Below are 228581 nucleotides of genomic sequence, written 5' to 3'. Positions count from 1 at the left end.
TGCTCGACTGGCTGCGCGCGATGGACGGCCACGTACCGCTGCTCAGCTCGGTCTGCACCGGTGCGGCGCTGCTGGCAAAGGCCGGCCTGCTGGACGGCCAGCCGGCCGCCACCAACCACCAGGCTTTCGGGTGGGTCTCCGGCTTCGGGCCCAGGGTGCTCTGGGACAACACCTCGCGCTGGGTGGACGCGGGCCGCCACGTTACCTCGGCGGGCGTGTCCGCAGGCACCGACATGGCCTGGCACCTGGTGGCCCGGCTCGCGGGCCGCGCGGTGGCCGAGGCCGCGGCCCTCGCCGCCGAATATGACTGGCACCGCGATCCCGCCCAGCCCATCTTCTATCCGCAGCAGGCGGCCGTTCCCTCGGCAGGCTGACCCGGCGCGACGACGGCACAGCGGGCCGGCGGTTCAGTCCGCCGCGCCGGTGGAACCTCGCTCGATCAACTGGAAGCCCAGGTCCAGGATATTGCGCTCGGGCGGCAGGCCCTGGCGCCGGTCCATGATCATGCGGGCCGCCAGCCGGCCGATCTCGGGGCCGTCGACGTGCACGGTGGTGATCGATGGCTCCACGTGGGCGCTGAACTCCGCATTGCCGAAGCCGAACACCGCCAGGTCGCCGGGCACGCGCAGGCCGCGCGCCCTGGCCTCCACCAGCACGCCGTGCGCCAGCGTGTCGGAGCTGCAGGCCACGGCCTGCAGCCCGGGCTGCTTGTCCAGCAGTTCCGCCAGCGCGCTGCGGCCCAGCGCCAGGCTGCTCGGCGCGGGCACCACCGCCGTGGGAATCTCGCGCCCCATGGCGGCCACGAAGCCTTCGCGCCGCAGCAGGGCCCGGTGGTCGCTGCCGGTGGCGATGCCGATGCGCTGCCACCCCTTCGCCAAAAAATAGCCCGCCACGGCGCTGCCCACCTTGAGATGGGAAAAGCCGATCACCGTATCGACGGGGCGGTCACTCAGGTCCCATGTCTCGATCACGGGAATGCCCGAGCGGCGCAGCCGCTCGCGCGCCCTCTCGGATTGCACGAGGCCCATCATCACGATGCCGTCGGGCTGGCGGCTGATCATGGTGTTCAGCACCGCCTCTTCGCGCGCGGCGTCGTAGGCCGTCTGGCCGAGGATCAACTGGTAGCCGCCGGCCGCCAGTTCGGTGGTGAGCGTCTGCACCGTGGGCAGGAACTGGGATACCGACAGCGCCGGCACGATGCCCGCCACCATGAGGCTGCGCTTGGACTTCAGGCCGCCCGCCAGCAGGTTGGGGATGTAGCCCGTCGCCTCGACCGCGGCCTGTACGCGGGCCTTGGTCCGTTCCGACACGATACCGGGGTTGCTCAGCGCGCGCGACGCGGTGATCGGCGACACGCCCGCGGCGCGCGCGACATCGTGCAGCGTGGCCGCCTTGAAGGAGGGGGAAGAGGGAACGGTCATGGAATGCAGTGTTCGCGGTCAGGGGGCACCGTGCCGGGGAAGCCGCGCCGCCCTGCCGCCCCATGCACCGCCACCGGGCGACGGTAGCAGAACCCACAGGCAGCGCTCTCCGGCCCGATCCCGGCCTGGGGTAATCCCTGATGCAACAGGCATTGCCACAGAGAATGACAACGATATCATTTCACGCACACGGAGCAGCGGGCTCTTTGGTGCTTGCTTTCTGCGGTGCTACCGCGTTACGACTCCCCTTCTTCGGGGTGCTTCGCCCAAAAATGACAACGTTATCAATCGAGACAACGACACGGAGACAACCATGAAGAAGATCCTGACTGCGCTTTCGTTCGGCCTCGCCACCTTGGCGGCCTGCGCACAGAACTGGCCCGAGAAAACCGTCACCCTCGTGGTGCCCTTCCCCCCCGGAGGCTCGACCGACCAGGTGGCCCGCGCCGTCGGGCCGCGCCTGACGGAGAAGTTCAAGCAGTCGTTCCTGGTAGACAACCGGCCCGGCGCCACCGGCACGATCGGCGCCACCTTCGCCCAGCGCGCCGCGCCCGATGGCGCGACGTTTCTCGTCACCTCGCTCGGCCCGCTGGTGATCGTGCCGCACCTGCTCAAGAACCTGCCCTACGACCCGCTCAAGGATTTCGACCTCATCACCGTGGCCGTGCAGTCGCCCAACGTGCTGGTGGTGCCGGCGAATTCCCCCCACAAGAGCGTGGCCGACATCATTGCCCACCAGAAGGCCCATCCCGGCACGATGAGCTTCGCCTCGGCCGGCAACGGCTCCAGCGACCACCTGACGGCCGAGCTGTTCTGGCAGCAGACGGGCACGCGCGGCGTGCACATTCCGTACAAGGGCGGCGCGCCCGCGCACACGGACCTGATCGGCGGGCAGGTCGATGCGTCGTTCCAGAACATCAACGCGGTGATGCAGTACATCAAGGGCGGAAAGATGCGGGCGCTGGCCGTCACCAGCCCGCGCCGCTCGCCCGTGCTGCCCGACGTGCCCACGCTGGCCGAGGTGGGCGTGAAGAACGTCGAGGTCGCCTCCTGGCAGGCCATCGTCGCGCCCAAGGGCCTGCCGGCCGCCGTGCGCGAGAAAGCCCATGCCGCATTCACCGAAGCGCTGAACGACCCCAAGGTGCGCGAGCCCTTCGTGTCGATCGGTTTCGAGATCGTCGCCAACACGCCCGAGCAATTCGCCGCCTTCCAGCGCGAGGAGTACGCCCGCTGGAAGAAGGTGATCGAGACCGGAAAGATCACGATCGACTGACCGCCTCCCGTGGAGGGCGCCCCGCGCCCTCCGTCCTTTTCCTCCCCCGATCCAGTCCCCTTCCATGACGCCCTCGTCCTCCGCCACCACCACCTCCACCTCCACCTCCACCTCCACCTCCAGCGACAGCATCGCCTGGATCCGCCTCTCGTCCTGCTACCTGCCGCTGGCCAACCCCATCAGCGACGCCAAGGTGCTCACCGGCCGCCAGAAGCCCATGACCGAGATCGCCATGCTGTTCGCGGAGATCGAGTCGATGGACGGGCACCGCGGTCTGGGCTTCAGCTATTCCAAGCGCGCGGGCGGCCCCGGCCAGTACGCCCATGCGAGCGAGGTCGCGCCCGCGCTGCTCGGCGAAGACCCCAGCGACATCTCGCGCCTGTGGACCAAGCTCTGCTGGGCCGGCGCCTCGGTGGGGCGCAGCGGCATGGCCGTGCAGGCCCTCGGCGCGTTCGATGTCGCGCTCTACGACCTCAAGGCGCGCCGCGCGGGCCTGTCGCTGTCCAAGCTGCTGGGTTCGCAGCGCGACTCGGTGCGCTGCTACAACACCTCGGGCGGCTTCCTGCACACGCCGCTGGACCAGCTGCTGCGCAACGCCGGCGCCTCGATCGAGCGCGGCATCGGCGGCATCAAGCTCAAGGTGGGCCAGCCCGACGGCACGATCGACGTGCAGCGCGTGGAAGCGGTGCGCAAACACCTGGGCGATGCCGCGCCGATCATGGTCGATGCCAACCAGCAGTGGGACCGCCCCACCGCCCAGCGCATGTGCCGGATCTTCGAGCAGTACAACCTCGTATGGATCGAGGAGCCGCTCGATGCCTACGACTTCGAGGGCCACGCCGCGCTCGCCACGCAGTTCGACACCCCCATCGCCACGGGCGAGATGCTGACCAGCGCGGCCGAGCACGGCGAGCTGATCCGCCACCGCGCCGCCGACTACCTCATGCCGGACGCGCCGCGCGTGGGCGGCATCACGCCGTTCCTGAAGATCGCCGCGCAGGCCGAGCAGGCCGGCATCAGCCTGGGCCCGCACTTCGCCATGGAACTGCACGTGCATTTGGGCGCCGTGTATGCCACCGAACCCTGGGTGGAGCACTTCGACTGGCTGGAGCCCCTCTTCAACGAACGCCTGGAGATCCAGGGCGGCCGCATGCTCGTGCCCACCCGGCCCGGCCTGAGCCTGAGCCTGAGCGATCAGGCGCGCGCCTGGACGCGCGAATCGGTCGAGTTCGGGCAGCGTGCCTGACGCGCCCGCCCACCCGCACGCCAGAGCCCCCGCCTCCTGATTTCCGCCCTGCACGCCATGTCTTCAGCCCTCACCGCCACCGCCTCCGGACCCGACACGGCGGCCGTCCCCGGCACCTCCCGCACCCACGTGCGCTACTGGGTGCTGGCGATGGTCTTCATCGTCACCACCTTCAACTACGCGGACCGCGCCACGCTGTCGATCACCGGCCCCACCATGGGCCGCGAGTTCGGGTTCGACACCATTCAGATGGGCTACATCTTCTCGGCGTTCAGCTGGGCCTACGTGCTCGCGCAGGTGCCCGGCGGCTGGCTGCTGGACCGCTTCGGCGCGCGCAAGGTGTATGCGGCCAGCATCTTCTTCTGGTCGGCGTTCACGCTGCTGCAGGCCACGGTCGGCATCCTGACCACCGCCGCCACGGCCATGGTGGCGTTGTTCGCCATGCGCTTTTGCGTGGGCATCGCCGAGGCACCCGCCTTCCCGGCCAACGCCAAGGTGGTGGCGAGCTGGTTCCCCACGCAGGAGCGGGGCACCGCATCGGCCATCTTCAACGCGGCCCAGTACTTCGCGGCGGTCGTCTTCACGCCGCTGATGGCCGCCATGACGCACTGGTTCGGATGGCACTGGGTGTACGTGTCGATGGGCGCCGTGGGCGTGCTGCTGGCGGGCGCCTGGTGGGGCACGGTGCGCAGCCCCGCGCGGCACCCGGCGGTCAACCGCGCCGAGCTGGACCACATCGCGGCCGGCGGCGGCCTGATCCACGAGGGCGAGGAGCCCGCGCGCGCGGCGGGCGCAGCGCCTCGCGGCCGCACGGCCTCGCACATCCGCCAACTGCTCACCCACCGCATGCTCGTGGGCATCTACCTGGGGCAGTTCTCGATCAACGTGCTCACGTATTTCTTCCTCACCTGGTTCCCGGTGTACCTGGTGCAGGAGAGGCACATGTCCATCCTCAAGGCGGGCTTCATGGTCTCGCTGCCGGCGATCTGCGGTTTTGCCGGCGGCGTGCTGGGCGGCCTGTTCTCCGACTGGCTGCTGCGGCGCGGCGTCTCGCTCACCGCGGCCCGCAAGACCCCCATCGTGATCGGCATGCTGATGTCGGTCAGCATGATCCTGTGCAACTACGTGAACGCCGACTGGATGGTCGTCGCCATCATGGCGCTGGCCTTCTTCGGCAAGGGCTTCGGCGCCTTCGGCTGGGCCGTGATGGCCGACGTGGCGCCCAAGGAAGTCATGGGCCTGGCCGGCAGCATCTTCAACACTTTCGGCGCCATTGCCGGTATCGTCACCCCCATCGTCATCGGCTACATCCTGGCGGCGACGCATTCCTTCGGCGGCGCGCTGGTCTTCGTGGGCCTGAACGCCCTCGTGACCGTGTTCGCCTACCTCGTCATCGTCCAGGACATCCGGCGCATCGAACTGAAGCCGGACTGACGCGATAACCCGCCCACAAAAAAAGCGCCCCACCATGAACCCGCCCCTCTCCCGCCCCCCGCTCTACATCCGGATCCACGCGGCCGACAACGTGGCCATCGTCGCCAACGACGGCGGCCTGCCGGCCGGCACCACCTTCGCGGACGGCCTGCGCCTGGTCGATACCGTGCCCCAGGGCCACAAGGTCGCGCTGGCCGACCTGGCCGAGGGCGACGCCATCCGCCGCTACGACGTGGTGATCGGCTATGCGCTCAAGGCCCTGCCGCGCGGCAGCTGGGTGCACGAGAAGGTGATGCGCATGCCCACCGCGCCCGAACTGGACGGCCTGCCGATCGCCACCGTGCGCCCGCCCCCGGCGGCGCCGCTCACGGGCTACACCTTCGAGGGCTACCGCAATGCCGACGGCTCCGTGGGCACCCGCAACATCCTGGCGATCACCGAGACCGTGCAGTGCGTGGCCGGCGTAACCGAGTTCGCGGTGCAGCGCATCAAGGCCGAGCTGCTGCCCAAATACCCCCACGTGGACGACGTGGTGGCCCTGGCCCACACCTACGGCTGCGGCGTCGCCATCGATGCGCCGGCCGCCGTCATCCCCATCCGCACGCTGCGCAACATCAGCCTGAACCCCAATTTCGGCGGCGAGGTGATGGTCGTCAGCCTGGGCTGCGAGAAGCTGCAGCCCGAGCGCCTGCTGCCGCCGGGCAGCATCCCGCTGGTGGACGAGCGCACGCTGCAGGAGGCGCCGCTCGACGTGGTCTGTCTGCAGGACGAGGCGCACGTGGGCTTCATGTCGATGGTCGAGTCGGTCATGCGGCAGGCCGAGCAGCACCTGAAGCGCCTGAACCAGCGCCGCCGCGAGACCGTGCCCGCCAGCGAACTCGTGGTGGGCGTGCAGTGCGGCGGCAGCGATGCCTTCAGCGGCGTCACCGCCAACCCGGCCGTGGGCTTTTGCACCGACCTGCTGGTGCGCGCGGGCGCCACCGTCATGTTCTCGGAAGTGACCGAAGTGCGCGACGGCATCGACCAGCTCACCTCCCGCGCGGCCACGCCCGAGGTGGCCGAGGCGATGATCCGCGAGATGGCCTGGTACGACGCCTACCTGAACCAGGGCCGCGTGGACCGCAGCGCCAACACCACGCCGGGCAACAAGAAAGGCGGGCTCTCCAACATCGTGGAGAAAGCCATGGGCTCGATCGTCAAGAGCGGCAGCGCGCCGATCACCGGCGTGCTCTCGCCCGGCGACAAGCTCACGGGCAAGGGCCTGATCTATGCGGCCACGCCCGCGAGCGACTTCATCTGCGGCACGCTGCAACTGGCCGCGGGCATGAACCTGCACGTGTTCACCACCGGCCGGGGCACGCCCTACGGCCTGGCGGAAGTGCCCGTGATCAAGGTGGCCACGCGCAGCGACCTGGCACGGCGCTGGCACGACCTCATGGACGTGAACGCGGGCCGCATCGCCGACGGCGAGGCCACCATCGAGGACACCGGCTGGGAGCTGTTCCGCCTCATGCTGGACGTGGCCAGCGGCCGCAAGAAGACCTGGGCCGAGCAGTGGAAGCTCGCCAACGCCCTGGTGCTGTTCAACCCCGCGCCGGTGACCTGACACCGGCTCTTCGGCGATTGCGGCTCAATCGCCGGAGCGCAGCACGCCCCAGAGCATGCGCACCAGCTCGTCCTCGAAGGCCGGCTGCCCCAGCAGCGGCGAATTCTCCAGCGAGGCGCTGCGGATCGCGCCCATCACGGCGCGCGTGGCGACGAACATCATCGCGGGCGTGGGCGGGCGGATCGAGCCGTCGCCCGCCTCCACCAGCCGCGCGAGCGCCATCGCATTGCGCTCCGCGCCCTCGCGCAGCGCCGCCGTGAAGCGGTCGTGCTGGTCCACGCGCCAGCCCATCCGCACCAGGTTGCGGCGCACGCGCGACTGCCCGCCCGTGCCGAAGGCCGACACCAGCAGTTGCACCACCTCGGCCAGCACCTCGCGCACGGGCCGCTGCCGTGCCACGCCGTCGTCGAGCAGCACCTGCAGCTCCTGCTGCACGCGGTTGCGCTCGCGCTCTACCATCGCCAGCAGCACGGCCTCCTTGGACGGGAAGTACTGGTAGAGCGTGCCGATGGACACCCCCGCCACCTGGGCCACGCGGTTGGTGGTGAGGGCCGTCTCGCCTTCGTTGTCCACAATCTGAGCAGTGGCGCCGAAAATCGCCTCGATGGTCTGGCGGGCACGCTCCTGCATGGGCTGGCGCCGCATGCCGGCGGGGGTGGCAGAGGGTCTGGAGGGCTTCATGGCGGAGGGTTCGAAACCTGAGCCCGAGGCGAGTAGCGCCCCGCGGCCAAAACTGAATAATGCTCAGAAACCCGGCACCCCGCAACCGCGGCGCACCGCCGCCCGGCGCCACCGGCCTACTGGAGACCCCCATGCCCCTGCACGACGCCAACGGCCCTTTTCAGGCCAATGCACAGGCCAACGCACAGGCCCATGCGCAGGCCCACGCCACCCTCCCCGTGCGCAAGCTCGCCGTCGATCTGGCGGGCGGCTTCCCGCGCCGCTGGCACGGCGGCGACGCCTTCCGCACGCAGTTCTTCAATGCCCTCTCGATGAGCTTTCCCGTGGGCGAGCAGTTCTTCATCGATTCCGTGCGCGCCGCGCAGGAGCGGCTCGATCCCGAGCGGCCCGACCATGCGGCGCTGCGAACCCTCGTGCGCGGATTCATCGGCCAGGAGGCCACGCACCGGCACATCCACGGGCTCTACAACGCCGAACTGGAGCGGCAGGGGCTCGACAACCGCTGGCAGCACCGGGCACGCGCCCGCATCGCGCGGCTGCACCAGCGCACCGCCAACCCCCTGCACGCGCTGGCCATCACCTGCGCCTACGAGCACTTCACGGCGCTGCTGGCCGACGGCACCCTGCGCCATGCCCGCTGGCTGGAGGGCGCCCATGCCCAGATGCAGACCGTGTGGCGCTGGCACGCCGCCGAGGAAACCGAGCACCGCGCCGTGGCCTTCGACCTCTACCGCGCGCTGGACGGAAGCAACGCCTGGCGCGTGCGGTGGTACCTGTACGTGGGCGCCGTGTTCATGGTGGATGCCCTGCGGCAGACCGCGACCAACCTGCGCAGCGACGGCAGCCTGTGGCGCCCCGGCACCTGGCTGAGCGCACTGCGCTTCTTCTGGGGCCGCGATGGCGTGGCCCGGCTCAGCCTGCCCGCGGTGCTGCGCTACCTGCGCCGGGATTTCCACCCGGACCAGGAGCATGCCGCGCCGGCCGCCGCCGCACTGGCCGGCGCCTGGCTGGCCGCGAACGCCGACCGCCTGCGCGTGGTGGGCGGCAACGCACCGTGAATCGCCGGGCCGCCATCAAGACACTATTATTTTGATAGCAAACTATTCAATAAAACCGGCGGCATGCTGCCAAAAAGCATCCCAGCGGACATCCCCACACATGCGGACGGCCTGCCGGGTGCCGTGAGCGCTGCAGCCCGATGGCACGGGCCGGCGGCAAGCCATAGTGCTTCCGCAGTGCCCCAGTTGCTATCAAATCAATAGCGAACTATTCAATGGAATCGGCGGCATCCTGCCCATAACGCTTCTACCGGGTGCCCGATGCCTCAGCGGACGGGCGTGGGAGCGAACTCCCCGCGCTGCAGCTGCGTGACGCCATTGCCGCGCGCGTCCCGCGCGTTCAGGTCGGCACCCCGTGCGGCCAGGGCCTGCAGCAGTTCGGTGCGCTGGAACAGCGCGGCGTACATGGCCGCGGTCTGCCCGGCGTTGTTGCGCTGGTCGGGTGCGCAGTCGGCCTGCACCAGGCGCCGGGCGATCGCCAGCTCGCCCTTGAAGATGGCGCCCATCAGTGCGGTGTTGCCGCGCCGGTCCTGCGCGCAGGGGTCGGCCCCGGCAGCGAGCAACTGGTCCACCACCGCGCGCTGGCCGTGGTAGGCGGCCAGGATCAACGCGGTGTAGCCCTGTGCGTCGCGCACGTTCAGGTCGTAGCGCGCCGCGATGAATTCCGCCACCATTTCGCTGCGCCCCTGCCGCGCGGCATCGAAGAGGTACTGGCGCAGCTGCGCCTGCAGGCGGGACCCGTCCGCGGGCCCCGGCGCGGATGCGGACGCCTGCGGAGCAGCATAGGAAGAGGCGGTATCTGCGGGAGCGGATGCACCACGCACCGGGGCCGCAGGGGGCGCCGCGCCCACGCTGCCCGCCGCCAGCGCGGCGGCCAGGCCCAGGGAAGTCAGGGAACTGAGGAAAGTGCTGCGCATGGGATGGGTTCTCCAGGAACCGCGCCGACAGATGGCCCGTCGCGCGCGCCGGCATCGGGAGCCCGCAGGCCCACAGGGACAGGAAAGCGCGGTGCCCCGGCCCTGCCGCGGCACCGCGCCGTGGCGCGAACTCAGTCCTTGAGCGCGGCCGCGAGCTGCTTCACGCGCTCGATGTCGCCCTTGGCCACGCGGGCCACGCCCGTGCCGTAGGCCGGGTCCGCCTTGTAGAGGAACGACAGGATGATGTGCTTGCTCTCGGCGTCGGCGCCCGCGAGCGACTCGCCGAAGCTCTGGATCAGGTCCTGCTGCTCCTTCTTGCCGTAGCTGCGGTACAGGTCACCGGCCTGCTTGAAGTTCTGCTCGCGCGCGATCTTCGCCTGCTGGGTCGTGCCCGTGAGCGGCAGCTGGCTGTAGCGCGCCGTGGCGTCCTGCGGGCGCGGCTCCAGGCGGCTGGGCTCATAGTTCACGCCGCTGGTCGTCTGGCCGAAGTTCAGCGAGCCGTCCTGGTTACCGTTGTTCACGGCCACGCGAGGGCGGTTCACGGGCAGGCTCAGCACGTTGGTGCCCACGCGGTAGAGCTGCGTGTCGGCGTACGAGAAGACACGGCCCTGCAGCAGGCGGTCTTCGGAGGGCTCGATGCCGGGCACGAGATTGGCCGGGGCCATCGCCACCTGCTCGGTCTCCTGGAAGAAGTTGTCCACGTTCTTGTTGAGCACCATCTGGCCGATCTTGCGCTCCGGCACGTCGGGCCAGATCTTGGTGGCGTCCAGCGGATCGAACTCGAACTTGGCCAGGTCCTCGGGCTTGAGCACCTGGATGTACAGGTCCCACTTCGGGAAGTCGCCCCTCTTGATGGCGCCGACGAGGTCGTTGGTCATGTGGCTGTAGTCCTTGCCCTGGACCTGCTCGACCTGCTTGGGATCGAGGTTCTTCAGGCCCTGCAGGCTCTTCCAGCGGAACTTGACGTAGTGGACCTGGTTCTGCGCGTTCACGAACTTGTACGCATGCACGCCATTGCCGTCCATGAAACGGTAGCCGGTGGGCGTGCCCTCGTTCGAGTACAGCAGCGTGAGCGTGCGCGTGGCCTCGGGCACGTGCGAGAAGAAGTCGAAGCGGCGGGAGTCGTCGTCGAGGTTGCTGCGCGGGTCGGGCTTGAACGCATGGACCATGTCGGGGAACTTGATCGCGTCGCGGATGAAGAAGGTGGGGAAGTTGTTGCCCACCAGGTCCCAGTTGCCCTCGCTCGTGTAGAACTTCGTGGCGAAGCCGCGCGGGTCGCGCAGCGTCTCGGGCGAATGGTTGCCGTGGACCACGGACGAGAAGCGCACGAACACCGGGGTGCGCTCGCCGGGCCGGAACAGCTTGGCCTTGGTCAGGGCCGAGATGTCTTCCGAGGCCGTGAACTCGCCTTTCACGCCCGTGCCGCGCGCATGCACGACGCGCTCGGGGATGCGCTCGCGGTCGAAGCGCTGCAGCTTCTGGATCAGTTGCACATCCTGCAGCAGGGCCGGGCCGCCGGGCCCTGCCGTCTGGGAGTTCTGGTTGTCGCCAACGGGCGCACCGTTGTCGCGGGTCAGCGCCGACTGGGCGAACGCCGCGGGCGCCATCGCGCCTTGCAGCACGATGGCTGCGGTGAAAAGGTTCTGGAATTTCATGGGACGGCTCCACTCCGGGGTTGAAAACGGAGCGAATCATCCGGGCGGCGGCAACTCGACAGCAAGAGGGCTGCGGCTATAGCGTCAATCAAATTTTCCGATGGGTGGAATTTGCAACCTTTCTTCCAATCGATCGCATGCCGCCGTATCCACTGAATACTCAGCTATCTTTTCAGGAGCAAAGAAATGGAACGGGCAGAAATTGGTTGCACGGCTGCGCAACTTATTACGCCTCGGTTCCGTCACCGGTGGGCGTTGATCGACGCCAGGATGCCGAGGGTGAACAGCACACACGCGCCCCACTGCAGCGGCGCCGGCCACACCCCTTCCAGCGCGAACGAATACACGATGGCGAACAGCGTTTCGCTCACGATGAGCTGGCCGCAGAGGCTGGCGGGCAACCGCTGGCTGGCGACGTTCCACAGAATGGTGGCCAGCCAGCTCGACCCGAAGCCGATGGCCACGCACACGCCGATGAAGGCCCCGATGCCCGGCCGCGCCGCGATCTCCGCGAGCGGGCTGCCCGCCACGAGCCACAGCAGCACGCCGCCCAGGCCCGTCGCCACGCCCAGCCAGTTGGCCCACTCGGTGGCCCGCACCTCCGGATGGCGCTGCAGCCAGCGCGCGTTGAAGATGGCGAATGCCGTCCAGAACACCAGCGCCACCCCCGCGATGCCGATGCCCCGCCAGAAGTGCGGCGAGCCCGCCGCGCCCTGCCCCGCACCATCGCCATGCGGTGCCCAGGCCATGAGCACGATGCCCGCCACGGTGAGCACCAGCCCCGGCGCCAGCGCCCCCCACCGCAGCCCGTGCGGCTTGCCGAGCACCATCACCCACACGGGGATGGTGCCGATGATGAGCGCCGGCAGCGGCGCGCCCGCATCGCGGATCGCGAGCACCAGCAGCAGGTAGTAGCCCGTGAAGCCCAGCACGCTCAGCCACAGCGCGGCGCCCGCCTGCCGCGCCGTGGGCAGGCGCTGCGGCACCCCCGCCCGGCTGCGCAGCGCGCCCCAGAGCAGCATCCCCACGGCCACCGCGCCATAGGCCACGAAGCGCCCGGCGGTGAGGTCCACCGAGGCGAATCCCGCCGCGATGCGCGGCGCCACGAACACCAGCCCCCAGAGCGCGCCCGCGGCGAGCCCTGCCAGGATGCCGGCGAGCATCAGATGGCGAAGCCGTCGTCGGCCGCGATCACCGCACCGTTCACGAAATGGCTCTGGTCGCTGGCGAGCATCACGATCAGCGCGTCCAGGTCGCGCGGCTGGCCCACGCGTTTGCGCGGCAGCATGTCCAGCAGCTTGCGGCCCTGCTCGGTCTGCCAGTGGTCGTGGTTGATCTCGGTGTCGATGTAGCCCGGGCAGAGCGCGTTCACGTTGATGCCGAAGCGGCCCCACTCGAGCGCCATGGCGCGGGTCATGTGCACCACGGCCGCCTTGGTCATGCTGTAGGCCCCGATCTGCGGCAGCACCTTGAGACCCGCGACCGAGGCGATGTTGATGATGCGCCCGCCCGTGAAGGTGCCCGGCGCCGCGCCGCGCGAACGCGCCAGCATGCGCTTGCCGACCTCCTGCGCCACGAAGAAGGCGCCGCGCACGTTGGTATCGAACATGTCGTCGAAATCCTCGGGCGTCACGTCCTGGAGGCGCTGCGTGGTGGAGATGCCCGAGTTGTTCACCAGGATGTCGATGGAGCCCATCTTGGTTTCCGCATGCGCCACCGCCGCGCGGATGGAATCGATGTCGGTCACGTCCAGCTCGACCACCAGCGCGTCGCCACCCTCGCCCTCGATGCGCGCCCGCAGCGCCTTGAGTTTCTCCAGGCGCCGGCTGGCGAGCACCACGCCCGCACCCGCCTGCGCGAGCGTGCGGGCGAACTGCTCGCCCAGGCCGCTGGAGGCGCCGGTCACCAGGGCCACCCGGCCCGACAAATCGATGCTGTATGCCATTGGAAGCTGTCTCCAGAGGGGAAAGAAAAAAGAACGATCGTTCGATTGTCGCGCGGCCGATGCATACAATGGGCCGCGCACACCGCCCGCACGGGCCCCCCACGGCCCGGCTGCGCTCTTTTCGATTATCAAACGCCGAGACGAGACAACCCATGACGAAAGAAGAAATCCTTGCCCAGTACGGCCCCCGAGAGGCCATGGAATACGACGTGGTCGTGGTCGGCGGCGGCCCGGGCGGCCTCTCCACCGCCATCCGGCTCAAGCAGATGGCGGCCGAGAACGGGCAGGACGTGTCGGTCGTGGTGCTGGAAAAAGGCTCCGAGCCCGGCGCGCACATCCTGTCGGGCGCCATCATGGACCCGCGCGCGCTGACCGAACTCTTCCCCGACTGGAAGGAACGCGGCGCTCCGCTGCACCAGCCCGTCACCGAAGACGCGATGATCTTCCTCGGCGAGAAATCCTCCTGGCGCACGCCCAACTTCGTGCTGCCCGGGTGCTTCCAGAACCATGGCAACTACATCGTCAGCCTCGGCAACGTGGTGCGCTGGCTGAGCGCGCAGGCCGAAGCGCTGGGCGTGGAGATCTTCCCGGGCTTTCCCGCGGCCGAAGTGCTCTACAACGAGGATGGCTCCGTCAAGGGCGTGGCCACCGGCAACATGGGCGTGGGCAAGGACGGCGAGCCCACGGGCGACTTCCAGCTCGGCATGGAGCTGCATGCCAAGTACACCGTCTTCGCGGAAGGCTCGCGCGGCCACCTGGGCAAGCAGCTCATCGCGCGCTTCAAGTTGGACGAAGGGCGCGACCCGCAGAGCTATGGCATCGGCATCAAGGAGCTGTGGGAGATCGACCCGAAGCGCCACCAGCCCGGCTTCGTGATGCACACGGCCGGCTGGCCCATGGACAGCGACACCTACGGCGGCTCGTTCCTCTACCACGCCGACGACAACAAGGTCACGCTCGGCTTCATCACGGGCCTGGACTACTCCAACCCCTACCTGAGCCCGTTCGAGGAATTCCAGCGCTGGAAAACCCACCCCAACATCCGCTACTACCTCGAAGGCGACGAAGCCAAGGGCATCAAGCCCGCCAAGCGCATCGGCTACGGCGCGCGCGCGATCACGGCCGGCGGCCTGCTCTCGCTGCCCAAGTTCGTGTTCCCGGGCGGCGCGCTGGTGGGCTGCGAGGCGGGCTTCCTGAACGTGAGCCGCATCAAGGGCAGCCATGCCGCCATCAAGACCGGCATGCTCGCCGCCGAGGCCGCCTACGACGCCATCCGCGCCGGCCGCCAGCACGACGAACTCACGGCCTACCCGCAGGCCTTCGAGAACAGCTGGCTGCATGCCGAGCTGAACAAGGCGCGCAACTTCAAGGCCTGGTTCAAGAAGGGCCTGGCCACGGCCACGCTCATGAACGGCATCGAACAGTTCGTGCTCAAGGGCAACATCCCCTGGACGCTGCACCGCGACAAGCCCGACCATGCCTACCTGAAGCCCGCCGCGGAGTGCGAGCCCATCGTCTACCCGAAGCCCGACGGCAAGCTCACCTTCGACCGGCTCTCCAGCGTGTTCATCAGCAACACCAACCACGCAGAGAACCAGCCCGCGCACCTGACGCTCAAGGACGCGAGCGTGCCGGTGAACATCAACCTCGCGAAGTACGCGGGCCCCGAGGCGCGCTACTGCCCCGCGGCGGTGTACGAGTTCGTGCCGGACGAGACCCAGGGCGGCAATGCGCAGCGGCTGCAGATCAACGCGCAGAACTGCGTGCACTGCAAGACCTGCGACATCAAGGACCCCACCCAGAACATCGTCTGGGTGACGCCCGAAGGCGGCGGCGGACCGAACTACTCGGGCATGTGACAGGCCCCACCGCATGCATGCATGCGGTGGGCGCACTGCACCGCCCCGCGCGGTTCAGACCGCAATCACCAGGGCATCATCGAACGCGCCGTTCTCCCGTCCTTCGGCTCCGCGCCGATACCCTCTCGGGTTGGAGACCACCCTGCATGGCCCCACCCGGTAGTCGAAGGACCGGTGGGTGTGTCCGTGGACCCACAGCGTGGCGCGATCGAAGCACGCGTCCGGAAGTTCGCTGACGAATGCCGGCGACACCGGGTCAGCCGCGAAGTCCTCGCTGAGCGAGCGGCGGTGCGGCGCGTGGTGGGTCACGACCACCGTGGCCCCCTGGAACGGCTCCTCCAGGCGCGACAGCAACCACTGCCGGTCCCGGCGGTGGCACTCCGCGGTATCCGCCGGCTCCAGCCCCCGGACCCCCGCGGCCTTCTCGCCCGTCGCCTCCCAGCGGATGCGCCGGTATTCGTTCAGGGAGGTGGCGGCCACGCGCATGGCGCGCACCGGGTCCGGATCCTGGATGGCGACCCGGCCACCCGTTCCGACCGCCTGCAGGCGAAGGCAGAAATCCGTCCACAGCGTGCAGCCCAGAAAGCGCACGCCCGGCATGCGCAACTCGCCGCCGTCGAGCAGGTGCACCGGCCCCGATGCCGCCGCTTCGCGCATGGCCTCGCGCTCGTGCTGGAGCACGGTGCCGTAATACTCGTGGTTTCCCGGCACGAAAACCACGGGGCGGCGGCTCTCGGCCGCCCAGCGGCATAGCCAGTCGACCGCCGCGCGCCCCGGCGAAACCACGTCACCGGCCACGATGGCGACGTCGTAATCGGCATGTGCAGGCCCATCGAACCCATCCCGGTCGATGTGCAGGTCGGAAAGCACCAGCAGCTTCATCGGGCCTGCGCCGCGTGACACCGTCCTCGGCCTGCCCCGCCGGGCCGATCAAAGCCGCTGCAGGCAGCGCCCCGCCACGGCCTGCGCTGACCGGGGCCGGTGCGGGTGCCTCCGCCAACGGCGCCGGCACCCGCGGCGCAACCATGCAGACACCGGAGACACCCAAGACAAGGAGCCATGTCCCCGCGGCTATGCCGCCAGGGGCCCGCCGGAGGCCCGGTGCCCCACGCCGTACTGGAACAGCGAGGGCGTTTCATGGACCTCCACCCGCAGGCCGGCTTTGGCGCATGCGGCGGCGATCTCCTCGCGCGTGTAGTAGTTCTTCACGATGGTGCTGGTCTTGCCATTCACCAGCTTGCGCTTCATGAGTTCGCCATCGATCCCGAGCACATGGGGGGCCGTGGCCTCCGGGCGCCGGCAGTTGTCCACGAAGAAGAAACTCCCCCCGGGACGGAGATGGCTCGCGACCGATGCCAGGAACGGTTCGAACAGGTCCCGCGGCACATGCGATATCCAGAAGCCGAAGGCGATGGCGTCGAATCGGCGGTCCACCTGCCACTGGAAGATGTCCGCCTGCACCAGCGTGACCCGGGGATCGCCCGCAGCGGCATTCAGCGACAGCATCTGCGCAGACCCATCCACGATGGTCAGGGTCCTGGCCGTGCGCAGCAGCTTCTGGCTCCAGATGCCGGTGCCCCCCGCAAACTCGAGCACATCGCCACCCAGGCCGGCCGCCTGCAGTGCCGCATCCACGATGGCGACCTCGGAATGCCAGCGCGCATTGGCCTCGGGGCCTTCGTCGAAGGCATTGCGGCGGTACCACCAGTCGTCGTACTCCGGTGCGCGGTCGTCGTAGTACTTCTGCTGCTCTTGCAGAACGGCGTTCAGTTGCGTCATGAGATTCTCCAAAGGGACTGACAAATCAATGGCCGCACCCGGGGCGCTGCACCGCCTGCCGCAGCGCGCGGAACCGCTGCTGCCCGCGGCGCACGGCGTCCACTACTTCGGCCACCGAGCACATGTCGAAGACTTTCGGGTACTCCAGCACCGCGGGCTCCATACCGAGATCCCACAGCAACTTGTTCATGCACAGGTACCCGATCGTGCGGATGTTGGCGTCTGCGAACAGATGGTGCCTGTCCAGGCTCTGGCAGCAGCGCACCAAAGCTGCGATCCGCATCGCCTCGGCATCCGGGGCGCTGCCTTCGATCGCGCCGAGTTGCCGGTAATAGGCGGCCAGGATTTCGTCAGCCTTGCGCTCGCAATCGAGCGAAGGCATGGCGTTCGCCTTCAACTGCAGGCCGCCTCCGCCCTCGCCTTCACCGACAGTGATCCAGCCCGTGCCGGCCTCCGGCGAGGCGAAGAACTCCGCCAGGCCTGCGGCGGAGCAATTGCGTCCATCCATCAAGGCAAAGGAAACCTCCTTCGAGCGGTACCCCGTCTGGAACCGGTCCTGCATGGGTTCCGGGGCCCTCCGGAAGGACTTGCCGATCGCGACGTCGTGGATTTCCATCAGGGTGGCGGCGGTCAGGGGTGCATCGCCCAGCGATGCGAGACGCCGCAGCGCCTGCAGGCAGCCGGCCATGTAGCCCAGTTCATTCTCGAAATGGTGGCGCCCGAGTTCGGAAGACCAGTCGCTCGCGTCCATGAACAGGTAGCAGGCCCACGCGTCGTGGTGCGCCAGCCGGTACGGCTCGGGCAAGGTGTCGCGCGTGCGGACCGTCTCCAGCGCGATGGCGATGGCGTTGCGGATCACCAGGCCCGCAGCCGTGCCGGGCAGCACGGCATCCACGTCGTCCCGAAGGCGCGCCAGCACGGCTTCTTGCGGCTGCGCCGGTGCCCGCAGCGCCAGAACCTCGAACAGCAGGCAACTCACTGCGTTGAGCAGGTCCGTGGCCTGCGGCCCGCTCCCCGGGCCGCGCACACTCAGTTCCCGGGGTGTGCAGTGCGCGAAGAGGCCATGCAGCGCGGCCAGCGCGTGCACGGGGTCGGGCGCAGGGATCCGCGGCATCGCCGGCAGGCCGCAATGCTGCCGTGCCCAGGCCAACTGCCCGCGGAAGCGGTCGATGGCCTCCCCGGCACCGCCCGCCGGCAGGCGGTGCAGGGGCTCGCGGTATGCAAGGACATCGGTCAGCGGGTCCACCGCCACCGTCCCCTCGAGGCCACTGCGCGCCACCGCATCGCAGAGGCGGTCGATGGAAGCACGGCGGCCGACCATCCCGGCGATGGCTGCGACCAGTTCAGGCCGGCCGTCCGGCCCTTCGACCAGCAGAAGGCCTTCGCCCGGCTCGCCGACGCACCGTGCACGGCCCGCTTCCATGCGCACGGGGGCCGGCAGCGTCGCCGCGGGCATCAGCCGAAGACCTTCCACACGGTGACCACCGAGGCCAAGAGCATCACGAAGCCGAACGCGCGCTTGAGCCGCTGGGTCGGCAGCCGGTGCGACACGGATACGCCCCAGGGCGCGAGGAATGCGGCAGGCGCGGCCACGGCGATGGCGGCACTCCAGCAGACGAGCCCCAGCAGCCCCGGCGTCGGGGCGATGGCCGGGGTCGGCCCCAATGCGAACGCACACGCGCCCACCAGCGCGATCGAGAGGCCGACCGCACTTCCCGCGGCGACGGCATGGCGCATGTCCACGGGATCGCGCTGCGCCAGCAGATAGGGAATCGTGAGGCTGGCGCCGCCGACGCCCGCCGTCGCGCTGAACATGCCGATCATCGCGCCGATGGCGCGCGGCGGGACACGCTGTGCCAGCCCCGGCGGGGCTTCCGCATCCCCGGCCACCCGGGGCGTTCCCGCGCCACGCAGCATGCGCACCCCGAAATACGCCGCATACACGCTGAAGACCGAAGCCACCCAGACGCCATGCACCAGCCCCGCCAGCACGGCCCCCAAGGCCGCGCCGGCCGCGGCAAAGGGAGCCAGGCGCCTCACCCACGAGATGGGCAGCGCCCCGCGCTGGTACTGGGCGTACACCGCGCTGGCCGTCGCCGGGACGGTGGCCGCCAGCGCGGTAGCCACGGCCACCTGCGGAAGGGTCGCCGTCTCCAGGGGGAACTGCATCGGCAGCAGGATGATGAATACGGGCACCATGAGGAAGCCGCCCCCCACGCCGAGCAGCCCGGACAGGAAGCCCGTCACCACTCCCGTGAACACCAACAAGGCATAGACCACGCCAGCTCTCCTCTCATGCGCCCGCCTTCACCCTTCCCAGGGGAGCGAGTAGGTTTTGATGTTGGAGAAGGAGTGCATCGCCTCGATCACCCCTTCCTTGAACCCCAGGCCGGAATCCTTGATGCCGCCGAACGGCGTGGACTCCAGGCGGTAGCCGGGGACCTCCCGGATATTGACAGACCCGACCTCCAGCTCGGCAATGAATTTCTGGATGTAGTCCCAGCGGTTCGTGCAAATCGACGACGACAGGCCGAACTCGGTGGCATTGGAGAGGCGGATGGCTTCGTCGATGCTGCCGAACCGGATCACCGGCGCCACGGGCCCGAAGGTCTCCATCCGGACCACGTCCATCTCCGGCCGCACATGGTCGAGCACCGTGGGCGTGTACAGCGCCCCCTCGCGGCGGTGGCCGCAGAGCAGCCGTGCGCCAGCGGCGATGGCTGCCTCGACACGCCGCTCGATCCCCTGCGCAGCCGCCGTGTCGATCACGGTTCCCAGATCGGAGGCCTCGTCGAAAGGGTCGCCCGCGCGGAGCGCGGACGTGGCTTCCACCAGGGCTTCCACGAAGGCGCCGGAGATTTTCTCGTGCACCAATATCCGTTTGACGGCCGTGCACCGTTGCCCGCTGTTGCGATAGGCCCCGGCCACGGCCAATTCGACGGCTTCGGCGAGGTCGGCGTCTTCCATCACGATGATGGGATCGTTGCCGCCCAGCTCCAGGATCTGACGCTTGTACACCGCGGCCCGGGCAACCGCCTTGCCCGCAGCCACGCCCCCGGTGAAACTGACCACGTCCACCTCGGGGGCACCGACCAGCACCTCGCCGATGGTTTCCGGCTTGCCGGTAATCACGGTCAGCATGGGGCCGGGCAGGCCGGCCTCGTACAACAGATCGGCGAACATCAGCGCGGTGAGCGGCGTCTTCTCGCTGGGCTTGAGCACCATCCGGTTGTTGCTCGCCACGGAAGGCGCCACCTTGTGCACGACCTGGTTGAGCGGGTGGTTGAACGGGGTGATCGCGACGATCACGCCCAGCAGCGGGTCGCGCTGCGTGTAGACCTTGCGCTTGCGCCCGTGGGGACCGATGTCGCAGGAGAAGACTTTGCCGTCGTCCACCAGCACCTGCGCCGCAGCACTGGCGAGCACGTCGGCGGCCCGCAGCACCTCGTGCCGCGCATCGCGGATGCACAGGCCGCTCTCGGCGACGATCGAGGATGCGAAGGCGGTCGACCGCGCCAGGAGCAGCTCGCGGGCCCGGCCGAGGATCAGGTGCCGTTCGTAGCGGGACAGTCCCGGGCGGAACGCGTGGGCGCGCTGGAGCGCCTGCCTGGCGTCGTCCGGCTGGGCGAGGGGCACCGATCCCACGGTCTCGCCGGTGTAGGGGAAGAGCACCTCCAGGCGCTCCGGCGCGCCCAGGCGCTCCCCGCAGATTCTCCAGTCCTCGTGGCGCACCCGGGACGGCAGCGCCGCCTTGGCGGGCGCTTCGCCGGAAGGAAGGTATTCGCTCAGCATGGCCTACGCCGCCAGCGCCGGGGCTTCGGATTCGGCAGCGACGGCCACGGGCTCCTGCACCCTCGCGTCCACGACCCGCCGGAACCACAGCTCCAGGTTCATCAGCATCCAGACTTTCTTGCCGTAGAAGTCATAGTCCAGCGACTGGGGATGGGTCAGGAAATGTTCGAGCCGCTTCGCATCGAAGATGCCGCGCTCCCGGGACCGCTGGTCCAGCAGCAGTTCCCGCGCGTCATCCAGCATGCCCGCCTTCAACCAGTCGTCCAGCGGCGTGGGGAAACCCATTTTCTTGCGGTGGGCCAGATGCGGCGGAAGCAGCGAGCGCCCGTGCTGGCGCAGCAGATACTTGTTCTGGTCCAGCACCTCAGACGCCTTGAACGCCGAAGTGCCCAAGGCCCGGAACATGGCGGCGGGAGAGTTCCACTTCATCTTCAGCGAGTGCGGCATGTGGACGAAGGTCTCCACCAGCTCATGGTCCACGAACGGCACGCGCCCTTCGAGCGATGCGAGCATCCCGATGGTGTCGACCTTGTCGAGCACGCACCCGAGGTGGATCTTCTGGAAGGCATGCAGCACCCTGTCGTGGGGATCGCAGCCCTCCGTGTCGGAGAAGGCTTCTTCGAAGGAAGCCAGCGTCGCGCGATCGCCCCTCAACTGCGCCCGTGCGTCGCCGGTGAGCAGGCCCATCTTCTCCGGGATCGGCATCCAGTGGTAGACGTTGAGGAAATGCTGCAGATGGCTGTCGCACGACAGGTTGGCCAGCGGGCCGTACGGATCGCGCCCCAGGCGCTGCAGCGAACCGGCGGCGGGGCCCAGCACCTGGCGCATGAAGCGGATCTTCTTCCAGTCGAACGGCGACCGCATCACCCGCCCGTAGCCACCGAACAGCTCATCTGCGCCGTCGCCGCACAGGGCGACCTTCACGTGGCGCCGTATTTCCTTCGACAGCTTGAGCACCGCCACCATCTGCGGGATCATCAGCGGCGCATCGCACTGCTCGATCAAGGGGCCCATTCCCTCGACGTATTCCTTCTGATCGATCGTCAGATGGGTGTGTTCGGCACCGACCGCCTTGGCGACCTCCAGCGCGTATTCGCCCTCGTCATAGCCGTGGACGCCATAGCCGATCGAGAACGTCTGCGGCCTGGTGTTCATGTTTTTGGCCATCAACGCCACCAGGATGCTCGAATCGAGCCCGCCGCTGAGGTAGGCCCCCAGGGGCACGTCGGCCACCAGGCACCGGCGCACGGCGGTGTCCAGTTTCTCCTTGAGTTCCTCCTGCCACATGGCCTCGGTCTTGCGGTGGTCGGGACGGGGCACGGGCAGCGACCAGTAGCGGCGGCGGTGCAGTTGCTGCGGCGCCACCACCATCATTTCTCCTGGCAGCAGCTTGTGCACCCCTTCGAAGTACGTCTGCTCCCAGACCGGCTGGCGGAACGACAGGTAGCTCGAGATACCGTCCAGGCTGGCACGCTTGTGGAACTTCGGGTGCTGGAAGAACGCCTTGACCTCGGAGGCGAACAGGAAGTCGTTTCCGATCTCCGTCCAATAGAAGGGTTTGACGCCCAGACGGTCCCGCGCCACCGTCAGGGTGCCGGCCCGGGGATCCCATGCCGCGAACGCGAACATGCCCGAGAGATGGTCCACGCACTGTGCGCCCCAGCGGATGAAGCTGCGCAGCAGCACTTCCGTGTCCGACCGGGTCCGGAACACGGCACCCGCCCCTTCCAGTTCCCGCCGCAGTTCCTTGTAGTTGTAGATCTCTCCGTTGAAGACCAGGGCCACGCCCGTCTCCGTGTCGATCATGGGCTGGTGCCCGCCCGGCACGTCGATGACGCTCAGGCGGCGGAACCCCAGGCCCACCGGCCCGGAGACGTGCATCCCTGCATCGTCGGGCCCGCGGTGGAAGATCGTCTGGTTCATCCGGTGGAGCACACCACGTTCTTCAAATGGCTGTCCATTCCGGTGAAAGATGCCTACGAAGCCACACATCTCTAATCTCCTGTCTGAATATCTGTCGTGCGCATGCGATCACGCATCGAACGCAATGGACCGGGCGCGGGCCAGGTCGGAAGGGTCGTCGACCTCGGCCCACGACTTGCCGCCGAGCCACACCACATGCGCTGGGTACTGGGAGCACAGCTCGGGCAGCACCGCGGTGTAGTAGTCCTGGCGCCGCTGCCCTTGCTCGACGCATCGGGCGATCAGCGCTCCCAGCCGCGGTGAAGCCGCCGCGCCGAAGCGCGCGATGCCGATGAAGTTGCCGTGGCCTTCGGCCACGGGAATGTGGCTGCCGACTTCGAGCAGGAGCTCGCCCCGCGCGCGGATGCGCATCGTGCCTTCGAGGCACTGGCGGCCATCGGCGAGCAGCGCCACCTCCGACGGGCTGGCCATAAGGTCGAGCAGGGCGCCACGGGCGACCCGGACGTCCGCGAACTGCACCAGGCACGGGCCCTGCAACAGGCTGCTGGAAGCGGCGAGCGTCCAGAGGTTGTTGGTCTCGGCATACCGGGAGTACAGGTGGTGCTGCACGTGGCCGGGCAGCGCCGCGATGATTTCCTCGCTCCGGTATCCGACGATGACGTGGATGTCGGACACCCCCAGCGCCGCGTACGCGTCCAGCTGGTGCTGCAGCAGGGTCTTGCCGTCGATCTGCAGCAGGCACTTCGGACTGTCCGTGTGCCCGCGGATGCGGCTGCCGAGGCCCGCGGCCAGAATGATGGCCCTCATGCCGCCACCCCTTCCGGCACGTCCATGGACAAGCCATAGCGGTGCATTTCGTCGCGCAGGTGCGCACTGCCCGCCACGCCTGCCTTGCGCAAGGCACTGAGCGACGCCCGCGCCCCGTTGCGGCGCGATTCCGCCAGGCTGCTTTCGGAATAGCAGTCGAAGATGACCTGCTGGGCATCGTCCTCGCCGAGCCCGATCTGCCGGAGCTGGCTGCGCACGGCGACGATGTCCGGGTCGATGAAGATCGCCATGAATTTCGGCAACAGGGGGCCGATCTGGGCCTTGAACGTTTCGGGCAGCTGCGGCCAGGCCTGCGAGATGAAGCTCGCGAAGAAACGGTGGTGTTTGCTTTCGTCTTCCGCGTGGTCCTTCATCACCTGCCGGACGGGGGCGATGACCCGCGGATCCCGGGGCACCTCCACCAGGTTCTTGGTGATGAGCGTCTCGGAAATCGAGCAGAAGAAGATCGGCAGCAGCGGCCGGAGCGCGGGGTCGGCCCGTGCCACTTCGCGCTGCAGCCGCAGGAAGAATGCCGGCACCTTGGGCGCCTGGTTCAGGATGCCGGTGCGCGCCTCCGCCAGGCGGGAGAGATCGGCGGTGATCTTCCCGTGGTAGGACTCGTCCACCAGGATGTTCCACGCATCGGCGACCATCGCGGGCGGGAGGTCGAAGCCCGACCGCCCCCGCGCAATGCTGTAGACCGCGTGGTTCACCACTTCATGCTCCAGCACCTGCGTGAATTCCAGGTTGGTGAACAACGCCTGGGCGAGCAGCCACCGGGATGCCTCGGGGCCGCGCCTCGCCACCAGCGGGTGGGAGACGCTGGGCACCAGCTCCGGCGTGAACAGCAGCCCTTCGGCCCAGTCCAGCTCCGCAGCCTGATGCGTCGGAAGTTCCCCGCGCACTTTTGCATTGAAAGCCCACCGCTCGAACGGCAGGTCGTACGCAATGGTCATGGCTCGTGTCCTGAACGCTCAGGCACCGATCGGCTGGGCCGGCTGGGGATGCGCCTGCGCCGAGGGCTGGCCTTCCGACAGGAGGTGCCGGGCGAAACGGCGGCCGACTTCCTGCGGCGCCACCGTGGGCCGGGGCAGGTTCTTCATCGACCCCGGACGGACCCGCACGTGGATGAAATGGGGCCCGACCGAATTCAAGGCGGTGCGCAAGGCCACGGCCACCGCCTCCATGCCGCTGCATGCGTAGATGGCCTGATAGCCGCAGGCGGACGCGATCTGCGCGAAATCGATGTTGCCGGAATTGGTCGGCTGCCCGCCCGTGCTGTCGTGCACACCGTTGTCGATCACGAGGTGCACCATCGATGCGGGGCGGTAGCGGCCGATGGTAGAGAGGTTGCCGAGCTTCATCAGCGCGGCGCCATCGCCGTCCAGCACGATGATGGGCCGGTCCGTGGTCAACGCCGCTCCGAGCCCCACGGCGCTGGCGCACCCCATGGAGCCGACGAGGTAGAGATGGCGGTGGCTGTCCTCGATGCAGAAAAGCTCCCGTCCGGTCTTGCCGGTGGTCGCGATGATCCCGGCGTCCGGCGGCGCGGCGGCCACCACCGTTCGCAGCACCTCTTCGCGGCTGGGCAGGGGCACCGCCGGGTCACCCAGACGGTGCAGCGTGGCCGACGGCGGTCGCACCAGCCCCACGGCCTTGAGCTCCTCGGCTTCCAGAACGTCCGGGTCCACCACCAGGGCGTAGGGCAGTTGCGTGCGGCCGATGACCTCGCGCGCGGTCTGCAGTGCGGGGCCGATGAGTTCCGGCTTCCAGGGGAACGGACCGTGCGGTATCTGCAGCGTGTCCAGCAGGCGGTGCGTGATCTCTCCCATGAGCCGGTGCTGCGGCTCGTCCGGCACGCCTGGGGAACCGCGCCAGCTGCAGATCAGCAGCGACGGAATCTTGAAGATGTGGTTCAGCGACGTGAGCGGGTTCACCGCATTGCCGAGGCCCGAGTTCTGCATCATCACCACCGGCAGGCGCCCGCCCAGGTAGGCCCCGGCGGCGATCCCGATGGCTTCGCCTTCGCTGGCCGCCATGATGTGGTCGACCTTCGCATCGCTCAGGACACCATTCAGCAGCGGCGTGAGGTACGAGCACGGAACGCTCACGTAGAAATCGAAACCCTGGCGCGTCGCGGCGCCGACGAAGTCCATGCCGCTGATCATTGGAGCGCTCCTGCAGAGTTCACGGCGTTGCCCTGGGGCAGGTAGCGGTGCTCGGCCTGCGTCAGTTCGTCCTGTTCGACCAGGTCGAAGATCTCCTTGACCCGCGGCAGATCGTTCTCGATGTCCTTGAGCGACTGGTCGCGGTGGATCGCCTCGCAGATGCGCCGCATGCTGGCCACGGACGCGCGCAGGTTGTGGTTGGCCCAGATGATCGCGGCGATCTTCGCCTCGATGAAGCGCTCGGTCGGCACGGTGTAGTACATGGTCGGGACGATGACCAGCGGCGCGCGGTCCTGCCAATACTCAGCGAACTGCAGGATCTCAGCCGCGTCGCTCTTCTTGGAGTGGATGAGGATCGCGTCGGCGCCGGCCGCATGGTACTTTTCCGCCCGCTTCAGCGCTTCGGTCAGGCCGCGCCCGGCGATCAGCGCCTCGACGCGCGCGACGACGCAGAAGGCGTCGTTCAGCTGGCTGTCCTTGGCGGCCTTGATCTTTCCCGCGAATTCTTCAGGATCGGCCAGTTCCTGCCCGTCGCCAATGAAGGAGTTCGTCTTGGGAAAGATCTTGTCTTCGAGGCAGACGCCGGCCACGTTGCGCTGGCACAGCTTGCGCACCAGGCGGCGCACGCTGTTGAAATTGCCATACCCGGTGTCGCCGTCGAGCAGCACGGGCAGGTCGGTGCTGTCGGTCATGAATTCCACCACTTCCAGGGTCTGGGTCCACGAGGCCTCGTTGGCGTCGCGCACGCCCAGCGAAGCGGAGATGGACAGCCCCGACGCCCAGATCCCCCGGAATCCCGTTTCCGCCACGATACGGGCGGAAAGCCCGCTGTGCGCCTCCATGAGGAACCCCGTCCCGGGTCCGCACAGAAGGTCTCGCAATCGCGAGGCCAATACCTCATCACGGCGCCGTGTCGCAATGCTCTCGGTAGCTACAGTCATTTCGCCTCCTTGGGCTGGTTGAAACTGCATACGGATGGCTGGCCTGCCCCCGAGCCCCGACGCGGGACCTTCGGTGCCGGTAGCCGAGGTCTCTCGACTCATCCGTAGGAATTGCGACATTGTTATGAAAATTTCGTGACATCCCGCATAACGGAACGCGCTGCCATCCATAACGATGTAAGAAGGAACGAATGCATGCGCGGGGCATCCGGCCGAGGTCAACGGACACGCAAGCAGGTAGGTGACCGCGGCAGCGGGCCTCGGTTGCGCCGGCCTCACGGCCCCTCTTGCGGCGAGGCGCATCAGCCCACCCCAGCACGCGAATGGAGGGGATCGGGCCCCCAAGGTTTGGCTGGGGGGCGGAGGGGCTGGTCAGTTTTTGGAAGTCACCGGCCACCGCTTTTGCCGGGTTCGCCACAGCCATGGCTGCCATGGCGCTCCGCGGCGCAATGCAGAGCCTGACCGACGGCGCCCCTGCGATGTCGCTGCTCGGCGACGGCCGCCGGGCGGCATGCAGGGGCAGCGATCGTGCTCTGCAGCCGTGCGTGCAGGCGCCGTCTCAGCCGAGCGCCGTGTCCAGCAGCATCATCACCACGAAGCCCAACATGACCCCTGCCGTGGCCGAAGTCTCGTGGCCTTTGCGGTGCGACTCGGGAATGATTTCGTGGCTGATGACATACAGCATCGCGCCTGCCGCCGCGGCCAGGCCCCAGGGCAGCAAGCCTGCGGACAGGCCGATCAGCGCGACTCCCAGCACGGCCGCGACGGGCTCGATCAAGCCTGACACCAGCCCCAGCCCGGCAGACATCCACCGGCCATAGCCAACGCCCCGCAGCGCCAGCGCGACCACCATGCCTTCGGGGACGTCCTGGATCGAGATGCCTGCCGCCAACGCCTTGGCACCCACCCCGTCGGGCCCGGCGAAAGCGACACCGATGGCCAGCCCTTCGGGCAGGTTGTGCAGCGTGATCGCAAGCACGAACAACCAGGCCCGCTTGAGGGCGCGCGCCTGGGGACCTTCGAGCCCCTTCACGAAATGCTCGTGCGGCACGGCACGGTCGATCCACAGCAGCAGCAAGGCGCCCAGCAGGATCCCGGCCCCCACGGTTGCGCCTGCGCCCCACGCGCCGGCGCCCTGGGACCTGGCGGCGGCTATGGCGGGGATGACCAGCGAGAAGGCGCTTGCCGCGAGCATCACGCCAGCACCGAAGCCCAGCATGGTGTCGTGCGTACGCTGTGAGAACTTCTGCGACAAAAGCACCGGCAACGCCCCGAGTGCAGTGGCAGCCGCTGCCATGAGCCCCCCGATCAGTGCCCCGCGCATGCGGTCGTCACCGGCCCAGACGCCCTGCAGCGCTTGAACGGCCAGGACGACCATCCCGGCGGTTGCGATGGCAAACCCCAGCCACTGGCGCCAGGTGAGACGCCTCCGCGGCATGGGGGACACTGCCGCGACCGCGGCCACCGGATCTCGCTCGATCACGCGCATGGTGGACTCCTGCTTTCATGGGAGGGGAACGGAAGGCGGCCGCACCGGGGGAGCGAAGCCATCGCAGCTACCGCCAGGCCCTGCAGGCATCTGGCGGCAGCCGGTCCAGGGCTACATGTAGACGCTGCTCAGACGCAGGTTGCCGTTGACGCCGGCCGGGAAGAAGCCCCCCTGGCTGGCAGCGTCCCGCGTCAGGTAGACGATGTTCAATACGTCGTCCGGAGAGCGGCTGTAGGCAATGCCGTTGGCATCGAGAGGCACGATGTTGGAGGCGCCGCTGGCATCGGGTGCGATCCCCTGGTCCACGTCTCTGGAGTTGTCGAGGGAATCGCGGGCGTCGGAGATCTTTCCGGCCGCCGATTGCGCATCCACGCCCTTCGCATACAGCACCGTGCGCACGAGGCCGGCGTGGTAGGACTCGGCAGCAAGGATCCCGGCAGCGGCCTCCAGGTAGGTCTTGTTCTGGATCAGCGGCGCCGCGCCCTTGTAGGCCGTCACGCCCACGTCTTCGAAAATGAAGGCCCCGAGCAGGAAGCTCACATCGTCCTTGTATGGGTTGAACGCGGTTCCCGCCGGCACCAGGCCCGCTGCCTGCGCGGCCTTGGAGAAGGCGCCGTTCGGATCGGTGCCCCCGACATCGATGGAAGGCATGGCCACGGCGGCGGAGCCGAGCGCCGAGCGGAGGAACGCGACGTGGGCCAGTTCGTCCGCGGCGATCTCCTTCGCATAGGCGGCCACCACGGGATCGGCGAACGGCACCCTGGTCCCTGCCTTGACCGTACCGCGGGTACCCGTCCCGGTGGTGAGCGCATCGGACAGCCCGGCACCGGTGGTCGCGTAGAGGTAGAACTGGGCCTCCAGGTATTCGAGGTTGAGGGCGAAGTTGAGGATCTCCGCGTCGGTGGGCGCATCGGCGCCGACGGCATCTCCGGAGCCTCCGCCGCAGGCCGTGAGGATGGCCCCGCCGGCCATGCCGGCAGCGAAGCCGCCCGTCTTTCGGAAGAACATCCGGCGCTCTTTGAGCTTGTCGGAACGGCGCTGCAGGATGTCCTGGGGCGATGCGGGAATGTCGATCATGGTGGCTCCTGTGGGTTGCGCATGGCGCATGGGTTCACATGTCGGTCCAGCGGCGGACGCGCCGTTGCCGGGTTGCAGGATGGCGGCCGGTAGCGGCGCTTCGGTCCTCCAGCGGGAAAAGCGCCCACCCCTTCTTCACCCTGCAAGGCAATACGCGCACCGACAGCGCGGCGGATTCAACTTTTCGATGGCAGCGCGCGGCGGGCGGGACGAAGCGATCTCTCACGCGTTTGCACGCCCGCCGCCTACAGGCGCCATGCCGATCGCTCGCCAGACTCGCTTCTTCCGCGTTTCCCAGGAGCTTCCGTCCCATGCCCCGTCCCGAACTGCAGCGCTACACCACCCACCGCCGCATGTCCGCCACCGGCCCGCTGGCCGTGGGGGTGGCCGCCGCTGCTGCCGGAGCGGCCGTGGCGCTGTACCTGCGCAGCAACGTGCAGCCCCCGGCCGGCGTGCGGCCGGTGAAGGGTTTCAACGTCGACCGCTACGCGGGCCACTGGTACGAAGTGGCACGCATCGACCAGCGCTACGAGCGCGGTCTGATACGCACCAGCGCGCACTACAGCCGCCGTGGCGACGGATCGATCCGCGTGGTGAACCGGGGCTACGACCCCGAGCAGCGGCGCTGGCGCGAGGTGGAAGGCCGGGCCCGGTTCCTGGGCGACACGGACACCGGCGCGCTCAAGGTGTCCTTCTTCGGGCCCTTCTATGCGGGCTACTTCGTGGAGGCCCTCGACGAGGACTACCGCTGGGCGATGGTGGTGGGCCCCCGGCTGGATGCGTTCTGGATCCTGTCGCGCACACCCACGCTGCCCGGTGCGGTGCGTGAACGGCTGCTGGCGCGCGCCCGATCGCTGGGCGTGGATGTGCGCCGCATCCTGTGGGTGGCCCAGGCGGACGCCTCCGCGCCGGAACCCGCGCCGCGCTGAGCGGCGTCCCGCAGTTGGCCACCCCAAGCCATTTGCTACAAATTACATAGCAAACTATTGAATGGATCCGGCGGCATGGAGCATATTTCCCTTTTAGCCTGAGAAGACCGCCCATCCTCGGCAGGCCGCCGCCTTCAGTCCGCTCGCAGCGGGAGGTCGGCCTTCTTCAGCGTGCGCAGCACGAAGCTGGAGCGGCTGTGGCGGATGCCCTTGATGCGGTAGAGCTTTTCACGCAGCAGGCGCTCGTAGTCGCGCGTGTCCTTCACCACCACGCGCAGCAGGTAGTCGTAGTCGCCGGAAACCAGGTGCGCCTCGATCACCTCCGGAATGCTCGCCAGCGTTTCGCCGAACTTCTCCAGCGTGTTGTCGGAATGGCTGTCGAGCGTGACCTGCACCAGCACGGTGTCGGCCAGGTCCAGGGCCTGGGCATTGAGGCGCACGGTGTAGCCCTCGATCACGCCCGATTCCTCCATCTTGCGGATGCGGCCCCAGCACGGCGATGGGCTCAGCCCCACGGCATTGCCGATCTCCTGCAGGCTCGCGCGCGCGTCGGCCTGCAGCACGGCGAGGATTTTCCGGTCGATGCGGTCCATGGAAAGATTGTGCATCCATTGGCCGCATCAACAGAAGAATTTTCTGCAAAATCAGTGATTCTTCGGAAATTCGAAAAATCCATCGGCCCGACCACCGGCATACTTTCTGCCACAGGGCGTCCTTACCGGGGCGCATGCAACTGACAAGGCCCCGGCCGGTTACCGCCGGCCCGGGGCGCTTGGCACCCGGCAGAAAACCTCCCCCCGGCCGGCCGGAGCGCCGCGCGCTGCCGTTAGAATCCGCCCGGTCAGGAGAGAGCGCCGCACCCGCAACGGGCCGCCGGCGCCGCCGAAGGCGCAGGGACACCCCGAACGCTCAGGCAAAAGGACTGGCAAGGCGCCCGCAGGGATGCGGGCGTTTCCCCGGCTGGAGAGAGGCCCGCCCCGTGCGGGTCCACCGAAGGAGCAAGCCCGTGCTGCGCCGCCACGACGTGATGGCGCCAGGCGGTGTGAATCTCTCAGGTAAAGCGGACAGCGGGCAACCCCCAGCGCGGCGCAACCATGGCGCCGCGCGTGTCGTTTGCCCTCGCCTGAAAGGCCCCGCCCATGTCCGCCGAAGCTTCCTCCGCCCTGCACACCACGCCGCTCCACGCGCTGCACCTCGAACTCGGCGCCCGCATGGTCCCCTTCGCGGGCTACTCGATGCCGGTGCAGTACCCCGCGGGCCTGATGGCCGAGCACCTTCACACGCGCCAGGCCGCCGGGCTGTTCGATGTCTCCCACATGGGCCAGTTGCGCCTGGTGGGCCCGGAGGCCGCCGCCGCCTTCGAGACCATCGTGCCGGTGGATGCGATCGGCCTGGGCGTGGGCAAGCAGCGCTACGGCCTGCTGCTGAACGACGACGGCGGCATCATCGACGACCTGATGTTCGTGAACCGCGGCGACGACCTGTTCGTGATCGTCAACGGCGCCTGCAAGGTGGGCGACATCGCCCACATCGAAGCACGCATCGGGCACCGCTGCGAGGTGATCCCGCTGCCCGACCAGGCCCTGCTGGCGCTGCAGGGCCCGCAGGCCGCCGCAGCGCTCGCCCGCCTGGCCCCGGAGACCGCATCGCTCGTGTTCATGACGGGCGGCCGTTTCCAGATCGCCGGGTGCGACTGCTTCGTGACGCGCAGCGGCTACACCGGCGAGGACGGCTTCGAGATCTCCGTGCCCGCCGCGCAGGCCGAGGCGCTGGCCCGCGCTCTGCTGGCGCAGCCCGAGGTGAAGCCCATCGGCCTGGGCGCGCGCAACTCCCTGCGGCTCGAAGCGGGCCTGTGCCTCTACGGCAATGACATCGACACCACCACCACGCCGCCCGAAGCCGGGCTGAACTGGGCCATCCAGAAGGTGCGCCGCACGGGCGGCGCGCGCGCGGGCGGCTTTCCGGGCGCCGAGAAGGTGCTGGCGCAGATCGACACGCCGTCGCTCCTCGGCCGCCGCCGCGTGGGCTTGGTCGCCCGCGAGCGCGTGCCGGTGCGCGAGCACACGGCCCTGCAGAGTCCCGAGGGCGCGGCCATCGGCGAGGTGACCAGCGGCCTGCTGGGCCCGAGCGTGAACCAGCCCGTCGCCATGGCCTACGTGGCCCCGGCGTTCGCGGAGATCGGCACCGTGGTGCATGCCATCGTGCGCGGCAAGGCCGTGCCGATGGAAGTCTGCGCCCTGCCTTTCCTGCCGCCGCGCTACCACCGCGGCTGACCGCCCGCGGCTCCCGGCTAAAGTCGCCTGTCCCTCCGAGGGATCTCGTTTTTCGTTTCGCCCCATGTCCAGTCCGCCAAGGTGGACACCCCTTTTTCCAGGAGCCATCCCATGACCGTCCAGTATTCCCGTGACCACGAGTGGATCAACGCCGCCGATGCCGACGCCGCCATCGTCGGCATCACCGTCCATGCGCAGGATGCGCTCGGCGACGTGGTCTTCGTCGATCTGCCCGAAGTGGGCAAGACCTTCGCGCAGGGCGAAGTGGCCGGCGTGGTCGAGTCCGTGAAGGCCGCCGCCGACGTGTACATGCCCGTGTCCGGCGAAATCGTGGAAGTGAACGAAGCGCTGCGCGCCGATCCGTCGCTCGCCAACTCCGATCCGCTGGATGCGGGCTGGTTCTTCAAGGTGCGCCTGTCCGATGCCTCGCAACTGGACACGCTCATGGACGAGACCACCTACTCCGAGTTCGCCAAGAACGCCTGAGCGGCCGGGCGCGGCAGGCGGCCCCCAGGGCCTGCCCGCCGCCCTGCCCCAGGCTCCGTTTTCCCCCTTTCTCCTTTCTCGCCCGCTGACCGGGACCCTCCCATGCCGACGTCGTCCACCTTTGCGCCGCTTGCCGCCCTCGAGAACGCAGCCGAATTCCAGCCCCGCCACATCGGCATCGATGCGGCGGACGAAGAGCGCATGCTCTCGGTCATCGGCGAGGCGTCGCGCGCCGCGCTGGTGGGCGGCATCGTGCCGGCCTCCATCGCCCGCACCGACGCCATGCAACTGCCGCCCGCCACGACCGAGGCCGACGCGCTCGCCGAGCTGAAGGCCATTGCCGCCAAGAACCGCGTGCTGAAGAGCTTCATCGGCCAGGGCTACTACGGCACGCACACGCCCGGCGTGATCCTGCGCAACATCCTCGAGAACCCCGCCTGGTACACCGCCTACACGCCCTACCAGGCGGAGATCTCCCAAGGCCGCATGGAGGCGCTGGTCAACTTCCAGACGATGGTGTGCGACCTCACCGGCATGCCGATCGCCAACGCGTCGATGCTGGACGAAGCCACGGCGGCCGCCGAGGCCATGACGCTCGCCAAGCGCTCGGTCAAGTCGAAGAGCCAGACCCTGGTGGTGTCGGGCGACACGCATCCGCAGACCATCGAGGTGATCCGCACGCGCGCCGAGCCGCTGGGCATCGCGGTGGTGGTCGCCAACTCCGAGGCCGAGTGGAATGCGGCACTTGACGGCGAGCTGTTCGCAGCCGTCATCCAGTACCCCGCCAGCAGCGGCTGGCTGGCCGACTGGCGCGCCGACGTCGAGAAGATCCATGCCAAGCAGGCCGCCGCCATCGTCTGCGCCGACCTGCTCGCGCTCACGCTGCTCGTGCCGCCCGGCGAATGGGGTGCGGACATCGTCGTGGGCAATACGCAGCGCTTCGGGATGCCGATGGGCGCCGGTGGCCCGCACGCCGCCTTCATGGCCTGCCGCGACGAATTCAAGCGCTCGCTGCCGGGCCGACTCGTGGGCGTGAGCGTGGACGCGCACGGCCAGCCGGCCTACCGCCTCGCGCTGCAGACGCGGGAGCAGCACATCCGCCGCGAGAAGGCCACCTCCAACATCTGCACGGCGCAGGTGCTGCCCGCGGTGATCGCCAGCATGTATGCGGTCTACCACGGCCCCGAGGGCCTCACGCGCATCGCCCAGCGCGTGGCGAGCTTCACGGCCATCCTGGCCAAGGGCCTCGTCGCGCTCGGCCATACCGCGCACCACCACGAGTCCGCGTTCGACACCCTGTGCCTGCACACGAAGGAGCAGACCGGCGCGTTGCTGGCCCGCGCCGTGGAGCGCGGCGCCAACCTGCGCGTGGCCTGGGACGACTACCTCTGCATCTCGCTCGACGAAACCACGACGCGGGCCGACATCGAACTGCTCTGGTCGATCTTCGCCGCCGACGGGCAGGCCCTGCCCCGCATCGAGGATTTCGCGAACGGCGTGCACCCGCTGATCCCCGCCGACCTGCGCCGCACGAGCGCCTTCCTCACGCACCCGGTGTTCAACACCCACCATTCCGAGACCGGCATGCTGCGCTACATCCGCCAGCTCTCGGACAAGGACCTCGCGCTCGACCGCAGCATGATCCCGCTGGGCAGCTGCACGATGAAGCTCAACGCCACGAGCGAGATGATCCCGATCACCTGGCCCGAATTCGCGCACGTGCACCCCTTCGCGCCGGCCGACCAGCTGGAAGGCTACCGCCTGCTGGACGAGCAGCTGCGCGCGTGGCTCTGCGAAGCCACCGGCTACGCCGGCATCAGCCTGCAGCCCAACGCCGGCTCGCAGGGCGAGTACGCCGGCCTGCTCGCGATCCGCGCCTGGCACGCGGCACAGGGCCAGGGCCACCGCAACATCTGCCTGATCCCGAGCAGCGCGCACGGCACCAACCCGGCCAGCGCGCAGATGGTGGGCATGCAGGTGGTGGTGACCGCCTGCGACGCCAACGGCAACGTGGACCTGCAGGACCTGCGCGCCAAGTGCGAGCAGCACGGCGAAAAGCTCGCCTGCGTGATGATCACCTACCCCAGCACGCACGGCGTGTTCGAGACCCAGGTGAAGGAACTGTGCGCGCTCGTGCACCAGTACGGCGGCCGCGTGTACGTGGACGGCGCCAACATGAACGCCATGGTCGGCGTGGCCGCGCCCGGCGCCTTCGGCGGCGACGTGAGCCACCTGAACCTGCACAAGACCTTCTGCATCCCGCACGGCGGCGGCGGCCCCGGCGTGGGCCCGGTCTGCGTGGTGGAAGACCTCGTGCCCTACCTGCCGGGCCATGCGACGGCCGCGGCGCAGGGCGCGCTGGAGCCGGCGCCGGGCCGCCTCCCGCTGGCGAAGGGTCCTGCTGGCAGCGTGGGAGCGGTCAGCGCGGCGCCCCTCGGCAACGCGGCGGTGCTGCCGATCAGCTGGATGTACATCCGCATGATGGGCCCGGACGGCCTGCGCGCCGCCACCGAGACGGCCATCCTCTCGGCCAACTACATCAGCGCCCGTTTGAAGGACCACTATCCCACGCTGTACGCGAGCGCCAACGGCCACGTCGCGCACGAATGCATCCTGGACCTGCGCGGCTTCAAGGACACCAGCGGCGTGATGGCCGAAGACGTGGCCAAGCGCCTTATCGACTACGGATTCCACGCGCCCACGCTGTCCTTCCCGGTGGCCAACACGCTCATGGTGGAGCCCACCGAAAGCGAGACGCTGGCCGAGCTGGACCGATTCATCGACGCGATGATCGCCATCCGCGAAGAGATCCGGCAGATCGAGCAGGGCCACTGGCCGCAGGGCGACAACCCGCTCAAGAACGCGCCCCACACCGCGCACAGCCTGCTCTCGGCCGACTGGGCGCATCCCTATGCGCGCGAGACCGCGGCCTTCCCCGTGGCGGCGCTGCGCCAGTCCAAGTACTGGTCGCCCGTGGGCCGGGTGGACAACGTGTACGGCGACCGCAACCTGTTCTGCAGCTGCGTGCCCGTGGGCGACTTCGCCTGACGGAGGCGGCGGTGGCCGGCGGCCGCCGCCCGTCCCCGCATGGGGGCTACCATCGCGTCTTTTCTTTCCCGGAGCACCGCATCTTGAAAGCCCTGATCACCACCCTGCTCGCCAGCACCGTCCTGGCCGGCGCCGCCTACGCCCAGGCCCCGGCCGTCACCACGTCCAGCGGCCTCGTCTACGAATCGCTCAAGGAAGGCAGCGGCGAATCGCCCAAGGCCACCGACACCGTGAAGGTGCACTACCGCGGCACCCTGGCCGACGGCAAGGAATTCGACAGCTCGTACAAGCGCGGCGAGCCCACCGAGTTCCCCTTGAACCGGGTGATCCCCTGCTGGACCGAAGGCGTGCAGCGCATGAAGCCGGGCGGCAAGGCCAAGCTGACCTGCCCTCCGTCCATCGCCTACGGCGCAGCCGGCGCGGGCGGCGTGATTCCGCCCAACGCCACGCTCCAGTTCGAAGTCGAACTGGTTTCCGTGCGCCGCTGACCGCCCGGCACCCGGCGCCCATGCCCCTGTGGCCGAAGAAGGCGGAGGCACGGCTGCCGGGGCGGGCCGCGGCGTACACTGGCCCGATTCCCCGCGGCGCCGCCGCCCCGTGCGCCGCAGTGGCGTGAACCGTCCGAGCCGCCCGAGCCGCCCGAGCCGCCCATGAGCCGCCCCGATCTGTCGTTTCTCCTGCCGCCCGACCCGGACGGCCCGCCGCGCCCTGCCGGCCCCGCGGCCGAAGGCGCCGCGGCCGCGCCGGCACCGCCGGATGCACCCGCCGGGCCCGCCCGCCGGCCTCCCGAACGGCCCGCCGGCCCGCAGGGCCCCGTGGCGGCGCTGATTGCCGAGCTGCGCGCCTACCAGGCCGAACTGGAAGTGCAGAACAAGGTCCTGCGCTACAGCCAGACCGCCGCCGAAAGCGCGTCCGAGCGCTTCGAGACCCTCTTCGCCAGCGTGCCGCTGGCCCTCATGGTGCTCGACGAGCACGACATGGTGGTGCAGGCCAATTCGATGGCCCACCGCTGGTTCCAGCCCGGCGAGGCCGACCGGCCCCTCACCTCCCTCATGCCGTTCGTGAGTGCGGCCGACGCCGACCGCGTGCGCGCCACCTTCGCCGAGGCGCAGGAGCACGGCCACGGCGAGGCCAGCGAGGTGGTGTTCCCCATCGGCTCGGCGGGCTCGTCCATCACGGGCGACCTCTACATCGCGCGCATCGAGGCCCCCCAGGAAGGCGGCGGCCCGCCGCAACCGCAGTTCCTCTGCGCGGTGGTGGACCAGGGGCCGCTGGTGGCCGAGCGCCTTGCGCTGCAGCAGAGCGCCGAGGCGCTGCAGCAGCGCAATGCGCAGCTCTACGACAGCGAACGGCGACTGGAGGCCGTCATCAACTCCGCGCTGGACGCCATCATCTGCGTGGACCAGCACCAGCGCATCACCGTCTTCAACCCCACCGCGGCGGCGCTCTTCCAATGCTCGACGGCCGACGCGCTGGGCAGCCCGCTCGACCGCTTCCTGCCCGACGCGGCGCAGGCGCTGGCCTTCGCGCAATTGGCCACGCAGGCCGTGCTGGGCGAGATGCTCGCCCTCACCGCCAGCGGCAAGGAACTGGCCGTGGAGGTGAGCGTGTCGTTCGAGCGGCATGCCGAAGGCGAGACCACCACGGTGTTCGCGCGCGACCTCACCGGCCGCAAGAAGGCCGAGGCGCACCGCACCGAACTGGAAGCGCAGTTGCGCGAATCGCACAAGAGATGCAGGCCGTGGGCACCATGGCGGGCGGCATCGCCCACGACTTCAACAACATCCTGGGCGCCATCCTCGGCAACGTCGAGCTGGCCAAGGCCGACTGCCCGGCCGGCGCGCCTGCGCTGGAAAGCCTGCACGAGATCGAGAAGGCCGGCCGCCGCGCGCGCGACCTCGTGCGCCAGATCCTCACCTTCAGCCGCAACGAGCCCCCCAAGCGCACCGCCGTACCGGTCTCCGAGGCCGTGCACGACACCGAGCACCTGCTGCGCGTGACGCTGCCGCCCGCCATCGAGCTGCGGCTGCAGATCGACGCGCCCCTGCCCGCGATGCTGGCCGATGCCACACAGGTCGAGCAGGCGCTGCTCAACCTCTGCACCAACGCCATCCACGCCATCGGCGAGGCCCGCGGCACCGTGCACGTGCAGGCCTCGGCCCTGCATCCCGAGCAGCGGCTGTGCGAACGCCTGGCGCTGCCGGCAGGCGAGTACGTGGTGATCAGCGTGATCGACAACGGCCCCGGCATGGACGCGGCCACGCAGCAGCGCATCTTCGAGCCGTTCTTCACCACCAAACCCGTGGGCCAGGGCACCGGGCTGGGCCTGGCCGTGGTGCACGGCGTGATGCGCACGCACGGCGGCGCGGTGGACGTGCAGAGCGCCCCCGGCGAAGGCAGCCGTTTCACGCTCTATTTCCCGGTGGCCGAGGGAGCCCCCGCGCCACAGGCGCCCGCAGCGGCGCAGCCCCAGGCGTCCGCAGCGCCCGGGGCCGCCACGGCCCCGCTCCTCGCGGGGGCCCCGGCGGAGCGGCAGCGCCACGTGATGTACGTGGACGACGACCAGGCACTCGTCTTCCTGGTGCAGCGGCTGCTCAAGCGCCGCGGCTACCGGGTGAGCGGCTTCACCGATCCGCACGAGGCCACCGAGGCGCTGCGCGCCGACCCGCAGGCCTACGACCTCGTGGTGACCGACTACAACATGCCCGGCTACTGCGGCGTGGATCTGGTGCGCGAATCCAAGCGCATCCGCGCGGACCTGCCCGTGGCGCTGGCCTCGGGCCACGTGACCACCGAGATCGAACGCGAGGCGCTGGCCGAAGGCGCCAGCGCGCTGATCCACAAGCCCAACGACGTGGACGAGCTGTGCGCCACCGTGCACCGGCTGGTGCACGGCGAGCAGGCGTGAACCCGGCCGTGGCCGCGGGCCCGCCGGAGCCCGGCGACAGGCCAGCCCCCCTGTCGCCCGCGCCCGAATGCCTTTTTGCCGACGGCGACCTGGTCGTGCTGGCCAAGCCTTCCGGCCTGCTGTGCGTGCCCGGCCGCGGCCCCGACAAGCAGGACTGCCTGAGCGCACGCGCAGCGCGGCACTGGCCCGGCGCCTGCGTGGTGCACCGGCTCGACCAGGCCACCTCGGGCCTCGTGGTGATGGCGCTGCATGCCGAGGCCCAGCGCGCGCTCGGCAATGCGTTCGCCGCGCGGCAGGTGCACAAGCAGTATGTGGCCGTGGTGGACGCCGGCCACAGCCTGCCAGGAGCACCCCCGCAAACGCCCTGGCAGGAGATCGACCTGCCCATCGCGGCCGACTGGGAGCGCCGTCCGCTGCGCGTCGTGGACGCCGCCCTGGGCAAGCCCAGCCTCACGCGCTGGCGCGCCGCGCCACCGGCCGCCGGCGCACCGCTGCCGGCCGATCCGGGCGGCAGCCTGCGGGTACTGCTGGAGCCCGTCACCGGCCGCACGCACCAGTTGCGCGTGCACATGGCCGCCATCGGCCACCCCATCCTGGGCGACGCGCTCTATGCGCCAGCCGCCGTGCAGGCCCGCGCCCCGCGGCTGCTGCTGCACGCGGCGCACCTCGCCTTCGCCCACCCGCGCACGGGCGCGCCCCTGCAATTCGATGCGCCGCCCCCGTTCTGAGGGGCTAGGCACCCAACCTCAAGCAAAAAGCCCTCCATGCCGCCGGATTCATTCAATAGTTTGCTATTAATTTAATAGCAAACAAGTGCTTGACATGCCTGGGCACGGCGCGCCGCATTACCATCGCCGGCACCATGCAAGGCACTTCCCCCTCCCCCACCCCGGCCCGCCCCCTCACCCTGCTCACCGGCGCCTCGCGCGGCATGGGCTTCGCCATGGCGCAGCAGCTGCTGGAAAGCGGCCACGCGCTGGTGACGCTGTCGCGGCGCCCGAGCGATGCGCTGGCCGCCATCGCGCAGCGCGCCGGCTCCCCGCTGGAGCAGTGGGAGCAGGACCTGGCCGAGGGCGCGCAGGCCGCCGACCGGCTCCGCGCCTGGCTCGCGGCCCAGCCGGCCGGCCGCTATGCGAGCGCCACGCTCATCAACAACGCGGGCGTGGTGCCGCACATCGCACCGCTCGCCGACAGCGACCCGGAAGACCTCGCGCATGCACTGCGGGTCGGGCTGGAGGCCCCCATGCAGCTCACCGGCGCCTTCCTGTCCGCGACCCGCAACTGGGCCGTGCCGCGCAAGGTGCTCAACATCTCTTCGGGCCTGGGGCGCCGCGCGATGGCCTCGCAATCGGCCTATTGCGCCGCGAAGGCCGGCATGGACCACTTCACGCGCTGCGTGGCGCTGGACGAGGCGCAGCAGCCCGGCGGCGCCAGGGTATGCTCGCTCGCTCCCGGTGTGATCGACACCGACATGCAGGTCCATCTGCGCGCCGCCGACCCGGCCGCCTTCCCGGACCTGCAGAACTTCGCCAGCCTCAAAACGGATGGCGCATTGACCGCTCCCCACGATGCCGCCGCGCGCGTGCTCGCCTGGCTCGCACGATCCGACTTCGGCGAACAGCCCGTGGCCGACGTGCGCCAGCCCTGACGCGCTGAACCCGCGGCCCGGCCGGCCGGCCGGGCAGCAATCGTGCAGATTCCACCGCGCCTAGCGCTTGCCCGGTTGCGCGCAGCCCGCCGCCGCACCAAGAATGGCCGCCATCGCGCGCATTTCCCTTTCGGAGACACCCATCCCATGATCCGCTCACTGATCTCGTTCACCGCCCTCGCGCTCGCACTGGGCGCCGCCAATGCCCAGACCGCCCCGGCGGCCGCCCCCGCACCCGCGGGCGCCTACCCCACCAAGCCCGTGCGCCTCATCGTGCCCTTCCCGCCCGGAGGCGGCACCGACATCCTCTCGCGCCTCGTGGCGACCAAGCTCACCGAAACCCTGCACTGGACCGTCGTGCCCGACAACCGTGCGGGCGCCGGCGGCACCATCGGCATCACCGAAGCCGTCAAGGCCGCGCCCACGGGCTACGACCTCGTGATGGGCCAGAAAGACAACCTGGTCGTGGCTCCCTACCTCTACAAGAACCTGCCGTGGGACCCCACGAAGGATCTCGTGGCCATCGCCCACGTGGCCTACACGCCGGTGATCATCGCCACCGGCGCCAACTCGCGCTTCAAGACCCTGGCCGACGTGGTCGCCGCCGCGCGCGCAGAACCCGGCAAGATCACCTACGGCTCGCCCGGCAACGGCACCACCATCCACCTGGCGGGCGACCTGTTCGAGAAGGCGGCCGGCATCAAGCTGAGCCACATCCCCTACAAGGGCTCCAATCCCGCGCTCATGGACGCGCTGGCCGGCAACGTGGACCTGCTGGTGTCCTCCGTGCCCTCGGCCATGGGCCAGATCAAGTCCGGCAAGCTGCGCCCGCTGGCCGTCACGTCGATCAAGCGCTCCTCGTCGCTGCCGGACGTGCCCACGGTGGCCGAATCCGGCTACAAGGGCTTCGACGTGAGTTCCTGGTACGGCATCTTCGCCCCGGCGGGCACGCCTGCGAACGTGGTGGCGACGGTCAATACCGAGGTCAACAAGCTCATCGCCCAGCCCGAGATGCGCGCCGCCATCCAGGCCCAGGGTGCCGAGCCCGAAACGATGGGCAGCGCGCAGTTCTCTGCATTGCTGAAGACCGACTACGCCAAGTGGAAAGGCATCGTGGAAGCCTCGGGCGCGAAGATCGAATAATCAACCGGCGCGCCCAAAATACCAATGAAATAAATATCATTAAGCCAATTCATAAAATAATTACATGCCAGAGAAGTAACAAGAGAACTACACTTTATATGCCAATAATTTCTTTGGCATAAATAAGCAGGAATTTCATGAGCGAGAAAAAATTTTACTCCGGGCAAGAATGCCCTAAAACAGCCAAATATGGTCAATACAGCGACAGGACCGATCAGTATTCCGGAGCCGAATATGACCGGAATGTCGACAAGGGTGAAAAATTTCCACCAAGCCTGAATAATCATCACTTCAGAGAAAAATAAAAAAAGGGGCTAAGCCCCTTTTTTTATTCAATTCCTCACTATTAATACTGGAACATGCACCACGCCCAGCACACGCTGCGTGACGCTGCCCAGCACCAGCTTCTCCAGGCCGCGCCGGCCATGCGATCCCATCACGATCAGGTCGGCGCCGGTGGTCTCCAGCGCGCGCAGGATGCCGTCGTGCACGGCATGGCCTTCGCCGATCACGGTGGTCACGGCCACGCCGGCTTCCTCGAGGGCCTTGCGGGTCGCGTCCAGCGCGGTGTTGGCTTCCGACGTGGCGGCGTTCATGTACTGCGACTGGCCATAGGCGAAATCCGCGCCCACTCCGGTGAACGGATAAGGGTCCACCACGTAGACGGCGGTCACCTGGGCACCGAAGGCCTTCGCCAGCCCCGCGGCCTTGGTCACGGCGGTCATGGAAGTCGGCGAGCCGTCCACCGGAATCAGGATGTGCTTGAACATGGAACTTCTCCTTTCGTTGGTTATGGGAACGAGAGCGCACCCGGGCGACCCGGCAGGCCGTGCCCGGATGGAACCAGTGTGCCGCAACCCGGCGGGGCCAGGTTGATTCGCATCAAGCGGCTGGGGTTGCTTCGGCTTCCTGCTGGAAACCGCCGCGCCGGCAGGTGACCACCAGCGTGTCGCGGAAGCCGGGGCCGTCGCCGAGCGGCTGGATCGGCGTGGTCTCGTGGATCATGCGGGCGTCGTCCAGCAGCATGAGCGACCAGGGCTCGCTGAGCGTGAAGCGGTGTCCGCTCGGCCCTGCAGCTTCAAAGATGCGTGTCTCGCCGCCCTTGATGCCCTGCCGGCCCACCAGGAACACGGCCACGAGGTCCACGCCATCGCGGTGCGCGCCCTCGGGCGTCGGGCGGCCGATGCCGTCCGTGGTGTCGATGCGGAACTGGTGCGCCTCCAGGAACCAGCGCTCGGGCCGCTGCGCCAGCGCCTCCTGCGAGACGCGCGCCAGCGCCGCCAGCAAGGCGCGCCACGCAGGCTGCGCGGTGGTGGCCTCCTGCATGGGCGCGAACCACCGCTCCATGCCACCGTGCAGCGCGTTGTACTCCAGCGGCTGCCAGTGCGCGCGGTGCGGCACGGGGTGCAAATCGCGGCCCTGCCCATCGGCCACGAAGCAGGCATGCCGCCGCCGGCGGTAGCGGCCGCCGTCCTTGAGGAATTCGTCGGGCGGCAGCGCCTGCCAGTCGGCATGCAGGGCTTCGAGGTCGGCGGCCGGGCAGCCGATCCAGGCCGCCGTGTCCTCGGGACGCAACACGGCATAGCCCGTGCTGCGCAGGTGCGCGGCGACCTGATCGGGCGGCAGGTAGGGAGGAGGAAAGGTGATGTGCGCCATAGGCCCGGGAGCTTAACTCCGCCGGCCGCGCCCGCGTTTCACCCGCATCAAGGAAACAGGCGCGACGGCCGGTTTTCGCAGCGGGGAATCCGGAGGGCTTCGCACCGCCTACCGCGCCGCTTTTGCGGCCGCCCGCCGGCACCTGCAGTAGCATCCGGGCGCAGCCATCCAGGAGAATCCATGTCCCATGAACGCCGCCACTACGTCCGCGTGGCCTTCGACGCACCGGCCCGCCTGGCCGTGAGCGGCCACGGCACCTTCGAGGTGCGTGTGCTGGACGTCTCCCTGCAGGGAGCCCTGCTGGAGCTGCCGCCGGACCTGGCCCTGCCGCAGGGCACTCCCTGCGCGCTGTCCATCCCGCTCATGACGGGCCCGGAGCAGATCGCGATGTCCGGAGAACTCGCCCACCTGGACGGCGCCTGCGCGGGCCTGCAGGGCCACACGATCGATCTCGACAGCGTCACCCACCTGCGCCGCGTGATCGAGCTGCAACTGGGAGACCCGGCACTGCTCGAACGCGACCTGCAGACCCTCGTGTCGGCCCACCGCGGGCGCAGCGTCCCGGTGCAGCCGGCCATGGGCCACTGACACGGTGCGGCCCGGTGACAGCCCTCCTGCGCCAGCGCGCAGCGGCGTGGATCAGGCGGCGGGCTCGGCCTCCTGCAGCTGGCGCCACATCACCTTGCCGCTGCCGCTCTTGGGCAGCGCCTGCGCGAACTGCACCACCCGCGGTGCTTTGTACACGGCCATGTTCTCCCGGCACCACGCGATGATGTCCTCCTCCGACACGTGGCCGCGCTCCGCAGGCCGCAGCACCACGACGGCCTTCACGGTTTCCCCGCGGTAGCTGTCGCGCGCGGCGATCACGCAGGCCTCCTGGATGGCTGGGTGGCGGAACATGAGCGCCTCGACCTCGGCCGGCCAGACCTTGAAGCCGCTCGCGTTGATCATGCGCTTGAGGCGGTCGGTGAGGAAGAAATAGCCCTCCTCGTCCATGCGCCCCAGATCACCGGAGCGAAAGAAGCGCTTGCCGTCCAGCTCGATGAAGGCATGCGCCGACGGGTTGGGCAGCTTCCAGTAGCCACTGAACACGCCCGGGCCATGGATCACGATCTCGCCCTGCTCGCCCACCGGCACCTCCTGCAGCGTGTCCGGGTCGATCACACGGGATTCGGTGCTGATGAACGGCACGCCCAGGCACTGCTGCTTGGGCCGGTCCGGCGGGTTGGTATGCGAGGGCGCGGCCGTCTCGGTGAGGCCGTACCCCTCGGTGTAGCGCAGGCCGAACTGTTCCAGCAGCCGCTGGGCTACCGCCTGCGGCATGGCCGCCCCGCCCCCGCCGATATAGACCAGGCTGGAGAGGTCGTACTCGCCGAAGTGCGGGCTCGCGAGCAGGTCGATCACCATCGTGGGAATGTTGGTCCAGTTGGTGACGCGGTACTGGGAGATCAGGCGGCCAGCCAGATCGCGGTCCCAGCGCGGCATCATGACCAGCGTGGCGCCCGCATAGATCGACGAATGCATCATGCTCACCATGCCGGTGATGTGGAACATCGGCACCACCGCCAGGGTCACGCTTTCGGACGTGGCGGTACCCCAGAGGCTGCTGGCGACGGCGTTGTGCATGACGCTGCGGTGCGGGTGCATGCATCCCTTGGGCAAGCCGGTGGTGCCGCTCGTGTAGGGCAGCACGGCCAGGTCCTCGGGCCCCACGTCGAGCGCGGGCGGCGTCGGTTCGCCGCCGAGCGCGCTGCGCCAGGAATGCACCTCGCCGCCGTCCAGCACGGGCAGCGCACGCTCGGTGCAAAGCCAGTCCTGCCACGCGGCCGGCATGGCGCGGGCCTCCGGCGCCTGCGGATCGAAGGCGTCGGCGAACTGCGAGGCCACGAGGTGCGCCAGGCGCTGCGCAGGCGGCAGGGCATTGCTGGCCGAGGCCAGTTCGGGCGCGAGGTCGGCCGTCGTGATCGCCACCCGCGCATCGGGGTCGGTGATGTAGTGCTTGAGCTTTTCGGCCCGGTTCATCGGATTGACCGGCACCACCACCGCGTTGGCCCGCAGGATGGCGAAATGCGCGATCACGAGCTGCGGGCAGTTCTGCATGCACAGCAGCACGCGGTCGCCCTTGCGCACGCCCAGCGCATGCAGGCGGCCCGCCAGCCGCTCTGCGGCCTCGGCGAGCGCGCGGTAGGTCAGCACCTCGCCGAAGAACACGACCGCCGGCTTGTGCGGATAACGCTGGGCACTGACGGCCAGGTTGTTCCAGAGCGAGGTCGCCGGAGGTGTGAGGGAGTGCGGCAGGCGCCGGGGCCAATGGGCGTGGTGTGCAGGCATGGGAGATTGCGGCGGAGTTCCGCGGAACGGTGCGAAACGCACATCCTGCGGCGCGTGCGGCGCACCCGTATTGGGGATGGCCCCAATCGCCGGTCGCCCACGCGACGCCGCGCGGGCCCCGGCGCCGCCACCGCATCCACGCCGGCCCCAGGAGCGCCCTGGCTGCAGGCACCCGGTATCGAAGCACGGCGTTTTTGTAACGGCATGTCCCCGTCAGCCCGTTTCCACGCTGACCGTGGCGCCATGCGGCTCCACCATGAACGACAATGGCGGCTCCGCCTGCGTGCGCCCACCGCCATCCGCACGACCGGACGGCGCAGCGCACGCCCTTGCACACTCATCGCTTTTATCGCAGGCCCCACCCGATGCATGCGCACGCGGTGCGGACTGCGGCCCTGGATTCCATGAACATTGTCATCCTCGACGACTACCAGGACGCCGTGCGCAAGCTCCATTGCGCCGCGCGGCTCGATCCCTATTCCGCCAAGGTCTACACGAACACGGTCAAAGGCCTGGGCCAGCTGTCGGTCCGGCTCAAGGACGCCGACATCATCGTGCTCATCCGCGAGCGCACCCAGCTCACGCGCCAGCTCGTCGAAAAGCTCCCCCGGCTCAAAATGATCGCGCAGACCGGCAAGGTGGGCCCCCACGTGGACGTGGCGGCCTGCACCGAGCGCGGCATCGCGGTGGCCGAGGGCGTGGGCTCGCCCGTGGCCCCGGCAGAACTCACCTGGGCCCTCATCATGGCGGCCATGCGGCGCCTGCCGCAGTACATCGCCAACCTGAAGCACGGTGCCTGGCAGCAGTCGGGGCTGCGCTCCGCATCGATGCCGCCGAATTTCGGGGTCGGCACCGTGCTGCGCGGCAAGACGCTCGGCATCTGGGGCTATGGGCGGATCGGCCAGATCGTCGCGGGCTACGGCCGGGCCTTCGGCATGAATGTGCGCGTGTGGGGCCGGGAAGCCTCGCGCGCGCAGGCGCTTGGCGACGGCCTGCAGGTTGCCACCACGCGAGAAGAATTCTTCTCGCAGTGCGACGTGGTCTCGCTCCACCTGCGCTTGAATGACGAGACCCGCGGGATCGTGCGGCTGGAAGACCTCTCCACCATGAAGCCCAACGCGCTGCTGGTGAACACCTCGCGTGCCGAACTCATCGAACCCGACGCGCTGATTGCGGCGCTGAACCGCGGACGTCCCGGCATGGCGGCGGTGGATGTCTTCGAAAGCGAGCCCATCCTCCAGGGGCACGCGCTGCTGCGGCTGGAGAACTGCATCTGCACGCCGCACATCGGCTACGTGGAACAGGACAGCTACGAGCTGTACTTCGGGGCCGCCTTCGACAACGTGGTGAACTACATCCGCGGAACGCCGACGAACATCGTCAATCCCGGGGCGCTGCAGGTGCGCCGCTGAACGGCGCATCGCCGCCAGTTTTGCGGTGGAGCGACCGTCCTTCGTCGTTGTTCGCCATCCATGAAAAAAGGCCTCCGCATGCGGAGGCCTTTTGGTTCAGGAAGAGACGATCTCAGTTCAGAGGCGTCTTCTTGCCGTCCTTGTACACGTACAGGGTGATGGCGGGGTTCTTCAGTTCGCCATTGGATTCAAAGGCGATGTTGGCCGTCACGCCCTTGTAGTTGGACTTCTGCAGCTCGGGGATGTACACCTTGGGATCCCACGAATTGGCACGCTTCATGGCATCGACCAGCAGCATGGTGGCGTCGTAGGTGTAGGGGCTGTACACCTGGAACTGGCCGGGGTACTTGGCGTCGTACTTGGCTCTCCAGGCCGTGCCGCCGGGCATCTTGGCCAGCGAGGCGCGGCCTTCGGCGCAGACCACGTTGGCCAGCGTCTTGGCACCGGCAGCCAGCTTGGCCACTTCGGCGGTACAGATGCCGTCGCCACCGAAATACTTCACGTTGGACAGGCCGAGCTGTTCCATCTGGCGCAGCATCGGGCCGGCCTGAGGATCCATGCCGCCGAAGAAGATGGCGTCAGGGTTCTTGGACTTGATCGACGTCAGGATGGCCATGAAGTCGGTGGCCTTGTCGGTCGTGAACTGCTCGTCCACCACCTTGATGCCCTTCGTGGCAGCCGTCTTCTTGAAGACGTCGGCCACGCCCTGGCCATAAGCCGTACGGTCGTCGATGATGGCGACGGACTTGAGCTTCAGCGTGTCGGACGCATAGGCCGCCAGGCCCGCACCCAGCGCGTTGTCGTTCGCGATGATGCGGAACGTCGTCTTGTAGCCGGGCTTGGTCAGGTTGGGGTTGGTGGCGGCACCGGTGACGTGCGGGATGCCGCAGTCGTTGTACACCTTCGATGCGGGGATCGTGGTGCCGGAGTTCAGGTGGCCCACCACGCCGGCGACCTTGGCGTCGCACAGCTTCTGCGCAGCAGCCGTGCCCTGCTTGGGATCGGCGGCATCGTCTTCGGCCTGCAGTTCGAACTTGATCTTCTTGCCGGCGATCGTGACCCCTTGGGCATTCAACTCCTCGATGGCCATGCGCGCACCATTTTCGTTGTCCTTGCCGTAGTGAGCCTGGGGGCCAGAAACCGGTCCCACGTGGCCGATCTTCACCACCTGTTCTTGTGCAGAGGCGACACCGGCAACAGCCGCGATAGCGGCAACCACGGTCAGTTTCAACTTCAATTGCATATGAATCTCCAATAAGGGTGATCGCTGAGTACCTTCTTTTCCCTCAGCGCCGGAAACATATCGCAATTTGCGGGCCAGGACACCGGGAGTTGCGAGTACATGTGATCGAAAACCACAGGGGAATACCCTGTAGCCCCGCGAAACCTTCAGCGCGGAGCACTGCCGGGCAACGTCGCCAGCTCTTCGGCCACCGCTTCATACACCGCATGGCGCACGACGGATTCCACCTCTTCGCGCAGCCGCGGCACCATGGAACGTGTCTGCTCCTGCACCACGGTGGCGATGGCCTCTCGCAGGCGCTGGTCGAGCACCACATCCACGCGCTGGATGATGCGGTGGATAACGACTTCTTCGATGCCCGAGAAATCGGCGGGTGCCGGTACCGGTACTGGAGCAGGAGGCAAGGGCTGCGGGGCGCCCGATGCTCCGCCGGAAGCATGCAACAAGGGCGCTGCCTGCACAGGCGGTGGCACGGGCAGGGGCGCAGCCGCCGGCGTTACGACCCGATCGGGGGCGGCCGCCGCGGCTGCCGCCTCGGCTCCCACAGGAATCTGCACCACATCGGTGAGCGTCGGCACAAATCTGGGAGGCGCCTTGGGAGGTTGCATCGCCACGGTCACCCTCCCTTCAGCACGAGGTCGTGCCGAACGATGGCGTAGCCTCGCTGCGTGTAGTGCCGCCACCGATCGCGAGCACCCGCCCGATCGGCTTCGTCTTCGGAGCTCACCACTTCCACCAGCCGAGCGAAGCGCTCGAAACCTGCAGGCACTGCCGCACCCAGGTTCAGCAGCACGTCGGCGGAGCCTGCGGCCCTGGGGTCCTGCGCCAGGACCACGGGCGACGCGTCGCGCAGCTCCGCGTCGTCCTCCTGGCGGCAATGGGCCACGAAGTCCTGGGGCCCCATCGCCCAGAGCGCGCGATCGAGTGCGTCGAGGACCGCCGCGGGAGCGGTGATCACCAATGACGCTTCGTTGCGCAGTGCCTTGCGCGCGAACCGGCAAGCGTAGGCCAGCTTGTCCGGCGCGTTGAAATGGAAGGCGATCTCGGTCATGCCATGGAGCGGGCCATCGAGAAGAGCACTGCCCGAGCGTCAGGCCGCACGCTGCACGCGCCGGGGTTTGGCGTCCGCAGCCGCGCGACCCGGGCGGGCACGAACCGCTGGCGCCGCAGGGATGGAGTCGAGCAGGAACTGCACGAGCAGCCCCACCGGCCGACCCGTTGCGCCCTTGGCCGCTCCGCCCTTCCAGGCCGTGCCTGCAATGTCCAGGTGGGCCCAGGGCTGGTCGCCAACGAATTTCTGAAGGAACTTGGCCGCGGTGATCGCGCCCCCTGCCCGGCCTCCGACGTTGCCCATGTCGGCGAAGTGGCTCTTGAGCCCATCGGCGTATTCGTCGTCCAGCGGCATGCGCCAGCATGGATCCAGCGCCGATTCGCCAGCAGCCTGCAGGCGGCCGGCCAAGGCCTCATCGTTGGCGAAAAGGCCGCTGCGAACGCCGCCAAGCGCCACGACACAAGCGCCGGTCAGCGTGGCGATGTCCACCATCGCCACGGGCTTGAAGCGCGCAGCGTAGGCCAGCGCATCGCACAGCACCAGACGGCCTTCCGCATCGGTGTTGAGCACTTCGATGGTCTGGCCGCTCAGGCTCGTCACCACGTCGCCAGGCTTCACGGCACGGCCGTCGGGCATGTTCTCGCAGGCGGGGATGAGGCCCACGACATTGATCGCCGGCTTGAGTTCGGCCAGGGCACGGAACACGCCCAGCACGCTGGCGGCGCCTCCCATGTCGAACTTCATCTCGTCCATTTCGGCCGCCGGCTTGATGGAGATGCCACCGGTATCGAACGTGATCCCCTTGCCGATCAGCGCCACGGGAGCGTCGGCGCGGCCCGCGCCCTGGTACCGCAGTTCGATGAACCGCAAAGGCTCCTCGGACCCCTTCGCGACCGCGAGAAACGCGCCCATTCCCAGCTTGGCCACTTCGGCCGGCCCATGGACCTTGACCTGTATGGACGCATGCTTGGCCAGCGCCTTGGCCGCACCCGCCAGCAGCGTGGGCGTCGCGTGGTTGCCAGGGCGATTGGCCCATTCGCGGGCATATTCGATACCCAGGGCCAGTGCCACGCCTCGGGCGAAGCCCGCCTTCGCCGCAGCGGCATCTTGCACACCGATCACCACGCGCGACAGCGCGCGCGGCTCGGTCTTGGACTTGGTTGCCGTGTACAGATAACTGGCCTCCGACACGGCCTGCACGGCGGTACAAGCGGCCGCATCTGCATCCGCCAGCGCGCTCAGGCACACGGTGGCCCGTTTGACCTGCGGGGCTTTCCATATCGCCGCGGCGCCCAGCAGCGCCTGCCGGACCGCCCGCGGACTGCCATCGCCCGCGCCCAACAGCACCACGCGGCGCGCCGCCACGGCGGGGGCCTGGTAGAGCGACAGGCTCTTGCCTGGCTTGGACTCGAAGTCCCCCTGGCGAGTGGCATGGGTCACGATGGCAGAGAGGGCATCGCCCGAGGGTTTGAAGCCATCGGGTACCAGCACGGCGAGCAGATCGCATTTCTCGGTGGTGGCGGCCGCCAGGCCCAGGGTCTTCAGATCGAAGTTCATAATCGGCGTTTTCCTTCGAGCCAATGTTATTCGATTCATCCATTCGCAAGGAGCTGGCGCGCAGCTTCGGCGCGACCCTGGTGGTACTGGTCACCGTGGTCATGACCATGATGCTGATCCGCACGCTTGGCCAGGCATCGCGCGGCAGTGTCAATCCGTCGGACGTGATGCTCGTCATGGGCTTCACCGTGCTCGGCCAGCTGCCGACCATCCTCACCCTGAGCCTGTTCGTCGCCGTGGTCGGCACGCTGTCGCGCATGTACCGCGACAGCGAGATGGTCATCTGGTTCGCGAGCGGGCGCGGAATGCTTCATCTGCTGGCGCCGCTGCTGCGGTTCGCCTGGCCGGTGATGCTGGCCATCGCCACGCTCGCACTGCTGATCTGGCCCTGGGCCAATCAGCAGATCCAGCAACTCAAGGTGCAGTACGAGCAGCGCGGCGACGTTGACCGCATCGCGCCAGGCGAATTCCAGGAATCGGCCAACGGCAGCCGCGTGTTCTTCATCGACCGGGAAACACCCGACCAGCAGCAGGCCACCAACGTGTTCATCGCGTCCACGGAACGGGGCCGCGAGATCGTCACCTCCGCCCGCAGCGCAAGGCTGGAAACCCAGGGCGAGCAGCGCATGGCCCTGCTGAGCGACGGCCAGCGGCTGGAAACCACCGTGGACAAGCCCGGGCTCAAAGTCAGCGAATTCTCCGAGTACGGTACACGCGTCGGCTCCGCGGGGCTTGGGCCCTCCGATGACGTGGCAGTCAAGACCCGCTCCACGCGGGAACTGTTCGCCTCCAGCGATCCTGCCTTCCGTGCGGAGATCGGCTGGCGATTCGGCCTTGCATTCGCCGCATTGAATTTCGTCATCATGGGCCTGGCCGTAGCCAGCGCCAATCCGCGGGCCGCGCGCAGTACGAGCCTGGTATTCGCACTGTTTTCGTTCGTCGTCTACTACAACCTCATGACGCTCGGACAGAGCTGGGTGGGTTCGGGCCGCCTGGGCCTTGGGACCTTCATGCTGCTGCTGCATGGCGGCACGCTGGTGCTGGGCCTGCTGCTGCTGGCCGCCCGGCACAACCGGTGGTCGCCGCAGATGCTGTGGCAGCGCACGAGGGCACGGGCATGAAAACCATCCGCAGGCTCATCTATCGCGAGGCCATAGCGGCCGTGGCCTTCGTCACGCTCGGGTTCCTGGCACTGTTCTTCTTCTTCGACATGGTGGATGAATTGCGCTGGGTCGGACGCACCGGCGTGGACGGCTACCAGGTGTCGCACGCACTCCTGTTCGTCGCGCTCAGCATCCCGAGCCATCTGTACGAACTCCTGCCGATCACGGTGCTCATCGGCACCATTTTCGTGATGGCAAGGTTTGCGCAAAGCTCGGAGTTCACCATCATGCGCACCAGCGGCCTCGGCCCCTGGCGCGCGTTGCGCACGCTGCTGGTGCTCGGCTGTGCCTTCGTGCTGCTGACCTTTGCGGTGGGCGACTACATGGCCCCGGCAACCGACCGCCTTGCCCAGCTCGTCAAGGCACGGCACCTCGGCCAGTTGACGTCCGGCGCCACCGGCGCGTGGCTCAAGGAACGCCAGGGTGAGCACTCCGTGGCCGTGAACGTGCGGGCGTTGAGCCCGGATGGCGGCATGCGCAATGTGCGCATTTTCGAATTCGACGGCGACGGCCGCGTGGCATCCACCATCCAGGCAGCATCGGGTGAATTTGGCGCGAAAGGCTGGGAGTTGCGCGAGGTCAAACGCAGCGTCTTTCTTCGCCGTGGTGAAGCACAGGCGAGCGTCGAGCGCCTTCAGGAAGCCAGTTTCCACTGGCCGACCCACATCAGCAGCGACATGGTTTCAGCCTCGTTGCTGAAGCCGGACCGGATGGCCACCATCGACCTGTTCCAGTACATCCGGCATCTGGAGTCGAACGGGCAGTCTGCGCAGAAGTACGAAATCGAGTTCTGGCGCAAGGTCTTCTACCCGCTGAGTTGCCTGGTGATGGTGGTGCTCTCGCTGCCCTTCGCCTACCTGCACTTTCGCTCTGGTGGCATTGCGGGCTATGTCTTCGGCGGCGTGATGGCAGGTATCAGCTTCTTCCTGCTCAACAACGTGTTCGGGTACGCGGGCAATCTGCAGAACTGGTCGCCGTGGCTCACGGCTGCAGCGCCAGGCATCATCTATTCGCTACTGTCGCTGGCAGCCTTCGGCTGGCTGGTCCTGAGGCGTTGAGATGGTTGGCGCCGATACGACTCCAGCCAAGTCGATGACAGGCACAGCCGCTGCGCGACGCGGCGTGGTTCTGTTTGCCCACGGTTCGCGGGACCCACTCTGGCGTGCGCCGATCGAGGCCGTGGAAACGCGCATGCGGCTGCAGAACCCGAATGTCGAGGTCCGCTGCGCCTACCTGGAACTGATCGAACCGGATCTCCCGGCCGTGGTGCGCGAATTGGCGGCCTCCGGGATCGACCATCTCTCGGTGGTGCCCATGTTCCTCGGGACGGGCAAGCATGCGCGTGAGGACCTCCCGCTCCTGGTGCACGCATTGCGCGCCGAGCACCCTCACCTGACGGTTACCGTCCAGGGTGCCATTGGTGAAGATCCCCGGATGACGGCGCTCATGGCATCGATCGCGGGCGAGAGCTGAAGCGGCGCTTTCTGCGCACTGCAGATTGCACCGAAGCTTTAGACGATTGCAGCATAATGAGAATAATCTTTAGCAGCAATCAGATATGAACCTGCACCAGTTCCGCTTCGTCCAGGAAGCCGCGCGCCGCAATCTCAACCTTACGGAAGCGGCCAAGGCCCTCCACACCTCCCAGCCGGGCGTGTCCAAAGCCATCATCGAGTTGGAGGAGGAACTGGGGGTCGACATCTTTGCTCGGCACGGCAAGCGGCTCAAGCGCATCACCGAACCGGGCCAGCATGTGCTCAAGAGCATCGAGCTGATCATGCGTGAAGTGGGCAACCTCAAGCGCATCGGCGAGCAATTCAGTGCGCAAGACAGCGGCACCCTGAGCATTGCCACCACCCATACGCAGGCGCGCTACGTGCTTCCCGTTCCCGTTGCCAAGCTGCGCGATGCGTACCCCAAAGTGAACGTCAGCCTCCACCAGGCCACGCCGCACGAGGTGGCGCGCATGGTGATCGACGAGGTGGCTGAAATCGGCATGGCGACCGAATCTCTCGCGGACTACCCGGATCTCGTGACCCTGCCCTGCTATGAATGGCAGCACGTTCTGGTGATGCCCACCGGCCACCCTCTGGCCCAGAAGGAGCGGGTCAGCGTGGACGACATCGCGCATGAATCGCTCATCACGTACCACCCTTCGTTTACCGGTCGCGGCAAGATCGACCAGGCTTTCGCAGCGCGCAAGCTGCAACCGCGCATCGTGCTGGAAGCCATCGATTCCGACGTGATCAAGACCTATGTGCGCCTGGGCCTGGGCGTGGGCATCGTGGCCGAAATGGCCATGCGGGACGACCCTTTGGGCGACTTGGTCGTGCGACCCGTGGGCCATCTTTTCGGGCAGAGCGTGGCCCGCGTGGCCTTCAAGCGCGGCGCCTACCTGCGCAATTTCGTCTACCGGTTTGCAGAACTGCTGAGCGACAGGCTCAACCGGGAACTGATCGCACGCGCCATGTCAGGCCACGTGAACGATTACGAACTCTGATCCATCCGCCGGCCGTGCCGGCGCCTTTCTTCCCCATTATTCGACGCTTCCATGACGACTCCAGCCACTGCGCGCACGCCCGCCTTTCCCAGCAAGCTGCCCCATGTGGGCACCACGATTTTTTCAGTGATGTCCGCACTGGCTGCAGAGCATGGCGCCGTCAACCTGGGCCAGGGCTTTCCGGATTTCAGCTGCGATCCAGCGCTGGTCGATGCAGTGAACGATGCCATGCGTGCCGGCCACAACCAGTATCCACCGATGCCCGGGGTCGCCGCGCTGCGGCACGCCGTAGCGCGGAAGATCGAGGCACTGCACGGCCGCGCCTATTCTCCCGACCGAGAGATCACCGTCACGGCAGGGGCGACGCAGGCGATTCTCACAGCGATCCTGGCCATCGTGCACGCGGGTGACGAGGTCATCGTCCTCGATCCGTGCTACGACAGCTATGTGCCCAACGTGGAGCTGGCCGGAGGCAAAGCCGTGCGTGTGCCGCTCCTGCCTGGCACGTTCCGGCCGGATTTCGCACGGATCGCGGCCGCCATCACGCGCCGGACACGCGCCATCATCCTGAACACACCGCACAACCCGAGCGCCACGGTCTGGAGTGCTGACGATATGCGGGCCCTGGATGCCTTGCTGGCCCCGACAGATGTTCTGGTGATCAGCGACGAGGTCTACGAACACATGGTGTTCGATGGTGCAGAGCACCAGAGCGTGTCGCGATTCCCCGGCCTTGCAGCCCGTGCGTTCGTCATCTCCAGCTTCGGGAAGACTTTCCATGTGACGGGGTGGAAGGTGGGGACCGTGGCGGCGCCCACGCCGCTCATGGCCGAGTTCCGCAAGGTCCACCAGTTCAACGTGTTCACGGTGAACACCCCCATGCAGCATGGCCTTGCAAGCTACCTCGGTGAGCCGGCGCACTACCTGCAGCTGCCTGCGTTTTACCAGGCAAAGCGCGACCTTTTCCGCCAGGGCCTGGAGGGCTCCCGGCTCCGCCTTTTGCCCAGTACCGGCAGCTATTTCCAATGCGTGGATATCTCGCAGGTCAGCGATCTGGGCGACGCGGATTTCTGCCAGTGGCTCACCCGCGAGATCGGGGTGGCGGCCATCCCGCTATCGCCCTTCTATGGGGACGGCTTCGACCAGCGGGTGGTGCGGTTCTGCTTTGCCAAACAGGACAGCACACTGCACGAAGCGCTGCAGAGGCTGCGGCGGCTGTGAACCGGGCAACCGGCACGGCAGAGTAGTTTTACGGGATCGGTGGACCGGCCCACCGACGCAGCGCGTGGCACAGCGTGCTGCCAGCATCCTCGAATGCCTGCACGGCCACAAAGTGATCGGCCCCCGTCTGCGGCGCCAGCGCGACCGCGTTGCCGGCCTTTTCCCAGGCGGCACGAAATTCCAGCGACTGCCGGGCAAACGCTTCCTGCTCGGCCTCGCCCCACGACAGCACCAATGGCGTCGCACACGAGCGCACATGGTTGATGGGAGAGTTGCGTTGAACGGCCCCTTCATCGAGCTGGATCGCAGGTTGCAGATAGCTGTATCGAAGCGGGGCGATGTCATAGAGCCCGCTGACCAGGACCGCACCGGCGAACGGATCGGCAGGAAGGCCGTAGTCACCCGCCCAATCCGTTGCCAGCAGCATCGCTCCCAGGTGCCCGCCTGCGGAGTGCCCTCCGATCATCACCCGCCGAGGGTCTCCGCCGTGCTCGCCGATGTGCCTCAGCACCCAGGCCGCAGCAGCCCTGACCTGCCGCACGATCTCGTCGAGCGAGACCGCCGGACAGAGCGCATAGTCGATGACCACGGTGGTGAAGCCCAGGGAGTGCGGCCCGGTGGCCACGCAACTGAAATCACGCGCGCTGCGCGCACGCCAGTAGCCTCCGTGGATGAAGAAAAAAATAGGGGCTCCAGATTTCGCCGCAGGAAAGATGTCGAGGGTTTCCGCGACCGTCGGGCCATAGGAGACGGCCGGCAGGTACGGCAGCGCATGCCGTGCCGCTTCGCTCGGAGAACTGGCGATTGGACGCGGACGCGTCAATGGCCCGCTTGAGCGGGTCATAGGCGTCATCGATCTCCTGGAGGCTCGCAAAACCATGGGGAAGTCGCAATGCCATGGCAGGCGTGTCAATCCGGCACGACGGCTGTGACTTCGATCTCGACCTTGGCACGGTCCTCGATCAGGGCCGAGACTTCCACCGCCGTCATCGCGGCGTTGAAGCTCCCGATGATCTCCCGGAAATCCTTGCCGATCTGCTGGAGCGAGGCGATGTAGTCTCTCTTGTCCGTCACGTACCAGGTCATGCGCACGATATGCTCGGGCCGGGCGCCACCCTCCTTCAGGACTTCGACGACATTCCGAAGCGCCTGCCTCACTTGGCCGGCCAGTTCGTCGGTATGGAAGATGCCCTGGGCATCCCAGCCGATCATTCCTGCGACGAACACCATCCGCCCCTGCGCCGTGACTCCATTGGAATAGCCCTTGGGCCGAGGCCAGCCAGGGGGAAGAAGGACTTGCATTCGATTCTCCTAATCGGTCAAAAAGGGACCTCGTGCCATGGGGGCGCGAGGTGCTCCCAGCGCAGCCCGCACATCGGCGGGTATATCCATGGCACGGTGCGTTTGCAGGCTGGTGAAGACCAACACCTGCCGCGACGCGACACGCAATTCATCTTCCGTACGGGCGGTGAAGGCCAGCGTGAGTGAACGTCCTCCAACACGCTCCACGGAAAGCGCCAGCGACAGGAGATCGCCCATGCGGCTCACGGCACGGAAATCGCACTCCAGCCGGACGATCGGAAGGCCGATTCCGCGCGGACCCAGCATGTCGGCATAGGAAATGCCCAGTCCGTCGTTGAACCAGTCCTCCACCAGTTGGTGAAACAAGATCAGGTACTGCGGAAAGAACACGATCCCTGCGGGATCGCAATGGGAAAAGCGGACCCGGCGCAAACGCACGAAATCCGGTGCAGCCACTCCATCGGTTGGCGGGGGCAAGGGAAGACGGGTACCCATCGGTCAGACCCCGATGTAGCGCTGCCAGAGCGCGGGATCGGCGGCCAGCGATTCGGAATCGCCGTGCCAGACCACACGGCCGCGTTCGATGATGGTGTGGCGATTGGCCAGCCGGACCAGCCGGCGCACGTACTTGTCGATGACAAGGATCGTTTGCCCCTGGGCACGCAACATGTCCAGGCAGCGCCAGATCTCCTCGCGGATCAGCGGAGCCAGGCCCTCCGTGGCTTCGTCCAGAATCAGCAGGTGCGGGTTGGTCATGAGGGCCCGTCCGATCGCCAGCATCTGTTGCTCGCCCCCCGAAAGCTGATTGCCCATATGCGAAGCGCGTTCTGCGAGTCGGGGAAACAGCGCATGGACGCGTTCCAGCGTCCACGGCTCCGCACTGGCATTGCGGCGTGCGGCGAAGGCCAGCAGGTTCTCCCGCACTGTCAGGTTGGGAAAGATCTGCCGGCCTTCCGGTACGACCGCCAAGCCCATGCGAGCGATGCGGTCTGGCGCCCATCCTTCGATGCGTTCGCCGCGGAAACGCACGCTCCCGCCCCGCATTCCCGCAAGCCCGAGCAGCGCCCGCACCGTGGTCGTCTTGCCCATGCCGTTGCGCCCCAGCAAGGTGACCACCTCGCCCGGCACGATCTCCAGGGAGATTCCGAACAACACCTGGCTGCTTCCGTAGGCGGCCTCCAGCCCTTCGACTTCCAGCAAGGCACTCATGGTGCATCCTCCAGTTCGTCGCCCAGATAGGCACGCTGCACCGCTGGGTGCTGCCGGATTTCCTGCGGCGTTCCGGTGGCGATCACCTTGCCCGATACCAGGGCGGAGATGCGGTCTGCCAGCCGGAACACGGCACCCATGTCGTGCTCGACCAGCAGGAGGGTCACCTGGCCGCGCAATCCCTGCAGCAGGTCGACCATGCGCTCGGATTCCTCCGGCCCCATACCCGCCATGGGCTCATCGAGCAGCAGCAGGCGGGGTTGCAGCGCTAGTGCCAGCCCGACTTCGAGCTGGCGCTGTTGTCCGTGCGAGAGTGCGCCGGCCAACTGCTGGATCTGCTCCAGCAGGCCGACCCGGTCGGCCACCGCTTCCGCCGCGGCATAGCGACTGCGCTCGGCACGTGCTGGCTGCCAGAGCCCCCGGAAGCTGCTTCCGCCGCGAGCCTGCGCAGCGAGCGCGAGGTTGTCCAGCACCGAGAGCCGCGGAAAAACGCTGGTGATCTGGTAGGACCGCACCAGACCGCCATGCACGCGCGCGTGGATCGGCTGGCGGGTGATGTCGCCGCCATCGAAATGGATGCGCCCGCTCGTCGGGGCCAGCGTTCCCGAAAGCTGGTGGATCAGGGTGGTCTTGCCGGCGCCGTTGGGACCGATCAGCGCGTGGACCTCGCCCTCCAGGACCGTCAGGTCCGCACGGTCGGTCGCGAGAAGACCTCCAAAGCGCCGGACCAGCTTCTCGGTCCGCAAGATCACGCGCCCGCTCATGGCTGCCGGGCCCTCGCGCTCCAGAGGCTGAGCAGCCCATTGGGCGCCACGAGCACCACCAGCAACAGCACGGCACCGAGGCCAAACTGCCAGTGCATCGTGTGTGCGGCCAGCACCTCCTCGATCAAAAGAAACACCGCCGCTCCGACGAAACCTCCGTACAGGCGCCCCACTCCGCCCAGGATCACCATGACCATGAGCATGCCCGACTGGCTCCATTGCAATAGCGCAGGACTGACGAAATTCGCTTGATTTGCCAATAGCGCGCCGGCCAGTCCACCGATCGCGCCAGCCAGAGTGAAAGCCGCCAGCTTGTGCCGGCAAACGGGAAAGCCCAGGGCTGCCATGCGCGTCTCGTTCTCGCGAATGCCTTGGAGCACGTGGCCGAAACGCGCGTTGAGCAGACGGGCGAGCAGCAGGAAAACCAGCACGCACAGCGCCAGGACGACATAGTAGAAGCGCGCATCGTCGGAAAGATCGAGCCATGCGCCGATCTGCGAGCGCGAGGGCAAGGAAAGGCCGTCCTCGCCCCCGTAAGCCTTGAGCGAAACCATCAGATAGAACAGCATCTGCGCAAAGGCCAGCGTGATCATGATGAAGTACACCCCTTGGGTGCGAAGACTGATGAGCCCGATGATCAGGGCAAAGAGGCCCCCCGCGACGATGGCGGCCGGCCAGGCGACCCAGGCAGAGGCGACACCCTCCTGCATGAGGATGCCCACGGCATAGGCCCCCACGCCGACGAAGGCCGCATGGCCGAAGCTGACCATTCCGCCAAAGCCCAGGATCAGGTTCAGGCTGGTCGCCGCCAGGGCGAAGATCAGGATGCGGCTCGCCACGCCGATGTAGAAAGGCTCCCCGAATGCCTGGGCCAGAAGAGGAAACAACGCGAGCAATGCCAGCATCGGAACGCTCCAGCGCGCATGCAGAGGATGATCCAGCAGGCTGGGGAATGCAGGCGCGGAGGAAGTGGGCATCGTGACCTCAGCCATGGGAAGGGAACAAGCCGCGCGGCTTCCAGAAAAGCACCGCGGCCATCAGCACGTAAATCAGGATCGAGGCCACAGCGGGACCCGCGCCAGCCGCCGCCGCAGGTCCGAACAAACCCTCGATGACCATCGGGACCAGCGTGCGGCCGGCGGTGTCTACCAAGCCGACGAGCATTGCCCCCAACAAGGCGCCGCGGATCGACCCGATCCCGCCGATCACGATCACCACAAACGCGAGGATCAGGATGCTCTCGCCCATGCCCACCTGCACCGCCAGCAAGGGGCCAAGCATGCCTCCGGCAATGGCACACAGTGCTGCCCCCAGTGCGAACAGCGCGGTGAAAAGTCGGCGGACATTCGTCCCCATGACCAGAGCCATTTCGCGATTGGAAGCCCCCGCGCGCACCTGCATGCCAACCCGGGTGCGGGTGACAAGCACATACAGCAGCAGCGCCACGCCCAGACCCACGCCGATGATGAAGAGCCGATAGGCCGGATAGTAGAAGCCGGGCAGCAGCTCGACCGGCCCGGCAAGCGACTGCGGCGGGTTCAACGCCAGTGGCTGAGAACCCCACAGCATGCGAACGGCCTCATTCGCCATGAGCAGGATGGCGAATGTGCCCAGGACCTGCGAAAGATGGTCGCGGCGGTAAAGGCGGCGCAGCACAGTGATCTCCAGCAGCACTCCTATGGCCGCGGTGGCCAGGGTTCCCCCGGCAAGTCCGACCCAGAACGAGCCCGATGCCGCTGCAATGGTGGCGATCAGGTAGGCGCCGACCATGTAGAGCGAGCCGTGGGCGAGATTGATCATGTCCATGATGCCGAAGATCAGCGTCAGGCCCGCAGCCAGCAGGAACAGCATCAGTCCGAACTGCAAGCCGTTGAGCAACTGCTCGAGAAAGAGAGTCCCCGTCATGCGCTCGAGAGGGCGTTGTCAGGAGGGCATGCGGCACTCGCCGGCATAGGCGTCGGCATGCCCTTCGAAAACGCGACCGACCGTTTTGTTCGTGACCCTGCCCTGGCCATCCTTCACGACTTCACGCAGGTAGTAGTCCTGGACCGGGTAATGGTTGGTGTTGAAACGGAAAGACCCGCGGACGGATTCGAACGGCGCGGCCTCCAGAGCCTTGCGCAGCCCCGCCTTGTCTTCCAGCTTGCCGCCGACGCGTTGCACTGCGCCGCCGATGAGGCGTGCAGCGTCATATCCCTGGGCCGCGTACAGCGTGGGCAAGCGCCCATATTCCTTCTGGAAGTCCGCGACAAAGCGCTTGTTGGCCGCGTTGTCCATGTCGTGCGCCCATTGGGAGCTATTGAAAATACCGACCATGGCATCTCCCACCGCGCGGATCACATCCTCATCGGCAGAGAAGCCCGGTGCGAACAGCTTCATTTCCTTGCCCAGCCCCGCTCCCGTGAACTGCTTGACGAAGTTCACGCCCAGACCACCGGGCAGGAAGGCAAAGACCGCATCGGCGCCGGATGCCCGGATCTTGGACAGCTCGGCTCCGTAGTCGAGCTGGTTCAGAGGCGTGTAGGTCTCCAGAGCCACCTCGCCCTTGTAGAAACGCTTGAAGCCGGCCAGCGCATCCTTGCCTGCAGGATAGTTGGGTGCGATCAAGGCCACCTTCTTGAAACCCCTGTCCTGCACGGTCTTGCCGACGGCCTCGTGCATGCTGTCGTTCTGGTAGGACGCACTGAAGAAAAAAGGATTGCACTGCGCGCCCGCATATTGCGATGGACCTGCATTGGCGCTGATGTAGAAAGTTCTGGACTGGAATACCGGAGGGCCCACCGCCAGCATGACATTCGAGAACACGATGCCCGTCATGAAATCCACGCGCTCGCGCTTGAGCAGCCGATCGGCGGTTTGCTTGGCTGCATCCGGGCTCTGCTGGTCGTCCGCCACGGTCACCTCGGCAGGCAACCCGCCCAGTTGGCCTCCGGCCTGCTTCACGGCCAACTGGAAGCCGTCGCGAATATCGATGCCCAGCCCCGACCCTGGGCCCGAAAGCGTGGTCAACAGGCCGATCTTCACCTTGTCTGCGGCCTGCGCAGCACCGCCCAGCAGCACAGCGGCAGCCAGGGCGGCAACGGACACGTGAGGGTGCGGCGAGCGCAGAAAGGATCTCATGGGTGGCTCCTGGGTCGATGGCATTGACAGGGTTTCGGAACGGAGGCGGCAGCGTGCCGGACTCACTCGGGTGGGTGTAGCTTAAAGCGCTGCAGCTTGCCCGTCTGCGTGCGCGGAAGCCGTTCGATGAATTCGATGGCGCGCGGATACTTGTAGGGCGCGACAGTCTGCTTGACGAAATCCTGCAACTGGACCGCCATGGACTCATCTGCCGGGTTTCCGGGCCGCAACACCACGAAAGCCTTGACGATCTGACCACGCCGGGCATCGGCAATGCCGATCACGGCGCATTCCGCGACGGCGTGGTGGGCCATGAGCGCATCTTCCACCTCGGGAGCCGCGATGTTGTAGCCAGCGGAGACGATCATGTCGTCCGTGCGCGCCTGATAGAAGAAATAGCCGTCGGCATCCATCACGTAGGCATCTCCGGTGAGATTCCATCCGTTCTGCACATACGCTTTCTGGCGCTCGTCGGCAAGGTAGCGGCAACCGGTGGGGCCCTGCACGGCCAGCCGGCCGACGGTACCCGGAGGCACCTCACGCCCCGCTTCGTCCACCACCTTGGCACGGTAGCCGGGCACAGGTTTGCCGGTGGCGCCTGGCCGTGCATCGGCCTCGCTGTGCGATATGAAGATGTGCAGCATCTCGGTAGCCCCGATGCCATCGATCAGTTCGATGCCCGTGGCCTCTTTCCACAGCGCCCGCGTCGAAGCCGGCAACGCCTCTCCGGCAGACACGCATTTGCGCAGCGGCGTCCTCCGCAACAAGGCGCCCTCTTCGGCCAGCGCACGGTAGGAGGTGGGGGCCGTAAAAAGCACGGTCGCCTGAAAATCCTGGATGCCCTGCAGCAACTGCGATGGCCCCGCCTTCTCCAGCAGCACCGTCGAGGCGCCGATGTGGAGCGGGAACAACAGCATCCCCCCGAGACCGAAAGTGAAGGCCAGCGGTGGGCTGCCGATGAAGACATCCTCCGCACTGGCCTTGAGCACGTGGCGCGGCCAGCAGACGCAGATCGCCAGCAAATCGCGGTGGTAATGCATGGTTGCCTTGGGCACACCAGTTGTTCCCGAGGTGAAGCCCAGGAGGCAGCAGTCATCCGATGCCGTGTCGACGTTGTCGAAACGCGGCGAAGCCAGGGCCATGGCCGCTTCCAACCCGTCCGGCCCCTCGCTGTGGAAGTAGCGCACCTGGGCCAGATGCGAACCGGCCGCCTGCCCGGCGATTTGCAACTCTTCCCTCAACACGGCATCGCAGAGCGCATGCGTGACCTGCCCGATCTCGATGATGTCCTTCAGCTCCTTGGCCCGCAGCAGCGGCATGGTCGCTACGGCGATTCCCCCTGCCTTCATCACGGCGAACCAGCAGGCGGCGAGCATCGGATTGTTCGGCGCTCGCAGCAGTACGCGGTTGCCGGGCCGCAATCCCATTTCGTTCACCAGCACGTTGGCAATGCGCTGGGCCTTCTCCTGTAGATCGGCATAGGTCCACACCAGGCCCGGGGCGCGAATGCAGATGCGCGCGCCACGCCCCTCGCGCACGTGCACGTCCAGCAACGGATCGGCACAGTTGAGCCGCTCGGCGAACTGCAGCCCAGGCAGATCGAAAAGGTAGTCCGGCTGCTGCGCGGAGGGCGGCAGCCTGTCGCGTGCGAAGGTGTCCACATGGGCGCTGGCGTGCATGTCGTATCCCCTTGGCTTTTCGGCGCCCGGGCTTCAGGCCGCGGCCCTCAGCAGTTCGCGCCCAATGATGAGTTGCTGCACTTCGGTCGCACCCTCGTAGATGCGCAGCGCACGGATTTCACGGTAGAGCTTTTCAACCGCCTGTCCGCTCACCACGCCCAGGCCGCCAAACATCTGCAAGGCCGCATCGATGACCTGTTGCGCGTTCTCTGTCGCGGTCATCTTGGCCATCGCCGCCTCGCGGGTCACGTTCCTGCCCTGGTCGCGCAACCATGCGGCGCGGTAGGTGAGCAGCGCCGCACTGTCGACAGACGTGGCCATCTGCGCCAGCTTCGCTTGCGTGAGCTGGAAGTCGGCCAGCACACCGCCGAACATCTTGCGCGTGGTGGCCCGTGCAAGTGCTTCATCCAGCGCCCTTCGCGCGAAGCCCAGGGCTGCAGCGGCCACCGACGTCCTGAACACATCCAGCGTGCGCATGGCCACCTTGAAACCTTCCGCCGGCAGACCCACTCGCTGCGCGGCAGAAACGCGGCAGCGGGAGAATTTCAGCCGGGCAAGCGGATGCGGTGCAATGACGTCGATGCGCTCCGCGATCTCAAGGCCGGGCGTGTCCGCATCGACGATGAATGCACTGATGCCGCGCGAACCCGGAGTCTCGCCGGTGCGCGCAAACACCACATAGAAGTCGGCGATGCCGCCATTGGATATCCAGGTCTTCTCGCCATCGAGCACATAGCCGTCCCCGTCCGCACGGGCGGAACATGCCATGGCGGCCACGTCGGATCCCGCCTCGGGCTCGGACAGGGCGAAGGCAGCGATGGCTTCTCCGCGCGCCACGGGAGCGAGATAGCGGGCGCGCTGCTCGGGCGTGCCGTGCAGGCTGATCGCCCCGCTGCCCAGTCCCTGCATGGCAAAGGCAAAGTCCGCCAGGCCTGAATGGCGTGCCAATGTCTCGCGGATAAGGCACAGGGCACGGGTGTCGATCGCACGGGCCGATTCGCCCACGGCATGCTGCAGCCACCCGCCCTCGCCCAATGCCCGCACCAGTGCGCGGCATTCCGAGTCCACATCGGCACCATGGTCCGCCGACAGGTGCGCACCGGCCCAGGCGTCCAGGCGCCGCGCGAGTTCGGCATGCCTGGGCTCGAAGAACGGCCAGTCGAGGTAGGTCATGTCAGCCATTTCAGTTCCCCTCGAAACGCGGCTTTTGCTTGGCGACAAACGCGTGGTATGCACGCGAGAAGTCTTCCGTCAGCATGCAGATCGCCTGGGCCTGGGCCTCGGACTCGATGGCCTGATCGATCGTCATGGCCCATTCCTGGTGCAACATGGTCTTCGTGATGCCATTGGCGAAACTCGGTCCCTCGGCCAGTTGGCCCGCCAATGCCTGCGCTTCGGCCAACAGCGTCTCCGGAGAGGCAAGGCGGTTGAAGAATCCCCACCGTTCGCCCTCCTCTCCTCCCAGGCTGCGTCCGGTGTAGAGCAATTCGCTCGCCCGTCCCTGTCCGACAATCCGCGGCAGCATGGCGCACGCTCCCATGTCGCAGCCGGCCAGGCCCACGCGGTTGAACAGGAAGGCGGTCTTGCTGCGAGAGGTGCCGAGCCGCAGGTCGGACGCCATGGCAATGATGGCGCCGGCCCCCGCGCATATCCCGTCCACGGCAGCCACGATGGGCTGCGGGCAAGCGCGCATGGTCTTCACCAGATCACCCGTCATGCGAGTGAACATGAGCAGTTCGGGAACGCGCAGCTGGATGAGCGGGCCGATGATTTCGTGCACATCGCCACCGGAGCAGAAATTGCCCCCAGCGCCGGTCAACACCACGGCGCGGACATCGTCCGCCCAGCGGAGTTGGTGAAAGAGCTCCCGCAGTTCGGCATAGCTGTCGAACGTCAACGGGTTCTTGCGCTCTGGCCGATCGAGCGTGACGGTGGCAACGCCGCCTTCCACATGCCACAGGAAATGCCGGGGTTCGTAGCCAGAGAGCGGCCGCCGGTTGCCGGCAAGGAGCTGGGGGTCGATGCGGTGTGCTGTCATGGCGTGGGTTTCTTTCTCATCGGGGCTTCGGCTGGGGGGCTACCGGGCTCACGCTGGCTCTGCACCAGGTGCACGCGCAGATGGCCGAGGTGTTCATAAAGGGCTTCCTTGCTCGGCCCGGGCAATCCGGCAAAGAGTCCGGTGAGCCAGTGCTCATGTTCCTGCGCCATGACGGTGAACTCGGTCCGCCCTTTGTCCGTCAGCCGTACGCGCCAGGAACGCCGGTCTTCCTGGTCCTCGTTGCGCTCGACCAACCCTTCCTTGACCAGTTGGTCGGTCAGGCCGGTCACGTTGCCGCCCGTGACCATGAGGTAGCGCGACAGCACGTTCATTCGCAGTCCATCAGGGTGGCGGTCGAGCTGCGCCAAATAATCGAAGCGCGGCAAGGTCGTGTCGAATCGCGTGCGCAGCCATTGCCGGATCTGCTGTTCGATCTGCGTGCTGCAGGCCAGCAACCGAAGCCAGATCTTGGTATCCAGATGGTCGTCTGCCTGGGCGCGCGCCTCCAGGCCGATGTGCTCGTCGCCGAGCGACTGCACGAGCCGGAAGCTCTGGGAGCGGCTTGCCATGGGGATGTGCTCCTTTTTCCTTTTGCGGTTACATGACCTCGCCGCCACTGACGGAGAGGGATTGCCCGTTCACGGCGCGCGCGCCATCGGTGCACAGCCAGGCAACGGCGTCGGCCACCTCGTCAGGCGCCACGAGGCGGCGCTGCGGATTGCTGCGGACGAACCCCTCCTGCGCCTCTTGCGCGCTGCGGCCGGTCTTGGCGACGATGCGCGCCACGCTCTGGCGGACGATGTCGGTATCGGTGTAGCCTGGGCACACGGCATTGACTGTCACCCCCTTGGCGGCCATCTCCAGTGCCAAGGCCCGGGTGAGGCCGATCACCCCGTGCTTGGCAGCGCAATAGGCGGCCACATAGGCATAGCCCACCTGCCCCGCCGTGCTCGCAACATTGACGATGCGCCCCCACCCGGCGGACAGCATTCCCGGGAGGGCCGCCTGGGTGCAGAGCATCGTGCCCGTGAGATTCACATCCATCATGCGCTGCCAGAGGGCCGCATCGGTTTTGAGGAACGGCGCGCTTTCCGCTTGCCCTGCGTTGTTGACGAGCACCTGCACCGGCCCGAAGCGGGAACGCGCCTCGTCGAATGCCTGGGCAACCTGCTGCGCGTCGGCCACATCGGCGGAAACACCGTGCAGCCGACCTCCGTCGGCCGCACAAAACGCCAGCAAGGCCTGCAGATCCCGTCCCAGCACCGTCACATGCATGCCTTCCCGCACGAGGCGGAGCGCGATGGCGGCGCCGATGCCACGGCTACCGCCCGTGACCAATGCATGGCGTATGGAAGAGTCCATGCATCAACCCCTTTCCGCCTGCATCGCTTTCTCACGCTCGAAATGCGCCTCCAGCTGCTGCTTGCCCGACCGGTACTGCGGCGGCCAGTGCACGGCCTTGTAACCGATGCGAGCCGCTTCGGTCAGTGTCCACGCCGGATTGGCCAGGTGCGGGCGGGCGACCGCACACAGATCCGCTCGCCCTGCCGCCAGGATGCTGTTGGCATGGTCAGCCTCGCTGATCGCCCCGACGGCGATGGTGGGAATACCGGCCTCTTGCCGGATACGGTCCGAAAACGGCGTCTGGAACATGCGGCCATACACCGGCTTTTCGCGCTTGCTCACCTGACCAGATGAGCAGTCGATCATGTCCGCACCTGCCGCCTTGAAGGCCCGCGCAACCTCCACGGCATCCTGCGGGGTGATCCCACCTTCCACCCAGTCATGCGCGGAGATGCGCACGGACAGGGGTTTGTCCTGCGGCCACACCGAGCGCACCGCAGCAAACACTTCCAGGGGATAGCGCAAACGGTTCTCCAGCGAGCCGCCGTACGCGTCGGCACGCCGGTTGGTCAGCGGCGAGATGAAGCTCGACAGCAGATAGCCGTGCGCACAGTGGAGTTCGAGCCAGTCCGCGCCGGCGTCCGCCGCAGCCTTTGCCGCCTGCACGAACTGCGCTTGGATCGCCTCCATGTCGGCGTGCGTCATTTCCCGGGCGACCTGGCTCACACCCTCCAGATACTGCTGGGACGATGCGGAAACGATCGGCCAGTTACCGTTCGCCAGCGGTTGGTCGATACCCTCCCACGCGACGCGGGTGGATGCTTTCGCGCCTGCGTGGCCGATCTGGATGCCGAACTTCGCGTCCGTATGCGCATGGATCCACTGCGCAATGCGCCGGAAAGCGGCGGTATGTTCAGGCCGGTAAAGCCCCGGGCAGCCAGGCGTGATGCGCCCGTCGGCGCTCACACAGGCCATCTCGGCGAACACCAAAGCAGCGCCTCCCATGGCGCGTGCGCCCAGGTGCACGAGGTGGTAGTCGCCGACCAGTCCGTCGCTCGCGGAATACTGTGCCATGGGCGAGACCACGATGCGGTTCTTCAGGGTCACGCCCCGCACGGTGTAGGGCGTGAACATCGGTGGCGGAGGCTTGCCGCCCTGTGGAGCGTCGACACCTGCGCGTCCCGCGAACCAGTTCTCGTAGCCTTCGAGCCAGGCGCTGTCACGCAAACGCAGGTTTTCATGGCTGATGCGTTGGCTGCGCGTGAGCATCGAATACATGAACTGCTCGGGCTCCAGTTGGTCGCAGTAGCGCTCTCCGCACACTTCGAACCATTCCATCGCATTCCACGCGGCATTCTGGATGCGCAGTGTCTCGATACGCCGCAGTTCCTGGTAGGCAGCCAGCACGCCTGGGATATTCTCCCGGCGGGAGCCCGACCGCTTGAACTGCCGCGCCAGCTCGATGGCATCTTCGATGGCGAGCTTGGTTCCCGATCCGATGGCGAAATGCGCCGTGTGCACGGCATCTCCAATGAGCACCACATGCGCTCCCGGACGGTTCTTCAGCCACCATTGCGCGCAGACCACCCGCTGGAAATTGAGCCATGCGGATCCGCGCAGATGGCGCGCATTGGCCATGAGCGGCGCACCCTGCAAGCTCTCTGCGAAGACCCGCTCGCAGAACGCGACAGACTGGTCCTGGTCTGCCCGATCCAGGCCATGCGCCTTCCAGACAGCCTCCGGGCATTCGACGATGAAGGTCGTGGTCTGGTCGTCGAATTTGTAGATATGCGCCTGAAACCAGCCATGCTCCGTGCGCTGGAAATCGAAGGTGAAGGCATCGAACAGCTTGTGCGTTCCCAGCCAGATGTAGCGGTTGGGACGCGTGACGATGTCGGGCTGGAAGCTCTCGGCATACCGTGTCCTGATGCGGGAATTGACACCGTCGCTGGCAATGATCAGATCGGCATCCGGAAAATCCTCGTCCGATGCCACCTCGGTGTTGAACACCAGCTTCACCCCAAGGCGCTCGCAGCGCGCCTGCAGGATGTTCAGCAGCTTCTTTCGACCGATTCCCACGAAACCATGGCCGCCCGAGCGGATCGAGCGGCCCTTGAAGCGCAGTTCGATGTCATCCCAATGGTTGAAGGCTTCCTGGATTTCTTCGGCGGTTTCGCGGTCCCACGCGCGCATGTTGTCCATCGTGGCATCGGAAAAGACCACGCCCCAGCCAAAGGTGTCGTAGGGCTTGTTGCGCTCCACCACGGTGATGTCGTGGTCAGGATCCTGCTGCTTCATGAGCAGAGCGAAATACAGGCCCGCCGGGCCACCGCCGATACAAACGATCTTCATGCGAAAGGTCTCCGACACCCAGTGGGACTGGAAACAACTTTAGAAGTCAATCGTTTAGATGTCAACCATTTGGTGGGTGCATGTTCTTCGGGAAAGCACCTGGTGGTCGGCCCTTGGCGAAAGCTGACGCGTGCCGCCTATGGCGCCGCAGGAGGCCGCCCCGCCAAGTTGGCAGCAGGCACCTGCAGCACCTGGGCACAGTAGGCCCGCGCTGCCTCCAGCGCCTCGCGGATGGGCTGGCCAGCCGCCCACCGGCACGCGAACGTCGCGCCGAAAGCATCCCCCGCGCCCAGGGTGGAACGCACGGATACCTTCCGGGCATCGATGCGATGGACGCACCTGTTGTCGTACAGCACGGCGCCCTGCGCCCCCAGAGTCACCAGCAACGACTGCGCTTGCCGCGGCAGCATGCCCGCCATCCAGGCCGAGCCATCGGCAAGGGGGTCATCGGGCAGGCGGCCCCCCCGCTGTGCAGACCATCGCCGAGCTTCCTGCTCGTTCATGCTGACCAGATCGGCCCGCATAATCAGCCGCTCCAGGGCAGGGCTGCGCGATTCGATCTGGCGCATTCCGGGATTGATTGCCAAACGTGGGAGCCTGACAGCCAGGCGCTCCAAAGCACTATCGAACTCTGCCTCGGCCTGCGCCGACAGCGCTGTCACATAGAGCAGATCGGATTGCCCGATGGCTTCCAGTGCGCGGGCGGGCGCAACCCCTGTGCTGGCCCCGCGCTGGGCGAACACCTGGGCTTCGGCATCCGCACCGAGATGGATCACCGCCCTTCCCGTCGGCTGCCCCCCCACCGACTGGACCAGCGAAAGATCGATGCCTTCCTTGGCCAGCGCAGAGCGCAGCCACTCTCCTTCTGCATCGCCGCCCACCGCGCACACGATGCGAACGCGGGCCTCGCATGCCTGGCAGGCCAGGCTGGCATTTACCGCGCCGCCACCCACGCCCATGGTGATCGATTCGACATCCTGCTTGGCACGGGCTTCGCTGCCGAGCGACGCGCCTGCAACGATGACGTCGATCGTCGCACCTCCGATAGCGGTGACCTGCATGTCAGATTCCCACCATTGCAGCGCCGAATACGCCGGCCGCGTTTCCCAACCGGTTGCGCAGCACCGGCGTCGTGTAGGCATCGCAGAAGACCCTCTGGTGCAGCCGCCTCACACCCTCCGTATAGAGCTCATCGATACTCGCCAGCCCTCCGCCGATCACGATGGCCTGCGGATCCAGCACGGCGACGACATTGGCCACCGCCTCAGCGAACCGGTCGAGGAACCGATCCAACACGGCGGCCGCAGCGCCTTCGCCGGCACGGGCCCGGCCGACGATCCCGGCCGCGTCCATGTCCGCGCCTGTCGCCTGGGTGTAGGCCTGCGCCAATGCGGGACCACTCAGGTAGCGCTCCACGCACCCTCTGCGCCCGCAGTAGCAGGGTGGTCCCAGGGGGTCCAGCACCATGTGCCCCCACTCACCCGCGATGCCGTTGCGTCCTTCCATGAGCCGCCCCTGCACGACCACGCCCGCCCCCACGCCGGTACCGAGCACGATGCCCAGCACCTCCTGGCTTTGCGCAGCCGCACCCATTCGGCTCTCCGCCAGCGCAAAACAATTGGCATCGTTGACCATCGCGAATGGCCGGCCGATGCGAGCCTCCAGGTCCTGGCGCAACGGGCGACCGTTGAGTGCCGTGGCGTTGCAGTTCCGCAGAAGCTGCGTAGCGGGTGAAATCGATCCCGGCGTTCCGATTCCGAGGGTGTGCGTGCCTTGGCCCACACGCTCCGCCAGGGATTCATACAGGCTGGCGATGCATTCGACGACGGCCTCGTAGCCCTCCTGCACCGGCGTGGCACAGCGCAATCGCTCACATTCCTGTCCACCATCGTCAAGTACGATGCCTTCGATCTTCGTGCCGCCGACATCGATGCCGATCCGGTGCGGCGCCGTTGGATCCAGCTTGCCTTCATTCATGCGGAACATCCCTCCCATCCATCTGATCGTGGCCTTCGATGCGGTTGCCCGCCGGCAGAGCTTCAACCAGGCCGCGGACGACCTGAACATTTCCTACAGCGCCATCAGCCATCGCATCCGCGCGCTCGAAAAGCACCTGGGCGCGACGCTGTTCAACCGAACCACGCGCGTGGTGTCCCTCAGTCCGGAAGGCGCCTATCTGCACCAGCAGATGAAGACGTCGCTCGATCTGCTGGAAGCCGCGTTCAGCGGCTTCGCCCACGAGCGCGACGTCGTCCGCATCACCGCACTGCCGTCTTTCGCGCGTTTCCGGCTGGTGCCTGCACTGACGGAGTTCCATCGCACCCACCCGACGATCTCCATCGCCATCCTGCCCACGACCCGCACGGTGAACATCACCCAGGGCGAAGCGGACATCGCGATCCGCTTCTCCCGCGATACCCCGGAAGCATTCCATTGCGAGCGCTTGCTGGAGGACGAATGGTTTCCGGTCGCGGCCCCCCGTTACCTGCAGCAGCTGGGCCACCGAAGCGTGGCCGAAGTCTTCAAGCGCGCGGACATCCTGTCGCACAGCCGGCAACCGTGGGACCCGTGGCTGAAAGCTGCCGGCCTTCGCATTTCGGCCGCCCAGCGCAACCTCACGTACTCGGACACCGGCTTCATGCTGGACGCGGCGCTGAATCTCCAAGGCATCGCCCTGGGCCGCCGCTCGCTCGTCAAGGAACTGCTGCAGGACGGCAGCCTGGTGCGGGTTTCCGACACATCTCTGCCCTCCGAGCAGTCCTACTTCCTGCTGGCCTCCCAACGGGCGGTGATCTCTCGCCACGGCAGCACGGTGATGGAATGGATACGATCGCTGGTAGTCGAAGGTTGAGTCCATCGTTCAGTGCATGACGGTCAGGACGATGCCCAGCAGCACACCGGCGATGGCAAAGGTTTTCTGCCGGATGAACCGCTCCTGGAAGAACAGCGCAGACAGCGCGAACACCATGACCAGATTGGTTCTGCGAAGCACCGAGATGACGGAAATGAGCGCTCCCTCCATCTGCACGGCGGCCAGGTAGATGTACTCGGCCAACACGTAGGCAAAAGCGATGGCGGGAACCGCCCAGTTGCGGCGCACCAGGCTGGCCACCTCCAGATCCCGGAACAGCCAGGGCAGAAGGAGCAGCGCAATCCCCCCCCGCTGCAACGCGGAGTACGCCTGCACGGCCGCGAGGTCCATCTGCAGCGTCGCCAGGATGTGCTTGTCGTACAGCGCATTGGCGGACGAGAGCAGCGTGGCTGCCAGCATGCAAAGCACCCAGAGATTGCGCCGGAAACTGATCCCTTCCCGACGGCCGATGAGGGAAAACAGGTAGTACGACCCCATCGACACGGCAAGGCCGAGCCACTGCCACCAATTCAGCCGTTCGGCCAGCAGGAGCACCGCACCCAGCGCCGTCCAGAGCGGGCCGCTGGCCCGCACGCCGGCGGAAATCGACAAGGGCAGCGACTTGACGGAGTAGTACGAAAGGATCCATGTAGCGACCATCATCACGGACTTCGGCAGCAGGGCCATCTGTGCCTGTGGCGATAGTCGTTGCGGCGCGAGCCCTGCCGCTTGAAGCGTACCGCTCCAGGGCGCGGGCATGTAGAAGAACGGCAACCAGATCAACGCTCCCAGCACGGAGCACCAGAACACCACCTCCAGGACGGTCTTTTCCTTGAGGGCGAGCTTGGTCAGGAAATCGTAGGTTCCGAGAACGAGGCCGGCCAGCAGGCCCAACGCGATCCAGGTCATTGCATTGCACTGCAGGTCAGGCTGCGAGAAATCCGCCGTCCACCGCAATGGCCGCGCCGTTCACGAAGGATGCAGACGGGCTGCACAGCCAGAGCACGGCTTCGGCCACTTCGTCCGGCTGCCCTACGCGCTGCATCGGCAAGCGCTCGGCCCATCCCTGGATTCCGCCCGAAACCTCGGAGGAGCGCACCAGCATGTCGGTATGTATGGGACCGGGAGACACCGCGTTGACCCGCACGCCGTGGCGCGCCGATTCGATCGCCGCCACCTTGGTGACCGCCCAGGCCGCATGCTTGGAGGCCGTGTACGCCGCCGTACCCTCCAGGATCGAACGGTGCGCATGCACCGACAGATTGGCAACGATGGCGCCCGTACCCCGCCGGTGCATGGGCGCGAGCAGGTGCTTCAGGCAGAGCATGAGCCCCGTGCAGTTGACGGCCATCACGCGATCGAATTCGGCGACATCCTGTTCCACGATGGACCCTGCCGCGCCGGTGCCGGCATTGAGGAACGCGGCATCCACTTCACCAAAGGCGTCCACCACCCGTTCGCGCAAGGCGACCACCTGCGGCTCGCTGGTGACGTCGCAAGCCAAGGCCAGCGATGCGCCGCCGCCGTCCCGGATCTGCTGCGCCGTTTCCTCGCACGCGCTCAGCGACCGCCCTGCCACCACCACGCGGGCCCCGGCGCGCGCAAATGCCAGGGCCGTGGCACGACCGATGCCCGAGCCGCCGCCCGTCACGAGCGCGACGCGCCCGCCGTAGATACCGTTCATTCGGACTCCCCTGCCCACCCGGCAACGGCAGCCGTCTTCCGCGCCAGTTCCGCGTCTTCGCCCGAAGCCGCGCCACTGATGCCCACTGCACCGACCACAGCGCCCTGCATGGACAGCGGCACACCACCCGCCAGAGGCAAGGCACCCGGCAATGCGAGGTATGAAAGGCGGCCTTTCTCCAGGCTCTCCTGCATGGCCTGGGTGTCGCGGCGGAACAGGGCCGCCGTCCTGGCCTTGGCGATGGCCAGTTCCACCGAAGCAGGGAAAGCCCGCGCATCGCGCTGGAACGCCAGCAGGTGACCGGCGCCGTCCACCACGGCCACAGCAATGTCGAGCCTGCGTTGTGCTGCCATCTCCATCGCCCGAGCCACCACCTCTGCCGCCTGGTCTGCCGCAAGGCACGGCGCTGCCGACTCAGCGGGCCGCATCGCGCATCCCTTCGGCGGCTGCGCGGATTTCCCCGATGCCCAGGTCGTTGATGAAGACGCAATCGCCGATGCCCGAGGGCATCGGCAAGCGCTGCAGGCCGTCGCGGTGCCGCACCGTGTCGGCCAGGGCCTCCTGCAGCATGTCGGGATCTTCGAAGAACCGATGGCACAGCGGCAGTTCCATGGCCCGCATGACGTCGGCCACGCGGTCGAGTTCGCCCGCCGACATGAGGCCTCGGCCGACTGCAATGCGGCAGGAAAACAGCACATCCAGAGCGACGGCCTCCCCATGCAGCAGTTCGGGAAGCGCACGCATCTCCAGCAGGGGCGCGAACGAGTGCCCGAAATCCACGGAGCGTTCGAGCATCGTCTCCCACAGGTTGGGTGCCAGTTCCTCGAGCATCCCATCGACAGCGCGCGAGATCACCTCGGGCGCCACGGTGCCATCCTGGAACGCCGTGTCCAGCAGCATCCTGGAATGGCGTTCGAGCAGGGTGAACAAGCGTGCGTCCTTGATGACTGCCAGCTTCAGCAACTCGCCCATGCCATTCGACAGATGGCGCCGCTCGACGGTGCGCAGGAACCGGCGGTCCAGCAAGGCCTTGCTCGGCGCGTGGTACGAGCCCAGCCGGTTCCGGCGCCCCAGTGCGTTGACGGCGGTCTTGATGCCCACCGCGGCGTCCCAGATCGCCATCGCGTTGGTGGGCACCTTGATGTAGGGAATGCCCCTGCGGTACAGCCCCGCGGCAAAGCCGACGAGGTCGAGCAGCACGCCGCCGCCGATGCCGATCAGGGGATCGGAACGCCGCAGGACACCTTGCGCCTCCAGGTGCCTGACGATCGACATGGCCGACTCCAGGTCCTTTTCCTCTTCGGTCACCGGCAGAACCAGGGCCTGCAGTTCGACCCCGTGGCGGTCGTAGTAACGGCGGATCTGGTCGCCGTACAGGGCATGCACCCGTTCGTCGATGACCACGACATGCCTGCGCACAGAAGGGCCCGCACCGCAGGCGTCGAGAAAACCCCGGTTCGACTCGTCGAACAATCCATCCAACTGCCGCACTTCGTAGTGCACATCCTGCGTGGCACTCACCTGCCATGCCGACGGCGCGGGGCGCATCAGCACCCCGGCCGACGCGACCGCCTGCGTTCTATCGTTCATTCACTCCGCTCCCTCATGTTCTTTGCAGGGCGAGAGCGTAGAGAACTAGGGTGCTTTGATTCTTGAGCGTTGCTCGCTCATTCTTCGATTGCGCAAATCAATGGAATCCAGGACTTGGGCTTGCGGATGGATCGCCAGGCATCATCCGGAATGCTCCCCGGCAGGCTCGGGCTCCTCCAGCGGAATCCGCACGAAGAACTCGCTGCCCTTGCCGATGCCCTCGCTTTTCACCTCCACGGTACCGCGGTGCAACGAGACGATCTGCTTGACCAGTGCCAATCCGATACCAAGCCCCTGGCCGCGCGCCGTGCCGGAGGGCTCGGCCTGGGTGAACATGTCGAAGATCTTCGGCTGAAGCTCGGGCCCTATGCCCTGCCCGGTATCCTGGACCTTGACGATGAAATGGGTCTGGTCCACGTTGACGGACACCGATACCTCGCCGCCTTTCGGGGTGAATTTGACCGCGTTGTTCAACAGGTTCATGAGCACCTGCGTGAGCCGGCCGGCGTCCGCCTCGACACGCACCGGCACGGGCGGCAATACGCACCGCAGATTAATGTCCTTCACCATCGCTGCATGGCGCATGGAATCCACGGCTTCCTGTACCAGCGCCTGCAGTTCCACCCGCCCGTAGACGATGGCCATCCGGCCCTGGGTGATACGGGTCATGTCGATCAGGTCTTCGACCAGCCGCTCGATGAACCCGAGCTGCCGGTGGATGATCTTGAGCGCCTGTTCATGCCGTGCCTGCTGGGACGGGTGCGACAGCAATGCCGTCGCGATGCTCATCGGCTGCAGCGGGTTGCGCAGTTCGTGCGCGATGGTGGCCAGGAACACGTTGCGGTCGTGCCGGTCCTGCGTGAGTTGCCGGACCTCGCTTTCCAGCGCGTCCATTCTCAGCCGCAGGTGGGTGGCATCCCGGAACAGCTTGGCAAAGCCGCGCGGCTGCGGCCCGGGGACCAGCGGAAACGTCATGCCGCTTCCCCAGAAGCGAGAGCCGTCCTTGCGCACATGCCAGCGCTCGTCTTCGGCCGCACCGAGCAGCCGGGCCGTGTTGAGTTCATGCATGTGAAGCCCGCGCTCCACATCCTCGGGTGTGAACAACACCGTAATGGACTTGCCGATCACCTCCTGCGCAGTGAAGCCGGTGATGGCGTGGCAGCCTTCGGTCCACCCGGTGATGCAGCCCTCAGGGTCCATGAACACCACGGCGTACTGCCTGACCTTCTCCATGAACAGAAGGTTCAGTGCCGCAGCGTCTTCTTCGTGCCAGGTGCCATGCTCCGCTCGGTGCTGCGCCATGCCTTTGATCCTTGGTTGAAACCGGGCTTTGCACGTTACCAGCGGCCTGCGCCACGGCCTGTGGATGGCTTGCCTCTGCCCATGTAGGAGCCAGCGCCGCCGGAGCGTGTCTGGCGCGCGCGCCCGGACCTGCTGGCTTTGCGCTGGCGATCGAGGCCCTGCGCCGCGTCCGATTCCCAATGAAGGCTCGCCGCCCGCTTCCCGGCTTACAGCAGCACGATGTCGTACTGCTCCTGCCCCAGCGCCCCTTCCGCCTGCAGCGAAATCGGCTTTCCGATGAAATCCGAAAGACCGGCGAGGTGCTGGCTTTCTTCGTCGAGAAAGAGTTCCACCACCTTCGCCGCGGCCACCACGCGGAACTCGCGCGGGTTGAATTGCCGTGCCTCGCGCAGGATCTCGCGCAGGATGTCGTAGCAGACGCTGCGGGCGGTCTTCACGCTGCCCTTGCCCTGGCAATGGGCACAGGGCTCGCACAGCATGTGCGCCAGCGATTCGCGTGTGCGCTTGCGCGTCATCTCGACCAGTCCGAGCTGCGAGAAACCGCCGGTCATGGTCTTCACGCGGTCGCGGGCGAGCTGCTTGCGGAACTCGCCCAGCACGGATTGCTTGTGGTCCTCCCGCGCCATGTCGATGAAATCCGCGACGATGATCCCGCCCAGATTGCGCAGCCGCAGTTGCCGGGCAATCGCCTGGGCCGCCTCCAGATTGGTCTTGAAGATCGTGTCGTCGAAGTTGCGCGCGCCCACATAGCCGCCGGTGTTCACGTCGATCGTGGTCAATGCCTCGGTCTGGTCCACGATGAGGTAGCCGCCAGACTTCAGGTCCACGCGACGGCCGAGGGCCCGGCCGATTTCTTCGTCGATCGCGTAGAGATCGAAGATCGGCCGCTCGCCCTTGTAGAGCTGCAGCTTGGGCGCCGCCGCGGGCATGAATTCACGGCCGAATGCCTGCAGCAGCGCGAATTGCTCCTGAGAATCGATGCGGATGCTGGCGGTTTCCTCGCCCACCAGGTCGCGCAGCACGCGTTGCAGCAGGTTCAGGTCCTGGTGCAGCAGCGACGCCGGAGGCTGCCGCAGCGCCGCGTCGCGGATGCGCGCCCAAGTCTTGCGCAGGTAGGCGATGTCTTCGGCCAGTTCCGCATCGGAGGAGTCCTCGCCGTTGGTGCGCAGAATGAAGCCGCCGCCACCGCCACTGGACTTGTCGCCCACCAGTGACTGCAGCCGCGCGCGGAGGGCATCCCGCTCGGCTGCGGGAATTTTCTGGGACACGCCGATATGGTCGTCCTGCGGCAGGAACACCAGCAGGCGGCCTGCGATGCTGATCTGCGTGGACAGGCGGGCGCCCTTGGTGCCGATGGGGTCCTTGATGACCTGCACCAGCAGAGACTGGCCTTCGAACACCTGCTTCTCGATCGGCACGGGCGGCTCGCCCTTGCGCGCGAACATGGGCGCCTCGCCCCCTTCCTGCCGGTGCCACACATCGGCCACGTGCAGGAAGGCCGCCCGTTCCAGGCCGATGTCGATGAAAGCGGACTGCATCCCCGGCAGCACCCGCGAGACCTTGCCCAGGTACACGTTGCCCACGAGCCCGCGCTCCAGCGTGCGCTCCACGTGCAGCTCCTGCACCGCGCCGTGCTCCACGACAGCGACGCGCGTTTCCTGGGGGGACCAATTGATGAGGATGTCTTGTTGCATGGGCGGCGCGCGTCGGGTTCGGTCTTGGAAGCCGATGATGCCTGAACCGGGCGGCCGCCGTGGCCCCGGAGGCATGCGGCCCTCTGGAGAAAATTCGCGTCACAGGGATGGGAAATGGACGGCGGGCGCCCGCTCCCCCGGCGCTTCAGTCCGCCATACCGGCCTGGCGCAGCAGTTGTGCCGTCTCGAAGAGCGGCAGACCCATGATGCCGGTGTAGCTGCCGGCGATGCGCGACACGTACCGTGCCGCCGCCCCCTGGATGCCATAGGCACCCGCCTTGCCCTGCGGATCGCCGCTGGCGGCATACGCGGCGATCTGCGCGGGAGCCATCGCATCGAAAGTGACGTGCGACACCGACAGGGCCGTGTGTCGGGCTCCGCCGGGCACCTGCAGGGCCACGGCCGTGAGCACCCGGTGCGTGCGCCCGGACAGCGCGGACAGCATGCGGCATGCGTGCGCTTCGTCGTCCGGCTTGCCGAGGATCTTGCGGCCCAGCGCCACGGTGGTGTCGGAGCACAGGATCGGCGCGGCTTCCAGGCCGCGCCGGGCGTGCCGCGCCACTGCCGCATCGAGCTTGAGCCCCGTCACGCGCTGCACGTAGCGCGAGGGCGCCTCGCCGGGCTTCGGTACTTCGATGGCCTCGGCATCTTCCACGAACGCATCGCCGTCCGCATTGGGCAGCAGCAGCACGTGCCGCACGCCGAGCTGGTCGAGCAACTGCCGCCGGCGGGGACTCTGCGATGCGAGGTAGATGAATGGAAAGGCGGGGGAGAAAGAGGATGGGGAAGAGGTCGGTTTCACAGCGCAGCAGGATAGCGGAAGCCGGCGCGGCTTCGCTGCGCGGTGCATGGCTTCGAGGGCCTGGCAGGCCCGCCCGGCCGTGACCGGGATGATGCGCGCATGACCGATCTCCCGAGCTTCCACACCGCGCGGCTGCGGCTGCGCCCCGTCGTCCTGCAGGATGCGCCCGCGCTGCTAGAAATGAGCGATACCCGGTCCCCCGGCGTGTGGATCGGCTACGGCCCGCTGGCCGACCTGGAGGCGGCCGAGGTCTTCGCGGAATGGATGATGATGATCGGCCGCAAGGCCATCCCGGACATCTGCTGGGCCATCGAGCGGCACGACGCGCCGGGACTGATCGGCCTGTGCCAGTTCAAGCAGTGGGATCCGGTGGAGCGGGTGGCGCTCATCGGCTACGAAATGGCCCGGGCGCACCAGGGCCAGGGCTTCATGGCGGAGGCCCTGCAGGCCGCGCTGTGGGGCTGCTTCCACGGCTTCGGGCTGCGGCACCTCGACGCGCATGTGCATCCCGGCAATGCGCCCTCCGTGCGCCTGCTCCGGCGGCTGGGGTTCACCGAACAAGGCGCCCTGCCCGGCGGGGAAACCTGCCTGGGCGAGACCTATGAGATGCAGGTTTGGCGCCGCCTGCCCGACGCAGCGCCCGCGGCCGCCGCTATTCGCGGTGGTACGGGTGCCCCGCGTTCACGGACCAGGCGCGGTAGAGTTGCTCGATCAGCAGCACACGCACCATCGCGTGCGGAAGAGTGAGGTCGGATAGCCGGATGCGCTCGTGGGCCGACTGCCGGAAGGCGGGGTCCAGGCCGTCGGGGCCGCCGATGACGAGCGCGACGTCATCACCCTCCAGTTGCCAGCCCTGCAGCCGGCCGGCCAGCGCCTTGGTGGTGAGGGGCGTGCCGCGCTCGTCGAGCACGACCACCCGCATGCCACGGGCGATGGCGCCCTCGATGCGTTCGCGCTCGGCGGCGTAGATCGACTCCAGCGTCTTGGAGCCACGCGGTTCCGTCTTGACGGTCTTGAGCTCCACCTTGAGTTCGGGCGGGAACCGCTTGGCATAGTCGTCATAGGCCGTCTGCGCCCAGTCGGGCACGCGCTGGCCCACCGCCACGATGAGAAGCCTCATCGCTCAGCCCCGCCGCCGGCCCGCCCCGGGGGCAGGCATGCCGCAGCTCATGGGGCCTTCTTGCGTGCCGGGGCCTTCTTGGCCGCGGGCTTGCGCGCCGCGGCGGCCTGGGCGGGTGCCGCCTTGGCCGGTGCGCGGGTTGCCGCCGGCTTCTTGGCCGCTACCTTCTTGGCCGCGGGCTTGACGACGAGGGTCTTGATCTTGGGCGTGGTCTTCGCGGCAGGGGACTTGGCCGCGGTCTTGGCTGCAGCCGTCTTGCCGGCTGCCGTCTTCGCAGCCGCAGCCTTCACGGGAGCCGCAGCCTTGCGGGCCGGTGCGCCCTTGGCTGCTGCGCTCTTTGCAGCTGCGCCCTTCGCGGGTGCGGCGGCCTTCTTGGCAGGCGCCGCGGCGGCCTTGGCCCGGCCCGGCTTGCGGGCCGGCACTTCCGGCGCGGCTTCGGCAGCCTTCCTGCGCGGAGCGGCCTTCTTCTTAGCGGGTTCGGACCCTTCGGCCTCGGCGATCCGGGGCTTGGGCGCGCCCAGCTTGAGGCGCACGGGCGTCTCGCCCCAGATTTCCTCCAGGCGGTAGTACTGGCGGATGGCGGGCTGCATGATGTGGGCCACGGCGGCACCGCAGTCGACGATGATCCACTCGCCGTTGTCCTCGCCCTCGGTGCGCGGCTTCGGGAAGCCGGCTTCGCGCACCGCATCGCGCACGCTGGCGGCCAGGGCCTTGGTCTGCCGGTTGGACGTGCCCGACGCCACGATGACCCGCTCGAAGAGCGGCGACAGCTTCTCGGTGTCGAACACCTGGATGTCTTGCGCCTTCACGTCCTCCAGGCCATCGACGATGGCGCGCTGGAGTTTGGTGACGTCTTTCTTGGCAGCGGATTCCGAACGGGTGGAGGTGGTCATCAGGAGATGGATGGAATAGGGGTGAAAGGCAATATAGCGCGCAACCCGCGCGGGAGCCAATGGAGCGCCGCGGGGCCCGGGGAAGGCCGAGCGGCTTGTTTTGATGGTGTTTTAGGCCCCATGCCGGCGTGGAACGGACGTGGGCAGCTATTGAAATTATAGCTTTCGGGCCCGGGACCACCGTGGGGGCCGGGTCACAGCCAGTCCCGGCGCACCAGAAAACGCCGCGTGAGTTCGGCCTCGGGGGAGCCGGGCGGGTCCTGCCGCTGGTAGGCCCAGCCGGCCAGCGGCGGCATCGACAGCAGGATGGATTCCGTGCGCCCGCCGGACTGCAGCCCGAAGTGCGTACCGCGGTCCCAGACGAGGTTGAACTCGACATAGCGCCCGCGCCGGTAGCACTGGAAGGAGCGCTCGCGGTCGCCGAAGTAGATCCCCTGGCGGCGCTGCACGATGGGCAGGTAGGCGCCCAGGAACGAGTCGCCCACCGATTGCAGCAGCGCGAAGCTGCGGTCGAAGCCCAGCTCGGAGAAATCGTCGAAGAAGATCCCGCCGATGCCGCGCTGCTCGTCGCGGTGCTTGAGGTAGAAATACTCGTCGCACCAGCGCTTGAAGCGCAGGTAGAGCCCTTCCCCGAACGGATACAGCGCATCGCGGCAGTTGCGGTGGAAATGCACCGCGTCTTCCTCGAAGCCGTAGTAGGGCGTGAGGTCCATGCCACCGCCGAACCAACAGACCGGGGGCTGGCCCTCGTGCGCCGCGGAGATCATGCGCACGTTCATGTGCACCGTGGGCACATACGGGTTCAGCGGGTGGAACACGAGCGACACGCCCATGGCCTCGAACGGGGCGCCGGCGAGTTCGGGCCGGTGCTGCGTGGCCGAGGGCGGCAGCGATGCGCTGCGCACATGCGAGAAACCGCAGCCCGCGCGCTCGAAGACGCGCCCGCCTTCGAGGATGCGCGTGATGCCGTCGCCCTGCAGTGGCTCGCCCGGGGCCTTGCTCCACTGGTCCGTGAGGAACCGCGCCCCGCCCTGCCCCTCCACGTTTTCGATGGCGCCGGTGATGCGCGACTGCAGGTCGACGAGGTAGGCGCGCACGCGCTCGCTCACGTCGGCCGACTGCAGGGAGCCCGCAGGGCGGCCCGGTCCGGTGGCCGTCGCCATCAGCCCTTCACCGCCCGGTGGCCGATGTCGCGCCGGTACTGCGCCCCATCGAAGTGGACACCGCGCGCGACGTCGTACACCCGCTGCTGGGCCTGCTTCACGCTGTCGGCCAGCACGGTCACGCACAGCACGCGGCCGCCGTTGGTGGTGACCACGCCGTCCTGGAGTTCGGTGCCGGCATGGAACACCACGGCGTCGTCGGCATCCGCCGGCAGGCCGGTGATGGCGTCGCCCTTGCGCGGGCTCTCGGGGTAGCCGTGGGCCGCCATGACGACGCCCAGCGCCGTGCGGCGGTCCCACTGCAGCTCGACCTGGTCGAGCTTGCCGTCCACCGCCGCGCCCAGCACGTCCACCAGATCGCTCTTGAGGCGCATGAGGATGGGCTGGGTCTCGGGGTCGCCCATGCGGCAGTTGAATTCGAGCGTCTTGGGATGGCCCTTGGCGTCGATCATCAGGCCGGCGTACAGGAAGCCCGTGTACGGGATGCCGTCCTTTTCCATGCCGCGGATGGTGGGCAGGATGATCTCGCGCATGGCGCGCGCATGCACGTCGGCCGTAACCACGGGCGCGGGCGAATACGCGCCCATGCCGCCGGTGTTGGGCCCCTGGTCGCCGTCCTTCAGGCGCTTGTGGTCCTGGCTGGTGGCCAGCGCGGCGACGTTCTTGCCGTCGCACAGCACGATGAAGCTCGCCTCCTCGCCCTCGAGGAACTGCTCGATCACCACGCGCGCACCGCCCTCGTTGTGGCTCACGCCGTACTTGTTGTCCACGAGCATGAAGTCCACCGCGTCGTGGGCTTCCTGGGCGGTCATGGCCACCACCACGCCCTTGCCGGCGGCGAGGCCGTCGGCCTTGACCACGATGGGCGCGCCCAGGCGGTCGATGAAGGCATGGGCCGCCGCCGGGTCGGTGAAGGTGTCGTAGTCGGCCGTGGGAATGCCGTGGCGGCGCATGAAGGCCTTGGAGAAGGCCTTGGAGCTTTCGAGCTGGGCGGCCGCCTTGGTGGGGCCGAAGATGCGCAGGCCGTGCGCGCGGAATTCGTCCACCACGCCCGCGGCCAGGGGCGCCTCGGGGCCGACCACGGTGAGCTGGATCTTCTGCTCCTGGGCCCAGGTGCGCAGCGCGCGCACGTCGGTCACGGGAACGTTTTCGAGCTTGGTGTTGAGGGCCGTGCCGCCGTTGCCGGGTGCGACGTAGACCTTCGTGACCTTGGGAGACTGCGAGAGCTTCCAGGCCATTGCGTGTTCACGGCCGCCGCCTCCGATGACAAGAACTTTCATGGGGTATCCGGGTGCTGGCTCGTGCTTCAGAGCGCGGCGTTGTGATAGACCTCCTGCACGTCGTCGAGGTCTTCGATCACGTCCAGGAGTTTCTGCATGCGTTCGGCGTCCTCGCCGGCCAGGTCGATGGTCACGTCGGGGCGCATGGTGACATCGGCGGCGTCGGGCACCAGGCCCGCGGCTTCGAGGGCGTTCTTCACGGCCTCGAAGTCTCCGTAGGCGGTCAGCACCTCGATGGCGCCGTCGTCGCCCGTCACGACGTCCTCGGCGCCGGCTTCCAGCGCCACTTCCATCACCTTGTCCTCGTCCGTGCCCGGAGCGAAGATGAACTGGCCGCAATGCTTGAACTGGAAGGCCACCGAGCCTTCGGTGCCCATGTTGCCGCCGTACTTGCTGAAGGCGTGGCGCACCTCGGCCACGGTGCGCACGCGGTTGTCGGTCATGGTGTCCACGATGATCGCGGCGCCGCCGATGCCGTAGCCCTCGTAGCGGATTTCCTCGTAGTTCACGCCCTCGGCATTACCGGTGGCCTTGTCGATGTTGTATTTGATGCGGTCGGCGGGCATGTTGGCCGCCTTGGCCTTGTCGATCGCCAGCCGCAGGCGCGGGTTGGCGGAGATGTCGCCGCCGCCGGCGCGGGCGGCCACGGTGATCTCGCGAATGATCCGGGTCCAGATCTTGCCGCGCTTCTCATCCTGGCGCCCCTTGCGGTGCTGGATATTGGCCCATTTGCTGTGTCCTGCCACAGGGAATCCTTGCTGTTGTGTCTATGGATTAATCTACCGACTGAACGTGATTTTACTTTTGACTCCCCACCCGCCATGGCCGAACCGATCCTGATTGCGAAGCACGACACCTCCGAATGCCATCTGCTGCCCGCCCTGGCCAACCGGCACGGGCTCATCACGGGCGCCACGGGGACCGGCAAGACCGTCACCCTGCAGACCCTGGCGGAGGGTTTTTCGCGCATCGGCGTGCCGGTCTTCATGGCCGACGTGAAGGGCGATCTCACCGGCATCAGCCAGCCCGGGCGCATCGGCGAGAAGCTCGCGGCCACGCTCGCCGAGCGCGGCCTGGCCCTCCCCGAACCCCTGGCCTGCCCCACCACGCTCTGGGACGTGTTCGGCGAGCAGGGCCATCCGGTGCGGGCCACCATCTCCGACATGGGCCCGCTGCTGCTGGGCCGCATGCTGGGCCTGAACGAGACGCAACTGGGCGTGCTCAACATCGTCTTCAAAATCGCCGACGACAACGGCCTGCTGCTGCTCGACCTGAAGGACCTGCGCGCCATGCTCGCGCACGTGGGCGAGAACGCGAAGGAGTTCACCACCGAGTACGGCAACATCAGCGCGGCCAGCGTGGGCGCCATCCAGCGCGGGCTGCTGCAGATCGAGGGCCAAGGCGGCGACCGCTTCTTCGGCGAGCCGATGCTGAACATCCAGGACTTCATGCAGACCGAGTCCGGCCGGGGCGTGGTCAACATCCTCGCGGCCGACAAGCTCATGAATTCGCCGCGGCTCTACGCCACCTTCCTGCTCTGGATGCTGTCGGAACTCTTCGAGCAGCTGCCCGAGATCGGCGATCCGGAGCAACCCAAGCTGGTGTTCTTCTTCGACGAGGCCCACCTGCTCTTCAACGAGGCGCCCAAGGTGCTGGTGGAGCGCATCGAACTCGTTGTGCGGCTGGTGCGCTCCAAGGGCGTGGGCGTGTACTTCGTCACCCAGAACCCGCTGGACATCCCCGACAGCGTGCTGGCGCAACTCGGCAACCGCGTGCAGCACGCGCTGCGCGCCTTCACCCCGCGCGACCAGAAGGCCGTCAAGGCCACGGCCACCACCATGCGCCCGCAGCCGGGCCTGGACATCGAGGCCGCCATCACCGAGCTGGCCGTGGGCGAGGCGCTCGTGAGCCTGCTCGACGCCAAGGGCCGCCCCGGCATCACCGAGCGGGTGTTCGTGCTGCCCCCGGGCAGCCAGATCGGGCCCATCACCGCAGCGCAGCGCCAGGCGCTGATGGCGCAGTCGCTCGTGGCCGGCGTCTACGAGAAGGCGGTGGACCGCGAATCGGCCTACGAGAAGCTGCGCGGCCGCGCGGCCGCCGCACCGGGCGCGCCGGCCGCACCGGGCGCCAGCACACCTTCCGCGGGCACGGCCCAGGGCACGGGTGCCGAGGGGGGCGGGTTGCTGGGCGGGCTCAACGACGTGCTGTTCGGCTCCACCGGCCCGCGCGGCGGCAAGCGCGACGGGCTGGTGCAGACCATGGCCCGGTCGGCCGTGCGCACCATGGGCACGTCGCTGGGCAAGGAGATCCTGCGCGGCGTGCTCGGCAGCGTGTTCGGCGGCCGCAAGCGCTGACGCCACGCCGGCCCTGGCACCCCCGGCACCCCGGTTTTGAACGAAAACCCCTCCATGCCGCCGTATCCATTCAATAGTTTGCTCATATTTTGATAGCAAAACAGGAATTGCCATGATCGACCTGCACTACTGGACGACGCCCAACGGCCACAAGGTCACGATGTTCCTGGAGGAGGCCGGCCTGCCCTACCGCGTGCTGCCGGTGAACATCGGCCGCGGCGAGCAGTTCGCGCCCGAGTTCCTGCGCATCGCGCCCAACAACCGCATCCCGGCCATCGTGGACCACGCGCCCGCGGACGGCGGCGCCCCCGTGCCGGTGTTCGAATCGGGCGCGATCCTGCTCTACCTGGCCGACAAGACCGGCCAGTTCATCCCGCAGGACCTGCGCGGGCGTGCCGAGGCGCTGCAGTGGCTGTTCTGGCAGATGGGCGGACTGGGGCCCATGGCCGGGCAGAACCACCATTTCACGCAGTACGCGCCCGAGCCGGTGCCCTACGCCATCGACCGCTACGTGAAGGAAACCGGCCGGCTCTACGGCGTGCTCGACAAGCACCTGGCCGACGGGCGCGAATACATCGCGGGCAGCTACTCGATCGCCGACATGGCGAGCTACCCCTGGATCGTGCCGCACGAGCGCCAGCGGCAGGACCTGGCCGACTTCCCGCACCTCGCGCAGTGGTTCGAGCGCATCCGCGCGCGCCCGGCCACGGTGCGGGCCTACGACGTGGCGCAGCGCATCAACACCGCGCCCACCATGGACGAGGACGCGAAGAAGATCCTCTTCGGGCAGGACGCCCGCACCGTGCGCCGCTGACCGGGCGCGCGGCGCGGCCGCCCGGCGCGCGCCTCAGACCCGGTCGCTGCGCGCGAGGTGGTTCTCCAGCCGGCGCAGCGCCCCTGTGAGGGCCAGCGTCATGACCCAGTAGGCCAGCGCGATCGCGAGGTACGGCTCCCAGTAGCGCGCGTAGGCACCGGCCACGGTGCGCGCGGCATAGGCCATCTCGGCCAGCCCGATGGCCGAGATCAGCGAGGTGTCCTTCAGCAACGCGATGGCGTTGTTGCCCAGCGGCGGCAGCATGCGGCGGAAGGCCTGCGGCAGCACCACGTAGCGCATCACCTGCCCGGGCGTGAAGCCCAGCGAGCGCCCGGCATCCGACTGCCCGCGCGCGATCGACTGGATGCCCGCGCGGAACACCTCGGAGATGTACGCGGCCGAGTTGAGCGTGAGCGCCACGATGCCCGAGATCAGCGCACCGTGCTCCTGCTTGAGCGTGCGCGCGAAGTCCCCGGTCACCAGCCAGCCCGACGAGGGGTGGATGAACAGCGGCATCACCGCGAAGTGCATCAGCAGGATCTGCACGAAGAGCGGCGTGCCGCGGAAAAAGCTCACGTAGACCGTGGCCGGCCAGCGCAGCAGGAAGCGGCACACCCAGCTGAGCGGCGCATGGCGCGCATGCGCCAGCCGCGCCAGGGCCAGCACCAGGCCCCACGAGCCGCCCAGCAGCACGCACACCACCGTCACCCCGAGCGTCATCCACGCGCCCTGGACGAACAGGTCCTTGTATTCCACCAGGATGTCCGGCCGGAACCAGCCAAACCATTCAACAGGCTCCATCGCCCCGTCCTCTCATGTATCGCGGCGCGGCGGCGGCCTGCCGGCGCCCGCAAAAAAGGCCGCAGTGCGGCCGTGGTGTGCCGTGCCCCCGACGGGCTTCAGCGCGGCTTGTATTCCTTGCCGAACCACTTCCTGTAGATCTCGTTGTAGGAGCCGTCGGCGCGCACCGCCGCCAGGCCGGCGTTGAGCTTGTCCAGCAGCGCCTTGTCGCCCTTCTTGACCACGATGCCGAAGCCTTCGATGGGGAAGCCGGCGTCCTCGACCGTCTTCAGCGCGGGGTTCTGCGCCACGCGGTAGGCGATCACGCCGTTGTCGCCGATGGCGGCATCGACGCCGCCGCCGGCCACCTCGGAGATGATGAGCGGCGTGCTCTCGAAGCGGCGGATGTTGGGGCTGGTCTTGCCGAACTCGCGCGAGGCGACGTCGTCGGCCGTGGAGGCGTTCACCACCGCGATCTTCTTGCCCGCGAGGTCCTTGAGCGCGGCCACGGTGCTGGCCTTGGGCACGGCGATGAGCTGCTGCGCGGCGAAGTACGGCTCGGTGAAGTCGTAGCTCTGGCGGCGCTTGTCGTTGATGGTCACGCCGGAGATCACCAGGTCCACGTCGCCGTTGTTCAGCGCCGCGAAGATGCCGCTGAAGGGCGTGTTCACCACCTTGATCTTCAGCGCCTGCTTCTTCGCGATGGCGTTGATGATGTCGATGTCGAAGCCGACGATCTGCTTGTCCTTGTTCTCGAAGGCGAACGGCGCGTAGGTGGCGCTGGAGGCCACGACCAGCTCGCGGCCCTGTTGTGCCTGCGCGGCCAGGGGAGCGGAGAGCGCTGCGGCCAGGCCGAGGCCGAAGGCGAAGAAACGGCGGGAGATGTGCATGGGGATGGGGGGTGAGGGGCGAGAGGCGCCCTGGAGCGGGCGCCACGGGTCGCCGTGGGCAGGGAGCCGGGAAGTATATCGGCCGCCCCCTGCGCCACCTCACGCAAAAACCCCGGCGCACAACCCCCGCACCCGCCGTCGCCCAGGTGACGGCGCCGGCCCCGGCGCGGGGCCTAGAGTGCGGCGCATGACCGAACCCACCGCCCTCACCTGCTTCTCGCTCACGCTGTCGGACCACGTGGCCCACCTGGTGCTGAACCGTCCGGACGCGCTGAACACCATGCACCCGACGTTCTGGCGCGAGCTGGACACCGTGCTGGCCCGGCTGCACCGCGCGGGCGACGCGCGGGCACTGGTCATCAGCAGCACGGGGCGGCACTTCTCGGCGGGCATGGCGCTGGAGACCTTCGGCGGCGCCATCGCCATGGACGACCGGAGTCCGGAAGGCCGCGCGGCCATCTTCGACCTGCTGACCGACATGCAGGCCACGTTCACGCGGATCGAATCGCTGCGCATCCCGGTGATCGCAGCGATCCAGGGCGGCTGCATCGGCGGCGCGGTGGACATGGTGACGGCCGCCTGCATCCGCTACGCCACGCAGGACGCGTTCTTCTGCATCCAGGAGATCAACATCGGCATGGTGGCCGACGTCGGCACGCTGCAGCGCCTGCCCAAGCTGATTCCGCTGGGCATCGTCAAGGAGCTTGCCTACACCGGCCGCCGCCTGCCCGCGGCGCGCGCCCTGGCCTGCGGACTGGTGAACGAGGTGTTCGCCACGCCGGAAGCCATGGTGGAGGCCGCCCTCGCCTGTGCGCGGGAGATCGCCGCCAAGCCCCCGGTCGCCATCTGGGGCACCAAGCAGGCGGTGCACTACGCGCGCGACCATGCCGTGGACGACAGCCTGCGGCAGATGGGCTGGCTGCAGAGCGCCATCTGGAGCAACCGCCATGTGGGCGAGGCGGTCGGCGCCATGGGCGCGAAGCGCGCGGGGGATTTCCCGCCGCTGGCGCCGGTGCAGCGCTTCGGCGAGCTGGGCTGAACGGCGCCGGGGCGCACACAGGGCGCGGCACGCCGAGCCCTTTCCGCGCCTGCACGGCCGCGGCCCGCCGGGACTATGATGCGCCCACCCCGTTTGCGAACACGCTTCGCGAGGACGCTGCCATGGAACCGACCAGCCCGGCCCTGCCCACCTACGACGATGTCCTCGGCGCGGCCCATCGCCTCCAGGGGATCGCCCACCGCACGCCGGTGCTGCGATCCAGCACCGCCGACGAACGGCTCGGCGCACAGCTCTTCTTCAAGTGCGAGAACCTCCAGCGCATGGGGGCCTTCAAGTTCCGCGGCGCCTACAACACCCTGGTGCAGCTCGACGCCGCACAGCGCGAGCGCGGCGTGCTGGCGTTCTCGTCCGGCAACCATGCGCAGGCCATCGCGCTCTCGGCCCGCCTGCTGGACATGCCGGCCGTGATCGTCATGCCCGAGGATGCGCCGGCCTCCAAGATGGCCGCCACGCGCGAGTACGGAGCCCAGGTGGTCACCTACGTCCGTTTCAACGAGGACCGCGAGGCCATCAGCCGCCGCCTCGCGGCCGAGCGCGGCATGGTGCTGGTACCGCCCTTCGACCATCCGCACGTGATCGCCGGGCAAGGCACCGTGGCGCTGGAGCTGCTGCAGGACGTGCCCGGGCTGGACTACCTCTTCGTCTGCCTGGGCGGCGGCGGCCTGCTGTCGGGATGCCTGCTGGCGGCCGAGCACCTGGCGCCCTCGTGCAAGGTGGTGGGCGTGGAGCCCGAAGCCGGCAACGACGTGCAGCAATCGCTGCGCGCCGGGCACATCGTCCACATTCCCACGCCGCACACCATCGCCGACGGCGCGCAGTCGCAGGCCCCGGGCACCCTCACCTTCGCGATCATCCAGCGCCTCGTGCACGAGGTGGTCACCGTGGCCGACGCCCAGCTCGTGCAGGCGCTGCGGTTCTTCGCGGAGCGCATGAAGATGGTCGTCGAGCCCACGGGGGCCCTGGCCTTCGCGGGCGCCGAGCACACCGGCGCGGACCTGCGCGGCGCCCGCGTGGGCGTGGTGGTGAGCGGCGGCAACGTGGACCTCTCGCGGTACGCCCGGTTTCTGGCAGACTGACCGGTTTTACCGAACGGTGAACCTCGCGCGCGCCAGGTCCGGGCGCATCGGCCCGGGCCTCCGCCCCCTGCGGGCCGTTCTCCATTTCCTTCCCATTCCCCCTTTTCTTCGCGCACCGCCATGAGCACCGAGCACACGTCCGGCAACGGCAACAACGTCCACGTCATCACCCACCCGCTGGTCCAGCACAAGCTGACCCTCATGCGCCGCAAGGACGCCAGCACCAACAGCTTCCGGCGCCTGCTGGGCGAGCTGAGCACGCTGATGGCCTACGAGATCACGCGCGACATGCCGCTCTCCGACATCGAGATCGAAACCCCGCTGGAGACCATGACCGGCAAGGTCATCGACGGCAAGAAGCTGGTGCTCGTCTCCATCCTGCGCGCGGGCAACGGCTTCCTCGACGGCATGCTCACCGTGGTGCCCGGCGCGCGCGTGGGCCACATCGGCCTCTACCGCGACCCGGCCACGCTGCAGCCCGTGGAGTACTACTTCAAGATGCCCTCCGAGATGGAAGAGCGCGACATCATCGTGGTGGACCCGATGCTCGCCACCGGCAATTCCGCCGCCGCCGCCGTCGCCAAGCTCAAGGAACTGAAACCGCGCTCCGTGAAATTCATGTGCCTGCTGGCCGCCCCGGAAGGCGTGGCCACGCTGCAGAAGGCCCACCCGGACGTGCCGATCTACACCGCCGCCATCGACCGCGAACTGAACGACCATGGCTACATCCTGCCCGGGCTGGGCGATGCCGGGGACCGGATCTTCGGGACGAAGTAAGGCCTAGCGGGCCGGGCACGCCCGGCAGGGGCACTGCCGGCGGGCTGGTACTCCGATCGGCCCCATGCCGCCGTATCCATTCAATAGTTTGCTATTTAATTGATAGCATATTGGGGGTTTCGGATCGCACCGATGCGCTCCAGGGCCGCTCACCCGCAGAGCGGGCCCCTCCGTGCCGCCGTAGCATTGGCGCATGCCCGACAACGATGCCCCGGACCCGTTCATCCCCATCGATCCCGCCCTGCTGCAGACGCCCCGGTTGCGCCTGCGGCAATGGACGCCCGCCGACCGGGCGCCTTTCGCGGCGCTCAACGCCGACCCGGCGGTGATGGAGCATTTCCCGGCCCCGCTGGCGCGCGCGGACAGCGATGCCATGGCCGACCGCATCGAAGCCCTCATCGCCGCGCGCGGTTGGGGGTTCTGGGCTGCGGAGCACCGTGGCGGTGAGCCAGGCGCCGAGGGGCGGTTCATGGGGTTCGTCGGTCTCCACCGGCCTGCCGCTGCGCTGCCCTTTGCGCCGTGCATCGAAATCGGCTGGCGGCTCGCGCGCCCTTTCTGGGGGCAGGGCCTGGCGACCGAGGCCGCGGAGCTGGCGCTGCGGGCCGGATTCGAGGGGCTGGGCCTGGACGAAATCGTCGCCTTCACGGCACGGCCCAACCAGCGCTCGCGCGCCGTCATGCAGCGCCTGGGCATGCAGGAATCCCCCGCCGACGCCTTCGATCACCCCGGCGTGCCGGCAGGCCACCCGCTGCGGGCGCACTGCCTGTACCGGCTCCCCCGTGCGGCGTGGCGTGCGCGCACGCCGGGCCGTTGAACCGCGGCCGGCCATGACCTCCCACCCCGCACCGACCGTTCTTCCGGCGTTGCCGGCCTGTGTGCTCGAACGCTGGGCGCACACGGAAGCACCCGCCCCCGGTGCGGCCCCCACCCTGGTGCTGCCCGACGGCTGCCGCGACCTCATCGTGCACCTGGATGAACGCGGCCGCACGCGGTGGATGGTGTCGCCGCTGGCGCTGCAGGCCTACGCCGTGCCCGCATCGCCCGGTGGATCCTGGCTGGGTTTCCGGCTGCACCCCGGCGCGCAGATGGACGACGCCGCGCTGCTGCAGGCGGCCCGGGGCCTGTGGCACGCGGCGGCGCGCACCGGCGGCCACCCCGGGGATCGCCTTGCGGCAGAGCAGGCCGTGCTGGCGGCGCTGGACGACCGGGTGCGGCGCCATGCGGCCGTGGACGAGGCGCTGGCGGCCCTGCGTGGAGCCGGCTCCGTGGCGCAGGCCGCGCGGGCGCTCGGCACCACGCCCCGGACGTTGGAGCGCACGGTGCGCGCCGCCACCGGCCAGCCGCCGCGCTATTGGCGCGAGCTGGCCCGGGTGCGCCGGGCGGCACGGGCCCTGGCGGGGGGCGACGCGCTGGTGGCCATCGCCGCCGACCACGGCTACGCGGACCAGTCGCACTTCGGCCGGGCCTGCCTGCACTGGCTGGGCGCCACGCCGGCACGCCTGCGGGAAGCCCCCGACCTGCTCGCGACCGTCCAGGCCAGCGGCTATGCCTGACACGGCGAAGCGGCGGCGCACCGGCGCACCGATCGTGTTTTCACACCCTGCAGCGCAGCGGATGGGTGGCGGGCACGGGCCGGCGGCCATGCCCCGCGCACGGTGTGCGCACCGCCGTCAGCCGGGCCGCACGGGCGTGCACAGCTCCACCAGCACGCCGTTGCCGTCCGCCACGTAGGCCACGGTCTGACCCCACGGCATCTGGTGCGCCTCCTGCACCAGGCGCGCGCCGGCGTCCACGGCGCGCTGCACGGCCGCGGGCACGTCATCGGTCGTGAAGGCGATCTCGAAGCTGGGCGCGTCCGCCGAGGCGCGCTGGGGGTTCTTGCCCAGTTGCGCCATGAGCTGGTGCGACGAGAAAGCCAGCGCCGTGCCACCGGTCTCCATCTCGGCGTAATCGCCGCTCTCGTGCACGAAGCGCCGCTGCAGCCCGAAGGCGGCTTCGTAGAAGGCGATGGTCTGTGGCACGTCCTGGACGTAGAGGATGGTGTAGGCGAAAAGCATGGAACGGCTCCTGGGTAGGACGGTTTTTTTGGGGAATGGCCGCGCGCGAAAGCCCGGGCCTGCTGGCGGGAGGGCCAAGGCCGCGGCGGCCGCGGGCAGCCCCTGCGCCCCGGCGAAGGCCTCCTGTCTGCGCTGGCCGAAGCTTACGCAGCCGCCCGCCCTCCGTCTGGAAGAAATGCGACATCGACCATCGCCGCCGCCGGGCATGCGCACAATGGGGCATGCAACGCCTCACCTTCCCTGCCCTCCTCGCGGGCGCCGCGCTGGTGGCCGCCGCTTCGTGGACCCTGGGCAGCCGGCGGGCGCCGCCGCCCGCCGAGCCCGCCACCCCGCCGCTGGTCGCGGTCGAATCCATGGGCGAGCTGGTGTCGGTCCGGGTGCGTTATGCCAACGTGATCGAATTCAGCCAGAAGATGACCCAGGACATCCCCTGGACGCAGTGGGAGCTGCGGCTGGGCGAAACACGCGTGCTGCTGGTCGCGCGCGGCGATTGCCTGGTGGGCACCGATCTGCGCGCCGCCCGGTACGAGCAGGTGGATGCCGCCGCCCGCACCGCCGTGCTCTCGCTGCCCGCGCCGCGCACCGTGGCCGCACGGGTGGACCACGGCCCGCGCGAACAGGGCGGATCGTATTTCCACGCGCTGCAGGGCAGCGGCCTGGAACCGTTGCTGCCGGGCTCCGCCCACCGCATGCGGGCCATCGACGCGGCCCTGCGCATCGCCCAGCAGGACGTGGAAAAGGCCTGTGCCGCCGCCGACACGGTCCAGTCCGCGCGGGCCAACACCGAGGCGGTATTGAAGCCGCTGCTGTCCGCTTCGGGCTGGACCGTCACGCCACGCTGGCGCTGAGCGCGCAGGCGCCGGGCACGCTGGCCCAGAATATGCAAACCGGCCTTGCCGCCGCCGGTGCGGCAAGAGCCGGCCCCACCCCGGTACCCATCCACTCCCGTCCACGCCCATGCTCGACCTTCTGATCCAGAACGCCTCCCTGCCCGACGGCCGCCAGCACATGTCCGTGGCCGTGCAGGACGGCCGCATCGCCGCCGTGGCCGAAGGGCTGCATGCACCGGCCCATGAGACGGTGGACGCCGGCGGCCTGCTGCTCAGCCCGCCTTTCGTGGATGCGCATTTCCACATGGATTCCACGCTCTCCTACGGACAGCCCCGCGTAAACGAGAGCGGCACGCTGCTGGAGGGCATCGCCCTGTGGGGAGAACTCAAGCCCCTGCTGCGCCACGAGGCCCTCGTGGAGCGCGCGCTGGCGTACTGCGACTGGGCCGTGGCGCGCGGGCTGCTGGCGGTGCGCAGCCACGTGGACACCAGCGATCCGAGCCTGCTGCCCGTCGAGGCGCTGCTGGAGGTGAAGCGGCGTGTGGCGCCCTACCTGGACCTGCAACTGGTGGCCTTCCCGCAGGATGGCGTGCTGCGCACGCCGGGGGGCCTGCAGACGCTGCAGCGCGCGCTCGACCTGGGCGTGGACGTGGTGGGGGGCATACCGCATTTCGAGCGCACCATGGCACAGGGCGCGGAGAGCGTGCGCCTCCTCTGCGAACTGGCCGCGGAACGCGGCAAGCGCGTGGACATGCACTGCGACGAGACCGACGACCCGCTCTCCCGGCACGTCGAGACCCTGGCACACGAGACGCACCGCCTGGGCCTGCACGGCCGCGTGACGGGCTCGCACCTGACCTCGATGCACAGCATGGACAACTACTACGTCAGCAAGCTGATCCCGCTCATGGCGGAAGCGCAGCTCGGCGTGGTGGCGAACCCGCTCATCAACATCACCCTGCAGGGCCGCCACGACAGCTATCCCAAGCGCCGCGGCATGACGCGCGTTCCGGAACTCATCGCGGCAGGCCTGACGGTGGCGTTCGGCCAAGACTGCGTGATGGACCCCTGGTACGGCGGCGGCAGCGCCGACATGCTGGAAGCCGCCCACATGGGCCTGCACGTGGCCCAGATGACCGGGCAGGCGGCCATGCAGCAGTGCTTCACGGCCGTGACGGAGAGCCCTGCGCGGCTGCTGGGGCTGGAAGGCTATGGGCTCGCGCCCGGCTGCCATGCGGATTTCGTGCTGCTGCACGCGCGCACGCCGGCCGAAGCGATCCGCCTGCGGTCCGCGCGGCTCGGCGTGTGGCGGCGCGGGCGCCGCCTGGCCGGCAGCCCCGCTCCCACGGCGGCGCTCCATTTGCCGGGGCGGCCCGCGCAGGTGGATTTCCTGCACCGCTGAACCGGCTGCCGCGCACGGCAGCCCCCGGCCCAGGTCAGGGCGCGGCCGGCGGAGCCGCCTCCTGCGGGTAGCCGACGATGTCGCTCAGCGCAGGAAGGCCGCTCACCGCATGGGCCGCCAGGCGGCCGCCCATCGCCGCGCCCTCGGCGCTGCCGACGTTCAGGCCGGTATAGATCCAGTCGCCGGCCAGCACGAGGTTGGAGAACCCCGACTCCCAGGCCTTGAGCCGCGCCGCCGTGCTGCCGGGCGGACTGGTCACATAGCGCTCCGAGGGGTCGATGTTGGCGCGCCAGAACTGCTGGTCGAAACGCTGCACGCCCTGCCCGGCATGGGCCGGGTCATGGTCCTGCAGCAGGCTGAAGTCCATGCCCATCGGATCGCCCGGTGGCGACACCACGTTCGTGGTGGCCTTGGGCAGCAGCGGCCCCATGCACACCTGCAGGTACTGGATGCATTGGGCCTTCACACGCGCATGGGCGCGTGCCGGGTAACCAGTGTCGGTGAGCGGCGGAGGTGGCTCGTAGTCGGCCATCGCGCCCGAAAAGTACCAGAGCGCCTGCGGCATCTGCTGCGCGGGCCAGGACTCCCAGGGCAGCAGGTGCGTGAAGTCCACCTGCCCGTCGAGCGGGTTCAGGTAGGTGGCACCGATCACGGTATCGGTCGGGTTCTTGAGCGGCAGGTCCCAGCCGAGGTCGGTCGTGCTTCGGTTGAGCCAGATCTGCATGGTCTGCGTCTGCACGGTCGGTATCTTCTCCACCATGTCGCGCCACGCGGGCCGCGCCGCGAGCAGGTCCTTGCAGAGATAGGGAACGGCGCCGACCGCGATGGCGAACACGACCTGGTCGAAGTCCTCGCCCACGCGCAGGGTGCGCGCACCGACGTTCTGCCACGGGGTCCAGTACGACTCCAGATCGATGTCCTGGGCCTGCAGCGCTTCGCCCTGCACGAGCTGGTCGTAGAGCGGCCCGGAAGGCCAGGACGGAAGGCCCTGGATCTCGACCAGCGGATCGTAGGGCCGGGAAGGGTCCTTCAAGGTGGCCTGCACGGCCATCTCGACCGATGCGATGGACTGCTGGTCCGCCGACAGCGTCAGGTTCTGCACCTTGTGGAAGAACTCGAACTTCACGCCGCGCTGGCGCAATACGAGGTAGAGCGGCGCGATCACCGTCTCGCCCGTGCCGGCCGCGAAAAGCCATGCGAAGGCCCCCAGGTAGGCATAGCTGCGCAGAGACCAGTGCAGGTACGCGCCCGCGCCCATGCTGGCGGTGCGGGCGGTGTCGCCTGCCGGGTACTGGTACGACAGGTTCACCGTATTGAGCGCCAGCGGCGATGACGCCGTCATCACCGAGGCGCCGTGCCGCTGCAGCCAGTCGGAGAAGTTCTCGCCGTCGATGCTGTCGAAGCCCTTCTCGAAGATGCTGTCGGCCAGAACGCCGCGCACCAGCGCCATCATGTACTCCAGCAGGGTGTAGAGACGGCGCAGGTCGTCGTTCTGGTCGATGAGGGCCTTCAGCCGATGGCCCAGCCAGTCCCACACCTCCTCGAGCACGGGGTGGGTGGTGCCGAAGGTGGCCTCCGCACCCTCGCGGCGGAACTCCGTCTTCAGCCGCTCCAGGATGGCTTCGCCCAGGCGCAGCTCCATCTCGTGCACCTCGCTCAGTCCCGGCGTTTCGCGCGGGTCGATGAGGGCCTGGGCCGTCTCGATGAGTGCGGCGATCCAGTGGCGCAGGGAAGGCAGCGACGAGGCGTCGGCGGGCGAGAGCCGGTTGGTCGGTAGGGTCATCGGCCAACGGCTCAGGCCGCCTTTTTCGTACTCCCACATGAGCACGAAGCTCTCGGGAATGAAGGCCTGCTCGAAGGTGGCCAGCTTGGCGTTCTTGTCGCGTCCCAGGGCCTGGTAGCACTCGGCCATGAGGGGCAAAGCGTTGTAGTAGCTGCCCAGGAAGCCGTGGATCCCGTGCTCCTCGATCCGGTCGTTGGGCCCCCGCTTCGTGGCGCACTTGCCGCCCAGCCGCCATCCCATCTGATAGAGGGTGATGTCGAAGCGATCCTGCCACCCGGGCTGGCTCGTCAGTTCAAAGGCTGCGGTCAGCGCGGCGAGCCCTCCTCCCAGGATGGCGATCTTCTTGGGCGCGGTCTGGTCTGCCATGGATTTTTCTCCCTCTCTTGGTGAACATGGTTGGTTTTACTGCCCTCTCCACCCGGCCTGGCGGAGGCACTCTGTGTAGTGATTCAGATGCGCTTCGTCAATGAAGGGATGCCCTGCCTTCAATGCGTTGAGCGAATAGGGGCCGAACTTGCGCGCCTGCTCCAGGGTCTGCCGCCCCTCTTCGACATGGCCGGACGCGGACTGGCAGGCGGCGAGCAGGTAGTGGTTGAAGAACCAGTCCGGGCGCTTGGCGAGCGCCTGCAATGCGAAGGCCTCGGCCCCGGGGTAGTCGCCCTCGATGAAGCTGGCCAACGCACGCGTGCGGATCCACAGACTCACATGGGGGTCGAGCGGGCTGGCTTCGCAGGCCTGTAGCGCGAAGGCGGCGGCTTCCTGTGTCCGGCCGCAGAACGCCAGCACCCGGCCGAGTTCGCCGGCGGCGGCGGCGAACTGCGGGTAGATCGACAGCGCATGCTCCTGCTCGGAAATCGCCTGGGCGAAGCTGCGCGTGAAGGACAGCGCGGTGCCCAGCGTGAAATGCGCGAAGGCATCGGTGTCGTCGTTACTGACGGCCCGCAGCGCGAGGCGATGCGCTTCGGAGATGTCCACCCGGGGGCAGTCCGACCAGCCCGCCCAGACGCGGGTCATGCGCACGAAAGAAAGCAGCGCCAGGGAGGGGGGATCGTCCGGCTTCGAATCCAGTGCCTGTTCGGCGTAGTGCTCGGCTTTCTGCACGTGGTCGCGGCTGGAGCGCCAGAAGTGCCAGCGGGCACGCATGAGCAGCTCCCAGTGCTGGCGGTCGCGGGGCGGCTGGCGGCTGTTCACCAGTTCCTCCCGGCGCAGGTACACGGGCTCGATGTTGCTCACGATCGCAGCGGAAATCGCATCCTGCACTTCGAAGAGGTCGTCCACCGAACGGTCATAGCTGTGGGCCCAGACCGTCTCGTTGCGCGTCGCATCGATCAGCTCGGCGGTCACCCTGACCCGTGAGGCGCCGAAACGGATCTGCCCCGAGACGATGTACCGCACGCCCAGCTCACGGCTGATGACGCTGTTGGGGGGCAGGGGATGGCGGTATTGCACCGCCGAGTTGCGGGCGATGACGTAGAGCCACCGCGACCGCGAAAGCCGGTTGATGATGTCCTCGGCCATGCCGTCGGCGAAATAGCGCTGGTCGGTCTGCGCATCCACGCCGAACGGCAGCACGGCCACCGACCGCGCTGCTGCGGGCTCCAGCACCGTCGCGGCCGCAGGCGGCGTGCCCTCGCCCCGCGCATGCTCGGCCACGCGGCCTACGAAGCGGTAACCCTGCCCCGGGATGGTGACGATCAGCTCCGAACCCACCAGCTTGCGCAGGGCAGACACATGGACCTGCAGGTTGTTCTCTTCCACCACCATGCCGGGCCAGACGAGACTGAACAGCTCGGTCTTGGTCACGAGGGCACCGGCCTTGTAGACGAGCGCACAGAGCACGTCGAAGGCGCGCGCGCCCAGCACCACGGGTTGGCCATTGGCCAGCAGTTGCCGCTCCCTCACACGCAGCACGAAATGGTCAAACGCGAATTCAACGGCCATTGATTCTTTTCTTGAAATGGAGCGGACGACAGCGCCCCTCCCCCGTCCGCGCGCACTCTAACCCAACGATGTTTCAGAACGCTTCAGGATTTTAAAGATGCCATTGTTGCCCCTTGAGACAAAATTAACCCACTCGAACCACGGGGGTAGGGAGTATCGAGCCGGAGCGTAGCGGGCGCTACGCCAAAGAGCGCCGCACCGCACGCGATGGAAACTAGAAGCAGAGGAAGCCATGGCCTGCGGGCCATGGCACTTCCCACACCTTCCGCCCCTGCACGGCAGGCCAATCAGACCATCAGAGAAGCAAAAGCTGCGCCAGACAATGCAGGTGCATGCCCAACACCGTGGCCACGGCAGCACCACCCCGTCACAAAAGCACCGGCTGCGGCCCGAGCCACCTCTTACCGGCAGCAAACGCCCTTTTTGCGGTCAGCCGGCCACGTGGCATTCGCGCCGCAGCAGGGCCATCGCTTCATGCAGCCCGCTGTCGCGGTCATCCAGCAGTACCCGCGCTTCATTCACGAACGCGCTCCACAGTTCGAGGTATGCAGCGCGGTAGCCCTCCGCCGCATGGGCGAGGATGAATTCAGAAGCCCGCTCAGGCTGCCACCCGAGCTTGCGCACCCGCCGCACCAGGCTTGCAGCGAGTTTTTCCGTCAGGACGGTCTTCTTGGGTGTGCCCGCCGCCAGGCAGAGGAACATCGTCAGCAGCGAGTGCTCGTCGTCGTGCCCCTGGGTGGCGCGCTCCCAGGTCTTGCTGGCGGGCGCGAGGGTCTCGCCGTCGCCTGACCCGTCCAGCAGGGCATCGGCACTGCGGTAGTGCTCGTCCAGCTCCGCCAGCGGGTCTTCCACCAGGAAATACCGCGCCCGGAAGCTCCCCAAAGGCCGGACCATCGGCGCCACCGGCACCGCGGGGTCGAGCACCCGGGCGGCCTCGGCCTGCACTGCCGCTACCCATGGATGCACCACCGACGCCACATCCGGCGGCATTCCGGCAGGCATGCCCAATTCCTGCGGCCGTATTACCGGCTTGCGCCGCAGAGCCGCCACGCGCTTTTCAAACGCCACCGCATGCGGCCAGTGTTCCGCCGCAGGATGCATCCAATGCCACAGCAGGCCCATGCGGATGACGCCCTCCGCATCGGCCCCGCCCTCTTCGAGTGCAGACTCGTCCAGTCCGAACTGCTCCGCGAACCACCTCGCGGCGGTGATCGCGCCGGCAATGGCGGTTCGCCGTTGCAGTTCGGCGCGGTACTCGGCATGGCTGCGCAGCGACCAGACCGAGAGCTGCTGCACATCCGGCTCGCCGGTGGTGGACAGAAAACCGAAGTTGCTGTTCTGCGGCAAGGCGATGAGCCGGCGCAGCCGGTCCGACCCGGCCTTGGAGCGCGAGAGAAAACTGTGCTCGCGCAGCAGCAGCGCCGCGCGACCGAGATCGCCTGCGCTTTCTTCCAGCAGATCCAGGCTGACCAGATTGACCATGCGCTCGCGCGCTTTCTCCAGCTCGGGCCGCAAGAACTCGGTGCCGAAATAGCGGGCCACCTGCACCATTCCCTTGGGTGCATCGGCCTCGATGGCGTCCACCTTCTCGGGCGGGACGATGCCGTGCTCGATACCGTGCACCAAGGCCTTCTCGAAGAAAGGGCGGGCATCGTGCAGCGAGATCGCCGACGAAGGCGCGGCATCGGCCGGGTTCGCAGGGGAAACGGAAGAGGTCATCGCAACGGTCCGGCTCAGATGGCCGACTCCTCGTCGGACGCGCGGGCGGCGGGCGTCGCCTTGCCGCGGTCGGTCTCGCTGGTCTCGAACTTGTCGTCGGCCTCGTCGTCGAAGGTGCCACCTTCCTCGTCGCCCAATCCCATGTCGTGCGCGTGCGCCTTGGCACGCAAGACGAGCAGGGTTTCGATGAAAAGGTCCACGCACTGGTACCTGAGCAGCCACGCGAGCTGCATCCAGTCGCGATCGGCTACTTCCTCCTGCTCGACCTTCGCTGGCGCGTAGGCCACGTTGAAGAGCTGGTCCTCGGAGAGGACCGCACCGTCGTCCTCGATGGCGTCGAAAGTGCCTGCCCGGGCGAAGGCCTCCAGCCGGCTCCATTTCTCTGCGAAATAGTTGGCCAGTGCTTCGCTGCCGCCTTCGAGATCGCCGATGGCCGTGAGGAACTCGACCGGTTCCACGTCGCCACGGAAGATCACCGCATTCACCATGCTGCGCAGATGGGTGTGCGTGATGTCCTTGTACTGTTTCTCCAGCACGAGGGCGCGCGCGAACTGCGCGGGCGTCACCAGCATATTGACCACGGATGCCTTGGACTCGTCGTACTCCCGCATCACGGCCAGCACATCCTTGGGAGCCAGCTCGTCGAGCACGGCAACCAGCGCGCGGTCGCCTTCATCGTCCGCGAGCTGGGACAGGGCGGACTCGGCGCCGACGATGTCACCGGCGGCGATGAGGGCCTGGGTCTGGGTGATGAGGGCTAGGTGTTGTGACATGGCAGAAGACAAAGGGCCCGGGGGTAGGAAAGCGGTTCAGTGGCTGACGGCCGAAGGCCGTCAGTCCTTGCGGTCGAAGCCGAGATCGGCAAGCCAGTCGGCGGCTGCCTCGTCGCGATCGGCGGGGGTGCGGGGCTCGTCGGCATCGTCGGCGCTCCAACGCGCGGAATCGTCGTCGTCGTGCGGCTCCGCACCGCCCTCTCCGTCTTCCGCGTCCTCCGACTCTGGCGCCGCGGCCGCTCCGTAGCGTGCATGCTGCCGCGCATATTCAAGGACCGCCGCGATGGTCAGGAACCTGGCGCCGGACGGTTCGGCCAGCACCACGTCCGCCAACGCCTGGGCCCACGGTTCGAGTGCCACACTCCCGCCAAGCGCCGGCCATTCCGGCAGCTCTTCCGCACTGCGCAGCAGCAACGGATCCAATGCCGCCGGGCGGTGGAACCGGAAGCCCTGGTGGAACGCGACAGCCACCATCTCAGGGCTGAAATCGATCATCTGCGCGAGAAAGGCGATCTCGCTGCGTTTTTGCGCGAGGCGCTTGCGCAGGACGTCCTTGCCTTCGGAGTCGAGCGCCAGGTCGTCCAGCTCGGACTGATAGGCCGAGCGCAAATCATGGAAAAAGGGGGAGAGTTTCACGAGGAAAGCACGTTCTTGAAATAGGACTGCCAGATTTCGCGCGCAGTCTGGAGAGGATCGTCGAGCAGGTTGCGGCGGCGGTTGTCGTCGTAGGCCTGGCGAGCTGTCTCGTCGGAGAGCACTTCATAGGCCTTCTGCACCGCGCGAAAACGCTCCGCCGCATCCGGCGAGGGATTGCGGTCGGGGTGGTAGAAGGCCGCCTTCTGACGGAAGGCTTTCTTGATGTCGGCCAGGGGCGCATTCGCGCTCAACCCCAGGACGGCGTAATGGTCGGTCATGCTCGGTGGGAATGGATCGAAACAGCAGGCATACCGCGCCCTGCCTCCCGGCGCCTGCGCCGCCGGGCCGGACCGGTCACGTTTCCCGGGCCAGCCGGGGGAGGCGCGGTTATACACCAAGCCGGCCAACCCCACTTCCGCCCGGTCCGGGCAGACGTGCCGACCCGAGGAAGGCGGACGCCTGCCATACCGCGCACCGGATCCGAAGCGGCAGCCCGCGGCCTGTTCGCCGATGTACCGATTTGCCACGACTGCTCCAGAACGGAACAACTGGCACACCCTGCGACAGCCCCCGAACGCATCGACCAAGCCGCAGTTCTCCAGGGAGCACCCTATGGCGAAGCGCGCTGGCACGGCGATTGCGCAGTTGGCAGGGGCCGGACCTGCGCTGTGCAGCGCCCGCACCCTTCGTCATTCACAGGAGACAAGCACCATGGACATGGCAGAAATCGCCAACCTCGGCATCGCCAACCCCTACAAGAAGCAATACGGCAACTACATCGGGGGCGCATGGGTCGCACCCATCGACGGGCAGTATTTCGAGAACGGCTCCCCCATCGACGGTCAGGTGTTCACGGCGATCCCGCGTTCCAACGACAAAGACATCAACGCTGCCCTGGATGCCGCCCACAAGGCCAAGGCCGCCTGGGGGAAAACCTCCTCCACCGACCGCGCCAACATCCTGCTGAAAATCGCCGACCGGATGGAGGCCAACCTGCTGACCCTGGCCGTGGCCGAGACCATCGACAACGGCAAGCCGCTGCGCGAAACGATGGCGGCCGACATCCCGCTGGCCATCGACCATTTCCGCTACTTCGCCGGGGCAGTACGGGCACAGGAAGGCGGCATCAGCGAGATCGACCACAACACCATCGCCTATCACTTCCATGAGCCCCTGGGCGTGGTCGGGCAGATCATTCCGTGGAACTTTCCGATCCTCATGGCCGTGTGGAAGCTCGCGCCCGCGCTGGCGGCAGGCAATTGCGTGGTGCTCAAACCTGCCGAACAGACGCCGGCATCGATCCTGGTCCTGATGGAGTTGATCGGCGAGCTGCTGCCACCGGGCGTCATCAATGTCGTCAACGGCTTCGGTCTGGAGGCCGGCAAGCCATTGGCCTCCAGCCCCCGGATCGCCAAGATCGCCTTCACGGGCGAGACCACGACCGGCCGGCTCATCATGCAGTACGCCAGCCAGAACATCATCCCCGTCACGCTGGAACTCGGCGGCAAGAGCCCGAACATCTTCTTCGAAGACGTGATGAGTGCCGACGATGCTTTCTTCGACAAGGCAATCGAGGGCTTCGCGATGTTTGCGCTCAACCAGGGCGAGGTGTGCACCTGCCCGAGCCGCGCGCTCATCCAGGAGTCGATCTATGAAAAATTCATGGAGCGCGCAATCCAGCGTGTGGCGGCCATCCAGCAGGGGCACCCGCTGGACAAGGCAACGATGATCGGCGCGCAGGCGTCGCAGGAGCAACTGGAGAAGATCCTTTCGTATCTCGACCTGGGCAAGCAGGAAGGCGCCGAATGCCTCATCGGCGGCGAGCGCAACATGCTGGAAGGCCGACTCGCCGGGGGCTACTACGTCAAGCCCACGGTCTTCAAGGGCCACAACAGGATGCGCATCTTCCAGGAGGAAATCTTCGGGCCCGTGGTGTCCGTGGCCACGTTCAAGACCGAAGAAGAAGCCCTGGAAATCGCCAACGACACGCTGTACGGCCTCGGCGCCGGGGTCTGGAGCCGCGACGGTGCGCGCGCCTTCAGGATGGGCCGCGGCATCCAGGCCGGGCGTGTCTGGACCAACTGCTACCACGCCTATCCGGCCCACGCGGCGTTCGGCGGGTACAAGCAATCGGGCATCGGCCGGGAGAACCACAAGATGATGCTCGACCACTACCAGCAGACCAAGAACCTGCTCGTGAGCTACAGCCCCGACAAGCTGGGCTTCTTCTGATGGGTTGACCTGCGTCAGCCGAGGTGGCGGAGGGCCGGCCTATGGTGGAGCCGGCCTTCCGCACTCCACCACTTCCAGCAGAAAGGAGCTTTTCGCAATGACCGCCAAGACCATGAAAGCCGCCGTCGTCCGTGAATTCGGCAAGCCGCTCACCATCGAAGAAGTGCCGGTTCCGTTACCTTCCGATGACCAGATCCTCGTGAAGATCGAGGCCTCCGGCGTGTGCCACACCGACCTGCATGCCGCCGAGGGCGACTGGCCCGTCAAGCCGAACCCTCCATTCATTCCGGGCCACGAAGGCGTCGGCTTCGTGGCCGCCGTGGGGCGCAACGTGAAGCAAGTCAAGGAAGGCGATCGCGTGGGCGTTCCCTGGCTTCACTCCGCTTGCGGTTGCTGTACGCATTGCCTGGGTGGATGGGAAACCCTCTGCGAATCGCAAAGCAACACCGGTTACTCGGTCAACGGCGGCTTTGCCGACTATGCGCTGGCCGATCCGGCCTACGTGGGGCACCTGCCGGCCAGCATCGGCTTCGTGGACATCGCGCCCGTGCTGTGCGCGGGCGTCACCGTATACAAAGGCCTCAAGGTGACGGACACGAAGCCTGGAGACTGGGTGGTCATTTCCGGCATCGGCGGCCTGGGCCACATGGCCGTGCAGTACGCCAAGGCCATGGGCCTCAATGTGGCTGCCGTGGATGTGGAGGACGACAAACTCGAACTGGCGAAGCAGCTGGGTGCCAGCGTGACCGTCAACGCGAAGACCACCGACCCTGCCGCATTTCTGCAGAAGGAGATCGGCGGCGCACACGGCGCGCTGGTGACCGCGGTGTCGCCCAAGGCCTTCGAGCAGGCTCTCGGCATGGTGCGCCGCGGCGGCACCGTGTCCCTGAATGGGCTGCCCCCGGGCAATTTCCCCCTGCCGATCTTCGACATGGTGCTGCGGGGCGTCACCGTGCGCGGCTCCATCGTGGGAACGCGCCTGGATCTGCAGGAGTCGCTCGACTTCGCAGCCCGCGGCGCCGTCAGCGCGACGGTGGCCACCGAGCGGCTGGAAAATATCAACGACGTTTTCGCGCGCATGCACAAAGGCCAGATCCAGGGTCGCATCGTGCTGGACATGTCAGCCTGAACACCGCGTGGCGGCCCCCCCCCCCGAAAGGCAGGAACGAATGGAGAAACCGATGACTTCATCCACCGGCCTGCCTGCCGTCAGCCGCGTTTCCGCCACACCCGCCGCCGTCGCACTCGTCGAACAGCTGCATGCCCGGCACGGACCGCTCATGTTCCACCAGTCCGGGGGCTGCTGCGACGGCAGTGCGCCGATGTGCTTTGCCCGGGGAGAGTTCATGCTGGGCGAATCGGACGTGCTGTTGGGTGAGATCGCGGGCGAACCGTTCTACATGAGCCAATCCCAGTTCGCTTACTGGGAACATACGCACCTGATCATCGACGCCGTGCCAGGCAACGGAGGCATGTTCTCTCTCGAACGGCCTACCGGTCTGCGCTTCCTTACCCGCTCCCGGCTTTACAGCGAGTCGGAGTGGGCTGCCGTGGAAGCCCTGGGGGTCCCTCCGCGGGGCGCGGGTTGACGAGGCCCATCCACCGGATCAGTCGCCGGCGGTGTTCACCGCCCCCTCGCAGAACCCTGCTCAAGGCCCTTAAGCCGCCGATAGACCGTGTTGCGCGACACCCCCAATGCACGCGCTGCAGCGGACACGTTGCCGTGGTGGACTGCCATCGCATGGCGCAATGCGGCTTCTTCCACCTCTCCCCAAGACCGGACAGGGATCGCGCTGGCATCGGACAGGGAGGACACAGCAGGCTTCATGCTCCGCAGAGTCGACCGCACCGGCAGCGGATGGAGCGCAGGCGCCGATCCCGAGGCAGGAATGTCCGCATGCGGAGGAGGCCTGTCGTCATCGAACAGGTCATCGGGAAGGTGCTCGACACCGATCTCCTCCGTACCCCGGGCCATCAGCGCCGCAGTGCGCAGCACGTTGGACAACTGCCGCAGATTGCCTGGCCACCGATGCGCCACGAAAACCTCCATCGCGCGCGCCGATATCCGTGAGGGCATCCTGTCCCGCTCCTGCCTTGGGGCTTCCTCCTCCGACTCCTGCACTCCGCGACGCCCCTCGGGACTGCTGTGCAGCGCCTGCAGCAGACGCGTCACGATCACCGCCAGGTCCGTGCGCTCGCGCAATGCCGGGAGCCGCACGACCAGGCCGTTGAGGCGGTAATAGAGATCATCACGAAAACAGCCCCGCGCCATCATGTCGCGCAGGTTGCGATGCGTTGCACACACCACATGCACGTCCACGGGTACCTGCCGCGCAGAGCCCAGCGGGGCAACCGTCCGCTCCTGCAACACCCGCAGCAGACGGGCCTGCATGGACACAGGCATGTCGCCGATTTCGTCGAGGAACAGCGTGCCGCCATGGGCCTGTGCGATCTTGCCCACGCTGCCCTTGCGCCGGGCTCCCGTGAAAGCCCCCTCCTCGTAGCCAAACAGTTCCGCCTCGATCAGCGTCTCGGGAATCGAGGCGCAGTTGACGGCCACGAATGGCCCTGCGGCCCGAGGACCGTCCTGGTGAATCGCCCTGGCCAGCAACTCCTTGCCGGTCCCGGTTTCTCCGAGTACCAGCGTAGGAACATCGCTGCCCAATAGCTTCGACACGCGGTCGATGACTTGCGCCAACTGCACGTCGCCGGTATCCAGGTACCGCAGGCTGGACAGCTTCGACCTGGCACCTGCCGCCTGCGACCGTTTCCGGAGAGCGGGCCCGGAAGCCATTTCGGCGCCGGGAAGTGCTTTCCCGGCGCCAACCACCTCCTCCGGCGCATCCGGCATCCAGCCCGCCACCGCTGCGCGCCGGGGCCGGAATTCCGCCACGGCATTGACGACCACGCCCCCCGGCAAGCCCAGCCGCAAAGGCTGAAGCGGCGCGCTGCGCGACTGCGCCAGCAGGGCACTCATGGGCATACCGAACAGCGACGGAAAAGTCTGCGCCTGCAATGCGTTGGAAGACAGACCGAGCTGGAATTGCCCGCTTCGGTTGGCAGCGAGGAAGCGCCCTTCCGGCGTGAACGCCGCAAGCCCCTCCATCAACGTGCCGAGAAATTCGCTGCGCGCATGGAAGCGCAAGCGGACGGCGTCCTCATAGACCTTGCCGAACAGGTGGTTCTCGACCATGCGGGCAGACATGCGCACCAGTGCCAGCGTGTGCGCACTTTGCTGATGCTGGTCTCCGCTCACGTCGAGCGCGCCAATCACCTGACCCAGGGGGTCGCAAATGGGGGCGCATGAGCATGTCAGGAAGTGGTTTGCCCGGAGGAAATGTTCATCGCCGTTGACCTGCACCGCGTTGCCCAGGGTCAGCGCCGTTCCGATCGCGTTGGTGCCCTTGCTGCGCTCGGACCAGGAACCTCCGGGCCGCAGGGCGATGCGCTGTGCGCGGCCCAGAAACTCTTCGTCGCCCAATGTGTGCAGCACCACGCCCTGCGCATCCGTCAGCAGCACCATGCTCTGCGTTCCGGCGATCTGTGCCGACAGCGTTTCCATGACGGGCAACGCATGGGCACAAAGCACCTCATTGCGCGCCACGGCCCATGCCAATGCGTCGGCGGCTAGGGGCTGCAGGTCGGCGGCTTCATGCTGGCGCAGGCCGAAGGACCGTGAGCGCTCATGCGCGTCGGCGATCACGCCAGCCGATGGGCCCGGTGGAAAAGGCGCATAGGGCGGCTCTGTTCCGGTCGGAGGGGCAGTCTGCATCTTTGTCTCCTCGCCCGCGGTTGGCTGTCGTTCGCGCTCTTCGGCGCAGCCCCGGGCTTGTCCGGGCACCTTAGCACCACCGGTCTGGGGCTTCGCACAAAACCACCGCGCTCTAGTGGGTCATGCGGGCGCCCGCCCTCCTCGAAGCGTCTATGCAGTCAACGCCTGAACGATGGCGGCCAATGCTTTCCCCACATCGTCCTGGAGCTTGGCATGCAGCAATGGATCGGCCCGGGTCACGCCGCGATTGATGGCGACGACCGGCAAGCCGGCATTCGCCGCGGCCTGCACGAAGCGGAACCCGGAATAGACCATCAACGATGACCCGACCACAAGCATTCCGTCCGACGCTCCAAGAGCCTCATGCGCGGCGGCAACGCGCGCGCGAGGAACACTTTCGCCAAAGAAAACCACATCCGGCTTGAGCGGTCCGCCACCGCAACAGGGACACGCGGGCACCTGGAAAGCAGAGAATGCATGCCCTTCCAGATCGGCATCTCCGTCGGGAGCGGTTGCTGCCTCCAGAGAGGCCCAGCCGGGATTGTGGCCGACCAGCCAGTCTTGAAGGTCTGCACGTGGCATGCGCTCTTCGCACGCCATGCAGCGCACCGTATCGATGCGGCCATGCAGATCGATGACACGCGTCTGACCTGCCGCACCGTGCAGCCCGTCCACATTCTGGGTGAGCAGCAACTCCACCCGGCCCAGCGACTCGAGCGCAGACAGGGCGTGGTGCGCAGGCCCGGGCGCCGCCTGGCCCATCACGCGCCAGCCGATCATGCTCCGGGCCCAGTAACGCCTGCGCACGTCCTCGTTGCCCATGAATGCCTGGTAGGTCACGGGCGGCGGACGCTTCCAGGCTCCGTCCTCTCCACGGTAGTCAGGAATGCCGGAAGCCGTGCTGCATCCTGCTCCCGTCAATACGAACAGCTTCGGGCAGCGTCGAAGAACGGCCAGAAGGGCCTGCATGGCAGGCGTATCCATTTCCTGGGCGACTGCATCCGCAGAGCCGCCGACCGGATGCGCCAACGAAGCCGAAGGCCCGGCATCAGAAAGCAGGGGCAATGCTTTCTGCATAGTCGTACAGGGCCCCCAGGATGGCCTCGCCACGCTCGTCGGCCGTCGCGCCGAGCTGGTCCAGCCGGGCGAAGAGAGTGTCGAACGTGAGTCCGCCGCCCTCGCCTTCGACCAGCCGCTGGACACGCAGCGTTTCCCATCGCTCCCGGTCCGCTTCAGTCAGGGTTTCAGGAAAGCTTCGTGCACGGTATCGCCATACCAGTTCTTCGAGCCGCTCATCGTCAAAACCCGGCCGGGCCAGAGCCAACTCCTGCGCAGACATGGCGCGCAGGCGTTGCAGACGCCGCCGGTCCTCGTTTCCGACAAACGCCCCGTACAGGTCCTGGTCGACATCGACGGAGTCCTCATTCGCCCTCGCAAAGACCTCGGCCCAGATGGCACTCATGTCGGGCAGCGCGCGCGCGGCCTCCGCATGGACGGCCGCCCTCTCCACATCGATGCCCCAGCGCTGGGCCACAGCGGGCGTCAGCGTGTTGACGTTCCCCACCACCATGGGGGATTTGTTCAGATGCACGTTCTTGATCGGCAGCCGGGCGACACCCTCCGGCAGATCGGCGGTCCGTGTGAAGAGGCGCTGGCGGATTTCGCCAGCATTCAGGCGAGCCAGCTCTGCGGGGTCATGGGCCAGGTCCCAGGCGATCAGTTCGTTCTTGTTGGACGGATGGCTGGCCAGGGGCCACAAGATGCCCAGACAACCGCGCTCCGCAGAAAACATGCCCGACACGTGCAGGAAAGGACGTGCGGTATCCGGCGTTGCAGGCAGCCGCAGTTCTGCGGCAACACGGTCCTTCTTGCGCAGCCCCAGCGCGAACTCGAACAGCCGGGGCTGCTTTTCACGGATCAGCCGAGCCAATGCGATCGTGGCCCGAACATCCGACAGCGCATCGTGCGCGGCCTCATGCGCCAGCCCGTTGGCCCGAGACAGGTGTTCGAGCTTCAAGCTGGGAGAACCATCGTCCTTGCGGGGCCATGTGATCCCCTCCGGCCTCAAGGCATAGGTCAGACGGACGACATCCAGCAGGTCCCAGCGTCCACAGTCGTTCTGCCATTCCCGGGCATAGGGGTCTATGAGGTTTCGCCAGAACATGAACCTGGTGATTTCATCATCGAAGCGGATTGTGTTGTAGCCCACACCGATGGTGCCGGGCCGGGCCAGTTCCGCCTCGATGCGTGCCGCGAATTCATGCTCAGGCAGGCCCCGCTCCAGACAGACTTGCGGCGTGATGCCCGTAAGCAGGCACGACTCGGGATCTGGCAGGTAGTCCGGCATGGGACGGCAATAGATCATCACGGGATCGCCGATTTCGTTCAGATCGGCATCGGTGCGTATGCCTGCGAACTGGGCCGGCCTGTCGCGCCGGGTATCTGCGCCGAAAGTCTCGTAGTCGTGCCAGAAAAACGTGTGCATGGGATCCAAGATGGGTAGCAGCCGGTAAAACTCCAGCACGGGAGTATGCCGGTCCGGCCGCAAGAAGTGACAATGCCGGATGCCTCGAAACAACGCTCTGCCTGCGGTCCCCCTTCGCCCGTCCACCCTGCTGCTCCAGCACTGGCGCTTCGCCTGCTGCACGGCCGTCTTCTGCGCGACCTTGGCAGGGTGCGCTTCCGCCCCCCGACCTGAACCTCCGGCGCAGGCGCTTGCCAAGGTGCAACCGGCAGGCGCCATCCAAGGACCTGCAGAGCCCCTTGTTCCGACCTCGCCCACGACCACCACACCCTCTGCGCCGGTCGATCAGGAGCGGGCCGGCTTCGCCCGCTGGATCGAGACATTCCGCCAGGAGGCGCTGCAGGCCGGCATCAGTCCCTCGACAGTCGCATCGGCGCTGGACGGCGCACAACTGCTGCCGCAAGTCATCGAATTGGACAGGTCTCAGCCAGAATTCACGCGCCCGCCCTGGGCGTACCTTGACACGGCCGTATCGGCTGCACGCATTCAGCAGGGGCGCGCCAAGCTTGCCGAGCATCGGTCGACGCTGGACTCCGCCGCGTCCCGCTATGGTGTGCCGGCAGAAATCATCACTGCCATCTGGGGCATGGAGAGCAACTACGGCGCGCATTTCGGCAGCTTCCGGACCGTGGATTCGCTCGCGACACTGGCATACGAGGGCCGACGTAGCGATTGGGCTCGCAGCGAACTGATGGCAGCACTGCGCATCATTGACCAGCGAGATATCGCCGCCGACCGCATGGTCGGCTCCTGGGCCGGAGCCATGGGCCATACCCAGTTCTTACCGTCGGTCTTCCTGTCGTATGCAGTGGACGCCGATGGCGACGGCCACCGCGACATTTGGGGCAGCATTCCCGATGTCATCGCATCCACAGCCAACTTCCTCTCCCGGATGGGCTGGCGGGCCGACCGGCCATGGGGAGTCGAAGTTCGCCTCCCATCGGGTTTCGACTATGAGCGGGCGGAACTTGCCGTACGCCACCCGTCCACCCAATGGGCGGCCGATGGTGTTCAGTCCATCGACGGCCAACCGTTGCCGGAACTGGATGCAGCGTCGATTCTCGTTCCGGCTGGCGCCCGGGGTCCTGCCTTTCTCGTAGGACCCAATTTCCGTGCCATTCTCAGGTACAACAATTCCACCAACTACGCTCTGGGCGTGGGCCTGCTGGCGCGCCAGATCGGCGGCGGGCCAGGTGTCTCTGCCCCTTGGCCACGCGATCTGCAACCGCTGACGCGCGCACAGATGAAGGATCTACAAGACGCACTGAATACCAAGGGATTCGTCGTTGGCGCTGCAGACGGCGTCATGGGCCCCGCCACGCGCATGGGCTTGCGCCGCTACCAGCAGAGCGTGGGACAGGTCGCTGACGGCTACCCCACACTCGACCTGTTGCAGCGGGTGCTCGCCCCCTGACCCGAGGGTGAGTTGCGTGCTCCTGCCAGTGCGTGGCATGGGGCGCTGAACCTTGCCATGAAAAAAGCCTGCGGCCCTCAAAGGCTGCGGGCTTTCCGCTTTGAATCGCGCCCGAAAGCGCAAGGTCAATCGGCCGTAGCCTCCTCGGGTTCGGCAGGCTCGGACTTGGTCGAGCGGTCCCTCTTGGGCAGTGGCTGGATGTCGAGCAGGACCTCGGGCGTCTCTACGCCCTTGTCGTCGGTCTTGAGCTCGATATCCACCGTCAGGCGCCCACCGTCGGTCAAACGGCCGAACAGCAATTCATCGGCCAACGCGCGCCGAATGGTGTCCTGGATGAGACGTTGCATCGGACGCGCTCCCATCAGCGGATCAAAACCCTTCTTGGCCAGATGCTTGCGCAGCACGTCGGTGAAGGTCACCTCGACCTTCTTCTCGGCCAGCTGGGTTTCGAGCTGCAGCAGGAACTTGTCCACCACGCGCAGGATGATCTGCTCATCGAGCGGCTTGAAGCTCACGATCGCATCCAGGCGGTTGCGGAACTCAGGCGTGAACAGGCGCTTGATGTCTCCCATCTCATCGCCAGCCTGCCGCGGATTGGTGAACCCGATGGTGGCCTTGTTCATCGTCTCGGCACCCGCATTCGTCGTCATGATGATGATGATGTTGCGGAAGTCGGCTTTGCGACCGTTGTTGTCGGTCAGCGTACCGTGGTCCATGACCTGGAGCAGCACGTTGAAGATGTCCGGATGCGCTTTCTCGATCTCATCGAGCAGCAGGACGGCATGCGGCTTCTTCGTGACGGCTTCGGTCAGCAAGCCGCCCTGGTCAAAACCGACGTAGCCAGGAGGCGCGCCGATCAGGCGGCTGACAGCGTGCCGCTCCATGTACTCCGACATGTCGAAGCGGATCAGCTCGATGCCCAAGATGTAGGCAAGCTGCTTGGCGGCTTCGGTCTTGCCGACACCCGTGGGGCCGCTGAACAGGAACGAGCCGATCGGCTTGTCGCCCTTGCCGAGGCCGGAGCGCGCCATCTTGACGGCCGAAGCCAGCACTTCCAGGGCCTTGTCCTGCCCGAACACCACGCTCTTGAGGTCGCGCTCGATGGTCTGCAGCTTGCTGCGGTCGTCGTTGGAAACATTGGCCGGCGGAATGCGTGCAATCTTCGCGACGATTTCCTCGATCTCGGCTTTGCCGATGGTCTTCTTGCGCTTGCTGGCCACCAGAATGCGCTGCGCCGCGCCTGCCTCGTCGATGACGTCAATCGCCTTGTCGGGCAGATGGCGGTCGTTGATGTACTTGGCAGACAGCTCAGCTGCCGCCTGGAGGGCCGCCGCTGCATATTTCACACTGTGGTGCTCTTCGAAGCGGCTCTTGAGGCCCTTGAGAATATCCACCGTCTCCGCGACGGTCGGCTCGACCACATCCACCTTCTGGAAACGCCGGGAGAGGGCCGCATCCTTTTCGAAGATGCCGCGATACTCGGTGAAGGTCGTGGCTCCGATGCACTTGAGCTGGCCGCTCGACAGCGCAGGCTTCAAGAGATTGGATGCATCCAGCGTGCCGCCCGATGCCGCACCCGCTCCGATCAGGGTGTGTATCTCATCGATGAAAAGGATCGCATTGGGCTTGTCCTTGAGGGACTTGAGCACACCTTTCAGCCGCTGCTCGAAATCGCCGCGGTACTTGGTGCCAGCCAACAGCGCGCCCATGTCGAGCGAATACACGGTGGCCTCGGCCAGGATCTCCGGCACGTCGTTCTGCGTGATCCGCCATGCCAGGCCCTCGGCGATCGCCGTCTTGCCGACACCGGCTTCGCCCACGAGCAGCGGATTGTTCTTGCGGCGGCGGCACAGTATCTGGATGGTCCGCTCGACCTCGTAGTGGCGCCCGATCAGCGGATCGATCTTGCCCTCCTTGGCCGCCTGGTTGAGGTTCTGGGTGTACTGTTCCAGTGGAGAGGCCTTCTCGCTGCGCTCTCCGCCGCTACCTTCTTCGGCCTCGGCAGGATTCTCGGCCTTGGCAGGCTCCGGCGGCTCGCCCTTCTTGATGCCGTGGGCGATGAAATTGACCACATCCAGGCGGGTCACACCCTGCTGGTGCAGGTAATAGACGGCGTGGGAATCCTTCTCACCGAAGATCGCGACCAGCACGTTGGCGCCGGTGACCTCTTTCTTGCCGTTGCCGGTGGACTGTACGTGCATGATCGCGCGCTGGATCACGCGCTGGAATCCCAGCGTGGGCTGCGTATCCACCTCGTCGGTGCCGGCCACCTGAGGGGTGTTGTCCTTGATGAAATTGGCCAGCGACGAGCGAAGGTCCTCGATATTGGCCGAGCATGCGCGCAGCACTTCGGCTGCGCTGGGGTTATCAAGCAGTGCAAGCAACAGATGCTCCACGGTGATGAACTCGTGGCGCTGCTGGCGGGCCTCGACGAAGGCCATGTGCAAGCTGACTTCCAGTTCCTGGGCAATCATGTGAACTCCTTTGTGCTTGCGGGAAGGGGATAACGGTAGATCGGGTCCCGGAGCCTGTTATTCAACGGGCTCGCTGAGGCATTGCAGCGGGTGGCCCGCCTTGTGCGCAGCGTCGCGCACCTGTTCGACCTTGGTAGCGGCGACATCGCGTGAATACACTCCGCAAACGCCTTTGCCGTCCAGGTGGATCTTGAGCATGATCTGCGTGGCCGCTTCGCGGTCCTTGCCGAAAAACTCCTGCAGGACGACGATCACAAACTCCATGGGCGTGTAATCGTCATTGAGCATCACCACCTGGTACATCTGCGGCGGCTGGGTCTTTTGCGTGCGCCTTTCGAGCACGACCGAACCGCCATCGTCCCGTGCCGGCGCCCCGGTGGGCGGGGCTGGGGTGAAAGAGGGTGGTTTTGTTGCCATGAAGACCATTCTAGAGCGTGTCGAGGCGTTTGCCCGAGTGCGAAAAAGCGGGAATTCCGGCGCAACTTCCGGCTATTCCACACCGCTTCGCAGATGCGGAGCGGACGACCGCGCCGGTCGGGACAAGACTCAGTCTGCAACTGCATCCTGAAAACGGAAATTCAAGGTCTCCGCACTCATCCTGCGTCGTAGACCACATTGGCCCCGCCACTGCCAGCCTCGGTGCTCCAGGCTGCGAGAGCGGCGTCCGAAGGAAAGAAACGGCTTCCCTCGCCCAGTTGCAGTTCCGCCACGGCCTCCAGCCCCTCCGAGCGGCAGCGAACACCCATGCGCACCCTGAGGCCGTGCACGAGAACTTCGCCTTCCGGGGTCTCCTGACGCTTGGGCGGAAACTCCCGCACCAGGCGTTGCACGTCGGGCGCGCAATCCCCGACCGCCACCTGCAGATAACGGCCGAACTTGGCACGGGCCCCCGCAAGATCCCAGCCCTGCTGGACCTTCAGGCGCAGCCCCCCACTGAAATGGTCCAGTTGCAGGCGGCCCAGAAGGACGACGAATTCGTCGTCTTTCAGCAGATCCCGATGGCTGTTGAGGACTCCTTCGTCGGCCGATGCTTCGATGGTGGCGGACTTGTCGTCGAGCTTGAAGAGCGCCAGCCGCCCACGCTGCCCGTTGATCACCCGGAAATCGCTCACGATGCCCGCCATGATCTGTGGCTCCCGGCTGTCCGCCAGCTCTTCAATCGGTGTCCGAACGAACCGGCGGACCTCGCGCTCGACTTCGTCGAACAGATGCCCCGACAGATAGAAGCCGATGGCCGTCTTCTCTTGCGTCAGACGCTCTTTCACACCCCAGGGCACCATATCGACGAGATCGGGCTCCTGCGTACTCGACCCGTGGGCGTCGTCGCCCATCATGTCAAACAACCCCCCCTGGTTGGCATTGGCCAGGGTGGCATTCGCAAAATCGAACGCCCGATCGATCGACGCCACGAGCGAAGCGCGGTTCATGTCGAGGTAGTCGAACGCTCCTGCCTTGATGAGGGCTTCCAGCGTCCGCTTGTTCAGGCGGGTCCGGTCCACCCGGACGCAGAAGTCGAACAGACTGGAGAAATTACCCTTGGTATCACCGCGCGGGCCCACGCCGCGCCCCTCCCTGGCCGCGACGATTGCTTCGATCGCCTGCTGGCCTGTGCCCTTGATGGCACCCAGCCCATAGCGAATCACCTTGTCCGTCACCGGCTCGAAGCGGTACATGCCGCGGTTCACATCAGGTGGCTCGAACGTCAACCCCTCCTTCAGGCCATCTTCGTATAGCACCTTGAGCTTGTCGGTGTCGTCCATTTCCACGGTCATGTTCGCGCAGAAGAACTCGGCCGTGTAATGGACCTTGAGCCAACCCGTGTGATAGGCCAGCAATGAATACGCTGCAGCGTGCGACTTGTTGAAGCCATAGCCAGCGAACTTCTCCATCAAGTCGAACACTTCGTCCGCCTTGCGCTCATCGATACCGTTCTTGGCGGCGCCTTCACGGAAGATCTTGCGGTGCTCGGCCATTTCTTCGGCCTTCTTCTTCCCCATGGCACGGCGCAGCAAATCGGCGCCGCCCAGGCTGTAGCCGCCCAGCACCTGTGCGGTCTGCATCACCTGCTCCTGGTACACCATGATCCCGTAGGTTTCGGCAAGCACCTTTTCTACGAGCGGGTGGGGGTACTCCACCTCTTCCTTCCCATGCTTGCGATTCACGAAGCTGGGGATCAGGTCCATGGGGCCGGGGCGGTACAACGCGTTGAGGGCGATGAGGTCTTCCAGGCGGCTGGGGCGTGCCTCCCGAAGCATGCCTTGCATGCCGCGGCTTTCAAACTGGAACACGGCTTCCGTACGCCCCTCGGAAAACAGCCGGTAGGTCGCGGAATCATCGAGGGGAATGGTCTCGTAATTGAAGTTCTCCTTCCCCTTGTGGCGCTGGATGATGAATTCGCGGGCGATCTCCAGGATGGTAAGAGTGGCCAGCCCCAGAAAGTCGAACTTCACCAATCCGATCGCCTCTACGTCGTCCTTGTCGTATTGGCTCACGGCAGATTCGCTGCCAGGTTGCTGGTAGAGAGGGCAAAAGTCGGTGAGCTTGCCTGGCGCAATGAGCACGCCGCCGGCATGCATGCCAATGTTGCGGGTCATGCCTTCGAGCTTCTGGGCCATCTCGATGATGGTGCGAACGTCCTCTTCCTTTTCCACCCGCTCCGCAAGCATGGGCTCCAGCTCGAGCGCGTAGTTATTTTTGTCGCCTTCCTTTTTGGGCGTCGGCGGGTATTGCAACGTGTAGGTCATGCCCGGCTTGCCCGGCACGAGCTTGGAAATCCCGTCGCAGAACGTGTAGCTCATGTCCATCACGCGCCCCACGTCGCGGATGGCGGCCTTCGCAGCCATCGTGCCGAAGGTCGCAATCTGGCTGACAGCGTCCTTGCCGTATTTCTCTTTCACATAGTCGATAACGCGGTCCCGGTTGGACTGGCAAAAATCGATGTCGAAGTCGGGCATGGACACCCGCTCAGGATTCAGAAAACGCTCGAACAGCAGGTTGTATTGCAGCGGATCCAGGTCCGTGATCTTCAGCGCATAAGCGACCAGAGATCCGGCACCCGATCCGCGCCCCGGCCCCACAGGGCAACCATTGTTCTTGGCCCAGTTGATGAAGTCTCCCACGATCAGAAAGTAGCCGGGAAAGCCCATCTTCAGGATGGTGGCGAGTTCAAACTCCAGACGCTCCACGTAGCGGGGGCGCTCCCGCTCGCGATCGGTCTCTTTGGGATAGAGATGGACCAAGCGCTCTTCCAGCCCCTGGAAAGAGGCATATCTGAAATACTCGTCCGCGGGCATTCCGTTGGGTGTCGGAAAGTCGGGAAGGCGTGGTTTGCCCAGCACCAGCGTAATGTTGCAGCGCTTGGCAATCTCGAGCGTGTTGGCAATCGCTGTGGGGACATCCGCGAAGAGCGCCTCCATCTGCGCGCTCGACTTGAAATATTGCTCTCGGGTAAAGCGCCGGATGCGGCGTGGATTTGCGAGGATCTCTCCCTCGGCAATGCAGACCCGGGCTTCATGCGCCTCGTAATCGTCTGCTGTGAGGAACTGGGCTGGCTGCGTGGCCACCACAGGCAGATTCAACCTCGCTGCCAGCTGTACGGCAGCAACCACCTGGGATTCATCCTCGGGGCGCCCCGCCCGTTGCAGCTCCAGATAAAACCGGTGGGGGAAGAGTTTCGCCAACCGCAGGGCTACAGCAGCAGCGCTGGCCTGATCTCCGCGCGTGAAGGCCTGCCCGACAGGCCCGGCATGGGCGCCTGAAAGAGCAATGAGGTCCCCGCCCAGCTCCTCCAGCCAATCCCAGGTACACAGGGGCACATTCTTCACGACATTGCGCGTCCAGGACCTTGCCAGAAGTTCGCACAGATTCAAATATCCCTGCCCGCCCTGAACGAGCAGGAGGATCCGCGATACGGGCCCTCCTGCCGACTCCGGCTCAACGCTGATCTCAGCCCCCAGGACGGGCTTCACACCCTTGCCGCGGGTTTCCTTATAGAACTTGATGGCGCCAAAGAGATTGTGGAGATCGGTGATTGCAAGCGCGGGCTGGCCATCCCTGGCCGCCGCCTTGGCAACGTCGTCGATTCGGGTGGTGCCGTCAACGACGGAAAACTCGGTGTGCAGGCGCAAATGGACAAACATGGGCGGTATTGTAGGAACGCCCTCCTTTCCGGATGGCACGTGCGACAACTGCCGGCCGGTACAATCCCCCGCTTGCCCGCCCATCGCCCAGGCGATGGCCCCATGGCCGTCGCCGCGAACCCGGGGGCTGCATCCGAACCCTCCCAACGTCAGAAAGCCGCCGCCATGCCGCGTTTTTCCCTGCCACTGATGACCGCACTGCTCGCAGCCAGTGTGCTCGCAGGCTGCTCCAACACTCCCGAAGACAAGACTGCGGGTTGGAGTCCCAACCGCATCTACTCCGAAGCACGGGACGAAATGAACAGCAGCGCTTACGACAAGGCTGTTCCACTGCTGGAGAAACTGGAGGGCCGCGCGGCCGGCACGCCGCTGGCCCAACAGGCGCAGCTGGAAAAAGCGTATGCCCAGTACAAGGGCGGTGAAAAGGCCCAGGCCGTTGCCACGCTTGACCGGTTCATGAAATTGCACCCGGCAAGCCCCGCCTATGATTACGCGCTCTATCTGAAGGGCCTTGTCAACTTCAATGACAACCTGGGGCTTTTTTCATGGCTGTCCCGGCAGGATCTGTCGGAGCGTGACCAGAAGGCGGCCAAGGATTCCTTTGAATCTTTCCGTGAGCTAGTGACCCGCTTTCCCGATTCGCGGTATGCCAAGGACGCGCAACAGCGCATGACATACATCGTCAATTCGCTGGCGCAGTACGAAGTGCACGTGGCCCGTTACTACTTCCAGCGGGGCGCCTATGTCGCGGCCATCAGCCGTGCGCAAGTCGCGTTGGCCGATTACAAGGATGTGCCGGCGCTGGAAGAGGCCCTCTACATTCTGGTGAAATCCTATGACGCTTTGGGCATGACGCAGTTGCGCGATGACGCGCAGCGGGTGATGGCCGCCTCATACCCCCAGAGCGATCTCATCCGCAGCGGCTTCAAGGCGAAGGATGAGCCTTGGTGGAAGGTGTGGTGACGAGGCTTTTCAGCGCCTCGCACCATTCTTCCTCGCTCTCGATCCTGCGCATGCGCGGCAGCGCAGCCAACAGCCTTTTGCCGTAGCCCATCGTCACCAGGCGGGCATCGGCGATGGCCAGCAGCCCGCGATCGTGCTCACTGCGGATCAGGCGGCCAGCCCCCTGCTTCAAGGCAATCGCTGCCTCAGGCAGCGCGAAATGTCTGAACGCGCTTTTCCCGAGGTGTTCCGCACGCTGAGATCTCGCCTCGACGACGGGGTCACCCGGGGGAGGAAATGGCAGCTTGTCGATCACGACCAATTGCAGCGCCTCTCCCGGGACATCGAAGCCCTCCCAGAAAGTGGCGGACGCTACCAGTACGCAACCAGCGCGGCTCCCATCTCCGTCGCCCTCGCGAAAGCGTTCCATGAGGCGGCGCTTGGGCCAGTCACCTTGCACCAGCACTTCGATGCCTGCACCTTCCGGAAAACGTGCGAGCAGTGCATCTCCAATGGTACGCAGCGCTTTCAGCGTGGTGGTCAAAATCAGGGTTCTTCCACCCAACACCTTGATTGCATCCCCCACCCAATGCGCAACGGCCAAGCCATGGGCGGGGTCCGATGGTGCAGGCAACTGTCGGGGAACGTACAGCGCAGCCTGGATGGCGTAGTCGAATGGACTTTCCACTTGCATGACTCGGGCACCGTCCAATCCACAGCTCGCAGTGAACCATCCCAATGATGCATCGTCGCCCAACGTCGCCGATGTGAAGACCCAGGAACGTGGGCGGCCCGCAGCAATGCCAGGGCCTGGAGGGGGAGCGGCGGCGGATGCGAAATCTTCGTCTGCCCAAGGCAGACCGGGGTCTGCGACGTGAGCGTCATTCAGACGACCGCCATCTGCACGGGAACCGGCAGCTTCCTGAGACCATAGCGCTCGCATCGGGGCAGCGATATCCAGAGGAGCCTGGACAGCCCGCAACTGGTGCAGACCCACTTCCACCCAGCGGACCGCGTCCGGACCGAAGGGGTCAATGAACGCATCGATGCGCTCCATGAGGCGAATGCAACGCTCATGCAACCGCACGAAATCAGGTGCGATTTCGCTGACCATGTCGAGCGCGGCCAACGTTCGGCGGCATGCCGCCGAAAGCTGCAGCATCGCCCCGGTCCAGACATCGGAGCGCACGCCTTCCGGGCCTCCTCCGATCCACCGCAGCCTCGTGTTTGGCGCCCACGAGCCTACAGCCAGCCGCCAATCCTTCGCCGCCTGGCCCAGGGCATCGGCGATTCCGGCCCAGTCTGCCAGACCCCGCGCCAGCATCTGGCCGGCTGCCAGCACATCGCGGGCCAGATCCATCGATTGCGAGGAAGAAAGCTGAATGCCCATGAATTGCACGCCGACGTCGTTCAGTTGGTGCGCCTCATCGAACACCACCACTCTGACGCTGGGCAGCAATTCGGCCATGCCCGAATCCCGAATGGCATGGTCAGCAAAGAAAAGGTGGTGGTTGATCACCACCACGTCAGCCGCCAAAGCGTCGCGGCGGGCAAGGTGCACATGGCAGGCGCGAAAACGTGGACAGGAGGAGCCCAGGCAGTTGTCGCGTGTGGAGGTGAACAGCGGTGTCGCCGCTGAACGCTCATCCCACCCCGGAAGTTCAGCAAGGTCTCCCGTGGCAGTGGCCTGAGACCATTCCTCAACCCGGGCCAGGACGCGGGCAACATTGGCATCCCCAGCCAGAGGATGCTGGCGCGCGATGTCCATCCGATGCAGGCAGAGGTAACTCGCACGGCCCTTCAGCAAAGCCATGCGAACCGGCAGCGCCAGAGCACGAACCAATCTCGGAAGATCACGACTGAACAGTTGGTCCTGTAAAGCCTTGGTCGCAGTGGAAATCAGCACACGCTCACCACTCAGCAGAGCGGGGACAAGGTAGGCAAACGTCTTGCCCACCCCGGTGCCGGCCTCAACCACGAGCGCTCCGCCATGCTCGATGGTTTCCGCTACGGCAGTGGCCATCTCGGTCTGGCTTGGGCGAGGCTGGAAGCCAGACTGCGCCAAGGCCAGCGGGCCGTCCTCCGAAAACGCTGCAGCGACAGCCTGCACCAGAGTCGAGGGATGTTCAGCACCAGCACCCATACGCCCTCCCTTCAGGCCACGGTACCCACCGCAACCAATAACGCGCATGGCAGGCCACGCACGACTCGGTCAAGCGCTTGCCACTGCAAGGCCCCTGCGCAGCGCGGTCGACGGCGCGAGCGGAATACGCAAAAGGTGGGGGTGAAAGCAGCGCGCGACTCGATAATATGGACTCTGCACCCAACCGGCCCTGCTTGGCCTCCACTTGCTTTTCTATTGCCGCCATGACCAAACCGTTTCGCCTGACCGCGTCGACCGGCATTCACAAGGGCGACCGCGAATACCAGCAGGACCAGGTCGCACTGATCGCGCATCCCCGGCACAACGGTTGCGTGCTGGGCGTGGTTGCCGATGGCATGGGAGGGCGTAGCGGGGGACGCAAAGCGTCCGACCAGGTGATGATGACGGCACGCCAGCTGTTCGAACGGTACTCCCCTGAAAGTGACGATCCGGCTGCCATGCTCAAGCACATGGTGGAAGAAGCGCACATCGTTATCCGGTTGACTGCCATTTCGTCGGAGCAGGAGCCGCACAGCACTGTCGCCGCATTTCTCATCAATCCTCGCGGCGACTGCCACTGGGCCCATGCCGGTGATTCGCGCATCTACCACTTCCAGGGTGCACGCCTCGTCTACCGAACCAGCGATCATTCGTACGTTCAGGCACTGGTAGACCGCGGGGAAATCACGGAGATCGAGGCCAACACGCACCCGCATTCGAACATTCTGGTCGGCTGCCTCGGAACCGAAACCGATCCCCCCGTGGCGGTTCATACCATCGGCCAGTTGTCGCCCGGAGACGTTCTGCTCGTGTGCAGCGATGGGGTCTGGCACTACTTCTCCCCAACGGAACTCGGCTCTGTCGTGGACTCCCTCACCCCTCGGGAAGCCACCGAGTTCCTCATCGAGAAAGCCCGCGTACGGGCACGAGGGGGCGGCGACAACCTGTCGCTGGCTATCTTGAAGGTCGAAGCGTTGGCCGACGAAAAGAAACCTCTGCGGCCGTCCAATTGATCTCACCCCGACGTCCTGCCTGCTAGGGCGCAGAAGCAGCAGTAGCCGGCGGTGGCGGCAGGGGAGCTGCGGGCTTGCGTCCGGACGCTGCGGCCTCCGCATTGGCACGCTCGCGGTTCTCCTTGCGCTCTCGCGCGGCGTGCTGCTTTGCTTCATAACGCTCGCGTGCCGCCGAAGAGCGTGCAGGCTGGGCGGCTGCACGCTCTGCCCGCGAAGCGCGGTGAACCTCTTCATGAGAACGCTGCTGGGCCGCCCGGATCCGGGCCTCTTCCTCGCGCTGGGACTGCGCCTGCGCTGGATCAGCCCCCCGGGAAGCACCTCGCATGGGGGCAGGACGCTCACCGCTTTCGATCTTCTGACGCTGCTCGCTTTGCTTCTGTTCGATCGCACGAATCCGCAGGTCCGCTTTCTCCTTGCGCTCGGCATCATTCAGAGTCACTTCGCGCTTTCGAAGCACCTCCTCGGCATCCCGGGCTTGTGCCCGAACCTGGCGCAGGCAGTCTTCCACGGCGAATCGCTGGTAGCAAACAGCCTCCTCCTTCACCTTGCGCTCTCCGAGCGCGTGGCGCTCCTTCTGGATGCGTTCGCGCTCCAGGCGTCTGCCGGCCTGCGCTGATTCGAAGGGGCTCTTGGCCTGGGCGGCTCCATCCACCGCAGGCTCGGACCCTGCAGCCTGCGCACTCCCGAGAAAGCATGCCCCGGCCAACGCCAGGACCACTGCAAAACGAATGGGGGATATCTGCATGGGGGATTCTTTCCTTGGGCTCGTGTCACGCGGCATCAGGTCAATCCGGTATCCACGACCCGGCGCTCCAATGCGAGAAATTCCTTCGACTGCATTTCATTGAGCCGCGACACGGTGCGGGGGAACTCATGGGCAAGCGGTCCCTCGGTATACAGCTCTTCGGGAGGCACTGCCGCCGACAGGATGAGCTTGACCCGCCGGTCATACAACACATCCACCAGCCAGGTGAAGCGCCGCGCTGGCGAAGCCAGGGCCACCGGCATATAGGGCACATTGGAAAGCAGCACCGTGTGGAATTGCGTGGCGATTTCGAGATAGTCGTTCTGCGATCGAGGACCGCCGCAGAGCGTATCGAAATTGAACCACACCACTCCACCGGCTTTCCGGCGGGCACGAATCTCCCGCGCTTCGATATGCAGGACGGGGTCTTCGTCCCGGGTCTCAGCCAGCTGTTCGAATGCCGCAGTCATTTCGGCATCTGCCTGCGGTCCCAGAGGACAGTGATAGAGCTTGACCTGCTCCAGCGTACGGCGGCGATAGTCAGTCCCGTTGTCCACGTTGACCACCTCCAGCTGCTGATTCAGCAGTTCGATCGCGGGAAGAATGCGATCCCGATGCAGGCCGCCCGGGTAAAGGTCGTCTGGCTTGAAGTTGGAGGTCGTGACAAAACCGACCCCATTGTCGAACAACGCCACCAGCAAGCGATGAAGGATCATGGCGTCCGTGATGTCGGACACATGGAATTCATCGAAGCAGATGAGCTTGTAACGCTTGGCAATGCGCTCACCCAGCACGTCCAGGGGATTCACCGTTCCTTGAAGTGCTGCCAATTCGCGATGGACTTCGCGCATGAACTCGTGGAAATGCAGGCGCACCTTACGGCGGATGGGCACGGCATTGAAGAAGCAATCCATCAGAAAGCTCTTGCCCCGCCCCACCCCACCATACATGTATACGCCGCGCGGCACATCAGGGCGGTTGATGAGCTTCTTGAGGGCATTGGACCGTTTTTCCTTGTAGGCCGCCCAGTCGTCAGCGCAGCGCTGCAGCGCTTCGACTGCGGCCAGCTGTGCCGGGTCGCTGCGAAAACCCTTGGCGGCCAGCTCGGCCTCATACGCCTGCCTCACGTTCACGACGATTCTCCATTGCTGCAAAAAAGAAGAGCTGCCAGCGCCATCATTTCATGCGCTGGCAGCTGCCTGGGCTCGCTCGATCAGAAATTGAGCGTGCGCTTGTCCACCGCCAAAGCAGCTTCCTTCGTGGCTTCGGACAGCGAGGGGTGCGCGTGGCAAATGCGCGCGATGTCTTCCGCACTGGCCTTGAACTCCATGGCCACCACCGCCTCGGAAATCAGCTCACTGGCCATCGGACCCACGATGTGCACGCCGAGGATCTCATCCGTCGCAGCATCGGCCAGAAACTTGACCATGCCGGTGGTATCGCCCAGAGCGCGCGCGCGGCCGTTCGCCAGGAAAGGGAACGTGCCGGCCTTGTACTGAACTCCGTCTGCTTTCAGTTGCTGCTCGGTGCGGCCGACCCAGGCAATCTCCGGGCTCGTATAGATCACCCAAGGAATGGTGTTGAAGTTCACGTGGCCATGCTGGCCGGCAATGCGCTCGGCCACCGCAACGCCTTCTTCTTCGGCTTTGTGCGCCAGCATAGGGCCGCGCACCACGTCACCCACGGCCCAGACGCCGGGCAGGTTGGTTTTGCAGTCAGCGTCCACCACGATGGCGCCACGCTCGTCGAGTTGCAGGCCCACGGCTTCGGGATTCAGGCCGATCGTGTTGGGCACACGCCCGATGGACACGATGAGCTTCTCCACCGACAGTTCCCGAGCCTCGCCCTTGGCGTCGGTGTAGGACACCGTCACGCCTTCACCGGCCGTCTTGACCTCACCGATCTTCACGCCCAACTCGACCTTCAGCCCCTGCTTGTCGAATGCCTTCTTGGCTTCCTTGGCGATCTGCTCGTCCACGGCACCGAGGAACGTCGGCAGGCCCTCAAGCACCGTGACATTGGCCCCGAGCCGGCGCCATACGGACCCCATCTCCAGACCGATCACGCCAGCGCCGATCAAGCCGAGCGTCTTCGGCGTGGCGCCGATGCGCAGAGCGCCATCGTTGGAGAGGATCTTGTCTTCGTCGAAAGGCACGCCCGGCAGCGCACGCGCATTGGACCCCGTTGCCAGGATGACGTGCTTGCCCAGCAGGGTGTCCTGTGTTGCACCTGCCACCTGGATTTCATAGCCTCCATCGGCCGCCTTCGAGAACGAGCCTCGACCGTGGAAGAACGTCACCTTGTTCTTCTTGAAAAGGTACAGGATGCCGTCGTTGTTCTGCTTCACCACCGCGTCCTTGCGGGCGACCATCTTGGCCACATCGATCTGGATGTCGCTGGCGGTGATGCCATGCTCGGCAAAATGCTTGTTGGCGTGCTCGAAATGCTCCGACGACTGCAGCAATGCCTTGGAGGGAATGCATCCCACATTCGTGCAGGTGCCTCCGGGTGCAGGCCCACCCTTCTCGTTTTTCCACTCGTCAATGCAGGCCACGTTGAAGCCCAGCTGTGCTGCACGGATGGCGGCGATGTAGCCACCGGGGCCGCCACCAATGACGATCACGTCGAATTGTTTGCTCATGTCAGTTCAATCTCGCTGAATCGGTTGAAGAAAAAACCCACCGGCGGGCTCGGCCAGCAGCCGGGCCACGCGGGCGGGTCCGTTCATGGGGGTCAGATGTCGAACAGCAGGCGGGCCGGATCTTCCAGTGCTTCCTTCATCGCCACCAGACCCAGCACGGCTTCCCGGCCGTCAATGATGCGGTGGTCGTAAGACATGGCCAGATAGTTCATCGGACGAACGACGACTTGCCCGTTCTCCACCACGGCACGGTCCTTGGTGGCGTGCACGCCCAGAATGGCCGACTGGGGAGGGTTGATGATGGGGGTGGACAGCATCGAGCCGAAGGTGCCGCCGTTGGAGATCGAGAAGGTACCGCCCGTCATGTCCTCGATGCCAAGCTTGCCTTCCTGGGCTTTCTTGCCGAACTCGGCGATCTTCTTTTCGATGTCGGCAAAGCTCATCTGATCGGCATTGCGCAGGATAGGCACCACGAGGCCCCGCGGCGAACCGACGGCGATGCCGATGTCGAAGTAGCCGTGGTAGACGATGTCATTGCCGTCCACGGAAGCATTCAGCACGGGGAATTTCTTCAGTGCATGCACCGCAGCCTTGACGAAGAAACTCATGAAGCCCAGCTTCGTGCCGTGTTCCTTGGTGAAGCTGTCCTGGAACTTCTTGCGCAGATCCATCACCGGGGCCATGTTCACCTCGTTGAAGGTGGTCAGGATGGCGTTGGTGGACTGCGATTGCAGCAGGCGCTCGGCGATGCGGGCGCGCAGGCGGCTCATAGGCACACGCTGCTCGGGACGGTCACCCAGCTTGGGCGCCGCTGGCGATGCCACCTGGGGCAGCGACTTCGTGGGCACACCGGTGGGAATGGAACTCGGCGCAGCAGACGGCTTGGCGCCGCCAGCCACGGCGGCCAGCACGTCGCCCTTCGTCACACGGCCATCCTTGCCCGTGCCAGCCACCGCCGACACGGAAAGGTTGTTGTCCGCCAACAGCTTGGCGGCAGCCGGCATGGCCACATCGCCCTTGGAGCCACCCGCGGCAGCGGCCGGGGCAACAGCGGCGGGAGCAGGAGCAGGAGCGGATGCCGCGGCGGGCGCCGCCGCAGGGGCAGCAGCCGTGCCTGCCTTGGCCTCCGTATCGATGCGGGCAATGACCTGATCGGCCACCACGGTGGCACCGTCGCCCTGGACGATCTCGGCGAGCACACCTGCAGCCGGTGCGGGAACCTCGAGGACCACCTTGTCGGTTTCGATCTCGATCAGGATCTCATCGATGGAGATGGATTCACCGGCCTTCTTCTTCCAGGAGAGCATCGTGGCTTCAGCCACGGATTCGGACAGTTGGGGGACTTTGACTTCTACGATAGCCATGACGATTCTTTCAGAACTTGTTTTTTCGCTGTGGGTTGCGAGGGTCGCGGGGCGATGCTTCTAAGCCATCACTTGGCAAGGACGAAGCCCTTGAGCTTCCCGAACGCGCCTTCCACCAGAGCCTTCTGCTGCTCTTGGTGCAGGTGCGAATAGCCCACCGCGGGCGATGCCGAGGCGGCACGGCCGGAATAACCCAGCTTCTGCCCTTCGAGCATGTTCTCGTGGATGTAGTGCTGCACGAAGAACCAAGCGCCCTGGTTCTGGGGTTCGTCCTGGCACCACACGATGTCGGTCGCGTTCGCGTACTTCTTCACTTCGGCAGCAAACGCCTTGTGCGGGAACGGGTAGAGCTGTTCGACACGGATGATCGCCACGTCGTCGATGCCCTTCTCCTCGCGCTTCTTCACGAGGTCGTAGTACACCTTGCCGGAGCAGGCGATGATCCGCTTGACCTTCTCGGCCTTCTTGTCGATGGCTTCGTTCTGCTCCGGGATCACCGTCTGGAAGCTGCCCTTGGTGAATTCGGACAGCGGCGACGTGGCGTCCTTGTTCCGCAAGAGGGACTTGGGCGTCATGATGATCAGCGGCTTGCGCAGATGCCGGACCATTTGACGGCGCAGCACGTGGAAGATCTGGCTGGCCGTCGTGGGCTGCACCACCTGCATGTTGGCATCCGCCGACAGCTGCATGAATCGCTCCAGGCGCGCCGAGCTGTGCTCCGGACCCTGGCCTTCGTAGCCGTGCGGCAGCATCAGGGTGATGCCGTTCACACGGCCCCACTTCACCTCACCGGACGCAATGAACTGGTCGATCACGACCTGCGCGCCGTTGGCGAAGTCGCCGAACTGCGCCTCCCAAATCACGAGCGTGTTGGGATCGTTCGAGGCATATCCGTATTCGAAGCCCAACACGGCCTCTTCGGAGAGGATCGAATCGATGACGACGAACGGCGCCTGGTTCTCGCTGGCGTTCTGCAGCGGAACATAGAAGCCCTCGTTCCACTTCTCGCGGTTCTGGTCGTGGATCACGGCATGGCGGTGCGTGAACGTGCCGCGACCGCAATCCTCGCCCGAGAGGCGCACGGGGAAGCCGCTGGCGACGAGCGACGCGAAAGCCATGTGTTCGCCCATGCCCCAGTCCACGTTGACTTCGCCCCGGCCCATGGCCGCGCGGTCGTCATAGACCTTCTTCACGAGCGGGTGCGGCGAGACGCCTTCCGGAATGGTGGTGATGCGCTCAGCCAGACGCTTCCACTCGGTGAGCGGGATGGCCGTGTCGCCGGCGTCGGTCCACTTCTTGCCGAGGAACGGGCTCCAGTCCACCGCGTACTTGCTCTTGAAATTGGTCAGCACCGGATCGACCGTGTGCTTGCCCGCATCCATGGCGGCGCGATAGGCCTTGACCATGTCGTCGCCCAGCGATTCGCCCAGACCCTGCGCAGCGAGCTTGTCGGCATAGAGCCGGCGCGTGCCGGGGTGCTGCCCGATCTTCTTGTACATGAGCGGCTGCGTCAGCGCCGGCGTGTCCTGCTCGTTGTGGCCCAGCTTGCGGTAGCAGATGATGTCGACCACCACGTCCTTCTGGAATTCCATGCGGAATTCGAGGGCCAGCTGGGTTGCCAGCACCACGGCTTCCGGATCGTCGCCGTTCACGTGGAGGACAGGCGATTCGATCATCTTCACCACATCGGTGCAATACAGCGTGGAACGGCTGTCACGCGGATCGGAGGTGGTGAAACCGATCTGGTTGTTGATGACGATGTGCACCGTGCCGCCCGTGGAATAACCACGGGTCTGCGCCAGGGCCAGGGTTTCCTGAATGACACCCTGACCAGCGAACGCGGCATCGCCGTGCACCAGCACCGGCAGCACCTGCTTGCCATGCGGATCGTCGCGGCGGTCCATGCGGGCACGGACCGAACCCTCGACGACAGGGTTCACGATTTCCAGGTGGGAGGGATTGAAAGCCAGGGACAGATGCACCGGCCCACCCGTGGTGGACACATCCGAGCTGAAGCCCTGGTGGTACTTCACGTCGCCGGAAGGAAGATCTTCGGGCGCCGTATGGTCGAACTCCGCGAACAGGTCCTTGGGCATCTTGCCCAAGGTGTTCACAAGGACGTTCAGGCGACCGCGGTGGGCCATGCCGATGACGATTTCCTGCACACCGCGGGCACCGGCCGACTGGATCAGTTCGTCCATGGCGGCGATGAAGCTTTCCCCGCCTTCGAGCGAGAAGCGCTTCTGCCCGACGTATTTCGTGTGCAGAAAGCGTTCGAGTCCTTCGGCGGCAGTCAGGCGATCGAGGATCTGTTTTTTCTTGTCGTTGCCGAAGTTCGGCTTGCTACGAATCTTCTCGAGCTTCTCCTGCCACCAGCGCTTCTGGTTCTGGTCGGAGGCATACATGTACTCGGCACCGATGGTGCCGCAATAGGTTTCGTGCAGCGCGTTGACGAGTTCGCGCAACGGCATCGACTCCTTGCCGAAGAACGTATTGCTGGTGTTGAACACGGTCTCCTGGTCGGCATCGGTGAAGCCGTAGAAGGAGAGTTCCAGCTCGGGGATGGAGGGGCGCTCGGTCCGCTTCAGGGGATCGAGGTCGGCCCAGCGCTGGCCGACATTGCGATAGGCAGAGATGAGCTGCTGGACTGCCGTGCGCTTGCGGCCGAGTTCGGAATCCGCGCCCGTCGCCACCACCACCTGGGTGCCGCCCTGCTTCGCGCGCTCGGCGAAAGCGTTGATGACGGGTTGGTGGGGAACGTCCCGGGAATTGGAGCCGTCCACGGCCGGCACGTGCTGCAGCGCGTCGAAATATTCGCGCCACGTGTCGGGCACGCTGCCCGGATTGACGAGGTAGCTCTCGTACATCTCTTCGACATAGGGGGCATTGCCACCGAAGAGATAGGTGTTGCCTTGGTAGGCTTGATAGACGGACGTCGTATCGCTCATTCCGCTGACCTCCGCTTCCCTGAGGGAAGCATTAGCTGGTTGGTAAACCTTCCGCGACACGGCTGAACCGGTTGGCGGATGCGACTGTGGCTGGGGAAGGGCCTTAATCTTGCGGCCACGATTGTGCCATCGAACACCTGCCGACGCCCACACGATCACAAAGCCCCGGAGATATGCCTTGCGCGTCGCGTACATTTCGGCAACACAGCCCCACTGCCGAGTCATGAAGTCAGCCCTATTGCAAAACCGCACTTTCATCGCCCTGCTGATCGCCGTCAGCCTGGCTTTTCTCGCGATCCTCTGGCCCTTTCACGGGGCGGTGTTCTGGGGGATCGTGCTCGCGATCCTCTTCGCGCCGCTCCACCGGAGGTTGCTCAACCGCATGCCACGCCGCCACAACCTGGCGGCGCTGTGCACCCTGGGGCTGTGCCTGGTGGTCGTGATACTCCCCCTGACCCTCATCACCATCTCGCTGGTGCAGGAAGGCAGCCTCGTGTACGAGCGCATGCGGTCCGGGCAACTGAACTTTGCGGCCTATGTCCAGCAGATCATGCAGGCCTTGCCCTCCTGGGCCCTGCAGGTACTGGAACGCCTGAACCTGACCACGGCGGCGGAACTCCAGGAGCGGCTGTCGTCCGTGACGGTTCAGGCCACGCAGTTCGTCGCCAGCAAGGCCATCGATTTCGGCCAGAACACGCTGCAGTTCCTGGTGAGCTTCGGGATCATGCTGTACCTGCTGTTCTTCCTGCTGCGCGACGGCGCTGCACTGGCGGTGCGGATCCGGGAGGCCACGCCGCTCGACGAGGGGCACAAGCGCCAGCTCGCCATCAAATTCACGACGGTCATCCGCGCCACGGTCAAAGGCAATATCGCGGTGGCTGCGGTGCAGGGCGCCCTGGGTGGACTGGCGTTCTGGTTCCTCGGCATCCAGGGCCCCGTTCTCTGGGGTGTGCTCATGGCCTTTCTGTCGCTGCTGCCCGCCGTCGGCGCAGGGCTCATCTGGGCGCCTGTGGCGGTGTATTTCCTGGCGACGGGCGCCATCTGGCAAGGAGTCACGCTGACGATTTTCGGTATCGGTGTGATCGGCCTGGTGGACAACGTGCTGCGCCCCGTGCTGGTGGGCAAGGACACGAAGATGCCCGACTACATCGTGCTGATTTCCACCCTGGGCGGGATGGCCCTTTTCGGGCTGACGGGCTTCGTGATCGGGCCGGTCATCGCAGCGCTGTTCATCGCCACCTGGGACCTTTTCTCCCCGCCCAACCACACCCGATGAAGGTGCCTGGACGAGCAACGGAAGACCCCCACAAGACATTCAGCCCTCTCGGGGCGAGCTTACCCACACGCCGCTGCATCCGTCCATGCGTCTGCATCCCCACCGCCGCCTGATCCTGCTGGCCATTGCACTGTCGGTGGGCATCGGCGCCCTCTTCGCCCGCACCATCCTCAGCATCCGCGACGATGAGTGGCACTACGCCCAGGATGCCAACGCCGCCTTTGCCCGCACGCTCGAGCAGAACATCGGACGGACGCTCGATGGCTTCGATCACTCCTTGGCCGGAGTGGTGGATATCCTGGCCCGGCCGGACCTGCACACCCTGCCTGAAGACATGCAGCGGGCGATGCTCTTCGACCACTCGCTGCGGACACGCGGGCTCGGCGCTGTCGCCATCCTCGACCCGGGAGGCAACCTGCTGATCAGCTCCACAGGCAAGATCCCCAACGCACCCAATCTGGCAGACCGGGATTATTTTCGGGTCCACACCCGGGAGAAAGCCTACGGGGTCTATATCGGCACCCCGATCCGTGGCCGGGTTTCGGGCGAATACAGCCTGGCGATGAGCCGGGCCTACTACCGCGACGACGGCAGTTTTGCGGGAGTGGTGGTGGGCACCGTGCGGCTCAGCTATTTCAAGGAGCTGTTCGAATCCCTCGGCCTGGGGCCCCAAAGCCTGGCGGAGATCGTCCGCACGGATGGCATGGCCATCGCGCGGTTCCCCTTTCGCACCGAAGACAGCGGGCAGTCGGTGGAGCCGAGCCATCTGGCTCGCTTTGGCAACCTCCGGGAGGGGCACTTCACCGAAACGGCGGCAGACTCGCGCGACGGCGTGGCCCGCCTGCATGCCTTCCGGCGCGTGGGCGACTATCCGCTGGTGGTGGCGGTAGCGCAGTCCGTCGACAGCATCCTGTCGAAGTGGCGGCAGAGCGCACTGGTGCTCGGGTCGTTTGCTGCGCTGCTCATGGTCGCCTGCGTGGGGCTGGCCGTGCTGTTTGCACGGGAACTCGCGCGCCGGCAAGCGATAGCGGGCCAGTTGCACCAGGCCCAGCACGACATGCGCACCATCCTCGACAACCTACCATCGCTCGTGGGCTATTGGGACCGGCATCTGCGCAATCGCTTCGCCAACCAGGCGTACCTCGACTGGCTCGGGCTGTCCCAGGAGCAGATCCGCGACAAGCCCATCCAGGAGGCCCTGGACGCCGATACCTACGCTTTCGCGCGGCCCCACCTGGAACGGGCCCTCCAAGGGCGCAAACAGGTCTTCGAGCGCACAGTCCAGCTCTCCTCGGGGGAATTCAGGCATACGCTGGTCTCGTACATTCCCGACCATGACGGCACCGGAACGCAAGGCATCTTCGTCCAGATCGACGACCTCACGGAACGCAAGCGCATGGAGGACCTGCTCTTCGAAGAAAAGGAACTTGTCCGCCTCACGCTGCAATCGATCGGCGACGCCGTGCTATGCACCGACGCCACCGGACACGTCACCTACATCAACCCCGTGGCGGAAAAAATGACGGGCTGGCAGGCCTTCCACGCTGCAGGCCGCGACATCGACGAAGTGGCGCCCCTCGCCACGTCCGCGGGAACACCGGCATCGCACCCCGCCCACAGCGCACTGGCGGGTGCCGCCACCAAGCCGACCGAACGCGGACTGGTGCTGCAGTGCCGGGATGGCCGGCGCATCGACGTCGAGAACAGCGTGAGCTCCATCACCGATCGGCACGGCCAGATCACAGGCACCGTGATGGTCCTGCGCGACGTGACCGAAGCCATGGCCCTGGCGCGGCGCATGGCCCACCTCGCGCAACACGACATGCTGACGGACCTGCCCAACCGCGTGCTGCTCCAGGATCGCGCGCAGCAGGCCATCGCCCATGCGCGCCGCGACGGCCATGGCCTGGCCCTGATGTACATCGATCTCGACGGCTTCAAGCAGATCAACGACACCCTCGGGCACGATGCGGGAGATCTGCTCCTGGTGCAGGTGGCCAGGCGCTTCAGCAGCTGCGTTCGCCGCTCGGACACGGTGTGCCGTCAGGGCGGTGATGAATTCATCGTTCTCTTGCCGATCGTGGAGCATGCCGAACAGGCCTGCCTCGTGTCGAAAAAGATCATGGCCGCCTGCGAGGCGCCCTTCGACCTGCTGGGCGAGTCGAAGCAGATCTTCCTGAGCGGCGGCATTGCCCTCTTCCCACAGCACGGAGAGAGCTTCGAAGAGCTGGCAAGAAGCGCGGACGTCGCCCTGTACACGGCCAAGCGTGCGGGCAGAAAACAGTTCCGGCTCTATGCGGGAACGGACCAGGAGCCCATCGCCGTGGAGTGACGGGCACTCCCAGCCACCCGCAGCCCCGGCGCAGCGCGGCCCCGCGCACCGGCGGTTCAGCGGGTAGCGGGATCCGCGCCCGCCTCCGCCGCGGCAACCAGCGCCTGGGTATAGGCATGGCGCGGCGCATCGAGCACCCGCGCCATCGGGCCGGCCTCAACGATGGCCCCATCCTTCATGACCAGCACTTCATGCGCCATGGCCCGGATCACCGCCACATCGTGGGTGATGAGCAGGTAGCTGAGGCCGCGTTCCTTCTGCAGCCGCTGCAGCAAGGCCAGCACCTGCTGCTGGATCGTCACGTCCAGCGCGCTGGTGGGTTCATCCAGCACCAGCAGGCGGGGCTCCAGAATGAGTGCGCGCGCAATCGCGATGCGCTGGCGCTGGCCGCCCGAGAACTCATGCGGATACCGGGCCAGCAGACCAGGGAACTGCGCTTCGACCAGGCCCACGTCGGCCAGTGCCGCTTCCACGCGGGACCGGCGCCCGGCCAGCCCGCCTTCGGGCGCGTGGACACGCAGCCCCTCGCCCACGATCTCTTCGACCGTGAGCCGGGGAGAGAGCGATGAGAAAGGATCCTGGAACACCACCTGCACACTGCGGCGCAGGGCCTGGTTTTCGGCGCTGTTGCGCTGCGCCGGCAATTGCCAACGCTGACCCGCGACCTTCAGCTCGCCGCTGAACGGCAGCAGGCCCAGCAGCGCCTGGGCCAGGGTGGATTTGCCCGACCCGGATTCGCCCACCACCCCGAGCGTGCGGCCGGACGGGATCGCCAGATCGGCGCCCTGCACGGCCACGAACTCGCCCCGGCGGAACCAGCCGCGCAGACCGGGCAACGGAGTGGAATACGCCACGCGCAGCCCCTGAGCTTCCGCGGCTGGCGGGGTGGCGCCGGGAGTGTCCTCCTGCTTCTCCTCGATCACATCGCGCCGCGGGACACTTCCCAGCAGCCGCCGGGTATACGCATGGGACGGCGCGGCGAACACATCGGCCACCGCACCCTGCTCCACCAACACACCCCGCTCCATGACCGCGATCCGGTCGGCGAACCGGCGCACCAGGTGCAGGTCGTGGGTGATGAGCAGCACGGCCATGCCGGTCTGCCGCTGCAGGTCCGACAGCAGTTCCAGGATCTGGCCGCGCAGCGTCACATCCAGCGCCGTCGTGGGCTCGTCGGCCAGCAGCAGGCGCGGACGGCTCGCCAACGCCATGGCGATCATCGCGCGCTGGCGCTGTCCTCCCGAGAGCTGGTGCGGATAGGACTTCGCGCGCCGGGCCGGCTCGGGAATGCCGGTGCCCGCCAGCAGCTCCACGGCCTGCGCAGCGCTCTGCGTCCGCGTGAGACCCTGCTTGAACTGCAGCACCTCGGCGATCTGCTCACCCACGGACATCAACGGGTTCAGGGCGGTCATCGGCTCCTGGAACACCATCGCGATGTCGCCGCCTCGGACGCCGCGCATCTCGCGTTCCGTCAGGCCCAGCAGATCGCGCGGCGGGTCGGTGCCCTCGCCCTGCAGCAGCGCCTGCCCCGATACTTCTGCATCGCCCGCCAGGCCCAGCAGCGAAAGCGCGGAGATGGTCTTGCCGGAGCCCGATTCGCCCACCAGGGCCAGCTTCTCGCCAGCACGGATGTCGAAGTCGACCCCATGCACCACGGCCTTGCCGCCGAAACGCACGCACAGCCCGCGCACCTCGAGCAACGGCGGCGGATTGGGACCCGCCCCGACCGCACCGGAGAACTGCGATGGCAGAGGCCGGCCCGTCATCGGTCGGCCTTTCTTGGATCGAGCGCATCCCTCAGCGCATCGCCCATGAAAGTGAGCAGCAGCAGCGTGGTCACCAGCACGCCGAAGGTGAAGATCGAAATCCACCACGCATCGATATTGTTCTTGCCCTGGTTCAGCAGCTCGCCCAGCGAGGGCGTTCCCGGCGGCACACCCAGGCCCAGGAAATCGAGCGAAGCCAGCGCGAGGATCGCGGCGCTCATGCGAAACGGCAGGAAGGTGACCACCGGCGTCATGCTGTTGGGCAGGATATGGCGCCAGATGATCTGCCCATTGGGCACGCCGAGGGCTCTCGCCGCCTTCACGTAGTCGAGCTGGCGGTTGCGCAGGAACTCGGCGCGTACATAGTCCGACAGCCCCATCCAGCCGAACAGCGAAAGAAGAACCAGCAGCAGCCCCACGCTGGGTGCGAACACGGCCGAGAAGATGATGAGCAGATACAGCTCCGGCATCGAGCCCCAGATCTCGATGAACCGCTGGAAGGCCAGGTCGGTACGGCCGCCGAAGAAACCCTGGATCGCACCCGTTGCGACCCCAAGCAGCACCCCGACGGCCGTGAGCGCGAAGCCGAAAAGCACGCTCACGCGGAATCCGTAGATGAGCTGCGCCAGCAGGTCTCTGCCGCGGTCGTCCGTGCCCAGCCAGTTGTCGGCGGTCGGCCCCGATGGATTCGGCGCCTTTGCGAAATAATTCAGCGTGTGGGGGCCGTAAGGGTTCAACGTGTAGAGGGCCCAGTTGCCACCGGCGCCAAGCCGCTCGCGCACGAATGGGTCGAGGTAGTCGGCAGGGGTCTCAAAGTCGCCGCCGAAGGTCTTCTCGGAATAGTCGTGCAACATCGGCAGGTAGAACCGCCCTTCGTACCGCACCAGGAGCGGGCGATCGTTGCTGACCAGTTCCGCCCCCAGGCTCAGTACCACCAGTACGCAGAACGCGATGAGGCTCCAGTAGCCCAGGCGGTTGCGCTTGAACCGCTGCCACGCGCGCCGCCCGGGCGGCAGCGACCGCGCCGTTGCCGACTTGGCTGCACCAGTGTCCGGCGAAGCGGCGCCGATCGGCCCCGACAGGGAACGGCCATCGGCCGCCATGGGAAGGTCAGTCGAACTTGACACGCGGGTCCACCCAGACATAGCAGAGATCGCTCACGAGCTTGGTCACGAGCCCGATCAGCGTGAAGAGATAGAGGGTCCCGAGCACGACCGGATAGTCGCGCCGGATCACGCTCTCGTAGCTCAGCAGCCCCAGGCCATCGAGCGAGAACAGTGTCTCGATCAGCAGCGACCCGGTGAAGAACGCGCCGATGAATGCCGCCGGAAACCCGGTGATGATGGGAATCAGCGCATTGCGAAACACGTGCTTCCAGAGCACCTGCCGTTCAGAAAGGCCCTTGGCGCGCGCCGTCAGGACATATTGCTTGCGGATTTCCTCCAGGAAGGCGTTCTTGGTGAGCATCGCGGTCACCGCGAAGCTGCCGACCACCATCGCGGTCACCGGCAGCGTGATGTGCCAGAGGTAGTCCACGATGCGCGCGCCCCAGGACATTTCGTCCCAGTTCGCAGAGGTCAGCCCGCGCAGCGGGAACCACTGCAGTTGCCCGCCGAAGACGACCAGCAAGGCCACCCCCAGCACGAAACCCGGAATGGCATAGCCCACGAGCACGATCAGCGTCGTCACGAAATCGAAGCGCGAGCCCGCCCGTACCGCCTTGGCCACCCCGAGCGGCACGGCCACCAGGTAGCTGATGAAGAAGGTCCAGAGCCCCAGGCTGATGGAGACGGGCAGCTTCTCTTTCACCAGTTGCCAGACCTCCTTGTTCTGGAAGAAGCTGCGACCCAGATCGAACCGAGCGAACTGCCCCAGCATGTGCAGAAAGCGCTCGTGCGCAGGCTTGTCGAAACCGTAGAGCGATTTGATCTGCTCCAGCCGCTTCGGGTCCACGCCCTGGGCACCGCGGTATGCCAACCCACCGCTTTCCGCCCCGCCGCCGCGCCCGCCCAGTCCGGCCTTGGCCTCGGCCAGGTATTGCTCCACCGGCCCGCCGGGGACGAACTGGATCACGACGAAGGTGAGCAGGAGCACGCCCAGCAGGGTGGGCAGCATCAGCAGCACGCGCTTGAGGAGGTATGAAAACATGCGGCTTTCAGGGCGTGACGGGGCCGGGTCGGGTTTGCGGCGGCATGCGCGCCCACCAGGTATCGATAGCCCAGGCCTCCCCTGTGGAGTAAGGGGGCAGCACCTCGGGCCGCTGCAGCCGCCAGGCGTTGTAGACCATGCGGTGCGAGCCCGCCGTCCACTGTGGGATCAGGTAATGCTCGTGCGCGACGATGCGCTCGAGCGCGTGGCAGGCCGGCAGGAGCGCGTCCAGACTCTTGGCCGAGACCATCGCGCGGATCATCGCATCCACCGCGGGATTCTTCACCCCCGGGTAATTTCCGGAGTCCTCGGTGTCCGCCGCCTGCGACCCGAACATGTCGGCAAACTCCTGGCCCGGATTGTCCGACCCCTGGTAGGCGATCGTGGTGATGTCGAAATCGAATTTCTGCAATCGCTGCTGGTAGAGCGCGAAGTCCACCATGCGGAACTGCAGGCGGATGCCCAGCTTCTCGAGATTGCGCATCCAGGACGACAACGTGCGCACGCCGCCCTCACTGCTGTCCAGGTACTCCAGCACCAGGGGCTGGCCCTTGGCATTGCGCAGGGCGCCGTCGCGCACCTCCCAGCCTGCATCCCGCAGCAGTGCCTGCGCACGGCGCAGGTTGTCGCGCAGGGTGGTCGGCCCATCGGTCCGGGGAGGCACCGCCATCGGCCCGAACGCCGCGGAGGGAATACTCTTGCGCCACGGCTCCATGAGGGCGATCTCCTCGGCGGAAGGCGAACCCCGAGTCTCGCACCGCGTGTTGCCGAAGAGCCCGTTCACGCGCTGGTAACCGCCATAGAAAAGTTGCCGGCTCATCCACTCGAAGTCGAAGGCCAGCCCGAGCGCTTCGCGCACACGGGCGTCCTGCAGCACCGGCCGCCGGGTGTTGAGCACAAAACTCTGGAAGCCCGACGGCTGCTTGTGCGCGAAGTCGCCCTTCACCAGCTCGCCGGAATCGAACTTGCGCCCGTTGACCCGGCGGGCCCAGTCGCCCGCACTGAAGAAGCGCATGAGATCGAACTCGCCGGCTTTCAGGGCTTCCAGCCGGGCCGTGTTGTCCTTGTAGATCTTCACCTGGATGCGGTCGAAGTTCGACGTGCCCTTGCGCACGTTCAAATCGCGCGCCCAGTACTGCGGGTCGCGGACGTAGGTGATGTCCTTACCGAAGCGCACGGGGCCGATGCGGTAGGGGCCGCTGCCGATGGGCGTGTCCATCACCACCTGGTCGAACGGCTTGGCGCGCCCGTTCTCCACGCCCCAATCGCGGCTGAAGACCGGCAGCCCGCCCACGGTCAGCGGCAGCTCGCGGTTGGGGTGCTTGAACCGGTAGCGCACCGTGCGGTCGTCCAGCACATCGATACCCGCCACGTCGAAGAGCAGCGTCTTGTACGCAGGCGTGGCATGCGGGCCCATCAAGGTATCGAAGCTGTGCTTCACGTCCTGGGCCAGCACCGGCTTGCCGTTGTGGAACCGCGCCTCGCTGCGCAGGCGGAACGTGACCGAGAGGCCATCGGGAGCCACGTCCACATCCTGCGCCAGCAGGCCGTACCCCACGCCCGTCTCGTCGAGCGAGCCGGCCAGCAGCGAATCGAACATCAGGGCCGACAGGTAGGCCGGCGCGTTGCCCTTGATCGTGAACGGGTTGTATTTGTCGAAGGTCGATACGCGCAGGTTGCTCACCAGCCGCAACTCGCCCCCCTTCGGAGCCTGTGGATTCACATACGCGAAATGGTCGAAGCCGACCGGCATGCGGGGCTCGCCCCACATCGCATAGGCATGCGCTCCCCACGCGGGCAGCGTGCTTCCCCAAAGCAGCAAGATCGGCCATAGACGCATGCGACAATTCTGCACTACGGTCGCCGTGCCCAGCCGCTCGGCATGGAAACCGCCCGTATCTGCGGCGCCTTCCGCGCACCGCCTCCCCGCACTCTCATCGACCGCCTTTCCCCAGGAGAAGAACAATGGGTTTTCTGACCGGCAAGAAGCTGCTCATCACCGGCGTGCTGTCCAACCGTTCCATCGCCTACGGCATCGCCAAGGCCTGCCGCGCACAGGGCGCCGAGCTGGCGTTCAGCTATGTCGGCGAACGCTTCAAGGACCGCATCACCGACTTCGCCGCCGAATTCGATTCCACGCTGGTCTTCGATTGCGACGTCGCCAGCGATGAGCAGATCGAGCGCATGTTCGCCGACCTCTCGAAAACCTGGCCGCGCTTCGACGGCTTCGTGCACAGCATCGGCTTCGCGCCGCGCGAGGCCATCGCGGGCGACTTCCTCGAAGGCCTGTCGCGCGAGTCGTTCCGCATTGCGCACGACATCAGCGCCTACAGCTTCCCCGCCATGGCGAAGGCCGCCCTGCCCTATCTGAACGATCGGGCAGCCGTGCTCACCCTGAGCTACCTCGGCGCGCTGCGCACGGTGCCCAACTACAACACCATGGGCCTGGCCAAGGCGAGCCTCGAAGCCAGCGTGCGCTACCTGGCCGAATCGCTGGGCCCCAAGGGCATGCGCGCCAACGGCATCAGCGCCGGGCCCATCAAGACCCTGGCCGCCAGCGGCATCAAGGATTTCGGCAAGCTGCTGGGCGTGGTGGCCGGTGCCTCGCCGCTGCGCCGCAACGTGACCATCGAGGACGTGGGCAATGCCGCCGCCTTCCTGATGTCCGATCTCGCCAGCGGCGTCACCGCCGAGATCATGTACGTGGACGGCGGCTTCAGCCAGACCGGCGGCATCAGCCGGGACAGCGCAGATCTTTCCTGAACGTTTTCGCCTCCATGCCGCCGGATTCATTCAATAGTTTGCTATAAATTTAATAGCGATCGCATGGATTCGCGCAGGCGCTTCATGGCAGGGCTGCTGGCCACGGCCTCAGCCATTGCCATCGCGGACGCCAGGGCCGCAACGCCCAGCGACCGGGCGCCGGCCCTCCTGCTGGCCAATGTGTACCGCCCCGGGCTGGTGCTGGCCGACTACTGGGTCAGCGAGAAGTACGACGGCGTGCGGGGCTACTGGGACGGGGAGCGGCTGCGCACACGCGGCGGCGAGACCGTGGCCGCGCCGGCCTGGTTCACGCAGAACTGGCCTCGAACGCCCATGGACGGCGAACTCTGGGCCGGCCGCGGGCATTTCTCCCGGGCGCAGTCCACGGTCCGCCAGCAGGCGCCCTCGGACCCGGCATGGCAAGGGATGCGGTTCATGGTGTTCGATCTGCCGGCGCACACGGGCACCTTCGATGAAAGGCTGCCGGCCTTGCAGGCGCTCGTGTCCGGGATCGGGCAGACCTGGGTGGTGGCCGTGCCCCAGCGGAGGGTCGCCGACCCGGCCCAACTGAATGCCCTGCTCCAGCGCACCGTGCGCGGCGGCGGAGAAGGCCTGATGCTGCACCGGGGCGCATCGCTCTACCGCGCAGGCCGCAGCGATGACCTGGTCAAACTGAAGACCCAAGACGATGCCGAGGCGCGCGTCGTCGCGCACGTCCCAGGCCAGGGCCGGCAGGCCGGCCGCCTGGGCGCGCTGCTGGTCGAGACGCCACAGGGGCGCCGCTTCAGGCTCGGCACCGGTTTCTCCGGTGCCGACCGCGCGCAGCCGCCGCCGATTGGCAGTTGGGTGACCTACCGCTTCCGGGGCACACACGAGGGCGGGCTGCCCCGCTTCGCAAGCTTTCTGCGAGTGCGCGAGGACATGCCCGCCTCCTGACCGCACCGGTCAATGCCAGGAAACTGGCGCGCGCACCCGGGCCCCTGCCAAAGGACATTCAAACCCCGGTGCATAGCCACCCGCCGCAGGCCCCCGGCCGTGCGGTATGGAGGGAGCCCGACTTCTATATGCAGCGGTGCGAGTGCCCTGGTGGGGGCGCTGCGCGAGCCTCTCGTCTCCGGACTCAGATCTTGCGCCCGAACGGCCCGTCGCTGCCCACCTGCACGATGTCCTCGGCCACCGGCGCATCCTTGCGGCCACCGCGCCGGCCGGGCTTGGGTTGCTCGGCAGGGGTCACGCAGTCCGCGTAGTAGCGCACATGCCCGTTGTCGTCCTCGATCTCCACCAGACCATGGATGTCGGTCTCGAAACCCGGGCAGAGCTTGGAGAACTCACGTGAGAACTTGAGGTAATCGACGATCTTCTTGTTGAACACCTCGCCCGGAATCAACAGCGGAATGCCGGGCGGGTAAGGCGTGATAAGGCTGGTGGTGATGCGGCCTTCGAGGTGGTCGATCTCCACGCGCTCGGTCTTGCGGTGCGCAATGTGCGCGAATGCGTCGCTGGGCTTCATCGCCGGCGTCAGGTCCGACAGGTACATCTCGGTGGTGAGCCGCGCAATGTCGTACTTGGCATAGAGCTGGTGGACGTGCTGGCACAGGTCCTTCAGTCCCATGCGCTCGTAGCGCTTGTGCTGCTGGCAGAACTCCGGAAGGATGCGCCACATGGGCTGGTTCTTCTCGTAATCGTCCTTGAACTGCTGCAGCGCCGCCAGCAGCGTGTTCCAGCGGCCCTTGGTGATGCCGATGGTGAACATGATGAAGAAGCTGTAGAGGCCGGTCTTCTCCACCACCACGCCGTGCTCGGCGAGGTATTTGGTCACGATGGAAGCCGGGATGCCGGTCTTGTCGAACTTGCCGTCCAGGTTCAGGCCCGGCGTGACGATGGTCGACTTGATCGGATCCAGCATGTTGAAGCCATCAGCCAGCGGGCCGAAACCGTGCCACTTGCTGGGGCTCTTCTTGCCCTTGCCGTCACTGCGGATGATCCAGTCCTCGGCGCGGCCCAGGCCCTCGTCCACGAGCTTGTCCGGCCCCCACACCTTGAACCACCAGTCGTCCTTGCCGAACTCTTCCTCCACCTTGCGCATCGCGCGGCGGAAGTCCAGGGCTTCGAGCAGGCTTTCCTCCACCAGCGCCGTGCCGCCGGGCGGCTCCATCATCGCAGCGGCCACATCGCAGCTGGCGATGATGCTGTACTGCGGCGACGTCGAGGTGTGCATCAGGTACGCCTCGTTGAACAGCGGGCGATCGAGCTTCACAGTCTGCGAGTCCTGCACCAGCACGTGGCTGGCCTGGCTGATGCCGGCCAGCAGCTTGTGGATGGACTGCGTGGCATACACCACCGAGTGCTTGGGCCGCGCGCGCTTCTTGCCCATGGCGTGGTAGCTGCCATAGAACGGATGGAACGCGGCATGGGGCAGCCAGGCTTCGTCGAAATGCAGGTTGTCCACATAGCCGTCCATCATCGACTTGATGGTCTCGGTGTTGTAGAGCACGCCGTCGTAGGTGGACTGCGTGATCGTGAGCACACGCGGCTTCACGGTGGCGGCATCCACGCCCTTCAGCAGCGGGTTGGCGCGGATCTTCGTCTCGATGGCATCGCGCTCGAACTCGCTCTTCGGAATCGGTCCGATGATGCCGAAGTGGTTGCGCGTGGGCTTCAGGAAGACAGGAATGGCCCCCGTCATGATGATCGAGTGCAGGATCGACTTGTGGCAGTTGCGGTCCACCACCACCACGTCGCCCGGCGCCACCGTGTGGTGCCACACCATCTTGTTCGACGTACTGGTGCCATTGGTCACGAAGAAGCAATGGTCGGCATTGAAGATGCGCGCCGCGTTGCGCTCGCTCTCGCCGATCGCGCCGTTGTGGTCCAGCAGCTGGCCCAGCTCCTCCACGGCATTGCACACGTCCGCGCGCAGCATGTTTTCACCGAAGAACTGGTGGAACATCTGGCCCACGGGGCTCTTCAGGAAAGCGACGCCGCCCGAGTGGCCCGGGCAATGCCAGGAATAGGAACCGTCCTCGGCATAGTCCAGCAGCGCCTTGAAGAAAGGCGGCTGCACGCTCTCCAAGTAGCTCTTGGCTTCGCGGATGATGTGCTTGGCCACGAACTCCGGCGTGTCCTCGAACATGTGGATGAAGCCGTGCAACTCGCGCAGGATGTCGTTGGGCAGGTGGCGCGCCGTCTTGGTCTCGCCATGCACATAGATCGGCACATCGGCATTCTTGCGCCGCACCTCGGCGATGAAGTTGCGCAGGCTCAGCACGATCGGATCCAGGCCGGAGCCCAGCGTGAACTCCTCGTCGTCGATCGACAGGATGAAGGCGCTGGCCCGGCTCTGCTGTTGCGCGAACTGCGACAGATCGCCGTAACTCGTCACGCCGAGCACCTCGAAGCCTTCGGCCTCGATGGCCTGCGCCAGGGCCCGGATGCCCAGGCCCGACGTGTTCTCGGAACGGTAGTCCTCGTCGATGATGACGATGGGAAAGCGGAATTTCATGCACAGCCTCCGAGCAAGCGGGCCCAAAAAACGAAACAGGCGCGAAGTGTAAGGAATAACGATGTCATCCCTTTGAAGACGCTGGCATTTGACCCAGAATGCGAGAGCACCGACACCGTCGGACAAGAGAGGAGGACACCGTATGCAGGAATCCACCATCTGGTGGCTGATGGTCGGCGCGGCGGTCGCCGCCGAACTCGTGACGGGGACTTTCTATCTGCTCATGCTTTCGCTGGGCCTCGTGGCGGGGGCCATCGCCGCACACATCGGATTGCCGTTGGCAGCACAGCTCTCCGTGGCAGCCGCCGTAGGCACTGCCGGAGTCATTGGTTGCCACTGGCTGCGCAGGCGCCGGCATGCGCAAGCCCCCGCGTCCAGCAACCCGGACGTGAACCTGGACATCGGCGAATCCGTGCAGGTGGACGCCTGGAACCCCGACGGCACGGCACAGGTGCGCTATCGCGGGGCACAGTGGACCGTGATGCTGCACAGAAGGAACATGCCGGCAACGGCTGTCCCCGGCCTCTACAGGGTGACGGAAGTCGTCGGCAACCGTCTCGTCGTCGACAACGCGTGAAAAGCGGCATTGCAGGTCGTTCGCCGCGCGCATCTTTCGTGGCGGACATGGCTTCAGCGGTGGTTCACCATCGACCGTGCACCGGGTGACTTGACGCCATGCGGCAAGCACGGCACGGCAGGCCACGTCGCTCGGGATTTCCTCACTTCATCGACTGCCGTCGCAGTCTTTCTTTGACCAATCCTGCCCTACCAAGGACACCATGGAAATAGCCCTCGTCATCTTCATCATTGCCGGAATCTTCGTCATCCGATCCGTCAAGGTCGTGCCCCAGCAAAACGCGTGGGTCAAGGAGCGCCTAGGCAAATACGCCGGAACGCTGACGCCCGGACTCAATTTCCTGGTGCCCTTCATCGATCGCGTTGCGTACAAGCACAGCCTGAAGGAAATACCGCTGGATGTGCCCAGCCAGGTCTGCATCACACGCGACAACACGCAGCTCCAGGTGGACGGCATACTGTACTTTCAGGTCACCGATCCCATGCGCGCGAGCTATGGCTCGAGCAATTACATCGTGGCCGTGACCCAGCTGGCCCAGACCTCCTTGCGCAGCGTGATCGGCAAACTGGAACTCGACAAGACGTTCGAAGAACGCGACATGATCAACGCCCAGATCGTTGCCGCCATCGACGAAGCTGCCCTGAACTGGGGCGTGAAGGTTCTTCGCTATGAAATCAAGGATCTGACGCCCCCCACGGAGATCCTCCGCGCCATGCAGGCGCAGATCACCGCGGAACGCGAAAAGCGGGCACTTATCGCAGCATCGGAAGGCCGGCGCCAGGAGCAGATCAACATCGCCACCGGAGAGCGCGAGGCCTTCATCGCTCGGTCGGAGGGTGAAAAACAGGCCGCCATCAACAATGCCCAGGGCGAGGCCGCATCGATCACGGCCGTGGCAGAAGCTACGGCGCAGGCGATCGAACGCGTAGCCGAGGCCATCCGGCAACCGGGCGGCGAACAGGCCGTCCAACTGAAAGTCGCAGAAAAAGCCGTTGATGCCTACGGAAAGGTCGCCGCCGACGCCACCACCACCCTGATCGTGCCCAGCAACATGACCGAGGTTTCTACGCTCATCACGTCTGCGATGAGGATGGTTCAGGGCACATCCAAACTTTGAGCGCAAATTCGTTGTGCCTTTTCGGCTGAAGGGACTCTGGCACTGCTACAATCAGAGGCTTCCGGAGAGGTGGATGAGCGGTTTAAGTCGCACGCCTGGAAAGCGTGTGTGGGCTAATCCCCACCGCGGGTTCGAATCCCGCCCTCTCCGCCAAATGAACTAAGCCGTTGATCTTCAACGGCTTTTTTCTTTGTGTCACGCGACAGGTGTCCCACTCTGGTGTCCCACTTTCAGTGGATCACCTGCCTTGAAGCTCGCGTCGCACCTTGCCAAGTCCCGCCACGGGATCTTTTACTTCCGCCTCACCTACCGCGTCGGCACCGCCCGCCGCGAAAAGCGGATCTCGCTGCACACCAAAGACCCCCAGGAAGCACGGCTCAAGGCCGCATGCCTCGGCGGGATAATGGCCGCAAGAAAACACGAGGAGTGGAGGGCCATGTCCATGGACAACCTCAACACGGCCCAGGGCCTTGCGTCCCCCGGCCTGGGCGACGACTTTCTGCTGAGGCTGCTGCACCGCGCCGACCGCGAACAACTCGCCGACCTGGCAGGCATGCCGCTGGCGAAGGTCAATGCCCTGTTCGAAGCCCCGTCACCCGCTCCCGACGCCCGCAAGCTCGACATTGAATTTCCCAGCGGCTTCGCCCTGCGCGACATTCACACCGACGAGGACATGCACCGTGCGCACCGCATGCTGCAGGCCCTGAACCTCTCGCCCGAAGCCCTGGCCCAGCTCATTGCCAGCCCGGCAGCCGTGGCGTCTGCGCAGATCGCACCACCCCCGCCAGCAGCTCCCCCGGCCGCACCTCCAGCGGTGCCCACGACAGAAGCCGGTGGCACGACGATCCAGGAAATGGTGCCCCGCTTCGCCACCCGCGAACGCAACAAGCTCACCCCCAAAACCCTTTACGAGTACCGCAACTATCACAACAAGTTCGTGGCATGGTTGGAGGCACGCAAAAAGCAAAAGCACATTCCGATGCACAGCATCACCCGTGCCGACGTGGCCGATTTCATCGACGACCTTCTGCACCGTGGCCTGGCTCCCAAGACCATTAGCCAGAAATATCTGGCAGCCCTCAGCGGTCTCTTCGGACTCGCGCAAAGAATCGGGGTGCTGCCTGACGGCCAGAACCTGGTGACCCACGGCCACAAGCTCTTCACCAAGACCGACATCAAGAAATCCGAAGCCAGCACCAGCTACAAGCCGTTCACGACGAACGAACTCAAGGCGATCTTCAAGCCCGAACTGCTGGCGAAGGCCCAACGACCTACGGACTTCTGGCTGCCCCTGCTGGGCCTCTTCACGGGTGGGCGCATCTCCGAACTGGCGCAACTGGACTTAAACGACATTCAACAGGTGGACGGCATCTGGGCGATTTCCATCAACGACGAAGGCGACAAATCGGTGAAGACCGCAGCCTCCCGTCGCGTCATTCCCGTACATCCCACCCTGATCACCTGCGGTTTCCTGCACTACGTCCATGACGCCCAGGGCTACGGCGGCAAACTCTTTCCCCACCTCACCCCGGACAAATTCGGCTCCTACGGCGGCACGCCCGGAGAACGCTGGGGCAAGTACCTGGACACCCTGCACATCACCGACCCGCAAAAGGTCTTCCACTCGTTCCGCAGCACGTCCAACGACCTGCTCAAACACAGCGGCGTCGCCGAGGAAACCCGCTGCCAGTTCATCGGCCACGAACACGACACCGTCAATTCCAAGGTGTATGCCTCCGAACACCCACTGCAATACCTGGTGGACAACGTGGCGACCAAACTGGTCTATCCGCAACTGGACTTCCAGCCGCTGACCTACCAGCCCGGCCAGTTCAGCGCCATGCTCGCCAAGCTCTGCGAGCGCAAGACACGGCAGGAAAAATACAAGAAGGTACGGGCGGAACGCTTGGCAAGGCTGCAGGCCAAGTCCTGAAAACAAAAGCCAGTCTCGGACTGGCTCGCGTGCTTGGTGAGGAGCGGATCAGGGCTTGTAGGCCGACCCGCTCTTGTATTTCTTGCGGGCCATGCCGCACACTTTTTCCACGATGGAAACCACCTCGTCCCGGTCGCTCGTAGACAGGCCGTCGAGCAGATTGGCAATGCGCTTGGCCTGCGCACTCAGGCCCGTGCTCGCTTCGACCACCAACTCATCGACGCCGCACTGGAAGATCAGCGCAATCCTTGCCAACTTGGGCAGATCCAGAGCCGTCACACCGCGTTCATAGCGGCCATACCCCTCTTCACTCATGCCCAGGCGTCGGCCATGTCGTCCTGTGTCAAACCGGCTTGCTCGCGCTTCTTGGCAATGCACCGACCGGTGATCTTCCTGATATCTATCTGGCGACTCATGTGCAGCAACCCCCCTTGTTGAGACGGCTGGAAATCTAAAACAAAAAAGCACCCGAAGGTGCTTTGTTCATGCCAGCAACGCCTGAAGCCTGCTGCGCTGGTCATCGGTCAGCAAGGCCATCAGCTCACCGATATGCTCGTCCACCGTGTCGCACAGTTCATGGTGCATTTCCATGAAAGGTGGCGACGTCACGAGGTCGAAGTCCGCTTCCACCCCCATGGTCAAGGCAATCGCCTTGACCAAGAAGGTCGACTGGTAGTCCACCAAGAAAGCCTTCAAACGGCTCTCGGCGTCGGGAAGAAGCCTCTTGGACATCCGCAAGTAGTTCTGCCCGGAGGTGGACTTCGCAAAGTCCAACAGTTGTTCCGTCATTCCGAACTGGCAATACACGAGGCAGTCCATGGGTTGGGTCAACTTCGCCATTTCAGTGCTTGCCTTCGCCAGCCAAGGGGCCGAAAAGAGCGAAGAGCGTATTGCTGTCTTTTTCGCTGAACTGAGAAAGGATGACGGGAAAAGCCGTATCCAGAATATGCTGAGCGGCCGAAGCAATGCTGCACATATCCTCTTCATCCAAATAGGTTTCGCAGTTCTCTTTCTCAATGCCCATCAAGATTTCAAGGAACTGGCAGTAAGCCAAGAAGCGCTTGATTTTGTCCTTCACATCCACATCGGTAGCACGAAGGTGCTGAATGGACTGCTGAACGGCATCAATTTGCAGAAAGTCGTTCAAGGAATGATTGCCATGGGGAATGGCGCGGATCGCAATAATTTTTTTAGACATAATTTTCTCTTTTAAGTTAATTTCTATCTCATGGTTTTCCTCCTGAAAGTGGCTTGTCCACATTAAGGCAGTTGCTGGAAGGTCGCTGTAATTAATCAGGTGATCGCTGTATGGTTCGTATTATTGTTGAATGCAAAATAAATGTGAACGAAGCTGTAAGTAGGCACCCGACGTCTGGCGTAGGAAAGGCATAAAAAAAGCACCCGAAGGTGCTTTGTTGAGGGTGCTTTTGAAAAAGAAGAGCAAGAACCTATGACTTTGAACTGGTGTTCTTCGGAGTGTTATCCAGTGCCTTGAAGAACTCGGACGGCCGAAGTTCCAGGGCCGCAATGATCTTCAAGATGTTCACAAGAGCCAGGTTGTGCTCACCTCGCTCTATGCCACCCATGTAGCTGCGATCAATCCCACACACATCCCCAAAGGCCTCTTGTGAGTAGCCCCGTGCCTTGCGCTGCGAGCGCACAGCCTCACCGAACGCGACCAGTTCTGGCGACTTTTCCTTAGACGAATCTTTTGCTTTGACCATGTTGTCATGGTCAAGAGGACAGGCATAAAGCTCCACGGGATTAAATTTCCCGGGATATAGTTACCTTTTGGGCTACCATCTTTCGCGCAGGCGGCACGGTGCCGCCTCAACCTCCGAGGGAACCCCATGCACAAGACCTTCGCGGCACTCGTCGCCGCAACTACCCTGGCCCTGCTTGCCGCCTGTGGTGGCGGTGGCAACGACAGCCCCGCCGTCTCTGGCAACACCAGCAACCCCAACCCGTCCCCGGCCACGGGAGTGACCGCCGAAGCTCAGATCGTCGCCAACGTCCAGTCCAGCAACATCGCCTTCCTGCCGGGCAATCGCTCCGCTGGCACCTGGCGCTGGTCAGGCACTCCTGCACAGCAGGTGCAGGTCTACATCCCCAGCCCTGCGGCCGGCAACGCCACCGAGCAGGACTACGCTGCCAAGGTTCGCACCTCCGTCGCAACGATCAATGCCAAACTGGCCGGCCTGCTGGTGCTCAAGGCGGTGGATACCGCACCCACGGACGGCAGCAACTTCATCCGGGTCAGCTACGGCACGTCGTATCTCCCGCCCGGTTCCACCAACTACGCCGGCTTCTGCGCCAACGTCTCCACCGGCCCGAACCTGGGCAACCCGATCCAGCCCGACAACCAGAACAGCATTGCCTCCAAGCCGGTCTATGTCAATCTGGGCAATGGTCACTGCGACGTCACGCAGGACATCGTGACCCACGAGTTCGGCCATGCCTTGGGTCTTGCCTATCACTTCGACGGTTTCGGCGGCGACGGCCCGGCGATCGCCAGCACCTTCTGGGACGTGCTCGCCACGCTCTACGGCAATCCGCAATCCACCGTGTCCAGCAATCTGGCCGTGCGCCGGGCTGCCAACTGATCGGAGACATGACCATGGCTCTTCATTGCCCTCAATGCGCGAGCGAACAAGTTCAGGCCGTCCGGGTCATTCTGGCGAGTGGCACCTCCTTCAACAGCAGTACCGTCACCGGCGTGGCCGTCGGCAACGGCGGCGGTGCCTTTGTCGGCACTGCGGGAGGCACCAGCCAGACCACCCTGGCTGCACGATTCAAGGAACCCGTCAAACCGGCCCTGTGGGCTGTGATCGCTCTGGGTCTGCTGCCACTGGCGACATCGCCCTGGCTCGCAGCCAGTGGCCCCGACGCCGCATGGCGGTACATGAACCTGGCCTTCTGGGCAGTCTTCGCCCATGCCGTCTGGAACTACCGCAAGAAGTCGGCGATCTACAAAGAGCAGTACCCGCAATGGAAGGCACTGCACGACCATGGCTTCTTCTGCCATCGGTGCGGCCATACCTTTTTGAACCGCTGAACCGCAGGCAGCACTTCCATCCTGAAAGGCCAGTCACCCGACTGGCCTTTTCCATTCATGCGAAGAAATCTTCATTCATCTCTTGACATTCAAAAATGACTTGTTATTCATAAAAGAAGAAACAGCAGGCATGGGGGTATGCGTCGATTCAGTTCCCCGGTTCCCCCCATGCTCATGCCGAGATCGCAGGCAACAAATAGCACAGGTAAAAATAGTCAGGACAGCCACAGGCTCCCCCTGATAACTGGAAAAGGCGAAACCCCTGCGATTGGAGCGACACCGGGCAACCGGTGAAGTGGTCAGAAAGGACATCAAGCAAAGCCACAGTGAGAGCCAATCAGGGAAACCACGCTTGGGCCGTATGAAGACGGTGAATTCCCAAACCAGAGGTGCTTCGATCAACCTCTGTGTCCGAGAAGTGGGGAAACCACCCGAAGGATCAGGCCAACCGCCGCGCTTTTTTGATAACGCGGGTAGGGAAAACCTTTGTCCTTCGTAGTAGTGAAACGAGCGCAGCGAGTGCAGCGCAGACGAAGGACAAAGGAGGAATGATCATCATCCATGCAGGATGAATGAAGAGTACATCCTCCGAATAAAGAGTACACCCGCATAAAAATCCCGTAGGGAAAACTATTGACGATAGTCAATACAAAAGGCGGCGGCAAAAAAAGCACCCGCAGGTGCTCAGTTTCTATTCCATCCAACCCCGTCCAATCTTATTGGAATGCCTGCACCGATCAGGTCGGCTGCTCCCCGAAAAAATCGGCAATCGCCTTCTGGAAGTCTTCGCGTGTCTTCGCGGTGCCGCTGCCCGCATGGAAGTCGACGTCTTCGGCATGGGCGAGCCCGTACTCCAGGCAGCGCCTCACGATCCAGCCGGCAGATCGGGCATGGGTCTGGGCCAGGTGCTGGACTTGTTCGCGGGACGCGGGGGTCATGTAGTGGCTGGTCTTGACGAGGGTTCTTGTGGCTGTTGTGGTCATGGTGGTTTCTCCTCCTGTTTCTTTCAGCATAGGAAATCGCACCGCGAACACAAGGCCCGGCTGATATCGGATTGAGCCCATGTCTTCGCCGGTCTTCGCCAGCGACAAGGCTATCGACTTGTGCCCGCAGCGTTGACTTCCCTCTTTGGTTTCGTAGATTGGAAGAAGGGGAAGCAAGGCCAATTGCGCATGACGGCCAAATGAATTTGGCCGCTGCGCAATCCCCTTGATAGGGCGTTGCCCTATGACCCTGAACGACAAGAAGAACAAGGAGACGAAGACATGCCACAGCACACCCTGAAGAAGGCCCCAGGCCGCACGAACGACGATCACCGCTACCGTCGCACCCTGCGTTTTGAAATGCGCCTGTCCCCGGTGGAATACGAAGCACTGACCCAGGCCTGGGCCGCTTCGGACTGCAATTCGCTGGCCCGCCACGTCCGTGCCCGTGTCTTCGGTGCGGTCGATCCCGTCGCCGTGTTCCAGCAGCAGCGCCGCGACGAACAGCAGGGACGCATGCAGGTGCTGGCCGCACTTTGCCGTATCGGCTCCAACGTGAACCAGATCGCCCACCAGTTGAATCGCTATGACCCCAAAAGCGCCCAGGTGCTGGGCGAGCAGTTGCAGGTCGTCCGAACCGCATTGGCCCAGATTGCAAGCCAGCAGCAGGAAACACCGAAGGGGCAGCCATGATTCACGTGCGCATGCCTCACGGCCAGGGCAACGCCTTGCAGGCTGCCCGCTATCTCATGAGCAACCAGGATCATGCCGGCAAGACCCGCAGCGTTCCTCCGGTCGTTCTGGACGGCGATCCGCTGCTGGTGGCAGCCCTCGCCAATCAAACCCACCGTGCCCACAAATACGTCTGCGGGTGTCTGTCGTTCCGAGACAGCGAACGCCCCACCGTCGCCCAGCAGCGAGAAATCATGCGTGACTTTGAACGCACGTTCCTGCCGGGACTCCAGAAGGGCCAGCACTATGCAATCGCCTGGGTGGCGCATAAGGACAAAGGCAATCTGGAACTGAACTACCTGCTGGCAACGACGGAGCTGACCAGCGGCAAGCAAATGAACCCGTTTCCGCCGGGCGACGTGCAGCACGAATTCAATGACGCCTGGGTGCAGAACATGAACCATGTGCTGGGCTATGAACAGGTCGTGGCCGACCCGTTCAAGGTCATGCGTTCGCGCTTTGAAACCCAGGTGCTGCCGCTGAAAGAAGCGACCGCCCAGATCTGCCAACAGGCCAGCAGCCACAGGGCCATCAGGGACGAACTGCAGAGCCTGTTCGGCACTGCCATTGCCCAAGGGCAATTAAACAGCCGCCAGGAGCTCATCGAGCACCTGGGGGAACTGGGCACCGTCACCCGCGCCGGGCAGGACTATGTGTCGTTCATGCCCACCGGAGAACAGAAGGCCATTCGTCTCAAGGGGCCCATGTTCGCAGCCCATGCCGACTATGCACAGCTACGTGCAGACCACCAGAACAGGCTGCAGGCCAGGGAATTGACGGAGCAGCAGTTCAGCAGGAACGAAGCGAAGCTGGGCCGTTTGAAGCAGGCTCGCGCAGCGCACTTCCAAAAGCTCTATGCGCAGCCGCTGGGGCAGGCCAAGCCACGCCGATATGGGCCGAAGCGCAGGGGGATCAAGGCCACCAGCACCCACCACACCAGAAACCACGGAGGCAGGAGCGAACGAGCGAACTTGCCACCCACCACGAACAAGAACAAGAACAACCAGGAGGAAGCGACCATGACCGCAAGAACACAGCAACGTAGAAAGGACCGCCAGGAGCCCTTCGTCTTCAAGAGGCCGAAGGCGTGCCAGCGCCCAGCCAGAACATCCACCCAGAGCAGCAAGGTGCATGCGCACCGATTGCTGGCCCTGGGGATTGGAGGAATGCCCATGCAGGCGCCGCTGGTGGGGGCGCTCATGATCCAGATCGCCATGCTGAACGTGCAGTGGGGTGAGCTCAATGTGGCCTACAACAGCATTGCACTGTCTGACCCGCAGTACGCGAAGAAGCGCGGGGAGCTTTACGACCGCATCATGGCGGTGCAGTTGGCATTAGCGGCATTGACCTTGCAGGCCAATGAAGCCACCTTCAATGGCGGTAGTGCGGCTAAGCCGAAGGTGTGGTGACTGCGAACCTGCATCCGCCGCCAGGCGCTAGAGGGCGGCTCGTCCGGCCTTCCGAAAAATCTGCATGCTGCTTGAAATTCAGCGCACAGAGCTAGTGCTTCGGGTATCCAGATGGATTTTTTAAAACACTACAGGTAGTGTCTTGACTATGGGTGGAGCACTACCTATAGTGGTTGTGCTGACTTTTTGAGCAGCAGCCCGCAATTCATTTTCTGGAGGTTTTATGAGTTCAAACAACAAACAGACGTCGTCTCGTGTAGCTTCGTTGGCTGGCAAGACTCTTCAAAGTGACACAGCGAGTGCGATCCAACGCTCCTTGGCTGGTTCTGCATTGCGGCAGGCAGGAACTTCAGCACAGACGGGGACGCGAACGGAAAGCAAAGCTTCAGGAGCCCTGGACAATCCGCGCTCGTCAACCGTGACTCGAACATTAGCGGGGAGCGTGGTATCGCAGTCGAATCGCACTCGGTAGTGCTTAGACATTTGGTTGAGCAGTGTGCACGTCACGTCGCTCGCGTGCCGAGTGCATGGCTTGTTAAACGCGGCTAACAGAACCCTCTGGTGTCCGGCGCATCTTCGTGCATTTCTCTGTCCGCCTTGGATGCGACGTCTCCCCAACCGTTTCGCAGGGTTCCGTTAGCCACTTCCGCTTGGACGCTGCTGCACGCAGAGGTGTCGGGTTACGTTGGGACGGCTTGAAGCGGCCTCTCGTTCTTCGACTACTGCGCTTGCAGCCTCCGTGAGGCGATCTCCATCTTGCGGAAGATAGATAGCTAACCAAAAGAGGTGTTGCCGACGGGCAACAGCATGAAGGTTGCGCTGCTGCCTTGCTGAATTGTTTTCTTTTTGGATAACTTTTTTGCTATAATGCAAGTGGCTGGGCTTCATCCAATCTATACATACGCCTACACCTACACCATCAACTTACCTGCCCGGCCATAGGAGAAATCATGAAACTGACGCCATTTGGAGAAGCTGTCCGTGTGATGCGGCTCAAGCACGGGCTGTCGTTGAAGACTATGGCTGAGGCCATGGGAATTAGCTCTGCGCACCTTAGCTCAATGGAATTTGGCGAAAAGCGCCTATCGCAAAAGCACATAGATAGCGCGATCACCTTCCTCCGCCAGCATTGCGACCCTGAGCAAATCCGTCAGGTTCGTGACGCTGCCGAGCAGTCTAAACAGATCATTGATACGGCAGGCATGTCTCCAGAGGCGCGCGGCCATTTGGCAGCTTTTGCCAGACGTCTACATGAAGGTAACACACCCACCCCAGCCATCCTTAGCTGGATCGAAGGTTCTAAGAAAAAGAGCTAACTACAAGGAAGAGTATGACGACGATTGTGAAAGACGGCGTAATTCGCACGCCTAGTGGGCTCAAGGTCAAAGCGCAGAGTTATGCGTCTATTGAGAATTTCGCAGACTCTATTCGCTCTGCTTTGCCGACTGAGAGGGGCGAGCGTTTTCGTTTGGATGCACTCACTATTTTTGAGCGCACCATGCCGAAAATTGGTTACCCATACCGCACGGCTGAAATCGATGAAGTTGACGAATGCGCCGCTTTCACAATCACATCACCAGAGGGAAATGTCGTTGTGATGCGCATCGATATTTACGACAAGCTGCATGCGAGGAACCCTTTTGGCCGCAGTACGGTGGTCCATGAACTGGCTCACATTGCACTGGGGCATCCTGTGACCCTCCATCGCGGAGCCAAGCTCGGGGCTCACAAATTTTGTGAGGATTCTGAGTGGCAAGCCAAGGCTGGTACAGCTGCACTCATGATGCCGCTAGAGGCATGCAAGGTTGCGAAATCCCCCAAAGAGCTTGCATCAATGTGCGGCGTTAGCGTAGAAGCCGCAACCTATCGGATCAACACACTGGTCAACAAGCTCAAAACATTGACCCCGACATACCCCCTATGGGAGTACGGTCAAGAGTAAAAAAAGCTCACGAAATGAGGAAAGCATTCCGTGAGCTTGGGATGGTGAACAGCGGTCTACCAAACCACCTGAACACACAAACGTCTTGGGGAAGACAGAACCGAACTCTACCAGTTCGGCGTGTTCAGGCAAGCCAAAACCGCTCAATCTTCTATGGAGGTGGCTATGCCCTACACGCGTCTGAAGACAGTGTTTGTTCGCCGCTACACCCGCCGTCGCTTCGGACGGTGGGAGTGGGTGACCCAACACTGGCGTTCGCATCCAGGTCAGATGAGCTTCGCATTTGACTGAAATAGGTTGGTAGCGAGAGGTACAAGTTCTCGCTACCAGGGTGCCGAGTACGGGTGAGGCATCAGCGGTGCTTTCTTTGCGGAAAGGCCTGGAAGTTTACGCTTTCAAGCTATGCACTGCAACCGATGATCCCGGTAACCCCTCATGGCCCTGCCATGAGAAAGGAATCCTATGCCAGCAGAACGTACTGGTGGCCGTTGGGTTGTGTGCAGCTACATCGTCAAGAATGGCCGCAAGATCTACCCCAAAAACGGCAAGTGCTTTCGCTTCTGGGTCGATGACTCGAAGCGCAAGTAAAGTGGTCAGCATTGAGCTGACGGTGCATGAATGCATGCACCATCTATCGTCGAGCCTTACGGCTTGACGACTTGCAGAGGGTCTGCCTTTGAGGCCCATCCTTCCCCCTCAGGTCAGCGTACGCTGACCTGAGTTTTTTTTGGTCCGCCATTGTCCATCCGGTGCTGTCCAAGGTCTAAAGCTAGCTTGGTTGACCCCGTGCTCACACGCATACAGAATGACTAGTGTCACATTCCGGGGTGCCAGAAAAAGTGGGACACTTTGAACGCTGACCAGTGAATTTTCCTTTGAAATCAATGGTTTATGATCTGGAGGGGGAGTGTCCCGCCCTCTCCGCCAAATTGATCAAAAAAAGCGCCCTCTGGGCGCTTTTTTTATGGTTTTTGCAATGCTCGACATGCCTGCGTACCGAGTCCGCGAACGAGGCTACGCATTTGGCTCGACATCCCAATCCACAAAAACAAAACCCTGCCAAGATAATCTTGGCAGGGTTTATAGAAGTGGTGGAGCTGGCGGGAATTGAACCCTTATCTCAGGACTTTGACAGGCACTCCTTCGATGTGAGTGAGTCAATTCCTCTCGCCGTAAATGCGCACGATTGTGCAAGTTTATCGTGCTGTGAGCGGAATGCAAGCACCCAGGTCTCCCAGACGAACGTCAAGGACAGATACCTCAAAGAGCCCTAACGATTGCGGTGAATTGCGGCTGAGATCCGCAATTGCGGTCAACCGCCGCAATTGCGGATGGCCAACTACGACAGCGCTGCGCCAGTGGTCACAGAAGCCACCCAACGGCCCCTGCGAGCGCGTTGGACGTACCAGTGGGGGGCCGCATGGCCCGGCCGCCGTTTGGTACACATCCTAGGGTGGCCTCGATTGTCCAAGACCGAACAATCAGCCTGTCGAAGCTGGCCCTAAAAATGACGGTCCTTAAAGTTGATTCCGCGTAAAGAGCTTAGTGACGATGGCCTCACTTGCGGTCACGCCAATCCTTCTTATAAAGCAACTTGTCGTGGGCCAGTTTCAAGACGGTGAAGCGCTGAAGGAACGCGACAAACTCTTGGCCGTACTTCTTCCCCTCATCGAATGAAATGAATATCTGCTTTGACTTAGCTGCTGCCAATATGCGCAAAATTCTTTTGACGGCTGTTACTTGAATGTTTTTATAGATAACCGAGTCGTGGATGATGTAAGGAGTTTTTGTTAGCGAGAGCATTGCAAGGTCAAATCCGATCAAGCCCGCATAGGACGCGCCTGTTCCAGAATCTGCTGGGGACGTGAACTGATAAGAGCTGGCGCTTTTGAAGCGCAGCTCTGAACTGGCCCTAGATGCGCCATAAACTACCGCATTGAAGGCCTTCAGTTTCAGGTTAATTCGATTCTCTAGATCAAGAAATATCTTTGCATATATTCTATCGAGCCTCTCATTGGTAGCCCTGATTGCTTCTTCCAAGTCGACCTTTTGATCAAAGTGCTTATTTTCCTCCGCAGCTCTGTCAGTGGTTTCCTTGAGGTCAAATACCTGTTTAAAAAGATCATCAGGCATTCCCTTAGAGCTAAGCTTCGCTTGGATATGACTTTCAATGGCCGCGATTTCAACTCCCATTTCATGGTCTTCACGCTGCGCATTCTCAAGCTCTTCTCTTAACTCTTTCTTAACAGCGGCTCCAATTTTCTGATGAAACGTTTCGACTTGTTCTAAACGCTCAACATTTATGACAGGGAAGAAATCTGCCAAAAGTGCGATATTTGCAGCAAGCCGCGGTGTTATTCCCGACATTTCTCTCTGCAAACGTCGAATTTTGTTTTGCAACTCAGTGCGAAGTGCGGACAGGTCATTCTTTCGATACTGCTGCCTTTTGAGCTCCTCATCAAACAATGATTCATAGGTACTCAATGCCCCACCAAAACCCTCCTTGAGTTGCTGAATCTTTCCGCCATTCTCCTCAATCAGTCGGATATTCTCCTCACGCTTTTTCCTATTGATGCTTGGAATTATATTTGCACCCATGGATTTATTTATGAGTGATTTCTTTTCCTTTTGCACTTCAAGGACAGCCCGCTCAGCAGCGATGTCGGCGCTTCGCTCAAACAGGTCAATAATTCTAGCGATTGCAATGGCATTCGCCTCTTTTGCTGCACCGACAAATGGCTGGTTCGGATCCAGACCGCCCTTTCTCCATATCCGCGAGAAAGGATTGACTACTGACCGAAAAGACGTCTCCAAATCTTCCAGTCCGTACCCTGATTTCAAGAATTTCTTGAATTCATCAAGCGAAATCTCGCCAATCCGGATGTACTTTTCATCGCAAATTTGAATGACCTCCGGTGAGGCTGTATCGCGCGAAAAGTAAAAAATCTCGCTATTGAATTCCAGGGAGAAGTTGTAATGATGATGTCCCAACTCCCTAATAACACCCGCCTCGTCCGCCAGGAAGGTTGAGCCTCCCATAACGAAATCGATCACCATTAAAACCGTGGATTTTCCGATGGAGTTACGCGCATCGTCATCCCCCAAGATTATATTTAACCCTTCATGAAAACAAATTTCACCCTGGCTAAAGTATTCACCAGTTATTGTTTTAAGCATAATTAACCTGCCCCAATTCGTCTACCTCTAGCATTCCGAGCACATATAGTGCATCAACTGCGTGAAGAAATTCACTTGCGTCTTGAAAAACGCTTCGCGTTCGGCGATAAAGATCCAACACACTTTCAGAATCAGGCCTACCCCGAAGAATCTTCGCCATCTTGAAGATGGTCGACTCTTCAAGTCTTGTGAACTTACTAGGCACCAGCATCAAATACCTCGCAATTTTGGACAAAAAATGAAGTAAGAACTCTGGCCGCAATCATTGACCTTCCTGTCCTACTACTTATCCACTCAGCCACATAGGTAAAAACTGCATCTTTATTAGCAGGATGCTGTCGCTGCATCTCAAGATAATAGGTTTGTATCTGCGACTGCAGAATTCGGATTGAAAGTTGGTCGTTCTGCTCTAGAAGCCGGATATGGTCTCGAATCCGGATGTAGTAGCTAGTTGCATATAGCTTTATTTCACTCTGCTGCAACTGGCTCATCCCATTTCGCAGCTTCTTCTCGACGGTAGATATTTCAAACTGGGCAGGTGGTATCGCTGCAACGTCGCTTCCCATAGCTGCGATTTTGTCGAGTATTCCAAACACCTCTTGTTGAATCCCATATTGGGCCGCCGTCTCTTTGGCTTTTGCATCAGCGAGGAACCTATCCTTTAATTTTCGGATGTGATCCATCTCATCAATCTCAAAATTCTTGTCGAAGCGTGTGTGACAGGTGGGGCACAACGCGATGACGTTTTCTAGACCGTTGATGTCAATAGGGGGCGTCCGTCCTGCGAGCGCCTGAGTCTGGGCGGGCGTGGGATGAAGTGGAAAAATATGAGCAACCTCATAGCTTTTCGTGATCTTCTTGGCCCCGGGCTTTCGGAAGAGAATTGGAGCCCTACACAGAGGACAGCACCCCCCCGTCTCCGCGTACAAAATGCTGTGCTGGTTGTCCGTGTAGTCGATTCGCTTTGGCTTCGTCGCTGTCGTAGTCATGGGCTTGGCTACTCTGATCGGTTGAAGAGGCGGCCAGGGCAACGATGCTGTATGCCTACTACTCCGAACTGAAACAGCACTGACCTCAGTAGGGATGCGCAAGCCAGACTCGCATCACTCTGATGTGGAGTGCTGGCCGCCTCAATGACGCTCATGCGCCTCATTCTTTTGAACACAATCTCCTCCCGCTGTACTTCGGATGCAACGTCAATGCACATGTTGTAACACGGTATACGCCAACTTTGGCTATGCGAGGCATAGGCAAAGACTGATACCCTGCAAGCAGCCACACATCGCCAAGCGGGGACCGTTAGTCCCAGTGCTCGTGATTCTGTGGGCTACCGTCCCATTGCCAATACAGGGAACGACGCCCCCAATAGGACACGCGATCATCCTTCTCGGACCTTTGTGCACGAAAAACCTTTGCCCCATCAAAAGGGCCCTCTACAACCGAACCGTCGAGAACAGGAATTCTCTGCCCGCGATGGATATCGCCTGAGATCAGAACACTAGGAATGCGAGCCAAAAGCGCCGAGGTCTTGGTCTCTCGGACCACAACGCAAAAGTCTGGTGCGCTCCTGCCTCCGACTAGCAGCCGCGGATGTGTATTGACGCTACGCAATTCCTGCATCAAGGGCAGCATCGTGTCCAATGCCAAAGCTCTATTTCTGCTCGACACCTGTTCTTGAGCTGCTTTCAAACACCACGACCGCAAATCTTGTCCTTCAGCCAGTTGAAGTCGAAACCTCTGTTTACCTGCAAATGTGTGCACACCTGGTAGGAAACGAGACGACGTAACGACCAAGCCGCGATTTGCCCCCTCACGATTGACATGAGCCTCCAAAGCTGCGACCGCATCCAAATGTACAGGCCGGTGTGGTGCATGCCGCTTAATTTGGACGAGCGTAAGCAGATCTCCGATCGGATCAGACTGCCAAAGTCGAAGGTCCACGCCGCCATCACCGGAGCCGGGCCCCAGCTCAGTGCGCCAACCCCTAGCCGCGAAAATGCTGCTTACCAACCTCTCGAAGTCGCGATGGTGAAGCTTGTGGAAGTCGTCGGGATAGGTTGCAAAGTGCTGATACAAGTCACCGCTCACATCTGCGCTATCTCCCTCGATCAGCTTGCATGTCCACTGCCATCGTGCACGCTGATCAAACGCCTTCTGTAATGTCGACTCTTGGTCGATAAGGTAGTAGCAAGCCGTAACCCGGTCCTCAAGCTCCATGTACACACCGACACACTCAAGTTCCTCGCGAAGTTCTTGGGCATGTTCGTCGTCCCACTCAATGGAAGTCATGGCTGGACCAGCCGAGCACAAGAGAAGAATGGGCTCACCTTCACCAGGCTCAGAGTTGTAGTGCCTGATCGGCTCCTTGTGCGCTGAGTCATGCCATAGATCATGCCGCCTAGCCCAGTTCTCAGTGATGCCTCGCACGGTCGCTATGAGTGACTCTAAGTGGGCATCTGGGTTGTCGGGCGTTGCCTCTTGGCTCATGATCTTCTCCCTTGTTTCTTCTGCAAAAACTCACATAGTTTCGTCTAGGCTAGTGCTATTCCAAACGAAATGCATCGCAGGCCCTGTTGAACGTACGATACGCGTTAGTCCACAATCGGTTTAACAGGAATGCACATGTTCCACGAAGGCGACCGAAGCAAGGCGTTCTGCCAAGACTGTTTAGATGTTCGCCCCACGGTCTTTGTTCGTCGAGACGTAACGTCTAGCGATGGCAGCAACCTGGCTAAAAACATGCTTGTCGGTGTATGCACTACGTGCGATAGAGTTCTCAACATTCAGCCCCAAACCATCCCAGCCATTCAAAACTCGCGCAAAAATAGCCGCTTAGCGACTCCAGACGTGGCACTGAACGTTGAACTGCATTTGCGATTAAATCGAGAAGGTGGCGCTAGGCCTTCCAGCCTTGAGTCTGCCTTAGCTGCACTGGCGAAGATCCGAGGTGAGCAGCGTCGATAGGCTCTCACCGCGCCAGCCACTGTCGACGTAGGGCGCCAAAGTAATTGCTCTGGCGCGGCGTTGAAAATCAACGGCTTAACGCGGTCAAGGCCACAGAAGGTGCTTCTGTAACAACAGAGTTGCTGCAACTGGCCTGCATCCGCGCCAAAGTTGTTGCTTCGCCCAACCCACACAATGCCCAACTTCACTCCGTGGAGCTGGGCGTTTTTCTTGATCTGGTGCGCCTCACGTTGAGGGTGCATGTTCCGCCGCATAACCGCCAAGCAATCCGGTTTAACTACGCCACCAGAAACGGTGGCACCGGCCAGCGTTGCGGCAACCTGGCCACCAAATCCGGCGGCACCGACAGCGAAATCAAGGACTCAGCCTGCTGCTAATTTCGGCGCTGCAGAGCACTCATTCCGGAGGGGTTGATGAATAAATCCGGTGCTCGTGATCAGTATTTGCTGAAGGGGAGATTGTATGGCGCTGGGCAAAAAGAAGCGCTTTTACGGACCTCCCAACATCGCTGGCAGGTGGGAGCCCATGGCACGGCTTTGTGAGGTTTACGAATAATTCAATAATCGTTGTATGATTGACTTATGAAAGAAGCTGACGCTGTCCGTTCCCTCGCGGCCCTCGCGCAAGCACTGCGCCTGCGCTTGTTCCGTGCCCTGGTCGTCGCGGGCCCCGAGGGCTTAACACCGGGCGCACTCGCCGAGCACTTGGATGTTGCCGGTAACACCTTGTCGTTCCACCTCAAGGAGCTGACGCATGCCGGTCTGGTGACCCAGGAGCGGCAGGGCCGCAACCTCATCTATCGCGCCTCGTTCACCACGATGAGCGAGCTGCTGGCCTACCTCACCGAGAACTGCTGCGAGGGTACAGCGTGCTCGACCACCAACGCGGCGGCCGACTGCCGCTGCTGACCAATTTCCCCTTAACCCAACCACATCCCATGACCTCGACCACCAAGCCGCTGAACGTCCTGTTCCTGTGCACCCACAACTCGGCCCGCAGCATCCTGGCCGAAGCCATGCTAAACAGCATGGCCGGCGACCGATTCCGCGCCTTTTCAGCGGGCAGTAGCCCGCGCGAGAACCAGCAGCCCAACCCGCTCGCACTGGAGGCACTGCAACGTGCAGGTGCGTCCATCGAAGGCCTGCGCAGCAAGAGCTGGGAAGAGTTTGCCAAGCCCGAAGCGCCGCACATGGACCTCATCATCACCGTGTGCGACAACGCAGCCGGCGAGGTGTGCCCGATCTGGCCAGGCCATCCCGCCACGGCGCATTGGGGCTACCCGGACCCGTCCGAGGTGGAGGGCACAGCCGACGAGAAGCAGGCCGCGTTTCGCAAGACTTTGCTGGCAATCCGCCGCCGCGTCGAACTGCTCGTCAATCTGCCCGCTGCCGCCATCGACAAGCTCTCCCTGCAGCAATCGGCTCGGGACTTGGCCAAGCATTGAACGCACGCTGCTGGCCTCCCTCGCGGCCCAACCGGGCCGCATACCTCATTCTTCCCATTTCCCCATAAAAGACCCTCGCCATGCTCGCGGCCATCCTGATTTTTCTGTTCACGCTCGTGCTGGTCATCTGGCAACCCCGAGGCCTGGGCATCGGTTGGAGCGCATCGCTCGGCGCCGTGCTGGCCCTGGTCTTCGGCGTCGTGCACCTGGCTGACATCGCCGTGGTGTGGGGCATCGTCTGGAACGCCACAGCTACGTTCGTCGCGGTCATCATCATCAGCCTGCTGCTTGACGAAGTCGGGTTCTTCGAGTGGGCCGCGCTGCACGTGGCGCGCTGGGGCGGCGGCAGCGGTCGCAGGCTGTTCGCCTTCATCGTGCTGCTGGGCGCAGCCGTAGCGGCCTTGTTCGCCAACGACGGTGCCGCGCTGATCCTGACGCCCATCGTCATGGCGATGCTGGTCGCGCTGGGCTTCTCGCCGGCCGCGACCCTGGCGTTCGTCATGGCGGCCGGCTTTATCGCCGACACGGCCAGCCTGCCGCTGATCGTGTCCAACCTGGTCAACATCGTGTCGGCCGACTTCTTCGGCATCGGCTTCAACCAGTACGCCGCCGTGATGGTGCCGGTGAACATCGCCGCCGTGCTGGCCAGCCTGCTGGTGCTGTTGCTGTATTTCGGCCGCGGCGTGCCGGCGCGCTACGACCTGGGCCAGCTCAAGACGCCGACGCAGGCCATCCGGGACCCGGCCACCTTCCGGGCCGGCTGGGTGGTGCTGGTACTTCTGCTGGTCGGCTTTTTCGGCCTGGAGCCGCTGGGCGTGCCGGTCAGCGCGGTCGCGGCCGTGGCCGCCGTGGTGCTGCTGGCCGTCGCGGCTCGTGGCCACGTCATCAGCACGCGCAAGGTGCTACAAGGAGCGCCCTGGCAGATCGTGGTCTTCTCGCTGGGCATGTACCTGGTGGTCTACGGCCTGCGCAATGCCGGCCTGACCGACCGCATCGCCGCGCTGCTCGATGTGTTCGCGCAGGGTGGCATCTGGGGCGCGGCCATCGGCACGGGCGTACTCACTGCCCTGCTGTCCTCGGTGATGAACAACATGCCCACGGTGCTCATCGGCGCGCTGTCCATCGACGCATCGCAGGCCAGTGGCGTGGTGAAGGAAGCCATGGTCTATGCCAACGTCATCGGCTGCGACCTCGGCCCCAAGATCACGCCCATCGGCAGCCTGGCCACGCTGCTGTGGCTGCACGTGCTCCAGAAAAAGGGGACCACCATCGCCTGGGGCTACTACTTCCGCGTGGGCATCGTGCTCACGCTGCCCGTGCTGCTGGTGACGCTGGCGGCTCTGGCCCTGCGTCTCAGCCTGGCCTGAACAAGCCCACCGTCCAACAAGGAACCAACCATGAGCGACATCACGATTTACCACAACCCCGCCTGCGGCACGTCGCGCAACACGCTGGCGATGATCCGCAACAGCAGCGAGGAACCCCAGGTCATCGAGTACCTGAAGACGCCGCCCGACCGGGCCACGCTGGAACGTCTGATCGCCGACATGGGCATCACGCCGCGCGAGCTGCTGCGCAAGAAGGGTACGCCCTACGAAGTGCTGGGCTTGGACAGCACGGCGTGGACCGATGCGCAGTTGATCGACTTCATGCTGCAGGAACCCATCCTCATCAACCGGCCCATCGTCATCACGCCGCTGGGCACGCGGCTGTGCCGGCCTTCGGAAGCGGTGCTCGATCTGCTGCCCCAGCCGCAGCAAGGCGCGTTCACCAAGGAAGACGGCGAGGCCGTCATCGACACGAAGGGAGCCCGCATTGCAAAGCCCTGAACTGCCGAACGTCGATGCCGACCATTTCCGCAGGCCCGACCTGGCGCGGCTGCTGCCGGCCGAGCGCGCGACCCATCCGCCGCGCATCCTGCTGCTGTACGGGTCCGTGCGTGAGCGCTCCTACAGCCGGCTCGTCACCGAGGAAGCGGCCCGGCTGCTGCAGGCCATGGGCGCCGAGCCGCGCATCTTCGATCCGCGCGGCCTGCCGCAGCCCGATGGCGCGCCCGAGGACCATCCCAAGGTGCAGGAGCTGCGCGAGCTTGCGCAGTGGTCCGAGGGCATGGTGTGGTGCTCGCCCGAGCGCCACGGTGCCATGACCGGCATCATAAAGTCGCAAATCGACTGGATACCGCTGTCGGTCGGATCGGTGCGGCCCACGCAGGGCAAGACGCTGGCCGTCATGGAAGTGTCGGGCGGCTCGCAGTCCTTCAACGCCGTTAACCAGTTGCGTGTGCTGGGCCGCTGGATGCGCATGCTGACCATCCCCAACCAGTCGTCGGTGGCCAAGGCCTTCGCCGAGTTCGAGGAAGACGGTCGCATGAAGCCTTCGCCGTACTACGAGCGCGTGGTGGACGTGATGGAGGAACTGGTGAAGTTCACGCTGCTGACGCGCGATTGCGCCGGCTACCTGGTGGACCGCTACAGCGAGCGGCGCGAGAGCGCCGAAGCGCTGTCCAAGCGAGTCAACCTGCGCAGCATCTGACCGGCCTGGTCTAGGTGCAAAGCCGAACCACGACCGCCGTACTGCTGGGTTTGGCCCAGACGCTGGCATGGGCCTCGTCGTACTATCTGCCGGCCAAATACTTAAAATTCAACGAAAGAAAAGCCATGAGCGCAGGTCACAGCCACGCATTGCAGGCCGAAGGAAAGGAGCGCTCCATTTGGTGGGCGCTGGGGTTGACTTCAGCTTTCATGATCGCCGAGGTCGTCGGCGGCCTCGTGACGGGCAGCCTAGCGCTGATTTCAGACGCCGCCCACATGTTCACGGACACCGCTGCGCTGGCCATCGCCGTGGCCGCCATACGAGTGGCCAAACGTCCCGCCGATGCACTTCGAACGTATGGATACCATCGGTTCGAAATCCTGGCGGCCGCATTCAACGCCTTGCTGCTGTTCGGAGTGGCCATCTACATTCTTTTTGAGGCCTACCAGCGGTTTCAGAGTCCACCCGCGATACAGACTGGTGCCATGATCGTCATCGCCGCCCTGGGACTGGTGATCAACCTCATGAGCATGCGCTTGCTAAGCGGCGGCAAGGACGATAGCTTGAATGTCAAGGGCGCGTATCTGGAGGTCTGGAGCGACATGCTGGGCTCGATTGGCGTCATCGCAGGAGCTGTGTTGATCCGCTACACCGGCTGGGTATGGGTTGATCCGCTGATTGCCGTGGCCATCGGGCTGTGGGTGCTACCGCGCACCTGGGTGCTGCTGAAGGAAAGCCTGAACATCTTGCTGGAAGGCGTTCCGCAAGGGGTCAAAATCCCAGACGTTATGGTGGCCATGGCGGCCGTGCCCGGGGTGCAGAGTGTGCATGACCTGCACGTCTGGGCTCTGACCAGTGGCAAGGCCGCGTTGACTGCACATGTCGTCTACCAGCCAGGTGTGGAGTCCGAATCTTTGCTCAGGCCACTCCAGGAGATGCTTGCCAAACGCTTCCAGGTTTTACACACCACTCTGCAAATGGAGGCGACGATGTGCGAACACACGGAAGATGGCTGCAACTTCGTCGCTCATCCATCAGCTTCGGCCGGGGACCACATCCACTCGCATTGATATCGCGGAGGTCAGGCGCCTTCCAGCAAACGCCGGATGTCGCCCGCGAGCACCTGCGCGCCGCTGCCATAGCGTCCGAACAGTCTGATCCGCCCCTGCGCATCGAAGATATAGGTGCCTGCGGTATGGTCAACTGAGTATGCGGTCTTCGAGTCGCCGACTTTCTTGTAGTAGATCTTGAAGTCTGTCGCCACGGTCTTGAGTTGTTCCAGCGTTGGGCGCAGGGCTACAAAACTTGGATCGAAATTGGCCATGTAAGCCTTCAACACAGGCAGCGTGTCCCGCTCGGGGTCTACGGTGATCAAAATCGTCTGTAACTTTGACGCGTCCTGGCCAAGCACCTGCCTGACCTCTGACAACTCTGCCATCGTAGTGGGGCAGACATCTGGACACTGGGTAAATCCAAAGAAGACCACGACAATCTTGCCGCGGAAATCTTGAAGACTTCGTGTCTGCCCGTCCTGATCCGTTAGGAAAAAATCCTTGGCATAGTCCGCACTCGTGATGTCGATACTGTCGAACTTTGAAGTCTTGCTCGATAATGTATCTGTGCAGGCCGAGAGAAAAAGCGTTGCCAGCGCCATGCCTCCTTCGATAAAACGTCTGCGTTGGCGCGAGATTAATAGGTTGAATTTCATAACTTATCTCATCGGCCATTCGGGTAAGCAAGTTTGATCTCATCCTCCACCAGAGCCTTGAGTTCTTCGATGCCAAAATCCTTCAAAGGCTTTCCGTTGACGAAGAAGCCAGGTGTCTTGGTAACCTTCAATTCCTTTGCATCTGCAATATCCTGGTTGACGATGGCCAGAACCGCCGGCGATACCGCATCGACCTTGGCTTTCTGCATGTCCAGTCCGGTGCTGCCCAAGAACTCCCAGATCCTTTCTGGGTTGGGTGCGCCATGGGATGCCCACTCGGGTTGAGCTTGGAGCGCCGCCTCAGTCACCGGCCAGAATTTGCCCTGTAGACGCGCCGCATCCAGGATTTTGACCGCGACGTCGGAGCCATCATGCAGCGGTGCGTAGCGCAATGTGAGTTGCACTTTGCCTTGTTGCGCATCTACCAGGCGCTTTACCCTGGGGTAAAACGCCCTGCAGGTTTCGCAGGCTGGGTCGAAAAACTCCACGATCCGTACTTTCGCGTCTTGGGGGCCATAGACGGGCGAATGGGGGCGATTGAAGACGGAATTTGTCTCGCGGGCCAGCCGACTCATTGTTTGCTCCTGCTTGTTGAAATGCCCATAGATGCCAAAAGCAAATCCAAGGCTCACGATGAAGCCGCAGACAATAATGGTGAGTTTCTTGTTAGTCATTTTTTAATATCTTTGATGGCTGCAAGCAGTAGCAGCAGGATGAAGGAAAACGCTGCAAGAGACAGCAGCGGAATAGTGATGAAACCGATGAGTTCAAGCTTTTGCTCAGAGCAGGAAATGCCCTTGCCACAAGGCTGAATGCCCTTGGGAATCAAACCGCCGTACAGCAGGCAGTGATAGGCTGCCAATAGCCATCCGATTGCGGAGAGCGGTAATGCATATTTCACGCTGCTCGCGTCCTGTGTGTAGGCCCCAATGCCCAGAATAAGCACCAGTGGAAACATGGCAATGCGTTGGAACCAGCACAGCACGCAAGGTTCCAGATCCGCTACCTCGCTGAAATAGAGTGCGCCGAGGCTGGAAATCAACGAAATGAGCCAGCTGAGGAGGAGCAGAGGCCACTGTCTCTCTGTCGTCCCAGGTCCCATCGGCATTGGAAAATTAACCATGGTCGACCGACTTGTTGCGAATGGCCAACCACATCAAAATGCCCGCACCGCACACGATGCCCATGTCGGCGATATTGAACGCTGGCCAGTGCCAGTCCACCGCGTAAAAGTCGAGAAAGTCGACCACATAGCCTCGCAGCGCCCGATCCAGCCCATTGCCAAGTGCCCCACCCAGCACCAATGCGTAGCCGAGGCGTTCAACCCAGGGCAACGGCTTTGCCAAGGCTACGACGAGCCACAGCGCCACTATCAGTGCAACGCATCCAAAGAAGAAGCGTTGCCAACCGCCGGCGTCAGCTAGAAAGCTGAACGCTGCTCCGTAATTCCAGACGTGCACGAGGTTGAAGAATGATGTGACGGGTTGACGCCAGCCGTAAGGCGTGAACTCATGCACCCAGTATTTGATACCTTGGTCCGCGAGCACGATGACGAGGGCAATGCAATACGCGATCAGGCGGGAATGAGAAGTGGTGCGGGGCGAGCCCGCAGGCCAAGGCGACCTAAGAGAGAACATGGTCCAAGCTCGAAATGGTTTAATTCCTGGCCGCGAAGCGGCCCAAACGTGATGGCGACTGCTTATGCGGATCGCCGATGACAGAAATTACCGAATTGGAGGCTTAAGACTTGGAGTGTGGTCTGTGCTGGCGTAGGTATTCACCAGCGGCAAAAAGGAGTACGGCAACGGGCCGATAGTTCCCCACAAGGATTGGCCATCGAGGATTGCAGCCTCATGGCAAAGCTGGCAAATGCTGCAGAGCACGCAGCACTGTGATAAGTCGCTAGCTGCAGCTTGACCCGGGCCTGAGGCCTCCGTTTCAGTCAAACAACGACCTGGCCTATCTTCCACGTGGCCATTAAAATCAACCTGGGCAGTCGTCATTGTTGGGATGACTGTCATCGGCAAGCCAGCAAGGGCAAGCTGAAAGAAGGCCAACACCAGGAGCAACAGGATGAAAAGGCGGGGCATGAGAATAAAACGCATGCATGGGCATCTGCCACGCGGCGAAAACATTATTTTAAGCGCGTTGGTCTGTACTTCTTACATGGTGACTGAGGCCGGCGCCACACTCTACGCCGCTCGCAGCATCTGGAAAGCAAAGATCAATACACCACTCAAAAATGTGATGCCGACGAAAAGCCCGATGACAACAAAAATTATCTTCTTCATCGCGATATGGATGTGCACTTTCGCCGCTCACAGAGGTTGAATCGTTGATGATTCACAGAGCGGGATTCGCTCAAAGAGAACACCGTAAAGGATCGGTGACATATTGATTTTGCCTACGGCGCTGGTGCTTCTCCGACATCATGCAGGCGCTTTACCGCACTGACCGCAGAATTTGGCACCCATTTGCATACTCGTGCCGCAATGAGCGCAACGAGCCGGCACCATGGAAGTGCCGCATTGTTGGCAAAACCGGGCATTGCCAGCATTCAGTGTTCTGCAGTTTGGGCAATTCGATCCACCGTTACTGCCTCCTGGCGGCATTCCGTTGCCATTGTGGCTGCCATGCCCCCACTCATGGCCTCCACCGTAGTTGCCACCATGACCACCACCGTGTCCGCCTCCATGACTGCTGCCATGGCCGCCTCCGCGATGGCTGTTGAACAAGTTATCGAAAAATCCCATGCTATTCCTTGGTTGCTTACTTGCATTTCAATAGAACTTGCGCGAGTCACCCGCGAAACCGCACCAGCCTCAGCCCATTGGCCACCACCAAGAGGCTGGCACCCACGTCGGCAAATACAGCCATCCACATCGTGCCTTGACCGGTGAGGGTCAATACTAGGAACACAGCCTTGATACCTAGCGCTAGCACAATGTTCTGCACCAACAGCGCATGCGTTTTTCGAGACAAGCGCACGAACCGTGGCAGCTTGCGCAAGTCATCGTCCATCAGGGCCACGTCGGCGGTTTCGATAGCCGTGCCGGTTCCAGCCGCACCCATGGCGAAGCCAACGTCGGCACGGGCCAAAGCAGGCGCATCGTTAATGCCGTCGCCGACCATGCCTACCGCGCCGTCCTTACCCAGCTTGCTCTCGATCACCTTGAGCTTGTCTTCGGGCAACAGATCCCCTCGCGCTTCGTCGATACCAACTTGACTGGCGATAGCTTTTGCCGTGTGGGCGTTATCACCAGTGAGCATGATGGTTTTGATACCCAGCCCGTGCAGCTCGGTAATCGCCTGGCGGCTACTGTCCTTGACCGTGTCGGCTACGGCAAACAAACCGATCACGCCATCTTTGCCTTCAGCGCTGGCCAGCAAGATGACGGTTTTTCCTTGTTCTTCGAGTGCGGACAACCGCGATTCAAGTTCATCCGAACACAGGCCCAATTCGTGGATCAGGCGGTGATTGCCCAGGTAATACAGAGTGCCGTCAATCAGGCCTTTGGTACCACGCCCCGGTAGTGCCTCGAAGGCATCCACATTACGCAATGGCACCGCATGCTTCTTGGCTGCATCGCTTACCGCACGCGACACAGGGTGATCCGAGCGCCCCGCCAGGCTAGCCGCCAGGCTGAAGACATCGGCATCAGCGGCACCATTCAGCACCGCAAAATCTGTCTGAGCAGGCTTTCCGTGGGTGATCGTGCCAGTCTTGTCGAGTGCGATCCACAAAAGCTTGCGGCCTTCTTCAAGATACACACCGCCCTTGACCAAGATACCCAAGCGTGCAGCAGCAGCCAAGCCGCTGACGATCGTGACGGGGGTAGAGATCACCAGTGCGCAAGGACATGCGATCACCAGCAAGACCAGGGCTTTGTATATCCAGTCAAACCAACCACCTCCCAGGAACAAAGGGGGTAGAACGGCAACCGCCACTGCAATCGCGAACACGACCGGGGTATAGACACGCGCAAATTGGTCAACGAAACGCTGTGTTGGTGCCTTGGCGCCCTGGGCTTCTTCGACAGCATGGATGATGCGGGCCAAGGTGCTGTCGCCTGCGGCTGCAGTTACGTCATATTCAAACGAACCCGATTCATTGATGGTTCCCGCAAAAATAGGATCGCCTTCGGCTTTCTCCACGGGCAGGCTTTCTCCCGTAATCGGGGCCTGGTTAATGCTGGAGCGGCCGCTGACGATCTTGCCATCCAACGCGATACGTTCGCCAGGTTTGACTCGGACACGAGCACCGACGATGACATCCTTGGCCGCCACGTCGCGCCAACTGCCATCTGATTGCCGTACGGTCGCTTGCTCTGGGGTGAGCTGCATCAAGCCTTTGATGGCGTTACGCGCGCGGTCCAGGGACTTGGCTTCGATCAGCTCTGCTACGGTGAACAACACCATCACCATAGCCGCCTCCGGCCACTGGCCAAGGATCAACGCGCCAGTGACAGCAATGCTCATCAATGCATTGATGTTGAGATTGCCATTACGGATAGCAATCCAGCCTTTTTTATAGGTGGTAATGCTACAGGAGAGTACGGCGACCAGAGCCAAAATTGCCGTTACCCAGGTGGGAAACGCGGCCCATTGCGCCGCTTCGGATGCGATCGCCGCAACTCCCGCCAATGCCAGCGGCCACCAAGGCTTAGCATGCTCTGGGACGGGTTCGCCCAATTTTGATGAGCCGTCAGCGACTTCCGGCGTAAAGCCCAGTGAGCGCACGGCATCCAGAATGGGCTCAATGGCTTTCGGTTCGTGAGTAACTGTTAGAACGCGCTGCATCAGATTGAACTCCATGCCCGTCACGGCCGCCATACCGCCGAGTTTTTTGCGAATCAGTCCTTCTTCCGTTGGGCAGTCCATTTGCATGATGCGGATGGGGGTTTGAACTCCTCCATCCCGTGTCTCTGCCTTGCCGAGCTGCGTTAGCGCTGGTGCAGCCGCTGAGCCACAGCAATCAGCACCATGGTTGTGCACCGCTACAGGAGCTGGGGTGCAGCAAGCCGACTTGCTGTGGTCATGTTTCGCATGGTCATGGGCATGATCGTGCGCTGTATGGTCGTGTTTGGCATGATCGTGATCGTGATCGTGATCGTGATCGTGCTTGGCGTGTACTGACATGGCGTGTTCCTGAAATTCATTCGATTACACAACCTCTAGTTACTATAGAGTCAACGCATTTTTGGGAAAACCTTATGAAAATCGGTGAATTGGCCCAAGTGGCGCAGTGTTCTGTCGAGACGATCCGTTATTACGAGAAAGAAGGCTTGCTACTGACCCCCGGACGTACGGCAGGCAATTTCAGAGTCTACGGTCCAGAGCATGTCGACCGGCTTCGCTTCATTCGCAACTGTCGAGCGCTGGACATGAGCCAGGAAGAAATCCACACGCTGTTGGCCCTTGCGGACCGGCCCGCGGACGGCTGTGGCGCGATCAATACGGTGTTTGACCAGCACATTGCCCACGTCGATGAGCGGATCCGGGAATTAACGCAGCTCAAGCAGCAGCTGGCCGTGCTGCGGAAGCGTTGCGAAGGCGAGCAGGCAGTGGATGCCTGTGGCATCTTGCAGGGGTTGACGACGATGGAGGCCGATACAAGGCAAGAGCGCCATACCCATCTTGGGTGACTGGCCCTAGCCGCGTATTTGTGCATCGCCGGGGCGACTACTCGCCGGGACGCACCGCTTCTATTTTTTTCCTCGGACTTGCGCCTCCAGTTCCGAAAAGCTCGGGCGGTGCTGTGAAAACAGCACTTTCCGGCCAAACTCAATCGCGGTGGACGGGTTATAGCCTTGCATGCTGGCCAGAAGCGTGGACTTGATGCATTGCAACTCTTTACCTGCATCTTCAGACTTCTGCTCCAACAAACCCCCAAGCGGTTCAACGACTCCGTACGCCAACAAGATGCCCAGAAAGGTTCCAACCAGTGCGGAAGCGATCATGCCTCCCAGTACAGCCGGTGGCTGCCCAACCGAGCCCATCGTGTTGACCACCCCCAACACCGCGGCCACGATCCCGAACGCGGGTAATGCACCAGCCAAACGGGCAATAGCTGCAATAGGGGCGTGCGCTTCGGCATGGTGGGTGTCGATTTCGCTGTCCATCAGGGACTCGATCTCATGGGCGTTGAGGTTGCCGGACACCATCATCCGCAAGTAGTCGGTCATAAATTCCACCACGTGGTGGTCACTGCCGACAACCGGATATTTCTTAAAAAGCTCGGACTCGTGTGGCGACTCTACGTCTCCCTCAATTGCCATCAGCCCCTCTTTACGGGCCTTTTGCAAGACGTCATACATCAGAGAGAGCAGCTCCAGATAACGTGTTTTGGTGTATTTGGAGCCTTTGAGCGCCTGAGGTATCAACTTTATGGTTGCCTTGAGCACTTCGGGTTGATTATTTACAGCGAATGCACCAAGAGCACCTCCGAAAATCGTTATGAGTTCAAAAGGTAATGCTTTTAAAATAACAGATATATTTCCACCGTGAAATATGTATACGCCAAAAATGCATCCCATGGATACAACGTAACCAATAATAACCATCATTTTTTAGGTCCTTTAATATGCAAAAAATTGGATGTCTGTTGATAAAGGTAAATAAATACGGTTCAGATTAATTGATGAACAAACCAGTATTTGCATGCTGCCATGGTGGCACGCAAAAAATTTCATCAAAAAATTACCACTTAGATCATCTACCTCTTACCAAGAAGAATGGCCACCAAGTGGTCCACCAAAGGAGTTTGAATGCTCCAGGAATATCAGGTTCTTGCGAGCTTGGTAAAGGTGCGGGAAGTTTTTTGATAATCATTACAATCAAACCAGACCATAGCCAAACGGTCATGTTCAATTGAATTCGGGTTTGAAAAAGATTATCAATTAGGCCAAAAACAAGCAGCAATATGACCCAAGCTATTAATAGAGAAACAAACCTGTTAATAAATTGTTTGAGTTTCATGCGACTCCTAAAAGGTCAAGCATGTGAAAGCAAACGTCAGCACCAAACATGTGATCACGGTTGTTGGTTTGGCACGCGGGGCATGGCCTGTGAAGACAGAAACCAGAAACGACCAAAGTCACACGGCGCAGGAGACCCCGCGCGGATGGGCTAACTTGGAAGAAAACGTGTTGGCAAGCGTTGAAGCAGCGCTCGCAACGAACTTAGGCTATGCGCTGGGGCGGCCGCAAAGGGCTGTCTAGGCAAGGAGATGGGATTAAGCTGGACTCGAACACCAGAGGAGGAGGAAATACGACCTTGATGAGAGGTGCCCAAGCGGTTGCTATCAGTCCTATAGAACTAGAACTGCCATCGGTGTGCACATGGATGGTCGATTCATCGGACTGGCTGGTGTGCAAAACATGACCAGCATGGTGGTGGTGCTGTAAACCACCACCATGCTGCATCAGATGCTCCAAGGAATTAGCGCCCACCGCTATTGCAGTGAACATGGCACAGACTTGCCACGCCAGCATGAGCGTTAGAACTATAGGGCGCCAAGAGCGAAACATCGTTTGATTCTATAGAGAGGTGGCCAAGCGACTATTTCACCGCAGTGACGACATATCCGCTGGCGTCCTGCACGAACTCAAAATCCACCTTTTTGCCTACGGCAAGTTTGTCCAATAGCATCTTGTCCTTAACCATGAAACCCATGGTCATCGGCGGCCAGTTCAGGCTGTTGACGGCCTCGTGGGCCAACGTGACAACACCTGCCTTGGGATCGACCTTCTTGACCACGCCTACTGCCTTATGGGTTTTTTGATCCATCGAGGCTTCGGCGGCTGGCTTCTTGGCCATGTCCATAGTTTTCATACTGTCCATCTTCTGCTGCGCGAATGCGGCAGAAGCCGACAACGTGGCGGCCAGGATTAGGGTGGTGATTTTCTTCATGGGATTCTCCGTTCAGAGTGGTTAAGGGAAAGGGTTTCAAAGGACGTTGGCTGGATTACCTGCTCCAGAGCGCGGGCTACCAGGTTGTGCAGCGGTGCTGGTCTTGGGTTGACGTGGCCTGCGCATCAGCAGATAGGCGGCCGGAATCACGAACATCGACAGCAAGGGGGCGGTGATCATCCCGCCCACCATCGGTGCGGCGATGCGCTGCATGACTTCGGAGCCAGTACCGGTACCCCACATGATCGGAAACAGGCCCGCAAGGATGACCGCCACCGTCATGGCTTTGGGGCGTACCCGCAGTACCGCGCCTTCGCGTATCGCATCGAGCAAGTCGGCTTCACTGGTCTTGCCCTGGTCCAGCCGTTCATGCCAGGCATTCTTCAGGTACAGCAGCATGATCACCCCGAACTCGGCTGACACTCCGGCCAGGGCGATGAAGCCCACCGCACCGGCAATCGACAGGTTGTAGTTCAGCAGGTAGAGCAGCCAGATGCCCCCGACCAGCGCAAACGGCAATGCCGCCATGATCAGCACCGCTTCGCCAAAACTGGCAAACGTCAGGTATAGCAACACGAAGATGATGAGCAGCGTGAAGGGCACCACCACCTTGAGCTTGGCCGTGGCGCGCTCCAGATACTCGAACTGGCCCGACCAGGACACGGAGTAGCCGGGTGGTAGCTTGACCTGTTGCGCAACCGCCTTCTGCATGTCCTGCACCGCCGAGCGCAGGTCACGCCCACGGATGTCCACATAGACCCAGCCGGACAGACGGGCGTTCTCACTGCGCAGCATGGGCGGGCCATCGGTGATGCGGATATCTGCAATATCCGACAGAACCAGACGCTGACCGCGTTCCGTGACAATGGGTAGTACGCGCAGCTTTTCCAGCGAATCCCGGATTTCACGGGGATAGCGCAAGTTGATGGGAAAGCGTTGCAGGCCCTCAACTGTCTCGCCGATGTTCTCGCCCCCCACCGCCGATGAGATCACCGACTGCACATCGGCAATGTTCAGGCCGAAGCGTGCAGCTTCTTCGCGGCGGATGTTGATGTCCACATAGCGCCCACCGGTCAAGCGTTCGGCCAGGGCGCTGCTCACACCGGGCACGTCTTTCACCGCACGCTCGATCTCGCCAGCGATGCGGTCGATCTCGGCCAGGTCAGTTCCCGCCACCTTGACTCCCACCGGGCTCTTGATGCCGGTGGCCAGCATGTCGATGCGGTTGCGGATCGGCGGTACCCAGATATTGGCGAGACCCGGCACTTTGACGATCCTGTCCAGTTCCTCCACCAGCTTGTCTTGCGTCATGCCAGGACGCCACTGGTCTTTAGGCTTGAACTGGATCGTGGTCTCGAACATCTCCATGGGGGCGGAGTCGGTCGCGGTCTCGGCCCGTCCGGCCTTACCGTAGACGCTGGCCACTTCGGGCACGGTCTTGATCAGGCGATCGGTCTGCTGCAACAGCTCACTGGCCTTGCCCGTTGAAAGTCCCGGTAGAGCGGACGGCATGTAGAGCAAGTCACCTTCATCCAGGCGCGGCATGAACTCCCCACCGATATGTTGCAGAGGCCACAGGCTCAATACCAGCAGCACGCCGGCAACCACCAGGGTCATCTTGGGTGCGCGCAGCACCGCATTGAGCAAGGGGCGGTATACCGCGATGAGGAAGCGATTCAGCGGGTTGTTCTTTTCGTCGGGAATGCGGCCGCGAATCAGGTAGCCCATCAGCACCGGGATCAAGGTCACCGACAGGCCTGCAGCTGCCGCCATCGCATAGGTCTTGGTGAACGCAAGCGGTGAAAAAAGGCGGCCTTCCTGTGCCTCCAACGTGAACACGGGGATGAACGACAGGGTGATGATCAGCAGCGAGAAGAACAGCGCCGGCCCCACCTCGGCGGCCGAATCGCCGATCACGCGCCAGCGGGCTTCTCCTTGCAGGGTATCCCCAGGATGCGCATGGCCCCATTGCTCCAGATGCTTGTGCGCGTTCTCGATCATCACCACTGCTGCATCGACCATCGCTCCGATGGCGATAGCAATCCCTCCAAGCGACATGATGTTGGCATTCACGCCCTGGTAGTGCATGACGATGAACGCCGCCAGAATGCCCAACGGCAGCGAGACGATGGCCACCAGAGCGGAGCGCAGGTGGAACAGGAAGATGAAGCACACCACCGCGACGACAATGAATTCCTCCAGCAGCTTGTGCGTCAGGTTGTCCACGGCACGCTCAATCAGGTTGGAGCGGTCGTAGACGGGCACGATCTCCACCCCCTTGGGCAGGCTGGACTGCAAGGTCTTGAGCTTTTCCTTCACCGCAGCGATGGTTTCCAGCGCATTCTTGCCGGAGCGCATCACGATCACGCCGCCTGCGGCCTCGCCGTCGCCGTCGAGTTCACCGATGCCACGGCGCATTTCCGGGCCAAGCTGGATGCGGGCTACGTCGCCCAGGCGTACCGATACACCCGCAGGGGTGGTCATCAAGGGTACCTTGCGGAAATCGTCCAGGCCTTGCAGATAGCCCGAGGCGCGCACCATGTACTCGGCCTCGCCCAACTCCAGCACCGAGCCGCCAGTTTCCTGGTTGGCTTTCTGTATGGCTTCGACCACCTTGGTGTGCGGGATGCCGTAGGCCGCCAGCTTGTTTGGGTCGAGCACGATCTGGTATTGGCGTACCATGCCGCCGATCGAGGCCACCTCGGCCACGTTGGGGATGGTTTTCAGCTCGAACTTGAGGAACCAGTCTTGCAGGGCACGCAATTGCGAGGCGTCCTGGGTACCGCTGTGGTCCACCAGTGCGTACTGGTAAATCCAGCCCACACCGGTGGCATCGGGTCCGATGGACGCCTTGGCCGCAGCCGGCAGGCGCGACTGCACCTGGTTCAGGTACTCCAGCACCCGTGACCGCGCCCAGTACAAGTCGGTGCCATCCTCGAACAGCACGTAAACGAAGCTGTCGCCAAAGAAGGAATAGCCTCGCACCGTCTTGGCCCCCGGTACCGACAGCATGGTGGTCGTCAGCGGGTAGGTGATCTGGTTTTCGACAATGCGCGGAGCCTGGCCCGGATAGGTGGTGCGGATGATGACCTGTACGTCCGACAGGTCAGGCAGTGCGTCCAGCGGTGTACGGACGACTGAGTAGACACCCCAAGCGCACAACATCACCGTTGCCAGCAGTACCAGGAACCGGTTGGCGATGGACCACCGAATGAATTTGGCGATCATGGCTTGTTTCCTGGCATTTTGGCGGGTGCAGCCTGTGGGTCAGGAGCCATGGAAGTGATACGGGTGAGTTGTGGCAAGCCCTCCGCGTCTATGTAGAACTCAAAGCTGACTCGGTCGCCGGACTCCAGATTGCGTGGCCTGCCACTGGCGGGTAGCTTGAAATCCATGGTCATGGCACCCCATTTGAGCGAGGCGATCGGGCCATGCGACAGCGTGATGGCGTCTTTGCCTATGGCTTCAATCTTGGCTTCACCCTCGTGGCGGGGGGCCGTGTTGGCCGCCCTGGGCTGAGGGGCATCGTTCAGACGTGCTTCTATGCCTTTGAGGCTGGCTTCCGAGTCGATCAGGAACTGGGATGAGACCACCACACGCTGCCCGGCTTGCAGGCCACGCTTGATCTCGGTTTGTCCGTCGCTCTCGATACCGGTTTCCACCTCAACAGGACGGAACTTGCCCTTGTCTTCGGCCAGCATGACCACGACGCGCTTACCGGTCTGGATCACCGCTTCGGTTGGAATCAGCAGCGATTTCTCCGGCCGCGTGTCCATGAACTGCATGTTGACGAACATGCCGGGCACCAGGAGATTGCCGGGGTTGGGCAACTCCACCCGAGCTTTGAGAGTCCGCGTTGCCATATTCACTTCCGGCACTAGAGCCTGCACCGTGCCATGCAGAGCGGTGCCAGGTGAGGCCGCGCTGCTGGCCTGGACCTTGGTGCCAGGACGGATCAATGCGACCTGGCCTTCGGGTACTTCGGCGTTGGCCCAGACCGACGACAAGCCATTGATGCGGAACAGCGTTGCACCGGGCATCACGGTCATGCCTTCGCGGGCCATCAACTCCACCACGACCCCAGCTATGGGTGCGACGAGGGTGCTCCGTGGCTGGGTCTTGCCGCTACTCTCGACCAAGCGGATCAGTTCTTCGTTCATGCCGACCTGGCGCATGCGCTGGCGTGCAGCATCGACCAGGCTGGCCAAATCCGTCCCCTGCATGCGCCGCACCGACAGAAATTCTTCCTGCGCAGCAATCCAGTCCGGCACATAAAGTTCGGCCAGCGGCTGGCCTTTGCTGACACGGTCCAGCGTGGCGCGCACGTACAGGCGTTCGATATAGCCCGTGGCACGGGCCTGTACAAAAGCTTGGTCGCGCTCGTTGAAAGCAATGTTGCCGACCGCGGATAGTTGGGGCGATAGCGTACCCTGCGTTACTTCCGCGGTCCGTACGCCCAGATTCTGCTGGATGCGCGAACTCACGGTGACCTTGCTGCCATCACTGTCGCCGTCGGCATAGACGGGCACCAACATCATGTCCATGAAGGGTGACTTGGCAGGCTTGTCGAACTTGTTACCCGGCACCATGGGGTCGTGGTAGTAGAGGATCTTCTTGCCGGTGCTGGGATCGATATCCCCGGCCTTGATGCCCGCTGCGATGTGTCTGCGGGTAGCGTCCTCGCCTTGGGCCACGCTTTGCGGTCCAGCATCAGCTGCCGCCGCTGGCGTAGACGCTGCAGGGCCAGAAGTCGCTGGCATGGCAGCCGCGCCCATGCCACGGTGCATCCCGAGAGCATAGAGGCCGTAGCCAGCGGCGCCGAGTACACCAGCACAGAGCAGGCTGATCAGTAGGAGTTTGGGTTTCGTCATGGCTATTTCTCCGCCGCTGTTGTTGTGGTGATGGCTGGTGAAGGTGTCAGACCTTCAGAGATGGCTGGATGGTCTGCAGGCAGCAGGTATTCCAATTGCGCCCAAAGGCTGGCGACCTCCATCTCCAGGCGCAGGCGGTCCATGCGCGTGTCGATCTCCATGCGCCGGGCTTCGAGCACGGCGGTAAGTGAGCCGCTGCCGCCCCGGTAAGCGGCCATGGCGGCCCGGGTACGCTCGGCAGCCAGCGGTACCAGCGTGCTGTCGAAGTGGGCCACGCGCTCACGGTCGCTCTGCCATTGCTGCAACCACATGCGGGTGTCTGCGACATGTTCACGTGTGGCTTCTTCGCGCTGGGCACGCATCTGCTCGGCGATGGCCAGCTTGGCGGCCACATCGCGGTCCTGCCGGTTCTTCTGGTCCCATTGCAGCGGGATCGAGACGTTGACCGACACCATATTGGAGTAGGCAGATCCACGCTGGCTCAGCATCAGCTCCACACTCCAATCGGGACGCTTGTTGCTTTGTGCGATATCCACGTCTGCCTGTGCCACCGCTTCCTGCTTGGCCATCAGCGCGATTTCTGGATGGTGTACCAACTGCGAGTCGAGGCTGCTCGGATCGAGATTTAATTGCCCCAAGCTGGGGGGAGCTGCAAGAGACTGGCTGGCGGGCTCTCCGATCCAGCGCGCCAGCTTGATCTTGGCGGTACCGATCTGGCGCTCGGTTTGCTGGATGCGGTCGTCTATCTGTGCCACGGCTGAGCGTGCGGCAAACACATCGGTTTGCGTGCCGCGCCCACTACGGTAAGCGGCATCGCTGGCTTCGATCTGCAGGCCGGCCTCGGAACGCTGTGTTCGCAGGACATCGAGCATGCGCTCTTGGTAGTAGCGGTCCAGCCAGGCCATCGCAGTATCCCGCCGCAGATTGGTCAAGGCCACGGCACGGCTGCTTTCCGCGGCCTCTGCTTCTCGGTTGAAGCGGGCGGAGCGGGCCCTGAGTTTGTCGCTGCGGGTGATTTCTTGCATCACGCCGACCGAGCGCATGGTCATGAAATCCCGCGTGACGCTGAAGCGGTCTTCGCCATTGACAGGCAGGTTGTTGATACCCGCTTTGAGCACCGGGTCGGGTAGTTGCCCGGCGGCGACAGCCATCTCGCGGGAGGACCGTGCGACAGCATCTTGGGCGACGAGTTGGCGCGAACGGTCTTGTGCGAGCTGCAGGGCCTGATCGAGGCTCAATGCCTGCTGGGCGTAGGCATCCAGGGCCACCATGGCTGAACCCAGGACGAATATCGAAGCCCAATAACGGAGCCTAAGGCGTGGTGGCACGCCCTGAAAAAGAACAGAAAACATGAAATCTCCAGACAAGGAAACGGTGGTCTCATGTCGGCCCGGTACGCTGGCGCAGGAGGGAACCTGGCGCACGCAGACGCGCACGACAACAGCACTACCCCAACCCGAAGGGTTGTCAGTGCAAGGTCGTCTGGAGGGTCAAATTCGGAAGCAGCAGTGCCGAATAGTGATCGGCGGCGCGGTGGTGCGCTTCAAGTGGGGCGGCTGCAGCGGTGCGCCCCCAAACACCGGAACCATATCCGGCAGCAGGAAGCTGACCGGTACCACGCTGATGTTCAACGGCGCGGGCAGTTCGTACTTGTCTGCTGTTTGGTGCCCTGCCTGACAATGAGCCTGGCACAGGTTGGGTTGGGCATCGTCCATGTTAATGGACATAGACTCGGCACAAGGCATTTTTGCCTCGGCCGTGGCGGTAATTTCCGCGATCTTTTGCTGAACACCCGGACACACGTAGCTCGCCACTGCCAGCTGCATGAACAGCAGGCTCATCAGTGCTATGAACACTGTGACGAGGCGGGACTGGCGACGGGACGGCATGGGATGTTTAAAAATGCGGTTGCGCGGATAGAGACCAAGTATGCAAGGTTTCGACAAATGGTCAGAATGAAAAGTTCCTGCAGACCATGCACGTTATTGTGACTCCAACAGGCGTCCACCTATCAAAAATTCTAGCCAAAGGCCCACTGATGCTCAATAGCTGGCACCAGCTGGTGGCCTGAGGGTGGAAACGCCGGAAGGCGAACTCAAGAACCATCTTATCAAGTACGCCCTCGCTGCCGACACTATCAGCAACGCGTTGGACGGCGTGATTGCCACCAAGCGTTTGTACTTGAAATAATCTGGAACGGAATGCCAGTTGACTCTCCCATAAAGGCAAGGTTTAGAGTTTTACCTTCCAGATTCAAGGAGTTTCCATGATCGAATTCGAAGTCAAAAACATGAGCTGCGGGCACTGCGTCGGCAACGTGACAAAAACCGTCAAACAGATCGACCCCGGCGCAGTGGTTGAAGTCGACTTGTCCAGCAAAAAGGTCAGCGTGCAGTCAGCAGCAGATCGCAACACGTTTGTGAAGGCGCTGACTGAAGCCGGTTATCCGACAACCTGAGCAGATCAGTTGACTGCTTAGTCAGCGCATGTTCCCAGTGTGGCCCAGGGAGTACCGACCGGGTTGGGGCCAGACGGTCAGCCCATGGGGCTCTTTGCCGACGTTCACCTTGTCGACCGAACCGCTGGATGTCTCGAAGCGGTACACCACATTGTCGTAACGGCCTGATAGCCAAAGGTATTTTCCGTCTGCGCTCACATTGCCCATGTCCGGGCTTCCACCACCAGGCACGGTCCAAGTTGCCAGAACTTCGCGCTTGGCAAAGTCGACGACCGACACACTGCCTTTGCCGCCGGGCTTTCCACGGATTCGGTTGGTGCCTCGGTTGGCTACATAGAGGTGCTTGCCGTCGCGACTGGGGTAGAGGCCGTGGGCGCCGACCCCCGTAGGAATGAACCCGATCTGTCGGAATGAGTCGAAGTCAACCACGTGCAGCCCACCTGCCACCATGTCGGCAACAAAGAGGGTTTTTCCATCTGGCGAGACTCGAATATCTTGCGGCATGCCTTGTGCCGTGCTGATCTTCAATGTGGGGTACTGAGGGTCTGGAATCTGCTTCGACTTCTTGCCCGAATCGGTCAACAAGGCAAGTACCTGAGGGCGGTCGAAGTAAGCACTGAGTTTGAGGGTCTGCACGACCTTGCGTTTACCGATGTCGATCTTTGTGATGGCACCACCGAACTCGCACGTGAACACCGCCTGGTCTCCCTCTGCAGAGAAGTCGGCGTGGTTGATGCCTTCGCACAGCGGGGTTTCAATTGAGAAAGCCAGCTTCATCGTGAGAGGATCCCGAAAGTCGAGCCGCTTAAAAGCTTCAGCCACCACGATGGCATAGTGGCCATCAGCCGTCCAGTAGAGGTTATAGGGATCAGCGACGGGAATTGATGTTCCGGTTTTTCCTGTGCGGGGGTTGATGGGCGTCAGGCTACCGTCGGATCGTCCCTCGGCGTTATTGGCAACCCAAAGCGTTTGGAGATCCCACGAAGGCACGATGTGCTGTGGATCCACGCCCACCTTCAATGTGTCCACTACCTTCAGCGTGGTGGGATCAATCACCGAGACAGTGCCATCAGAGCGGTTTGGTACATAGATTCGGTTCAGAGCGCCAGTGACGGCAGGAGAAAGTCGCTCCGCAGTGGTCCCGCTGTAGACGTTAGGACGATCTTTCGTCGCAGGCATGGCTCGATTTTCAGGCATGCCTTCTTTGGTAGTTTGTGCGTGACCGGTCCCCACGGATACGGCAGAGAGTACAGAAAGAGCGAAGGCTGGCAGTGCCGATGATTTGAGGTATTTCATCGTATTCCTAAATTTCAATGGATGATTTACCGTCGTCGATCGACGGCTTCCCGAATGGCCCTGACGGTCGACTCAATGATCAGCTCCGTTCCAATTTTCCCGATGACCGCGCTCGATGCCTTGGGGTCTCCTGAAATCCCGGTGACAGACTCGGGAGTCGAGGCGCCGCTAAGTTTGTCCATCCTGACAAGATTCGGATCGACGGCGAGCGTCAGCGACGTGTCCGCGAGTCCAGCATGTGTCCCAATTTGAGAGCTTGTATAACCCTTGGCACGCAATGCCTGCGCGAAGCCGTTGTCTGCTGCCCGGTAGTAGTCCGCCACGTAGTAGGCACGGCTCTTCAAGCCGATCCATTCACGGTTTAGGCGGTCTGCTGTCTGTTGAAGCAGGCTCTGATAGCCGCCATGATCACCAATGAACACGATATCCAAGAAACCATGTTGCTTGAGGCTGCGGGCAGCACCGGAAAGCATGGCCGTGAAGGCATCCGGGGGAATCGAGATGGTGCCTGTGAACCTCATGTGTCCGGAATGCGAACCGATGATGCCTTCCGGCACGTAGGCGACAACAGGAGCAACCAAGGTGTTCCCAAGTTTCTGCGCGATCTGGCCCGCCAGAACGTGCACCCTGACGTTGTGCTTGCCAAGCGCCATGTGAGGGCCGCTCTGCTCGGTGCCGCCGACCGGGACAATGACAGTGGTTGCGCCGGATTGCACGGCATCCCGGGCTTCGGTCCATGTCATTTCGTCGAGGTACACCTGGTTGGGGGCCGCATGGACCTCTGACGTCATGGCCGCGATGACAACGGCAGAGATGACCCAGCGTCGAAACCAGGCAAAACACGAGCGATCTTTGAGGAAAGTCATTTGGTGTGGCGCAATCGCAAGGCATTGGCGATCACGGAGGCGGAGCTTAGGCTCATGGCCAAAGCCGCGATCATGGGTGACAAAAGCCAACCGGTGATGGGATAAAGCAGACCAGCTGCAAGAGGGATCCCCAAAGCGTTGTAAACAAACGCGAAGCCTAAGTTCTGCTTCATGTTCGCGACGGTTGATTCCGACAAGTCGCGGGCGGTGGCGATACCACGTAGGTCTCCTTTCACAAGTGTCACCTGCGCGCTGTTCATTGCGACATCAGTGCCAGTCCCCATGGCGATACCCACATCCGCCTTCGCCAACGCGGGGGCATCGTTGATGCCGTCACCGGCCATGGCGACAATGCACCCCTGCGCCTGCAGGCTTCGCACCAACTCTAGTTTGTCAGCCGGCTTGACCTCGCCGTGAACCTCGTCAATACCAAGTGTTTTTCCCACCGCCCGGGCCGTCGTGACCCCATCCCCAGTGGCCATGACAATTCGAATACCTGCAGCGCGCAACGCTTCAAGCGCCTCTTTGGTGCTCGCTTTGATCGGATCGGACACAGCGAGCAAACCCGTGAACTTGCCGTTGGCTGCAAGCAGCATGACGCTGGCGCCCTCAGCACGCAATGCCTCAGCGCTCGCAGTCACGCTGGGATCGATGGCAACACCCTCTTGAGCCATCAGTGCTGCGTTCCCAAGAAGCAAGGTTCGCGATTCGACCAAGCCGTGTACTCCGATGCCGGTGATCGAATCGAAGGAGTCAACGATTGCAAGCGTCAAACCTTGTTGATGCGCAGCGTTGACCATCGCTTGCGCCAAGGGATGTTCACTTCCCTGGTCTAGGCTGGCAGCCAGCCTTAGAACCTCTTGTTCGGTGATGCCTTCTGCGGGAATGGCTCTATTGAACGTTGGCCGGCCTTCGGTCAAAGTCCCTGTCTTATCCACGATCAAAACATCGACCTTGCGCAAATTCTCGATCGCTGCAGCGTCCCTGAATAAAACACCCTGCGTAGCCCCTCTACCTGTGGCCACCATGATGGACATGGGCGTGGCCAAGCCCAGTGCGCAAGGGCAGGCGATGATGAGAACGGAAACCGCGTTGATGAGTCCGTAGACCCAACTTGGCTGTGGTCCAAGCCAACCCCAAAGCACTAAGGTCAACAATGCAGCAGCGACAACGGCCATAACAAAGTAGCCGGCGACATGATCCGCCATGCGCTGCATTGGCGCCCTGGATCGTTGGGCTTGCGCGACCAATTGGACGATTTGGGCAAGGACACTGGATGCCCCTACGTGCTCAGCACGCATGACGAGTGCACCCGACGTGTTCATGGTGGCACCGATGAGTTTGTCTCCCGGCCGTTTTGTCACAGGCAAGGGCTCGCCGGTGAGCATGGATTCGTCGACGGCACTGCTACCTTCGATCACCACGCCATCCACCGGCACTTTTTCGCCGGGCCGAACTCTGAGCAAGTCGGCCTCGTGAACATGCGTCAAAGGCACATCCTCTTCGGTGCCGTCCAAAGCAATGCGCCGGGCTGTTTTAGGTGCTAGGCCTAACAAGGATTTGATCGCTGCTGAGGTCTGCGAACGTGCCTTGAGCTCAAGAATTTGCCCCAGCAGCGTCAAGGAAATAATTACGGCCGCGGCTTCGAAGTAGACCGCCACCCTCCCCATGGACACGAAACTGGTCGGGAATACAGCAGGTTTGACCGTGGCAATGACGCTATAGATGAACGCGGCGCAGGTGCCCAGACTGATTAAGGTCCACATGTTGGGACTGCGATTGACCACCGACTCCCAGCCCCGCACAAAGAACGGCCAACCCGCCCATAGAACGATGGGAAGAGAAAAACAAAGCTCAACCCAGCTTTGTGTTGCCATGTCCAAAAGCCCAAGCTGATGTCCGAACATGGCCAAAACTGTCACTACAACCGTCAGGGGAAGGGTCCACCAGAACCGTCTTGTAAAGTCCCTCAGTTCTGGATTTTCGTCATCATCAAGCGTTGGCATTTCCGGCTCCAGTGCCATGCCGCATTTGGGGCAATTGCCGGGATGGTTCTGGCGAATCTCTGGATGCATGGGGCAGGTATAGACCTTGCCTGCCTGCTCGGTATGGCGCACTGGAGGCGAAGCCTCGGAGGGGGACGATTTCAAGTAACGCTCAGGCTCAGAGGCAAACTTGGTCTGGCACCGGGCGCTGCAGAAAAAGTAGCTTAGCCCTCCGTGTTCGAGCCGATGAGGCGACTGATCCGTCACTGCCATGCCGCACACCGGATCCTTCAAAGTAGGCATGTCAACGGTGGTGGCTCCAGTTTTAACGGGATTGGCTTCGGCCCTTGTCTTCGACGGGCTGGTGCTGTGCTCATGGTGTTGATGGTCCATATTGCCCTTGGAGTTGGAAAAGACAAAAGCGACCCGCCTGAAAGGGCAAGTCGCTGCCGCATTTGGAGCAGCTCGGACGAGAATTCGTCCGCAGCGTACGCCGATGTATTACTTCGTAGGAGCGATCTCGGTCACCACGATCGCACCACCGGCCTTTTCAGCCTTGAACTTGACCTTGTCGCCGGCCTTGACCTTGTCGAGCATGGCCGGATCCTTCACCTGGAACACCATGGTCATACCAGGCATGTCCAGGTTCTTGATGTCACCGTGTTTGATGGTGATTTTCTTGGCCTCCATGTCGACCTTGCGAACTTCGCCATCGACCATGTCACCTGCGGCGGCGCCTTCGGCCATCACCATGGGCGCTCCCGTTGGCGTGGCGGCAAATGCTTGAACTGAGGCAGCCAGAGCTGCAACAAGGACCAACAACGTGTTGAGCTTTTTCATAATGATTTTTCCTTAAAAATTGTCATGTGACGAATTGACAGAAACAAAGGCGGCACCCAGTCTGCTGGTGGCAAAGGAAAGGTGCCGACGCTGGTGACCTACTTTTTGGAGACGTTGACCAAGCCCTTCATGCCGGCGTCGTAATGACCAGGCTGCAAGCAGGCAAAATCAACTTTGCCAGACTTGGTGAATTGCCAAATGATTTCCCCGGTTTTGCCAGGCGCCACGGTGACCATGTTGGCGTCCGCATGTTCCATTTCTGGGTTTTTCTTCATGACCTCGTAGTGGTCCTTCAAGTCTTTTTCTGTTCCCAGCACCATTTCGTGCTTGACCTTGCCAGAGTTCTTGGCGATGAACTTGATGGTCTCGCCTTGCTTCACGTCGATGAGCGAAGAATGAAACTTCATGTCGTCGGTCATGTCGACGGTGACGGTACGGGTCACTTTGGATGCGACGCCTGGTTTGCCGATTGCATCATCGCCGTGGCCGCCTGCGTGGTTACCGGAAGCCATGGCGCTCATCCCAAAAAGGATGGCTGGAACTGCGATGAGGAGGTGACGTGTTTTCATAAAAATAACCTTTCTGTTGGTGTAAAAAACTGACTCAGTGCTTCATGTTGCCCATGGGCTTGCGCACCTGGACTTCAACTTCTTTGGCCGGCATGTTCTGTACCGGCATGGACTTACCTCCTTCCGAGGCAAAGCGGGCGGGGTTTGGCAAGGTGCCCGTCCATTCGTAGGCGATCTCTCCGGGTGGGTGCTTGTACCAACCAGGATCCTTGTAATCACCGGCTTTCTGGTCTTTTCGGACCTTGACAACGGAAAACATGCCGCCCATCTCAACGGAACCGAAGGGGCCGGTTCCGGTCATCATGGGCGCGGTGTTGTCAGGCAGAGGCATTTCCATCTCCGCCATGTCAGCCATGCCGCGCTCACCCATCACCATGTAGTCGGGGATCACATTGGTGATGTCGCGTGCGACTTTTCGGTGGTCCACCCCAATCATGGTCGGCACCTCGTGACCCATGGCGTTCATGGTGTGGTGGCTCTTGTGACAGTGGAACGCCCAGTCGCCTTCCTCGTCGGCAAGGAACTCGATCTGCCGCATTTGGCCAACCGCCACGTCGGTGGTGACTTCATACCAGCGTGTCGATTTCGGTGTCGGCCCACCATCGGTACCGGTCACCAGAAACTCGTGACCATGCAGGTGGATCGGGTGGTTCGTCATCGTCAGGTTGCCAATACGGATGCGTACCTTGTCGTTCTTGCGGACTACCAATGGATCGATGCCCGGGAACACACGGCTGTTCCAGCTCCACAGGTTGAAGTCGAGCATGGTCATGATCTTGGGCGTATACGCACCGGGGTCGATGTCGTAGGCGTTCAGCAAGAACACGAAATCGCGGTTGACCTCGTCGATGAGTGGATGCTTTGTCTTTGGATGCGTGATCCAGAAACCCATCATGCCCATCGCCATCTGCGTCATCTCGTCGGCATGCGGGTGATACATGAAGGTGCCTGGGCGACGAGCTACGAATTCGTAGACGAAGGTTTTGCCTGATGGAATCGCCGGTTGGTTCAGGCCAGAGACACCATCCATCCCATTAGGGAGACGCTGGCCGTGCCAGTGCACGCTGGTGTGCTCGGGCAGCTTGTTGGTCACGAAGATGCGCACCCGGTCGCCTTCGACCACCTCGATGGTTGGTCCGGGAGACTGGCCGTTGTAGCCCCACAGGTGGGCTTTGAAGCCTGGCGCCATCTCTCGCACCACGGGTTCAGCCACCAAGTGGAATTCCTTGACACCATTGTTCATCCGCCAAGGCAGCGTCCAACCGTTGAGCGTGACCACAGGGTTGTAGGGACGTCCAGTGTTGGGAACCAAGGGATCCATGGTGTCGGGCTTCGTCTGCAACACCGGCTCGGGCAGTGCCGCCATAGCGACGCGGCTGACGGATGCGGCGGCCACCGCTGTGGTAATGGCGCCGGCGCCGGTCAGGAAATTTCTTCTGTTCGTCATATGTTTTCCGTATTTGTTGGAGGTCGGCTTAGTGGCCGCCTTCGGCGCCAGCAGTCACGGCGCTCGAGACCGACATCGCGCCCGCAGAGGTGGGCTTTCCGGTCACTGACGCGGCAAGGGCGGCATCCGCAAGCCAGAACTGTTGATAGGCGTTAATCGCTGCGGAAACGCTAGAGATCTGCTCTCGGGTGTCGGCCAGCAACTCGAAAACGCCGATGAGCATGCCGTTGTATCGAAGCATGGTTTCCTCACCCATGGTCTTGCGCAGAGGAACGATCTCATCGCGGTAATGACGTGCGACGTCATAGGCGGTGCGGTAGGCTGAGTAGCTCTCGCGCAGCTGGGAGGAGGCGCCGCGCACGGTGCTCTCATATCGGTTGGCCGCGGCGAGCGATTGCGCGTTCATGGCCGCACGCTGCGACGTTCCCCAGTCGAAAATAGGCAGGCGCACGTCCAACTCGTAACCCTTGCGGTTAGCTGAGCTCCCAGCACCGTTGTCGAACACCGTGTCGCGGCGGATGCCGAGTTCGACGTCCAGTAAGCTGGTAAGAAGGTTCAGCCCCTGCGATTTTCCGGCGACATCCAACTGATGTTTAGCCAGTTGTACATCCAGACGCTGCTCTTTCGCGCTAGCAGTAAGAACACTGCTTTGAATCGGCGACTTTGGGAGGTCGGGCAACCGCTCAGGCAGTTTCAGCTGCTCGACCTGTGCATCGGTCAAGCCCAACTGCCTTACAAGTTCTTCCCGCGCCGCGGTCGCCGCGTGTTGAGCAGAGGCCAGTTGCGCCACCGCATCGGCGTAGAAACTCTGTTCCTTAGCACGCTGAAGCTTGTTGAAATTGCCCGCCTGCTGCATTCGGCGTGCCAGTTCGGCTCCCGCTTGCGCCGCCGCATTCACTTGTTGCGAGTATTGCAGCGTTTGCTGAGCAGCAACCGCGCGCACCCAGGCTTGACGTACCTGAGTGACCTGTTCGACCACGGACGCGCTAAGCTGAATCTTCGCTAGTGCGACCTGACCCTGCGCGATGGCCTGGCGTCGCGGGAGCGTCAGGAGATCCAATAAACCGAACGACAACAGCCGACCGATCTCCAGTTCGTCAACGAAGCGCATGCGCTCAAAAGTAAACACAGGATTTGCCAACCTGCCAGACTGTTCAGCCTGCGCCATTTCAGCCCAGCTTTGAGCCAGCAAGGCTTGCAACGATGGACTGTTGGCCAACGACAGCTGAACCGCTTCGTTCATCCCGAGTGGCTGCGCCAGCAGGTCCGCTGTAAGTTTGTTCCGCGCCAGCGCCTGCTGTTCAGTGCGGCTCAGCTCAAGCTTGCCGCCGGTAAAGGTTCCCACGCTGCTACTTGTATCAGCGAGGGTCTGGTCGAAGTTAACCGAAGCGCACCCGGCCAGGACAAAGGTCGCCATCGCGACCGTACCCAACTTAAAAAAGCTTTTCATGGTGATCCAGTCAAGGTTTGGCGGGTTCAGCGGGCGCAATGCCCTTGCCTGGGTCGACGTTGGCATTGGGAATGTGGGGTTCCCGGGCCTCCTTGGCGTACACACGCCATCCGCCAATCTTGGCGGTCGTCGCGTTGATGGCCTTCCAATCGCCGACGGATTCTTCGGTGTAGGGCCTGTAGCCCTCGAAAGCGGAACGGTAGGAGTCAGGCGTTGCCGCCTTTGCTTGGGAAGCGGGAAGGGTAGAAGGAGGCGTGTTTTGCGCTCCAACGCTGACGGGAACAGCAGCGCACAGCACCATGCCGGCGGCCAAGAAAGGATTAATCATGGAATTCCTTGCAATTCATGGAACGGCGCACATAAAGCAACCCACAAGGGGACGCTTTAAGGCGGGCAATGAAAAGGCACCCCAACCCGCTCAGGCCATCAGGCTTGAGCGGCGGCAGGGCGCGTCAGGAACGGGGTGGTCTCTCGAGGAGGCGTGACGGCGCGGCGTAGGACGGAGCCAAGGGCTCCAAATACTGCGCGGGGGGAATAATGGCGGACGCCATCAGTGAGGGAATTTCTGCAATGCCGATGAGATTGCAGCATGCCGCGCAGATGCCGCATTTGTGTGTGGCATCAGGCAATTTGGTTGACGTGTGATAGGGCTGGTCAACTTCCCAGTTAACCACCATCAAGTCCTTGTCATCCATGGCACCAGCACTGTGGTCCAGGGCAACTGCCGATTGAACGCCGTGATGAGACTCTGACATCACTTGAGTCTGCATGGGGTGATGCTGTGCTCCCATCCCGCAGTACAGCATCGATGCCGCAGCGAACCCTTGCACAGGAATCGCTAGCATCATGAGCCACAGCAAGAAGGACGGGAAGAGTCGCATGTCTACAGGATTTTAGCGAGACGTAGGGTCAGTGCGCAAATAGCGTCAGTTTACTTGTTCCCACCGCCGTAGTGGGCTTGAAGGGCGCTGGAAAGGCGCGCGACTTCGTCACCACGCATCGTGATAGTGCTGCCGTCAGCTGCTTGCATGGTCTCACCTTCCTTCATCCGGTACGCGCGGCCGAACTTGCTCTCCATCGCCATCTTGCCGTCCTTGAACTGGTGCACGGTGCTACCGTCCTTGAGTCGCACCGACTTCTCGACGTCGGTCTGGTCCACGGCAAAAGCGGACAAAGCCGGGGCGAGAAGGGCGAAAGACACGATTGCTGTACGAAAGTTCATTTTGAAATCCTCTGGATGTTTACGAAAACCCAGCATGTTTGCGGGGCCTGTAACGCGGTCTCTGCGTCACTGGTAGTGAATGTAGAAATGCACCGCGCACAACGGGATGACTTGCACATTACAGATTTGAGATGTTCGCCCCGGGCCAAACCTCAAGACCGGGACATGCGCCAAAATGACCCACATGCGGCTTAGACCCCACCTGTGCCAACGATTACGGAGGTCAATTGAAAATTCTGGTGATCGAAGATGAACCACGGGCCGCGGAGTATTTACGTCAGGGGCTAACGGAGAGTAGCTACGCAGTCGAGGTAGCCCACAATGGTACCGATGGCTTGCACGCGGCTGCCGGCGGGGACCACGATTTGGTGATCCTGGATGTGATGCTTCCCGGCATCGATGGCTTCGCCGTGCTGTCGGCGCTACGCACGTTCAAGCAAATACCCGTGCTGATGCTGACCGCCCGAGAGAATGTCGATGACAAAGTGAGGGGGTTCGACATGGGCGCCGACGATTACCTTGTGAAGCCGTTTCAGTTTCCAGAGTTGCTGGCCCGCGTGCGTGCCTTGCTCAAGCGTGGTCAATCACAGGCGACTGCTCAAACCTTGCGGGTCACCGATCTTGAAATTGACGCTGTACGGCACCGTGCCACGCGCGCTGGTCAACGGATCGATCTTTCCGCGAAAGAGTTCGCCTTGCTGAGCCTCTTGGCGCAAAGGACTGGCGAAGTTCTCTCACGCACCCAAATCGCTTCTCTAGTCTGGGATATTCACTTTGATTCCGACACTAACGTGGTGGAGGTTGCGATGCGAAGGCTGAGAGCAAAGATCGATGACCCATTCGAAGAAAAATTGATTCACACGGTAAGAGGTGTCGGGTACGTGATGGAGCGCCGCGCAAAGGAGTGATGCGGTGAACCAGTTTAGATTTTCCCGGCCAACGGCACTAATGTCGCTTGCGACAAGGACAGCACTTGCCTCGGCATTATTCGGCCTGATCACTGCCAGTGGAGCCATTGTGGTCGGCTGTATTGCCTTGTCAACGCAATTGGACACCCGATCCCTTGTTGAATTGGAGGGAAAACGGGATTTGGTGTTGCACGCGTTGTCTGAGGTGTCATCGGTTGGAGACATCGGGCCAGAAAATCACCGGTTTGGAGATCTGCTTACTGGCCATGGGGATCTTCATCTTGCTTTGATGAGGACAGACACCGCCCAAGTCGTGGCCAGCTTCTCCCCTTTGGCAGACCAGTCATTGGCTGTTTTGAAAGACGTCCAGGACAATTCCAACGCAATGCATCCCTGGTACTCATCGACTGGTTCAAGGTTGGATTCCTTCAAGGGCACAAGCCAATTGCGCAATGGTCAGGAAATCCGGTTCTATTTGTCTCTGGACCGCTCTCGCGACGCGCAGTTGCTCCGCGATTTCATCAAGTCGACCATGGCAGGATTGCCCTTGCTTCTGTTGATCGTAGCGTTGGGGAGTTGGCTCATCACCAAAACTGGCTTATCGCCTCTGCACAGATTCCATCGACTGGCCGCTTCGGTGGGAACTCAATCGTTGGGCCACCGAGTATCTTCCGCCGGATTGCCCGCAGAATTGACAGAACTCGCCACAGAGTTCAACAGCATGCTCGAACGCGTGCATGAAGGTTATCAACGTCTGCAGGAATTTTCGGGTGACCTAGCGCATGAAATGCGTACACCTGTTTCCACCCTACTTGGTCGGTCCCAAGTCGCACTTTCCCAGACGCGCACCGTCGCTGAACTTCGTGAAGTAATCGAGGGCAATGTGGATGAACTTGAACGTTTGTCTCGCCTTATTGCCGACATGCTGTTTATCGCTCGCACGGAGCGAGCAGACAAACCGATGACTTTCCTGTCTGTTGACCTAAGGGTTGCGAGCCAAAAAGTCGCAAACTATCTCGCCATAGTGGCGGAGGACCGAAACGTATCCGTTGAGGTCCACGGTAATGCTGTCGTGATGGGAGATTCTCTTCTCATCGAACGAGCAATCTCCAATTTGTTGACGAATGCGATTAGGCACGCTTACGAGGATACGGCGATCAAGATCAACCTCTCAAGTGACGGCAAGAATGCGACGTTGACAGTGACAAACCATGGAGAAAGCATCGCCAGCGAGCATTTAGAGAGAATTTTTGATCGCTTTTACCGCGTCGATGCGGCGCGGGCGCGAATGGATGGAGGAAATGGTCTGGGCTTGGCCATCGTGCGTTCGATCATGGACTCCCACGGGGGCAGAGTGTCCTTATTTCACCGCCCCTTCGATGAGACGACTTTTGTCTTGACCTTCCTTCTTCCGCCGGGCGACTTCAGCCACCCCAACCAAGCTGAGATCCTGTTGACGCATCACGTTCAGCAAAGGTCACGCCAGACGCGGAGCGGACCGTCTCCTCAATAAAGGTTTGATCGCAGGGCGTGTGTTTCCCACTACCTACCTGCCCGCCGTACGAGCTAAACGATGTGGTTATCTCGTGTGGCGTCTTGCACTCATAAGAGGGACGCTGCCGATAGAGTGTGGCGCGTGTTGCACATAGGAGACAAAAAACTTGGAGCAGGTATTGCGTCTCGGGGAAACTACAACTCGCAATGAAATTCACCGATCAAAAACTTAATTCTGGCAACACCCGTCGCGTTGCGCGAGCTGGCCGAATTGTGATCTAGCCGATGCGATCGACCAGATGATCGTGGCGTGCAATCCGCGTTGCCTGCATTGCGATGAAGGTAATCTGACTGTGTTTGCGCCGAGTACGTATTTGCGGGCGAAAAAGGGAAGTTTGAGCCTATGTTTAGTTCAGACTTCGACTTTGATACCGTGATGAGCCAAATTTCCGGGGCCTACCTCAGAAATAATTCGAAAATTCCGATAAAAGATGGTGATCGACGAGCCACGAAGGCTCAGGCTGCAGCTTTGAATTTGGCGCCCGCAGACCACAGCTTTCTGGAATCGATTTGCTGCAATTCGCCTTCGCTGGCAAGGAACACGCATCCAGATGCACAGTGAAGTTCAAATCGTCGGACTGCTTTTGGAAGGTCGCTGACGCAGGGAATGATCCTTTGCACTACTTCCGTTCGAGGCAACGCATCAGATTCAGTGGGTGGAAAGAACAGCGAGATTGATTCGATGTTCGCATCTATGTTGTCTAACAACGACAACCCCTGAGCACTTGGATTCACCAGAAGTGTGGAATCAGGCAACTGGTCGCCTAGGCTGCTTTTTTCGAAGCAGACGACCAAGACGCAGTCCCATGACCACGGGACTGCGGACCACCCCCTCTCGCACGCCTCAGGGGCAATTCGCGCGTTCGTTTTCAACTCTGCATGGGTGGGCGACACCGCCCGGCTTGTTTGCATTAGAAATCAGTCTCATCAAATGTCATGAACTACGATCGTTTATGTGGAAGATCGTCCGTGGTGTAATTGGCATCATAAATCAAGCATTGGCATATGCCAATTGCCTCTCCACGACATGCCAACGAGCCAGCGTTAATAGCGCTGGGAGCCGCCATCAGATCAGCCAGAAAAAGTCGAGGAATTTCGCAGGAAGAGCTTGCGCACCGCGCTGCAATAGATCGCTCCTATATGAGCAGCATTGAACGCGGAGCTCAAAACCCGGGGATCGTCTCCCTCCTGAGAATTTCGACATCTATGCAAATGACGGCCGCCGAACTCTTCATTCAAGCCGGCTTATAGAGTTTTGAATATCTCTTGCACGATCAACCAGTCCTGGATCGCCTCTGTCAGCAGCAACATCTGCTGCGGTTCGTATGGAAGGCAGTGGCGGCCATGTCCACGAAACCCACCTCAATCCTCAACAGAATTCGGGCACTTCCCCTTCTACCGCCCTGATTCCTAAGAGGCATAGGCGGTACTACGCCAAGCCCGGCCAGCACTGGAGAGGCCTGACGGAGCACCTCTGGACTCGGCCAGGCCGGCGTAAGCGGCCAGTCGAACCATCTTGAGACTGCAGGCTAAGGCATAGACCATGCTGTCCACCTAAGTTAGCTGGACAGCAAAATGCAAGTCAATCCGAAGCAACGGCGCCGTCACAGCGCAGCCTTCAAGGCCCAAGTCCTGGCAGCGTGCGCCGAGCCCGGAGCGTCGGTTGCTGCGGTGGCCCTCGCATTCAAGCTGAACGACAACCTGGTGCATCAGTGGCGCCGCGGCCGCGGCGCGCCGAAGACTCCAGGCGTGGCCTCCATGGGGATTGCCGAAGCGCCCCGCTTCATCGAGTTGACCGTTCCGCTGGCAGTGCCACCGGCGCCTGCCCCGCCGGAGAGTTCTCCCAGCCCTACGCCGGAGATGATCACGCTCGAGTTCAAACGCGGCGCATTGGGCATCAGCGTGACGTGGCCGGTCAGCGCCGCAGCGGACTGCGCAGCGTGGCTGCGCGAGGTCTTGCGATGATCCGCATTGACGCGCTGTGGTTGTGTGCGGCGCCGGTGGACATGCGCTCGGGCACCGAGCGTTTGCTTGCCCATGTGGTCCATGCGCTCGGCAGCACCCATGCCCATCACGGCTACCTGTTTGCCAACGCCCGAGCCACGCGCATCAAGATGCTTGTGCATGACGGTTTCGGCGTGTGGTGTGCTGCAAGACGGCTCAACGCCGGCCGCTTCGTGTGGCCCCGAGAGATAGAAGCAGCAGCAGGGCCGATGGCGCTCAGTCATGCGCAGTTCGACGCACTCGTGGTGGGTCTGCCCTGGCAGCGTTTGCACGAGATGAGCGCGATCACGCGCCTGTAAAACACCGGCTTGCGAGGGCGTTGCCAACATCGCAACTCCCAGAGGTGCCTTCGATGCGGTGCCAGGTGTGGTCTATGACTTCTGCGTGGGGCGAGGTGCACAGTACCCGACTGCGTTCCTCGGCGGCGATGGAGACGAACGCAGCCGCTGGCGCGGTACCTTGGTGCGCGACGAATACAAAGCCTACGACAGCGTGATCGGCGCTGAGCCTGAGCGCATCGCTGCGGGCTGCCTTGCACACGCCAGGCGCAAGTTCGACGAGTTGCTGCGCGAGGGTGGGCGCAGCGCTGTCGCCACTGAAGCCCTACAGCGCATCGCACAGATCTACCGGGTCGAACGCGAGCTTGCCGCACTTCCTTGCGAGGCACGGCTGGACAGCCGGCAGGCCATCACAAAGCCGATGTGGGAGCAGTTGCATGCCTGGCTGCAGCTGGAGCGCTCCCGGGTGCCAGATGGCAGCGCCACGGCCAAGGCGTTGAACTACAGCCTCAACGCGTGGGCCGCGCTCACGCGCCACCTGGTCGACGGCGACGTGCCGCTAGACAACAACCATTGCGAAAACCTGATTCGTCCCTGGGCCATGGGCAGAAAAGCATGGCTCTTCTGTGGAAGTGAACTCGCTGGGCAGCGCGCTGCCGTCGTGATGAGCCTGGTGCAGTCGGCCAAGCTCAACGGACATGATCCTTGGGCCTACCTCAAGGACGTCCTCACGAGATTGCCCACGCAGTTGAACAGTCGCATCGACGAGCTCCTTCCGCATCACTGGCGGGCAGCCAGCTGACCCCATCGGGTCGGTCGTCAAGGTGGGCAGACTGTCCGCTTACAGGCCGGCAGCAGACGGATGGATCGATATCAGGCAGGCAGGGCCCCGCTCGCCCTGGGAGTTGAATAACAAATGCACCAAGTTGCGCTCTGTGGTCGATCGGATCGCCGCACAGCGCGTGGGCGCCACAGGCGGTCGCAGCATTGGACACACCGCTGGAAGTCATGCAAAGACGCTAATTCCGAGCCAACTGGCAAGCATCGCTATGTGTGCCAAAGCAATAAAGACGAAGCCCGCACGAGGCGGGCTTCAATCAACAATGGGTATGGAGGTGGCGGGGTTTGAACCCGCGTCCGCAAGCCTTCTTCGCCCAGTTCTACATGCTTAGCCGTCTGATTTGAGTCTCGCCTCCAAGATCGCGCAGTGGCACGCTACCCAGGAAGCCAGCATCCTTAGATCTCGTCATACGCCAAGGTGCCCGACGCATGACCAGCCGATGTAAATTCCCTCACAGCCTGGAAGTCTTTCGACCCCCTTGCCCAGCCCATCGGCCTGCTGTTGTGAGGCTCACCGGTGTTTAAGCGGCGAGTGCGAAACGTTCGTCGTTTGCAGTTAGTTTTTTTCTGCTGTTTTACGAGGTGACAGAACCTCGGCATGCCCTGAAACGCGTCCGAACCCACGTCGAAACCAATTCACCCCCATAAGATGCTTGGTGCAAGGTTCCGATTGTACCGCTTGGCAAGGAGTTCCGCAGGAACCTCATCACCGATAGCCCTACCGTCCTACGCCAAAGCCTCCGCCAGAAGCAAATCTAGACGAACTTGGCGAGCTTGTGCGCGAGGTGCTGCTTCAACAGCTGCTTTGGCTGCAGCTTCGTCACCGACCAGAAGCACCTGTTTCTGCGCACGCGTGACTGCCGTGTAGACGAGTGTGCGATCCAGCAGTTGATGGCCCGTGAGCGGAACAATGACACGAGGCCACTGAGAACCTTGCGCTTTGTGCACAGTGATGGCAAAACCAAGCTCTAAGTCGTCCAACATGTCCTCGACCACAGGCCGACGAACACCATCATCCCAATCCACCCAAGCAAGAGCGTAACCGGACTCGACCCCGTGTTCACCAACAAGCAATCTTGGCTCGCTTTCGACCTGCGCGATGACTCCCAAGGATCCGTTTTGCAAGCCGCGATCCCACAAGTTTCGTGTACACAAGACAGGGTCTCCGAGGTTTAGGCCCACTAGGGCAAATGCCTCATGGTTGCTATCCCAAACCTGAACCGCCTTCCTTCCAGCAGTGAGTTCCGCCTGACAACGATTGTTGAGGGTAGTCGCTCCGTCCTCACCATTGCGTCGTGCGCACAGAACTTGAGTGCCTTCCTGATCCATGCGGTAGAGCTTCAAAACGATGTCGGCGATCCGTTGGCCGTCGGTAGCCGTGGAACCGGTGACACAGGGAATAAATCCGATCGCAGCTTCGGAGTTGGAGGCCAGCTTTGGCCACTGCCCGTCACGAATTGCGGTAGCTGCTGCCGCAATATCACTCCCATATCTCTTCACCACAGTAAGCTGAACCAGCGGAATCCGATCAACCTTCATAAGGGCGTGGAGCACCAAGCCCGGGCCAACTGGCATCAACTGAGCGGGATCACCGACGAGTACCAGGCGAGGCGCGCGCCCTAGAAGTTGGCAAAGCCGGCTCATCGTAATGATGTCGACCATGCTGGCTTCGTCGACGACCACTGCAGAGTGCTCGTGAAAACTACCAGCCGTCCAATTACTCAAAAAGTTCGCAATCGTAGACGCCGGTCGACCAGTAGCTTCAGCCATTCGCTTAGCGGCCCGACCTGCCAAAGCTAATTGGATGACCCCAACGCCAGCCCGATCATATATTTCATAAACCGCTTTTAAAACAGTCGTTTTACCAACGCCGGCGCCACCTGTAATGAGTGCAAAGGGTTTAGCAGCAACAAGGTGGACTGCTTCACGTTGCTGAGGATTGAGTTCTAAGCCTTCTCGCGTTTCGTACACCCTAAGCGATTCTTCAACCTCTCCCTCGAGAAGAAGTCTTGGCCTATCGCTCTTCACTCGATCGGCAACTGCTTGCGCAACCTGCGCCTCCATCACCATCGCGCCTAACGGTTGCACTCCACCTTGAATGACAATGAAACTGCCATTATTTAGACCTTGCGAGAGTGCTACAGGGACAAGGCTGCGCCAAGGAAACGTGCTTGTCTGCGAGCCTAGAACACCTTGCAATACCTGCATGAGCTTGGAAGAACTCATCGAAGTATGCCCGGCGGCAAAAACTCTATAGCAGGATTCTTCGACGGCAGCCTGAAGGCGGCGAGGGTCATCTAAGGCAACGTCGAAGTGCGAGCGGGCCAACGTATCAGCCTGCTTCCATGTCGAGCAGAAACTCAGTAACCGATAGGGATCTTCTTCCAATTTTTGAGCCGTTTCGCTACCAAAAAACTGAATTACTTTCCGCCCTACTGATAGCTCGAGCCCTTGCGCTTGCAGCCACTGCAACGTGCGACTGTCGCCATGCTGCGACCAAGCCTCGATCACCTGAGCTGCACGCTCCGCATTTAAAACTGTTAACAGCGCTGAGACGTTACCTGAGTCCAAATGTGAATAGAGTTCTTCGCCGAGGGACTCCCACAGCTGGCGAGCTTTGACTCGCCCAATACCTTTGAATAAGGGGCTATCCCCCATAAAAGCGACGATGTACTCGCCGGACGGTCGCAAAAGGACCGCATTGGAGGCTTCGATCTGGGTCTCAAGCAGGCGATACCCATTGGTTTCCAGTACCCGCGTCGACGATTCGCCATAAACCATCCACCATTGACCAGGCTCAACCTTGGAGCCACCAAGTGCCAAGCCTGACGCCTTCACGACTAAGTAGCGCTTAGCGTCAAGAACCTGGCCTTGGTCATTTATGGGTTTTGCTGAGAAGATGCAGCCGCCGTACCCGAAAGGATTCTGGCTACGAACTGCCGTAACCCTCAAGACTTGCCCGGCACTCAACGGGGAATCCTTCCAGTCAATGCTAACGCTTCGCTCAGCACCCCATATCGCTCAACTACACGCTTTAGTTCAGCAACCTCGGCTTTCAGAGCCGCATTCTCCTGTTCAAGGCGGCGAAGTCTTTCGCTCTCCTTTGCTGCGCGGAACCCGCTTGTTTCACGGAGCAGCGCCGGCGAAGGCTTGTTTGGATCTGCCTCCAAAAGGGGGGGAAGAATTGCCCTAACGCGCAGTTCATCCTCCAATTCGCGCAGTGCCGTTTTGATTCGACCATTTTGATCAAGTGCGGACTTCCCAAATCCGCACTCCTTCGCGATCTCGACTCGTGACAACACACCGCGACTGACAAGCTCTCGAAAATCGTCATCGGTTTTGCTCGCTACCCATGTTAAGAACGTTTGCACGTTCTCCTCTGCTCGTTGTTGTCCATTGGCCATCACATCGTCCCTCGGATGTCGATCATTGCTCCTGAGCCTTCAATCGTCGGAGTGCATCTAGAAATGGCCGTAGTCGCGGACCAGACACGATAACTTGCCGACCTGGTGCGGATGCGAGATCGCGAATCTCACCCTTATCCATATCAATCTCCAGCAGGTCACCACCGGCGTTGACACGGTCTATGACCGCACGCATAGCCCATACGGTATCTGCGTACGCTAAATGAGCTTCACTCACCGAAAGTTTCGCTGGCTCAGCACTCGCAGAGGCAGCTTTTGTGGCCGCCTTCTCACGCTCAATCATTTGATCTTGGAGCAAGCCAAGATTCATATCTGCATCAAGAAGCTTGGCGCGTAAAAGTTCTGGTGTTGCGTCTTCGTTCGCGACAAATGTTGAAGCTCCTGGCTGACGAGCCAGAAAATCCATAACAAGCTTTTCGTACTTTGGATTGCGACCAAAAGTGGTCCGATGAATTCCCAATCTTTCCGATAAGTCCGCAACAAGTGTTCTTGCGTTTTCGTACTTGATTTTTCGCCGGTCCAATTTTTCAAGTTCAGCCTTGATACGGCTCACAAATAAACTCTGCTTATCCGACCGATGCGATTTGAAATTGTCAATTCCCTTAGGTACACCCACTTTGTTACGCTCCAGGCAAAAGAGGTGTTGTATTCGAAATAGGAAGCGCTGCGGCTTTGGACACCTCGTCAAGTGCGGCCCCCAGTTGCTCCAATGACAGCCCCTTAGCCTGTATATAAGGTTTGACAAAAGAGGCGAACACCACCGTTTCGTTATGGGGAGAAACCTCCAAGAACGCAGCCTCTTTCAATCGATCTTGGCTAGCTAAGATCAGACGGGTATAGCGCAAAGCTCGGGCGCGTATCTCCGGCGACTCAAGAGATGGCAACGCATTTGAATCCGCGATGCGCTGCAAAAAAAACTCGCTCTCCGATCTATTCCTAGTCACCAACTCCAACTGTTTTCGAACTAACTCAGGTTGATCAACATGGTATCCACCTGTGTCTCCATCCAATTGACGTAAACGAGAACGCAGAATTTCCGCAGATAGCTTCCATCCAAGCAGTTCTTTTGTATCAAGGGACTTTTCTCGGTGTAGTGCATCAATCTCTAGTTGAGCATTTTCAGACTGCTCGAATTGTTTCTGTCGAACGGTATTCGTACGAATTCTTTCGAGCAACTGCCTTTGCTTAGCTTCAATCGCAGGAAGGTGATCGATGCATTTAGCCGCGAGTGGGCATACGCCACATCGATTCATACCCCCTGCATTTGCCACGACCTCGCGTGGGCACTGATTCCCAACGGGGCACACATGGGTCGGATGCCACTGAATCATGCTGGCTGGACTATGCTGAAGAATTTCGAGGGTAGTTGAGTCACCATCAAGCTCCGAAAGCGACCAAAGGGCCACCCCCGGAACGAACCCAAAATCCGAAATTGCTTGCTCACGATCTTTGCCAAATGCAGCCCGAACTGGGCTGTCTGGTCGTTCCGTATGCAAAATTTCAGGAGTAACTGGATCGTAGGTATCCGCACTCAACATCTTCTCATCTATCGATTTGAGCTTCGCTTGGAGGCGCTTCAGTTGAGGTACTTGATACACGCTGGTGACGACCGTGTTTGAGTGCCCCAATTGTTCTGCAATTTCAGAAATTTCGAGTTCCCCATCCTTCAGTGTCGCGTACGTAGCACGGCAAGAATGCGGAGTATGGATGGCCAAAAAGATGTCGCTGATTGCATCACCTTCTTCCCACTCGTCACGTTCTTTCAAGAGCACCAGCGCATCTTGTGACCCTGAGCGATCTACCCCTTCTTTACTGTTGTAGAACTTCTGAAATCCATAGAGATAATCAACCCATCGTGAGCTATATGAGCTATCGGAAATCGGTTTGGAACTACGGTCAGATCGAAAAATGGGCAGGACCGGTGCAAAGCGCGAGTGTGCCCGATCCTCATAATCCACCTCTACCTCACCATATTGGTCAACCAAAGACTCTTGAAAACGAGCCTCCGCCAAGAGCGATCGGCGTACGCGCCATGAGATTAAGTTTCTCCACTCTTCATGAGTCTTGTCAGTATTAATGTAGAGTGAGTGATAGTTCTGCCGATCGGGGTTCCCATGCAGTATTGCAAGGGATTCTATTTTTGGCGCGAATTGATCAAAAGTTCGACGATCAAGCCACTGCAGTGATTGCCCCCGCAAGCCAGTTTCGGCAAGTGAGAGGAGAAGTCGCACAGTAGTCAAATGAGGAAAGTTGACGTTGAAATTACGATTCCTGCCGACATTAATTCGCTGGCCAGATACGTAGATTCCAGCAGCGCTCCCCGAATTAGATTGCAGCGTCCGCTTCGATACCAGATAGATGTTTGGAATCCACTCAACTCTATGGATCCGGGACCTATACCAGAATATGGGAACATAACCCCACTCTGCGGTGCAATATCCACCAGCCACCCCAAAAGCAATTTTCTTAAAACGATCACGAAAATATGCTTCCTGCTGAAGGAACTCTCCAAATGCCTCCACAGCTTGGCCATATTGAACAAGAAACGGATAGACGTCCTCTGCAAATGGAATCTTGTCAGTTTTTCCAGCGCGACCCGCTAACTCATTGTCAAAATCTATCCGAATAGGATTTTGCATTCCGCGCTTAACGAAATTTTCATCATCTTCGAAGTAGGTCGCAATTATGTTAAAGAACTGCGCCCATACAAGACGGCTCACATTACGAGATCCAGGAGTTGGCCTCCTAAATGGCAGCAGCTCATATAAAGTCTTCGGCAAAGCCCCGAGCGTCTTCTCGTCCTCAGAATGAAACCTCGTACGATCCACATAAAAGTACCGAAGGAAATCCTTTGGCGACTCTGGAAACTTCAAATTACTATCCGGATGCAGTTCTAACCACCAAGGAAGATATAGCAAAATATAATCAGCCAAAAGATGCAGCGCACCTCTTACTTGCTTTTCAGTCTCGTAATCAATCCGACGCTTGGCCAAAAACGCTTTAAATGCGGTGAACCACCTGGCTCCAATTGATAAAATATCAATCGACTCGCGGCCCGGATAATTAACAGGCTCCTCAATCCAAAGATCCGGCCGAAATCCCTTTACATTTGAACCACCCCCTAGTTCTGCAAAATAATCTTCTGGACTCGTTGGCTCATCTGAACGCGCGATTGAATGTAATAACATTAAAAAAGGCGAAGGAGCTTTAGAGTCACGCTTCTTCTCTTTACGTTGGGCTTCAAGTACCTTTCGCCTTTCCACATGCTCCGGAAGCTCCAGCCGTTCACGACCATGCCCATGCACCCGCATTCCGCTCATATTTAACGGATTAGCAACAAACTCATCTAGCGTCATTCGCGCATCGAAATTCGATGCCCTCCAGAGTATGTAACTGTGGCGCTCATCACGATTGAGTACGGCAGGGTCTGCATCCTCTATTGCCTGAAGCAACCCGTATGCGGGGGAGTTTAGAGTCGACCTTCCGTCAACACTATTTTCATCAATGAGCCAAGCATGAAGGCGAGAAAAATCTGCAAGTGCGAACTTCGTCTCCACTCTATAGTCGGTCGCGAGAATAAGTTGAAGGTGATTGCCTTTTGAACGCCATTTGTATGTTCGTTGGTGCACCCAAGCATCAATCCGTGCAAGCAAGGGTGGAAGTTCAAATTTATACGTCACCGGGGCAGTAACGAATAGAGACGGGCCTACCGCAGGCAGCATCATGTAACCTGCAATTGCAAGCTCCAAGAGGACGAGAGCTGCGCTAGCTTGAAATTCTGAAGGCACCTCGGCAAGCGCCCACAACTTTCCGACAACAGCATTAACCTGAAGATCCCCCACCACATCTGGCAAAACATCTTGCCAATTAGTTTCAGTACATTTCGTTGCTTTATCCTTCGCGCATCGGATAGCCTCAGATAGGCCGTCAGATTTCAGGATAACTATTTGATTACTCAGGTTAACTTGCATAAAACTAAACAGCATTGATTTGCAAAATAGCACCGGGGGCCTCAAGGCATGGCATCTGCACCTCACCCTGAATTATTAGTCGGTCATGTGCTTTAAGTTTTGCTTGAAGACGTGTAGCTCGCTCGCGCGCATACTTTTTTGTCGCGCTGACGTGCTTATGACCCATCAACTGCTGAACCTCTGCAATGGTTAAACCGGGTAGCGCTTGATTTGGAATCACATAGTCATTGAGCATGTATACGCCGTAGGCATGTCGCAGAGAGTGTCCAGTCCATACGTGTGTAGGCGCTATAGATGGTCCTGGAATTTGAGCTCGTATAACGGCCGACGTGAATGCAGAATTCAAAGTTTCATCGGATGCTTCAACCAGCGGCCTACCGAAGTGCGGACTAATAAGATACTGAAACACAAAATCGTTCTGGTCTTCTGGAAGACGATATTCCTCAGCCCGATATTTTTTCAAGTATTCGAAAAACCAGGTTCGATAAGGGAGAAAAAGATAGGTCCTCGATACAGCACGCCCTTTGAATCGTTTCTCGCGTTCAGCCTTTGGCATCTCCCTCCCATATCGCAGCTCGTCTGGATCCAGCACATAAACCATGCGCTCACTGAAATTAATGTCACACCACTGAAGATTTAAAGCCTCTGATCGCCGAATACCACTGGCCAAGAGTAATGTCCATAGTGCTCTATCTCGCCAGCTCGTAGCTGCAGCGATCAAAGCAGGGAAATGCTGAAGTGGAAAATCCAAGAAGTTCTGGTCGATCTGCAGCTGCTGACGAGCGCTTTTCTGAAGTCCTTTTGGACGAACCAGCGTGCTGCTGCGGAACCTTATGACTCCACCGAGCATGGTTGATTGCTTGAGGTGTTGCGCTTCAGCCCGACTAAGCCTGGTGACACCATCTACGGCCTCGAGCAAAGGCTTATAGTCCCACTCCGCATCGGCAACCAGAGATCGGTCGATTCCACCCTTGAGGATGGCCATCTCTTTCGCCTCACGCTCGAGCATCGAACAAAGGCGTAAAAAATTGTTTAGGGCCGCGATAGTATTCGACCAACTGCCGGAAGCTAGAGGCTTGATACTGAGCCGACGCGCTATTTCTTTAAGCGCAGCCTCCCTAGCATCATCTCCCTCCTGATATCGTCCCTTCTGGTGACTACCAACACGCAGGGAAATGTTCTCACCGCTGCGGAGCAGCTCGAGGTAGTAGTCGATCGAATCGTTCAGAACTGCGCGCGTGACTGCTCCCCCGCCGAGGACTTTGACTTCATAAAGGTAGTCGATAAAGCGCGCAACGACGGTGGCGTAGCGTCGACGTGTCTCAAACTTAGCCCCCCCAAGCTTTCGACAGAACTCTGAAAAAACGGTGATCGGCACGCCGGCAGGGTCGTACAGACTCCAACTCAGCCTCCCAAATTCGTTGACCTCTTCCCGACGGACATGAACCAGGGACATAAAAACCTCTTTTTGTGCACATTGTATGAAATTAAGATGCACAAAAAAAAATGCCGCTATAAGCGGCATCTTCAGAGAGAGGAATGGGGCACAGCCTTTAAATAAAGCTGCACAGAACCGGATCCTGAGATAAGAACCCGCGTCCGCAAGCCTTCGTCGAGCAGATCTACATGTTTAGCGGTCTGTTTTAAGTCTCACCCCCGATGCCGCGCAGTCGCACGCTGCACCAGAGGCCAGCACCCTTGGATCTCGCCTCATGCCAAGGTACCCGGCATGAGACCAGCTGAGGTAAATAACCTTGCAGCCGGGAGGCCTTGCGGCCCCCTTGCCCAGCCCCTCAGCGTGCTGTTGCAAGGCTCACCGGTGTTTAAGCGGCGAGTGCGAAACGTTCGTCGTTTGCAGTTAGTTTGTTGAATGCAGATTTACGAGCGCCAATCAAGCTCGACATGCACCACACCGATTCCGAACCCACGTCGAAACCAGGGCAGCCCCAAGCCATACATTTTAGGCTGCAGGCAGACACTTCAAGAGGTCGAGCGGAAATTTAATCGAATGGTGCGCACCCCAAAGACTGGGCACCTTGTGCGTGCCCAGGTAGCCATAGAGAGCGGCGACCGTTCCCATGCCCGCAGCCAGACCGGCCACGATGTCACGCTCGTCGTCGCCTACATACACACACTGCTCTGCAGCAACGCCCAATCTGGAAGCTGCCTCCAGCAAGGGTGCTGGATGGGGCTTGGCATGCGGAGTGGTATCGCCACTCACCACGGTTTGCGCCGTTCCGAACAGTGGCATGGCCCGCGTCAGCGGAAGAGAGAAACGGGATGCCTTGTTGGTCACCACGCCCCATGGCAATCCCATTTCCACCAAGCGGCCAATCAACTGCTCCACCCCATCGAACGCGATGGTACGGTCCTGGATGCACGCTTCATAGTTGATGAAGAATTCCTCCCTCAAAGCAGAGAACTCGGCATGGTCGGGTGCCATGTCCAGCGCCACGGCGAGCATCCCACGCGCGCCCGCGCCCGCCATTGGCCGGTATTTTTCCAGCGGCAAGGATGGGAGGCCACGATCGGTCCGCAGCTTGTCTGCTGCGGCAGCCAAATCCGGCGCGCTGTCGACCAACGTGCCGTCCAGGTCAAAGAGCACCGCCCGAACCTGCTCGGGAAACGAAGATTTTGCCGACATCACATCAATCCACCGTTCGCCGGGTCGCCAGCATGTAATTGACGCTCGTGTCGTGACTCAACCAGTAGCGGCGCGTCAGTGGGCTGTACTCCAAACCGCGGGATTGGAAGACATCCAAACCTGCAGTCCTGCATGCTGAAGCCAGTTCACTGGGCTTGATGAATTTGGCATATTCATGCGTTCCCTTCGGAAGCATGCCAAGAACATATTCAGCCCCCACGATCGCCAAAAGGAAGGCTTTTGTATTGCGATTAATCGTTGAGAAAAACACCCGCCCACCTTTTTTGACCAATCGCGAGCATGCAGCAACCACGGATACCGGATCCGGAACGTGCTCCAGCATTTCCATGCATGTCACCACATCGAATTCGCCGGGCAATTCATCTGCCAACGATTCAACACTGATTTCACGGTACTGAATATTAGGAGTGCCTGCTTCCAATGCATGGAGCTGGGCTACTCGCAAAGATTTGGTGGCCAGATCGATTCCTGTGACATGGGCGCCTTTGCGCGCCATGGAGTCTGCCAATATGCCACCCCCACAGCCCACATCCAATACCCTCAAGCCTTGCAATGACGCCAATCCATCAATCCAAGCCAAACGGAGAGGATTGATCTCATGAAGGGGACGGAACTCGCTCTCCCGGTCCCACCAGCGGTGGGCCAAATCAGAAAATTTGGCAAGTTCAGCCGGGTCGACGTTGGCATTGGAATGGGTCATTGCCAAATTGTGCCCCAAGCAGCATGGGCCATAAAAAAAGCCCCGCAAGCGGGGCTTTTAGAGGATGGAAACTGACCAAATCAGTTGGCGCGGGTACCAACCACTTCGATTTCCACGCGACGGTTCTTGGCGCGGCCTTCCTTGGTCTTGTTGTCCGCAACAGGCTGCTTCTCGCCCTTGCCTTCGGTGTAGACGCGGTTCTTCTCGATGCCCTTGGACACGAGGTAAGCCTTCACGGCTTCAGCACGGCGAACAGAAAGCTTCTGGTTGTAAGCATCCGTACCGATGGAATCGGTGTGACCCACGGCGATGATGACTTCCAGGTTGACGTTCTTGACCTTGGAGACCAGGTCGTCCAGCTTGGCCTTTCCTTCAGGCTTGAGCACGGACTTGTCGAAGTCGAAGAAAGCATCAGCGGCGTACGTCACCTTGCTGGCCACTGCAGGAGCCGGCGCCGGAGCGGGAGCAGGCGTTGCGGCAGGAGCAGGCGTTGCAGCAGGAGCAGGCGTTGCGGCAGCTTGGGCAACCAGAGCACCGTCACAGCCGGCAGCGGCGGTAGCAGGCGTCCAGTTGGCATCGCGCCAGCACAGTTCGTTCGTGCCGTTCTTCCACACCAGTTCACCGGTGCCGTTTTGCCAGTTATCGATCACTTTGCCGCCATCGGCAGCCTTGACCTGGGCGCCAGCCGAGGTAGCCAGCACGGCAGAGGCCAACAACATCGCCACTTTGTTCAGTTTCTTCATGGTTCTCCTCTTGGGGAAAAAGCCGCAGCCGCGCTGCGAATATGGACGTCGTCAGTGACCATCACCAAAAACGTTGAATTGATTGTGCCATACGTAACAAGCCAAAGTGCCCGCCCCCCAACCCTCTACCGTAGGACAAAAGCGCTTTACCCCCCGATGTGTTGCGCACTTGCGACAAGGCGTTGCGCCTAGAATGACCGACCTCCGCCGCCCCGATCGTGATTTCCATGACCCAGTTCGCCAAAGAAACCCTGCCCATCAGCCTTGAAGAGGAAATGCGGCGCAGTTACCTCGATTACGCAATGAGCGTGATCGTCGGCCGTGCGTTACCGGATGCGCGGGACGGGTTGAAGCCGGTGCATCGGCGTGTGTTGTTCGCAATGCATGAATTGAACAACGATTGGAACCGGCCTTACAAGAAATCCGCACGTATCGTCGGCGACGTGATCGGTAAGTACCATCCTCATGGAGACAGTGCTGTTTACGACACCATCGTTCGGATGGCGCAGGATTTCTCGCTGCGGCACATGCTGGTGGATGGCCAGGGTAATTTCGGTTCGGTCGATGGCGACGGCGCGGCCGCCATGCGTTACACGGAAATCCGCCTATCGAAAATCGCCCATGAAATGTTGGCGGACATCGATAAGGAAACCGTCGATTTCGGCCCCAACTATGACGGCAGCGAAAAAGAACCGTTGGTTCTGCCCAGCAAGCTTCCCAATCTGCTGGTGAATGGCTCGGCGGGTATTGCCGTGGGTATGGCCACGAACATACCGCCACACAACTTGAATGAAGTAGTGGATGCCTGCCTGCACGTGCTTCGCCACCCCGATGCCACGGTGGACGAAATCATGGAGATCATTCCTGCTCCGGATTTCCCGACCGCCGGGATCATCTACGGCATCAACGGGGTGAAGGAAGGCTATCGCACGGGGCGCGGCAAGGTCGTGATGCGTGCCAAGTGCCATTTCGAGGACATCGACCGCGGACAGCGCCAGGCCATCATCGTTGACGAGCTCCCCTACCAGGTCAACAAGAAGACGCTGCAGGAGCGCATGGCCGAGCTGGTGCACGAGAAGAAGATCGAAGGCATCAGCCACATCCAGGATGAGTCGGACAAGTCCGGCATGCGCCTGGTGATCGAACTCAAGCGCGGCGAAGTGCCGGAGGTGGTACTCAACAACCTGTACAAGCAGACGCAACTCCAGGATACGTTCGGCATCAACATGGTGGCGCTGGTGGATGGCCAGCCACGGCTTTGCAACCTGCGGGATCTAGTCGTCGTCTTCCTTCAGCATCGCCGCGAGGTGGTCACCCGGCGCACGGTGTTCGAATTGCGCAAGGCCCGCGAGAGAGGCCATGTGCTCGAGGGCTTGGCCGTTGCGCTGGCCAACATCGACGAATTCATCCGCATCATCCGCGAATCGCCCACGCCGCCCATCGCCAAGACCGAGCTGATGAACCGCGCCTGGGACAGCAAGCTCGTGCGCGAGATGCTCACGCGCACCCGCGCCGATGGCGGCGTCATCACGGCCGACGATTACCGTCCCGAGGGCCTGGAGCGCGAGTACGGCATGGGGCAGGACGGCCTGTACCGCCTCTCCGAAACGCAGGCGCAGGAAATCCTCCAGATGCGCCTGCAGCGCCTGACCGGCCTGGAGCAGGACAAGATCGTCGCCGAGTACAAGGACATCATGGCGGTCATCGAAGACCTGCTGGACATCCTGGCGAAGCCCGAGCGCGTGTCCACGATCATCGGCGACGAACTCACCGCCATCAAACAGGAATTCGGGCAGCACAAGCTCGGCATGCGCCGCAGCGTGGTGGAGCACAGCGCACAGGATCTCTCCACGGAAGACCTGATCACGCCGACCGACATGGTCGTCACCCTCTCGCACACCGGCTACATCAAGAGCCAGCCGCTGTCGGAGTACCGCGCACAGAAGCGCGGCGGCCGCGGCAAGCAGGCCACGGCCACGAAGGAAGACGACTGGATCGACCAGCTCTTCATCGCCAATACGCACGATTACATCCTGTGCTTCTCCAACCGCGGCCGGCTCTACTGGCTCAAGGTCTGGGAGGTGCCGGCAGGTTCGCGCGGCTCGCGTGGACGGCCCATCGTGAACATGTTCCCGCTGCAGGAGGGCGAGAAGATCAACGTCGTGCTGCCCCTCACGGGCGACATGCGCTCCTTCCCCGCCGACCGTTTCATTTTCATGGGGACCAGCATGGGCACCGTGAAGAAGACGGCGCTCAACGAATTCAGCAATCCGCGCAAGGGCGGCATCATCGCGGTCAACCTGGACGATGGGGACTACCTCATCGGCGCGGCGCTCACGGATGGCAAGCACGACGTGATGCTGTTCAGCGACGGCGGCAAGGCCGTGCGCTTCGACGAGAACGACGTGCGCCCGCTGGGCCGTGCAGCCCGGGGCGTGCGCGGCATGATGCTCGAGGACGGCCAGAGCGTGATCGCGATGCTGGTGGCGGAAGACGAAACCCAGAGCGTGCTCACGGCCACCGAGAACGGCTACGGCAAGCGCACGGGCATCGTCGAATACACGCGCCACGGCCGCGGCACCAAGGGCATGATCGCCATCCAGCAGAGCGAGCGCAACGGCAAGGTGGTCGCGGCCACGCTGGTGCATGCCGACGACGAGATCATGCTGATCACCGACAAGGGCGTGCTGGTGCGCACCCGCGTTTCGGAGATCCGCGAACTGGGCCGGGCCACGCAGGGTGTGACCCTGATCGCGCTGGACGAGGGCGCCAAGCTGAGCGGCCTGCAGCGCATCGTCGAAAACGATGCGAACGTGCCGCTCGCCGACGCCGCAGGCGAAGCGCCAGCCGGTGAACCCGCTGCCGACACGGGCACGGAACCGCCTGCCGACGAGTGATGCGATCTGCCGGCCGGGCCTCCCGGACCGGCAGTTTGCTATTATTTTTATAGCATCATGCCCAATGGATCCGGCGGCATGGAGCCCCTGACAGCCTTGAACCGATGAACCGTCCGTACAACTTCTCCGCCGGCCCCGCCGCCATCCCCGCCGAAGTCCTCCAGCAGGCGGCCTCCGAAATGCTGGACTGGCACGGCAGCGGGATGGGCGTGATGGAAATGAGCCACCGGGGCAAGGAGTTCATCTCGATCTACGAGCAGGCCGAAGCGGACCTGCGCGAGCTGCTGGCGATTCCTCCGCAGTTCAAGATCCTGTTCATGCAGGGCGGCGGGCTGGCAGAGAACGCCATCGTGCCGTTGAACCTGTCGCGTGCCGCGACGGTCGATGTGGTGGTCACGGGCAGCTGGAGCCAGAAGTCGCTGAAGGAAGCGCGCAAGTACGCGGCGGAAGTGCATGTCGCCGCATCGGCGGAGGACAGCGGCTTCACCGCCCTGCCCGATCCGGCCAGCTGGCAATTGAGCCGTGGCGCGAGCTATCTGCACCTCTGCAGCAACGAGACGATCCACGGCATCGAATTCCACGAGCTGCCGGACCTGCGGGCGCTGGGCAGCGATGCGCCCCTGGTGATCGATTTCTCGTCGCACGTGGCGTCCCGGCCGGTCGACTGGTCGCGCGTGGGCCTGGCGTTCGGTGGCGCCCAGAAGAACCTGGGCCCCGCGGGCCTCACGCTGGTCGTGGTGCGTGAAGACCTCCTGGGCCACGCCTTGCCGGCCTGCCCCAGCGCGTTCGACTACAAGGTGGTGGCGGACAACCAGTCGATGTTCAATACGCCGCCCACGTGGGGCATCTACGTCGCAGGCCTGACGTTCCAGTGGCTCAAGCGCCAGCGCGAAGGCGAGCTGTCCGGCATCGCGGCCATGGAGCAGCGCAACATCGCCAAGGCCCGACTGCTCTACAACACCATCGATCAGTCCGAGTTCTACCTCAACAAGGTCGCGCCGAATGCCCGGTCGCGCATGAACATTCCGTTCTTCCTGCGCGACGAATTGCGCAACGAAGCCTTCCTGGCCGGCGCCAAGGAGCGCGGCCTGCTGCAGCTCAAAGGCCACAAGTCGGTGGGCGGCATGCGTGCGAGCCTCTACAACGCCATGCCACTCGCAGGCGTCGAGGCGCTCGTGGCGTACATGCAGGAGTTCGAGCAGCGCAGCGCCTGACCCGGCGCACCTGCGGCCCCTTCCCCACGCCGTTCGCAGTCCCGATCACCGAGCCATGTCCACTCCTCCCCAAGCCTCCCCCGATCTCTCGAGCCTGCGCGTGCAGATCGACAACATCGACCAGCAACTGCTGACCCTGCTGAACCAGCGCGCCCTGGTGGCCGAGCGTGTCGGCGAGGTCAAGAAGCGCGAAGGCACGCCGTTCTTCCGCCCGGACCGCGTCGCCCAGGTGATCGAGAAGGTGCAGGCCGCCAATCCGGGGCCCCTGAAGGGTGCCCATGTCGCGGCGATCTGGCGCGAGATCATGTCGGCCTGCCTCGCGCTCGAATCGCCCCAGCGCGTGGCTGTGCTGGGCCCGGCCGGCACGTTCTGCGAGCAGGCCGCCGTCGAGTTCTTCGGCGGTGCCGCCGACCTGATGTACTGCGCCAACTTCGACGAGGTGTTCCACGCCACGGCGGCGGGCAGCGCGCAGTACGGCGTCGTCGGCGTCGAGAATTCGGTCGAGGGCGTGGTGACGCGCTCGCTCGACCTGTTCCTCCACACCCCCTGCCATGTCGTGGGCGAGGTCAGCCTGCTGGTGCGGCACAACCTGCTGCGGCTGTCCAACGCGCTGGATGGCATCGAGGCCGTGCTGGCCCACCCCCAGGCGCTGGCGCAGTGCCAGGCCTGGCTGTCCAAGCACCTGCCGCACGCCGAGCGCAGGCCCGTGTCGAGCAACGCCGAGGGCGCGCGGCTCGCGGCCGGCAACCCGGCCTGGGCAGGCATCGCGAGCGAACGCGCTGGCGCCCAGTTCGGCCTGCACCTGGTGTCGCATGCGATCCAGGACGACGCCTACAACCGCACGCGCTTCGCCATCATCTGCCTGCCGCACACGCTGCAGATGCCGCCCCCGTCCGCGAAGGACTGCACCAGCCTGGTGGTGTCCGTCCCGAACCGTCCCGGCGCCGTGCACGACCTGCTGGTCCCGCTCAAGACCCACGGCGTGTCGATGACGCGGTTCGAATCGCGGCCCGCGCGCACTGGCCAGTGGGAGTACTACTTCTACATCGACCTCGACGGCCACCCGAGCCAGCCCCACGTGGCCAAGGCGCTGGAAGAGTTGCGCGCGCTCTGCGCGTTCTACAAGGTGCTGGGCGCCTACCCGGTGGCACCGTGAGCGGCACCGGTACACCGATGTTCGAGCAGCTCGGCCTCATCGGCTGCGGGCTCATGGGCGGATCGTTCGCCCTGGCGCTGAAGAAGGCCGGCCTCGTGAAGCGCGTCGTCGGCTACAGCAAGTCGCCCTCCACCACCGACCGTGCGCGCCAGCTGGGCGTGATCGACGTCGAGGCGCCTTCCGCACTGCTCGCGGTGGCCGGCGCGGATATCGTGCTGCTGGCCGTGCCGGTGTCGGCGACGGAATCGACGCTCAAGGCGATCAAGCACCTGGTCAACCCGCAGATGCTGATCATGGACGTGGGATCGACGAAGGCCGATGTCGTGCATGCGGCGCGCGGCGCCTTGCGCGACCAACTCGGCTCCTTCGTGCCCGCCCACCCCATCACCGGCCGCGAAGTCGCCGGCGTGGAGTACGCGGAAGCCGATCTCTACGCGGGCCGGCAGGTCATCCTCACGCCGATCGAGCGCACGCTCACCGGGCAACTGCGCAAGGCCGAGGCCGTCTGGAGCGCCATCGGCTGCCGCGTGCAAAGCATGTCGCCCGAGTCCCACGACGCGGCCTTCGCCGCCGTGAGCCACCTGCCGCACCTGCTGGCCTTCGCGATGATGAACAGCATCAATGCGCAGCCCGAGGGCGATGTCTTCCTCTCGCTCGCCGGCCCGGGCTTCCGCGATTTCACGCGCATCGCCGCCAGCGATCCGAAGGTATGGCGCGACATCCTGCTCGCCAACCGCGACGAACTGCTGGCCCAGTCCCGCCACTTCGGCCAGGCGCTCCAGCAACTGGAGCAAGCCATGCAGAAAGGCGACGGCCAGGGCATCGAAGACCTCATCACGCTCGCCAGCGAAACCCGCGCCCACTGGCGCATGGGCGCGCAGCGCTCCTCCTAGCCCCCCACTTCCCCGATGTACAGCACCGCGTTCCTCGATCTTCCCGCGCTCGCCTCCGCCGACGGAACCGTGCAATTGCCGGGTTCCAAGAGCATTTCCAACCGCGTCCTGCTGCTGGCCGCGTTGAGCGAAGGCACGACCGAGGTCCACGACCTGCTGGCCTCGGACGACACCCGGGTCATGCTCGACGCGCTGCGGGAGATCGGCTGCGGGGTCGATGAAAGCGCTGCGGCGCAGGGCACGGTGCGCATCACCGGACTGGGCACGGCGGCGGCGAGATCGCCCGCCAAATTGTTCCTCGGCAATGCCGGCACGGCCATGCGCCCGCTCACGGCCGCCCTGGCACTGCTGGGCGGCGAGTTCGAGCTGTCCGGCATTGCGCGCATGCACGAGCGGCCCATCGGCGACCTGGTCGATGCCCTGCTGCAGTTGGGCTGCCAGATCGCCTACCTGGGCAATCCAGGCTTCCCGCCCCTGCGGATCGCGCATGGCAACGGCGTGCCGCCCCTCGCACTCGACGCTCCGGTGCGCGTGCGGGGCGACGTCTCCAGTCAGTTCCTGACGGCACTGCTCATGGCGTTGCCGCTGGTGGCGCGCGAGAGGGATGTGGTGATCGAGGTGGTCGGTGAATTGATCTCCCGGCCCTACATCCACATCACCCTGCAACTGCTGGAACGCTTCGGCATCCGCGTGCAGCACGACACGTGGCAACGGTTCACCATCCCGGCAGGGAGCCGCTACCGTTCGCCGGGCGCGATCCATGTGGAAGCAGACGCCTCGTCTGCTAGCTATTTCATAGCACTCGGCGCAATAGCGACGGCGGCATCGGCAGAAAAACCCCTCAGGATTCTGGGCGTAGGGCTGGAATCCATCCAGGGAGACATCCGCTTCGTCGAGGCAGCCCATGCCATGGGTGCCGAGGTGACCGGCGGCCCCAACTGGCTCGAAATCCACCGCGGCGCGTGGCCCCTGAAGGCGATCGACCTCGACTGCAACCACATTCCCGATGCAGCCATGACGCTGGCGGTGATGGCGCTCTACGCACAGGGAACGACCACGCTGCGCAACATCGCGAGCTGGCGGGTCAAGGAGACGGACCGGATCGCCGCGATGGCCAAGGGGTGCCGCCAGTTGGGGGCCACCGTGGAAGAAGGCCCCGACTTCCTGCGGGTCACGCCGCCCTCCTCCGCTTCGGATTGGCGCGCGGCCAGCATCCACACCTACGACGACCACCGCATCGCGATGTGCTTCTCGCTCGCGGCCTTCAATCCCGCCGGGTTGCCGGTGCGCATCGAAGACCCGAAATGCGTGGCGAAGACGTTCCCGGATTACTTCGAAGCCCTGTTCTCCGTGGCGCGCACGCCGGTCGAGCGCATCCCGGTGATCTGCATCGACGGCCCCACCGCGTCGGGCAAGGGCACGGTCGCGGCCTCGGTGGCCCAGCGGCTGGGTTACCGCTTCCTGGACTCCGGCGCGATGTACCGCATCACGGCGCTGGCGGCGCTGCGCGCGGGCCTGGCGATCGATGCTGCGCACCAGGACCGCATCGCCGCCCTCGCCCGCGGCCTGCCGGTGCGTTTCGAGGTGGGCCGGATCTGGCTCGGCGCGGACGACGTGACGGACGCCATTCGCACCGAGGAGGCCGGCATGAACGCCTCGCGCGTCTCGGCGCTGCCCCCCGTGCGCGAGGCGCTGGTCGCCCTGCAGCACAGCTTCCGGCGCCTGCCGGGGCTGGTGGCCGACGGGCGCGATATGGGCACCGTGATCTTTCCCGAGGCGGCGCTGAAGGTGTACCTCACGGCCACGGCGGCCTGCCGGGCCGAGCGGCGCCATAAACAGTTGATTTCAAAGGGAATTTCGGCTAACATCGACGATCTTCGCGCCGACTTGGAGGCGCGCGACATCCGGGACAGCACCCGTCCCGTCGCGCCCTTGAAGCCCGCGCAGGATGCGCTGGTACTGGACAACTCCCTGCTCACGGTCGAAGAAGCCGTCGAACAGGTGCTCGTCTGGTGGCAGCACAAACAACCCTTCGCGGCTTCCGCGCCAGGGTAAACCGCCCCGCAAGGCTTCCTGCCGCGCACGCAGCGCACGGCCTTGCGGTTTGCAACGCACCGTGGCCCCGGGCCACACACAACCTCCGCTCGCGACGATAGAAACGTCGGCAATGGTGCCGCCGGAAACGCGCCTGCGGATCTAGGAAAACAATGTCTGAATCTTTTGCCGCCCTTTTTGAAGAGTCGTTGACGCGCACCGAAATGCGCCCAGGCGAAGTCATCACCGCGGAAGTCGTGCGCGTCGAGCACAACTTCGTCGTGGTGAACGCAGGCCTCAAGTCCGAAGCCTACGTGCCCCTGGAAGAGTTCAAGAACGACAAGGGCGAAGTCGAAGTCCAGGTGGGCGATTTCGTCTCCGTGGCCATCGGCTCGATCGAGAACGGTTACGGCGACACCATCCTGTCGCGTGACACCGCCAAGCGCCTGGCCTCGTGGCTGGCACTGGAAAAGGCCCTGGAATCCGGCGAATTCGTCACCGGCACGACCAGCGGCAAGGTCAAGGGCGGCCTCACGGTCCTGGTCAACGGCATCCGCGCATTCCTGCCCGGCTCGCTGATCGATACGCGTCCGATCAAGGATCTGACCCCGTACGAGAACAAGACCATGGAATTCAAGGTCATCAAGCTCGACCGCAAGCGCAACAACGTGGTGCTGTCGCGCCGCGCTGTCGTGGAAGCCTCGATGGGCGAAGAGCGCGCCAAGCTGATGGAAACCCTGAAGGAAGGCTCCATCGTGCAGGGCGTGGTCAAGAACATCACCGAATACGGTGCGTTCGTGGACCTCGGCGGCATCGACGGCCTGCTGCACATCACCGACATGGCATGGCGCCGCGTTCGCCACCCTTCCGAGGTGGTCACCGCCGGCCAGGAAATCACGGCCAAGATCCTCAAGTTCGACACCGAGAAGAACCGTGTCTCGCTGGGTCTCAAGCAGATGGGCGACGACCCATGGCTGGGCGTGTCGCGCCGCTATCCCTCGGGCACGCGCCTGTTCGGCAAGGTCACGAACATCGCCGACTACGGCGCTTTCGTTGAACTGGAACCCGGCATCGAAGGCTTGGTCCACGTGTCCGAAATGGACTGGACGAACAAGAACATCGCTCCTTCCAAGCTCGTGTCGCTGGGCGACGAAGTCGAAGTCATGGTCCTCGAGATCGACGAAGACAAGCGCCGCATCAGCCTGGGCATGAAGCAGTGCAAGGCCAACCCGTGGCAAGAGTTCGCACAGAACACCAAGCGCGGCGACCGCGTGAAGGGCCCGATCAAGTCGATCACCGACTTCGGCGTGTTCGTGGGCCTGGCTGCCGGCATCGACGGCCTGGTGCACCTGTCCGACCTGTCGTGGAACGAAGCTGGCGAAGCCGCTGTCCGCAACTACAAGAAGGGCCAGGAAGTCGAAGCCATCGTGCTGGCCGTGGACGTGGACCGCGAGCGCATCTCGCTGGGCATCAAGCAGCTCGACGGCGACCCGTTCACGACCTTCGTGACGGTGAACGACAAGGGCCAGACCGTGAGCGGCAAGGTCAAGACCGTGGACGCCCGTGGCGCTGAAATCGACCTGGGCGAAGACATCGTCGGCTACCTGCGCGCTTCGGAAATCTCCCGCGACCGCGTGGAAGATGCCCGCAACGTGCTGAAGGAAGGCGACGAAATCACGGCCGTGGTGGTGAACGTGGATCGCAAGACCCGCAACATCCAGCTGTCGATCAAGGCCAAGGATGCTGCCGACCAGCAGGAAGCCATGGCTTCCCTGTCGCAGCAGTCGGCCCGCGAAAGCGCCGGTACGACGAGCCTGGGCGCCCTGCTGCGCGCCAAGCTGGACAACTCCGACAAGTAATCGGACCAGCCGCCCGCAAGGCAATGGCAGCCGTGCATCGCACGGCCATGAGCGGCGGGCGCCTTGTGCGCCCGCCGCTTTTTTCCAAGTGTGAGCCTCAGATCCATGCCGAGCCGCCCGCCTGCAGCCTCCGGCGCTTTGCCGGACAACGCCGCTGCCAGGTTCCGGGCCCACCGGGCCATGGCCAATCTTCACGCCGACTCCGGCGCCACGTTCCCCACCCCATGACCCGATCAGATCTCGTCGAAGAACTTGCCGCGCGTTTCGGCCAGCTGACCCAGCGCGATGCCGAAGCTGCCGTCAAGACCATCCTGGATGCCGTGAGCGATGCGCTGGTGCGCGGCCACCGCATCGAGATCCGCGGGTTCGGCAGTTTCTCGGTCAACCGCCGCCCGCCTCGCATGGGCCGCAACCCGCGCAGCGGCGAGGCCGTCCAGATCCCGGAAAAGCGCGTGCCGCATTTCAAGCCCGGCAAGGCGCTGCGCGAAGCCGTGGACCAGCGCACGGCCGAGATGGGCATCGGCGTCCCCGACACAGCCGGCGACCGCTGAAGCGTTCCCACCGCCAGGCCGGGCACGCGGCCGCCGCACGGTGCCGGTACGCGTTCGGCGGCCCGGACCAGCCCGTAGAATCGCCCCACCATTGGGGAGACGCATGAAATACCTCCTGTGGCTGCTGAAGGCGGCCATTTTTTTCACCCTTTTCGCCTTCGCGCTGAACAACCAGCAGGATGCGACGGTGCACTTCTTTTTCGGCACGCACTGGAGCGCCCCGCTCGTGCTGGTGGTGCTTGCCGCGTTCACCCTGGGCGTGGCGGTAGGTGTGCTGGGCATGGTGCCACGCTGGTGGAAGCACCTGCGCGCCGCGCGCCGCGCCGAGGCCGCGCTGCCACCCGGCCCCGCCGCAGCGCCGGGCCCGGCCTCCACCGGCAGCCCGCTCAACCCACCCGCGCCCACCGTCGACCTTCAGCAGCAGCCGCCCGTCCATGGAATTTGACCTGAGCTGGCTCCTGCTGGGGCTGCCGCTGGCATTCGTGCTGGGCTGGCTGGCCTCCCGTTTCGACCTGCGGCAACTGCGCGAGGAAAACCGGCGCGCGCCCAAGGCCTATTTCAAGGGACTCAATTACCTGCTCAACGAACAGCAGGACCAGGCGATCGATGCCTTCATCGAAGCCGTTCAGAACGACCCCGACACCTCCGAACTGCACTTCGCACTCGGCAACCTCTTCCGCCGCCGCGGCGAATACAACCGTGCGGTGCGCGTGCACGAGCACCTGCTGTCGCGCGGGGACCTGAGCCGCACGGACCGTGAACGCGCCCAGCACGCGCTGGCGCTCGACTTCCTGAAAGCCGGCCTCCTCGACCGCGCCGAGGATGCCCTGCAGCGGCTGGAAGGCACGCCGTTCGAGAGCCAGGCACGCATGGCGCTGCTGGCCATCTACGAGCGCTCGCGGGACTGGCCGCAGGCCACGGCCATCGCACGCAAGATGCATGGCTCGCACCAGGGCGACTTCAGCACCCGGCAGGCCCACTACCTCTGCGAGCAGGCGCTCGCCCGCGCAGCCCAGGGCGAACTGGAAGCCGCCCAGCACCAGTTCGACGAGGCCGTATCGGCCGCGCCGCAAGCACCGCGCCCGCGCATCGAACTCGCCCGCCTGCAGCAGCGCCGCGGCCAGTCCGATGCGGCCCTGGCCACGCTGCAGGAACTGGCGCAGCAGTCGCCCGGCGCATTGCCGCTCGCGGCCCCGTTGCTCATCGAGCTGGCCAACGCCACAGGCCGCCAGGCCGAGGCCTACCAGTTGCTGCAGGACCACTACGCCCGCGCGCCCTCGCTGGACGTGCTCGATGCCATCGTCGCCATGGACAGCGCCGCAGCCGACCCGGCCCGCCCGGCGCGCGACTGGTACGTGCGCCACCTCGACAAGGAGCCGTCCCTGGTGGCGGCCGCCAAGTGGCTGGCACAGGAGACGCTGGAGCACGAGGAATTCCACCCCCAGGTCCAGCGCGCGCTGGACCAGGCCGCGAAGCCGCTGACGCGCTACCGCTGCGCGGCCTGCGGGTTCGAGGCGCGGCAGCATTTCTGGCAGTGCCCGGGCTGCCAGAGCTGGGACAGCTACCCCGCCCGCCGGGTCGAGGAACTGTGAGCCGCACCCCCGTCCGCCCCGCGAGCGCCGGGCAGCGATTCCGCGTGGGCAGGGTCACGGGGCTTGGCCGCACCGCTGCGGCGCTCGCGCTGTGCGCAGCGCTCTGGCCCGCAGCCGCATTCGCCACCGACGTGAACACCGCCTCGGTGGCCGAACTCGATGGCATCCGGGGCATCGGGCCCGCGATGTCCCGCCGCATCCTGCAGGAGCGCGCACAAGCGCCGTTCACCGACTGGCAGGATCTCATCGCACGCGTCCCGGGCATGGGCCGGCAGTCGGCAGCACGGCTGTCGCAGGAGGGGCTGACCGTGGGCGGCGCAGCGCTGGCGCCGCTGCCAGCGCCCCTGCCGAAAGCCTCCCGCGCAGGCGCCGGCACGGGGCTCTGAAGCAGGGCACCGGAGGTGCCGCGCATGGCGTCCATACACCGGAGTCTGCTCGGGTTTTCATAGCGGTCTGCGCGGACCTTCCCCGTAGAATGTTCCGCACATGCCCCTGATCCTCCTCGTCCTCCTGCCCTTCATCGGCAGCCTGCTGGCGGCCGTGCTTCCAGCGAACGCACGCAACACCGAATCCACGCTCGCCGGCGCGGTGGCGGTGTTCTGTGCGGTGCAGGCGGCGCTCTATTTTCCCGAGGTGGCAGCCGGCGGCGTCGTGCGGCAGGAGATTGCGTGGCTGCCGGATCTGGGGTTGAACCTCGTCATCCGCATGGATGGATTCGCGTGGATGTTCTGCATGCTGGTGCTGGGCATCGGCTCGCTGGTGGTGCTCTATGCGCGCTACTACATGTCCGCCGCCGATCCGGTGCCGCGGTTCTTCTCGTTCTTCCTCGCCTTCATGGGGGCCATGACCGGCGTGGTGCTCTCGGGCAATCTCATCCAGCTCGTCTTCTTCTGGGAGCTGACCAGCCTCTTCTCCTTCCTGCTGATCGGCTACTGGCACCACCGCAAGGATGCGCGCAGCGGTGCGCGCATGGCGCTCACGGTCACCGGCACGGGCGGGCTGTGCCTGCTGGCCGGCGTGCTGGTGCTGGGGCACATCGTGGGCAGCTACGACCTGGACCGGGTGCTGGCCGCCGGCGAGATGGTGCGGGCGCACCCGCTCTATCTCACCGCGCTGGTGCTCGTTTTGCTGGGCGCGCTCACCAAGAGCGCGCAGTTCCCGTTCCACTTCTGGTTGCCCAACGCGATGGCCGCGCCCACCCCCGTGTCGGCTTACCTGCATTCGGCCACGATGGTGAAGGCCGGCGTGTTCCTGCTGGCGCGCATGTGGCCGGTGATGGGCGGCACCGAGCCCTGGTTCTGGATCGTGGGCGGCGCAGGCGTCTGCACCTTGCTCATCGGCGGCTACGCGGCGATGTTCCAGCACGACCTGAAGGGGCTGCTGGCCTATTCGACCATTTCCCACCTGGGGCTGATAACCCTGCTGCTGGGGCTCAACAGCCCGCTGGCGGCCGTGGCGGCGGTGTTCCACATCATGAACCACGCCACGTTCAAGGCCTCGCTCTTCATGGCGGCCGGCATCGTGGACCATGAAAGCGGCACGCGCGACATCCGGCGGCTGTCCGGGCTGCGGCGGATGATGCCCGTGACCTCCACGCTGGCCATGGTGGCCAGCGCGGCGATGGCCGGCGTGCCGCTCCTCAACGGGTTCCTCTCCAAGGAAATGTTCTTCGCCGAGACTGTCTTCCTCGAGGCATCGCCCTTCATCGCGATCGCGCTGCCCGTCGCGGCCACGCTGGCGGGCGTGTTCAGCGTGGCGTACTCGCTGCGGTTCACGGTGGACGTGTTCTGGGGCCCGAAGGCCGAGGACCTGCCGCGCGAGCCGCACGAGCCGCCCCACTGGATGCGGGTGCCGGTCGAGTTGCTCGTGCTCGCCTGCCTGGTGGTCGGCACGCTGCCGGCCTGGTCGGTGGGCAACTACCTGGATGCCGCGGCGCGGCCGGTGGTCGGCGGCACCATGCCGGAATTCAGCCTGGCGATCTGGCACGGCTTCAATACGCCGTTCGTCATGAGTCTGATCGCGCTGGCAGGCGGCACCGCCCTCTACATGCTGCTGCGCAAGCAGCGCGAGGCGGGCCGCATCGACGCCGCACCGCTCATCTACCGCGTGAGCGGCAAGCGCATCTTCGAAGCGCTGTTCACGCTGCTCACCCTCGCCGGCTACCGGGGCCGCCGCATGCTCGGCACGCCGCGCCTGCAGTGGCAGATGCTGTGGCTGGTCTGCGCCGCGCTGGTGGCCGCCACGCTGCCACTCTGGACGCGCGGCCTGCTGCTCGGCGACCGGGGCACGCTGCCGCTGTCGCCCACGTTCGTGGTGCTCTGGGCGGTGGGTTCGATCTGCGCGGTGGGCGCTGCATGGCAGGCCAAGTACCACCGGCTGGCGGCCCTGGCGCTGCTGGGCGGCGCGGGGCTGTGCACCTGCATCACCTTCCTCTGGTTCTCTGCGCCCGACCTCGCGCTCACGCAGATCGTGGTGGAGATCGTGACCACCGTGCTCATCCTGCTCGGGCTGCGCTGGCTGCCGCGGCGCGACGAACGCCTGCGCACGGTGGCGCCGCCGGTCGGCCTGCCGCGCGTGCGCCGCGCACGCGACCTGCTGATCTCGCTGCTCGCGGGCGGCGGCCTGGGCTGGCTGGCCTATGTGATGATGAGCCGCCCCTTCCCCGAGAGCACCTCCACCTTCTTCCTGGAACGTGCGCTGACCGAGGGTGGCGGGACCAACGTGGTCAACGTGATGCTGGTGGATTTCCGCGGCTTCGACACGTTCGGCGAGATCGTCGTGCTGGGCATCGTGGCGCTCACCGTGTACGCGCTGCTGCGGCGCTTCCGCCCCGCGCGCGAAACGATGGACCTGCCCGAGCAGCAGCGCAACATGCCGGCCGACCTCCAGACCGACCTGCTGAATCCGCGCAACGCGGCGGACACCGCCGTGGGCTACCTGATGGTGCCGGCAGTGCTGGTGCGCCTGCTGCTGCCCTTCACGCTGCTGGTGTCGTTCTACATGTTCATGCGCGGCCACAACCAGCCCGGCGGCGGCTTCGTGGCCGGGCTCGTGCTGTCGGTGGGCCTGCTGCTGCAGTACATCATCTCGGGCACGCAATGGGTGGAGGCGCACCTGGCGCTCTATCCGCGCCGCTGGATCGCGACCGGCCTGCTCTTCGCGCTGGGCACCGGGGCAGGCGCCCTCTTCTTCGGCTACCCCTTCCTCACCAGCCACACCGCGCACCTGCACCTGCCCGTGGTGGGCGACGTGCACCTGGCGAGTGCGCTGTTCTTCGACATCGGCGTGTTCTCGCTGGTGGTGGGCGCCACGCTGCTGATGCTGACGGCCATCGCCCACCAATCGGTGCGCGGCCACCGCTACCACGCGCGGCTGGCGGAAGAGCGGGAGGCCGAGGAATCGGCCCAGTCCCCCGAGGCCGCGCAGGCGGCCGAACAGAAGACGCCGGCCGCCGTGGCCGCCGCGCAGGGCGGAGCCGCCGCCACCGCCCCCGGAGGAAACCGCTGATGGAAATCGTTCTTGCCGTCGCGATCGGCGTGCTCGCCGGCTCCGGCGTGTGGCTGGTGCTGCGCCCACGGACCTACCAGGTCATCATGGGCCTGGCGCTGCTCTCCTATGCCGTGAACCTGTTCATCTTCAGCATGGGCCGCCTGGGCCTGGCGGTGGGCAAGGAGCCCGTGCTGGTCGAAGGCATTCCGCAGGATCTGCAGCACTATGCCGACCCCATGCCCCAGGCGCTGGTGCTCACCGCCATCGTGATCGGATTCGCCATGACGGCGCTGTTCCTGGTGGTGCTGCTGGCGTCGCGCGGCATGTCGGGCACCGACCACGTGGACGGCTCGCTCTCGCACGACGTGCAGGAGATGCCATGACCGGGCCCCGTACGCCGCAGCGCCGCACCGCGGGAGGCCGCGCATGAACGCCGCCCTCCAGGCCCAGTGGTCGCAGGCCGTCGCGGCGCTGATGCCGCACCTGATGCTCGCGCCCATCATGCTGCCGCTCCTGACCGCGGCGCTCATGCTGCTGCTGCGCGAGGAGCGGCAGCGGCTCAAGCTGGGCATGAACCTGGTGTCCACGCTGATCGGCCTGGGCGTGTCGCTGGCGCTGCTGTTCTGGACGCACCAGAGCGGCAAGCCCGTGACGATGGGCGTGTACCTGCCGGGCAACTGGCCGGCGCCGTTCGGCATCGTGCTGGCGCTGGACCGGCTCTCGGCGCTCATGCTGGTGCTCACCAGCGCCATCGCGGCCTGCGCCATCGTCTTCGCGGCAGCGCGCTGGCACCGTGCGGGCGTGCACTTCCATCCGCTCTTCCAGTTCCAGCTCATGGGGCTGGCCGGGGCCTTCCTCACGGCCGACCTGTTCAACCTGTTCGTCTTCTTCGAGATCATGCTGGCCGCCTCCTACGGGCTGCTGCTGCACGGCTCGGGGCGGGTGCGCGTGCAGGCGGGCCTGCACTACATCGCGGTCAACCTCGCGGCGTCCTCGCTGTTCCTGATCGGCGTGTCGATGCTCTACGGCATCACGGGCACGCTGAACATGGCGGATCTCGCGCAGACCATCCCGCACGTGGCCGACGCCGACCGCGGGCTGCTGCACACCGCCGCGGGTATCCTGGCGACGGCCTTCCTCATCAAGGCCGCCGTGTGGCCGCTGAACTTCTGGCTGGTGCCGGCCTACAGCGCGGCCAGCGCGCCGGCCGGGGCGCTCTTCGCGCTGATGACCAAGGTGGGCGTGTACACCATCCTGCGGCTCTGGACGCTGATGTTCGGCCAGGAGGCCGGGCCGTCCGCGCATTTCGGCAGCCTCTGGCTCATCGGCGGCGGGCTCATCACCATGGCCTTCGGTGCGATCGGCATGCTGGGCTCGCAGCGCATCGCCACGCTGGCCGGCTACGCGGCCATCCTCTCGTCCGGCACGCTGCTGGCCGCCTCGGGCTTCGGGCAGAACCTGCTCACGGCGGGCCTGCTCTACTACCTGCCCAGTTCCACGCTGGCCGTGAGCGCGCTCTTCCTGCTGACCGACCTCATCGACCGCTGGCGCAACGACGGCTCCACGCTGGCCCCGCACGAACTGGACGACGACGCGCCCTTCCTCACGCCCGAGCTGGTGCCCACCGAGCGCCTCAACCTCGACGAGCAGGAAATGGTGCTCGTGGGCCGCGTGATTCCCGCCGCCGCGGCGTTCCTGGGCCTGGCCTTCCTGCTGTGCACGCTCGTGATCGCAGGGTTGCCGCCGCTCTCGGGCTTCGTGGGCAAGTTCGCGATGCTCACCGCGCTCCTCAACCCGCTGGGCCTGGGCGTGTCGCCCGGCGCGCAGACCGGCAGCGTGGGCTGGGTGCTGTTCACCATGCTGATCGCCACCGGGCTGCTGGCGCTGCTGGCGCTCACGCGCACCGGGATGCGGCATTTCTGGACCACGCACGACCGCCCCGCACCACAGTTGCGCGTGCTGGAAGGCGTGCCCATCGCCGTGCTGCTGGCCGGCTGCATCGGGCTGGCGCTGCAGGCCGGGCCGGTGATGCAATTCACCCAGGCCACGGCAAATGCGCTGCATGCGCCGCGCGGTTACATCGATGCCGTGATGTCGGCCCGTCCGCTGCCGGGGCCCGCCACGCCCGAGGGCGCCGGCGCCGGTGCCAGCGCGCGGAGGGCGGTGGACATGGCCGCGGGTGCCGCGGCCGAAGGCGCTGCCGCTCGCATGCCCACGCCGGGAGGGTCCGCCCCATGATGAAGCGGCTCTTCCCCGCGCCCCTGCTGTCGATCGCGCTCGCCGGCATGTGGCTGCTCCTCAACCGGTCGCTCGGCGCAGGCCAGATCATCCTGGCCGTGCTGGTGGGCGTGCTCATTCCTTTGCTCACGCGCGGCCTGCGGCCGCTGCCGGTGCGCGTGCGCCGCCCGGGCACGGTGCTGCGCCTGGCCGTGTCGGTGCTGGTGGACACCTCGCTGTCCAACC

206 protein-coding genes, 1 tRNA gene, 2 other RNA genes, 2 pseudogenes and 2 riboswitches (2 of these 213 cut by a window edge) are annotated in these 228581 nt (G+C 63.9%); of the genes and pseudogenes, 88 read left to right on the top strand and 123 right to left on the bottom strand.

Going from position 1 to position 228581, the window contains the following annotated elements; all coding sequences use genetic code 11:
- A protein-coding gene (locus BM144_RS07790) for a DJ-1/PfpI family protein (protein ID WP_092950832.1) crosses the window boundary here: on the top strand, positions 1 to 374 show its 3' portion. Its footprint begins 367 nt before the window's first position; 374 of the gene's 741 nt are visible here — the last part of the coding sequence; the start codon falls outside the window, past its left edge; its stop codon occupies positions 372 to 374.
- A 33-nt stretch (positions 375 to 407) separates the two neighbouring features.
- Here the strand turns inward: BM144_RS07790 and BM144_RS07785 are convergent, their stop codons facing one another.
- Positions 408 to 1421, bottom strand: coding sequence for a LacI family DNA-binding transcriptional regulator (locus BM144_RS07785; protein ID WP_092950830.1), 1014 nt, complete (start codon positions 1419 to 1421; stop codon positions 408 to 410).
- A 313-nt stretch (positions 1422 to 1734) separates the two neighbouring features.
- On the opposite strand from BM144_RS07785, the gene BM144_RS07780 reads away from it, so the two are divergent.
- The 4 genes from BM144_RS07780 (at position 1735) to garD (ending at position 6980) form a co-directional block, all read left to right on the top strand.
- Positions 1735 to 2694, top strand: coding sequence for a Bug family tripartite tricarboxylate transporter substrate binding protein (locus BM144_RS07780; RefSeq protein WP_092950828.1), 960 nt, complete (start codon positions 1735 to 1737; stop codon positions 2692 to 2694).
- A gap of 64 nt (positions 2695 to 2758) precedes the next feature.
- Positions 2759 to 3940 (top strand): L-talarate/galactarate dehydratase, encoded by a 1182-nt coding sequence (locus BM144_RS07775; RefSeq protein ID WP_092950826.1) that lies wholly within the window; start codon positions 2759 to 2761, stop codon positions 3938 to 3940.
- Positions 3941 to 3997: 57 nt separating this feature from the next.
- On the top strand, positions 3998 to 5374 hold the full coding sequence (locus BM144_RS07770; protein ID WP_092950824.1) for an MFS transporter: 1377 nt from the start codon (positions 3998 to 4000) through the stop codon (positions 5372 to 5374).
- Positions 5375 to 5408: 34 nt separating this feature from the next.
- On the top strand, positions 5409 to 6980 hold the full coding sequence (gene garD / locus BM144_RS07765) for a galactarate dehydratase (protein ID WP_092950822.1): 1572 nt from the start codon (positions 5409 to 5411) through the stop codon (positions 6978 to 6980).
- A 24-nt stretch (positions 6981 to 7004) separates the two neighbouring features.
- Here the strand turns inward: garD and BM144_RS07760 are convergent, their stop codons facing one another.
- Complete coding sequence (locus BM144_RS07760) at positions 7005 to 7661, bottom strand: TetR/AcrR family transcriptional regulator (RefSeq protein WP_245783578.1); 657 nt, start codon at positions 7659 to 7661, stop codon at positions 7005 to 7007.
- Positions 7662 to 7792: 131 nt separating this feature from the next.
- Here BM144_RS07760 and BM144_RS07755 point away from each other — a divergent pair, with 131 nt between their 5' ends.
- Positions 7793 to 8719 (top strand): metal-dependent hydrolase, encoded by a 927-nt coding sequence (locus BM144_RS07755; protein WP_092950818.1) that lies wholly within the window; start codon positions 7793 to 7795, stop codon positions 8717 to 8719.
- A gap of 266 nt (positions 8720 to 8985) precedes the next feature.
- Here the strand turns inward: BM144_RS07755 and BM144_RS07750 are convergent, their stop codons facing one another.
- From BM144_RS07750 to BM144_RS07735, 4 genes are all read right to left on the bottom strand, one after another.
- The gene (locus BM144_RS07750) at positions 8986 to 9636 is read right to left on the bottom strand and encodes an ankyrin repeat domain-containing protein (RefSeq protein WP_092950816.1); all 651 of its coding nucleotides are present in this window, start codon (positions 9634 to 9636) and stop codon (positions 8986 to 8988) included.
- Positions 9637 to 9767: 131 nt separating this feature from the next.
- Positions 9768 to 11243: a catalase KatB gene (gene katB, locus BM144_RS07745; RefSeq protein ID WP_092951126.1), complete on the bottom strand. Its 1476-nt coding sequence runs from the start codon at positions 11241 to 11243 to the stop codon at positions 9768 to 9770.
- A 290-nt stretch (positions 11244 to 11533) separates the two neighbouring features.
- Positions 11534 to 12454, bottom strand: coding sequence for a DMT family transporter (locus BM144_RS07740; RefSeq protein WP_092950814.1), 921 nt, complete (start codon positions 12452 to 12454; stop codon positions 11534 to 11536).
- Positions 12454 to 13236 carry an SDR family oxidoreductase gene (locus tag BM144_RS07735; protein WP_092950812.1) on the bottom strand — a complete coding sequence of 261 codons (783 nt, stop codon included), beginning with the start codon at positions 13234 to 13236 and terminating at the stop codon, positions 12454 to 12456. The genes BM144_RS07740 and BM144_RS07735 overlap by 1 nt, the downstream gene beginning before the upstream one ends.
- Positions 13237 to 13388: 152 nt before the next feature.
- Between BM144_RS07735 and BM144_RS07730 the strand changes: the two genes are divergently transcribed.
- Positions 13389 to 15095 carry an electron transfer flavoprotein-ubiquinone oxidoreductase gene (locus BM144_RS07730; RefSeq protein ID WP_092950810.1) on the top strand — a complete coding sequence of 569 codons (1707 nt, stop codon included), beginning with the start codon at positions 13389 to 13391 and terminating at the stop codon, positions 15093 to 15095.
- A 54-nt stretch (positions 15096 to 15149) separates the two neighbouring features.
- Here the strand turns inward: BM144_RS07730 and BM144_RS07725 are convergent, their stop codons facing one another.
- The 12 genes and pseudogenes from BM144_RS07725 to BM144_RS07670 all read right to left on the bottom strand — a co-directional run bounded on the left by BM144_RS07725 (position 15150) and on the right by BM144_RS07670 (position 29071).
- Positions 15150 to 15977 carry a metallophosphoesterase gene (locus tag BM144_RS07725; RefSeq protein WP_092950808.1) on the bottom strand — a complete coding sequence of 276 codons (828 nt, stop codon included), beginning with the start codon at positions 15975 to 15977 and terminating at the stop codon, positions 15150 to 15152.
- Between the two features lie 189 nt (positions 15978 to 16166).
- Positions 16167 to 16874: a class I SAM-dependent methyltransferase gene (locus BM144_RS07720; protein WP_092950806.1), complete on the bottom strand. Its 708-nt coding sequence runs from the start codon at positions 16872 to 16874 to the stop codon at positions 16167 to 16169.
- 25 nt (positions 16875 to 16899) lie between these two features.
- Positions 16900 to 18330 carry a hypothetical protein gene (locus BM144_RS07715; RefSeq protein ID WP_092950804.1) on the bottom strand — a complete coding sequence of 477 codons (1431 nt, stop codon included), beginning with the start codon at positions 18328 to 18330 and terminating at the stop codon, positions 16900 to 16902.
- The gene (locus BM144_RS07710) at positions 18330 to 19154 is read right to left on the bottom strand and encodes a sulfite exporter TauE/SafE family protein (protein ID WP_092950802.1); all 825 of its coding nucleotides are present in this window, start codon (positions 19152 to 19154) and stop codon (positions 18330 to 18332) included. Before BM144_RS07710 ends, BM144_RS07715 begins: the two co-directional genes overlap by 1 nt.
- Before the next feature lie 27 nt (positions 19155 to 19181).
- Positions 19182 to 20666 (bottom strand): phosphonoacetaldehyde dehydrogenase, encoded by a 1485-nt coding sequence (phnY, locus tag BM144_RS07705; protein ID WP_092950800.1) that lies wholly within the window; start codon positions 20664 to 20666, stop codon positions 19182 to 19184.
- 3 nt (positions 20667 to 20669) lie between these two features.
- Positions 20670 to 22658, bottom strand: a complete 1989-nt coding sequence (gene asnB, locus BM144_RS07700; RefSeq protein WP_092950798.1) for an asparagine synthase (glutamine-hydrolyzing) — start codon at positions 22656 to 22658, stop codon at positions 20670 to 20672.
- Between the two features lie 39 nt (positions 22659 to 22697).
- A complete protein-coding gene (locus BM144_RS07695; protein ID WP_092950796.1) occupies positions 22698 to 23396 on the bottom strand; it encodes a phosphocholine cytidylyltransferase family protein in 699 nt (232 codons plus the stop codon).
- A complete protein-coding gene (locus BM144_RS07690) occupies positions 23393 to 24352 on the bottom strand; it encodes a diiron oxygenase (protein ID WP_217644331.1) in 960 nt (319 codons plus the stop codon). Before BM144_RS07690 ends, BM144_RS07695 begins: the two co-directional genes overlap by 4 nt.
- An 18-nt stretch (positions 24353 to 24370) precedes the next feature.
- Positions 24371 to 25564, bottom strand: a complete 1194-nt coding sequence (gene aepY, locus BM144_RS07685; protein ID WP_092950794.1) for a phosphonopyruvate decarboxylase — start codon at positions 25562 to 25564, stop codon at positions 24371 to 24373.
- A gap of 38 nt (positions 25565 to 25602) precedes the next feature.
- Positions 25603 to 26505: pseudogene (gene aepX, locus BM144_RS07680) on the bottom strand (phosphoenolpyruvate mutase); the annotation flags it as partial.
- A gap of 559 nt (positions 26506 to 27064) precedes the next feature.
- Positions 27065 to 27883, bottom strand: a complete 819-nt coding sequence (locus tag BM144_RS07675; protein ID WP_434802656.1) for a ZIP family metal transporter — start codon at positions 27881 to 27883, stop codon at positions 27065 to 27067.
- A gap of 222 nt (positions 27884 to 28105) precedes the next feature.
- Positions 28106 to 29071: a ferritin-like domain-containing protein gene (locus tag BM144_RS07670; protein WP_092950790.1), complete on the bottom strand. Its 966-nt coding sequence runs from the start codon at positions 29069 to 29071 to the stop codon at positions 28106 to 28108.
- Positions 29072 to 29382: 311 nt separating this feature from the next.
- Here BM144_RS07670 and BM144_RS07665 point away from each other — a divergent pair, with 311 nt between their 5' ends.
- A complete protein-coding gene (locus BM144_RS07665; RefSeq protein WP_092950788.1) occupies positions 29383 to 30000 on the top strand; it encodes a lipocalin family protein in 618 nt (205 codons plus the stop codon).
- 134 nt (positions 30001 to 30134) lie between these two features.
- Here the strand turns inward: BM144_RS07665 and BM144_RS07660 are convergent, their stop codons facing one another.
- The gene (locus tag BM144_RS07660) at positions 30135 to 30593 is read right to left on the bottom strand and encodes an Lrp/AsnC family transcriptional regulator (RefSeq protein ID WP_092950786.1); all 459 of its coding nucleotides are present in this window, start codon (positions 30591 to 30593) and stop codon (positions 30135 to 30137) included.
- Between the two features lie 239 nt (positions 30594 to 30832).
- Positions 30833 to 30931, top strand: a riboswitch (glycine riboswitch).
- Between the two features lie 19 nt (positions 30932 to 30950).
- Positions 30951 to 31077, top strand: a riboswitch (glycine riboswitch).
- Between the two features lie 62 nt (positions 31078 to 31139).
- Here BM144_RS07660 and gcvT point away from each other — a divergent pair.
- From gcvT to BM144_RS23100, 9 genes and pseudogenes are all read left to right on the top strand, one after another.
- Positions 31140 to 32273, top strand: coding sequence for a glycine cleavage system aminomethyltransferase GcvT (gene gcvT / locus BM144_RS07655; protein ID WP_092950784.1), 1134 nt, complete (start codon positions 31140 to 31142; stop codon positions 32271 to 32273).
- A gap of 111 nt (positions 32274 to 32384) precedes the next feature.
- Positions 32385 to 32759, top strand: a complete 375-nt coding sequence (gene gcvH, locus BM144_RS07650; protein WP_092950782.1) for a glycine cleavage system protein GcvH — start codon at positions 32385 to 32387, stop codon at positions 32757 to 32759.
- 102 nt (positions 32760 to 32861) lie between these two features.
- Positions 32862 to 35807, top strand: a complete 2946-nt coding sequence (gene gcvP, locus BM144_RS07645) for an aminomethyl-transferring glycine dehydrogenase (protein ID WP_092950780.1) — start codon at positions 32862 to 32864, stop codon at positions 35805 to 35807.
- 83 nt (positions 35808 to 35890) lie between these two features.
- Positions 35891 to 36295: an FKBP-type peptidyl-prolyl cis-trans isomerase gene (locus tag BM144_RS07640; RefSeq protein ID WP_175525975.1), complete on the top strand. Its 405-nt coding sequence runs from the start codon at positions 35891 to 35893 to the stop codon at positions 36293 to 36295.
- A gap of 162 nt (positions 36296 to 36457) precedes the next feature.
- Positions 36458 to 38715 (top strand): annotated as a pseudogene (locus BM144_RS07635) (PAS domain-containing hybrid sensor histidine kinase/response regulator).
- Positions 38712 to 39443, top strand: a complete 732-nt coding sequence (locus tag BM144_RS07630; protein ID WP_434802653.1) for an RluA family pseudouridine synthase — start codon at positions 38712 to 38714, stop codon at positions 39441 to 39443. The pseudogene BM144_RS07635 and the gene BM144_RS07630 overlap by 4 nt, the downstream one beginning before the upstream one ends.
- 134 nt (positions 39444 to 39577) lie before the next feature.
- Entirely contained in the window at positions 39578 to 40363 is a 786-nt protein-coding gene (locus BM144_RS07625; RefSeq protein WP_092951116.1) for an SDR family NAD(P)-dependent oxidoreductase, read from the top strand.
- A 147-nt stretch (positions 40364 to 40510) separates the two neighbouring features.
- A complete protein-coding gene (locus tag BM144_RS07620) occupies positions 40511 to 41506 on the top strand; it encodes a Bug family tripartite tricarboxylate transporter substrate binding protein (RefSeq protein ID WP_092950778.1) in 996 nt (331 codons plus the stop codon).
- Positions 41507 to 41643: 137 nt separating this feature from the next.
- Entirely contained in the window at positions 41644 to 41811 is a 168-nt protein-coding gene (locus tag BM144_RS23100) for a hypothetical protein (RefSeq protein ID WP_175525974.1), read from the top strand.
- Between the two features lie 27 nt (positions 41812 to 41838).
- Here BM144_RS23100 and BM144_RS07615 read toward each other — a convergent pair whose 3' ends face one another.
- Both BM144_RS07615 and BM144_RS07610 read right to left on the bottom strand, forming a co-directional pair.
- The gene (locus BM144_RS07615; RefSeq protein WP_092950776.1) at positions 41839 to 42276 is read right to left on the bottom strand and encodes a universal stress protein; all 438 of its coding nucleotides are present in this window, start codon (positions 42274 to 42276) and stop codon (positions 41839 to 41841) included.
- A gap of 112 nt (positions 42277 to 42388) precedes the next feature.
- Complete coding sequence (locus BM144_RS07610; protein ID WP_092950774.1) at positions 42389 to 43162, bottom strand: 2OG-Fe dioxygenase family protein; 774 nt, start codon at positions 43160 to 43162, stop codon at positions 42389 to 42391.
- Between the two features lie 180 nt (positions 43163 to 43342).
- Between BM144_RS07610 and BM144_RS07605 the strand changes: the two genes are divergently transcribed.
- Positions 43343 to 43750 (top strand): PilZ domain-containing protein, encoded by a 408-nt coding sequence (locus BM144_RS07605; protein WP_092950772.1) that lies wholly within the window; start codon positions 43343 to 43345, stop codon positions 43748 to 43750.
- A gap of 51 nt (positions 43751 to 43801) precedes the next feature.
- Here BM144_RS07605 and BM144_RS07600 read toward each other — a convergent pair whose 3' ends face one another.
- Complete coding sequence (locus BM144_RS07600) at positions 43802 to 45493, bottom strand: long-chain fatty acid--CoA ligase (protein ID WP_092950770.1); 1692 nt, start codon at positions 45491 to 45493, stop codon at positions 43802 to 43804.
- A gap of 404 nt (positions 45494 to 45897) precedes the next feature.
- On the opposite strand from BM144_RS07600, the gene BM144_RS07595 reads away from it, so the two are divergent.
- Positions 45898 to 46905, top strand: coding sequence for a D-2-hydroxyacid dehydrogenase family protein (locus tag BM144_RS07595; RefSeq protein WP_092951114.1), 1008 nt, complete (start codon positions 45898 to 45900; stop codon positions 46903 to 46905).
- Positions 46906 to 47017: 112 nt separating this feature from the next.
- On the opposite strand, the gene BM144_RS07590 is transcribed toward BM144_RS07595, so the two are convergent.
- The 4 genes from BM144_RS07590 to BM144_RS07575 all read right to left on the bottom strand — a co-directional run bounded on the left by BM144_RS07590 (position 47018) and on the right by BM144_RS07575 (position 50756).
- Positions 47018 to 48148, bottom strand: coding sequence for a branched-chain amino acid ABC transporter substrate-binding protein (locus BM144_RS07590; protein ID WP_092950768.1), 1131 nt, complete (start codon positions 48146 to 48148; stop codon positions 47018 to 47020).
- A gap of 146 nt (positions 48149 to 48294) precedes the next feature.
- Positions 48295 to 48594, bottom strand: coding sequence for a hypothetical protein (locus tag BM144_RS23785; RefSeq protein ID WP_434802652.1), 300 nt, complete (start codon positions 48592 to 48594; stop codon positions 48295 to 48297).
- A gap of 170 nt (positions 48595 to 48764) precedes the next feature.
- Positions 48765 to 49199 (bottom strand): DNA polymerase III subunit chi, encoded by a 435-nt coding sequence (locus tag BM144_RS07580; RefSeq protein WP_092950766.1) that lies wholly within the window; start codon positions 49197 to 49199, stop codon positions 48765 to 48767.
- A 39-nt stretch (positions 49200 to 49238) separates the two neighbouring features.
- Entirely contained in the window at positions 49239 to 50756 is a 1518-nt protein-coding gene (locus tag BM144_RS07575) for a leucyl aminopeptidase (protein ID WP_092950764.1), read from the bottom strand.
- Between the two features lie 23 nt (positions 50757 to 50779).
- Here BM144_RS07575 and lptF point away from each other — a divergent pair, with 23 nt between their 5' ends.
- The 5 genes from lptF (at position 50780) to BM144_RS07550 (ending at position 55640) form a co-directional block, all read left to right on the top strand.
- Positions 50780 to 51877 (top strand): LPS export ABC transporter permease LptF, encoded by a 1098-nt coding sequence (lptF, locus tag BM144_RS07570; RefSeq protein WP_092950762.1) that lies wholly within the window; start codon positions 50780 to 50782, stop codon positions 51875 to 51877.
- Positions 51874 to 52977: an LPS export ABC transporter permease LptG gene (lptG, locus tag BM144_RS07565; protein ID WP_092951110.1), complete on the top strand. Its 1104-nt coding sequence runs from the start codon at positions 51874 to 51876 to the stop codon at positions 52975 to 52977. The genes lptF and lptG overlap by 4 nt, the downstream gene beginning before the upstream one ends.
- A 34-nt stretch (positions 52978 to 53011) precedes the next feature.
- The gene (locus BM144_RS07560) at positions 53012 to 53392 is read left to right on the top strand and encodes a sirohydrochlorin chelatase (RefSeq protein WP_092951108.1); all 381 of its coding nucleotides are present in this window, start codon (positions 53012 to 53014) and stop codon (positions 53390 to 53392) included.
- Positions 53393 to 53477: 85 nt separating this feature from the next.
- A complete protein-coding gene (locus tag BM144_RS07555; protein ID WP_092950760.1) occupies positions 53478 to 54419 on the top strand; it encodes a CysB family HTH-type transcriptional regulator in 942 nt (313 codons plus the stop codon).
- A 51-nt stretch (positions 54420 to 54470) separates the two neighbouring features.
- A complete protein-coding gene (locus tag BM144_RS07550; protein ID WP_092950758.1) occupies positions 54471 to 55640 on the top strand; it encodes a pyridoxal phosphate-dependent aminotransferase in 1170 nt (389 codons plus the stop codon).
- A gap of 28 nt (positions 55641 to 55668) precedes the next feature.
- Here BM144_RS07550 and BM144_RS07545 read toward each other — a convergent pair whose 3' ends face one another.
- From BM144_RS07545 to BM144_RS07470, 16 genes are all read right to left on the bottom strand, one after another.
- Positions 55669 to 56493 carry an alpha/beta hydrolase gene (locus BM144_RS07545; protein ID WP_245783577.1) on the bottom strand — a complete coding sequence of 275 codons (825 nt, stop codon included), beginning with the start codon at positions 56491 to 56493 and terminating at the stop codon, positions 55669 to 55671.
- Between the two features lie 56 nt (positions 56494 to 56549).
- Positions 56550 to 56942, bottom strand: coding sequence for a RidA family protein (locus tag BM144_RS07540; RefSeq protein ID WP_092950756.1), 393 nt, complete (start codon positions 56940 to 56942; stop codon positions 56550 to 56552).
- 9 nt (positions 56943 to 56951) lie between these two features.
- The gene (locus tag BM144_RS07535) at positions 56952 to 57398 is read right to left on the bottom strand and encodes an acyl-CoA thioesterase (protein ID WP_245783576.1); all 447 of its coding nucleotides are present in this window, start codon (positions 57396 to 57398) and stop codon (positions 56952 to 56954) included.
- A 42-nt stretch (positions 57399 to 57440) separates the two neighbouring features.
- The gene (locus BM144_RS07530) at positions 57441 to 58151 is read right to left on the bottom strand and encodes an ABC transporter ATP-binding protein (protein WP_092950752.1); all 711 of its coding nucleotides are present in this window, start codon (positions 58149 to 58151) and stop codon (positions 57441 to 57443) included.
- On the bottom strand, positions 58148 to 58915 hold the full coding sequence (locus BM144_RS07525; protein WP_092950750.1) for an ABC transporter ATP-binding protein: 768 nt from the start codon (positions 58913 to 58915) through the stop codon (positions 58148 to 58150). The genes BM144_RS07530 and BM144_RS07525 overlap by 4 nt, the downstream gene beginning before the upstream one ends.
- Positions 58912 to 59892 (bottom strand): branched-chain amino acid ABC transporter permease, encoded by a 981-nt coding sequence (locus BM144_RS07520; protein ID WP_434802651.1) that lies wholly within the window; start codon positions 59890 to 59892, stop codon positions 58912 to 58914. The genes BM144_RS07525 and BM144_RS07520 overlap by 4 nt, the downstream gene beginning before the upstream one ends.
- 7 nt (positions 59893 to 59899) lie before the next feature.
- Entirely contained in the window at positions 59900 to 60820 is a 921-nt protein-coding gene (locus BM144_RS07515; protein WP_092950746.1) for a branched-chain amino acid ABC transporter permease, read from the bottom strand.
- A gap of 18 nt (positions 60821 to 60838) precedes the next feature.
- Positions 60839 to 62035: an ABC transporter substrate-binding protein gene (locus tag BM144_RS07510; RefSeq protein WP_092950744.1), complete on the bottom strand. Its 1197-nt coding sequence runs from the start codon at positions 62033 to 62035 to the stop codon at positions 60839 to 60841.
- A 62-nt stretch (positions 62036 to 62097) separates the two neighbouring features.
- Positions 62098 to 63714 (bottom strand): AMP-binding protein, encoded by a 1617-nt coding sequence (locus BM144_RS07505; protein ID WP_092950742.1) that lies wholly within the window; start codon positions 63712 to 63714, stop codon positions 62098 to 62100.
- Positions 63715 to 63747: 33 nt separating this feature from the next.
- A complete protein-coding gene (locus BM144_RS07500) occupies positions 63748 to 64896 on the bottom strand; it encodes an acyl-CoA dehydrogenase family protein (RefSeq protein WP_092950740.1) in 1149 nt (382 codons plus the stop codon).
- A 1-nt stretch (position 64897) separates the two neighbouring features.
- Positions 64898 to 65752, bottom strand: a complete 855-nt coding sequence (locus tag BM144_RS07495; protein WP_092950738.1) for an enoyl-CoA hydratase family protein — start codon at positions 65750 to 65752, stop codon at positions 64898 to 64900.
- On the bottom strand, positions 65749 to 66321 hold the full coding sequence (locus tag BM144_RS07490; RefSeq protein ID WP_092950736.1) for a MarR family winged helix-turn-helix transcriptional regulator: 573 nt from the start codon (positions 66319 to 66321) through the stop codon (positions 65749 to 65751). Before BM144_RS07490 ends, BM144_RS07495 begins: the two co-directional genes overlap by 4 nt.
- Positions 66322 to 66349: 28 nt before the next feature.
- Positions 66350 to 67114, bottom strand: coding sequence for an SDR family NAD(P)-dependent oxidoreductase (locus BM144_RS07485; protein WP_092950734.1), 765 nt, complete (start codon positions 67112 to 67114; stop codon positions 66350 to 66352).
- Between the two features lie 3 nt (positions 67115 to 67117).
- Positions 67118 to 69448, bottom strand: a complete 2331-nt coding sequence (locus tag BM144_RS07480; RefSeq protein WP_092950732.1) for a bifunctional salicylyl-CoA 5-hydroxylase/oxidoreductase — start codon at positions 69446 to 69448, stop codon at positions 67118 to 67120.
- Between the two features lie 137 nt (positions 69449 to 69585).
- Entirely contained in the window at positions 69586 to 70509 is a 924-nt protein-coding gene (locus BM144_RS07475; protein ID WP_175525973.1) for a carbohydrate kinase family protein, read from the bottom strand.
- Position 70510: 1 nt separating this feature from the next.
- Positions 70511 to 71425, bottom strand: a complete 915-nt coding sequence (locus tag BM144_RS07470) for an ROK family protein (RefSeq protein WP_092951106.1) — start codon at positions 71423 to 71425, stop codon at positions 70511 to 70513.
- On the opposite strand from BM144_RS07470, the gene BM144_RS07465 reads away from it, so the two are divergent.
- Positions 71424 to 72299, top strand: a complete 876-nt coding sequence (locus BM144_RS07465; RefSeq protein WP_175525972.1) for a LysR substrate-binding domain-containing protein — start codon at positions 71424 to 71426, stop codon at positions 72297 to 72299. The two genes, BM144_RS07470 and BM144_RS07465, sit on opposite strands and share 2 nt — an antisense overlap.
- 9 nt (positions 72300 to 72308) lie before the next feature.
- On the opposite strand, the gene BM144_RS07460 is transcribed toward BM144_RS07465, so the two are convergent.
- The 7 genes from BM144_RS07460 to BM144_RS07430 all read right to left on the bottom strand — a co-directional run bounded on the left by BM144_RS07460 (position 72309) and on the right by BM144_RS07430 (position 79371).
- Positions 72309 to 73208 (bottom strand): DMT family transporter, encoded by a 900-nt coding sequence (locus BM144_RS07460; RefSeq protein ID WP_092950726.1) that lies wholly within the window; start codon positions 73206 to 73208, stop codon positions 72309 to 72311.
- A 16-nt stretch (positions 73209 to 73224) separates the two neighbouring features.
- Positions 73225 to 73983: an SDR family NAD(P)-dependent oxidoreductase gene (locus tag BM144_RS07455; protein WP_092950724.1), complete on the bottom strand. Its 759-nt coding sequence runs from the start codon at positions 73981 to 73983 to the stop codon at positions 73225 to 73227.
- Complete coding sequence (locus BM144_RS07450; RefSeq protein ID WP_092950722.1) at positions 73980 to 74411, bottom strand: GlcG/HbpS family heme-binding protein; 432 nt, start codon at positions 74409 to 74411, stop codon at positions 73980 to 73982. The genes BM144_RS07455 and BM144_RS07450 overlap by 4 nt, the downstream gene beginning before the upstream one ends.
- Positions 74398 to 75573, bottom strand: coding sequence for a sedoheptulose 7-phosphate cyclase (locus tag BM144_RS07445; protein ID WP_217644330.1), 1176 nt, complete (start codon positions 75571 to 75573; stop codon positions 74398 to 74400). The genes BM144_RS07450 and BM144_RS07445 overlap by 14 nt, the downstream gene beginning before the upstream one ends.
- A gap of 141 nt (positions 75574 to 75714) precedes the next feature.
- A complete protein-coding gene (locus tag BM144_RS07440; protein ID WP_092950720.1) occupies positions 75715 to 76875 on the bottom strand; it encodes a PAS domain-containing sensor histidine kinase in 1161 nt (386 codons plus the stop codon).
- 206 nt (positions 76876 to 77081) lie between these two features.
- On the bottom strand, positions 77082 to 78569 hold the full coding sequence (gene rng, locus BM144_RS07435) for a ribonuclease G (RefSeq protein ID WP_092950718.1): 1488 nt from the start codon (positions 78567 to 78569) through the stop codon (positions 77082 to 77084).
- Between the two features lie 145 nt (positions 78570 to 78714).
- Positions 78715 to 79371, bottom strand: coding sequence for a Maf family protein (locus BM144_RS07430; protein WP_245783574.1), 657 nt, complete (start codon positions 79369 to 79371; stop codon positions 78715 to 78717).
- A 99-nt stretch (positions 79372 to 79470) separates the two neighbouring features.
- Here BM144_RS07430 and BM144_RS07425 point away from each other — a divergent pair, with 99 nt between their 5' ends.
- Positions 79471 to 80118 carry a GNAT family N-acetyltransferase gene (locus BM144_RS07425; RefSeq protein WP_092951102.1) on the top strand — a complete coding sequence of 216 codons (648 nt, stop codon included), beginning with the start codon at positions 79471 to 79473 and terminating at the stop codon, positions 80116 to 80118.
- On the opposite strand, the gene rlmH is transcribed toward BM144_RS07425, so the two are convergent.
- The 5 genes from rlmH to BM144_RS07400 form a co-directional block, all read right to left on the bottom strand.
- Complete coding sequence (gene rlmH, locus BM144_RS07420) at positions 80024 to 80491, bottom strand: 23S rRNA (pseudouridine(1915)-N(3))-methyltransferase RlmH (RefSeq protein ID WP_092950714.1); 468 nt, start codon at positions 80489 to 80491, stop codon at positions 80024 to 80026. The two genes, BM144_RS07425 and rlmH, sit on opposite strands and share 95 nt — an antisense overlap.
- Before the next feature lie 47 nt (positions 80492 to 80538).
- Positions 80539 to 81384 carry a ribosome silencing factor gene (rsfS, locus tag BM144_RS07415; RefSeq protein ID WP_092950712.1) on the bottom strand — a complete coding sequence of 282 codons (846 nt, stop codon included), beginning with the start codon at positions 81382 to 81384 and terminating at the stop codon, positions 80539 to 80541.
- Positions 81385 to 81578: 194 nt separating this feature from the next.
- Positions 81579 to 82547, bottom strand: a complete 969-nt coding sequence (hemF, locus tag BM144_RS07410) for an oxygen-dependent coproporphyrinogen oxidase (RefSeq protein WP_092950710.1) — start codon at positions 82545 to 82547, stop codon at positions 81579 to 81581.
- Complete coding sequence (purD, locus tag BM144_RS07405) at positions 82547 to 83827, bottom strand: phosphoribosylamine--glycine ligase (RefSeq protein ID WP_092950708.1); 1281 nt, start codon at positions 83825 to 83827, stop codon at positions 82547 to 82549. The genes hemF and purD overlap by 1 nt, the downstream gene beginning before the upstream one ends.
- Positions 83828 to 83853: 26 nt before the next feature.
- Positions 83854 to 84573 carry a YebC/PmpR family DNA-binding transcriptional regulator gene (locus BM144_RS07400; RefSeq protein WP_092950706.1) on the bottom strand — a complete coding sequence of 240 codons (720 nt, stop codon included), beginning with the start codon at positions 84571 to 84573 and terminating at the stop codon, positions 83854 to 83856.
- A gap of 75 nt (positions 84574 to 84648) precedes the next feature.
- Between BM144_RS07400 and BM144_RS07395 the strand changes: the two genes are divergently transcribed.
- Both BM144_RS07395 and BM144_RS07390 read left to right on the top strand, forming a co-directional pair.
- Positions 84649 to 86181 carry a helicase HerA-like domain-containing protein gene (locus BM144_RS07395; protein ID WP_092950704.1) on the top strand — a complete coding sequence of 511 codons (1533 nt, stop codon included), beginning with the start codon at positions 84649 to 84651 and terminating at the stop codon, positions 86179 to 86181.
- Between the two features lie 112 nt (positions 86182 to 86293).
- Positions 86294 to 86995 carry a glutathione binding-like protein gene (locus BM144_RS07390; RefSeq protein WP_092950702.1) on the top strand — a complete coding sequence of 234 codons (702 nt, stop codon included), beginning with the start codon at positions 86294 to 86296 and terminating at the stop codon, positions 86993 to 86995.
- Positions 86996 to 87028: 33 nt separating this feature from the next.
- On the opposite strand, the gene BM144_RS07385 is transcribed toward BM144_RS07390, so the two are convergent.
- Together BM144_RS07385 and BM144_RS07380 are read right to left on the bottom strand one after the other, a co-directional pair.
- Positions 87029 to 87796, bottom strand: coding sequence for an amino acid ABC transporter permease (locus BM144_RS07385; RefSeq protein WP_092950700.1), 768 nt, complete (start codon positions 87794 to 87796; stop codon positions 87029 to 87031).
- A 98-nt stretch (positions 87797 to 87894) separates the two neighbouring features.
- The gene (locus BM144_RS07380; RefSeq protein ID WP_092950698.1) at positions 87895 to 88665 is read right to left on the bottom strand and encodes a basic amino acid ABC transporter substrate-binding protein; all 771 of its coding nucleotides are present in this window, start codon (positions 88663 to 88665) and stop codon (positions 87895 to 87897) included.
- Positions 88666 to 88852: 187 nt separating this feature from the next.
- Between BM144_RS07380 and BM144_RS07375 the strand changes: the two genes are divergently transcribed.
- The 5 genes from BM144_RS07375 (at position 88853) to BM144_RS07355 (ending at position 93131) form a co-directional block, all read left to right on the top strand.
- Entirely contained in the window at positions 88853 to 89704 is an 852-nt protein-coding gene (locus BM144_RS07375; RefSeq protein ID WP_092950696.1) for an enoyl-CoA hydratase-related protein, read from the top strand.
- Between the two features lie 122 nt (positions 89705 to 89826).
- Entirely contained in the window at positions 89827 to 90801 is a 975-nt protein-coding gene (locus tag BM144_RS07370; RefSeq protein ID WP_092950694.1) for a threo-3-hydroxy-L-aspartate ammonia-lyase, read from the top strand.
- A 120-nt stretch (positions 90802 to 90921) separates the two neighbouring features.
- Entirely contained in the window at positions 90922 to 91578 is a 657-nt protein-coding gene (upp, locus tag BM144_RS07365) for a uracil phosphoribosyltransferase (RefSeq protein ID WP_092950692.1), read from the top strand.
- A gap of 193 nt (positions 91579 to 91771) precedes the next feature.
- Complete coding sequence (locus tag BM144_RS07360) at positions 91772 to 92392, top strand: GNAT family N-acetyltransferase (protein WP_092950690.1); 621 nt, start codon at positions 91772 to 91774, stop codon at positions 92390 to 92392.
- A 13-nt stretch (positions 92393 to 92405) separates the two neighbouring features.
- Entirely contained in the window at positions 92406 to 93131 is a 726-nt protein-coding gene (locus BM144_RS07355) for an AraC family transcriptional regulator (protein ID WP_139225671.1), read from the top strand.
- A gap of 117 nt (positions 93132 to 93248) precedes the next feature.
- Here BM144_RS07355 and BM144_RS07350 read toward each other — a convergent pair whose 3' ends face one another.
- On the bottom strand, positions 93249 to 93635 hold the full coding sequence (locus BM144_RS07350; protein ID WP_092950686.1) for a VOC family protein: 387 nt from the start codon (positions 93633 to 93635) through the stop codon (positions 93249 to 93251).
- 221 nt (positions 93636 to 93856) lie between these two features.
- On the opposite strand from BM144_RS07350, the gene BM144_RS07345 reads away from it, so the two are divergent.
- Both BM144_RS07345 and BM144_RS07340 read left to right on the top strand, forming a co-directional pair.
- Positions 93857 to 94483: a DUF4230 domain-containing protein gene (locus BM144_RS07345; RefSeq protein ID WP_092950684.1), complete on the top strand. Its 627-nt coding sequence runs from the start codon at positions 93857 to 93859 to the stop codon at positions 94481 to 94483.
- 109 nt (positions 94484 to 94592) lie between these two features.
- Positions 94593 to 95867 (top strand): amidohydrolase family protein, encoded by a 1275-nt coding sequence (locus tag BM144_RS07340; RefSeq protein ID WP_092950682.1) that lies wholly within the window; start codon positions 94593 to 94595, stop codon positions 95865 to 95867.
- A gap of 34 nt (positions 95868 to 95901) precedes the next feature.
- Here BM144_RS07340 and BM144_RS07335 read toward each other — a convergent pair whose 3' ends face one another.
- From BM144_RS07335 to BM144_RS07310, 6 genes are all read right to left on the bottom strand, one after another.
- The gene (locus BM144_RS07335) at positions 95902 to 98016 is read right to left on the bottom strand and encodes an NAD(P)-binding protein (protein ID WP_092950680.1); all 2115 of its coding nucleotides are present in this window, start codon (positions 98014 to 98016) and stop codon (positions 95902 to 95904) included.
- Between the two features lie 36 nt (positions 98017 to 98052).
- The gene (locus BM144_RS07330) at positions 98053 to 99591 is read right to left on the bottom strand and encodes a winged helix-turn-helix domain-containing protein (protein ID WP_092950678.1); all 1539 of its coding nucleotides are present in this window, start codon (positions 99589 to 99591) and stop codon (positions 98053 to 98055) included.
- A gap of 429 nt (positions 99592 to 100020) precedes the next feature.
- Positions 100021 to 101310: a hypothetical protein gene (locus BM144_RS07325; RefSeq protein ID WP_092950676.1), complete on the bottom strand. Its 1290-nt coding sequence runs from the start codon at positions 101308 to 101310 to the stop codon at positions 100021 to 100023.
- Between the two features lie 14 nt (positions 101311 to 101324).
- The gene (locus tag BM144_RS07320) at positions 101325 to 102083 is read right to left on the bottom strand and encodes a hypothetical protein (protein ID WP_092950674.1); all 759 of its coding nucleotides are present in this window, start codon (positions 102081 to 102083) and stop codon (positions 101325 to 101327) included.
- A gap of 60 nt (positions 102084 to 102143) precedes the next feature.
- Positions 102144 to 102719, bottom strand: coding sequence for a hypothetical protein (locus BM144_RS07315; RefSeq protein ID WP_092950672.1), 576 nt, complete (start codon positions 102717 to 102719; stop codon positions 102144 to 102146).
- Entirely contained in the window at positions 102716 to 102997 is a 282-nt protein-coding gene (locus tag BM144_RS07310) for a DnaJ domain-containing protein (RefSeq protein ID WP_092950670.1), read from the bottom strand. The genes BM144_RS07315 and BM144_RS07310 overlap by 4 nt, the downstream gene beginning before the upstream one ends.
- 433 nt (positions 102998 to 103430) lie before the next feature.
- On the opposite strand from BM144_RS07310, the gene adh reads away from it, so the two are divergent.
- From adh to BM144_RS07295, 3 genes are all read left to right on the top strand, one after another.
- Positions 103431 to 104951 (top strand): aldehyde dehydrogenase, encoded by a 1521-nt coding sequence (gene adh, locus BM144_RS07305; RefSeq protein ID WP_092950668.1) that lies wholly within the window; start codon positions 103431 to 103433, stop codon positions 104949 to 104951.
- A gap of 97 nt (positions 104952 to 105048) precedes the next feature.
- The gene (adhP, locus tag BM144_RS07300) at positions 105049 to 106080 is read left to right on the top strand and encodes an alcohol dehydrogenase AdhP (protein WP_092950666.1); all 1032 of its coding nucleotides are present in this window, start codon (positions 105049 to 105051) and stop codon (positions 106078 to 106080) included.
- 52 nt (positions 106081 to 106132) lie between these two features.
- Complete coding sequence (locus BM144_RS07295) at positions 106133 to 106540, top strand: DUF779 domain-containing protein (protein WP_092951100.1); 408 nt, start codon at positions 106133 to 106135, stop codon at positions 106538 to 106540.
- Between the two features lie 35 nt (positions 106541 to 106575).
- Here BM144_RS07295 and BM144_RS07290 read toward each other — a convergent pair whose 3' ends face one another.
- From BM144_RS07290 to sbcB, 3 genes are all read right to left on the bottom strand, one after another.
- Entirely contained in the window at positions 106576 to 108723 is a 2148-nt protein-coding gene (locus BM144_RS07290; protein WP_092951098.1) for a sigma-54-dependent Fis family transcriptional regulator, read from the bottom strand.
- 150 nt (positions 108724 to 108873) lie between these two features.
- Positions 108874 to 109707: an NAD-dependent protein deacetylase gene (locus tag BM144_RS07285; RefSeq protein WP_092951096.1), complete on the bottom strand. Its 834-nt coding sequence runs from the start codon at positions 109705 to 109707 to the stop codon at positions 108874 to 108876.
- Between the two features lie 64 nt (positions 109708 to 109771).
- Entirely contained in the window at positions 109772 to 111208 is a 1437-nt protein-coding gene (gene sbcB / locus BM144_RS07280) for an exodeoxyribonuclease I (protein WP_092951094.1), read from the bottom strand.
- A gap of 79 nt (positions 111209 to 111287) precedes the next feature.
- On the opposite strand from sbcB, the gene BM144_RS07275 reads away from it, so the two are divergent.
- Positions 111288 to 112661 (top strand): lytic murein transglycosylase, encoded by a 1374-nt coding sequence (locus BM144_RS07275; protein WP_092950664.1) that lies wholly within the window; start codon positions 111288 to 111290, stop codon positions 112659 to 112661.
- Between the two features lie 125 nt (positions 112662 to 112786).
- Here BM144_RS07275 and clpA read toward each other — a convergent pair whose 3' ends face one another.
- The 3 genes from clpA to dnaE form a co-directional block, all read right to left on the bottom strand.
- A complete protein-coding gene (gene clpA, locus BM144_RS07270) occupies positions 112787 to 115135 on the bottom strand; it encodes an ATP-dependent Clp protease ATP-binding subunit ClpA (RefSeq protein ID WP_092950662.1) in 2349 nt (782 codons plus the stop codon).
- A gap of 57 nt (positions 115136 to 115192) precedes the next feature.
- The gene (gene clpS, locus BM144_RS07265) at positions 115193 to 115561 is read right to left on the bottom strand and encodes an ATP-dependent Clp protease adapter ClpS (protein WP_092950660.1); all 369 of its coding nucleotides are present in this window, start codon (positions 115559 to 115561) and stop codon (positions 115193 to 115195) included.
- A gap of 167 nt (positions 115562 to 115728) precedes the next feature.
- A complete protein-coding gene (gene dnaE, locus BM144_RS07260) occupies positions 115729 to 119274 on the bottom strand; it encodes a DNA polymerase III subunit alpha (RefSeq protein ID WP_092950659.1) in 3546 nt (1181 codons plus the stop codon).
- Positions 119275 to 119439: 165 nt separating this feature from the next.
- On the opposite strand from dnaE, the gene BM144_RS07255 reads away from it, so the two are divergent.
- Positions 119440 to 120237, top strand: coding sequence for an outer membrane protein assembly factor BamD (locus BM144_RS07255; protein WP_092950657.1), 798 nt, complete (start codon positions 119440 to 119442; stop codon positions 120235 to 120237).
- Here the strand turns inward: BM144_RS07255 and BM144_RS07250 are convergent.
- The gene (locus BM144_RS07250) at positions 120200 to 122359 is read right to left on the bottom strand and encodes an ATP-dependent DNA helicase (protein WP_092950655.1); all 2160 of its coding nucleotides are present in this window, start codon (positions 122357 to 122359) and stop codon (positions 120200 to 120202) included. The genes BM144_RS07255 and BM144_RS07250 overlap by 38 nt on opposite strands.
- A 224-nt stretch (positions 122360 to 122583) precedes the next feature.
- Between BM144_RS07250 and BM144_RS07245 the strand changes: the two genes are divergently transcribed.
- Positions 122584 to 123372, top strand: coding sequence for a PP2C family protein-serine/threonine phosphatase (locus BM144_RS07245; protein ID WP_092950653.1), 789 nt, complete (start codon positions 122584 to 122586; stop codon positions 123370 to 123372).
- Positions 123373 to 123604: 232 nt separating this feature from the next.
- Positions 123605 to 123988, top strand: coding sequence for a hypothetical protein (locus tag BM144_RS23095; RefSeq protein ID WP_175525970.1), 384 nt, complete (start codon positions 123605 to 123607; stop codon positions 123986 to 123988).
- Positions 123989 to 124152: 164 nt separating this feature from the next.
- On the opposite strand, the gene zapE is transcribed toward BM144_RS23095, so the two are convergent.
- From zapE to BM144_RS07220, 4 genes are all read right to left on the bottom strand, one after another.
- The gene (gene zapE, locus BM144_RS07235) at positions 124153 to 125250 is read right to left on the bottom strand and encodes a cell division protein ZapE (RefSeq protein ID WP_092950649.1); all 1098 of its coding nucleotides are present in this window, start codon (positions 125248 to 125250) and stop codon (positions 124153 to 124155) included.
- An 80-nt stretch (positions 125251 to 125330) separates the two neighbouring features.
- On the bottom strand, positions 125331 to 126758 hold the full coding sequence (gene lpdA, locus BM144_RS07230; protein ID WP_092950647.1) for a dihydrolipoyl dehydrogenase: 1428 nt from the start codon (positions 126756 to 126758) through the stop codon (positions 125331 to 125333).
- A 92-nt stretch (positions 126759 to 126850) separates the two neighbouring features.
- Positions 126851 to 128122, bottom strand: a complete 1272-nt coding sequence (gene odhB / locus BM144_RS07225; protein WP_092950645.1) for a 2-oxoglutarate dehydrogenase complex dihydrolipoyllysine-residue succinyltransferase — start codon at positions 128120 to 128122, stop codon at positions 126851 to 126853.
- Between the two features lie 68 nt (positions 128123 to 128190).
- Positions 128191 to 131070, bottom strand: coding sequence for a 2-oxoglutarate dehydrogenase E1 component (locus BM144_RS07220; protein ID WP_092950643.1), 2880 nt, complete (start codon positions 131068 to 131070; stop codon positions 128191 to 128193).
- Between the two features lie 223 nt (positions 131071 to 131293).
- Between BM144_RS07220 and BM144_RS07215 the strand changes: the two genes are divergently transcribed.
- Both BM144_RS07215 and BM144_RS07210 read left to right on the top strand, forming a co-directional pair.
- Entirely contained in the window at positions 131294 to 132346 is a 1053-nt protein-coding gene (locus tag BM144_RS07215) for an AI-2E family transporter (RefSeq protein WP_092950641.1), read from the top strand.
- A gap of 85 nt (positions 132347 to 132431) precedes the next feature.
- Positions 132432 to 134678, top strand: coding sequence for a diguanylate cyclase domain-containing protein (locus tag BM144_RS07210; protein WP_092950639.1), 2247 nt, complete (start codon positions 132432 to 132434; stop codon positions 134676 to 134678).
- 56 nt (positions 134679 to 134734) lie between these two features.
- Here the strand turns inward: BM144_RS07210 and BM144_RS07205 are convergent, their stop codons facing one another.
- The 4 genes from BM144_RS07205 to BM144_RS07190 are packed head-to-tail and all read right to left on the bottom strand — an operon-like array spanning position 134735 to position 140432.
- Positions 134735 to 136444, bottom strand: a complete 1710-nt coding sequence (locus BM144_RS07205; protein ID WP_092950637.1) for an ABC transporter ATP-binding protein — start codon at positions 136442 to 136444, stop codon at positions 134735 to 134737.
- The gene (locus BM144_RS07200) at positions 136441 to 137547 is read right to left on the bottom strand and encodes an ABC transporter permease (RefSeq protein ID WP_092950635.1); all 1107 of its coding nucleotides are present in this window, start codon (positions 137545 to 137547) and stop codon (positions 136441 to 136443) included. Before BM144_RS07200 ends, BM144_RS07205 begins: the two co-directional genes overlap by 4 nt.
- Before the next feature lie 7 nt (positions 137548 to 137554).
- Entirely contained in the window at positions 137555 to 138592 is a 1038-nt protein-coding gene (locus BM144_RS07195) for a microcin C ABC transporter permease YejB (RefSeq protein WP_092950633.1), read from the bottom strand.
- A 7-nt stretch (positions 138593 to 138599) separates the two neighbouring features.
- Complete coding sequence (locus BM144_RS07190) at positions 138600 to 140432, bottom strand: extracellular solute-binding protein (protein WP_092950631.1); 1833 nt, start codon at positions 140430 to 140432, stop codon at positions 138600 to 138602.
- A gap of 125 nt (positions 140433 to 140557) precedes the next feature.
- Here BM144_RS07190 and fabI point away from each other — a divergent pair, with 125 nt between their 5' ends.
- Together fabI and BM144_RS07180 are read left to right on the top strand one after the other, a co-directional pair.
- Positions 140558 to 141355: an enoyl-ACP reductase FabI gene (gene fabI, locus BM144_RS07185; protein ID WP_092950629.1), complete on the top strand. Its 798-nt coding sequence runs from the start codon at positions 140558 to 140560 to the stop codon at positions 141353 to 141355.
- A 63-nt stretch (positions 141356 to 141418) separates the two neighbouring features.
- Positions 141419 to 142291 carry a DNA ligase gene (locus BM144_RS07180; protein WP_353615073.1) on the top strand — a complete coding sequence of 291 codons (873 nt, stop codon included), beginning with the start codon at positions 141419 to 141421 and terminating at the stop codon, positions 142289 to 142291.
- Positions 142292 to 142475: 184 nt separating this feature from the next.
- Here the strand turns inward: BM144_RS07180 and BM144_RS07175 are convergent, their stop codons facing one another.
- Complete coding sequence (locus BM144_RS07175; RefSeq protein WP_092950627.1) at positions 142476 to 144857, bottom strand: arginine/lysine/ornithine decarboxylase; 2382 nt, start codon at positions 144855 to 144857, stop codon at positions 142476 to 142478.
- Between the two features lie 142 nt (positions 144858 to 144999).
- Here BM144_RS07175 and BM144_RS07170 point away from each other — a divergent pair, with 142 nt between their 5' ends.
- From BM144_RS07170 to BM144_RS07155, 4 genes are all read left to right on the top strand, one after another.
- Positions 145000 to 145434 carry an NfeD family protein gene (locus BM144_RS07170; protein ID WP_092950625.1) on the top strand — a complete coding sequence of 145 codons (435 nt, stop codon included), beginning with the start codon at positions 145000 to 145002 and terminating at the stop codon, positions 145432 to 145434.
- Between the two features lie 202 nt (positions 145435 to 145636).
- On the top strand, positions 145637 to 146551 hold the full coding sequence (locus BM144_RS07165; protein WP_092950623.1) for an SPFH domain-containing protein: 915 nt from the start codon (positions 145637 to 145639) through the stop codon (positions 146549 to 146551).
- Between the two features lie 63 nt (positions 146552 to 146614).
- A tRNA-Ser gene (locus BM144_RS07160) sits at positions 146615 to 146704 on the top strand.
- A gap of 94 nt (positions 146705 to 146798) precedes the next feature.
- Positions 146799 to 148484 carry a phage integrase N-terminal SAM-like domain-containing protein gene (locus BM144_RS07155; RefSeq protein WP_092950621.1) on the top strand — a complete coding sequence of 562 codons (1686 nt, stop codon included), beginning with the start codon at positions 146799 to 146801 and terminating at the stop codon, positions 148482 to 148484.
- A 48-nt stretch (positions 148485 to 148532) separates the two neighbouring features.
- On the opposite strand, the gene BM144_RS07150 is transcribed toward BM144_RS07155, so the two are convergent.
- The 4 genes from BM144_RS07150 to BM144_RS07135 form a co-directional block, all read right to left on the bottom strand.
- A complete protein-coding gene (locus BM144_RS07150; protein ID WP_092950619.1) occupies positions 148533 to 148799 on the bottom strand; it encodes a hypothetical protein in 267 nt (88 codons plus the stop codon).
- A 168-nt stretch (positions 148800 to 148967) separates the two neighbouring features.
- Positions 148968 to 149324 carry a hypothetical protein gene (locus BM144_RS07145; protein WP_092950617.1) on the bottom strand — a complete coding sequence of 119 codons (357 nt, stop codon included), beginning with the start codon at positions 149322 to 149324 and terminating at the stop codon, positions 148968 to 148970.
- A gap of 1 nt (position 149325) precedes the next feature.
- A complete protein-coding gene (locus BM144_RS07140; RefSeq protein ID WP_175525969.1) occupies positions 149326 to 149745 on the bottom strand; it encodes a hypothetical protein in 420 nt (139 codons plus the stop codon).
- A gap of 187 nt (positions 149746 to 149932) precedes the next feature.
- Positions 149933 to 150208, bottom strand: a complete 276-nt coding sequence (locus tag BM144_RS07135) for a helix-turn-helix domain-containing protein (RefSeq protein WP_092950615.1) — start codon at positions 150206 to 150208, stop codon at positions 149933 to 149935.
- Positions 150209 to 150334: 126 nt separating this feature from the next.
- Between BM144_RS07135 and BM144_RS07130 the strand changes: the two genes are divergently transcribed.
- Together BM144_RS07130 and BM144_RS07125 are read left to right on the top strand one after the other, a co-directional pair.
- Positions 150335 to 151087 (top strand): hypothetical protein, encoded by a 753-nt coding sequence (locus BM144_RS07130; protein ID WP_092950614.1) that lies wholly within the window; start codon positions 150335 to 150337, stop codon positions 151085 to 151087.
- An 8-nt stretch (positions 151088 to 151095) separates the two neighbouring features.
- Positions 151096 to 151539, top strand: a complete 444-nt coding sequence (locus BM144_RS07125; RefSeq protein WP_139225669.1) for a hypothetical protein — start codon at positions 151096 to 151098, stop codon at positions 151537 to 151539.
- Between the two features lie 737 nt (positions 151540 to 152276).
- Here the strand turns inward: BM144_RS07125 and BM144_RS07120 are convergent.
- The gene (locus BM144_RS07120; RefSeq protein ID WP_092950612.1) at positions 152277 to 152522 is read right to left on the bottom strand and encodes a hypothetical protein; all 246 of its coding nucleotides are present in this window, start codon (positions 152520 to 152522) and stop codon (positions 152277 to 152279) included.
- A gap of 282 nt (positions 152523 to 152804) precedes the next feature.
- Here BM144_RS07120 and mobC point away from each other — a divergent pair, with 282 nt between their 5' ends.
- The 5 genes from mobC (at position 152805) to BM144_RS22685 (ending at position 157879) form a co-directional block, all read left to right on the top strand.
- Positions 152805 to 153215: a plasmid mobilization relaxosome protein MobC gene (mobC, locus tag BM144_RS07115; protein ID WP_139225668.1), complete on the top strand. Its 411-nt coding sequence runs from the start codon at positions 152805 to 152807 to the stop codon at positions 153213 to 153215.
- Complete coding sequence (locus tag BM144_RS07110) at positions 153212 to 154663, top strand: relaxase family protein (protein ID WP_092950610.1); 1452 nt, start codon at positions 153212 to 153214, stop codon at positions 154661 to 154663. Before mobC ends, BM144_RS07110 begins: the two co-directional genes overlap by 4 nt.
- Before the next feature lie 950 nt (positions 154664 to 155613).
- Complete coding sequence (locus BM144_RS07100) at positions 155614 to 155979, top strand: helix-turn-helix domain-containing protein (RefSeq protein WP_217644329.1); 366 nt, start codon at positions 155614 to 155616, stop codon at positions 155977 to 155979.
- A gap of 14 nt (positions 155980 to 155993) precedes the next feature.
- On the top strand, positions 155994 to 156605 hold the full coding sequence (locus tag BM144_RS07095) for an ImmA/IrrE family metallo-endopeptidase (RefSeq protein WP_092950608.1): 612 nt from the start codon (positions 155994 to 155996) through the stop codon (positions 156603 to 156605).
- An 863-nt stretch (positions 156606 to 157468) separates the two neighbouring features.
- Entirely contained in the window at positions 157469 to 157879 is a 411-nt protein-coding gene (locus BM144_RS22685; RefSeq protein ID WP_139225667.1) for a hypothetical protein, read from the top strand.
- Positions 157880 to 158162: 283 nt separating this feature from the next.
- Here the strand turns inward: BM144_RS22685 and BM144_RS07090 are convergent, their stop codons facing one another.
- From BM144_RS07090 to BM144_RS07075, 4 genes are all read right to left on the bottom strand, one after another.
- Entirely contained in the window at positions 158163 to 159782 is a 1620-nt protein-coding gene (locus BM144_RS07090; protein WP_092950607.1) for a DUF2326 domain-containing protein, read from the bottom strand.
- A complete protein-coding gene (locus tag BM144_RS23715; protein ID WP_353615072.1) occupies positions 159775 to 159942 on the bottom strand; it encodes an ABC-three component system middle component 7 in 168 nt (55 codons plus the stop codon). The genes BM144_RS07090 and BM144_RS23715 overlap by 8 nt, the downstream gene beginning before the upstream one ends.
- A 37-nt stretch (positions 159943 to 159979) precedes the next feature.
- On the bottom strand, positions 159980 to 160771 hold the full coding sequence (locus BM144_RS07080; protein WP_092950605.1) for an ABC-three component system protein: 792 nt from the start codon (positions 160769 to 160771) through the stop codon (positions 159980 to 159982).
- 310 nt (positions 160772 to 161081) lie between these two features.
- On the bottom strand, positions 161082 to 162071 hold the full coding sequence (locus BM144_RS07075; protein ID WP_175525968.1) for a restriction endonuclease: 990 nt from the start codon (positions 162069 to 162071) through the stop codon (positions 161082 to 161084).
- A 719-nt stretch (positions 162072 to 162790) separates the two neighbouring features.
- Between BM144_RS07075 and BM144_RS22680 the strand changes: the two genes are divergently transcribed.
- The 7 genes from BM144_RS22680 (at position 162791) to BM144_RS07045 (ending at position 167792) form a co-directional block, all read left to right on the top strand.
- Positions 162791 to 163123, top strand: a complete 333-nt coding sequence (locus BM144_RS22680) for a hypothetical protein (RefSeq protein ID WP_139225666.1) — start codon at positions 162791 to 162793, stop codon at positions 163121 to 163123.
- A 204-nt stretch (positions 163124 to 163327) separates the two neighbouring features.
- A complete protein-coding gene (locus BM144_RS07070; RefSeq protein WP_092950603.1) occupies positions 163328 to 163654 on the top strand; it encodes an ArsR/SmtB family transcription factor in 327 nt (108 codons plus the stop codon).
- Positions 163655 to 163683: 29 nt separating this feature from the next.
- A complete protein-coding gene (locus BM144_RS07065; RefSeq protein ID WP_092950602.1) occupies positions 163684 to 164190 on the top strand; it encodes an arsenate reductase ArsC in 507 nt (168 codons plus the stop codon).
- An 80-nt stretch (positions 164191 to 164270) separates the two neighbouring features.
- Positions 164271 to 165557, top strand: coding sequence for an arsenic transporter (locus tag BM144_RS07060; RefSeq protein WP_092950601.1), 1287 nt, complete (start codon positions 164271 to 164273; stop codon positions 165555 to 165557).
- Between the two features lie 30 nt (positions 165558 to 165587).
- Positions 165588 to 166019, top strand: coding sequence for an arsenate reductase (glutaredoxin) (gene arsC, locus BM144_RS07055; RefSeq protein ID WP_092950600.1), 432 nt, complete (start codon positions 165588 to 165590; stop codon positions 166017 to 166019).
- Positions 166006 to 166722, top strand: coding sequence for an arsenical resistance protein ArsH (gene arsH / locus BM144_RS07050; RefSeq protein WP_092950599.1), 717 nt, complete (start codon positions 166006 to 166008; stop codon positions 166720 to 166722). The genes arsC and arsH overlap by 14 nt, the downstream gene beginning before the upstream one ends.
- A gap of 125 nt (positions 166723 to 166847) precedes the next feature.
- Positions 166848 to 167792 carry a cation diffusion facilitator family transporter gene (locus tag BM144_RS07045; protein ID WP_092950598.1) on the top strand — a complete coding sequence of 315 codons (945 nt, stop codon included), beginning with the start codon at positions 166848 to 166850 and terminating at the stop codon, positions 167790 to 167792.
- A gap of 11 nt (positions 167793 to 167803) precedes the next feature.
- Here BM144_RS07045 and BM144_RS07040 read toward each other — a convergent pair whose 3' ends face one another.
- The 4 genes from BM144_RS07040 to lspA are packed head-to-tail and all read right to left on the bottom strand — an operon-like array spanning position 167804 to position 170067.
- On the bottom strand, positions 167804 to 168430 hold the full coding sequence (locus BM144_RS07040; protein ID WP_434802650.1) for an SCO family protein: 627 nt from the start codon (positions 168428 to 168430) through the stop codon (positions 167804 to 167806).
- Positions 168431 to 168438: 8 nt separating this feature from the next.
- Entirely contained in the window at positions 168439 to 169104 is a 666-nt protein-coding gene (locus tag BM144_RS07035; protein ID WP_092950596.1) for a DsbA family protein, read from the bottom strand.
- Entirely contained in the window at positions 169101 to 169553 is a 453-nt protein-coding gene (locus BM144_RS07030; protein WP_092950595.1) for a disulfide bond formation protein B, read from the bottom strand. The genes BM144_RS07035 and BM144_RS07030 overlap by 4 nt, the downstream gene beginning before the upstream one ends.
- Complete coding sequence (gene lspA / locus BM144_RS07025; protein ID WP_092950594.1) at positions 169546 to 170067, bottom strand: signal peptidase II; 522 nt, start codon at positions 170065 to 170067, stop codon at positions 169546 to 169548. The genes BM144_RS07030 and lspA overlap by 8 nt, the downstream gene beginning before the upstream one ends.
- 451 nt (positions 170068 to 170518) lie before the next feature.
- Here lspA and BM144_RS22675 point away from each other — a divergent pair, with 451 nt between their 5' ends.
- The gene (locus BM144_RS22675; RefSeq protein WP_139225665.1) at positions 170519 to 170761 is read left to right on the top strand and encodes a hypothetical protein; all 243 of its coding nucleotides are present in this window, start codon (positions 170519 to 170521) and stop codon (positions 170759 to 170761) included.
- Positions 170762 to 170859: 98 nt separating this feature from the next.
- Here the strand turns inward: BM144_RS22675 and BM144_RS23395 are convergent, their stop codons facing one another.
- The 3 genes from BM144_RS23395 to BM144_RS07015 form a co-directional block, all read right to left on the bottom strand.
- Positions 170860 to 171042, bottom strand: a complete 183-nt coding sequence (locus tag BM144_RS23395) for a double zinc ribbon domain-containing protein (RefSeq protein WP_245783586.1) — start codon at positions 171040 to 171042, stop codon at positions 170860 to 170862.
- The gene (locus BM144_RS23390; RefSeq protein WP_245783596.1) at positions 170988 to 171137 is read right to left on the bottom strand and encodes a hypothetical protein; all 150 of its coding nucleotides are present in this window, start codon (positions 171135 to 171137) and stop codon (positions 170988 to 170990) included. Before BM144_RS23390 ends, BM144_RS23395 begins: the two co-directional genes overlap by 55 nt.
- Positions 171138 to 171229: 92 nt before the next feature.
- Positions 171230 to 173317, bottom strand: a complete 2088-nt coding sequence (locus BM144_RS07015; protein ID WP_434802649.1) for a heavy metal translocating P-type ATPase — start codon at positions 173315 to 173317, stop codon at positions 171230 to 171232.
- Between the two features lie 96 nt (positions 173318 to 173413).
- Between BM144_RS07015 and BM144_RS23780 the strand changes: the two genes are divergently transcribed.
- Positions 173414 to 173566: a hypothetical protein gene (locus tag BM144_RS23780; RefSeq protein WP_434802648.1), complete on the top strand. Its 153-nt coding sequence runs from the start codon at positions 173414 to 173416 to the stop codon at positions 173564 to 173566.
- A gap of 77 nt (positions 173567 to 173643) precedes the next feature.
- Positions 173644 to 174075: a Cd(II)/Pb(II)-responsive transcriptional regulator gene (gene cadR / locus BM144_RS07010; RefSeq protein ID WP_092950591.1), complete on the top strand. Its 432-nt coding sequence runs from the start codon at positions 173644 to 173646 to the stop codon at positions 174073 to 174075.
- A 60-nt stretch (positions 174076 to 174135) separates the two neighbouring features.
- On the opposite strand, the gene motA is transcribed toward cadR, so the two are convergent.
- The 7 genes from motA to BM144_RS06980 form a co-directional block, all read right to left on the bottom strand.
- On the bottom strand, positions 174136 to 174996 hold the full coding sequence (gene motA / locus BM144_RS07005) for a flagellar motor stator protein MotA (RefSeq protein WP_092950590.1): 861 nt from the start codon (positions 174994 to 174996) through the stop codon (positions 174136 to 174138).
- Positions 174997 to 175141: 145 nt separating this feature from the next.
- Complete coding sequence (locus BM144_RS22670) at positions 175142 to 175408, bottom strand: hypothetical protein (protein ID WP_139225664.1); 267 nt, start codon at positions 175406 to 175408, stop codon at positions 175142 to 175144.
- Positions 175409 to 175990: 582 nt separating this feature from the next.
- A complete protein-coding gene (locus tag BM144_RS07000) occupies positions 175991 to 176341 on the bottom strand; it encodes a copper-binding protein (RefSeq protein ID WP_092950589.1) in 351 nt (116 codons plus the stop codon).
- Between the two features lie 36 nt (positions 176342 to 176377).
- On the bottom strand, positions 176378 to 179569 hold the full coding sequence (locus BM144_RS06995; protein WP_245783572.1) for an efflux RND transporter permease subunit: 3192 nt from the start codon (positions 179567 to 179569) through the stop codon (positions 176378 to 176380).
- Positions 179566 to 181212: an efflux RND transporter periplasmic adaptor subunit gene (locus tag BM144_RS06990; protein ID WP_092950588.1), complete on the bottom strand. Its 1647-nt coding sequence runs from the start codon at positions 181210 to 181212 to the stop codon at positions 179566 to 179568. Before BM144_RS06990 ends, BM144_RS06995 begins: the two co-directional genes overlap by 4 nt.
- A 2-nt stretch (positions 181213 to 181214) precedes the next feature.
- Entirely contained in the window at positions 181215 to 182564 is a 1350-nt protein-coding gene (locus BM144_RS06985) for a TolC family protein (protein ID WP_092950587.1), read from the bottom strand.
- 138 nt (positions 182565 to 182702) lie between these two features.
- The gene (locus BM144_RS06980; RefSeq protein ID WP_245783571.1) at positions 182703 to 183053 is read right to left on the bottom strand and encodes a hypothetical protein; all 351 of its coding nucleotides are present in this window, start codon (positions 183051 to 183053) and stop codon (positions 182703 to 182705) included.
- Between the two features lie 425 nt (positions 183054 to 183478).
- Between BM144_RS06980 and BM144_RS06975 the strand changes: the two genes are divergently transcribed.
- Complete coding sequence (locus BM144_RS06975; RefSeq protein WP_092950585.1) at positions 183479 to 183670, top strand: heavy-metal-associated domain-containing protein; 192 nt, start codon at positions 183479 to 183481, stop codon at positions 183668 to 183670.
- A 21-nt stretch (positions 183671 to 183691) separates the two neighbouring features.
- On the opposite strand, the gene BM144_RS06970 is transcribed toward BM144_RS06975, so the two are convergent.
- The 10 genes from BM144_RS06970 to BM144_RS06930 all read right to left on the bottom strand — a co-directional run bounded on the left by BM144_RS06970 (position 183692) and on the right by BM144_RS06930 (position 193345).
- Positions 183692 to 184966: a YncE family protein gene (locus BM144_RS06970; protein WP_092951088.1), complete on the bottom strand. Its 1275-nt coding sequence runs from the start codon at positions 184964 to 184966 to the stop codon at positions 183692 to 183694.
- Between the two features lie 26 nt (positions 184967 to 184992).
- A complete protein-coding gene (locus tag BM144_RS06965; protein ID WP_245783570.1) occupies positions 184993 to 185832 on the bottom strand; it encodes a creatininase family protein in 840 nt (279 codons plus the stop codon).
- Positions 185829 to 188210, bottom strand: coding sequence for a heavy metal translocating P-type ATPase (locus BM144_RS06960; protein ID WP_092950584.1), 2382 nt, complete (start codon positions 188208 to 188210; stop codon positions 185829 to 185831). Before BM144_RS06960 ends, BM144_RS06965 begins: the two co-directional genes overlap by 4 nt.
- 108 nt (positions 188211 to 188318) lie before the next feature.
- Positions 188319 to 188657 carry a copper-binding protein gene (locus tag BM144_RS06955; RefSeq protein WP_092950583.1) on the bottom strand — a complete coding sequence of 113 codons (339 nt, stop codon included), beginning with the start codon at positions 188655 to 188657 and terminating at the stop codon, positions 188319 to 188321.
- A 98-nt stretch (positions 188658 to 188755) separates the two neighbouring features.
- Positions 188756 to 189226, bottom strand: a complete 471-nt coding sequence (locus tag BM144_RS06950) for a cupredoxin domain-containing protein (RefSeq protein WP_092950582.1) — start codon at positions 189224 to 189226, stop codon at positions 188756 to 188758.
- A gap of 34 nt (positions 189227 to 189260) precedes the next feature.
- Complete coding sequence (locus BM144_RS06945) at positions 189261 to 190673, bottom strand: multicopper oxidase family protein (RefSeq protein ID WP_092950581.1); 1413 nt, start codon at positions 190671 to 190673, stop codon at positions 189261 to 189263.
- A 28-nt stretch (positions 190674 to 190701) separates the two neighbouring features.
- Positions 190702 to 192123 carry a TolC family protein gene (locus tag BM144_RS06940; protein ID WP_092951084.1) on the bottom strand — a complete coding sequence of 474 codons (1422 nt, stop codon included), beginning with the start codon at positions 192121 to 192123 and terminating at the stop codon, positions 190702 to 190704.
- A gap of 10 nt (positions 192124 to 192133) precedes the next feature.
- Complete coding sequence (locus tag BM144_RS22665) at positions 192134 to 192451, bottom strand: hypothetical protein (RefSeq protein WP_139225663.1); 318 nt, start codon at positions 192449 to 192451, stop codon at positions 192134 to 192136.
- Between the two features lie 124 nt (positions 192452 to 192575).
- Positions 192576 to 192893: a hypothetical protein gene (locus tag BM144_RS06935; protein ID WP_175525967.1), complete on the bottom strand. Its 318-nt coding sequence runs from the start codon at positions 192891 to 192893 to the stop codon at positions 192576 to 192578.
- A gap of 161 nt (positions 192894 to 193054) precedes the next feature.
- A complete protein-coding gene (locus tag BM144_RS06930; protein WP_092950579.1) occupies positions 193055 to 193345 on the bottom strand; it encodes a CopK family periplasmic copper-binding protein in 291 nt (96 codons plus the stop codon).
- Between the two features lie 227 nt (positions 193346 to 193572).
- Here BM144_RS06930 and BM144_RS06925 point away from each other — a divergent pair, with 227 nt between their 5' ends.
- The gene (locus tag BM144_RS06925) at positions 193573 to 194253 is read left to right on the top strand and encodes a heavy metal response regulator transcription factor (RefSeq protein WP_092950578.1); all 681 of its coding nucleotides are present in this window, start codon (positions 193573 to 193575) and stop codon (positions 194251 to 194253) included.
- Between the two features lie 4 nt (positions 194254 to 194257).
- Positions 194258 to 195766, top strand: coding sequence for a heavy metal sensor histidine kinase (locus BM144_RS06920; RefSeq protein ID WP_139225662.1), 1509 nt, complete (start codon positions 194258 to 194260; stop codon positions 195764 to 195766).
- Positions 195767 to 196263: 497 nt separating this feature from the next.
- Here BM144_RS06920 and BM144_RS22660 read toward each other — a convergent pair whose 3' ends face one another.
- Positions 196264 to 196563: a hypothetical protein gene (locus BM144_RS22660; RefSeq protein WP_139225661.1), complete on the bottom strand. Its 300-nt coding sequence runs from the start codon at positions 196561 to 196563 to the stop codon at positions 196264 to 196266.
- 249 nt (positions 196564 to 196812) lie between these two features.
- Between BM144_RS22660 and BM144_RS06915 the strand changes: the two genes are divergently transcribed.
- From BM144_RS06915 to tnpC, 4 genes are all read left to right on the top strand, one after another.
- Positions 196813 to 197058, top strand: coding sequence for a helix-turn-helix domain-containing protein (locus BM144_RS06915; RefSeq protein ID WP_092950576.1), 246 nt, complete (start codon positions 196813 to 196815; stop codon positions 197056 to 197058).
- A gap of 324 nt (positions 197059 to 197382) precedes the next feature.
- Positions 197383 to 197772, top strand: coding sequence for an IS66-like element accessory protein TnpA (tnpA, locus tag BM144_RS06910; protein ID WP_092950575.1), 390 nt, complete (start codon positions 197383 to 197385; stop codon positions 197770 to 197772).
- Positions 197769 to 198110 (top strand): IS66 family insertion sequence element accessory protein TnpB, encoded by a 342-nt coding sequence (gene tnpB / locus BM144_RS06905; protein ID WP_092950574.1) that lies wholly within the window; start codon positions 197769 to 197771, stop codon positions 198108 to 198110. Before tnpA ends, tnpB begins: the two co-directional genes overlap by 4 nt.
- Before the next feature lie 67 nt (positions 198111 to 198177).
- Positions 198178 to 198891 carry an IS66 family transposase gene (tnpC, locus tag BM144_RS06900; protein WP_092950573.1) on the top strand — a complete coding sequence of 238 codons (714 nt, stop codon included), beginning with the start codon at positions 198178 to 198180 and terminating at the stop codon, positions 198889 to 198891.
- A gap of 305 nt (positions 198892 to 199196) precedes the next feature.
- Here the strand turns inward: tnpC and ssrA (BM144_RS06895) are convergent.
- The 10 genes from ssrA (BM144_RS06895) to ompA all read right to left on the bottom strand — a co-directional run bounded on the left by ssrA (BM144_RS06895) (position 199197) and on the right by ompA (position 210433).
- Positions 199197 to 199573, bottom strand: a transfer-messenger RNA (tmRNA) gene (gene ssrA / locus BM144_RS06895).
- Positions 199574 to 199655: 82 nt separating this feature from the next.
- Entirely contained in the window at positions 199656 to 201899 is a 2244-nt protein-coding gene (locus tag BM144_RS06890; protein WP_139225659.1) for an ATP-dependent DNA helicase, read from the bottom strand.
- A complete protein-coding gene (locus tag BM144_RS06885) occupies positions 201896 to 202333 on the bottom strand; it encodes a VPA1267 family protein (protein WP_092950571.1) in 438 nt (145 codons plus the stop codon). Before BM144_RS06885 ends, BM144_RS06890 begins: the two co-directional genes overlap by 4 nt.
- 22 nt (positions 202334 to 202355) lie before the next feature.
- Positions 202356 to 202907 (bottom strand): hypothetical protein, encoded by a 552-nt coding sequence (locus BM144_RS22655; RefSeq protein ID WP_139225658.1) that lies wholly within the window; start codon positions 202905 to 202907, stop codon positions 202356 to 202358.
- Positions 202908 to 202974: 67 nt separating this feature from the next.
- Positions 202975 to 206325: a site-specific integrase gene (locus BM144_RS22650; protein ID WP_139225657.1), complete on the bottom strand. Its 3351-nt coding sequence runs from the start codon at positions 206323 to 206325 to the stop codon at positions 202975 to 202977.
- A gap of 4 nt (positions 206326 to 206329) precedes the next feature.
- The gene (locus BM144_RS06880) at positions 206330 to 207850 is read right to left on the bottom strand and encodes a tyrosine-type recombinase/integrase (protein ID WP_092950570.1); all 1521 of its coding nucleotides are present in this window, start codon (positions 207848 to 207850) and stop codon (positions 206330 to 206332) included.
- Positions 207851 to 207906: 56 nt separating this feature from the next.
- Positions 207907 to 208265, bottom strand: a transfer-messenger RNA (tmRNA) gene (gene ssrA, locus BM144_RS06875).
- A gap of 20 nt (positions 208266 to 208285) precedes the next feature.
- Positions 208286 to 208969: an HAD-IA family hydrolase gene (locus BM144_RS06870; protein ID WP_092950569.1), complete on the bottom strand. Its 684-nt coding sequence runs from the start codon at positions 208967 to 208969 to the stop codon at positions 208286 to 208288.
- Between the two features lie 4 nt (positions 208970 to 208973).
- Positions 208974 to 209690, bottom strand: coding sequence for a bifunctional 2-polyprenyl-6-hydroxyphenol methylase/3-demethylubiquinol 3-O-methyltransferase UbiG (ubiG, locus tag BM144_RS06865; RefSeq protein WP_092950568.1), 717 nt, complete (start codon positions 209688 to 209690; stop codon positions 208974 to 208976).
- Positions 209691 to 209770: 80 nt separating this feature from the next.
- On the bottom strand, positions 209771 to 210433 hold the full coding sequence (ompA, locus tag BM144_RS06860) for an outer membrane protein OmpA (RefSeq protein WP_092950567.1): 663 nt from the start codon (positions 210431 to 210433) through the stop codon (positions 209771 to 209773).
- 227 nt (positions 210434 to 210660) lie between these two features.
- On the opposite strand from ompA, the gene gyrA reads away from it, so the two are divergent.
- From gyrA to BM144_RS06790, 14 genes are all read left to right on the top strand, one after another.
- Positions 210661 to 213330 (top strand): DNA gyrase subunit A, encoded by a 2670-nt coding sequence (gene gyrA / locus BM144_RS06855; protein WP_092950566.1) that lies wholly within the window; start codon positions 210661 to 210663, stop codon positions 213328 to 213330.
- 104 nt (positions 213331 to 213434) lie between these two features.
- A complete protein-coding gene (gene serC / locus BM144_RS06850) occupies positions 213435 to 214544 on the top strand; it encodes a 3-phosphoserine/phosphohydroxythreonine transaminase (RefSeq protein WP_092950565.1) in 1110 nt (369 codons plus the stop codon).
- Between the two features lie 55 nt (positions 214545 to 214599).
- Complete coding sequence (pheA, locus tag BM144_RS06845; protein ID WP_092950564.1) at positions 214600 to 215700, top strand: prephenate dehydratase; 1101 nt, start codon at positions 214600 to 214602, stop codon at positions 215698 to 215700.
- A gap of 17 nt (positions 215701 to 215717) precedes the next feature.
- Positions 215718 to 216593: a prephenate dehydrogenase gene (locus tag BM144_RS06840; protein ID WP_092950563.1), complete on the top strand. Its 876-nt coding sequence runs from the start codon at positions 215718 to 215720 to the stop codon at positions 216591 to 216593.
- Between the two features lie 15 nt (positions 216594 to 216608).
- The gene (locus BM144_RS06835; protein WP_092950562.1) at positions 216609 to 218648 is read left to right on the top strand and encodes a bifunctional 3-phosphoshikimate 1-carboxyvinyltransferase/cytidylate kinase; all 2040 of its coding nucleotides are present in this window, start codon (positions 216609 to 216611) and stop codon (positions 218646 to 218648) included.
- Positions 218649 to 218800: 152 nt separating this feature from the next.
- On the top strand, positions 218801 to 220486 hold the full coding sequence (gene rpsA / locus BM144_RS06830; RefSeq protein ID WP_092950561.1) for a 30S ribosomal protein S1: 1686 nt from the start codon (positions 218801 to 218803) through the stop codon (positions 220484 to 220486).
- Positions 220487 to 220710: 224 nt separating this feature from the next.
- On the top strand, positions 220711 to 221037 hold the full coding sequence (locus BM144_RS23775) for an integration host factor subunit beta (protein ID WP_092950560.1): 327 nt from the start codon (positions 220711 to 220713) through the stop codon (positions 221035 to 221037).
- A gap of 103 nt (positions 221038 to 221140) precedes the next feature.
- Entirely contained in the window at positions 221141 to 221482 is a 342-nt protein-coding gene (locus tag BM144_RS06820; RefSeq protein ID WP_092950559.1) for a LapA family protein, read from the top strand.
- Positions 221472 to 222629: a lipopolysaccharide assembly protein LapB gene (gene lapB / locus BM144_RS06815; RefSeq protein ID WP_092950558.1), complete on the top strand. Its 1158-nt coding sequence runs from the start codon at positions 221472 to 221474 to the stop codon at positions 222627 to 222629. The genes BM144_RS06820 and lapB overlap by 11 nt, the downstream gene beginning before the upstream one ends.
- Positions 222626 to 223015 (top strand): ComEA family DNA-binding protein, encoded by a 390-nt coding sequence (locus BM144_RS06810; RefSeq protein ID WP_353615070.1) that lies wholly within the window; start codon positions 222626 to 222628, stop codon positions 223013 to 223015. The genes lapB and BM144_RS06810 overlap by 4 nt, the downstream gene beginning before the upstream one ends.
- A 100-nt stretch (positions 223016 to 223115) precedes the next feature.
- Positions 223116 to 226136 (top strand): monovalent cation/H+ antiporter subunit A, encoded by a 3021-nt coding sequence (locus BM144_RS06805; protein WP_092950557.1) that lies wholly within the window; start codon positions 223116 to 223118, stop codon positions 226134 to 226136.
- Positions 226136 to 226501 carry a Na+/H+ antiporter subunit C gene (locus tag BM144_RS06800; RefSeq protein WP_092950556.1) on the top strand — a complete coding sequence of 122 codons (366 nt, stop codon included), beginning with the start codon at positions 226136 to 226138 and terminating at the stop codon, positions 226499 to 226501. The genes BM144_RS06805 and BM144_RS06800 overlap by 1 nt, the downstream gene beginning before the upstream one ends.
- 43 nt (positions 226502 to 226544) lie before the next feature.
- A complete protein-coding gene (locus tag BM144_RS06795; RefSeq protein ID WP_092950555.1) occupies positions 226545 to 228356 on the top strand; it encodes a monovalent cation/H+ antiporter subunit D in 1812 nt (603 codons plus the stop codon).
- A protein-coding gene (locus BM144_RS06790) for a Na+/H+ antiporter subunit E (RefSeq protein ID WP_092950554.1) crosses the window boundary here: on the top strand, positions 228353 to 228581 show its beginning. Its footprint extends 266 nt past the window's final position; 229 of the gene's 495 nt are visible here — the first part of the coding sequence; the start codon lies at positions 228353 to 228355; its stop codon lies beyond the right edge, outside the window. Before BM144_RS06795 ends, BM144_RS06790 begins: the two co-directional genes overlap by 4 nt.

Source organism: Paracidovorax konjaci (genome assembly GCF_900112675.1).
In the GTDB taxonomy this organism is placed as follows: Bacteria; Pseudomonadota; Gammaproteobacteria; order Burkholderiales; family Burkholderiaceae_C; genus Paracidovorax; species Paracidovorax konjaci.
This window is presented reverse-complemented; position numbering and strand designations above follow the sequence as displayed.

Excerpts from the sequence above, each read along its gene's own strand:
- BM144_RS07465 (WP_175525972.1), top strand. The coding sequence starts at position 71,424 with ATGCGGAACATCCCTCCCATCCATCTGATCGTGGCCTTCGATGCGGTT.
- BM144_RS07425 (WP_092951102.1), top strand. The coding sequence starts at position 79,471 with ATGACCGATCTCCCGAGCTTCCACACCGCGCGGCTGCGGCTGCGCCCC.
- BM144_RS07545 (WP_245783577.1), bottom strand. The coding sequence starts at position 56,493 with ATGACGCCTATGACCCGCTCAAGCGGGCCATTGACGCGTCCGCGTCCA.
- BM144_RS07770 (WP_092950824.1), top strand. The coding sequence starts at position 3,998 with ATGTCTTCAGCCCTCACCGCCACCGCCTCCGGACCCGACACGGCGGCC.
- lspA (WP_092950594.1), bottom strand. The coding sequence starts at position 170,067 with ATGTTCTCTCTTAGGTCGCCTTGGCCTGCGGGCTCGCCCCGCACCACT.
- gyrA (WP_092950566.1), top strand. The coding sequence starts at position 210,661 with ATGACCCAGTTCGCCAAAGAAACCCTGCCCATCAGCCTTGAAGAGGAA.
- BM144_RS06960 (WP_092950584.1), bottom strand. The coding sequence starts at position 188,210 with ATGGACCATCAACACCATGAGCACAGCACCAGCCCGTCGAAGACAAGG.
- BM144_RS07730 (WP_092950810.1), top strand. The coding sequence starts at position 13,389 with ATGACGAAAGAAGAAATCCTTGCCCAGTACGGCCCCCGAGAGGCCATG.
- BM144_RS07200 (WP_092950635.1), bottom strand. The coding sequence starts at position 137,547 with ATGGCGGCCGATGGCCGTTCCCTGTCGGGGCCGATCGGCGCCGCTTCG.
- BM144_RS07290 (WP_092951098.1), bottom strand. The coding sequence starts at position 108,723 with ATGCAGACTGCCCCTCCGACCGGAACAGAGCCGCCCTATGCGCCTTTT.
- BM144_RS07120 (WP_092950612.1), bottom strand. The coding sequence starts at position 152,522 with ATGACCACAACAGCCACAAGAACCCTCGTCAAGACCAGCCACTACATG.
- BM144_RS07285 (WP_092951096.1), bottom strand. The coding sequence starts at position 109,707 with ATGGATACGCCTGCCATGCAGGCCCTTCTGGCCGTTCTTCGACGCTGC.
- BM144_RS07450 (WP_092950722.1), bottom strand. The coding sequence starts at position 74,411 with ATGCGGCCCGCTGAGTCGGCAGCGCCGTGCCTTGCGGCAGACCAGGCG.
- BM144_RS07095 (WP_092950608.1), top strand. The coding sequence starts at position 155,994 with ATGACGACGATTGTGAAAGACGGCGTAATTCGCACGCCTAGTGGGCTC.
- BM144_RS07035 (WP_092950596.1), bottom strand. The coding sequence starts at position 169,104 with ATGACTAACAAGAAACTCACCATTATTGTCTGCGGCTTCATCGTGAGC.
- BM144_RS07660 (WP_092950786.1), bottom strand. The coding sequence starts at position 30,593 with ATGGACCGCATCGACCGGAAAATCCTCGCCGTGCTGCAGGCCGACGCG.
- BM144_RS07520 (WP_434802651.1), bottom strand. The coding sequence starts at position 59,892 with ATGCCCACTTCCTCCGCGCCTGCATTCCCCAGCCTGCTGGATCATCCT.
- clpA (WP_092950662.1), bottom strand. The coding sequence starts at position 115,135 with ATGATTGCCCAGGAACTGGAAGTCAGCTTGCACATGGCCTTCGTCGAG.
- BM144_RS07750 (WP_092950816.1), bottom strand. The coding sequence starts at position 9,636 with ATGCGCAGCACTTTCCTCAGTTCCCTGACTTCCCTGGGCCTGGCCGCC.
- BM144_RS07550 (WP_092950758.1), top strand. The coding sequence starts at position 54,471 with ATGACGACTCCAGCCACTGCGCGCACGCCCGCCTTTCCCAGCAAGCTG.
- gcvT (WP_092950784.1), top strand. The coding sequence starts at position 31,140 with ATGTCCGCCGAAGCTTCCTCCGCCCTGCACACCACGCCGCTCCACGCG.
- BM144_RS07080 (WP_092950605.1), bottom strand. The coding sequence starts at position 160,771 with ATGACTACGACAGCGACGAAGCCAAAGCGAATCGACTACACGGACAAC.
- tnpB (WP_092950574.1), top strand. The coding sequence starts at position 197,769 with ATGATCCGCATTGACGCGCTGTGGTTGTGTGCGGCGCCGGTGGACATG.
- BM144_RS07100 (WP_217644329.1), top strand. The coding sequence starts at position 155,614 with ATGAAACTGACGCCATTTGGAGAAGCTGTCCGTGTGATGCGGCTCAAG.
- BM144_RS07665 (WP_092950788.1), top strand. The coding sequence starts at position 29,383 with ATGCCCCGTCCCGAACTGCAGCGCTACACCACCCACCGCCGCATGTCC.
- BM144_RS07205 (WP_092950637.1), bottom strand. The coding sequence starts at position 136,444 with ATGACGGGCCGGCCTCTGCCATCGCAGTTCTCCGGTGCGGTCGGGGCG.
- BM144_RS07605 (WP_092950772.1), top strand. The coding sequence starts at position 43,343 with ATGTCCCATGAACGCCGCCACTACGTCCGCGTGGCCTTCGACGCACCG.
- rpsA (WP_092950561.1), top strand. The coding sequence starts at position 218,801 with ATGTCTGAATCTTTTGCCGCCCTTTTTGAAGAGTCGTTGACGCGCACC.
- BM144_RS07220 (WP_092950643.1), bottom strand. The coding sequence starts at position 131,070 with ATGAGCGATACGACGTCCGTCTATCAAGCCTACCAAGGCAACACCTAT.
- BM144_RS07385 (WP_092950700.1), bottom strand. The coding sequence starts at position 87,796 with ATGGAGCCTGTTGAATGGTTTGGCTGGTTCCGGCCGGACATCCTGGTG.
- mobC (WP_139225668.1), top strand. The coding sequence starts at position 152,805 with ATGCCACAGCACACCCTGAAGAAGGCCCCAGGCCGCACGAACGACGAT.
- BM144_RS07145 (WP_092950617.1), bottom strand. The coding sequence starts at position 149,324 with ATGGCGAAGTTGACCCAACCCATGGACTGCCTCGTGTATTGCCAGTTC.
- BM144_RS07060 (WP_092950601.1), top strand. The coding sequence starts at position 164,271 with ATGCTCGCGGCCATCCTGATTTTTCTGTTCACGCTCGTGCTGGTCATC.
- BM144_RS07440 (WP_092950720.1), bottom strand. The coding sequence starts at position 76,875 with ATGGCGCAGCACCGAGCGGAGCATGGCACCTGGCACGAAGAAGACGCT.
- fabI (WP_092950629.1), top strand. The coding sequence starts at position 140,558 with ATGGGTTTTCTGACCGGCAAGAAGCTGCTCATCACCGGCGTGCTGTCC.
- upp (WP_092950692.1), top strand. The coding sequence starts at position 90,922 with ATGAGCACCGAGCACACGTCCGGCAACGGCAACAACGTCCACGTCATC.
- BM144_RS07045 (WP_092950598.1), top strand. The coding sequence starts at position 166,848 with ATGAGCGCAGGTCACAGCCACGCATTGCAGGCCGAAGGAAAGGAGCGC.
- BM144_RS07175 (WP_092950627.1), bottom strand. The coding sequence starts at position 144,857 with ATGAAATTCCGCTTTCCCATCGTCATCATCGACGAGGACTACCGTTCC.
- BM144_RS07600 (WP_092950770.1), bottom strand. The coding sequence starts at position 45,493 with ATGCCTGCACACCACGCCCATTGGCCCCGGCGCCTGCCGCACTCCCTC.
- purD (WP_092950708.1), bottom strand. The coding sequence starts at position 83,827 with ATGAAAGTTCTTGTCATCGGAGGCGGCGGCCGTGAACACGCAATGGCC.
- BM144_RS07530 (WP_092950752.1), bottom strand. The coding sequence starts at position 58,151 with ATGAGTGCCTTGCTGGAAGTCGAAGGGCTGGAGGCCGCCTACGGAAGC.
- BM144_RS07370 (WP_092950694.1), top strand. The coding sequence starts at position 89,827 with ATGGAACCGACCAGCCCGGCCCTGCCCACCTACGACGATGTCCTCGGC.
- BM144_RS06940 (WP_092951084.1), bottom strand. The coding sequence starts at position 192,123 with ATGAAAAGCTTTTTTAAGTTGGGTACGGTCGCGATGGCGACCTTTGTC.
- BM144_RS07150 (WP_092950619.1), bottom strand. The coding sequence starts at position 148,799 with ATGAGTGAAGAGGGGTATGGCCGCTATGAACGCGGTGTGACGGCTCTG.
- BM144_RS07755 (WP_092950818.1), top strand. The coding sequence starts at position 7,793 with ATGCCCCTGCACGACGCCAACGGCCCTTTTCAGGCCAATGCACAGGCC.
- BM144_RS07125 (WP_139225669.1), top strand. The coding sequence starts at position 151,096 with ATGACCATGGCTCTTCATTGCCCTCAATGCGCGAGCGAACAAGTTCAG.
- BM144_RS07670 (WP_092950790.1), bottom strand. The coding sequence starts at position 29,071 with ATGATCGACATTCCCGCATCGCCCCAGGACATCCTGCAGCGCCGTTCC.
- BM144_RS06870 (WP_092950569.1), bottom strand. The coding sequence starts at position 208,969 with ATGTCGGCAAAATCTTCGTTTCCCGAGCAGGTTCGGGCGGTGCTCTTT.
- BM144_RS07325 (WP_092950676.1), bottom strand. The coding sequence starts at position 101,310 with ATGACCTCTTCCGTTTCCCCTGCGAACCCGGCCGATGCCGCGCCTTCG.
- BM144_RS07255 (WP_092950657.1), top strand. The coding sequence starts at position 119,440 with ATGCCGCGTTTTTCCCTGCCACTGATGACCGCACTGCTCGCAGCCAGT.
- BM144_RS07375 (WP_092950696.1), top strand. The coding sequence starts at position 88,853 with ATGACCGAACCCACCGCCCTCACCTGCTTCTCGCTCACGCTGTCGGAC.
- BM144_RS07320 (WP_092950674.1), bottom strand. The coding sequence starts at position 102,083 with ATGTCACAACACCTAGCCCTCATCACCCAGACCCAGGCCCTCATCGCC.
- BM144_RS07165 (WP_092950623.1), top strand. The coding sequence starts at position 145,637 with ATGGAAATAGCCCTCGTCATCTTCATCATTGCCGGAATCTTCGTCATC.
- aepY (WP_092950794.1), bottom strand. The coding sequence starts at position 25,564 with ATGATCAGCGGCATGGACTTCGTCGGCGCCGCGACGCGCCAGGGTTTC.
- motA (WP_092950590.1), bottom strand. The coding sequence starts at position 174,996 with ATGATGGTTATTATTGGTTACGTTGTATCCATGGGATGCATTTTTGGC.
- BM144_RS06965 (WP_245783570.1), bottom strand. The coding sequence starts at position 185,832 with ATGACTTTCCTCAAAGATCGCTCGTGTTTTGCCTGGTTTCGACGCTGG.
- rsfS (WP_092950712.1), bottom strand. The coding sequence starts at position 81,384 with ATGACCACCTCCACCCGTTCGGAATCCGCTGCCAAGAAAGACGTCACC.
- BM144_RS06985 (WP_092950587.1), bottom strand. The coding sequence starts at position 182,564 with ATGTTTTCTGTTCTTTTTCAGGGCGTGCCACCACGCCTTAGGCTCCGT.
- BM144_RS07760 (WP_245783578.1), bottom strand. The coding sequence starts at position 7,661 with ATGAAGCCCTCCAGACCCTCTGCCACCCCCGCCGGCATGCGGCGCCAG.
- BM144_RS07130 (WP_092950614.1), top strand. The coding sequence starts at position 150,335 with ATGCACAAGACCTTCGCGGCACTCGTCGCCGCAACTACCCTGGCCCTG.
- katB (WP_092951126.1), bottom strand. The coding sequence starts at position 11,243 with ATGGCGCCCGCGGCGTTCGCCCAGTCGGCGCTGACCCGCGACAACGGT.
- BM144_RS22665 (WP_139225663.1), bottom strand. The coding sequence starts at position 192,451 with ATGATTAATCCTTTCTTGGCCGCCGGCATGGTGCTGTGCGCTGCTGTT.
- BM144_RS06880 (WP_092950570.1), bottom strand. The coding sequence starts at position 207,850 with ATGCCGCTTATAGCGGCATTTTTTTTTGTGCATCTTAATTTCATACAA.
- BM144_RS07310 (WP_092950670.1), bottom strand. The coding sequence starts at position 102,997 with ATGACCGACCATTACGCCGTCCTGGGGTTGAGCGCGAATGCGCCCCTG.
- BM144_RS07785 (WP_092950830.1), bottom strand. The coding sequence starts at position 1,421 with ATGACCGTTCCCTCTTCCCCCTCCTTCAAGGCGGCCACGCTGCACGAT.
- phnY (WP_092950800.1), bottom strand. The coding sequence starts at position 20,666 with ATGCTGAGCGAATACCTTCCTTCCGGCGAAGCGCCCGCCAAGGCGGCG.
- BM144_RS06835 (WP_092950562.1), top strand. The coding sequence starts at position 216,609 with ATGTACAGCACCGCGTTCCTCGATCTTCCCGCGCTCGCCTCCGCCGAC.
- BM144_RS06950 (WP_092950582.1), bottom strand. The coding sequence starts at position 189,226 with ATGAAAACACGTCACCTCCTCATCGCAGTTCCAGCCATCCTTTTTGGG.
- BM144_RS23715 (WP_353615072.1), bottom strand. The coding sequence starts at position 159,942 with ATGGCGAAGATTCTTCGGGGTAGGCCTGATTCTGAAAGTGTGTTGGAT.
- BM144_RS07180 (WP_353615073.1), top strand. The coding sequence starts at position 141,419 with ATGGATTCGCGCAGGCGCTTCATGGCAGGGCTGCTGGCCACGGCCTCA.
- BM144_RS07250 (WP_092950655.1), bottom strand. The coding sequence starts at position 122,359 with ATGGGTGCTGGTGCTGAACATCCCTCGACTCTGGTGCAGGCTGTCGCT.
- BM144_RS07275 (WP_092950664.1), top strand. The coding sequence starts at position 111,288 with ATGCCTCGAAACAACGCTCTGCCTGCGGTCCCCCTTCGCCCGTCCACC.
- BM144_RS07340 (WP_092950682.1), top strand. The coding sequence starts at position 94,593 with ATGCTCGACCTTCTGATCCAGAACGCCTCCCTGCCCGACGGCCGCCAG.
- BM144_RS07110 (WP_092950610.1), top strand. The coding sequence starts at position 153,212 with ATGATTCACGTGCGCATGCCTCACGGCCAGGGCAACGCCTTGCAGGCT.
- BM144_RS07485 (WP_092950734.1), bottom strand. The coding sequence starts at position 67,114 with ATGGACTCTTCCATACGCCATGCATTGGTCACGGGCGGTAGCCGTGGC.
- serC (WP_092950565.1), top strand. The coding sequence starts at position 213,435 with ATGAACCGTCCGTACAACTTCTCCGCCGGCCCCGCCGCCATCCCCGCC.
- BM144_RS07355 (WP_139225671.1), top strand. The coding sequence starts at position 92,406 with ATGACCTCCCACCCCGCACCGACCGTTCTTCCGGCGTTGCCGGCCTGT.
- BM144_RS07595 (WP_092951114.1), top strand. The coding sequence starts at position 45,898 with ATGAACATTGTCATCCTCGACGACTACCAGGACGCCGTGCGCAAGCTC.
- BM144_RS07735 (WP_092950812.1), bottom strand. The coding sequence starts at position 13,236 with ATGGCATACAGCATCGATTTGTCGGGCCGGGTGGCCCTGGTGACCGGC.
- BM144_RS07195 (WP_092950633.1), bottom strand. The coding sequence starts at position 138,592 with ATGTTTTCATACCTCCTCAAGCGCGTGCTGCTGATGCTGCCCACCCTG.
- BM144_RS06795 (WP_092950555.1), top strand. The coding sequence starts at position 226,545 with ATGAACGCCGCCCTCCAGGCCCAGTGGTCGCAGGCCGTCGCGGCGCTG.
- BM144_RS07625 (WP_092951116.1), top strand. The coding sequence starts at position 39,578 with ATGCAAGGCACTTCCCCCTCCCCCACCCCGGCCCGCCCCCTCACCCTG.
- sbcB (WP_092951094.1), bottom strand. The coding sequence starts at position 111,208 with ATGCACACGTTTTTCTGGCACGACTACGAGACTTTCGGCGCAGATACC.
- lapB (WP_092950558.1), top strand. The coding sequence starts at position 221,472 with ATGGAATTTGACCTGAGCTGGCTCCTGCTGGGGCTGCCGCTGGCATTC.
- BM144_RS07560 (WP_092951108.1), top strand. The coding sequence starts at position 53,012 with ATGACAGGCACAGCCGCTGCGCGACGCGGCGTGGTTCTGTTTGCCCAC.
- BM144_RS06955 (WP_092950583.1), bottom strand. The coding sequence starts at position 188,657 with ATGAAAAAGCTCAACACGTTGTTGGTCCTTGTTGCAGCTCTGGCTGCC.
- BM144_RS07445 (WP_217644330.1), bottom strand. The coding sequence starts at position 75,573 with ATGAACGATAGAACGCAGGCGGTCGCGTCGGCCGGGGTGCTGATGCGC.
- cadR (WP_092950591.1), top strand. The coding sequence starts at position 173,644 with ATGAAAATCGGTGAATTGGCCCAAGTGGCGCAGTGTTCTGTCGAGACG.
- BM144_RS07210 (WP_092950639.1), top strand. The coding sequence starts at position 132,432 with ATGCGTCTGCATCCCCACCGCCGCCTGATCCTGCTGGCCATTGCACTG.
- BM144_RS07490 (WP_092950736.1), bottom strand. The coding sequence starts at position 66,321 with ATGGCAAGCCGCTCCCAGAGCTTCCGGCTCGTGCAGTCGCTCGGCGAC.
- BM144_RS07775 (WP_092950826.1), top strand. The coding sequence starts at position 2,759 with ATGACGCCCTCGTCCTCCGCCACCACCACCTCCACCTCCACCTCCACC.
- BM144_RS07245 (WP_092950653.1), top strand. The coding sequence starts at position 122,584 with ATGACCAAACCGTTTCGCCTGACCGCGTCGACCGGCATTCACAAGGGC.
- BM144_RS07580 (WP_092950766.1), bottom strand. The coding sequence starts at position 49,199 with ATGACCGAGATCGCCTTCCATTTCAACGCGCCGGACAAGCTGGCCTAC.
- BM144_RS06995 (WP_245783572.1), bottom strand. The coding sequence starts at position 179,569 with ATGATCGCCAAATTCATTCGGTGGTCCATCGCCAACCGGTTCCTGGTA.
- garD (WP_092950822.1), top strand. The coding sequence starts at position 5,409 with ATGAACCCGCCCCTCTCCCGCCCCCCGCTCTACATCCGGATCCACGCG.
- BM144_RS07590 (WP_092950768.1), bottom strand. The coding sequence starts at position 48,148 with ATGCAATTGAAGTTGAAACTGACCGTGGTTGCCGCTATCGCGGCTGTT.
- BM144_RS23100 (WP_175525974.1), top strand. The coding sequence starts at position 41,644 with ATGAGCGAGAAAAAATTTTACTCCGGGCAAGAATGCCCTAAAACAGCC.
- BM144_RS07460 (WP_092950726.1), bottom strand. The coding sequence starts at position 73,208 with ATGACCTGGATCGCGTTGGGCCTGCTGGCCGGCCTCGTTCTCGGAACC.
- rng (WP_092950718.1), bottom strand. The coding sequence starts at position 78,569 with ATGCAACAAGACATCCTCATCAATTGGTCCCCCCAGGAAACGCGCGTC.
- BM144_RS07330 (WP_092950678.1), bottom strand. The coding sequence starts at position 99,591 with ATGGCCGTTGAATTCGCGTTTGACCATTTCGTGCTGCGTGTGAGGGAG.
- BM144_RS06915 (WP_092950576.1), top strand. The coding sequence starts at position 196,813 with ATGCCAATTGCCTCTCCACGACATGCCAACGAGCCAGCGTTAATAGCG.
- BM144_RS06970 (WP_092951088.1), bottom strand. The coding sequence starts at position 184,966 with ATGAAATACCTCAAATCATCGGCACTGCCAGCCTTCGCTCTTTCTGTA.
- BM144_RS07480 (WP_092950732.1), bottom strand. The coding sequence starts at position 69,448 with ATGAAGATCGTTTGTATCGGCGGTGGCCCGGCGGGCCTGTATTTCGCT.
- tnpA (WP_092950575.1), top strand. The coding sequence starts at position 197,383 with ATGCAAGTCAATCCGAAGCAACGGCGCCGTCACAGCGCAGCCTTCAAG.
- BM144_RS07190 (WP_092950631.1), bottom strand. The coding sequence starts at position 140,432 with ATGCGTCTATGGCCGATCTTGCTGCTTTGGGGAAGCACGCTGCCCGCG.
- BM144_RS07090 (WP_092950607.1), bottom strand. The coding sequence starts at position 159,782 with ATGCTTAAAACAATAACTGGTGAATACTTTAGCCAGGGTGAAATTTGT.
- lptF (WP_092950762.1), top strand. The coding sequence starts at position 50,780 with ATGTTATTCGATTCATCCATTCGCAAGGAGCTGGCGCGCAGCTTCGGC.
- rlmH (WP_092950714.1), bottom strand. The coding sequence starts at position 80,491 with ATGAGGCTTCTCATCGTGGCGGTGGGCCAGCGCGTGCCCGACTGGGCG.
- BM144_RS07360 (WP_092950690.1), top strand. The coding sequence starts at position 91,772 with ATGCCCGACAACGATGCCCCGGACCCGTTCATCCCCATCGATCCCGCC.
- BM144_RS07575 (WP_092950764.1), bottom strand. The coding sequence starts at position 50,756 with ATGAACTTCGATCTGAAGACCCTGGGCCTGGCGGCCGCCACCACCGAG.
- BM144_RS22675 (WP_139225665.1), top strand. The coding sequence starts at position 170,519 with ATGAGAATAAAACGCATGCATGGGCATCTGCCACGCGGCGAAAACATT.
- BM144_RS06800 (WP_092950556.1), top strand. The coding sequence starts at position 226,136 with ATGGAAATCGTTCTTGCCGTCGCGATCGGCGTGCTCGCCGGCTCCGGC.
- gcvH (WP_092950782.1), top strand. The coding sequence starts at position 32,385 with ATGACCGTCCAGTATTCCCGTGACCACGAGTGGATCAACGCCGCCGAT.
- BM144_RS07615 (WP_092950776.1), bottom strand. The coding sequence starts at position 42,276 with ATGTTCAAGCACATCCTGATTCCGGTGGACGGCTCGCCGACTTCCATG.
- BM144_RS07065 (WP_092950602.1), top strand. The coding sequence starts at position 163,684 with ATGACCTCGACCACCAAGCCGCTGAACGTCCTGTTCCTGTGCACCCAC.
- pheA (WP_092950564.1), top strand. The coding sequence starts at position 214,600 with ATGTCCACTCCTCCCCAAGCCTCCCCCGATCTCTCGAGCCTGCGCGTG.
- ompA (WP_092950567.1), bottom strand. The coding sequence starts at position 210,433 with ATGAAGAAACTGAACAAAGTGGCGATGTTGTTGGCCTCTGCCGTGCTG.
- BM144_RS07380 (WP_092950698.1), bottom strand. The coding sequence starts at position 88,665 with ATGCACATCTCCCGCCGTTTCTTCGCCTTCGGCCTCGGCCTGGCCGCA.
- clpS (WP_092950660.1), bottom strand. The coding sequence starts at position 115,561 with ATGGTCTTCATGGCAACAAAACCACCCTCTTTCACCCCAGCCCCGCCC.
- BM144_RS23395 (WP_245783586.1), bottom strand. The coding sequence starts at position 171,042 with ATGCCGCCAGGAGGCAGTAACGGTGGATCGAATTGCCCAAACTGCAGA.
- BM144_RS07500 (WP_092950740.1), bottom strand. The coding sequence starts at position 64,896 with ATGGCTGACATGACCTACCTCGACTGGCCGTTCTTCGAGCCCAGGCAT.
- BM144_RS07725 (WP_092950808.1), bottom strand. The coding sequence starts at position 15,977 with ATGAAGCTGCTGGTGCTTTCCGACCTGCACATCGACCGGGATGGGTTC.
- BM144_RS07525 (WP_092950750.1), bottom strand. The coding sequence starts at position 58,915 with ATGAGCGGGCGCGTGATCTTGCGGACCGAGAAGCTGGTCCGGCGCTTT.
- adhP (WP_092950666.1), top strand. The coding sequence starts at position 105,049 with ATGACCGCCAAGACCATGAAAGCCGCCGTCGTCCGTGAATTCGGCAAG.
- BM144_RS06975 (WP_092950585.1), top strand. The coding sequence starts at position 183,479 with ATGATCGAATTCGAAGTCAAAAACATGAGCTGCGGGCACTGCGTCGGC.
- BM144_RS06820 (WP_092950559.1), top strand. The coding sequence starts at position 221,141 with ATGAAATACCTCCTGTGGCTGCTGAAGGCGGCCATTTTTTTCACCCTT.
- BM144_RS07505 (WP_092950742.1), bottom strand. The coding sequence starts at position 63,714 with ATGCACGCCAGCGCCCATGTGGACACCTTCGCACGCGACAGGCTGCCG.
- asnB (WP_092950798.1), bottom strand. The coding sequence starts at position 22,658 with ATGTGTGGCTTCGTAGGCATCTTTCACCGGAATGGACAGCCATTTGAA.
- lpdA (WP_092950647.1), bottom strand. The coding sequence starts at position 126,758 with ATGAGCAAACAATTCGACGTGATCGTCATTGGTGGCGGCCCCGGTGGC.
- BM144_RS07690 (WP_217644331.1), bottom strand. The coding sequence starts at position 24,352 with ATGACCATTGCGTACGACCTGCCGTTCGAGCGGTGGGCTTTCAATGCA.
- BM144_RS07540 (WP_092950756.1), bottom strand. The coding sequence starts at position 56,942 with ATGCAAGTCCTTCTTCCCCCTGGCTGGCCTCGGCCCAAGGGCTATTCC.
- BM144_RS07455 (WP_092950724.1), bottom strand. The coding sequence starts at position 73,983 with ATGAACGGTATCTACGGCGGGCGCGTCGCGCTCGTGACGGGCGGCGGC.
- BM144_RS22670 (WP_139225664.1), bottom strand. The coding sequence starts at position 175,408 with ATGAAACTCAAACAATTTATTAACAGGTTTGTTTCTCTATTAATAGCT.
- BM144_RS07350 (WP_092950686.1), bottom strand. The coding sequence starts at position 93,635 with ATGCTTTTCGCCTACACCATCCTCTACGTCCAGGACGTGCCACAGACC.
- BM144_RS07170 (WP_092950625.1), top strand. The coding sequence starts at position 145,000 with ATGCAGGAATCCACCATCTGGTGGCTGATGGTCGGCGCGGCGGTCGCC.
- BM144_RS07470 (WP_092951106.1), bottom strand. The coding sequence starts at position 71,425 with ATGAATGAAGGCAAGCTGGATCCAACGGCGCCGCACCGGATCGGCATC.
- BM144_RS07715 (WP_092950804.1), bottom strand. The coding sequence starts at position 18,330 with ATGCCCGCGGCGACGCTGCCGGCCCCCGTGCGCATGGAAGCGGGCCGT.
- BM144_RS07740 (WP_092950814.1), bottom strand. The coding sequence starts at position 12,454 with ATGCTCGCCGGCATCCTGGCAGGGCTCGCCGCGGGCGCGCTCTGGGGG.
- BM144_RS23780 (WP_434802648.1), top strand. The coding sequence starts at position 173,414 with ATGGTTGTGCACCGCTACAGGAGCTGGGGTGCAGCAAGCCGACTTGCT.
- BM144_RS07720 (WP_092950806.1), bottom strand. The coding sequence starts at position 16,874 with ATGACGCAACTGAACGCCGTTCTGCAAGAGCAGCAGAAGTACTACGAC.
- BM144_RS07675 (WP_434802656.1), bottom strand. The coding sequence starts at position 27,883 with ATGGTCGTCCTGGCCGTTCAAGCGCTGCAGGGCGTCTGGGCCGGTGAC.
- BM144_RS07515 (WP_092950746.1), bottom strand. The coding sequence starts at position 60,820 with ATGACGGGGACTCTCTTTCTCGAGCAGTTGCTCAACGGCTTGCAGTTC.
- BM144_RS07695 (WP_092950796.1), bottom strand. The coding sequence starts at position 23,396 with ATGAGGGCCATCATTCTGGCCGCGGGCCTCGGCAGCCGCATCCGCGGG.
- gcvP (WP_092950780.1), top strand. The coding sequence starts at position 32,862 with ATGCCGACGTCGTCCACCTTTGCGCCGCTTGCCGCCCTCGAGAACGCA.
- hemF (WP_092950710.1), bottom strand. The coding sequence starts at position 82,547 with ATGGCGACGGCCACCGGACCGGGCCGCCCTGCGGGCTCCCTGCAGTCG.
- BM144_RS07140 (WP_175525969.1), bottom strand. The coding sequence starts at position 149,745 with ATGTGGACAAGCCACTTTCAGGAGGAAAACCATGAGATAGAAATTAAC.
- BM144_RS07390 (WP_092950702.1), top strand. The coding sequence starts at position 86,294 with ATGATCGACCTGCACTACTGGACGACGCCCAACGGCCACAAGGTCACG.
- BM144_RS06935 (WP_175525967.1), bottom strand. The coding sequence starts at position 192,893 with ATGCAGACTCAAGTGATGTCAGAGTCTCATCACGGCGTTCAATCGGCA.
- BM144_RS07395 (WP_092950704.1), top strand. The coding sequence starts at position 84,649 with ATGGCCGAACCGATCCTGATTGCGAAGCACGACACCTCCGAATGCCAT.
- BM144_RS07510 (WP_092950744.1), bottom strand. The coding sequence starts at position 62,035 with ATGAGATCCTTTCTGCGCTCGCCGCACCCTCACGTGTCCGTTGCCGCC.
- dnaE (WP_092950659.1), bottom strand. The coding sequence starts at position 119,274 with ATGTTTGTCCATTTGCGCCTGCACACCGAGTTTTCCGTCGTTGACGGC.
- BM144_RS06980 (WP_245783571.1), bottom strand. The coding sequence starts at position 183,053 with ATGAGCCTGCTGTTCATGCAGCTGGCAGTGGCGAGCTACGTGTGTCCG.
- BM144_RS07015 (WP_434802649.1), bottom strand. The coding sequence starts at position 173,317 with ATGCAAATGGACTGCCCAACGGAAGAAGGACTGATTCGCAAAAAACTC.
- BM144_RS07070 (WP_092950603.1), top strand. The coding sequence starts at position 163,328 with ATGAAAGAAGCTGACGCTGTCCGTTCCCTCGCGGCCCTCGCGCAAGCA.
- BM144_RS07475 (WP_175525973.1), bottom strand. The coding sequence starts at position 70,509 with ATGCAGGTCACCGCTATCGGAGGTGCGACGATCGACGTCATCGTTGCA.
- BM144_RS07345 (WP_092950684.1), top strand. The coding sequence starts at position 93,857 with ATGCAACGCCTCACCTTCCCTGCCCTCCTCGCGGGCGCCGCGCTGGTG.
- BM144_RS06885 (WP_092950571.1), bottom strand. The coding sequence starts at position 202,333 with ATGGCCAATGGACAACAACGAGCAGAGGAGAACGTGCAAACGTTCTTA.
- BM144_RS07040 (WP_434802650.1), bottom strand. The coding sequence starts at position 168,430 with ATGAAATTCAACCTATTAATCTCGCGCCAACGCAGACGTTTTATCGAA.
- adh (WP_092950668.1), top strand. The coding sequence starts at position 103,431 with ATGGACATGGCAGAAATCGCCAACCTCGGCATCGCCAACCCCTACAAG.
- BM144_RS22650 (WP_139225657.1), bottom strand. The coding sequence starts at position 206,325 with ATGCAAGTTAACCTGAGTAATCAAATAGTTATCCTGAAATCTGACGGC.
- BM144_RS07555 (WP_092950760.1), top strand. The coding sequence starts at position 53,478 with ATGAACCTGCACCAGTTCCGCTTCGTCCAGGAAGCCGCGCGCCGCAAT.
- BM144_RS06840 (WP_092950563.1), top strand. The coding sequence starts at position 215,718 with ATGTTCGAGCAGCTCGGCCTCATCGGCTGCGGGCTCATGGGCGGATCG.
- arsC (WP_092950600.1), top strand. The coding sequence starts at position 165,588 with ATGAGCGACATCACGATTTACCACAACCCCGCCTGCGGCACGTCGCGC.
- BM144_RS07780 (WP_092950828.1), top strand. The coding sequence starts at position 1,735 with ATGAAGAAGATCCTGACTGCGCTTTCGTTCGGCCTCGCCACCTTGGCG.
- BM144_RS07295 (WP_092951100.1), top strand. The coding sequence starts at position 106,133 with ATGACTTCATCCACCGGCCTGCCTGCCGTCAGCCGCGTTTCCGCCACA.
- odhB (WP_092950645.1), bottom strand. The coding sequence starts at position 128,122 with ATGGCTATCGTAGAAGTCAAAGTCCCCCAACTGTCCGAATCCGTGGCT.
- BM144_RS23775 (WP_092950560.1), top strand. The coding sequence starts at position 220,711 with ATGACCCGATCAGATCTCGTCGAAGAACTTGCCGCGCGTTTCGGCCAG.
- BM144_RS07620 (WP_092950778.1), top strand. The coding sequence starts at position 40,511 with ATGATCCGCTCACTGATCTCGTTCACCGCCCTCGCGCTCGCACTGGGC.
- BM144_RS06990 (WP_092950588.1), bottom strand. The coding sequence starts at position 181,212 with ATGACGAAACCCAAACTCCTACTGATCAGCCTGCTCTGTGCTGGTGTA.
- BM144_RS07335 (WP_092950680.1), bottom strand. The coding sequence starts at position 98,016 with ATGGCAGACCAGACCGCGCCCAAGAAGATCGCCATCCTGGGAGGAGGG.
- BM144_RS07075 (WP_175525968.1), bottom strand. The coding sequence starts at position 162,071 with ATGACTTCCATTGAGTGGGACGACGAACATGCCCAAGAACTTCGCGAG.
- BM144_RS07495 (WP_092950738.1), bottom strand. The coding sequence starts at position 65,752 with ATGACAGCACACCGCATCGACCCCCAGCTCCTTGCCGGCAACCGGCGG.
- BM144_RS07135 (WP_092950615.1), bottom strand. The coding sequence starts at position 150,208 with ATGGTCAAAGCAAAAGATTCGTCTAAGGAAAAGTCGCCAGAACTGGTC.
- BM144_RS23095 (WP_175525970.1), top strand. The coding sequence starts at position 123,605 with ATGAGAACGCTGCTGGGCCGCCCGGATCCGGGCCTCTTCCTCGCGCTG.
- BM144_RS06805 (WP_092950557.1), top strand. The coding sequence starts at position 223,116 with ATGCCCCTGATCCTCCTCGTCCTCCTGCCCTTCATCGGCAGCCTGCTG.
- BM144_RS07030 (WP_092950595.1), bottom strand. The coding sequence starts at position 169,553 with ATGGTTAATTTTCCAATGCCGATGGGACCTGGGACGACAGAGAGACAG.
- BM144_RS07000 (WP_092950589.1), bottom strand. The coding sequence starts at position 176,341 with ATGAAGAAAATCACCACCCTAATCCTGGCCGCCACGTTGTCGGCTTCT.
- lptG (WP_092951110.1), top strand. The coding sequence starts at position 51,874 with ATGAAAACCATCCGCAGGCTCATCTATCGCGAGGCCATAGCGGCCGTG.
- BM144_RS06945 (WP_092950581.1), bottom strand. The coding sequence starts at position 190,673 with ATGACGAACAGAAGAAATTTCCTGACCGGCGCCGGCGCCATTACCACA.
- BM144_RS07610 (WP_092950774.1), bottom strand. The coding sequence starts at position 43,162 with ATGGCGCACATCACCTTTCCTCCTCCCTACCTGCCGCCCGATCAGGTC.
- BM144_RS06930 (WP_092950579.1), bottom strand. The coding sequence starts at position 193,345 with ATGAACTTTCGTACAGCAATCGTGTCTTTCGCCCTTCTCGCCCCGGCT.
- BM144_RS07215 (WP_092950641.1), top strand. The coding sequence starts at position 131,294 with ATGAAGTCAGCCCTATTGCAAAACCGCACTTTCATCGCCCTGCTGATC.
- ubiG (WP_092950568.1), bottom strand. The coding sequence starts at position 209,690 with ATGACCCATTCCAATGCCAACGTCGACCCGGCTGAACTTGCCAAATTT.
- BM144_RS23390 (WP_245783596.1), bottom strand. The coding sequence starts at position 171,137 with ATGGCAGCAGTCATGGAGGCGGACACGGTGGTGGTCATGGTGGCAACT.